At 64.6% G+C, this 219437-nt stretch carries 179 protein-coding genes; 59 read left to right on the forward strand and 120 right to left on the reverse strand.

Translation table 11 applies throughout. From position 1 onward, the window contains the following. Positions 1–250: 250 nt before the first annotated feature. Together BH683_RS16345 and BH683_RS16350 are read left to right on the forward strand one after the other, a co-directional pair. Entirely contained in the window at positions 251–1306 is a 1056-nt protein-coding gene (locus BH683_RS16345) for an IS110 family transposase (protein ID WP_084834247.1), read from the forward strand. An 84-nt stretch (positions 1307–1390) separates the two neighbouring features. After that, positions 1391–2125 (forward strand): aspartate/glutamate racemase family protein, encoded by a 735-nt coding sequence (locus tag BH683_RS16350; RefSeq protein WP_084837341.1) that lies wholly within the window; start codon positions 1391–1393, stop codon positions 2123–2125. Between the two features lie 15 nt (positions 2126–2140). Here BH683_RS16350 and BH683_RS16355 read toward each other — a convergent pair whose 3' ends face one another. Next, on the reverse strand, positions 2141–2488 hold the full coding sequence (locus tag BH683_RS16355; RefSeq protein WP_084837342.1) for a hypothetical protein: 348 nt from the start codon (positions 2486–2488) through the stop codon (positions 2141–2143). Between the two features lie 531 nt (positions 2489–3019). Here BH683_RS16355 and BH683_RS16360 point away from each other — a divergent pair. Beyond that, the gene (locus BH683_RS16360) at positions 3020–3775 is read left to right on the forward strand and encodes an alpha/beta fold hydrolase (protein ID WP_246833420.1); all 756 of its coding nucleotides are present in this window, start codon (positions 3020–3022) and stop codon (positions 3773–3775) included. A gap of 9 nt (positions 3776–3784) precedes the next feature. Here the strand turns inward: BH683_RS16360 and BH683_RS16365 are convergent, their stop codons facing one another. Continuing rightward, positions 3785–4102, reverse strand: coding sequence for a hypothetical protein (locus BH683_RS16365; protein ID WP_084837343.1), 318 nt, complete (start codon positions 4100–4102; stop codon positions 3785–3787). Positions 4103–4354: 252 nt separating this feature from the next. Between BH683_RS16365 and BH683_RS16370 the strand changes: the two genes are divergently transcribed. Continuing rightward, positions 4355–4576: a hypothetical protein gene (locus tag BH683_RS16370; protein ID WP_084837344.1), complete on the forward strand. Its 222-nt coding sequence runs from the start codon at positions 4355–4357 to the stop codon at positions 4574–4576. On the opposite strand, the gene BH683_RS28705 is transcribed toward BH683_RS16370, so the two are convergent. Then, positions 4573–4743 (reverse strand): hypothetical protein, encoded by a 171-nt coding sequence (locus BH683_RS28705; RefSeq protein ID WP_168187058.1) that lies wholly within the window; start codon positions 4741–4743, stop codon positions 4573–4575. The genes BH683_RS16370 and BH683_RS28705 overlap by 4 nt on opposite strands. A gap of 398 nt (positions 4744–5141) precedes the next feature. On the opposite strand from BH683_RS28705, the gene BH683_RS16375 reads away from it, so the two are divergent. Both BH683_RS16375 and BH683_RS16380 read left to right on the forward strand, forming a co-directional pair. Further along, a complete protein-coding gene (locus BH683_RS16375; RefSeq protein ID WP_246833421.1) occupies positions 5142–6341 on the forward strand; it encodes a hypothetical protein in 1200 nt (399 codons plus the stop codon). A 108-nt stretch (positions 6342–6449) separates the two neighbouring features. Continuing rightward, positions 6450–7298 (forward strand): alpha/beta hydrolase, encoded by an 849-nt coding sequence (locus BH683_RS16380; RefSeq protein WP_281492321.1) that lies wholly within the window; start codon positions 6450–6452, stop codon positions 7296–7298. On the opposite strand, the gene BH683_RS16385 is transcribed toward BH683_RS16380, so the two are convergent. The 4 genes from BH683_RS16385 to BH683_RS16400 all read right to left on the reverse strand — a co-directional run bounded on the left by BH683_RS16385 (position 7291) and on the right by BH683_RS16400 (position 43065). Next, positions 7291–41142, reverse strand: coding sequence for a non-ribosomal peptide synthase/polyketide synthase (locus tag BH683_RS16385; RefSeq protein ID WP_246833423.1), 33852 nt, complete (start codon positions 41140–41142; stop codon positions 7291–7293). The two genes, BH683_RS16380 and BH683_RS16385, sit on opposite strands and share 8 nt — an antisense overlap. Positions 41143–41636: 494 nt before the next feature. Further along, the gene (locus BH683_RS16390; protein ID WP_084837345.1) at positions 41637–42065 is read right to left on the reverse strand and encodes a hypothetical protein; all 429 of its coding nucleotides are present in this window, start codon (positions 42063–42065) and stop codon (positions 41637–41639) included. Positions 42066–42307: 242 nt separating this feature from the next. Next, a complete protein-coding gene (locus tag BH683_RS16395; protein WP_084837346.1) occupies positions 42308–42529 on the reverse strand; it encodes an MbtH family protein in 222 nt (73 codons plus the stop codon). 95 nt (positions 42530–42624) lie between these two features. After that, positions 42625–43065, reverse strand: a complete 441-nt coding sequence (locus BH683_RS16400; protein WP_084837347.1) for a hypothetical protein — start codon at positions 43063–43065, stop codon at positions 42625–42627. A 310-nt stretch (positions 43066–43375) separates the two neighbouring features. On the opposite strand from BH683_RS16400, the gene BH683_RS16405 reads away from it, so the two are divergent. From BH683_RS16405 to BH683_RS16415, 3 genes are all read left to right on the forward strand, one after another. Beyond that, positions 43376–44359, forward strand: a complete 984-nt coding sequence (locus BH683_RS16405) for an ATP-binding cassette domain-containing protein (RefSeq protein ID WP_084837348.1) — start codon at positions 43376–43378, stop codon at positions 44357–44359. A gap of 5 nt (positions 44360–44364) precedes the next feature. Beyond that, on the forward strand, positions 44365–45171 hold the full coding sequence (locus BH683_RS16410; protein WP_084837498.1) for an ABC transporter permease: 807 nt from the start codon (positions 44365–44367) through the stop codon (positions 45169–45171). 326 nt (positions 45172–45497) lie between these two features. Further along, complete coding sequence (locus tag BH683_RS16415) at positions 45498–46484, forward strand: ABC transporter permease (RefSeq protein WP_246833424.1); 987 nt, start codon at positions 45498–45500, stop codon at positions 46482–46484. 10 nt (positions 46485–46494) lie between these two features. Here the strand turns inward: BH683_RS16415 and BH683_RS16420 are convergent, their stop codons facing one another. Genes BH683_RS16420 through mftE form a run of 4 tightly spaced genes read right to left on the reverse strand, consistent with a single transcriptional unit; the run spans position 46495 to position 50466 of the window. Continuing rightward, positions 46495–46920, reverse strand: coding sequence for a PPOX class F420-dependent oxidoreductase (locus BH683_RS16420; protein WP_084837350.1), 426 nt, complete (start codon positions 46918–46920; stop codon positions 46495–46497). Further along, entirely contained in the window at positions 46917–48251 is a 1335-nt protein-coding gene (gene mftG, locus BH683_RS16425) for a mycofactocin system GMC family oxidoreductase MftG (protein ID WP_246833425.1), read from the reverse strand. The genes BH683_RS16420 and mftG overlap by 4 nt, the downstream gene beginning before the upstream one ends. Further along, positions 48248–49744 carry a mycofactocin biosynthesis glycosyltransferase MftF gene (gene mftF / locus BH683_RS16430; protein ID WP_084837351.1) on the reverse strand — a complete coding sequence of 499 codons (1497 nt, stop codon included), beginning with the start codon at positions 49742–49744 and terminating at the stop codon, positions 48248–48250. Before mftF ends, mftG begins: the two co-directional genes overlap by 4 nt. Next, complete coding sequence (gene mftE / locus BH683_RS16435) at positions 49741–50466, reverse strand: mycofactocin biosynthesis peptidyl-dipeptidase MftE (RefSeq protein ID WP_084837352.1); 726 nt, start codon at positions 50464–50466, stop codon at positions 49741–49743. Before mftE ends, mftF begins: the two co-directional genes overlap by 4 nt. Positions 50467–50680: 214 nt before the next feature. Between mftE and BH683_RS16440 the strand changes: the two genes are divergently transcribed. Beyond that, complete coding sequence (locus tag BH683_RS16440; protein WP_084837353.1) at positions 50681–51772, forward strand: CaiB/BaiF CoA-transferase family protein; 1092 nt, start codon at positions 50681–50683, stop codon at positions 51770–51772. A gap of 81 nt (positions 51773–51853) precedes the next feature. Here BH683_RS16440 and BH683_RS16445 read toward each other — a convergent pair whose 3' ends face one another. The 5 genes from BH683_RS16445 to mftA all read right to left on the reverse strand — a co-directional run bounded on the left by BH683_RS16445 (position 51854) and on the right by mftA (position 55696). Beyond that, the gene (locus BH683_RS16445) at positions 51854–52657 is read right to left on the reverse strand and encodes a mycofactocin-coupled SDR family oxidoreductase (protein WP_084837354.1); all 804 of its coding nucleotides are present in this window, start codon (positions 52655–52657) and stop codon (positions 51854–51856) included. 130 nt (positions 52658–52787) lie between these two features. After that, complete coding sequence (gene mftD, locus BH683_RS16450; protein WP_084837355.1) at positions 52788–53975, reverse strand: pre-mycofactocin synthase MftD; 1188 nt, start codon at positions 53973–53975, stop codon at positions 52788–52790. Between the two features lie 45 nt (positions 53976–54020). Beyond that, a complete protein-coding gene (gene mftC, locus BH683_RS16455; RefSeq protein WP_084837356.1) occupies positions 54021–55247 on the reverse strand; it encodes a mycofactocin radical SAM maturase in 1227 nt (408 codons plus the stop codon). 43 nt (positions 55248–55290) lie between these two features. Further along, on the reverse strand, positions 55291–55578 hold the full coding sequence (gene mftB, locus BH683_RS16460; RefSeq protein ID WP_084837357.1) for a mycofactocin biosynthesis chaperone MftB: 288 nt from the start codon (positions 55576–55578) through the stop codon (positions 55291–55293). 1 nt (position 55579) lies between these two features. After that, the gene (gene mftA / locus BH683_RS16465) at positions 55580–55696 is read right to left on the reverse strand and encodes a mycofactocin precursor MftA (RefSeq protein ID WP_084837358.1); all 117 of its coding nucleotides are present in this window, start codon (positions 55694–55696) and stop codon (positions 55580–55582) included. 178 nt (positions 55697–55874) lie between these two features. Between mftA and BH683_RS16470 the strand changes: the two genes are divergently transcribed. The 3 genes from BH683_RS16470 (at position 55875) to BH683_RS16480 (ending at position 58603) form a co-directional block, all read left to right on the forward strand. Continuing rightward, positions 55875–56771, forward strand: coding sequence for an alpha/beta hydrolase (locus BH683_RS16470; RefSeq protein ID WP_246833426.1), 897 nt, complete (start codon positions 55875–55877; stop codon positions 56769–56771). A gap of 91 nt (positions 56772–56862) precedes the next feature. After that, a complete protein-coding gene (mftR, locus tag BH683_RS16475) occupies positions 56863–57504 on the forward strand; it encodes a mycofactocin system transcriptional regulator (protein WP_084837360.1) in 642 nt (213 codons plus the stop codon). 49 nt (positions 57505–57553) lie between these two features. Next, entirely contained in the window at positions 57554–58603 is a 1050-nt protein-coding gene (locus BH683_RS16480) for a ferredoxin--NADP reductase (RefSeq protein WP_084837361.1), read from the forward strand. Between the two features lie 6 nt (positions 58604–58609). On the opposite strand, the gene BH683_RS16485 is transcribed toward BH683_RS16480, so the two are convergent. Genes BH683_RS16485 through BH683_RS16510 form a run of 6 tightly spaced genes read right to left on the reverse strand, consistent with a single transcriptional unit; the run spans position 58610 to position 62823 of the window. Then, positions 58610–59344, reverse strand: a complete 735-nt coding sequence (locus BH683_RS16485) for a DNA alkylation repair protein (RefSeq protein ID WP_084837362.1) — start codon at positions 59342–59344, stop codon at positions 58610–58612. Next, positions 59344–60546, reverse strand: a complete 1203-nt coding sequence (locus BH683_RS16490; RefSeq protein WP_084837363.1) for an FAD-dependent oxidoreductase — start codon at positions 60544–60546, stop codon at positions 59344–59346. Before BH683_RS16490 ends, BH683_RS16485 begins: the two co-directional genes overlap by 1 nt. Positions 60547–60576: 30 nt before the next feature. Then, the gene (locus tag BH683_RS16495; RefSeq protein ID WP_084837364.1) at positions 60577–61095 is read right to left on the reverse strand and encodes a hypothetical protein; all 519 of its coding nucleotides are present in this window, start codon (positions 61093–61095) and stop codon (positions 60577–60579) included. Further along, on the reverse strand, positions 61092–61718 hold the full coding sequence (locus BH683_RS16500; RefSeq protein ID WP_084837365.1) for a hypothetical protein: 627 nt from the start codon (positions 61716–61718) through the stop codon (positions 61092–61094). Before BH683_RS16500 ends, BH683_RS16495 begins: the two co-directional genes overlap by 4 nt. Beyond that, positions 61715–62194 (reverse strand): hypothetical protein, encoded by a 480-nt coding sequence (locus BH683_RS16505; RefSeq protein WP_084837366.1) that lies wholly within the window; start codon positions 62192–62194, stop codon positions 61715–61717. Before BH683_RS16505 ends, BH683_RS16500 begins: the two co-directional genes overlap by 4 nt. Then, positions 62191–62823 (reverse strand): hypothetical protein, encoded by a 633-nt coding sequence (locus tag BH683_RS16510; protein ID WP_084837367.1) that lies wholly within the window; start codon positions 62821–62823, stop codon positions 62191–62193. The genes BH683_RS16505 and BH683_RS16510 overlap by 4 nt, the downstream gene beginning before the upstream one ends. A 273-nt stretch (positions 62824–63096) precedes the next feature. Here BH683_RS16510 and BH683_RS16515 point away from each other — a divergent pair, with 273 nt between their 5' ends. Both BH683_RS16515 and BH683_RS16520 read left to right on the forward strand, forming a co-directional pair. After that, positions 63097–63969: a universal stress protein gene (locus BH683_RS16515; RefSeq protein WP_168187059.1), complete on the forward strand. Its 873-nt coding sequence runs from the start codon at positions 63097–63099 to the stop codon at positions 63967–63969. Positions 63970–63978: 9 nt separating this feature from the next. Further along, on the forward strand, positions 63979–65496 hold the full coding sequence (locus BH683_RS16520) for an amino acid permease (protein WP_084837369.1): 1518 nt from the start codon (positions 63979–63981) through the stop codon (positions 65494–65496). A gap of 2 nt (positions 65497–65498) precedes the next feature. Here BH683_RS16520 and BH683_RS16525 read toward each other — a convergent pair whose 3' ends face one another. Beyond that, entirely contained in the window at positions 65499–69362 is a 3864-nt protein-coding gene (locus tag BH683_RS16525; protein WP_084837370.1) for a hypothetical protein, read from the reverse strand. A 181-nt stretch (positions 69363–69543) separates the two neighbouring features. Between BH683_RS16525 and BH683_RS16530 the strand changes: the two genes are divergently transcribed. Next, positions 69544–69858 (forward strand): LuxR C-terminal-related transcriptional regulator, encoded by a 315-nt coding sequence (locus tag BH683_RS16530; protein ID WP_084837371.1) that lies wholly within the window; start codon positions 69544–69546, stop codon positions 69856–69858. Positions 69859–69862: 4 nt separating this feature from the next. On the opposite strand, the gene BH683_RS16535 is transcribed toward BH683_RS16530, so the two are convergent. The 6 genes from BH683_RS16535 to BH683_RS16560 all read right to left on the reverse strand — a co-directional run bounded on the left by BH683_RS16535 (position 69863) and on the right by BH683_RS16560 (position 76955). Continuing rightward, positions 69863–71479 (reverse strand): AMP-binding protein, encoded by a 1617-nt coding sequence (locus tag BH683_RS16535; protein WP_084837372.1) that lies wholly within the window; start codon positions 71477–71479, stop codon positions 69863–69865. 8 nt (positions 71480–71487) lie between these two features. Continuing rightward, a complete protein-coding gene (locus tag BH683_RS16540) occupies positions 71488–72096 on the reverse strand; it encodes a TetR/AcrR family transcriptional regulator (RefSeq protein WP_084837373.1) in 609 nt (202 codons plus the stop codon). Continuing rightward, positions 72096–73433 (reverse strand): cytochrome P450, encoded by a 1338-nt coding sequence (locus BH683_RS16545; protein ID WP_084837374.1) that lies wholly within the window; start codon positions 73431–73433, stop codon positions 72096–72098. The genes BH683_RS16540 and BH683_RS16545 overlap by 1 nt, the downstream gene beginning before the upstream one ends. Positions 73434–73529: 96 nt before the next feature. Beyond that, positions 73530–74483, reverse strand: coding sequence for an o-succinylbenzoate synthase (locus BH683_RS16550; protein ID WP_084837375.1), 954 nt, complete (start codon positions 74481–74483; stop codon positions 73530–73532). A gap of 13 nt (positions 74484–74496) precedes the next feature. Then, positions 74497–75111, reverse strand: a complete 615-nt coding sequence (locus tag BH683_RS16555; protein WP_084837376.1) for a TetR/AcrR family transcriptional regulator — start codon at positions 75109–75111, stop codon at positions 74497–74499. Further along, complete coding sequence (locus tag BH683_RS16560; RefSeq protein ID WP_084837377.1) at positions 75108–76955, reverse strand: amidohydrolase family protein; 1848 nt, start codon at positions 76953–76955, stop codon at positions 75108–75110. Before BH683_RS16560 ends, BH683_RS16555 begins: the two co-directional genes overlap by 4 nt. A 122-nt stretch (positions 76956–77077) precedes the next feature. On the opposite strand from BH683_RS16560, the gene BH683_RS16565 reads away from it, so the two are divergent. Then, a complete protein-coding gene (locus BH683_RS16565; protein ID WP_084837500.1) occupies positions 77078–77470 on the forward strand; it encodes a helix-turn-helix transcriptional regulator in 393 nt (130 codons plus the stop codon). A gap of 3 nt (positions 77471–77473) precedes the next feature. On the opposite strand, the gene BH683_RS16570 is transcribed toward BH683_RS16565, so the two are convergent. The 3 genes from BH683_RS16570 to BH683_RS16580 all read right to left on the reverse strand — a co-directional run bounded on the left by BH683_RS16570 (position 77474) and on the right by BH683_RS16580 (position 79649). Further along, complete coding sequence (locus BH683_RS16570; RefSeq protein WP_084837378.1) at positions 77474–78070, reverse strand: ATP-dependent Clp protease proteolytic subunit; 597 nt, start codon at positions 78068–78070, stop codon at positions 77474–77476. Further along, positions 78067–78681: an ATP-dependent Clp protease proteolytic subunit gene (locus BH683_RS16575; RefSeq protein ID WP_084837379.1), complete on the reverse strand. Its 615-nt coding sequence runs from the start codon at positions 78679–78681 to the stop codon at positions 78067–78069. The genes BH683_RS16570 and BH683_RS16575 overlap by 4 nt, the downstream gene beginning before the upstream one ends. Positions 78682–78833: 152 nt before the next feature. After that, on the reverse strand, positions 78834–79649 hold the full coding sequence (locus BH683_RS16580; protein WP_246833427.1) for an SHOCT domain-containing protein: 816 nt from the start codon (positions 79647–79649) through the stop codon (positions 78834–78836). A gap of 220 nt (positions 79650–79869) precedes the next feature. Between BH683_RS16580 and BH683_RS16585 the strand changes: the two genes are divergently transcribed. Next, positions 79870–80817, forward strand: coding sequence for a CDP-diacylglycerol diphosphatase (locus BH683_RS16585; protein ID WP_168187060.1), 948 nt, complete (start codon positions 79870–79872; stop codon positions 80815–80817). Between the two features lie 160 nt (positions 80818–80977). Here BH683_RS16585 and tuf read toward each other — a convergent pair whose 3' ends face one another. The 4 genes from tuf to rpsL all read right to left on the reverse strand — a co-directional run bounded on the left by tuf (position 80978) and on the right by rpsL (position 85359). After that, entirely contained in the window at positions 80978–82168 is a 1191-nt protein-coding gene (tuf, locus tag BH683_RS16590; protein WP_084837382.1) for an elongation factor Tu, read from the reverse strand. Positions 82169–82322: 154 nt separating this feature from the next. After that, positions 82323–84428, reverse strand: a complete 2106-nt coding sequence (gene fusA, locus BH683_RS16595; RefSeq protein ID WP_084837383.1) for an elongation factor G — start codon at positions 84426–84428, stop codon at positions 82323–82325. A gap of 86 nt (positions 84429–84514) precedes the next feature. After that, positions 84515–84985, reverse strand: a complete 471-nt coding sequence (gene rpsG, locus BH683_RS16600) for a 30S ribosomal protein S7 (protein WP_084837384.1) — start codon at positions 84983–84985, stop codon at positions 84515–84517. Next, positions 84985–85359 (reverse strand): 30S ribosomal protein S12, encoded by a 375-nt coding sequence (gene rpsL / locus BH683_RS16605; RefSeq protein WP_023956148.1) that lies wholly within the window; start codon positions 85357–85359, stop codon positions 84985–84987. Before rpsL ends, rpsG begins: the two co-directional genes overlap by 1 nt. Before the next feature lie 450 nt (positions 85360–85809). Here rpsL and BH683_RS16610 point away from each other — a divergent pair, with 450 nt between their 5' ends. The 4 genes from BH683_RS16610 (at position 85810) to BH683_RS16625 (ending at position 91799) form a co-directional block, all read left to right on the forward strand. Continuing rightward, complete coding sequence (locus BH683_RS16610) at positions 85810–87240, forward strand: GDSL-type esterase/lipase family protein (RefSeq protein WP_084837385.1); 1431 nt, start codon at positions 85810–85812, stop codon at positions 87238–87240. Positions 87241–87336: 96 nt separating this feature from the next. Continuing rightward, positions 87337–88983 carry a helix-turn-helix domain-containing protein gene (locus BH683_RS16615; RefSeq protein ID WP_084837386.1) on the forward strand — a complete coding sequence of 549 codons (1647 nt, stop codon included), beginning with the start codon at positions 87337–87339 and terminating at the stop codon, positions 88981–88983. A 180-nt stretch (positions 88984–89163) separates the two neighbouring features. After that, positions 89164–90660 (forward strand): aldehyde dehydrogenase family protein, encoded by a 1497-nt coding sequence (locus BH683_RS16620; RefSeq protein WP_084837387.1) that lies wholly within the window; start codon positions 89164–89166, stop codon positions 90658–90660. A 26-nt stretch (positions 90661–90686) separates the two neighbouring features. After that, a complete protein-coding gene (locus BH683_RS16625) occupies positions 90687–91799 on the forward strand; it encodes an NDMA-dependent alcohol dehydrogenase (RefSeq protein WP_084837388.1) in 1113 nt (370 codons plus the stop codon). A gap of 361 nt (positions 91800–92160) precedes the next feature. Here the strand turns inward: BH683_RS16625 and BH683_RS16630 are convergent, their stop codons facing one another. From BH683_RS16630 to BH683_RS16735, 22 genes are all read right to left on the reverse strand, one after another. Next, positions 92161–92922 carry a DUF559 domain-containing protein gene (locus tag BH683_RS16630; RefSeq protein ID WP_168187061.1) on the reverse strand — a complete coding sequence of 254 codons (762 nt, stop codon included), beginning with the start codon at positions 92920–92922 and terminating at the stop codon, positions 92161–92163. Between the two features lie 296 nt (positions 92923–93218). Further along, on the reverse strand, positions 93219–94013 hold the full coding sequence (locus tag BH683_RS16635) for a crotonase/enoyl-CoA hydratase family protein (RefSeq protein WP_210405231.1): 795 nt from the start codon (positions 94011–94013) through the stop codon (positions 93219–93221). A gap of 34 nt (positions 94014–94047) precedes the next feature. Next, the gene (locus BH683_RS16640) at positions 94048–94584 is read right to left on the reverse strand and encodes a ferritin (protein ID WP_084837501.1); all 537 of its coding nucleotides are present in this window, start codon (positions 94582–94584) and stop codon (positions 94048–94050) included. Between the two features lie 21 nt (positions 94585–94605). After that, positions 94606–94947: a metalloregulator ArsR/SmtB family transcription factor gene (locus BH683_RS16645; RefSeq protein ID WP_094647536.1), complete on the reverse strand. Its 342-nt coding sequence runs from the start codon at positions 94945–94947 to the stop codon at positions 94606–94608. Continuing rightward, a complete protein-coding gene (locus BH683_RS16650; protein WP_084837392.1) occupies positions 94934–95392 on the reverse strand; it encodes an ATPase in 459 nt (152 codons plus the stop codon). The genes BH683_RS16645 and BH683_RS16650 overlap by 14 nt, the downstream gene beginning before the upstream one ends. An 87-nt stretch (positions 95393–95479) precedes the next feature. Further along, the gene (locus BH683_RS16655; protein WP_084837393.1) at positions 95480–96085 is read right to left on the reverse strand and encodes a TetR/AcrR family transcriptional regulator; all 606 of its coding nucleotides are present in this window, start codon (positions 96083–96085) and stop codon (positions 95480–95482) included. After that, positions 96070–96825, reverse strand: coding sequence for an enoyl-CoA hydratase family protein (locus BH683_RS16660; RefSeq protein WP_084837394.1), 756 nt, complete (start codon positions 96823–96825; stop codon positions 96070–96072). The genes BH683_RS16655 and BH683_RS16660 overlap by 16 nt, the downstream gene beginning before the upstream one ends. 1 nt (position 96826) lies before the next feature. Continuing rightward, positions 96827–97984, reverse strand: a complete 1158-nt coding sequence (locus tag BH683_RS16665) for an acyl-CoA dehydrogenase family protein (RefSeq protein WP_084837395.1) — start codon at positions 97982–97984, stop codon at positions 96827–96829. A gap of 9 nt (positions 97985–97993) precedes the next feature. Then, on the reverse strand, positions 97994–99955 hold the full coding sequence (locus BH683_RS16670) for a biotin carboxylase N-terminal domain-containing protein (protein ID WP_246833428.1): 1962 nt from the start codon (positions 99953–99955) through the stop codon (positions 97994–97996). 8 nt (positions 99956–99963) lie between these two features. Beyond that, the gene (locus tag BH683_RS16675; RefSeq protein WP_246833435.1) at positions 99964–101499 is read right to left on the reverse strand and encodes an acyl-CoA carboxylase subunit beta; all 1536 of its coding nucleotides are present in this window, start codon (positions 101497–101499) and stop codon (positions 99964–99966) included. A gap of 32 nt (positions 101500–101531) precedes the next feature. After that, positions 101532–102695, reverse strand: a complete 1164-nt coding sequence (locus BH683_RS16680; protein ID WP_210405232.1) for an acyl-CoA dehydrogenase family protein — start codon at positions 102693–102695, stop codon at positions 101532–101534. Beyond that, positions 102696–104405, reverse strand: a complete 1710-nt coding sequence (locus BH683_RS16685) for an acyclic terpene utilization AtuA family protein (RefSeq protein ID WP_084837398.1) — start codon at positions 104403–104405, stop codon at positions 102696–102698. Beyond that, on the reverse strand, positions 104402–105175 hold the full coding sequence (locus tag BH683_RS16690) for a TIGR03084 family metal-binding protein (RefSeq protein WP_084837399.1): 774 nt from the start codon (positions 105173–105175) through the stop codon (positions 104402–104404). The genes BH683_RS16685 and BH683_RS16690 overlap by 4 nt, the downstream gene beginning before the upstream one ends. 181 nt (positions 105176–105356) lie before the next feature. Beyond that, on the reverse strand, positions 105357–106271 hold the full coding sequence (locus BH683_RS16695) for a PaaI family thioesterase (RefSeq protein WP_084837400.1): 915 nt from the start codon (positions 106269–106271) through the stop codon (positions 105357–105359). Positions 106272–106302: 31 nt separating this feature from the next. Then, positions 106303–107175: an SDR family NAD(P)-dependent oxidoreductase gene (locus BH683_RS16700; protein ID WP_084837401.1), complete on the reverse strand. Its 873-nt coding sequence runs from the start codon at positions 107173–107175 to the stop codon at positions 106303–106305. A 6-nt stretch (positions 107176–107181) separates the two neighbouring features. Next, on the reverse strand, positions 107182–108447 hold the full coding sequence (locus BH683_RS16705) for a hypothetical protein (RefSeq protein WP_084837402.1): 1266 nt from the start codon (positions 108445–108447) through the stop codon (positions 107182–107184). An 8-nt stretch (positions 108448–108455) separates the two neighbouring features. Continuing rightward, complete coding sequence (locus BH683_RS16710) at positions 108456–109007, reverse strand: hypothetical protein (protein ID WP_084837403.1); 552 nt, start codon at positions 109005–109007, stop codon at positions 108456–108458. 15 nt (positions 109008–109022) lie between these two features. Next, positions 109023–109214 (reverse strand): ferredoxin, encoded by a 192-nt coding sequence (locus BH683_RS16715; RefSeq protein ID WP_084837404.1) that lies wholly within the window; start codon positions 109212–109214, stop codon positions 109023–109025. Positions 109215–109240: 26 nt separating this feature from the next. Beyond that, on the reverse strand, positions 109241–110593 hold the full coding sequence (locus tag BH683_RS16720) for a cytochrome P450 (RefSeq protein ID WP_084837405.1): 1353 nt from the start codon (positions 110591–110593) through the stop codon (positions 109241–109243). Then, positions 110590–111384, reverse strand: coding sequence for an SDR family oxidoreductase (locus BH683_RS16725; protein WP_084837406.1), 795 nt, complete (start codon positions 111382–111384; stop codon positions 110590–110592). Before BH683_RS16725 ends, BH683_RS16720 begins: the two co-directional genes overlap by 4 nt. After that, on the reverse strand, positions 111384–112622 hold the full coding sequence (locus BH683_RS16730; protein ID WP_084837407.1) for a cytochrome P450: 1239 nt from the start codon (positions 112620–112622) through the stop codon (positions 111384–111386). Before BH683_RS16730 ends, BH683_RS16725 begins: the two co-directional genes overlap by 1 nt. Then, positions 112619–113209: a TetR/AcrR family transcriptional regulator gene (locus BH683_RS16735; RefSeq protein WP_084837503.1), complete on the reverse strand. Its 591-nt coding sequence runs from the start codon at positions 113207–113209 to the stop codon at positions 112619–112621. Before BH683_RS16735 ends, BH683_RS16730 begins: the two co-directional genes overlap by 4 nt. A gap of 66 nt (positions 113210–113275) precedes the next feature. Here BH683_RS16735 and BH683_RS16740 point away from each other — a divergent pair, with 66 nt between their 5' ends. The 5 genes from BH683_RS16740 to BH683_RS16760 are packed head-to-tail and all read left to right on the forward strand — an operon-like array spanning position 113276 to position 117731. Continuing rightward, entirely contained in the window at positions 113276–114742 is a 1467-nt protein-coding gene (locus BH683_RS16740; protein WP_084837408.1) for an aldehyde dehydrogenase, read from the forward strand. 13 nt (positions 114743–114755) lie between these two features. Next, complete coding sequence (locus tag BH683_RS16745) at positions 114756–115493, forward strand: SDR family oxidoreductase (RefSeq protein WP_084837409.1); 738 nt, start codon at positions 114756–114758, stop codon at positions 115491–115493. Next, positions 115490–116341 (forward strand): NAD(P)-dependent oxidoreductase, encoded by an 852-nt coding sequence (locus BH683_RS16750; protein ID WP_084837410.1) that lies wholly within the window; start codon positions 115490–115492, stop codon positions 116339–116341. The genes BH683_RS16745 and BH683_RS16750 overlap by 4 nt, the downstream gene beginning before the upstream one ends. Further along, entirely contained in the window at positions 116338–116751 is a 414-nt protein-coding gene (locus BH683_RS16755; RefSeq protein WP_084837411.1) for a carboxymuconolactone decarboxylase family protein, read from the forward strand. The genes BH683_RS16750 and BH683_RS16755 overlap by 4 nt, the downstream gene beginning before the upstream one ends. Then, positions 116748–117731 carry an LLM class flavin-dependent oxidoreductase gene (locus tag BH683_RS16760; protein WP_084837412.1) on the forward strand — a complete coding sequence of 328 codons (984 nt, stop codon included), beginning with the start codon at positions 116748–116750 and terminating at the stop codon, positions 117729–117731. Before BH683_RS16755 ends, BH683_RS16760 begins: the two co-directional genes overlap by 4 nt. On the opposite strand, the gene BH683_RS16765 is transcribed toward BH683_RS16760, so the two are convergent. Then, on the reverse strand, positions 117709–118440 hold the full coding sequence (locus tag BH683_RS16765) for an alpha/beta hydrolase (RefSeq protein ID WP_084837413.1): 732 nt from the start codon (positions 118438–118440) through the stop codon (positions 117709–117711). The genes BH683_RS16760 and BH683_RS16765 overlap by 23 nt on opposite strands. 75 nt (positions 118441–118515) lie before the next feature. On the opposite strand from BH683_RS16765, the gene BH683_RS16770 reads away from it, so the two are divergent. Continuing rightward, positions 118516–119415, forward strand: coding sequence for an amidohydrolase family protein (locus tag BH683_RS16770; protein ID WP_094647538.1), 900 nt, complete (start codon positions 118516–118518; stop codon positions 119413–119415). Between the two features lie 81 nt (positions 119416–119496). On the opposite strand, the gene BH683_RS16775 is transcribed toward BH683_RS16770, so the two are convergent. Together BH683_RS16775 and BH683_RS16780 are read right to left on the reverse strand one after the other, a co-directional pair. Further along, positions 119497–119778, reverse strand: a complete 282-nt coding sequence (locus BH683_RS16775) for a DUF2277 domain-containing protein (RefSeq protein WP_084837414.1) — start codon at positions 119776–119778, stop codon at positions 119497–119499. A gap of 15 nt (positions 119779–119793) precedes the next feature. Next, positions 119794–120762: an NADPH:quinone oxidoreductase family protein gene (locus tag BH683_RS16780; RefSeq protein WP_084837415.1), complete on the reverse strand. Its 969-nt coding sequence runs from the start codon at positions 120760–120762 to the stop codon at positions 119794–119796. 40 nt (positions 120763–120802) lie between these two features. Here BH683_RS16780 and BH683_RS16785 point away from each other — a divergent pair, with 40 nt between their 5' ends. Then, positions 120803–121492 (forward strand): class I SAM-dependent methyltransferase, encoded by a 690-nt coding sequence (locus BH683_RS16785; RefSeq protein ID WP_084837416.1) that lies wholly within the window; start codon positions 120803–120805, stop codon positions 121490–121492. Positions 121493–121518: 26 nt separating this feature from the next. On the opposite strand, the gene BH683_RS16790 is transcribed toward BH683_RS16785, so the two are convergent. The 6 genes from BH683_RS16790 to BH683_RS16820 form a co-directional block, all read right to left on the reverse strand. Then, a complete protein-coding gene (locus tag BH683_RS16790; protein ID WP_084837505.1) occupies positions 121519–122022 on the reverse strand; it encodes a metallophosphoesterase in 504 nt (167 codons plus the stop codon). Between the two features lie 42 nt (positions 122023–122064). Beyond that, a complete protein-coding gene (locus tag BH683_RS16795) occupies positions 122065–122823 on the reverse strand; it encodes an ABC transporter ATP-binding protein (protein WP_084837417.1) in 759 nt (252 codons plus the stop codon). Continuing rightward, positions 122820–125585: a branched-chain amino acid ABC transporter permease/ATP-binding protein gene (locus BH683_RS16800; RefSeq protein ID WP_084837418.1), complete on the reverse strand. Its 2766-nt coding sequence runs from the start codon at positions 125583–125585 to the stop codon at positions 122820–122822. Before BH683_RS16800 ends, BH683_RS16795 begins: the two co-directional genes overlap by 4 nt. Before the next feature lie 53 nt (positions 125586–125638). After that, positions 125639–126889, reverse strand: a complete 1251-nt coding sequence (locus BH683_RS16805; RefSeq protein ID WP_084837419.1) for an ABC transporter substrate-binding protein — start codon at positions 126887–126889, stop codon at positions 125639–125641. A gap of 282 nt (positions 126890–127171) precedes the next feature. Beyond that, on the reverse strand, positions 127172–128872 hold the full coding sequence (locus BH683_RS16815) for a class I adenylate-forming enzyme family protein (protein ID WP_084837421.1): 1701 nt from the start codon (positions 128870–128872) through the stop codon (positions 127172–127174). A 139-nt stretch (positions 128873–129011) separates the two neighbouring features. After that, the gene (locus BH683_RS16820) at positions 129012–129647 is read right to left on the reverse strand and encodes a TetR/AcrR family transcriptional regulator (RefSeq protein WP_084837506.1); all 636 of its coding nucleotides are present in this window, start codon (positions 129645–129647) and stop codon (positions 129012–129014) included. Positions 129648–129804: 157 nt separating this feature from the next. Here BH683_RS16820 and BH683_RS16825 point away from each other — a divergent pair, with 157 nt between their 5' ends. Both BH683_RS16825 and BH683_RS16830 read left to right on the forward strand, forming a co-directional pair. Beyond that, a complete protein-coding gene (locus tag BH683_RS16825; RefSeq protein WP_246833429.1) occupies positions 129805–131523 on the forward strand; it encodes a class I adenylate-forming enzyme family protein in 1719 nt (572 codons plus the stop codon). 5 nt (positions 131524–131528) lie between these two features. Continuing rightward, entirely contained in the window at positions 131529–132434 is a 906-nt protein-coding gene (locus BH683_RS16830) for a spirocyclase AveC family protein (RefSeq protein WP_168187062.1), read from the forward strand. A 48-nt stretch (positions 132435–132482) separates the two neighbouring features. On the opposite strand, the gene BH683_RS16835 is transcribed toward BH683_RS16830, so the two are convergent. Continuing rightward, the gene (locus BH683_RS16835; protein WP_084837423.1) at positions 132483–133355 is read right to left on the reverse strand and encodes an alpha/beta hydrolase; all 873 of its coding nucleotides are present in this window, start codon (positions 133353–133355) and stop codon (positions 132483–132485) included. 138 nt (positions 133356–133493) lie between these two features. On the opposite strand from BH683_RS16835, the gene BH683_RS16840 reads away from it, so the two are divergent. Both BH683_RS16840 and BH683_RS16845 read left to right on the forward strand, forming a co-directional pair. Then, positions 133494–134492, forward strand: a complete 999-nt coding sequence (locus tag BH683_RS16840; protein ID WP_084837424.1) for an alcohol dehydrogenase catalytic domain-containing protein — start codon at positions 133494–133496, stop codon at positions 134490–134492. Next, positions 134489–135259, forward strand: coding sequence for an SDR family oxidoreductase (locus tag BH683_RS16845; protein ID WP_246833430.1), 771 nt, complete (start codon positions 134489–134491; stop codon positions 135257–135259). Before BH683_RS16840 ends, BH683_RS16845 begins: the two co-directional genes overlap by 4 nt. Before the next feature lie 14 nt (positions 135260–135273). Here BH683_RS16845 and BH683_RS16850 read toward each other — a convergent pair whose 3' ends face one another. Together BH683_RS16850 and BH683_RS16855 are read right to left on the reverse strand one after the other, a co-directional pair. Beyond that, on the reverse strand, positions 135274–135846 hold the full coding sequence (locus BH683_RS16850; RefSeq protein WP_084837509.1) for a TetR/AcrR family transcriptional regulator: 573 nt from the start codon (positions 135844–135846) through the stop codon (positions 135274–135276). 11 nt (positions 135847–135857) lie between these two features. Next, a complete protein-coding gene (locus BH683_RS16855; RefSeq protein ID WP_084837425.1) occupies positions 135858–136964 on the reverse strand; it encodes a dihydrodipicolinate reductase in 1107 nt (368 codons plus the stop codon). Positions 136965–137040: 76 nt separating this feature from the next. Here BH683_RS16855 and BH683_RS16860 point away from each other — a divergent pair, with 76 nt between their 5' ends. Continuing rightward, complete coding sequence (locus BH683_RS16860) at positions 137041–137496, forward strand: nuclear transport factor 2 family protein (RefSeq protein ID WP_084837426.1); 456 nt, start codon at positions 137041–137043, stop codon at positions 137494–137496. Here BH683_RS16860 and BH683_RS16865 read toward each other — a convergent pair. The 3 genes from BH683_RS16865 to BH683_RS16875 are packed head-to-tail and all read right to left on the reverse strand — an operon-like array spanning position 137447 to position 140669. Next, positions 137447–138361 carry a helix-turn-helix domain-containing protein gene (locus BH683_RS16865; RefSeq protein ID WP_168187063.1) on the reverse strand — a complete coding sequence of 305 codons (915 nt, stop codon included), beginning with the start codon at positions 138359–138361 and terminating at the stop codon, positions 137447–137449. The genes BH683_RS16860 and BH683_RS16865 overlap by 50 nt on opposite strands. Continuing rightward, positions 138358–139326 (reverse strand): alpha/beta hydrolase, encoded by a 969-nt coding sequence (locus tag BH683_RS16870; protein WP_084837428.1) that lies wholly within the window; start codon positions 139324–139326, stop codon positions 138358–138360. The genes BH683_RS16865 and BH683_RS16870 overlap by 4 nt, the downstream gene beginning before the upstream one ends. Next, positions 139323–140669 carry an NAD(P)-binding domain-containing protein gene (locus BH683_RS16875; protein ID WP_084837429.1) on the reverse strand — a complete coding sequence of 449 codons (1347 nt, stop codon included), beginning with the start codon at positions 140667–140669 and terminating at the stop codon, positions 139323–139325. Before BH683_RS16875 ends, BH683_RS16870 begins: the two co-directional genes overlap by 4 nt. Before the next feature lie 144 nt (positions 140670–140813). On the opposite strand from BH683_RS16875, the gene BH683_RS16880 reads away from it, so the two are divergent. From BH683_RS16880 to BH683_RS16890, 3 genes are all read left to right on the forward strand, one after another. Beyond that, positions 140814–141419: a TetR/AcrR family transcriptional regulator gene (locus tag BH683_RS16880; RefSeq protein WP_084837430.1), complete on the forward strand. Its 606-nt coding sequence runs from the start codon at positions 140814–140816 to the stop codon at positions 141417–141419. Positions 141420–141463: 44 nt separating this feature from the next. Continuing rightward, the gene (locus BH683_RS16885) at positions 141464–142318 is read left to right on the forward strand and encodes an SDR family oxidoreductase (RefSeq protein ID WP_084837431.1); all 855 of its coding nucleotides are present in this window, start codon (positions 141464–141466) and stop codon (positions 142316–142318) included. A gap of 160 nt (positions 142319–142478) precedes the next feature. Further along, positions 142479–143297 (forward strand): mycofactocin-coupled SDR family oxidoreductase, encoded by an 819-nt coding sequence (locus tag BH683_RS16890; protein ID WP_084837432.1) that lies wholly within the window; start codon positions 142479–142481, stop codon positions 143295–143297. Positions 143298–143300: 3 nt separating this feature from the next. Here BH683_RS16890 and BH683_RS16895 read toward each other — a convergent pair whose 3' ends face one another. The 7 genes from BH683_RS16895 to BH683_RS16925 all read right to left on the reverse strand — a co-directional run bounded on the left by BH683_RS16895 (position 143301) and on the right by BH683_RS16925 (position 151398). Continuing rightward, positions 143301–144356, reverse strand: coding sequence for a phosphotransferase (locus BH683_RS16895; RefSeq protein ID WP_084837433.1), 1056 nt, complete (start codon positions 144354–144356; stop codon positions 143301–143303). Next, positions 144353–145450, reverse strand: a complete 1098-nt coding sequence (locus BH683_RS16900) for a TIGR03857 family LLM class F420-dependent oxidoreductase (protein WP_084837434.1) — start codon at positions 145448–145450, stop codon at positions 144353–144355. Before BH683_RS16900 ends, BH683_RS16895 begins: the two co-directional genes overlap by 4 nt. 94 nt (positions 145451–145544) lie before the next feature. Beyond that, positions 145545–146405, reverse strand: a complete 861-nt coding sequence (locus tag BH683_RS16905; protein ID WP_084837435.1) for an LLM class F420-dependent oxidoreductase — start codon at positions 146403–146405, stop codon at positions 145545–145547. Between the two features lie 79 nt (positions 146406–146484). After that, positions 146485–147567 (reverse strand): prenyltransferase, encoded by a 1083-nt coding sequence (locus tag BH683_RS16910; protein ID WP_084837436.1) that lies wholly within the window; start codon positions 147565–147567, stop codon positions 146485–146487. 3 nt (positions 147568–147570) lie between these two features. Then, positions 147571–148284: a class I SAM-dependent methyltransferase gene (locus BH683_RS16915; RefSeq protein WP_084837437.1), complete on the reverse strand. Its 714-nt coding sequence runs from the start codon at positions 148282–148284 to the stop codon at positions 147571–147573. Continuing rightward, positions 148271–149572 carry a glycosyltransferase family 4 protein gene (locus BH683_RS16920; protein WP_084837438.1) on the reverse strand — a complete coding sequence of 434 codons (1302 nt, stop codon included), beginning with the start codon at positions 149570–149572 and terminating at the stop codon, positions 148271–148273. The genes BH683_RS16915 and BH683_RS16920 overlap by 14 nt, the downstream gene beginning before the upstream one ends. Positions 149573–149679: 107 nt before the next feature. Next, positions 149680–151398, reverse strand: a complete 1719-nt coding sequence (locus BH683_RS16925; protein WP_084837439.1) for an FAD-dependent oxidoreductase — start codon at positions 151396–151398, stop codon at positions 149680–149682. Positions 151399–151708: 310 nt separating this feature from the next. Between BH683_RS16925 and BH683_RS16930 the strand changes: the two genes are divergently transcribed. Beyond that, positions 151709–152521, forward strand: coding sequence for an acyl-ACP thioesterase domain-containing protein (locus BH683_RS16930; protein WP_084837440.1), 813 nt, complete (start codon positions 151709–151711; stop codon positions 152519–152521). A 663-nt stretch (positions 152522–153184) separates the two neighbouring features. Here BH683_RS16930 and BH683_RS16935 read toward each other — a convergent pair. The 6 genes from BH683_RS16935 to BH683_RS16960 are packed head-to-tail and all read right to left on the reverse strand — an operon-like array spanning position 153185 to position 156641. Further along, the gene (locus BH683_RS16935; protein WP_084837441.1) at positions 153185–153739 is read right to left on the reverse strand and encodes a DUF3558 domain-containing protein; all 555 of its coding nucleotides are present in this window, start codon (positions 153737–153739) and stop codon (positions 153185–153187) included. Beyond that, positions 153736–154299, reverse strand: a complete 564-nt coding sequence (locus BH683_RS16940) for a DUF3558 domain-containing protein (RefSeq protein ID WP_246833431.1) — start codon at positions 154297–154299, stop codon at positions 153736–153738. The genes BH683_RS16935 and BH683_RS16940 overlap by 4 nt, the downstream gene beginning before the upstream one ends. A gap of 59 nt (positions 154300–154358) precedes the next feature. Beyond that, positions 154359–154727 carry an RNA-binding S4 domain-containing protein gene (locus BH683_RS16945; protein WP_084837442.1) on the reverse strand — a complete coding sequence of 123 codons (369 nt, stop codon included), beginning with the start codon at positions 154725–154727 and terminating at the stop codon, positions 154359–154361. A 13-nt stretch (positions 154728–154740) separates the two neighbouring features. Further along, complete coding sequence (locus BH683_RS16950; RefSeq protein WP_084837443.1) at positions 154741–154938, reverse strand: hypothetical protein; 198 nt, start codon at positions 154936–154938, stop codon at positions 154741–154743. A 54-nt stretch (positions 154939–154992) separates the two neighbouring features. Beyond that, positions 154993–155757 (reverse strand): DUF4873 domain-containing protein, encoded by a 765-nt coding sequence (locus tag BH683_RS16955; protein WP_084837444.1) that lies wholly within the window; start codon positions 155755–155757, stop codon positions 154993–154995. Next, positions 155754–156641 carry a diiron oxygenase gene (locus BH683_RS16960; protein ID WP_084837445.1) on the reverse strand — a complete coding sequence of 296 codons (888 nt, stop codon included), beginning with the start codon at positions 156639–156641 and terminating at the stop codon, positions 155754–155756. Before BH683_RS16960 ends, BH683_RS16955 begins: the two co-directional genes overlap by 4 nt. Before the next feature lie 128 nt (positions 156642–156769). Between BH683_RS16960 and BH683_RS16965 the strand changes: the two genes are divergently transcribed. Further along, a complete protein-coding gene (locus tag BH683_RS16965; RefSeq protein ID WP_084837446.1) occupies positions 156770–157285 on the forward strand; it encodes a MarR family transcriptional regulator in 516 nt (171 codons plus the stop codon). Between the two features lie 99 nt (positions 157286–157384). Here the strand turns inward: BH683_RS16965 and BH683_RS16970 are convergent, their stop codons facing one another. The 8 genes from BH683_RS16970 to BH683_RS17005 all read right to left on the reverse strand — a co-directional run bounded on the left by BH683_RS16970 (position 157385) and on the right by BH683_RS17005 (position 165985). Continuing rightward, complete coding sequence (locus BH683_RS16970) at positions 157385–158563, reverse strand: acyl-CoA dehydrogenase family protein (protein ID WP_084837447.1); 1179 nt, start codon at positions 158561–158563, stop codon at positions 157385–157387. An 84-nt stretch (positions 158564–158647) separates the two neighbouring features. Further along, a complete protein-coding gene (locus BH683_RS16975) occupies positions 158648–159634 on the reverse strand; it encodes a ribose-phosphate diphosphokinase (protein ID WP_281492323.1) in 987 nt (328 codons plus the stop codon). A gap of 148 nt (positions 159635–159782) precedes the next feature. Beyond that, on the reverse strand, positions 159783–161216 hold the full coding sequence (locus BH683_RS16980; protein ID WP_084837448.1) for an aldehyde dehydrogenase family protein: 1434 nt from the start codon (positions 161214–161216) through the stop codon (positions 159783–159785). A gap of 298 nt (positions 161217–161514) precedes the next feature. Further along, on the reverse strand, positions 161515–162384 hold the full coding sequence (gene mmsB / locus BH683_RS16985; RefSeq protein ID WP_084837449.1) for a 3-hydroxyisobutyrate dehydrogenase: 870 nt from the start codon (positions 162382–162384) through the stop codon (positions 161515–161517). Continuing rightward, a complete protein-coding gene (locus BH683_RS16990) occupies positions 162381–163532 on the reverse strand; it encodes an acyl-CoA dehydrogenase family protein (protein ID WP_246833432.1) in 1152 nt (383 codons plus the stop codon). The genes mmsB and BH683_RS16990 overlap by 4 nt, the downstream gene beginning before the upstream one ends. 21 nt (positions 163533–163553) lie before the next feature. Continuing rightward, a complete protein-coding gene (locus BH683_RS16995) occupies positions 163554–165074 on the reverse strand; it encodes a CoA-acylating methylmalonate-semialdehyde dehydrogenase (protein WP_084837451.1) in 1521 nt (506 codons plus the stop codon). Between the two features lie 197 nt (positions 165075–165271). Continuing rightward, positions 165272–165433, reverse strand: a complete 162-nt coding sequence (locus BH683_RS28710) for a DUF5302 domain-containing protein (RefSeq protein ID WP_094647548.1) — start codon at positions 165431–165433, stop codon at positions 165272–165274. A 135-nt stretch (positions 165434–165568) separates the two neighbouring features. Next, positions 165569–165985: a hypothetical protein gene (locus BH683_RS17005; protein WP_084837453.1), complete on the reverse strand. Its 417-nt coding sequence runs from the start codon at positions 165983–165985 to the stop codon at positions 165569–165571. A 151-nt stretch (positions 165986–166136) separates the two neighbouring features. Between BH683_RS17005 and BH683_RS17010 the strand changes: the two genes are divergently transcribed. The 3 genes from BH683_RS17010 to BH683_RS17020 all read left to right on the forward strand — a co-directional run bounded on the left by BH683_RS17010 (position 166137) and on the right by BH683_RS17020 (position 168855). Beyond that, positions 166137–166595 (forward strand): flavodoxin domain-containing protein, encoded by a 459-nt coding sequence (locus BH683_RS17010; RefSeq protein ID WP_084837454.1) that lies wholly within the window; start codon positions 166137–166139, stop codon positions 166593–166595. Positions 166596–166642: 47 nt separating this feature from the next. Next, positions 166643–168013 carry an FAD-linked oxidase C-terminal domain-containing protein gene (locus tag BH683_RS17015; RefSeq protein ID WP_084837455.1) on the forward strand — a complete coding sequence of 457 codons (1371 nt, stop codon included), beginning with the start codon at positions 166643–166645 and terminating at the stop codon, positions 168011–168013. Between the two features lie 167 nt (positions 168014–168180). Next, on the forward strand, positions 168181–168855 hold the full coding sequence (locus BH683_RS17020; RefSeq protein ID WP_084837456.1) for a hypothetical protein: 675 nt from the start codon (positions 168181–168183) through the stop codon (positions 168853–168855). Between the two features lie 44 nt (positions 168856–168899). On the opposite strand, the gene BH683_RS17025 is transcribed toward BH683_RS17020, so the two are convergent. The 3 genes from BH683_RS17025 to BH683_RS17035 are packed head-to-tail and all read right to left on the reverse strand — an operon-like array spanning position 168900 to position 172113. After that, entirely contained in the window at positions 168900–170318 is a 1419-nt protein-coding gene (locus BH683_RS17025) for an NAD(P)/FAD-dependent oxidoreductase (protein WP_084837457.1), read from the reverse strand. A gap of 48 nt (positions 170319–170366) precedes the next feature. Next, entirely contained in the window at positions 170367–171218 is an 852-nt protein-coding gene (locus BH683_RS17030) for a DMT family transporter (protein ID WP_084837458.1), read from the reverse strand. Positions 171219–171225: 7 nt separating this feature from the next. Next, complete coding sequence (locus tag BH683_RS17035) at positions 171226–172113, reverse strand: DMT family transporter (protein ID WP_084837459.1); 888 nt, start codon at positions 172111–172113, stop codon at positions 171226–171228. A gap of 177 nt (positions 172114–172290) precedes the next feature. On the opposite strand from BH683_RS17035, the gene BH683_RS17040 reads away from it, so the two are divergent. The 8 genes from BH683_RS17040 (at position 172291) to BH683_RS17075 (ending at position 180731) form a co-directional block, all read left to right on the forward strand. Next, positions 172291–174675, forward strand: a complete 2385-nt coding sequence (locus BH683_RS17040; RefSeq protein ID WP_084837460.1) for a phosphoketolase family protein — start codon at positions 172291–172293, stop codon at positions 174673–174675. A 127-nt stretch (positions 174676–174802) separates the two neighbouring features. Then, a complete protein-coding gene (locus BH683_RS17045; protein ID WP_240498310.1) occupies positions 174803–175117 on the forward strand; it encodes a hypothetical protein in 315 nt (104 codons plus the stop codon). 13 nt (positions 175118–175130) lie between these two features. Then, positions 175131–176009 (forward strand): LysR family transcriptional regulator, encoded by an 879-nt coding sequence (locus BH683_RS17050; protein ID WP_084837461.1) that lies wholly within the window; start codon positions 175131–175133, stop codon positions 176007–176009. Beyond that, positions 176006–176920, forward strand: coding sequence for a serine hydrolase (locus BH683_RS17055; protein WP_084837462.1), 915 nt, complete (start codon positions 176006–176008; stop codon positions 176918–176920). The genes BH683_RS17050 and BH683_RS17055 overlap by 4 nt, the downstream gene beginning before the upstream one ends. Positions 176921–177035: 115 nt before the next feature. Continuing rightward, a complete protein-coding gene (locus BH683_RS17060; RefSeq protein ID WP_084837513.1) occupies positions 177036–178826 on the forward strand; it encodes a penicillin-binding transpeptidase domain-containing protein in 1791 nt (596 codons plus the stop codon). 81 nt (positions 178827–178907) lie between these two features. Beyond that, positions 178908–179375 carry a histidine phosphatase family protein gene (locus BH683_RS17065; RefSeq protein WP_084837463.1) on the forward strand — a complete coding sequence of 156 codons (468 nt, stop codon included), beginning with the start codon at positions 178908–178910 and terminating at the stop codon, positions 179373–179375. A gap of 205 nt (positions 179376–179580) precedes the next feature. Next, on the forward strand, positions 179581–179982 hold the full coding sequence (locus BH683_RS17070) for a hypothetical protein (protein ID WP_084837464.1): 402 nt from the start codon (positions 179581–179583) through the stop codon (positions 179980–179982). After that, on the forward strand, positions 179982–180731 hold the full coding sequence (locus BH683_RS17075; protein ID WP_084837465.1) for a type 1 glutamine amidotransferase: 750 nt from the start codon (positions 179982–179984) through the stop codon (positions 180729–180731). Before BH683_RS17070 ends, BH683_RS17075 begins: the two co-directional genes overlap by 1 nt. On the opposite strand, the gene BH683_RS17080 is transcribed toward BH683_RS17075, so the two are convergent. From BH683_RS17080 to BH683_RS17100, 5 genes are all read right to left on the reverse strand, one after another. Next, on the reverse strand, positions 180716–181678 hold the full coding sequence (locus BH683_RS17080; protein WP_084837466.1) for an alpha/beta fold hydrolase: 963 nt from the start codon (positions 181676–181678) through the stop codon (positions 180716–180718). The two genes, BH683_RS17075 and BH683_RS17080, sit on opposite strands and share 16 nt — an antisense overlap. Positions 181679–181734: 56 nt before the next feature. Then, entirely contained in the window at positions 181735–182802 is a 1068-nt protein-coding gene (locus BH683_RS17085; protein WP_084837467.1) for a DNA polymerase IV, read from the reverse strand. A 77-nt stretch (positions 182803–182879) separates the two neighbouring features. Next, positions 182880–183935 carry an ABC transporter substrate-binding protein gene (locus BH683_RS17090; RefSeq protein ID WP_084837514.1) on the reverse strand — a complete coding sequence of 352 codons (1056 nt, stop codon included), beginning with the start codon at positions 183933–183935 and terminating at the stop codon, positions 182880–182882. Positions 183936–183970: 35 nt separating this feature from the next. After that, positions 183971–184915: a TauD/TfdA family dioxygenase gene (locus tag BH683_RS17095; protein ID WP_084837468.1), complete on the reverse strand. Its 945-nt coding sequence runs from the start codon at positions 184913–184915 to the stop codon at positions 183971–183973. A 25-nt stretch (positions 184916–184940) separates the two neighbouring features. Next, the gene (locus BH683_RS17100; protein WP_084837469.1) at positions 184941–185900 is read right to left on the reverse strand and encodes a TauD/TfdA family dioxygenase; all 960 of its coding nucleotides are present in this window, start codon (positions 185898–185900) and stop codon (positions 184941–184943) included. A gap of 256 nt (positions 185901–186156) precedes the next feature. Here BH683_RS17100 and BH683_RS17105 point away from each other — a divergent pair, with 256 nt between their 5' ends. The 7 genes from BH683_RS17105 (at position 186157) to BH683_RS17135 (ending at position 193263) form a co-directional block, all read left to right on the forward strand. Further along, positions 186157–186951: an IclR family transcriptional regulator gene (locus BH683_RS17105; protein ID WP_084837470.1), complete on the forward strand. Its 795-nt coding sequence runs from the start codon at positions 186157–186159 to the stop codon at positions 186949–186951. A 231-nt stretch (positions 186952–187182) separates the two neighbouring features. Then, a complete protein-coding gene (locus tag BH683_RS17110) occupies positions 187183–188217 on the forward strand; it encodes an ABC transporter substrate-binding protein (RefSeq protein ID WP_246833436.1) in 1035 nt (344 codons plus the stop codon). Beyond that, entirely contained in the window at positions 188214–189020 is an 807-nt protein-coding gene (locus BH683_RS17115) for an ABC transporter ATP-binding protein (protein ID WP_168187064.1), read from the forward strand. The genes BH683_RS17110 and BH683_RS17115 overlap by 4 nt, the downstream gene beginning before the upstream one ends. Beyond that, a complete protein-coding gene (locus BH683_RS17120) occupies positions 189013–189891 on the forward strand; it encodes an ABC transporter permease (protein ID WP_084837473.1) in 879 nt (292 codons plus the stop codon). The genes BH683_RS17115 and BH683_RS17120 overlap by 8 nt, the downstream gene beginning before the upstream one ends. Positions 189892–189927: 36 nt before the next feature. After that, positions 189928–191265 (forward strand): LLM class flavin-dependent oxidoreductase, encoded by a 1338-nt coding sequence (locus tag BH683_RS17125; protein ID WP_084837474.1) that lies wholly within the window; start codon positions 189928–189930, stop codon positions 191263–191265. Continuing rightward, entirely contained in the window at positions 191262–192488 is a 1227-nt protein-coding gene (locus tag BH683_RS17130) for an MFS transporter (protein WP_084837515.1), read from the forward strand. The genes BH683_RS17125 and BH683_RS17130 overlap by 4 nt, the downstream gene beginning before the upstream one ends. Then, positions 192466–193263 (forward strand): SDR family oxidoreductase, encoded by a 798-nt coding sequence (locus tag BH683_RS17135; protein ID WP_084837475.1) that lies wholly within the window; start codon positions 192466–192468, stop codon positions 193261–193263. Before BH683_RS17130 ends, BH683_RS17135 begins: the two co-directional genes overlap by 23 nt. Before the next feature lie 2 nt (positions 193264–193265). On the opposite strand, the gene BH683_RS17140 is transcribed toward BH683_RS17135, so the two are convergent. From BH683_RS17140 to BH683_RS17150, 3 genes are all read right to left on the reverse strand, one after another. Beyond that, positions 193266–193715 (reverse strand): nuclear transport factor 2 family protein, encoded by a 450-nt coding sequence (locus BH683_RS17140; RefSeq protein ID WP_246833433.1) that lies wholly within the window; start codon positions 193713–193715, stop codon positions 193266–193268. Continuing rightward, positions 193705–195474, reverse strand: coding sequence for an amidohydrolase family protein (locus BH683_RS17145; RefSeq protein WP_084837477.1), 1770 nt, complete (start codon positions 195472–195474; stop codon positions 193705–193707). Before BH683_RS17145 ends, BH683_RS17140 begins: the two co-directional genes overlap by 11 nt. Positions 195475–195581: 107 nt before the next feature. Further along, positions 195582–196751 (reverse strand): FAD-dependent oxidoreductase, encoded by a 1170-nt coding sequence (locus BH683_RS17150; protein ID WP_084837478.1) that lies wholly within the window; start codon positions 196749–196751, stop codon positions 195582–195584. A 118-nt stretch (positions 196752–196869) separates the two neighbouring features. Between BH683_RS17150 and BH683_RS17155 the strand changes: the two genes are divergently transcribed. Together BH683_RS17155 and BH683_RS17160 are read left to right on the forward strand one after the other, a co-directional pair. Continuing rightward, positions 196870–197241: a VOC family protein gene (locus BH683_RS17155; protein ID WP_084837479.1), complete on the forward strand. Its 372-nt coding sequence runs from the start codon at positions 196870–196872 to the stop codon at positions 197239–197241. A gap of 175 nt (positions 197242–197416) precedes the next feature. After that, the gene (locus tag BH683_RS17160; protein WP_084837480.1) at positions 197417–198376 is read left to right on the forward strand and encodes a type IV toxin-antitoxin system AbiEi family antitoxin domain-containing protein; all 960 of its coding nucleotides are present in this window, start codon (positions 197417–197419) and stop codon (positions 198374–198376) included. A 138-nt stretch (positions 198377–198514) separates the two neighbouring features. Here the strand turns inward: BH683_RS17160 and BH683_RS17165 are convergent, their stop codons facing one another. The 15 genes from BH683_RS17165 to rplJ all read right to left on the reverse strand — a co-directional run. Then, positions 198515–202471, reverse strand: a complete 3957-nt coding sequence (locus tag BH683_RS17165) for a DNA-directed RNA polymerase subunit beta' (RefSeq protein WP_084837481.1) — start codon at positions 202469–202471, stop codon at positions 198515–198517. A 42-nt stretch (positions 202472–202513) separates the two neighbouring features. After that, the gene (locus BH683_RS17170) at positions 202514–206020 is read right to left on the reverse strand and encodes a DNA-directed RNA polymerase subunit beta (RefSeq protein ID WP_210405233.1); all 3507 of its coding nucleotides are present in this window, start codon (positions 206018–206020) and stop codon (positions 202514–202516) included. A gap of 260 nt (positions 206021–206280) precedes the next feature. Then, the gene (locus tag BH683_RS17175) at positions 206281–207183 is read right to left on the reverse strand and encodes a hypothetical protein (RefSeq protein WP_084837482.1); all 903 of its coding nucleotides are present in this window, start codon (positions 207181–207183) and stop codon (positions 206281–206283) included. Further along, complete coding sequence (locus BH683_RS17180; protein ID WP_084837483.1) at positions 207183–207830, reverse strand: hypothetical protein; 648 nt, start codon at positions 207828–207830, stop codon at positions 207183–207185. Before BH683_RS17180 ends, BH683_RS17175 begins: the two co-directional genes overlap by 1 nt. A gap of 64 nt (positions 207831–207894) precedes the next feature. Further along, positions 207895–209136 carry an MCE family protein gene (locus BH683_RS17185; RefSeq protein WP_084837484.1) on the reverse strand — a complete coding sequence of 414 codons (1242 nt, stop codon included), beginning with the start codon at positions 209134–209136 and terminating at the stop codon, positions 207895–207897. Continuing rightward, positions 209133–210476, reverse strand: a complete 1344-nt coding sequence (locus BH683_RS17190; protein ID WP_084837485.1) for an MCE family protein — start codon at positions 210474–210476, stop codon at positions 209133–209135. The genes BH683_RS17185 and BH683_RS17190 overlap by 4 nt, the downstream gene beginning before the upstream one ends. Continuing rightward, positions 210476–211738 (reverse strand): MCE family protein, encoded by a 1263-nt coding sequence (locus BH683_RS17195; protein ID WP_084837486.1) that lies wholly within the window; start codon positions 211736–211738, stop codon positions 210476–210478. The genes BH683_RS17190 and BH683_RS17195 overlap by 1 nt, the downstream gene beginning before the upstream one ends. Further along, entirely contained in the window at positions 211738–212772 is a 1035-nt protein-coding gene (locus tag BH683_RS17200) for an MCE family protein (protein ID WP_084837487.1), read from the reverse strand. The genes BH683_RS17195 and BH683_RS17200 overlap by 1 nt, the downstream gene beginning before the upstream one ends. 28 nt (positions 212773–212800) lie before the next feature. Then, complete coding sequence (locus BH683_RS17205; protein ID WP_084837488.1) at positions 212801–213868, reverse strand: MlaD family protein; 1068 nt, start codon at positions 213866–213868, stop codon at positions 212801–212803. Continuing rightward, on the reverse strand, positions 213865–215220 hold the full coding sequence (locus BH683_RS17210) for an MCE family protein (RefSeq protein ID WP_084837489.1): 1356 nt from the start codon (positions 215218–215220) through the stop codon (positions 213865–213867). The genes BH683_RS17205 and BH683_RS17210 overlap by 4 nt, the downstream gene beginning before the upstream one ends. Before the next feature lie 3 nt (positions 215221–215223). Continuing rightward, positions 215224–216081 carry an ABC transporter permease gene (locus BH683_RS17215; RefSeq protein ID WP_084837490.1) on the reverse strand — a complete coding sequence of 286 codons (858 nt, stop codon included), beginning with the start codon at positions 216079–216081 and terminating at the stop codon, positions 215224–215226. A 10-nt stretch (positions 216082–216091) separates the two neighbouring features. Continuing rightward, positions 216092–216898, reverse strand: a complete 807-nt coding sequence (locus tag BH683_RS17220) for an ABC transporter permease (RefSeq protein WP_084837491.1) — start codon at positions 216896–216898, stop codon at positions 216092–216094. Further along, positions 216899–218056, reverse strand: coding sequence for an ATP-binding cassette domain-containing protein (locus tag BH683_RS17225; protein WP_084837492.1), 1158 nt, complete (start codon positions 218054–218056; stop codon positions 216899–216901). A 400-nt stretch (positions 218057–218456) separates the two neighbouring features. Then, positions 218457–218840, reverse strand: coding sequence for a 50S ribosomal protein L7/L12 (rplL, locus tag BH683_RS17230; protein WP_030165235.1), 384 nt, complete (start codon positions 218838–218840; stop codon positions 218457–218459). A gap of 63 nt (positions 218841–218903) precedes the next feature. Beyond that, on the reverse strand, positions 218904–219437 hold a 534-nt coding region (gene rplJ, locus BH683_RS17235; protein WP_084837493.1), incomplete at its 5' end, for a 50S ribosomal protein L10.

Consider the following 219437-nt stretch of genomic DNA (forward strand, 5'->3'; position numbering starts at 1 on the left):
CCTCAGTGTGACTCTTGTGTTGCCGCTCTGGCGGTGGTTGGGTCCTGATCACCTGGTGTTTGGCTCTTGATGGGCCTACCGGCATCACCATCAAAGGGTGAGGTCTGGTCTCCAAAAGTTGTGCCAACACCAGGTGTGATGGACCGACCGATGTGGCTTGATAGGAGCGTGGCACCGCCCCCAACTGAGGATTGCCCACCGGCCGGCCCAACCGTCCCTGTCCCTGTTTCTGAATCAGGAGGCAACCACCATGGTTGTTGTTGGAGTCGATGTACACAAGTCCACTCACACATTCGTCGCCGTCGATTCCGTCGGCAAGAAGCTAGGCCACCTCACCTCTGCGGCCACCACCGAAGGGCACCACACAGCGATCAACTGGGCACTCACCGAGTTCGGTGGCGATCTGGTGTGGGGTATCGAGGACTGCCGGCAGATGTCGACCCGCCTCGAGCGCGACCTGCTCGGCGCCGGCCAGACCGCGGTGCGCGTACCCACCAAGTTGATGGCCCAAGCCCGCTCCAGCGCTCGCACCCGCGGCAAGTCAGATCCCATCGACGCCCTGGCCGTGGCGCGAGCGGTACTACGCGAACCGGACCTGCCCGCCGCTGGCGCCGACCCCCAATCCCGCGAGTTACGGCTCCTCGTCGACTACCGGGAAGTCGCTGTCGCCCAACGCACTGCGTCAATCAACCGACTGCTGTGGCGGGTCCATGAGATCAATCCCGCCTACGCTCCCAAACCCCGGTCGCTGAGCATGAACAAGCACCAAAAAATACTCGCCACCCATCTCGCGAACCACACCAGCCTCCTCGCCGACATCGCCCGCGCGGAACTCGACGACATCATCTCGCTGACAGCCCGGATCAACAAGCTCGCCACCGAGATCGGCAAGCGAGTACGCCAACTGGTGCCGACCTTGCTCGAGTTGCCCGGCTGTGCCGAACTGACCGCCGGCAAAATCGTCGGCGAAACCGCCGGCATCTCCCGCTTCCGCTCCGCCGACGCCTACGCCAGCTACGCCGGCACAGCACCCATCCCCGTCTGGTCCGGCAACAGCGCCGGCCGCGTGCGACTACCCCGACACGGCAACCGACAGCTCAATACCGCACTGCACCGCATCGCCCTGACCCAAATCCGCCTCGAAGACTCCGACGGCTACACCTACTACCGCAACCGCCTCGCCGCCAACGACACCAAAACTTCAGCCCTACGGTGCCTGCGACGACGACTCATCCGCACCGTCTACCAACGACTCACCACCGACGCCCACACGCACCCCGCACCGACCGAACAAGCCGCCGCTTGACATAGGAGCAACTTCTGGCGACCGCGACCTGCGGTTTTCCTCGCCAGAAGGCCCCATTTTCGGTACCGATGGAAGGATGGACGCGTGCTACTAAGCGTGATCAACCCGAACACCACCGTCGCGATGACCGACCAGATCGCCGCTGCCGCGCGGTCGGTTGCGGCGCCGGGAACCGACATCGTCGGCGTCACCCCGACGATGGGTCCGGCATCCATCGAATCCCACTACGACGAGGCACTGGCGGTCCCGGGGCTACTCGAGGCGATCATCAGGAGCCAGCGCAGCGAAAACCCCGCCGACGGCCATCTCGTGGCGTGCTTCGGCGACCCGGGGTTGGATGCCGCTCGCGAAATCGCTACCGTCCCGGTGATCGGGATAGCCGAGGCGGCGATGCACACCGCGTCCCTGCTCGGACGCGGATTCTCTGTGGTGACCACTTTGGGCCGCACGATCGGTCGCGCCGAGGAGTTGGTCGATCGCTACGGGATGGCCAAGCGGTGCCGCGGCGTTCACGCCTGCGAGATCCCGGTCCTCGAGCTGGAAACCAATCCGGACACCGCAGCGATCCTGATCGAGGCCTGCCGGACGGCCGCCGAAGAAGACGGCTCAGACGCCATCGTGCTCGGGTGCGCCGGAATGGCGGAGCTCGCACATCTCATCGGTCAGAAGATCGGCATCCCCGTCATCGACGGGGTGGCCGCCGGCACGCTGTTGTTGCAATCGCTCGTCACGATGCAGGTGACGCCCGCATCATCGGGCGAACTCGCGCCCCCACCGCCCAAGCGATACTCGGGGATCCTCGCGCAGTTCGGCGAGTAATCCTTGGTCCGCCGGTCAGCCGACCTGCCTGCTCGGCTCCGTCTGGTCCCACCCGGTATCCCCGGTGATCTCACGCAGGATGTCCGCGACGCGATCGGCGACGCGGCCCGGGGTCTGGTCGGCCAGGCTCGGCAGAGTGCTCAACACTGCGGCGAAGACGGCCGCGTTCGCGTCCATGCCGTTCGCGTCCATCACCGTTCGATACGCCTGGATCGTCGCGTGCAGACGCCCATACGTGACGAAGTCATCGCCGTACTCCGCCGCGACCCGAGCGGGGCGCGCGGCGGCCACCATCTCGATCACCGCGACCGCGGGAAGAGCGGATGGGGCGGGGCGCCCTGGCGCCGGGATCGTATCGCTCACGGTGATCTACCTTCGGTGTCTGCTCAACGCTCGATTGCGCTGTTCTTTATTGGTGCTATGTGTACAGCACCTTCACAGGCCCTGTCTGCAGGAAAACCATAAGAATTCTTATGACCTGCATCACTGCAGGTCAGGGCGTTAGCCGAGGTAAATAACGGATCACAAATAAGTGATCGTCACAGTCAGTTCTGCTTTGAGATTCAAGCATCTTAACCATCCGCACTCCATGGAACGAGACCCAGAGGTTCAGAGGAGACACCAGCTCTTCATCCGATCGCTACTGCGCCGGAATCTGCTTATCGGCCGAGGTTGGGTACCGTCGACTGGTCGGAGAGACCGATAGACGACAGGGAGGTCCGCTTGCTGACCAGAGCCAGACGAAGAATTGCTTCACTGGGATTGCTCGTTGTCCTGTGTTTGGCAGCATCGTCAGTTCTTGCCGGTGGCACCCTTGCCGCACCGCCGGTCGACGAAACACCTCTGGGCGCGAACGACTGGACGTGCACTCCTGGTACACAGCATCCTCGCCCGGTGGTCCTCGTCCACGGAACATGGGCCGACATGGCCAAGACCTGGAACACGATGGCTCCCGCACTCAAGGAAGAAGGCTACTGCGTCTTCGCACTGAATTACGGATCCAAGAAGCCGGGAAGTGGCCAGAATCTGCTGGACATGGTCGGCGGGGACACGATCGAAGACTCTGCCTCGACGCTGGCACAATTCGTCGACCGAGTCCGGAACTCGACCGGTGCCGGGCAGGTGGACCTCATCGGGCATTCGCAGGGTGCACTCGTTGCGCGCGAATACTTGAAGTCCGGCGGCGGTTCAGACCCCGGCGCCCCCTCGAACAACACAGTGCACACGCTCGTCAGCCTCGCCGGGACAAACCAGGGCACCAGTTTCAATCTGAACCAACAGCTGGGTGCAATTGCCGAGATGCTGGGAATACCGGTGATCGGGCTCGCAGCCGCGACAGTCGGCCCGTCGTACGTGGAACAGATGACAGGGTCGCCTTTCCTGAAACAACTCAACGCCGGACCCGACACCCTCCCTGGAATCAAATACGTTGCGGTCGGCACGAAAGACGACTTGATGGTGACACCGCCTGAACACTCATTCCTCGAGCCCGCGCAGGGTTCGGACATACAGAATATCTGGATCCAGGACGGCTGCGAGTCGGCACACGTCGACCACATGCAAGTAACCAGTCATCCTCGGGCAATCTGGCTCACAAAGAAAGCACTGGACCCGGCGTACCAAGAATCTTCTCCCGGCCGGTGCACCTGAGTGTTCGGCTCAACCGTTCCAACGGCCCTGAAGATGAAACTTGCCCAACCTCAACAGCGATCGCGGTAGCCGCGGCCCGACGTCCAGCACCAGCCAGCGGTACTTGAGTAGCCTATGCTGCAGTGCATTGCGTGAGAGCACGTTCTCGAGCGCATCCTCGAGCTTGCGGTCGCGCATGCCGCCGCGGGTCCGCAACGCGCGTAAATTCTCCTCGACATACGGGTAGGCCGCTTCGCGTACATAGGTCCGGTGGATTCGCTCGGCCGACACCTCGTCGGGCAGAGTCTCGCACCGCTCTAATGCGTCGACGGCGTAAAGGTTGATCATCGTCCGAATACACTTCTCGCAGTTCGCACGAGTTGTATTCGTCATCGGCGGCCAGACCGCATACATATAGATAACGCATTGCCAGATCGCTGTGCTTGACTTCCTGCGCCTTGGCCACCCTGTTGACTTCGGTCCCGTCGTGCACGATGTCGAGAGAGCTCGGTCGCCACCGTTCGCTCGACCGACGAAATTCGCTCGTAAGGTCGCCTACGGGTCGGGCTGATGTCGACGCCGTGCACAAGAATCAGATGGGTGATCTTCGCGCTTCTTGAGCACGGTGTAGAACGCATCCAGCCCACCGCTGAAGAAGCAACCCATGCCGCGGTCACCCTCACCGTGCGCCGGACTAGGGACCGCATGTCGCACAGCGGCGACATTCACAGCAACCATGTCCGGGTACCAGGATCTCAGCAGATCCGCGGCCTCCTCGGCCCCGGCCAGGGCACCAGGGTCTACAACGCCGTCAAACGCTAGGGCATCGCCGATGGTCGCGGAGTACCGTACTCCGCGGCAGGCAGGGGGTTGCCGTCGAGTCCAGGCGAAGGCGCCGTCGTGCGTATCCGGGAACCCCTGCCGTCGAGGACGATCCGGTCTTCCACTGTGTTTTCGTCGACAGGATTGACCTGTACTTCGATAGCCATCTCGCGACCCCTCGACAATTGACCAACCCGGGCATTTCAGCTGGTCGAATCACGCGAAAGGTGAGTCGTCCCTGCTCGGCAACACCGACGCCGCCGACATTCACGGATATAAACGCACCTGTGGTCCATCGACATCGAAACAGAATAACCAGCGGAACAAATTGCACTAAACAATCAAGACCACGGAGCAATGACGACCCCAGGACCAGCACCGATACGCGGACGTATAAAGTGGTGGCTGACGAATTCCAAGCCTACAGGAGTGAACTTCACTCGAAAGCATGGCAACTCGCTTCATAAGTGGCTTGAGATGCGTTACATTCAGAACATCCGCCTCCACCCCAACGCTGCTTCTATAAGAATTAGCAGGTCAGAGCATCGACGCGAAGTGAGCTTTAATGTCCATCGAACAGAGCCTCGAAAGCAATCAACTGATCGAGGCGATCGTCGCGCCAGGTAACTACCGCAGCACCGCGACCGTGAACATCGACGGAGGACAGTTCGTGGCGTGGACCGAGACGAGCATCCCGAACGATCCGAGTGCAACGCCGTGGTTGCCACCCCTGACCGTAACGGCGATGACGCAAGGCCACGCGCTGAGTTTCAACCAGCCCGTTGACTCAGCCGCGTACGCCGGAAGCCTTGCAGCACAAGAGAAACTCTTGGAGTGGTACCCCGATCGGCTGCACAACTCAGAAGTCAAGACCACTGACACCAAGGTTGCCGAGGGGGCCCCGGGGCGTGGAGTCGGCTGCTTCTTCTCCGGCGGGGTGGACTCCTTCTACACGGCGCTCAAGCACCTCGACTCGATAACCCACTTCATCGTGATCCACGGCCTGGATATATCGCTGACCAATGAGCCGCTGTGGCATGAGACTGTCGGACACATCCGCATGATTGCAAGTGCCCTCGGCAAAGAACTTATCGAAGTCAAATCAAATGTCCGTGTACTCCACGCAAAGTTCGGTCCACACTGGCAAGATCAAGCTCATGGGGCGTTCTTGGCGCATGTGGGCCTGTTACTCTCTCCGCACCTCAAAGCCGTTTACATACCGGCATCCGACGACAAGTCGCGGTTGAAGCCATTGGGGACGCATCCTGATCTGGATCCTCTGTGGTCGAGCGACGAAGTCAGCCTGATCCACGACGGTGTCGAAGCAAGCAGAGTGGAGAAACTCGAGTACCTGAAGTCTTCCGACGTTGCGATGAAGCACTTGCGTGTGTGCTGGTCAAACTTGTCGGGCATGTACAACTGCGGCAAGTGTGAAAAATGCGTCAGAACCATGATCGGTTTGCATATTGTGCGCGCCTCCGACCGCTGCGCCACCCTGCCGTCGAAAATCTCGCCCAGGGCGGTGCAGTCGATGTATCTCCGCGCCGGCGGGTCCGGCGGGGAACTGATGGCCGAAGAGAACATGCGTGCACTGGCAGCCAGGAGCCAGACCGACTCCCCCCTCTACAGGGCACTGGACCGTTCACTCCACCGTGGGCGCTTGGCCAACCTCGCCATCAAACTCAAGTTCTACGCGATCGACGTGGGTTTCGGCTTGATCAGGTACCGGATCCGCCAACGCAGCACCACGTCGATGTCCAACTAGGGGCCTTGATCTTTTCGCAAGATCCACGCACTCCCCGTTGTGAGGATGTGGCTACCCTGTACGCATAGGGGACTCTCATCTCGAGCGTGACTGGAACGTGGGGTAAGCGTGGTTTTTACAGGTGAATCGGCCTCAATCTCGATCGATGGGCGCAATCTGCACTACTGCCGGGCCGGACAGGGCCCAACGGTTGTTTTCGAAGCCGGACTTGGCAAGTCCCGCAATACATGGGCCTGGGTGCAACCAGCTGTGTCTTCCTTCGCCTCGACCGTCGTGTACGACCGGGCCGGCTACGGGCGAAGCGATCCCGCGCCGCAGGATGGCGGCCGGCCGTTGGAAGCTCTGCTCGATGACCACCAACGGCTCATCTCCGAGGTGGTAACCGGCCCGTACATCCTGGTCGCGCACAGCTACGGCGGACCCATCGTCCGCCAGGCGGCAATGAGTGACCCCGCAAATTGCCGCGGGGTCGTTCTGGTGGACGAGGTCTCCGAGATGTGCGAGGAGATCGTCAGCGGCCAAGCCATGCGCGGTGCAAATGCTCTGTATACGGCGCAGATACCTCTTGCTCGCCTCGGACTCCTGTCCCGGCTGCTGACGCGGACGTATTACAAAGGCCTCCGGTCGCCGGCTTTGGCGGAGATCACCGACGAGGAAGGGACCCTGAAGCACGCGCAGGGCGCAAAGGCGGAATGGCGGGCCATGCTAGGCAGCCTGGCCCGCGCACGCGACACGGGGCCGTGGGTACCACAGTGCGCCCTGACGACCATCTCATCGAACCGGTCCGCGCGGCACCCGGAGGGCGGCGACTTCATCTTCGACTCCCATGCCTCGACCGCAGCCATGGTGCCCGACGGACGCCATGTCACCGCTGCGACGAGGAGTCACTACATTCAGCTCACCGAGCCCGATTTCGTGGTCGCGGAGATCAGGCGAATGGTCGATCAGCTCACCTGAGTGACCATTGGGCCAACGCCCTGAGTGCCACCAGCCAGTGCTCCATCAATTCGTCCACATCGTCGCCGTCGATCACGTCGGGGACATAAGAGACGAAAGCGCGCACAACCCTGCCATCTGCTGACGTGGTTGCCATCGACTGGATGTCGATCTCGGCCTGGGCAGGCATCCGGTTGCCACGCGACATCACGTCGCTGTCCGTGCTGCCCAGCTTCGGCCCCCGGATGTCCGGGAACCATGGAGCGGTCGCGACCTCTGCGGGCACATCGCCACCCGGAACCTCACCGATGTAGTTGAAGACGATCTGGGGCTCGGCAAACGCGCCAAGGACCTCTCGGGCTTGCGGGTCGAGGTACCGGAGCATCCCGTAGCCGATGCCACGGTCCGGAACTGCGGCCATTGCTTCGCGGGTCCGCGACAGCACATCGCCTGCGACGTCCGGCCGTTCGAACAACTCGTCCGTCGCGATGCCCGACAGATCCACCCGGGCGGGATACATCGAGGTGAACCACCCGACCGTCCGCGAGAGGTCGGACCCCGGCACGACGGACTCCTGCCGGCCGTGCCCCTCGAGCGTCAGCAACGCAGCGGGGACCTCCATGCCCCGGTCGCGGCGCCAACCGACCACAGCCGCAGCCAGGCCGGCGACCAGCTGATCCGCGACCGTCACGTCCTCGCCAGCGGCGACCATGAGGGGTTCGATGATGCTCGCCGGGATCTCGATCTCGGTGCGCGCCAACAGGTCCGTACGATCGCGAATGGTGTCCAGGCGCCGATGTCCCAACATCGGATCGTCTGGTTCGAGAACACTCGTCCAGTGATCCACTTCCGCACGGCGTTCCCCGACCACCTGATACTGCCCGACCGCCCAGTCGTACCACGAGGTTCCAACATCGGGCAGGTCGATCGCAGTATCTCCGCTGAGCTGCGACCCGGCTGTTGCGATGTCGGCCACCAAGATCCGCCAGGACACCGCATCGACCACAAGGTGGTGGGCAATGATCAGCAGTCGGCCGGGCCGGTCAGGACCGGCGTCGAGCCACGCGAACCGCACCATCACGCCTGCGGCCGGGTCGAGGCTGTCGATCCCGTCGAACAGCGCTCCTCGGAGCGCTTCCTGGTACCCGGCCTCACCCGGCACCTGGTGTTCGGCGAGCTCGACGCGCGTGGTCAGTGCTAGGACATCCACCGAACCCGGCACGTCGATCACCAGGGATCGGCCTTCGGCGTCCAACCGTGATCGAAGAACGTCGTGGTGATCGATCACGGCGCCCATCGTCGCAGCGATGTCGTCCCCCGTGACCCCGGACGGCAGGTTCACGACCATCGGCATCACGAACCGTCGGTAATCGCCGCCTCTGTCGACCATCTTGACTGCGACAGGGCTCAGGGGCGCGGTCACCTTGTCGACGCGGCTCACCCGCGCCTGACCCTGCTTGACCGGACGCTCATCGACAGCCTTCGCCAATGCAGAGATGGTGCGGCGTTCGAGCACATCCCTGGCGGTGAAGCTCAGACCCGCCGACCGAGCCTGGCTCACCAATTGCATCGCGAGAATACTGTCGCCGCCGAGCTCGAAGAAGGAGTCGTCGGCGCCCACGGTCTCGGTGCCCACAAGGCCCGCCACCACACGGCACAGAATTTCTTCGGTGCGGGTACTCGGCGCGCGACCGGAGAGCCCTACCAACTCAGGGACCGGAAGTTCGCGCCGAGCGATCTTGCCCGAGCGGCTGCGCGGGAACTCGTCGAGAACGACGATCACATCCGGCACCATGTACGGCGCAAGCGTCCTGGCGGCGTGTTCGCGAATCGACTGCGGCTGCGCACCCGAACCCGTGACGTAACCGACTATTCGTGGTCGACCACTGTCGCCGTGCACCACTACAGCCGCCTGTGACACGGATTCATGCTGAGTCAGAGTCGTTTCGATCTCCTCCAGTTCGATACGCAGACCGCGTACTTTCACCTGGAAGTCGACTCGACCGAGGTATTCCAGACTGCCGTCCGCGTGGCGCCTCACGCGGTCACCCGTGCGGTACATCAACGACCCAGTGGGCCCGAAAACACTGGGCACGAAGCGCTCGGCCGTCAAATCCGGCCGGTTCAGGTATCCCCTTGCGAGCTGTTCCCCAGAGAGGTACAACTCTCCTGCCGCACCGACCACGCACGGCCTGAGCCAACGATCGAGGACCCACGCCTGGGTGTTCCACACCGGCCTTCCGATAGGCGCGGCGTCGGCCGGTCGAATATTCCGAACCTCGTCACCGCCTCCTGCGACGATGGACGCCGTCGCATCGACGGTCACTTCTGTCGGTCCGTAGAGATTGACGACCACCGCACCCGACGTTTCTGCCACCCGCGTTGCGAGCGCAACCGGAAGCGCCTCGCCACCGCTGAACACGATGCGGAGGGAATCAAGGGCTTCGGCCGGGGCGACATCGGCGATCACCGACAGCACGGAGGGCACGAACTGGGCGATGGTGACCTGGTCGCTGGAAATCAACGAGACCAGCTCGTCGACGTCGCGATGCGACATGGGGCCGGCGATCACGGTCCGGGCGCCGGCGATACCGGGCGCGAACATCTCCCAGACCGAGGCGTCGAAGGTGATGGGGGTCTTCAGCAGGACGCGGTCACGCTCATCGAACTGGTATTCGGCGACGATCCATTGCAGCTGGTTCGTCAGTGCTCGCTGCGTGATCTGAACACCCTTGGGCCGCCCGGTCGACCCCGATGTGAACAGGACATAGGCCAACGACGTCGGCTGAATCTCTCCCCGTAATTCATCGGGACGCAGCGCACTGGAGTCTATGGCTTGCAGATCCGGTGCGGTCAGGTCCAGGCAGGTCACGCCGGAGAGGATGGTTCGCAGTTCGCCCAACCGTGTCCGATCGACGACGGCACAGCTCACATCGGCGTCCGCAACGATGAGGCGGAGGCGCTCACCCGGGGCCTCTGTGTCAAGGGGGAGGTACGCCCCTCCCGCCTTCAGGATCCCGTACACGGTGGCGAGCTGCTCGAGGCTTCGTTCCATCGCCACCGCCACCACGACGTCCGGACCCACGCCACGTGCGATCAACGCGCGTGCACGCTTGTTGCTGATCGCGTCGAACTCGGCGTACGTCACCTCCACGTTGTCAGTCACGAACATGACGGCATTCGGAGTCGCGGCGACCTGGTCGGCGAACAGGACCATCGCGGTCCCCGCCGATATCGTCGAACGCTGTCCACTCCAAGCGGTGAGCTGAGCCTGCAGCTCGTCGCCTCCGAGGAGATCCAACTCCCGGACCGGCGTCCAGCTTTCCCGCGCGAAGGTCTTCAGGACAGTCGCCAGACGTTGCGTCAGCGTCTGCGCCCGAGCATCGGGTACGAGGGCTGGTAGGTACTTCAGCTTCAGCGACAGATCCGGATCCGACTGCGCGAGAAGTGTTGCCGGGTAATGGGAGGCATCGTTGATCTGAGCCCCCGCAATGGACATGCCGTCGATCTCCGATTGCGCATCGAGCTTGCCTCTGTCGATCGGGTACGACTCGAACACGGTCAGGGTGTCGAACAACTGCGGCAGACCCACCGTCCGCTGGATGGTCGGCAGACCGACATGGTGGGCGTCGAGGAGTCCCGCCTGCTCGGATTGGATCCGCTCGATCAGACCCAGTACGGTCTCACGCTCGTCGAGCCTGATCCGCACCGGGATCGTGTTGATGAACAGCCCGAGTATCGACTCCACCCCGTCGATCACCGGAGGTCGGCCGGACACCGTCGCCCCGAACACGACGTCGTCGTTGCCCAGCGATCGTGCGAGCACGAGCCCCCATGCGGTTTGCACGAGTGTGTTCATGGTCAGCCCACGGTCGCGGGACAGCTCGGCCAGACCCTCCATGGTTGACCGATCGATCTCGACCGCGAGTTCCACCGGAATCTGATCGCCTGAGACGTCGACATCTGCGGGATCGGTGAGAAGCGTCGGCGAGTCGAGCCCGTCCAGTGCGTGAGCCCACGAGGCATGCGCAGCATCTACGTCCTGCTTGTGCAACCACGTCAAGAAATCCCGATACGTACGGGTCCGGGGCAGCTGAGAATCGTCGCCGCCGGTGGCGTACAGGACGAAGAGCTGTTCCATCAACAGCGGACCCGACCAGCCGTCGAGCAGGATGTGGTGATTGGTGACCGACATTCGGTACAGATCCCGACCACCCGCATCGACGCCGATTCTCAGCAGCAGCACTCTCATCAGCGGCGGAGCAGCCATGTCGAAACGCTCGGTGCGATGAGCGCGCAACAGGCGATCGACCTCGTGCGCGGAGGCGTCGGGGTCTACGCGGAACTCTTCCGTCAGATCGATGGAAACCCAGGGAATCTCGACGTTGTCGGAGATCACCTGGACAGCCGAACCATCGGAGATATGCGCAAATCCGGCACGCAGGTTGGGGTTCCGAGCGATCAGGGTACGCACCGCCGCATGCAGGCGATCCTCGTCGACGGCTCCCCTGAGCTCGAGTATCACCTGGGCCGTGTACACGTCGGTGACGGCCTCTCCCGCCACCTCGGAGTGGAAGAGCATGCCCGTCTGAAGCGGCGACAGCGACCAGATGTCCTCTACCGCACCGTGCTCGGCCTCGAGCGCCTCGATCTCGCTCTGGTCGATCCGGACCAGCGGCACGTCCGACGGAGTCAGTCCTCCTGCGGCGCCACTGCGCTCGTGGGCGGCCAACGCAGTCGCCGCCTGGACCCACAGATCGGCGAGCTCTCGAACGCCCTCCTCGTCCAGGATCTCGCCGGCGAAGGAGAACGACGCCGACAACCGCGCTCCGTCTTCGTAGTCCGTCGTCACCGCGTTGATGCTCAATACGGCGGGCGCCACCATACCGGCATCCTGTGCACCCGCGACGTCGCGGCCGCCGTCGGTGGCACGTTGCCAGCCGTATGCCGCGGCGTCGTCACCGACCTCGTCGCGACCCGCCGCGACTCGTCCCAGGTAGTTGAACCCGATCTGCGCCCCCGGGTAGGAACCGAGGTCTGCCGCTCCGGCGAAACGCAGTAGCCCGAAGCCCATCCCCTCGTTTGGAACCGCACGTAGTTGCTCCTTGACCGCCTTGATCGTAGCGCCGGCACCGGGACCACCGCGGAAAGCGTCGTCGAGGTCGATGCCCGGAAGTTCGAGGCCGACGGGATAGAGCGTCGTGAACCAACCCACCGTTCGCGACAGGTCTGCACCGCCGACCGCATCCTCCTGCCGACCATGTCCTTCCAGATCGACCAGGAGACTGGAGCTGCTGGTGCCACGGCGTTCGCGCCACCGGCAAACGGCCATCGCGAGTGCTGCCAACAACCCGTCATTGACCCCGGTGCGGTAGGCGTTGCCGATACCGGTCAACATCGCCGCCGTCACCTCTGTGGGGAAGTCGACATCGAGACGTTTGACCGTGGCCACCACATCGACGTCAGGATCGATTCGGCGCTCACCGAGCAGCGGATCCTCGACCGCGACAACCCTTGTCCAGTGGTCGATCTCATCGGCGCGTGTGCCCGCGGTGGCCACCAGCGCCGTCGCCCACGCACGTAGCGAGGTACCCACCGGCGGAAGCTGCGGCGACTCCCCTGCGGTGCTCTGCCCCCAGGCCACGGCCATATCAGGCAGCAGGATCCGCCAGGAGACACCATCTACGACAAGGTGGTGGATCAACACGTACAAGCGGCCCGTCACGCCGGGGCGACCGCCCGGAGCCGGGTCGAACCAGACCACCTGCATCATTACGCCGGCCTCGGGATCTAGTCGGTCGACCGCGGCGGATGTGGCCGCGGACACCGCTGCCTCGAACTCCGGGGTGCCGGTCTCGCCGACGAACTCGACCCGACTGAACATTTCCGCAGGATCCGAATGGCTGCTGGGGGCGACGATGAGATGTGATCGTTCGGGATCTTCCTCGTCGAGGACCAGTCGCGCTCGCAGCGCGTCGTGCCGGTCGAGTACGGCCCCCACTGCGGCGAGCAGGTGATCTCCGCCGACGTCGAGCGGCAGGGTCAGGAAGTTCGCCTGGGAGAACGTTCGATAGTTGCGTCGGGTGTCGACCAGCCACCTCATGATCGGGGTCAGAGGCAGCGTTCCGACTGCACCACCCGGGAGTTCGGCGAGGGTCACAGTTTCCGCATCGGCAGCGAACGTCGCGACGGCCGCCAGTTCGGAGACCGTCCGGTGATCGAAGACGTCGCGCGGAGTTATGACTATGCCCGCCGCGCGTGCGCGCGACACCAGTTGGATGGAGACGATGCTATCGCCGCCGAGAGCGAAGAACGAGTCATCGACACCGATCTTCTCGACGCCGAGAACAGTTGTGAACAGCTCCGCGAGGCGTTGCTCCGTTGCCGAGGTCGGTCGCCGGTATTCCTTGGAGTTCCCGTCGAAGACCGGTGCTGGGAGTGCCCGTCGATCGAGCTTGCCCGCGGGCGTCAGCGGAACATAGTCGAGGATGTTGATCGATGACGGAACCATGTGTGCGGGTAGACGTTCGCCCAGTCGGGCACTAATCTCCGCCACCTGCACACTGCGGCCCGGTCGGGGATAGACGTAAGCGACCAACACCGTTTGCCGGGTGTGCGGGTTGACATCGCCTATGGTCACGGAAAAGTCGATATCGGGATGCTCACCCAGCGCCGAATCGATCTCGGCGAGTTCGATCCGGAAACCACGGACCTTCACCTGGTGATCGCTGCGGCCCAGGAACTCCAACTCGAGATCTCCTGCGGGCGTCCGCTTCCAGCGGACCACGTCGCCCGTGCGGTACATGCGCGAGCCGGGTTCACCGTAAGGGTCGGCAACGAACCGCGCGGAGGTTAGGTCGAAACGCCCGAGGTACCCGCGGGCCACACCTGCGCCCGATAGGTAGAGTTCGCCGGTGACGCCAACCGGAACCGCATTCAGGCGGGAGTCCGCGACGAGGGCGCGCACGCCCGTAATCGGACCACCGATGGTGACCGGCAGCTTCGGGTCCATTGGCACCGTGGAGGTCGACCAGATGGTCGTCTCCGACGGGCCGTAGAGGTTGAACATCGACCTATCCGGGGCCCACTTGCGAACCAGTTCGGGCGGACAGACGTCGCCCGCGACAACGATCGTCTCGACGCCGGGCAGCCCTTCAGACGGCACGGTGGCAAGTGCCGCCGGTGTCACGAATGCGTGTGTGACGCTCTGTTCGGAGAGCAGGCGCGCGAGTTCGTCACCACCGAAGATCGACGACGGCGCGATCACCTGGGTGGATGCGGCCGTGACCGCCATCAGGATCTCGAAGATCGACGCGTCGAAGCTCGGCGAAGCGAAGTGCAGAACTCGCGCCGACTCCGTCAACCCGAACCGGGGAACCATGTCGGCTGCGAGGTTGGCAAGGCCTCGATGGGTGACACCGACGCCCTTCGGTCGTCCGGTGGATCCGGATGTGAAGATGACGTACGCCAGATCGTCGAGGTGCGGCGATGTCTGCTGCGCGGCCACCGACTCCGAGAACTGCTGCTTCGCGTCGGAGCGGGCGAGGTCGGCGGAGACCGTCAGCCATTTGGTCAGCTGCGGCAACCGATCGACGATGTCGTCCGTGGTCAAGCCGATTGCGACCTCGGCATCCGCCACCATGTGCTCGATCCGGTCCGCCGGATAGTTGGGATCGATCGGCAGCACGGCGCCGCCTGCCTTGACGATCGCCCAGAAGGCAACCATTGAACTCGCCGAGCGTCCGATGGCGAGCCCCACCGGCGTACCCGGCCGAACCCCGTGGTCGACCAGCACGCCGGCGTAGAAGCCCGCCCTGGAATCGAGCTCCCGATAGGTGAGGGACTCTCCGGCCGCAACGAGCGCGACGCCCTCGGGATTGGTTGACACCGCGCCGTCGAAGATGTCGATCATCGTCAGGGGAGGCGAATCGGGCGGGCCGATCACCGGCGAGAGTGCCGTGCGCTCATCGGGCTCGAGGATCTCGATGTCGCCGACGCGCACATCGGCACGGGCGGTCACCGCTGAGACGATGGCGGTGAATCGGCTTGCCAGCGCCGCGATGGTCGACTGATCAAACAGGGCAGGCGCGTAGGTGAACACGGCGGTCAAGCCTGTCCCACCCGGGGCGACGACGTCGTCGGCGAGCGACAGCTGCAGGTCGAATTTGGTGGTCGCCGTCATCGAGTCGAGACCGGACACCCGCAGTCCGGGGAGCTCGAGTTCTGCGCGTTCGTTGTTCTGGAATGCCAACGCCACCTGGAACAGCGGAGAATGGGACGTCTCCCGGGCCGGCGCGAGGTGCTCGACCAACCTCTCGAAGGGGATCTCTGTGTGCGTGAACGCTGCCACGTCGATCGCGCGTACCCGGGCCAGCAGGTCGCTGAAGCGTTCATCCGTCCGGATCGGGGTCCGCAGCACCAGCGTGTTCACGAACATGCCGACGAGATCGTCCAGTTCGGCCTCACCGCGGCCGGCCACGGCGGTACCGATCGCGATGTCCTCGGTGGTCCCCGATCGGGACAGCAGGACGGCCAAAGCCGCATGGCAGACCATGAACATCGTCACCCCGTGCGCGGCAGCAACGCGTTGCAGGGCAGTTCGTTGGCGAGCGTCGAGAGTGAACTCGAAGCCCGCGCCGGCCATCGATTGCACCGGCGGGCGCGGACGATCCAGAGGCAGATCGATGACGTCCGGTATCCCGTCGAGCTCCTTGGCCCAGAACTCGAGCTGGCGAGCGGCGAGGGACTCGGGGTCCTTCTCGTCGCCGAGAATCTCTCGCTGCCACATCGCGTAGTCCGCGTACTGCACCGGCAGCGGGGCCCAATTGGGTTCGCCACCGGCGATACGCGAGGTGTACGCGACCATGACGTCACGCGCGAGCGGAGAAATTGATGATCCGTCCGCACTGATGTGATGGATCACCACCACGAGGACGTGCTCTGTCTCCGACCGCCTCAGCAGTGCGATCCGCACCGGAACCGAGGACGTGACATCGAAACCGGTCCCGACGAGTTCCTTCAGCGCGGCCTGCAGCTCGCCGTCACCGGCCACCTCCCTGACATCGAAGATCGAATCGGCGGACGTCATGCGATCGACGTCGACGATGTCCTGTCGCGGGCCGTCCCCCTCATCCGGGTACCGGGTGCGCAGTGTTTCGTGGCGTCCGACCACGTCGACGATCGCGGCCCGGAGAGCGTCGACGTCGAGATCACCCGACATCGCGATGACCGCGGGAATGTTGTAGGCGGGTGAGGCCGGATCGAACTGGTTGATGAACCACATCCGACTCTGCGCCAGCGACAGCGGCAACCTGTCGGGACGATCGGCGGCGACGAGCGCGGGACGTGCACGTCCACCGTCGTCGCGGTCGGCGAGCATCGCCAACCCCGCAACGGTCGGCTCAGTGAAGAGGTCGCGGACGGCGAGGTCGGAGCCGATCGCCGCGTTGATCCGGGCCACCACGCGAGTTGCCGTCAGTGAGTTCCCGCCGAGATGGAAGAAGCTGTCGTGCGCGCTGACCCGCTCCGAACCGACGACGTCGGCGAAGATCGTCGCCACGATCTCCTCGACCGGATTACGCGGGGCCTGATATCCCGCAGCACCGGCAAATGTCGGTTCCGGCAACATCTTCCGGTCCAGCTTGCCGTTGAGATTCAATGGCAGTTGTTCGATCTCGACGACGAGGCCGGGCACCATGTAGGCCGGCAGCTCATCGGCGGCCACAGCCAGTACCGCACGTGTGTCCAACTCCGCATCGGCACGCGGCACGAGATACGCAACGAGCTGGTCCCCGGCATGGGGGTCGCTGTGTACCGTCACCACGGCCTGTTCGACGAACGGCGCCGAGACCAAGACCCGCTCGATCTCTCCCAGTTCGATGCGGAACCCGCGCAGTTTCACCTGGAAGTCGCTGCGTCCCACGTACACCAGGGTCGGCTCGCTGTCGTCGACAGAGGCGCTCCACCGAACCAGATCACCGGTCCGGTACATCCTCGAACCTGCCGGACCGACGGGGTTGGCGACGAAACGATCCGATGTCAGATCGGGGCGCCCGAGGTAGCCGCGTGCGAGTTGGGCCCCGGCCAGGTACAGCTCACCGGTGACGCCGTCGGGCACGGGCTGGAGCCGCCCATCGAGCACGAAAACCTGACTGTTCCATTCGGGCCGTCCTATCGGCACCACACTGCCCAGTTCGGACGGTACCCGCTGGTGGGTCACGCTCACGGCGGCTTCTGTCGGTCCGTAGAGGTTGTGGATTGCCGGAGCCGCGCCATCGGCACCTGTCAGCTCGCGGAACCGCCCGACCACGTCGGGGGTCAACGCCTCACCGATGCACAGGATCTGCCGCAACGACCCGAGCTGTTCGGCGCGCGCTTCCAACAGGAACGCGCTGAGCAGCGACGGGACGAACGTCGCGGTCGTGACTTCACCGCTCTCGATCAGGCCGGCGAGATACACCGGATCGCGATGCCCTTCGGGCGCGGCCACGACCAGTCGGGCTCCCGCGGTCGTCGCCCACCAGAACTCCCACACCGACAGGTCGAAGGTCGCCTGGGTGCGCAGCAACAGCGCATCATCGAAGCCGAGTCGATGTTCGACCTGAATCCAGTTGAGCTGGTTGACGATTGCGGCATGTGGCACTGCAACACCCTTGGGTCGCCCCGTCGAGCCCGAGGTGTAGATGACGTACGCGGTGTGCTCGGGCCGCAACCGCGATGCTCGTTCCACCGCGTCGACAGGCGCAACCGAGACCCCGCGGAGGTCTGTCGTTGCCAGATCAAGCGTCGCGACGGAGTCGCCCAGTCCCTCAGGCCGCTCACCACTGACCAGCACGAGTTCCGGGTGGGCACTGTCGAGGATGTAGGCGATACGGTCGGCGGGGTGGAGCGGGTCGATCGGAAGATAGGCCCCGCCTGCGATCGTAATGGCGTACATCCCCACGAGCAGGTCGATCGACCTCGGGATTGCGAGTCCCACAACGACTTCCGGACCCACACCATTGCTGATCAACGTGCGCGCGAGGGCGTTTACCCGCTCACCCAGCTCAAGATAGGTCAGTGTCGAACCGTCGTCGGTCTGCACAGCGACCAGCTCTGCGTTGTCCCGCAGCGAATCGGCCAGCCGGTCCGCGAGTGTTCCGGCCGACAGCACGACGGCTGTGTTGTTCCGGCCACGGACGAGCTCGTGCCACTTCGGTCGGGTCAACATCGGCAGGTCGCCAACCGCGGCCAGCGGCGCAGCGATGATCTCATCGATCAGTGTCAGGTAGCGGTCGGCGAAAGTTCGGACCGTCCGTTCGGTGAACAGGTCGTCCGCGTATGTGAACACGGCATCCAGTCCGGCGGGCTCGCCGTCGGCGTCATACCGGTCGGACAGGATCAGGTGCAGATCGAACTGCGCAACCGTGCCAGGAAGTTCGACAGGCTCGATGACAAGACCGGCGAGTTCCAGACTTGCCCGATCCATGTTCTGGAATGACAGACCCACCTGGAAGATCGGGTGATGCGCGGTCGACCGCACCGGGTTCAAGATCTCCACCAGTCGCTCGAACGGCACATCCGCATGAGACAGAGCTTCGGCGTCGCGGTCACGGGCGCTGTCGAGCAATGACATGAACCCCTGCCCCGGTTCCACCTCGAGACGAAGCGCAACGGTGTTGACGAACATACCGATGACGCCTTCGAGCTCGCTCTCCCCGCGGCCGCTCATCGGCGTGCCGACTGTGATGTCAGGGTTGCCACTCAGTCTGGAGAGCAACAACGCGAAGGCGGCATGGAACGCCATGAAGGTACTCGCGCCGCGGGACCGGGCCATGTCCGCCAGCGCCTTGTGAGACTGTGCGGGCACACTGAACCGGACCTGTTTGCCGCGCAGCGACTGCACCGCCGGGCGTGGACTGTCGTTGGGCAACTCGAGCTGGTCGGGGATACCGGCGAGATTCTTGCGCCAGAACCCGATCTGCGCGTTCAGGAGGCTGGCGGGATCGGACTCGTCTCCCAGCAGTTCGCGCTGCCAGATTGAGTAGTCGGCATATTGCACGGGTAGCGGCTGCCAGCTCGGAACGCCACCTTCAGCGCGTGCCGCGTAGGCCGCAGCCAGATCGCCGACGAACGGAACCATCGACTGGCCATCGGCCGCAACATGGTGCACAACCATCGCGAGCACATGTTGCCGCGCGTCGAGCCGCACCAGGCCGATCCGCACGGGGACCGTCGCCGTGACGTCGAAACCTCGGGCCACGAACCGCGTCAGCACCCCGATGGCGTCCGCGGGGGACGCTTCGAGGACTTCCACCGCCGGGACGGCATCCTCGGCATTGAGGATCACCTGATGGGGCCCTGACTGCGAGTCGGGGTAGATGGTGCGCAACGACTCGTGGCGGACAGCGACATCGAGGATCGCCCGCCGCAGCGCCGCAAGGTCGAGATCGCCGCGAAGGGTCACTGCGGCAGGGATGTTGTACGCCACCGAATCCGGGTCGTACCGGTTCAGGAACCACATCCGGGTCTGTGCAAGTGACAGCGGGATGCGCACCGGTCGGGCCTTGGCCACGAGTGGTGGGCGCACCATGTGTGCGCCGGTAGTCGTCGCCAGTCGATCGGCGAGTTCGCCCACCGTCGGCGCCGCGAACAGTTCACGAACACCGATCTTGCTTCCCAGCGCTGCGCCTGCCCGACCGACGACCTTGGTCGCGTTCAATGAGTTTCCGCCGAGGTCGAAGAAGCTCTCGTCGATACTCACCTCGTCGACACCGAGGACGTCGGCGAAAACCCCGGCGAGGATCGTCTCGACCTCGTTGCGCGGCGCCCGGTAGACGCGATCCCCCACTGCGAACACGGGTTCCGGCAGTGCCCGCCGGTCCAGCTTCCCGATAGGTGTCAGCGGGATGTGGTCGAGCATCATGACAACCGCGGGCACCATGTGCTGTGGAAGTTGCTCGCCGACTGTGCGTTTGAGACCTTCGACGTCGATCTCCTTGCCGGGCTTCGGCAGGATGTACGACACCAGGACCGTTTGGCCACCCGGTCCGGCGGCGCCCGCGGTGACCGCGAACTCGATGTCAGGGTGCGCATCGAGCAGCCGGTCGATCTCGCCGAGCTCGACCCGGAAGCCACGGATCTTCACCTGGAAGTCGGTACGGCCGAGGTACTCCAACGAGTTGGGCGCCACGTTCGGATCGATGCTGTACCGGACGACGTCACCGGTCCGGTAGAGACGTGTACCGGGGGCGCCGTACGGGTCGGGGACGAAGCGCTCGGCGGTGACCATGGGGCGGTCGTGATAGCCACGCGCCACGCCTGGACCCGCCAGGTACAACTCGCCGACCACCCCTCGCGGGACAACCCGCATACGACCGTCCAGCACCCGCGTCGTCACCCCGCGCAGCGGCGAACCGATGGTGATCCGTGAGCCCACGTCCAACGCCGGGGTGATGGTGACGATCACCGTGGATTCGGTGGGACCATACGCATTTCGCAGAGCACCAGACCATCGTTCGGCGAGTTCCGGAGGACAGATGTCGCCGCCGACGACCACCGACTGCACCGAGTCCAGACCGGCCGGGTCCACAGTCATCAAAGCCGTGGGGGTCATGACGATATTGGTGATCTGTTCCTCGGAGATCAGCTCCGCCAACTCGGCGCCACCGAAGACGTCGTGGGGTGAGACGACTAGTTCCGCCCCCGCGGTGAAGGCCGCCAGCAGCTCTCCGACCGAGGTGTCGAAACTCGGGGAAGCGACGTGCAGGAACTTCGACGTCGTGTCGACGTCGTAGTGCTCACGGACGTCCGCAGCGAGATTGGCGAGTCCTCGATGGGTCACCACAACCGCTTTCGGCTTACCGGTCGAGCCCGAGGTGTAGATCAGGTAGGCCGGATGATCGACTCGCAGTGCCGCGGTGCGGTCGACGTCGGTCACCGGTTCCGCGGACCTCGCGGTGGCGGCGGAAGCGAGATCGTCGAGGTCGTACCAGTCGATCGTCGCCGGCAGGTCATCTCCGTCTACGTCGACAGAGATGCCGAAGATGGTCGCAGAGTCTTCGATCATCTCCGCGATGCGGTCCCGCGGGTAGTCCGGATTGATCGGCAGGTAGGCGGCGCCGGTCTTCGCAATCGCCCACAGTCCGAGAACCGAGGCGAGGGATCGACGGATGCCGAGAGCAACGACGACCTCAGGGCCCGCACCGCGCGAGATCAGATGCCTGGCAATCTGATTCGAGACCCGGTCGAGCTCGCTGTAGGTCAACGACCGGCCGCTGAAGGTGACGGCCACTCCGGCCGGATTGAGGCGCACACCCCGCGCCAACAGCTCCGGGAGTGTCTGCGGTTCGAGCGCCTCCCGGCCGCGGATGGCTGTCAGATCCGCGAACTCGTCGCCGTCGAGCACGTTGATGTCACTGACCACCACGTTGGGATTCGAGGCCACAGCGCGCAGGATGCGGCCGAACCGGTCCGCGAAGGTCCTGATCGAGGATTCGTCGAACAGGTCGGTGGCGTAGGTCAGGGCGGCGACCATCGGTGCGCCGGGGTCGGCGTTGTCGCCGATCGACAACTGGAGATCGAACTTCGCGACATCGAAGTCGGCTTGCAGCGGCGACACTCTCAACCCGGGCAGATCAAGATCAGGGGTCTCGTTGTTGTCGAACGACAACGCGATCTGGAAGATCGGATGGTGAGCCGTGGACCGGTGCACGTCCAATTCCTGTACGAGTCGCTCGAAGGGTATGTCTGCATGCGCCATCGCTTCGATGTCGGACGTCCGGACATCGGAGAGTAGATCGGCGAAGGTGACCTTCGGGTCCACGTCTGCCCGCAACACGACGGTGTTGACGAACATCCCGACCAGCGGGTCCAGGGCTTCTTCGCCGCGCCCCGCTACGGGTGTACCGATCGCGATGTCGTTCGTGCCGCTGAGCCGTTCGATCAACACCGCAAGCGCCGCATGGACCAGCATGAACATGCTGACGTCGTGAGACCTCGCCACCTCTTGCAGCAATTCCCGGACGTCCGAAGGCACTTCGAACGGCAAGGTGGCGCCGCGCAACGACTGCACGGCCGGACGTTGCCGATCGGTCGGCAGCTCGACGGACTCGGGCAGCCCCGCGAGTGCCTTTCGCCAGAACTCGATCTGCGCCGCGGCAAGAGATCCCGAGTCCGTCGCCTCGCCGAGCACCTCTCGCTGCCAGATCGCGAAGTCCGCGTACTGCACCTGCAAAGGAAGGTAATCGGGCTCGCGTCCGGCGCGACGCGCCTCGTACGCCACCACCAGGTCGGCGAACAGCGGTGCCATGGAGGCCCCATCTGCGGCTATGTGATGGGCGACCAGCATCAGCACATGCTCGGTCTCGTTGATGCGCATCAACACGATTCGCAGCGGCAAGCCGGCCGTCACGTCGAACCCGGCCAACGCGTACCTACGTAACTCCTCTGGCACCGCTTCTGCGCGCACATCGATCTCGCGATAGATCTGCTCAACCGATTCGGCTGCCGGATGGATCAATTGATAGGGGCCATCGGCGGTGTCCGGGAACGTCGTACGCAAGGACTCGTGCCGCACCGCCACGTCGACGATCGCGGCGCGCAGCGCCAGGACGTCGAGCTCCCCGGACAACCGTACGGGCAGCGGGAGGTTGTACGCCGGTGATGCCGTGTCGAATTGGTTGATGAACCACATCCGCGTCTGGGCCAGGGACAGTGGGATGTGGTCGGGCCGTGTTTGCGGCCCCAGCTTCGGTCGGTTGCTGCTGCCGCCGCGCATCGCCGTCAGTTCCGCGAGTTCGGCCACCGTCGGGTGGTCGAAGATGTCCCGCACACTGACATCGATCTCAAGGGCGGCCCGTACCCGGGCGGCGACCCTCGTCGCACCGAGCGAGGTGCCACCGATGTCGAAGAAGGAATCGTTGACACTGACCTGCGGTCGTTTCGCGACCTCCGCGAACACTGCGGCCACCGCCTCTTCGGCTGCGGTGCGCGGCGCAATGAACTCTGCTGTGGAGTCGAAGAACTCGGGTTCGGGCAGGGCGCGACGATCGAGTTTTCCATTCGCGGTCACGGGCATCTGGTCGAGGACCATGAACACGCTCGGCACCATGTATCCCGGAAGACGGCCTCGCAGTATCTGTGCCAGATCTGCGGTGTTCACAACGCGCCCCTGAGCCGGCACCACGTACGCGACGAGGTGCTGATCGCCGGCCGCCTCGACCACCACCGCAACAGCCTCGGACACCCGATCGGAGTCCGTCAGCGCCGCCTCAATTTCCGGTAGCTCGATCCGCAAGCCGCGGAGCTTCACCTGAAAGTCGGTGCGCCCGATGTATTCCAATTCGCCGTCTACGCGCCTGCGGACGAGATCACCGGTGCGATACATCCGGCCGCCTACCGCGGATGGGTCCGCGACGAAACGGTCTGCGGTGAGATCCGGACGGCCGACGTAACCACGCGCCAGCTGGGGGCCCGTGAGGTAGAGCTCGCCTGCGACATTCGAGGGCACCGGACGCAGTCGCGAGTCGAGCACGTAGGCACCGGTGTCCGTCAGCGGCCGTCCGATGGGGACGACATCGATGTCCGCAGGCCCATACTTGTGGGAGGTCACATCAACCGTGGTCTCGGCAGGACCGTACATGTTGTGGATGTCGGCGGTTGTCAACGCAGACACGCGAGCCGCAGTGGCGGGCGGCAACGCCTCGCCTCCGACGAAGATGTGACGCAGTGTGGACAGCGATGCGGGATCGGTCGTGCCGACGAACGCCGACAACATCGACGGGACGAAATGAAGTGTGGTCACGCCGCGTTCAGAGATGATCCGACTGAGGTAGCTCGGGTCACGGTGACCGTCGGGTATCGCGATCGCAAGTGACGCACCGACCTGCAGGGGCCAGAAGAACTCCCAGACCGACACGTCGAAGGTCGCCGGGGTCTTCTGGAGCGCCACGTCCTCGGCGTCGAGCGGGTGCTCGATCTGCATCCCCTCCAAGCGGCCGACAATCGAGTGATGACTGACGGCAACACCTTTGGGCCTACCGGTCGACCCTGACGTGTAGATGACGTACGCGGTGTTCGACCCGCGCAACGGTGCTCGACGCTCGTCGTCTTCAACCGCGCCGGTACGGTACCGACCACGCTCCATGGTGTCCAGGTGCAACAGATCCGGCTCCGCGAGAAGCCCTATGGGCACCGCGAAGTTTTCTTGGGTCGTCGTCAGCACCAGCGATGCCCTACTGCTGTCGAGGACGTACGCGATTCGCTCTGCGGGACTGTCGAGGTCGAGCGCGACGTAAGCGCCACCGGCCTCGATGACCGCGTACATGCCGATCAGAAGGTCGAAGGAACGACGCATGGCGAGCACCACGTGGTCCTCTGGGCCGACGCCGGCCGCGATCAAACCACGAGCAAGCTCGGTGACCCGATCGGAGAACTCCGAATAGGTCATCATTTTGTCTTCGAAGTACAGGGCCGGTGCGTTCGGCGTTCTCCGGACCTGCTCATCGAAGCGTTGGGCAAGAGACACGTTCGTCCGGTCCGGCATCTCGTCCGACTCGGCGATCACCGAAGCGAGCATTCCCGCGAACTGGTCGGCAAAGCCCTCTGCCGACTCACCCTCGAGTAGTCCGGGCAGAAGGGTCGACAAGGCCACCGTCACAGCCGCTTCGGGCCCGACCCCGACTGCCGCCAGGGTGACAACGAGTTCGGTTGACTTGGCATGCAGCGCACCGTAACTGACCTCGGTGCCGTTGTGCGAGAGAGCGATGCCGTCAGGATTGATGGTGGCGGCTGTTCGGAGCAGCTCCGACAGTGACTTGCCCTGTAGATGGTCGAGTGCCGAACCGAAACCTTCGACCTCCGCGGGGCGGTCCTGACCGAGTTCCCTCGATTCGGCGCTCGTGAGGATGTCGATGTCGCCAACGACGACGTCGGGATCCGCCGCGATGGCCTCGAGCACCGCGACGAAGCGCTCCCCGAGCGACCTCACGGTCAGTTCGTCGAAGATATCGGTGGCGAAGTCCAATATCGCGTCAATGCCACGACCTCTGCCATCGGCACCGAAGTTCTCTGAAATCGTCAGCCCGAGATCGGATTTGACGTACCGTATGGGCGATTCCAGGCCGCTGACCTCGAGTCCGGGGAGCGTGACGGTCGGGATGTCAATGTTCTGCATCGTGAGCATCGCCTGCACCAGCGGGGCGTACTTACGAGATCGGACGGGCGCGAGGGCCTCGACCACTTGCTCGAACGGCAGATCCGCGTTATTGAATGCCGCGAGGTCCGATGTCTTCACCGCCGCCAGAGTCGACAGGAACGACTCACCCATGTCGACGTTGCTGCGCAGCACAAGAGTGTTGACGAACATTCCGACCAGACCGTCTACAGCCGACGCGTTGCGTCCAGCGGTGGGCGTACCCACCGCGACGTCAGACGACCCGCTCAGTCGGGCGAGCAGGACCGAATACGCAGCGTGCAGGACCATGAACATGGTCGCCTCGTTGTCCCGCGCGATCGAATGGAGTTTTGCCTGCAGCTCGTCGGAGATCACGAAGGCGATCTCGCCGCCGGCAATCGACCGCTTGTCTGTCCGCGGCCGGTCGGTGGGGATCTCGAGCAACTCGGGCAGGCCGGCCAGATGCCGGCGCCAGAACTGGATCTGGCGCGATGCCAACGATTCCGGGTCGTCCTCCGATCCCATCACACCGTGTTGCCAGATCGCGTAATCGGCATACTGGACACCGAGGGGACGGAACACCGGTGGCACCCCGGCCGCGCGGGCCGTGTATGCCGTCATCAGATCGGTTGCCAAGGGTACGAGGGAGGAACCATCCGCGGCAATGTGATGGATCACCAGGAGCACAACGTGGTCGTCCGGTGCAACCTGCAGGAGCAGAGCTCGCAGCGGTGGCGCCGCTGTGACATCGAAACCTTCCGTCGCCACCTCGACACAGGTCGCGAGCAGTTCGTCCTGGGACGACACCGACCTTCTCATCAATTGCGGTTCGGCCTCGTCCAACGGGAGAACCTTCTGATACGGCCCGTGCACCGAGTCGGGGTAGACGGTGCGCAGAATCTGCTGGCGTTCGATGACATCCATCAGCGCAGAGGTCAGCGCACTTTCGTCCAAATCGCCACGGAGCCGCAGACCCAGCGGGATGTTGTAGTCCGCCGCGTCAGGGTTCAACCGGTTGACGAACCACATCCGCTGTTGCGCCAGTGACAGCGGGATCCGGTCGGGGCGCACCTGCGGGGTCAAGGGGCGGATAGGCATCCCGTCGAGGTCCGGCGACGCGGCGATCGCTTCCGCGAGATCCGCAACCACCGGCGCCTCGAACAGGATTCGAACCCCCAAACGTACACCGAGGACCTCGTTGATCCGGGCGATGGCACGAGTGGCGGCGAGTGAATTGCCCCCGAGGTCGAAGAAAGAATCGTCGGCACCGATCACGTTCACACCGAGGACGTCGGCGAACGCCGCGGCGATAGCATGCTCCATCGGGGTCGATGGTTCCCGGTGTTCGGTGGAACTTCTCTGGAATTCGGGCGCAGGAAGGGCGCGTTTGTCCAGCTTTCCGACGGGGGTCAGCGGCACCTCGTCGAGAATGACGATCGACGAGGGAACCATGAACTTCGGCAGGAAGCCGGATGCGTAGTCGACCAGATCGCCGGAATCGATCGTGCTTCCAGGCCTTGGCTTCACGTAAGCAGCAAGAACGGTGTCACCGGACGGGCCATCGACTCCGACGGTGATCGCGAAGTCGACCGCCGGGTGCCCGGCGAGCACGGAATCGATCTCTCCGAGTTCGATACGGAAACCGCGAACCTTCACCTGCTGATCAGACCTGCCCATGTACGCGATCTCGAACGCAGAACCGCCACCTGGCTTGTCGACCTTCACCCACCGGACTACGTCGCCGGTTCGGTACATCCGCTCGTCGGCCACGTATGGATTAGCAACAAATCGATGTGAGGTCAGATCTGGGCGGCCTCGGTAGGCCCGCGAAACACCGAGGCCGGTGATGTAGAGCTCGCCTGGAACGCCGACCGGCACTGCACGCAAACGGTTGTCGAGCACGAGTGCGCTGACGCCCGCTACCGGACCACCGATCGTCACCGGTTCGCCAGGTATCAGCGGATCGCTGATGTTCGTCATGATCGTGGTCTCGGTGGGGCCATAACCGTTGTAAAGACGACGACCGGGCGCCCATCGTTCAACGAGGTCCGACGGCACCGCCTCACCCCCGGCGACCACGTCCGCGAAGTGCGGGAGTTGCTGCGGGTCGATCGAAGCCAACGCCGACGGGGTGATGAAAGCGTGGGTGACGGCGTTGTCCGCCAGCAGATCGTGCAACTCCCCGCCACCGTAGATCCCGGCCGGAACGATGATCATCGTTGCTCCGGCGCCGGTGGCCAGGAGCAGTTCCAGGATGGACGCATCGAAGCTGGGTGAGGCGAAATGCAGTGTCCGCGAAGCCTTGTCGGTTCGGTAGCGCCGATGTTGCTCGGCGCTGAAGGCCGCCAGCCCACCGTGCGTGACCTCAACGCCCTTCGGTTTCCCGGTGGTTCCGGAGGTGTAGATGATGTAGGCGCAGTTCGACATGCGCACCGGACCGCGTAGCTCGACTGGATGGATCCGCTCGCCGGACCGGCCGTGAAGAGCAGGATCGTCAATGTCGAGCCATTCGATCGTGTCGGGCAATCGAACCACATCGACACGCCGGGTCATGCCGATCGTGGCGCCCGAGTCGGACAGCATGTGTGCCACGCGATCAGCCGGGTAGTTCGGGTCTACCGGGACGAACGCAGCCCCGGAACGGGCGACCGCCCAGATTGCGAGGACCGACTCGACGCTACGAGTGATCCCGAGCGCCACCACATCCTCGGGCCCCAAGCCGCGAGCGATCAGTTCACGCGCGAGGCGGTTCGACCGGTCGTTCAATTCCCGGTAAGTCATACTCACGGGACCGCAGACGAGCGCGACGCCGTCCGGGTTGAGATCGACTGCAGCGTCCAGCAACTCGATCAACGAGGTCGGTGCCACCGGTTCGACACCGCGCACGGGCACGAGGTCCGCCATGCTCTGCGCGTCGAGTAGCGAGATATCGCCGAGGGCCACGCTGCTGTCGGCGACCATGCCCTCGAGAACTCGCAGCAAACGCTCGGCAAGCGCCTGCGCCGTTGCCTCGTCGAAGATGTCGGTGGCATAACCGAGGAACCCTGCAAGCCCCGCGGGCTTCCCGTCACCATCCCATTGCTCGGTGAACTCAAACGCGAGGTCGAACTTGCTGAACTCTGTGTCGACTGCGCCGGGCGTGACGGAAAGCCCTTCCACATCGAGGATCGGCCGAGAGGAGTTGTTCAAACCGAGGATCACCTGGATCAGCGGCGTGTGCGCGGTGGAACGATGCAGCGTGAGTGCGTCGACGATCTGCTCGAACGGGACGTCGCTGTGAACGAAGGCGTCCAGATCCCGGTTCCGGACGTCGGCCAAGAACTCGGCAACGGTGACATCCGGCGCCACGAGGGTGCGCAGGACAAGGGTGTTCACGAACATACCCACGAGGGCGTCGAGCTCCGGAGCACCTCGACCCCCGATCGGTGTACCGATCGCAACGTCGTTCTCCGCGCCCGACCGAGCGAGCAGTACCGCAAGCGCAGCATGGAAGACCATGAACGTGGACAAGCCGTTGGCACCGGCGAGCGAAATCACTCTCTGGTGTAGATCAGCTGGCACGAAGAACATATGGCTCGCGCCGACACCGCTTCGGACGTTAGCCCGTGGCCGATCAGTCGGCAGCCCGATCACCTCTGGCAGGCCTGCCAGATTGCGCCGCCAAAATTCCAACTGGGTCGCCGCCGGCCCGACCAGTGCATCTCTCCCGCTGAAGTTGTTCTGCTGCCAAATCGCAAAATCGGTGTACTGCACTTCAAGCGGTGTCCAGTCCGGTTCCCGACCCGCGCGCCGAGCCTCGTAGGCAGTCAGAAGGTCAGTGGCCAGTGGAGCCATCGACAGGCCGTCGGAGGCGATGTGGTGTATGACGATCACGAGAAGATGTTCGTCGGGCGCTTCTGACTTCGCCGACGCCGACTCAATACGCCAGAGCGCCGACCGGAACGGAACGGTCGTAGTGACATCGAATCCGATCCGGGCGAAGGACTGCAAGCGCTCGAACACTTGTTGTTGCGGGATGGAGTCGAGCCTTAAGGGAGGGAGCGCCTCCATGATTGGAACGATCACCTGGGTTGGGCCGTCGATCGACTCCGGGTAGATAGTACGGATCACCTGTTGGCGCTCGACCAGATCCACCAACGCTGCGCCGAGTGCCTCGATGTCGAGTTCTCCGGTGAACAACAACGTCATCGGAATGTTGTAAGCACCGGAAGCCGGGTCGTATCGGTTGATGAACCACAGGCGTTGCTGCGCGAGCGAGAGCGGTATGTGTTCCGGCAGCGGTCCTTCAGGTTTGACAAAGCGTGCCGGCGCGACGCCGACCCCAGCGGTGGAACCTTCATTTCGGCTTTCCTCAACGAATCGCGCGAGTTCGGCAGGCGACTGCTGCTCGAAGATGTCGCGCAATCCGACCTCAATCCCGAGGGTGTCAGACAACCTGCTCGCCAACCGGGCCGCACTCAACGAGTTGCCACCATGATCGAAGAATGAAGCAGTCGCACCAACACGTCCTGTACCGACCGCATCGGCAAACAAACCAGCGATTATCTCCTCCAGCGGAGTTCGCGGTGCGACGAAAGCGTCCGACTCCACCTGTCCGAAGTCTGGTTCTGGCAGCGCCTTTCGGTCGACCTTTCCATTCGCATTCAGAGGCAGTGCGGGAAGTACGACAACTGCTTCAGGAACCATATAGTCGGGCAACGCCCGGCCAAGCTCCATCCGAATATCGCCACGGTCGATCTCTTTGGAACCGGCAACGTAGGCGGCGAGCCGCCGATCGGAAGCGTCACCGTGCGCCGTAACAACCGCCTGACGGACGCCGTCGATCGCCGTCAAGGCTGATTCGATCTCGCCCAATTCGATTCGCAGGCCACGGACTTTGACCTGAAAGTCGCTGCGCCCGATGAATATCCCGTCGCCATCGGGCAGCCGACGCACGAGGTCACCGGTTCGGTACATGCGCTGCCCAGGCCGCCCAGCCGGGTCGGCGACAAATCGCCCGGCCGTCATGGCGGGCATCTTTCCGTACCCGCGCGCTGGTGCAATTCCCCCGATATACAGCTCGCCGACCACTCCAACCGGTACAGGATTCAGTCGTTGGTCAAGAATGCGGTGAACGACACCGGCAATCGCCGGTCCCAAAGAGATTGGGCCGATATCCCTGGTTTCTCCGGCCACATTGGGCAGGTGGCTGCCGACATCGACGAACTTGGCCGCGGTGACGTCGGAGGCCTCGGTCGGGCCGTAGCTGTTGAGCAGCGCGGTCGTGCCGCCGAGCAGCGATCGATAGGCACCAGCGCGCAGATGTTCTCCGCCTGCAACGATCGCACCGACTGTGGAAAGTGCGCCGGTCGTGTCGAGCTCGACGAGGACTTCGAGCGCGCTGGGCGCCAGGTTGATGAGCGCGACGCTCTCATCGGAGATGACGCCGAGGACCTCGGCCGGATCGAACCCCTCCCGTACGAGGCGCACGACCGCACCAGAACTGAGGGCCGTCCATACGTTCTTCTGAGTCAGGTCGAAACGAGGGGAGCTCACTATCAACACCGAGTCGCCCTGACCAATCGGTATTGCCTTGCGGTACCAGTTCCATACGTTAAAAACGCCAGCGGCAGTCACCAGTGTCGGCTTAGGTCGACCAGTGGACCCCGATGTTGTTATCACATAGGCCAAACGAAGGTCTGCGCCAGCTTCTATCCACCTATTCGGCAGCGGGGACACATCGTGTGCAGACAGCCGCTCATCGGTTGCGGCTTCCCCGATTCGAACAACGACCGCGCCCGCTGCTTCGATTCGGGAGAGCAGGTCTGCATTCGACGTCTCTTGGTCCGAGATCACGACGGACGGTTGAGAATCTTCGACGACAATCATCGTGCGGTCTGAGGGGGCCGCAGGATCGAGCGGCAAGTACGACGCGCCTGCCTTCCACGCGGCGAGCATTCCTATCACCCAGTTCGCCGACCGTGGCAATAGCAAACCGACCACGTCGTCGGGGCCAACTGCGTACGAGATCAATTCTCGTGCAAGACGATTCGCGGCCTGGTCGAGCTGGCTACGACTCAGCCTCACGCCTGGATCGCGTAGCGCCGGAGCATCTGGATCTTCCTGAACGCGCAGGTCCCATTCGGCTAATGGGGTGGGCTCCTCGGTTTCTGCCGGTTTCGAACCGACACCGGCCACCGCCGCGGTCACGCCTTCACCTGATCTGCGATACCCGTCTAGATCGTGATCGCCGATTAGACGTGCCGCGTCGGCGATGACATTGTCCAGTGCCGTCGCGAACCCCTCGGGGGCCAGCATGATAGTTGGAACCAAACCGGTGAGCACGACCGAGGCGATGGCGTCGGCGTCCATCCCGCGTTCCGTCAACGGCCCGGATAGCTGCGAAAACCGATCGCTGAAATCACGGTATGTGACTCGTGTTCCGTCATGGTCAATGGCCGTGGCATCAGGAGCCAGATCAACGGCGGCCGCGAGTAGGGCGGCCAAATCTTTCGCCGTGTACTTGGTCCCGGTTGCTTGAGGGCGCGACTCCGCGACAGAAGCGCTCTCCTCGACCCGCTCTGCGTCCGTCAGGATGTTGATGTCGCCCACAACTGCAGCCGAGTCGGTGCCAACCGCGGTGGCGAGCGCGGCGAGCCGTAAGACCATCGTCTCAGCGGTAGAACGATCAAAGACGTCCGTGGCATAGGTGAGGCGACCGGCGAGAGTGAGAGCCCCTGCCGCGTCTGTTGTTTCAGCGAGGGCGAATGTGAGGTCGAACTTCGCACCGTCGGCCATCTCATCGGCGACACCCACAATTAGGTCCGGCAAGTCCACCTTCGCCGTCTCGTTGTTCTCGAACGACAGCATCACTTGAAAGAGCGGCGAATAAGCAGTGCGACGCTTCGGCACCAGTGCGTCTACAACGCTTTCGAACGGCAGATCGTCGTTCGCGAAGGCTTCGAGGTCGCCAGCTCGAATGCGATCGAGTAGTGCGTCGAACGGTTCGGCGGGATCGACCTCGACGCGGAGAGCGACAGTGTTGACAAACATTCCGACAAGGGCTTCCAGATCGACGTGATCCCGCCCGTTTACCGGTGTGCCCACCGTAATATCACTCGAGTTCGAGAGCCTTGCCAGGAGAGTCGCCACAAGCGCGTGAACAACCATGAACAAGGAAGCCTGGTGTCGCCGAGCGAGCACTTCGAGATTGGCGACCACCTCCCGAGGGATCTCTAGCGGTACATAGTCCCCCTGCATGTCGCGACGGGTAGGGCGCGACCGGTCCAGCGGCAACTCGAGCACTTCCGGAACGCCAGCGAGGTTGCGCTGCCAGAAAGCGAGCTGACGACCGGCGACCGAATCAGGATCTTCCGGAGAACCCAGCGCCCGACGCTGCCACTGAGCGAAATCGGTGTACTGGACCGGCAACGCGCTGAACTGCGGTGCCCGGCCGCCGCTTCGGGCGAGATATGCGGTCACCAGATCCCGTGCCAGCGGGGCCATGGATGCACCATCGGCGACGATGTGGTGAACGATGACGAGCAAGAGATGGTCGTCTCCCGACCGCAGCAGGATACCCCGTACCGGCGGCGAAGGGGCACCCTGGGGACCACCGGTGACATCGAAGCCTTCACCGGCGAATCGGGCGGCCGCACCCCGCATGTCCTCGGCATCCGCCAGGTCGACCACGTCGAGGTCGATTGCGACATCAGTTGCCGGAAGAACCCGCTGGTAGGGACCGTCGGCGCTGTCGGGGAAGACGGTTCGCAGCGACTGCTGCCGTGCCACCACGTCGGCGACGGCGGCGCGCAATGCTTCGACATCAAGCGACCCCGACATTGTCAGCGGGAGCACGATGTTGTACGCCGGTGAGGCCGGGTCCAGCCTGTTCAATAGCCACATCGCTTGTTGAGCAAGCGACAGCGGTGGACGGTCACCGGCTGCACCGGCCACCAATTCCGGCACGTCTGTCACACCGTGATCGCCATCGAGCCGGGCAGCCAATGTCTCGACCGTCGGGTTCTCGAAGATTTCGCGGACCGCGATCCGGCGCCCGACCAGTGCCGAGATCCGGGCGACCGCTTTGGTCGCGACCAGGGAGTTCCCGCCAAGATCGAAGAACGAGTCGTCGACACCGATTGACGGCAGCCCGAGCACCTCGGCCAAGATCTCGGCCAAGGCACGTTCGGTCTCGGTGGTCGGCTCTGCCCCACCACCGATCAAAGACTCGAGATCTGCCTCCGGCAGCGCCGATCGATCGAGCTTCCCGGAACGGGTCAACGGGATCTCGTCGAGGAAGACCACGGCTCCCGGCACCATGTGGGACGGCAGACGGGTGCCGACGAAGTCACGAACGGCCTTGGCGTCGAGTGGCCGTGAAGCGAGTACATGCGCGACCAGTGCGGTGGCACCCGATGGCAGCGTCGCGCCGGATGTCGACGCGAACTCGATGTCCGGATGAGCTGCGAGCGCTGCGTCGATCTCCCCGAGTTCGATGCGGAACCCACGGACCTTGACCTGAAAGTCGCTGCGGCCGATGTACTTGACCTCGAGGCGGTCGTCCCGCCTTTCCCAGCGGACCACGTCGCCTGTTCGATACATCCGGTCGCCGGGGGTGCCGTGTGGGTTCGCGATGAACCGGTCAGCGGTCAATCCCGGACGGTCATGGTAACCACGGGCCATGGCCGGGCCGCTGAGGTACAGCTCGCCCGTCACACCCACTGGCACCGGCTGCAGTCGATGGTCGAGGACCAGCGACTTGAGTCCTCGAACCGGTGACCCGATCGTGATGTCGTCGCCGGGCTGCATCGGACCGGCGATATCGGCGAAACACGTTGTCTCGGTGGGCCCATACCCGTTGAACATCCGTCGCCCCGGAGCCCACCGATCAACCAGTTCAGGCGGGCACGCCTCACCGCCGACGACCACCGACTCGAACTCGTCGAGACCCGACGGATCCACCGATGCCAATGCGGCGGGCGTGATGAACCCGTGGGTCACGCGGAACTCCGCGAGGAAGTCGTGCAGTTCTTCGCCGCCATAGACCTCGGTCGGTGCGATGACCATCGTCGAACCGTGGGCCAGAGCCAGCAGCACCTCGAGGACGGACGCGTCGAAGCTCGGCGATGCGAAGTGCAGAGTTCGCGAGTCCTGCTTCAGGACAAAACGATCGGACTGCTCGCGCAAGAGATTGGCGAGACCGCCGTGCGTCACGGTCACGCCCTTCGGCAGTCCCGTGGTTCCGGAGGTGTAGATCATGTATGCCGTGTTGGACACCCGGATCGGCGCGCGTCGATCGTCGTCGGTGAGACGAGCCGAGGAATACGATCCCACCGCGTCAGCGGTCTGCGCGGCATCGAGTTCGAGCCATTCGATCAGCGGGGGCCGATCCTGTCGCCACTGCGAAGTCGACAGACCGAACACCGCAGCCGAGTCCCGCAGCATGTGTTCGATGCGTTCGACCGGGTAACGCATGTCGACCGGCAGGTAGCCCGCACCGGTCTTGGCCACTGCCCAGAGGCCGATCATGAACTCGATCGACCGTCCCATGCCGAGGGCGACGATCTGCTCCGGTCCTATGCCGCGCGCGATGAGAAGGCGGGCCAGGGCATTGGACCGTTCGTCGAGCTCGCGATAGGTGATCGAACCGGACGGAGAGACCGCGGCGTCACGATCCGCCGACTGGTCCACGGCCGCCGCCAGCAACTCTGGCAGCGTCGCCGAATCGAGGTCGTCGCTGCCGGCCTGACCGAGGACTTCCGCCCGTTCGACCGAGGTGAGTACGTCCAGGTCCCCCACCCGCAGCGCCGCGTCCGAAGAGATGAGCTCGAGCACTCGAACCATCATGTGCAGAAGAGATTCCGCGCGCTCGTGATCGACGATTCGGGGCAGGTACTTGGCGGACAACCGCAGCACGGGATCGGTCACCGCGATCAGGGTGAGCGGATAGTGGGTGGCGTCGAGGACGTCGGCGTGATCGACCCGAAGGCCGTCGATGTCGGCGGCGGCGCTCAATGCGCTGCGGTCCAACGGGTACGACTCGTAGACCAACATCGTGTCGAAGAGCGAATCGACGTCCGTGGAAGCGGTGATGTCCGCCAACCCCACGGAGTGATGATCGAGAAGTGCGGTCTGCCGACGCGAGATCTCAGAGACCAGACCCGCCAGATCAGTACCGGGGTCGAGCACGACTCGCACCGGCAGCGTGTTGATGAACAGACCGAGCATCGACTCGATGCCGGTCACCTGCGGTGGACGACCGGACACGGTGGTACCGAATACCACATCGTCACTACCGGTGAGCCGAGACAACACGATCGCCCATGCGGTCTGCAGGACGGTGTTCAGGGTGACGCCCGATTCCCGGACGTAGTCGGTGATCCCCGACATCAGATCGTCGGCGACAACGACCTCGATCTGTCGCGGTACCTGCCCCCTGCCGTGAGCCTCTGCACCGGGGAAGAGCAATGTCGGTTCTTCGACCCCGTCGAGGGCACTCCTCCACGCGTCGAGCGACTGCTGCATGGACTGCGAATGCAGCCAGGTCAGATAATTCCGGTACGGGCTCGGCGCAGTCAGGGAGCGCGGGTCTCCTCCGGCACGGTAGAGGGCGAGCAGGTCGCTCATGAAGATCGGCAAAGACCAACCGTCGAGCAAGATGTGATGGTTGGTGATCACAAACCGGTACGACGAGTCGCCGCGTTTGATCATGGTGAATCTGATCAGGGGTGGACGGTCCATCGCGAAGGGCAGCAGCCGTTCGTCCTGGGTGAGTTCGGAGATCGCGACCTCTTGAGCACCCGGCTCGAGATCGGTCAGATCGTGATCGGTCCAGGGCGTCTGCACCGTCGCCGGGATCACCGCCACCGCACTACCGGACGAGTCCGTGAAGAAGGCGCTGCGCAGGTTGGGATGCCTGGCGATCAACGATTCCGCGCTGCGGCGCATCCGCTCCGGGTCGAGCCCACTCAGATCGAGAATCATCTGCGCTGCATAGACATCGACGTCACCGGCAGCGAGTTCGGCGTGGAACAGCAACCCGTTCTGCAGCGGGGTCAGCGGCCAGACGTCGGCGATGTCGTCGAAGCGCGCCTCGAGTTCCTCGATCTGGGGCTGCCCCAGATCGACCAGGTCGAGATCTGATGGGGTCAGTCCACCGGCGCCGGCCGATACGGCATGCAGCGCGATGGACTCGAGTGCCCGTTGCCACAATTCGATGAGTTCGTCGACCTGTTCGTCGTCGACAACCCCCGCGGGATAGTCGATCTCTGCCGACAATTGCGGGCCGCCTGCCGATTCGGTGACGACCGCGTTGATGTCGAGCGCTGTGCGTACGGGAACGTCGGCTCCGCGTGTTCCCCGCAGGGCACTTTCCCCGTCCGGAACCCAGGGGCCCGACAAACCGCCCCCGGCGAGTCGTCCGAGATAGTTGAACGTGATGACCGGCTCGGGATACGACGAAAGCGCTTCCATGCCTTCGGCACTGAGATGACGAAGCAGTCCGTAGCCAACGCCTCGCCGCGGAACCGCGGCCAGTTGCTCCTTGACGGCCTTGACCAGATCACCTGCTGCCGTACCGCCGGCGAGCGCATCATCGATGTCGATCCCCGCTGTGCGCAGAGCAACCGGGTACATCGTGGTGAACCAACCGACGGTGCGCGACAGGTCGGCACCCGGCAGCAGGTCCTCTTCCCGGCCGTGTGCCTCGAGGGTCACGACCACAGAATCGGCCGTAGCGCCCCTGGCCCGCAGCCAGTGGGTGGTCGCGAGCGTGAGCGCAGCGAGCAGACCGTCGTTGACGCCCCCGTGGAACGCCTGCGGCACGCGGGTGAGGAGCGTGTCTGTCAGGCTCGTGGAGAGGGTGAGTTCACGATGCCGCAGCGTCGACACCACATCGCGGCCACGGTCGAGGGTGAGCGTGGAGTCATCGACTTCGTTCAAGGTCGATCGCCAGTGATCGAGCTCATCGAGAACACGTGGATCGGTAGCGAGGTCGTTCAGTCCCCGGGCCCACCGGCGCATCGAAGTCCCCACCGCCGGCAACGCGAGCGCTTCACCTGCTGCGAGCTGCGCCCACGCCGTCGCGAGGTCGGGCAGCAGGATCCGCCAGGACACTCCGTCCACGGCGAGGTGGTGGAGAACGATCAGCAGCCGGCGGGAGGTCTCGGGCTCGGCGGTCGATTCCACCACCGTCACGCTCATGATCCGGCCCTCCGCCGGATTCAGTGCCTCCGTAGCACTTTCGGCGAGAGCGGTCAGTTGCTCGTCGAATCCGGCGGTTCCGGGTGCGGCGCCGACGCTTCGTTCGGCGATCTCGACCGTCGGGGCCTCGGGCTCCGGGACGACAACGTGCTCGGGGCGACCGTCGTCGCCGATGTACAGGCGCGAACGCAGCACGTCGTGGTGCGCGACGACCGCAGCCACCGTCCGACGCAACAGGTCCATGTCGAAGGGGGCGGGCGCAGGAACAACCACCGACTGCGAGTAGGGGCCGACCGACTCCGGTACCTCCGACACCCAGGCCACGATCGGTGTGAGGTCGACCGAACCCGTACCACCACCGGGGAGCTCGTCGACCACCATCGCCGAACTCTCATCGCTGGCCGCGGCCGCAAGCTCGCCGATCGTCTTGCACTCGAACACATCTCGTGATGAGAAGTGGAAACCCACGGCACGCGCACGCGAGACGAGCTGGATCGACATGATGCTGTCGCCACCGAGGCCGAAGAAGGAATCGTCCAGGCCGACCTCGGGGTGTCCCAGCAGATCGCCGACGATGGCCGCGATCGCCCGTTCCGCGTCGGTGATCGGCGCCCGGAAAGCCACTGCGTGAGCAGAGAAGTCAGGTTCGGGCAGAGCCTTGCGATCGACCTTTCCGCTGGGTCCCAGCGGCATCTGTGGCAACTCGACAACGGCATCGGGAACCATGTACTCCGGCACGCGGGCCCGCACGATGTTCATCAACCGGGCGGTGTCCAGCGCAGCGCCGCCTCCCACGACATACGCGACGAGGCGCTGCCCGTGGGTGCTCTGGTGAACGACCACCACGGTCTCTCGCACAGCCTCGTCGGCCAGGACAGCCGACTCGATCTCCCCGAGTTCGATCCGTAGGCCTCGCACCTTCACCTGGAAGTCGCTGCGCCCCACGTACTCGAGGGATCCCGCTGCGTTCCAGCGGACCAGGTCGCCGGTCCGGTACATCCTGGTTCCGGGCGGACCGAACACACAGGGCACGAAACGCTCCGCAGTCAGGTCCGGCCTGCCGAAGTAACCTCGAGCCAACTGCGCACCCGAGAGGTACAACTCGCCCACCGCGCCGACGACGCAGGGGCGCAACTGGCGGTCGAGAACCCAAGCGCGACAGTTCCATACCGGGCGGCCGATCGGAACGCCCTGCACGACCGTCGAATCGACCGGCGCATAGGTGGCGTGCACCGTGAACTCGGTGGGCCCGTACAGGTTCTCGATCCTGACAGCGGGTAGCGCCAGGCGGGCTTGCGCTGCCAGTTTCGCCGGGAACGCCTCACCGGCCACGAGCAGCAAACGCAGCGCGGCGGCGTCGCCCAGGCCTCCCGATCCGAGGAAGAGCTGAAGCATCGCCGGTACGAACGACGTCGCGGTGACACCCTCGTCGACCATGACCTGGGCCAGGTACTCGGGGTCGAGATGGCCATCGGGTTTCGCGACGACCATCCTGGAACCTACGGCCGGGGAGAACAGTTCCCAGACCGACACGTCGAACGTCGTCGGAGTCTTCTGCAGCACGACATCGGTCGGTCCGACGCCGTAATGTCCTGCGATCCATTCGAGTTGGTTGACCACCGCACCATGAGGCACGGCCACGCCCTTCGGCTTTCCGGTCGAACCGGACGTGAAGAGGACATACGCGAGGGTGTTCGGTGTCAACGGGCCGGAACGTTCTGCGTTCGTGATCTCGCCATCGGACAGCCCGGTGAGATCGAGGGACTGCGGATCGATGACGGAGACAGCCGGGTCCACGAACTTCTCGTGATCTCCGGCCGCTGCCAGCACACACGCCGGTTCGGCTGTGGCCAGGACGTCCGCGATCCGGGCGCTGGGATGGTCTGGATCGATCGGCACGTAGGCGCCGCCGGCCTTCAACACGGCATACAACGCGGCCATCATGTCGAGTGAGCGACGCAGCGCCACCCCGACCCGCACGTCGGGCCCGACACCGACGGCGATCAGACGGCGGGCCAGACGGTTTGTCCATGCGTCGAACTCGGCGAACGACATCCGCCGCCCGGCGTCGACGATGGCGATCGCCTCGGGGGTCAGCGCCACCTGGCGAGCCCACATCTGGGTGAGGTCACGGACCTCGACAGGATGCTCGGTGGAGTTCCATTGCTCCATCGTGGCTGCGATCTCCGCGGGAGAGCCGAGATTCAGGGCACCGACAGTGGTGTCGGGTCCGACCCGGAGCACCTGGCCGAGGAAGTCGATGAACCGGTCGTGATGCCTGCGCAGTTCATCATCCGAGTACGACTGCGGATTCGCCTCGAAATCGACCCGCAAGTTGCTCCCGTGCACACCCGGGTAGATGTTCATCGACAGGTCTTCTACGGGTCCGGTGGTCAGGACGTGCGTATGGCCGACGACGTCGCCGAGATCGATCACCGGCTTGAACATCATCAGGTTCACCGACGGGCCGAACAGCCCCCTCTGACCCGTGCCCTGACCGATGTCGCGCCGCATGTCCTCGTGCCGGTACAGCTGACGTCGCAAAGCGCCGGTGAGCTCCGTCTGCACGGTGCGGGTGAGTTCTTCGATGGTCGTCTCGGGGCTGACCGTCAGTCGCAACGGAACGATGTTCGAGACCATTCCGCCTGCACGCCGCAGTTTGGCCGTATTGCGCGCCGACACCGGCAGACTCAGCACGATGTCTTCGCTGTCGGTCATCCGCGCCAGATACGCCGCAAATGCGGCGATGACCGCGGGCGCCGTGCTCCCGGCAGCCTCACGGGCCGCCTCATCGAGCAGTTTCGCGGTGTCGTCGGGCAGGGTCACCGACGCCACCCGGGAGTAATCACCAGGCGCGGCGCGGTGCTGCGCGAGTGAGAGCGGGGCAGGCAGGTCGACGGTCCGCTGCGCCCAGTAGTCACGGTCCTTGGCGAACCGGTCGGAGTCCCGATAGCGACGCTCTTCGGCAACAACCTCAGAGAGCTCCGCACCTCTACCCGGGGGGATCTCGACGCCGGCCACCATGGCCGTGTAGACCTCGGCGACGCGAGTGACGGTGGCCATTGCGCCGAATCCATCCAGGGCGATGTGGTGGGTGCGGATGTACCAGTAGTAGTGCTCGTCGCCGAGCTTGATCAGACTGCTGGTCGTCAGGCGATCCGCCAAGAGGTCGACGGGCGACCGGTACTCGTCGCGCATCCAGGCAACAGCGGCCTGCTCGGGATCGTCATCCGCCGAGACGTCGATGAGCTCCATGCTGTCTTCGATGGTGCGGTCGACGTATTGGAGAGGTAAGCCGTCGGTCTCGACGAGGCTCAGGTAACCCGAGCCCATCTCGCGACCGACCAACCGTGAGGCGCGGATAAGCGTGTCGAGGTCGACGCTGCCGACCAACTCGACGTACTGAGCGATGTTGATCGCAACTTGCCCCAGGCCTTGCTGGGCGAACCAGATCCCACGCTGCGCTGCCGACAACTCGAAAGCGTCGCGGGGCACGTCTGCTGGTTCGTCGAAGCGGCCAGCACTCAAAATCTCGCGCTCCAATCTCGAACGACTGCTCGGCTCGGCCTCAAATCACGACGTTTGCGTGCTCCAGCAAATGTATCGCCCAAAGTCTTCATCGATTACATTCTGCCGAGCAACGGGTCAGTCCAACAGTAACCACGCAAGCGGGTCGCGGTTAACAGACACGCGATATGGCGTGTCTATCTGTGACCTATCGACCAGGCTGTCACACGTGTTACAGGAGTTCAAAGCGGCCCCGGACCGATTCCGACAGCACTGCTGCAAGCTGCACTAAGTTTAAGTTTCCTATGCTAAATACACATCACAAGAGCCAATGCCGAGCGACAAAGTTACCAAAAACACCTGTCGTGCATTTGAATGAATCTCACACTGGGTTCAATACAGACAGATAGAACACACAGGCAGGCCGCGTTCGCACCGAGACTTCTCGACTTACGAGACTGCTCAACCTGCGGACTGCGCGGACTGCGCGGCCTGCAAGACTGCTCGACGAGGACTTAAGCGCTCGACAACCTGCTCGCGATGACGCGGAGGTCCATCTCACTCGTCCGATTCGCACGCACGGGCTGACGCGGGGGCTCAGTGGCCATGTCCAGCGCATTCAGGTCGGCGCCGATCCGGGCAAGGGCGGCATCGACGACCGAGGCGACAATCGCCGAATCGGGTTCCGAGCCGAGGTTGGGTATGCCGGCGAAGATCGCAGCGACCACGGCAGAGCGGTCATCCATGTTCTGACTCCGCGTGACAGGCATCATGAGGTTGATGGCGGCCAGCAGATCGCGATAGTTGAGCCCTCGGGCGCGGTACCGGACCACGACTCGATCCGGGGTCACACGGGTGAGTCGTGACACTGCTTCCGGCAGCTGAGCCAGGGGCACGGCGAACTCCGCGGCGACCTCGTCGTTCCGGACTGTGGAAATAGCCATCTGCTCACCAACCTGTGCGTGTACCCCGACTCCAATTGAGCCAGCGTAGCTATATTCACAGTACCCGAACGAGAAGGGAAGAGAGAACGGCCAAGCCGTTACATGATCGAAGTGTGATCCATACCACACTTTACGATTGCAACGCTCTGACCTGCGAGAACAGGGAAGACTCACAACCGACTGCAACGCGTCAGGTGGCGCGCCGGCGTCAAACAGTAATGATCTTGACGATCAACTGTAACTTACTTCGCCGAATCGGCTTCCATCGCGTCGATGAGGCTCTGCGGCCGCAGGTCGGTCCAGTGCTCATTCACGTAGTCGAGGCACTCCGAGCGAGACGCTTCGCCGAAGACCTTGTTCCAGCCGGCGGGAATGTCGGCGAACGTCGGCCACAGCGAGTGCTGGTTCTCGTCGTTGACCAGCACAAAGAAACGGCCGTCTTCGTCATCGAATGGGTTGCTCATGGCGGACCCTCCTGTCGTGTCTCGCTTCGCGCAGCCACGACGGGCCTGTGGCGATATTGCTGATGCTCAGCGCACTGAGCCCAGACAACCGCAGGTCAGACCTGTTGTGGTTCTGCGAGAACCATCATTGCTTGAATGCGTATCGCCGTAAGCGTATCCGCGAGCCCCTTCGGGCCCGCAACCGCCAGTCCCGGCACCGCTGTCATCAGCGCGACGGTCAGCGCGGAATCATCGATCCCGGACTCACTGGCCATCGCGATCGCGGCGCTCTGCGCGCGCGCTTTCAATTCGCCGAAGCTCACGGCGTAGTCGTTGTCGCGGCTGATCACTGCGGGCTTGTCCCGGGCAGCGTCAGCCGCCGCGATCACGAGCTGCGTGAGGGTGCGATTGCCCCGGTCGCGAAATCCACGTTCGTCGGGTCGGGCCGACGGCCCCTTGCCAATATGGCGGAGCTGCAGTACCACAACGCCCTCCCATCTCGCCTCGTGCGTCGAATGCGACCTACGAAACACGTTCTCGTCGCTGGTGACCTGCATTTGCCCCAACCCAGGTCACCAAACTATAGCTATTGCTCGACCTTTGAATACCAATTGGCCGACATTACATTCACAGAGACGATATCGCCGTGTCGCCGCGTAGTGTTACTCCGGGATTTCTGCGCTAGATTCGCTATCAATCGGCAAGGGCGATCGCATCGCCATGCGACCATGACGATGACGGGACGGACATGCAAGCGAGGCGGGGCCGAGTTACGGGAACCAGCAGGGAACAGACAGTAACCAGCAGGGCGCAGACAGTACTGGGCCGACCATCACCCATCATGCCGACGACAATTCACGCCGCCCGATGACAGCGCCTGCCGCTACCACCGGCTCGCACAGCGTGATAGCCGAGAACTTGGTCAAGAAGTTCGGGGACTTCACTGCGGTCGACAACATCAGCTTCAGCGTGCCTACTGGGACTGTCCTCGGCCTGTTGGGGCCGAACGGCGCCGGCAAGACCACCACGGTCAACATGCTCGCGACGCTCCTCACCCCAGACGGCGGCACAGCGAGCATCGCGGGCTTCGACGTGATCAAGGATCGCGCTGCGGTACGGAAGTCGATCATGCTCACTGGTCAGTTCGCCGCGTTGGACGAATCTCTCACCGGTAGAGAGAACCTGATCCTGTTCGGCCGGCTTATGGGACTGCGGAAGGTTCCTGCCGCACATCGAGCGGACGAATTGCTCGAGGCCTTCGACCTGGTCGAGGCGGCATCGCGCCGCGTCGGAAAGTTCTCCGGCGGAATGCGCCGACGAATCGACATCGCGTGCGGGCTCGTGGTGCGACCCGAGGTGGTCTTCCTTGATGAACCGACCACCGGACTCGACCCACGAAGCAGGCAGGATGTCTGGAACATCATCTCCTCTCTGCGCGATCTCGGCATCACAACCCTGCTGACGACCCAGTACCTGGAGGAAGCCGACCTTCTCAGCGACCGTATCGTGGTGATCGACAAGGGCAAGGTCATTGCCGAGGGAACTGCCGACCAGCTCAAAGAACAGGTCAGCGGAACCTTCTGCGAAGTGGTGCCCAGCTACCCGGACGATCTGCACCGCATCGAGAAGCTGCTCGCGGACATGGTGCCGGCTGATCGAATCCGTATCGATGTGTCGCGAACCTCGCTGACATTGCCTGCAGTGAACTCGACGCAGACTCTGGTCGAGATCGTTCGAAGGATCGACGCCGCAGGCATCAAGCTCACCGATGTCGGCCTGCGACGTCCCTCGCTCGACGACGTCTTCCTCAAGTTGACCGAGAGCACCGAAGTACCTGAGGCACGCACGTGACGACCATGACGCCGGCTTTGGTCGTCTCCTCGGGTGCCACCGAGGCCATAGTCGCACCGACCCGTCAGTGGCTTGCCCTGACCAACCGGTCGCTGCGGGGGATGGCGCGGGAGGGCCAGTTCTTCCTGTGCATCGTGTCGCCTGTTCTGCTGACGGTCTGTTTCTACATCCCGCTGCGAACAATCATGAACAACTACCCGGGTATGAACTACGCGCAGTTCCTCATGCCTGTGATCTGTCTTCAGTCGGTCGGCTTCGTCGCCACGTCTGCGGCTATGCGCGCCGCGACCGACGGAAGCCTTGGGTTGACCAACCGATTGCGCAGCATGCCCGTCAATCCGCTGGTGCCACCCCTCGCCCGGCTGGGGGCCAACATGGTCCTCCTGGTCATATCGCTGACGTGGGCACTTATTTCCGGGTTGGTCATCGGATGGCGGCCTGACTCAGGCCCGCTGAACTTCGCCGGTTTCATCGCAGTCGCGCTGCTGATCGGTGTGATCCTGGCGTTCGGTGCCGATATCATCGGTGCGCTCTCCCACAACCCGCAGGCGACGAGCCAGGCGCTTGCACTTCCGCAGCTGATCCTGGGCATGCTGTCCACCGGTTTCGTACCGGAGGAGCGGTTCCCAGAGTGGATCCGGCCGTTCGCCCGTAACCAGCCAATCTCACAATTCACCGATTTAATGCGAGGATTCGACAACGGCAACGCGACTCTCCAGGTGGCGTTTCCTTCGATTTGTTGGGCGATCGGAATCGTGCTTGCGGCACTCGCCGGCGGTACGTGGGTGATGATGCGGAGCAGCCGGCGGTGAGCACAAAGGAAAGGCCCGAGGAAAACGGCGCCCCGACTATCGCGAACCGCCCAAGACACCGCGGCGACGACACTGCAAGGGACGATCAATGGTGGCGCAACGAGCATTCGCCGCCCAAGCGCCGACGAGCCCGCGCAGACAACGAACCGACAGTTCGTATTCCGTCCTCCGCCCGGGCGTCGAACGCACCGGACACCGGCCCCGCCCGGTCGGTCGTCGGGCCGTGGACGATGCTCTCGCCTGGTGCCGCGTCCGCTGAATGGACGTCTGAACAAATCCGCGATCGTCACACACAGTTTCGTGGCGACGACAGCCACACAGTCGGATTGACCCAGCTCACCGATCCGGCGTCACTCGATTTCAGTCATGTATCCGAAGAGCTGCAAATAGCGCCGACAGAGCGCATCGACATACGAGAGATTGCAGCCCGGTCGAAGTCGGCCGTGCCAAGAGACCCCAAACCACAAGCCCAGGACAAGGTTCGTGACGCACGTTCCTTCGCAACCACCTTCCCCGCTCACGCACCCGCGGAAGAACGTGGTTTGCACGCCTACCTCAGTCACACTCTTGCGCTTACCGGCAGGCAGTTGCGTGTGGTGACACGCGATCGCCTCACCCTGATCCAGAGCTTCATCAACCCCCTGCTCAGCATGATCATGTTCAAGGTTGTGCTCGGCGACGCGGTCGGGCAGGCGACAGGCATGAACAGTGCCTTCGGCACCGTTCCGCTGGTCATCCTGGTCGGCGCGATGTTCGGTTCCCTTGCTGTCGGAACACGATTGATAGGTGAACGAAGAACCGGCTTGCTCACGCGGCTGTACGTCATGCCCGTCCACCGGGGCGCTGATCTCAGTTCTCGGATTGGCGTCGAAATGATGCGAATTATCGCCAGCACTTTGGTCCTGACCACAGCAGGGATGCTTATCGGCTGGCGTTTCAACGAGGGACTTCTGCCGGCGCTCGGTATATTCGCCGTCGCGCTTTTGTACGGCGCGGCTTACTCGACACTGGTCATGACCGTTGCGGTCTCGGCGTCGAACATCCCTCTCGTCCCGATCATGTCGCTCTTCACCAGCTTGATGATGTTCTTCAACTCGGGGTTCTCGCCCGTCGACGCTTATCCAGAACTGATCCAGCCGCTGGTCGAGTATCAACCGATGACATGCGCGATCGATACGATGCGCGCCTTGGCGACGGGTGGTCCAGTCGCCGAAAGCTTCACCCTCACGGTCATCTGGGCGATATCCGTCATCGCAGTCTTCGCTTACCCGGCAGCGCGTGGCTACCGAAAAGCAGCCGCGTCCCGGACTTAGTCGAGACCAGTCACGCCGTCGCATCCAGCGATGCAATGACTTTGGTCGGGTTGATCCAAATGACTAGTTCCCCCGGCACCCCGTTGCGGTCGCCGAATTCTCTGGCGCGATCGGCACCCATGTACCTGCCGCCGCACGCGGTCGCGATTCGGTGGACCTCAGCTGGATCTTCACTGACCTCAGCGATGCCCTGAACCTGAACGAAGGCATAAGGCGGCTCTTGCAGGTCGACGCACAGCACGATGCGGCCGTCCCGCAGGATCGCTTTGCCCTTCGCGGTGTCGGCGCCGGTGTTGAAGGCGATGCGGTCACCGTCGACGACGAACCACACCGGAGCGACCAGCGGTCGTCCGTCGGATGCCGTGTAGCCAAGATGACCGGTTCGGGTCCCCTCTTCGAGAAACTTGCGGACCGAAGGATCAGCGAGAGATGTCATACGGTCAATTTACCGTTCGCAAGCGTGTCCGCGATGTGCCAGGCGACCATCATCACCGTCGCATGTGGACCGCTCGATCCGGCGGTGGGCAGGATGGACGCATCCACGATGCGCAACCCCGGCATCTCGTCGACTCCGCCGAGCCAATTGGTGCGTACCCCCATGGGCATCGTTCCCCAGGCATGTTGAGAGGTCCGGACCACCGGTTCGATCCACGGCGACCCCGGCTGGACCAGTTCCTCGAAGTCGCTTCCGTCGAGCATGGAGACGACCCGTTCGGCGCACTGCCGGATCTTCTCGGAATCACCCGCTGACACCTCGCCGAGATCGACACGCAATCTCGCCACGGGATCCCAGGACACCGACCCCGCATACTCCGGCTTCATGAGCGCGACCCCGAAAGCCGGCGTCGATGGTGGCAGGCCATCGATGAACTGTGCGAAATCATCGTTGTAGCAGCGCACTTCGAGACCGTCACGGGTGTGCAGCACCGTTTGGAGCAGTGCCCCGGCCCGGTCGAGGTGGCCTCTCGGGGTGAACCTCACCAGTTGCTCGCGGTGCTCCCACAACGCGGCATCCTCGATCTCCGCCACGCCGGATCGCGCCAGCAGTTCTGCGGTCCCGAGCGTCCCGGCGCACAGGATCACCTCGTCGGCCGAGAGCACCTGCTCCCCCACCACGACACCGCTGACGCGACCACCTGATCTCCGGAGCTGCACAGCCTGGGAATGGGTCAGCATTCGAACGTTGGGCCGGGCGAGCGCCGCCTCCAACAAACCCGCGGCGGAATGACGCGACCACCCGTCCCGGTTGGAGCGGACCCGCACGATCCCCACACCGGGCCACGCCGACGTCATCGGGTCGAAACCTGCTCTCCTCCAGTGCTTTTCGAAAGCCTGAGCATACGGATGCAGTTCGTCGTCCGCGAACGACGACACATTCATGACCCCACCGCCCGCGCTGCCGCCGTCGAGGTGGTCGAAGGCCGCTTCGATGGAACCCATCGGCCATACCTGCGGCGACCAGCGGTCGAAATCGCCCCGATGCCAGCGAAGGAAGTATCCGCCATTCACGGCTGAGGATCCGCCGAGCCCCCGCCCCCGGGGCAGATCGAACCCCTGCCTGCTCGGGTAATGCACGACCCGGTCCGAACCCACCCCTATGGGCAGTCGATCAAGTCGAAGTGCCGAAGCCGAGGGGGCACCGCCGCCGGCCTCGAGCACGATCACCGTGCGTGTCGGGTCACGCGACAGACGCTCGGCGACAACACATCCACTGCTTCCGGCACCGACCACGATCACGTCTGCACCGGCGTCTGCTGCAGCGGTCACCCGACTCCGCTGCGGGTGGCCGACGGACGCGATTCGGTGGTCACCGAATTGCTGATGCGGGGATAGAGAGCATCGGCACTGCGACCGGCGAGGGCGCCCTGCCACAGCCCCGCGCCGTAGGCGAGATCATCGAGTCGCTTGAGCGCGATGAAGCGCCACCACCCGACCCGTGCACCCGGTTCGGGATTCAGCAGTTCCAGGCGCACCCACTCGTACGCCGCTTCACCGACGGCCACTGCCAGCAGCAGAGTTCGAAAACGCTTGGACACCAGGGCGAGCAAGAACGACAGCGGCCAATAGTGTCGGCACAGCGCGGAGGCCGACTGCAGTAGTCCGAAGCCGACGGATTGGGCCGTCAGCTTCGCGGCCATGCGCGCCGCATCCGGCATGGTCGACACACGTTTGTGGAGTCGCCCACCGATCACCCCGAAGACCACGAGCGCCGCCAGCACTCCCCATGCGGTCCCGGTCACGAGAGCGGCCATCGCCGCTGCCATCGGCACGGTCAGGGCAAGCGGCGCCCCGAGGCCTGGATGGCGGCCGGACAGCAATGCGGCGCCCGTGCCGTAGTACCGCTTGCGGTCGAGACTCTTCGAGAGCCGGCTGCGATGATCGTGGGCGACGGTCGCGATCGGGTCGTACCGCAGCGACCAACCGCTCTCGTGCAGCCGCCAACACAGGTCGACGTCCTCGGCCACTTCCATCGTCTCGTCGAATCCCTCGAAACAGCTGCGGCGCATCACCATTGCGGCGCTGGGAACGTATGGGATGCGTGAGCGCGGGGCGATGGGGCCTTCCCGGCGACCCATGTCGAGCGAGGAACACAACGCCTCGTACCGCGACGTGGCACCGCCACCGGGCTCGAGGGCCACGATGCGCGGCGCGACAAGTGCCACCTTGGGGTCGGAGAAGTGCCCCACCAGCTTGGTCAACCAGTCGTGCTCCGGAACGACGTCGGAGTCGAGGAATGCCAGCAGTTCGGTGTCCGCCAGCGCCGCACCGCGGTTCCGGGCGGCAGCAGGACCCTCGCTGCGCTCCGTTCGCAACACCGTTGCCCCGGGGGCCAGGATCGGCACTGCGGAGCCGTCATCGACGATGACGACGCGGTGTGCGGTCAGCTGCGGGAGTAGCCGGTCGATCCCGGATTGGTTGTCCCGCACGGGCACAACGACGGTGATGTCGGTTTCAGACGGTCCGAACATTGGCCTGGGGTGTCCGACGCCGGCGTCGAGCAACTTGCGGGCGAGCTGGGAGGTGAGACGGTTGTGCACCATCAGCCTGCCGTCGGCGTCCAGCAGTCCACCGGCCACCTCAGAGAGGTTCAGCAGTCTTAGTGGTGAGCCGCCAACGATATGACGTCGGTCGTCGGAGACGGTGCAATGCGGATCGATCTGGACCTGGAAGCCCGTCGGGGGTAGTGCGGTCCCGGGATCGACAGCCACCGCCTGTTCGGCAGCAGCGGAGTCGCTGCGGATGTCCTGATCAGAGATCACCGCAACATTCCCATCGCATCGGGTTGCCAGCGTTCGAGAGCCTCGGACAACCGCGCGACCATCTCGTTCAACATTCGCCTCCCGTCGGCGGCCGACGCCTGCGTCGGATCGCCGAGCACCCCGTTGTCGCTCACTGCTGCCACACCCCCTGCGCGCATCGCTGTCATCAGTTCCGACACCGGCGCCACGTTGCCACGTACCATCGCTTCCTGCCGCACCACCTCAGGCGAAAGGTGAAGTAGCAGGGATGTTTCGGTGAAACCCGCGTGCGCATCTCCGCCTGGCGCACCACACCCGAACCAGGCGACGTCGCGGCCTTCGTAACGCAGCTGCTTCACTGCGGTCGCCAACACCGACCCGTTGCCACCGTGTCCGTTCACGAACACCACGCGCTCGGCCCAGCGGCACGCACTGCGACCGTACTCCACCAACACCGACAGCAACACGTCCCGACCGATCGAGATGGTGCCGGGAAACCCCTCGTGCTCGCCTGCCGCGCCGTAGTTCAGCGCAGGCGCCACGAGCAGTTCCGGGCCCCCGCGCTGCGGGGCAGGTCCGGTTCCGACAACGGCCTCGGACACGGCCGTCGCGATTCGGACGTCGGTGTCGAGGGGCAGATGGGGGCCGTGTTGCTCGATGGAACCCAGTGGAACCATCACGGTTGCGAGGCGTCCGTCCAATTCGGTCCAGCTCTCGAGACCGAGTCCGCCAGACGATGTCATTCGGACAATGCTAGACCGTCTGCGTCGCTGTCTGAAGGGGTTCGCCTTCACGGAGTGGGTACAAGACCCGATCCCCGAGACGAAGCGAAGCGGAGCTCGACCCGAGCAATCGCTCGGTACCTGGTTTACTGGGGCTTTGACTGTACTGGATTGGAATCATCATGCGCGTTGTGCAGCGCAGGTGGTGAACCACTCGACGATGAGGGGCGAGGACATGGCAAAGAGCGGACCGCTGAGCGGGACAAGGGTAATCGAGTTCGCAGGGATCGGGCCGGGACCGCATGCGGCGATGATGCTGGGCGATCTGGGGGCAGAGGTGGTGCGCATCGAGCGCCCCGGCAAGCTTCCGCAGGACGGGCAGGTGGCCGACCAGCTGCTGCGTAACCGCACGATCGTGGAGGCGAACCTCAAGGACCCGGTCGACAAGGAGGCGATCATGAATCTGATCGCCAAGGCCGACGTCGTCATCGAGGGTTTCCGTCCCGGTGTCACCGAACGCCTCGGGTTCGGTCCGGAGGACGTGGCCGCGGTCAACCCGCGCATCGTGTACGGCCGGATGACGGGGTGGGGGCAGGATGGTCCGCTCTCTCAGGTCGCCGGCCACGACATCAACTACATCTCGCTGACGGGTCTGCTGCACGCGGTGGGGCGCGCAGAGGAGCGTCCGACGCCCCCGCTGAACCTGTTCGGCGACTTCGGTGGCGGATCGATGTTCCTGGTCCAGGGAATCCTGGCAGCGCTCCTCGAGCGGGAGAAGTCGGGCAAGGGCCAAACCGTCGACGCTGCAATGGTTGACGGGGTCTCGGTCCTCGGCCAGATGATGTGGGCGTGGCGCGGAACCGGCTTCTGGGGCGACAAACGAGGCGCCAACCTCCTCGACACCGGCGCACCGTTCTACGAGGTCTACGAGACCGCTGACGGCAAATACTTCGCCGTGGGCGCCATCGAGCCCCAGTTCTACGCCCTGCTCCTCGACGGGATGGGCCTGACGGACGACGAGACGCTGCCACACCAGCTCGACATGCCGCAGTGGCCGGCGATGAAGGTGCGGTTCGCCGAGGTCTTCAAGTCCAAGACGCGTGATGAGTGGGCCGCGATCTTCGACGGCACCGACGCCTGCGCGTCGCCGGTGCTGGATTGGGATGAGGCCACCCAGAACAAGCATCTGTCCGCGCGGCAAACCCTGATCGAGGTCGACGGTGTGACGCAACCCGCTGTGGCACCGCGCTTTTCGCGCTCTGTACCTGCTGTCCCGGCAGCACCTGCCCGCAAGGCGACGGATCCCGCCACCCTCTGGCTCGACTGATCTCACAGAAGCACACGTTCGAGTCACAAGCACGCGTTTGAACGCGTGCTTGTGCCTTGAACGTGTGCTTCTGTGTGCGGTCTAGATTTTGGTCGCACCCATGTCGACCTCGATCGAGGACGCCGTGATGAACCGGGCCTTCTTCGAACACAGGTACATCACGGCGTCACTGATGTCTGAGGACTTGGCCATCCCGGGCAGGATCGGCAGGAAGTGCGGCTGATATTCGGGCATCTCGAAGACCGCGAATGCATCGGTGTCCTCGATGCACATCGGGGTGTCGACGCCGTACGGGTGAACGGTGTTGACCCGAATGCGATGCTTACCCAGTTCTTTTGCCGTGGTGTGCGACAAACCGACCAGTGCATGTTTGGACGCGGAGTACGCGGCCTGCATGGGCATCGATTTGATACCCGCCACCGAGGAGATGATCACGATCGACCCTCCGTTGTCCGCGTCGATCATCGCCGGGATCGTGGCCTTGAGGGTCTTCCAGGTGCCGTTGACGTTCACGTCGATGACATCCATGAATTGGCTCTCGGTCAGCTCGTGGACCGCACCCCAGGTGAGCACGCCGGCGTTCGCGATCACGTAGTCGAGGCGACCGAACTGCGCGACCCCGTCGGCGACCAGTTGCTGCTGCGCGGCAAGGTCGCGGGTATCGGCCGCGATGGCAAGGATGTTGCCGCCGGCTTCCTTCACCAGGCGAACCGTCTCTTCGAGGTCCTCGGGTGTCGCAGCCGGATATCCGATCGCCGTGACCTCTCGGCAGACATCGAGACCGATGACCGAGGCACCCTCTTCGGCGAACTTGATCGCGTGACTGCGACCCTGCCCGCGGGCGATACCCGTGATGTAGACGACCTTGCCGTCGAAATCTCCCATAGCAGAACTGTAACGTGTTCTAGTGCCGTCCGGCCACTCTTTCACCCGACACAAAACCACCCGTTCCGGTCACACCCAAGGGCCGGAGACCAGTGGGTGTGACCGAAACGGGTGGTTGTGTGGGTCAGGTCTATGCGGTGGTCTCGCCGAACCGCTTCTCGAAGCCCTCGGGGATGATGATGTCATCACGCGTGAGTTCGTGAACGCTCTTGCGTCCCAAGCCGATCAGTGCCGAGTCGATGCCGCCGCGCAGGATGTCGAGGACGTTCTCGACGCCGGCCTGCCCATTGGCACCGAGGCCCCAGAGGTAGGCGCGGCCGATCATGACGGCGTCGGCACCGAGCGCGAGAGCCTTGACGACATCGCTACCGCGGCGGATGCCGCCGTCCAGCAGCACCTCGATGTCCTTGCCGACCGCGTCGGCGATGGGCCCGAGCATGCGGATGGTGGCGGGGGTTCCGTCGAGGTTGTTGCCACCGTGGTTCGACACCGAGATGGCGCTGGCGCCGATGTCGACGGCGCGTTTGGCGTCGTCGAGGCGGGTGATGCCCTTGACCATGAACGGACCACCCCACTGCTCGCGCAGCCAGGCCAGGTCTTCCCAGGACGGCGGTGCGGTCTGCATCCACTGTCCGTAGGCACCGAAGAACGTCGGGCCGGTCTGGCCCTTGTCGACGACGTTGGGAGCGGTCAGATCGGGGATGGTGAAATTGCCCTTGTTGAACCAGTCCCAGGCGTACCGCGGCCGAGCTGCGAGTTCTGGAGCCAGCTTCAGAAGTGCTTTGAAATCCACTTTTTCGGGGATCTCGGGGCTGCCCCAGTCGCGACCCATCGAGAACGACCAGTCGGTGGTGACGATCAGACCTTTGGCTCCCGCTTCGCGGGCCCGCTCAGCGCGCTTGAGGATGTCCTCGCGGGAATTGAGCCAGTAGGCCTGGAAGAAGATCTTGTCGTTGACGGCGGTGACCTCCTCGATGGGCTTGCTGGCGAAGCTCGACAGACCCATCGCGGTGCCGCGGGCGGCTGCGGCGCGGGCGACCGCGACCTCGCCGTCTTTGTCCACGGCCTGAACGCCCGTCGGCGAGATCATCACGGGCAACGAGATCTCTTGACCCATCACCGTTGTCGACAACTCGCGGTCTGCTTGTGCGCCGACCACATGCGGGGCGAACCCCAGTTCGGAGAATGCCTCGACGTTGTCGCTGAGCGTGACGCCTTTCTCACTGCCTGCGACCAACGAGGAGTACACCGACTTGGGCAGGCGCTTCTTCGCCCGCCGCTGCGCTTCTAGAACAGTCTCGAACCAGGGGTTCGCCATCGCGATAATCCTTTGCTCACCCGGCAACTCTGCCGGGGTTCTTCATTACTTGGAGGGGGTCAGTTCCGGCGTGAAGCCGGCAAGGGGGTTTTCGTCGCAGTCCCGCGAGGGCGGCCGCGTCATCAAGGTCAGCGGTACGCCACGGGAGTGGTCCTTGTTGGCAGAGGGCACGCTGCGGTCCTCGGCGAGCAGCGATTCACCGAATCCCTGGACACATTCGGGATCGGGTCCTGCGAGCGGCAGTCCGGTGAAGAACTTGGCAGCCATGCAGCCGCCGCGGCAGGCATCGAAGTGCGAGCACTTGGTGCAGGCGCCGGCATTCTGCGGTTCACGCAGCTCGAGAAACAGATCCGATTCCTGCCAGATGGTCTTGAAACCGCCGTCGGACAAGATGTTCCCGGCCAGGAAGTTCTCGTGGATCGCGAACGGGCAGGCGTAGACGTCGCCGATCGGGTCGATGAGGCAGACCACGCGGCCCGCGCCGCAGAGATTCAGACCCGGAAGCGCACCGGCGCCCGGTTCGGCGAAGGCGGACAGGTGGAAGAACGAATCCCCGGTCAGCACCCCATCGCCGTGTGCGACCAGCCAGTTGTACAGGTCACGCTGCTGTGAGGGCAACGGGTGCAGGTCATCCCACACATCCGCGCCACGACCGGACGGCCGCAGTCGGGTGATGCGCAGGGTGGCGCCGTAGTGGTCGGCCAGTGCCTTGAACTCGTCGAGCTGGGTGACGTTCTGACGGGTCACGACAACGCTGATCTTGGCGTCGGCGAAACCGGCCTCCTTCAGGTTCTCCAGCGCCTTGATGGCCATGGCGTAAGAACCCGGCCCGCGCACCGCGTCATTGACCTCAGCGGTCGCACCGTCGAGGGAGATCTGCACATCGACGTAGTCCGACGCCGCGAGGCGCTCGGCGACCTTCTTGTCGATTTTCAGGCCATTGGTCGAGAACTTCACGCCCACTTGGTGATCGGTCGCATAGTCGACCAGTTCCCAGAAGTCGGGACGCACGGTCGGTTCACCGCCACCGATGTTGACGTAGAAGACCTGCATCCGCTGGAGCTCATCGATGATGGCCTTGCACTGTTCGGTGTCTAGTTCACGGGGATCACGCTTACCCGACGACGACAGGCAGTGGACGCACGACAGATTGCAGGCGTAGGTCAACTCCCAGGTCAGGCAGATCGGGGCGTCGAGACCCTTTTCGAATTGATCGACCAGACGGCCGACGGGCTGTTGCGGCGCAGCTGGGCGCTCGAGAATTGAAGTCATGGCAAAGTCCTCAAGGGGCTGGAGTTCGCGAGGGTGCGCAAACTCAAGAGGGTTGGACGATCATGCCCGAAGCAGCCAGTGCGGCAAGCGCATTCAGGTAGAGCGGGCGGTCGCGCTCGGTGATACCGGCCGCGGCCAGGGCGTGGTTGGCGCTGGGGTGATCGGGCAGCGACTGCACCACTTCGACCACTGTCAGATTCTTGAGAAACGACAGCTTGCGAGTGCCGAAGTGGTACAGCAGCGCTCCGAACGGTTCCGGTCGCAGAGCGACCGAAGAATTCAGCACCCACGCCTGATCGGCATCGAACGCCACAGTTGTGGGCGCGCTCATGTCAGTAGACGCCGCACATGCCGTCGATCGACACCTCTTCGACCAATGACTCCGAGACCAATTCGCTTTCGGTCGAGGTGATGCTGTCTGCCTGCGAGGACGGATTCTGAGCTGTCATCTTGATTACCTCCGTTGTTGGTATGTGATGGTCATCATAATGGCACTCAGTGCATTAATGCCAGCCCTTCGCATGAATCCGGCGAAATTCGGCGCGAAACCACCCAAAGGGACAGGTGCCGGATGCCGTTCCGACACCGGGTGGCATGGTCGAGCTGAGGGGGCGAGAGGAGCGTGGCGTGGCAACGACGAATGGCCTCGGGCCGACACCGGTGACGTTCACCGGATCCGGTGGGCTCGCGCTGGCCGCAGATCATTGGGAGCCCGCGTCCGCCGGCGGATCGGCGAACGACTCCCCCACCACGATTCTTCTGCTGCACGGCGGCGGCCAGACGCGGCATTCCTGGAAGAAGACCGGCGAAGTACTGGCCCGGCGCGGCGCGGAGGTGTTCTCCCTCGACAGCCGCGGACACGGCGACAGCGACTGGGACCCCGACGCCGATTACAGCCTCCCGGCCATGACCGCAGACGGGTTGGCGGTACTCGAACAGATTCCGGCCATCACCGGTCGCACCGGCCCGGTGTCCGTCGTCGGCGCGAGTCTCGGCGGGATGACAGGAATCGGGATCGCTGCGCTAGCACCGGTGGGCACCGTCGACAAGCTCGTCCTCGTCGACGTCGTTCCGCGCTTCGAGAAGTCCGGCAGCAAACGCATCCGGGACTTCATGAGCGGCAACGTCGACGGATTCGATGATCTCCACCAGGCCGCGGCCGCGATCGCCGACTATCTCCCCCACCGAAAAGCCTCCGGACCCACCGAGGGCCTCAAACGCAATCTCCGGCAACGCGAGGACGGGCGCTGGTACTGGCACTGGGATCCAGCTTTCCTGACACCGCCGCACGACGACCCCGGCATCCGGACCGATGTGCTGGAGAAGCAGGCGATGTCGTTGACCATCCCGATCCAGCTGATACGTGGGCAGCTCTCCGATGTCGTCAGCGAGGAGTCGGTTCGCCACTTTCTCGACCTCGTCCCCGACGCCGAGTTCGTGGAACTCACCGGAGCGGGCCACACTGCCGCCGGAGACGACAACGATGCGTTCACAACGGCCGTGATCGACTTCGTCGGGCGCTGACGAACTACCATGGTCACCGCGCCCGAACACCGGCGCCGGACGCCAGCACGCCCCGGAGGGATCGTCGGATGATCAGCACAGTGCGGGTGCCATGACCGCTCAGATCGGCAGGCGACCGAGCACGACCAAGTCGAAGATCACCGAGGCTGCGATCGACCTGTTCACCGAGTCCGGATTCGACGAGACGAGTGTGGACGATGTCGCGGCCGCCGCCGGAATCGCCCGCCGGACATTGTTCCGCTACTACCCGTCGAAGAACGCGATCGCCTGGGGCGACTTCGACGAGCACCTCCAGGACATGCGTCGCATGCTCACCGAACTCCCGCCGGACATGCCGGTGGCCGAAGCCTTGCAGAGTGCGCTGCTCGCCTTCAACGAAGTGCCCACCGAACATCGCGAACACCATCGGCGACGGATGCGCCTGCTGCTCGGTGTTCCCGCACTGCAAGCACACTCGATGCTCATGTACACCGGGTGGCGCAACGTTGTCGCCGAGTTCGTCGCCTCGCGAACCGGCAGTGACCCGTCCGACCTCATTCCCCAGACCGTCGCATGGACACTGCTTGCCACCGCCCTGGCCGCCTACGAACAGTGGCTCGACGATCCGAACGCGGACCTCGAAGAACTCCTGACCCAGGGCAGCCGGATACTGTCCCTCGGACTGGACGACGTTCTCGCACCCTCCGCCCGCAGCAGGCAGGGACCCGATGCGAGCACTGGTAATCTAAACTAGAACGTGTTCCTGTTTTCAGGCATAGTTCCCACGACTAGGAGGTACGCCGGTGACCGTGTCCCCGCACAGCACCCGGAGCGTTGTGCTGACCGTGGCCGACGTGATCGACGAGACCGGCGACGCGAAATCGCTGGTCTTCGATGTGCCGGAGGACAGCGCCGAGCGTTTTCACTACAAACCCGGGCAGTTTCTGACCCTGCGCATCCCCAGCGACCAGACCGGTTCCGTGGCCCGCTGTTACTCGCTTGCCTCCTCCCCCTTCGGCGACGAGAAGCCCAAGGTGACGGTCAAGCGGACAGTCGACGGGTACGGCTCGAACTGGATCTGCGACAACGTTCATCCCGGTGACCAGATCGAGGTCCTGCCACCGTCGGGCGTGTTCACCCCCGCGGACCTGAATGCGCCGATCCTGCTGCTCGGCGCGGGCAGCGGCATCACCCCCGTGATGTCCATCCTCAAGTCTGCTCTGTCCCAGGGCAGCGGTCGGGTATTGCTGGTCTACGCCAATCGCAGCGAGAACGATGTGATCTTCGCAGCCGAATTACGCGATCTGCAGCAGCGGTTCCACGAACGTCTCACCGTGGTGCACTGGCTCCAGTCCGTGCAGGGCATGCCGTCGGTGGAATCGCTCGCCACGCTGCTGCGCCCGTTCAAGGCCTACAACGCCTACATGTGCGGTCCGGGGCCGTTCATGGACGCAGTGCACAAAGCGCTTGCCACCATAGAGATGTCGCATCATCAGGTGCACGCCGAGGTGTTCAGCTCGCTGTCGGGCGACCCTTTCGAGGACACCGCACCCGCCGAACTCACCGAGGACGAAATCGCAGACGCCGCGTCGGTAGAGGTCGAGCTCGACGGTGAGGTCCACGAGATGTCGTGGCCGCGAAGCCAAACCCTGGTCGACATCATGCTGTCGGCCGGGCTCGATGTCCCGTATTCGTGCCGTGAAGGCGAGTGCGGATCGTGCGCGTGCACGGTCACCGAGGGCACGGTGGAAATGGACAACATCGGCGCGCTCGATGAGGACGACATCGCTGACGGTTACATCCTCGGGTGCCAGGCCCGGCCGACGTCGAACACGCTCAAGATCGAGTTCTGAACCCGGTCAGCGCAATCCACGAAAGTGGCTGGTTTGCTCTGCGGTGAGGTGTTCGGTGGCGTAGCTCAACGCGGTACGTCCCATCTGGGCTGCGTGCTGCTCCAGGAAGTCCAGCAGCACACCACGGTCCACCCGCTTGCCGGTTTCGCGCAGCATCCAGCCCACCGCCTTCTGGATCAGATCACGACGATCATCGAGGACCAGCGGTGCCAACTCGAGCAGCGTTGTGGCGTCACCGCGTTTGATGAAGGCATGCGTCGCGAGAATCGCGACCCTCCGCCGCCACAGATCGACGTCCGCGACCAGCTCGAACAACACCGAATGATCTTCTTCGACAAGCGATTCACCGAGGATGTACGGTGCCGACGAGTCAACCAGATCCCAGTTGTCCACGCGGCCTTCATAGACCGCGTCGAGATAGCATTGCACCCATTCTCGACGGTCCGACTCCGAATCCGCCCGTTCGAAACCCGACCGCAGCAGCAGCAACCCCGTCAGTCGGTGCTCATGGATCTCGCTGGACAGCAGATCCCGCACACCCGCCCGGTCGAGACCGCGAAAGGCCCTCGCCACCTTGCGCTGGGCGGGCACACTCACGCCCACGAATCGGTCGCCTTCTCCATACTGACCGGGTCCGGTCTTGAAGAACCAGGCCGAACTCTCGGCCCGGTCCGGATCGGCCAGGTCGTCGATTGCCGCCTTCACCGCCGCCGAAGTCGGCACCGGCCCGGCGGCGGGCATCAGCCGATCAGTTCCGCGATCGGGGTCTTCTCGAGCAGCTTGGCCCGCATCTTCATCACAGCGCCGGCTTTGCCCGCACCCACCACCGCGGTGAAGACGCCGTCACGGCTGTAATAGACCACGAACTTCGTGCCGTCGTCAGAAACCACATGCACGTCGTCGCCGGCGGAGGGATGGCCCAGTGCCTGAACCTTCACCTCGAACTGGTCGCTCCAGAAATACGGCACGAAGGGGCGGGCATTCGACTCGTCGACCTCGAGGATCGCGTAGGCGACCTTCGCCGCCTGCTCGACGACGTTGTTCCAGTGCTCGACCCGGGACGGCACACCGTGCTCGTCTCGCCAGTTGGCGACATCACCGATGGCGTAGACATCGGGGACACTGGTGCGTCCCACCTCGTCGCAGGCGATCCCGCCACCGAACTCGCGGTCGGCAAGCGCAATGCCCGACCCGTCCAGGTAATCCACCACCGGGGTCGAACCGATCCCGAGGACCACGATGTCGGCAGGCAACTCCGTGCCGTCCGCCAGCCTCACTCCGGTGACCTTGTCGTCACCGATGATGTCGGTGACCCCGACGCCGGTACGGATCTCGACACCGCGATCGGCGTGGATCCTGCCGACCATCGCGCCGACCTGCTCGCCCAGTGCGATCGCCAACGGAGCGAGCGCCGGCTCGACGACGGTGACCTGCAGTCCCTTCGTACTCAGGCTGGCAGCGACCTCGCAGCCGATGAATCCGGCACCGATGACCACCGCGGTGGACGCCCCCTCGATCTCCGAACGCAGCGCCATTGCGTCGTCGTAGGTACGCAAGGTGTGCACGCCGGACTTGCCCGCCGCGAACGGAAGGCTGCGGGGATCGAGACCGGTCGCGAGAATCAGGGTGCTGTACGAGACGGTCTCCGCTACCCCGCCCTCGACCGGCTCGACGGTGACGGTGTGCGCATCCGGATCGATTGCGGTGACCCGCGTTCCGGTCCGTAGATCGACGTTCTTCTCGGCGTAGAACTCCTGCGGCTGCAGGTCGACGTCGTCCTTGTCTCCCGTCAACACCGCCTTCGACAGTGGTGGCCGATCGTAAGGGATCCGGGTCTCCTTACCGATGAGGATCAGCTCGCCCTCGTAGCCTTCGTTCCGGAGATCGGCCACCAACCGCGCGCCACCGAGACCGGCCCCGACAATCACTGTTGCGGCACTCATCGCCACCTCACATCCCCACGGATCCTCGTGCTATCCGGGCCCGACCTGTTGCAACCCGGCAAGCAGCCAATTTCCGTTGACCTTACGCATGTCCGCCCACCGCGTGACAGCCACCACCTCCGGCTCCTCACCTGCAGCAGGTAACACGATGCTCTGGTTCACGAAAACCAGTACCCGCGCGGAATCCTCGTCCATCCGGTTCACCGCGGTGGCCAGCACCCGCCCAGTCATCACGACCTTCGATTCCACCGCTGTGGGCAGCACCACCCCGGGCCCCTGGCTACGGAACTCGAGGAGAAGCCGCCCGGTGAGTTTGGTCCCGACCGTCCGCTGCTGCGCGGTCAGCGAATCCGGGCCGAAGGTCATCAGGGAGCCGACCGCGTCGGTGGTGGCCAATTGCACCTGTCGTCGCGCGTCCTCATCCGCCCGGCCGGGAGTGGCCGGCCCCAGGAAACCCGCGACCGCGACGGCGATCAGCATCACCAGCACGGCCGTCAGGATCGGCCCTGCCACAGCGGGTCTGGTCAGGTTCCCCCACGTGGCGCTCATTGCAGCTGCGTCCGATCCATCTTCCACCGGCCGTCGGTCTCTTTCATCGTGACCAGCAACGCGACCCGGCTCTGCGCCGGGTCGGCCCCCAGCACGGTCGGATTGGTGCCCTCGGCGACCACGAGGACCTCGGCCGAGTCATCGGTGGCATCGCCGACGATGCCCGCGGACAGCACCTGCCCGGTGCTCGGCACCCGCAACCCGCTGATGACGTCCACCAGCTCGGATCGTGCGTTCTCGAGGCGTTCGCGTTGCGGGCCGGTGGTGACCTCCAACGCACCGTCCACGAACTCCTGCGCCCGCGCCGGATCGATGGTGAGCAGGGTTGTCACCGCGGAACGCGTGTCCGCCAGCACATCCGCATCGCGGGCCCGGTCCGACACAGCGCCGCGATGCACCACGATGAGGACGATCGCGGCGACCAGGGCGGCCACACACACCACCGCAGCGCCGACTGTCACCGCCGTCACCGCACGTCGTCGCCCGACCGCGCGGGCCGCCCAGGCCTGCTCCGCCGCCACGTTCGCTCGCTCGGCTTCCACACGTGCGTCCGCGACCCGCTCGCGCGCTGCCTGCAGCCGCCGCGACGAGGTGGCAGTCGAGTGGTCCTCGGGTGTGCTCACAGCACCTCATCCGCCCTGGCGATCTTCCAGTCCCCACCGGACCGTTCGAACCTGACGTCCAGAACCTTGGTGTAGTCCAAGGATTCGGCACCGGGCCGCTGCTCGGTCACCGTCGCCGAGACCACTGTGTCGACGTGGTCTGCCGCGACCGACGCGATCGCGGTGTGTACCGGTCTCCACGTGACGGTCACCGCCTGGGCCGGTGCGGTCGCCCCGTCGAACAACTGCCCGTATTCCCGGGCGAAGTCATCGGTCACCACCGCCCGCGCCCGCCGGCGCTGCGGTTCGGTCTCCCCCGGCTCCACCGAGAACAGCTGGGCCACAGCCGGTCCCGCCAGCTCGGATACTTCGGACCGGTTGGAGGCCAATTCTTCGTCGCCTCGATGGAGCTGCCAGGCCGCGATCAGGGCGACGACGCAGGCGACGACCACCACCAGGTTCGCCAGATACCAGCACCACATGCGACGCGCGGTCATGGGTAGAACTCCAGCGCCGAGATCTTCAGGGCACCATCGTCGGGCACCATGTCGACCTGTATCCGAAAGCGTTGCACCGCGGGATCCTGCGTCTTGTCCTCGTCGAGACCGGTCCTCACCTCGATCGCCGCGGTGACGAGCAACGTCGCGCGCTCACCTGACCTCGACGAGATCCCGACACCGTCGACGGTCCCTGTCGACACCGTGCCGATCTTCTGGACGAATGCCGTGAACGCGTCGGTGGACTGGGCGAACTCGTCACCGAACGTGCCGGTGGCGCCGGCGCGGATCTGCCTGGCGCGCTTGCCACCGTCGCCCGCGTCGGGCGTCAGCAACACCTCCACCCGCTCCGCGGCGGCCCGCATGTACTGGGCGTCGGTGAAGCCCCCGTCGGTATGGGCGTATCGGTAGCCGCCGATGGCTGCGACGACTGCTGCGATCAGGACCGCGACCACCAGACCCGTGAGCCACCGCGGGCGGGCATCCGGCTCGCGCTCGCCCAGTTCGACCTCCAATGCGGCCAGTTCGCGCTCGGCGGCCCGCAGGTGCGCACGGGCGGCCTTGTCCGAGGCGATCAGGGCGCGTTGCTCCCCGGATACGGCAGGGCGCAGTGCGCGGACGTTCAGCACCGGTTCAGCCTAGTAGAACACGTTCAGCGGCCCGGCGGACCCGTCAGTCCGGCACCGGGCGCCGACGGCCGGGTCGTCGACAGCTCATGGTCGCCCGCCTCGCACGACAGCGTGTAAAGAAACGATTTGTCGCTAACCGCGCCGGATCGCGCCTGCGATGGTTACATGGTTTTCCACCACACTGATTCGGAGGTCGCCGATGGCCACTCATTCGACACTGGCTGGTTCGCCGCCTGCGAATCCGGTGTCGCGCCCTGCAGATACCGCGCGACCATGAGTGTCATCGTCGGGTACCAGCCCGGTCGGGGTGGTGATGAGGCGGTCGAACTCGGAGCCAGTCTCGCGAGCGCACTGTCCACCAATCTGGTCATGGTCATCGCGACACCCAAACCGTGGACGACCCCTTCTCTAGCGCGGGTGGACGCCGAGTTCAGTGCCTATGCCCGGCGTTATGGCGACGACGCCGAATCCGCGGCCCGCGCGCATCTGGCCCTGCGTGCTCCCAACACCGAGGTGACCTATCTCCGGGTCAGCGAACGTTCGGTGTCCAAGTCGATCCAGAAGGTACTCACCGAGCACGACGGGGAGATCCTCGTCCTGGGTACCACTCACGGGTCCGATGACGGCCGGATGTCCCTGGGCGTGACGACCAGTCGGCTGATGCACTCGAGTTCCATCCCGCTGGCGCTGGCGCCCAAGGGGTACAGGTGCGCCCGGATCACCGGTGTCACCTGCGCGTATTCCGGCGACGACCACAGCGAAGACGTGGTCACGTCCGCGAAGGCACTCGCCGCGCAGATGAGCGTTCCGTTGCGGGTGGCCACATTCGGCGTCACACCCGCGGACATGTTCCCACCCGAGGTCGGCTTCGACGTCGAACGCAGCGTGCTGGAGGCGTGGAAGGAACAGATGACCGCGTCCATGCAGAAGTTGGTGTCGGACAAGATCATCGATGACAGCGTCCCGACGAAGATCAGCACCGGCAACGACTGGGACGCCGCGTTCGACGCCATCGAGTGGTCCGACGGTGAGGTGCTGGCGATCGGCACCACCCCGCGCGACGCGATCAAGCGGGTCTTCTTGGGCTCCAGGGCAGCGAAAATCGTCGCCTCCGCAACTGTTCCGGCAATAATCTTCCCAGGCTGAGGTGTCCACATGGATTTGAGCAAAGACCCGGCGCAGCAGCCCGGCGCACTGAACACGAAGACCCTCTTCCGGCGAAAGCCGATTCCGAAGGGCGACGAAGCCGAGGCCGACACCGGCCTCGAACGCACGATCACCACCACGCAGCTGGCCTGTTTCGGTATCGGTGCGACCATCGGCACCGGCATCTTCTTCGTGATGAGCGTGGCCGTGCCGGACGCGGGCCCGTCGGTGGTCGTGGCGTTCATCGTCGCCGGCATCGCCGCCGGACTGGCAGCCATCTGCTACGCCGAGATGGCGTCGTCGGTACCTGTCTCGGGCTCGACGTACTCGTACGCCTACGCCACCCTCGGCGAGATCGTCGCGATGGCGGTCGCCGCGTGCCTGCTCCTGGAGTACGGGGTCTCGACGGCGGCTGTCGCGGTGGGCTGGAGTGAGTATCTCAACGCACTACTCGGCTATCTGCACATCCCGCAGATACCGCAGGCCCTGAGTGCTGCACCCTGGGACGACAATTCCGGGTGGGTCAATCTTCCCGCCATCATTCTGGTCGGACTGTGTGCACTGCTGCTGATCCGCGGCGCCAGCGAATCGGCGAAAGCCAACTTCGTGATGGTCGCGATCAAGCTCGCCGTACTCGCGATGTTCATCGGAATCGCCTTCGCGGGTTTCAACGCCGACAACCTCAGTCCGTTCTTCCTCCACGGGGCGGACGGTGTGACCGTGGCCGCCGGGGTCATCTTCTTCTCGTTCATCGGCCTCGACGCGGTGTCGACGGCCGGCGAGGAGGTCAAGGATCCCCAGCGGACGATGCCGCGGGCGCTGATCGCCGCCCTGGTCACCGTTGTCCTCGTCTACGTCCTGGTGGCACTGGCCGCTGTCGGCGCCCAGACCGCCGCAGATTTCGAGGGGCAGGAAGCGGGTCTCGCCGCGATCCTCGAGGAGGTGACCGGCCAGACCTGGCCATCGATGGTCCTCTCCCTGGGCGCCGTCATCTCGATCTTCTCGGTGACCCTGGTGACCCTCTACGGACAGACCCGCATCCTGTTCGCGATGGGGCGCGACGGCATGCTGCCCAGGTTCTTCACCCGGGTCAACGCGCGCACCCTGACGCCGGTGAACAACACGGTCGTCGTCGCGGTCATCGTTGCCCTACTGGCAGGGTTCGTTCCGCTGGACTACCTGATCGACATGGTGTCCATCGGCACCCTGACGGCGTTCAGCGTCGTCAGCCTGGGCGTGATCCTCCTGCGTCGCCGAGAACCCGACCTGTACCGGCCATTCAAGGTGCCGTTCTACCCGGTCACCCCCGTGCTCGCGATCGCGGCATGTATCTACATCCTGTACGGGTTGCACTGGTACACCTACGTGTTCTTCTTGCTGTGGGTGTCGGTGGTGCTCGTGTATTACCTGGTCTACGGACGTAAACACTCACTGTTGAACGTCACGTCCGACCCACTCGGCGGCGCCGCGACCATCCCCGGCCACGGCGCACCACCGGGTCAGGCGCCCCCGGATCAGTCACCGTAGGGTCAGCCACCACAGGGCGGGTCATAGGGGCTCGCCGGAAGATACTGTCGCCATTCGGCTTCGGTGATCTGGTCGCCGGCGGCCTCGCACGCCCTGGCGAGCATCAGATCGGTGTCCACCGTCCAGGACATCACAGCGCCGCCGTCCCCGGCGGCCAGGACCGTGCGGTCGTCATCCGCGAACCGGACGTCGAACACCTTGCCACCGAACGCCCTGAGCACCATCAGTAGATCGGGACGGCGTTCATCGGACACGTCCCACGTCCAGATCTCCCCGGCGCCTCCTCCGACCACGATGGTGTCGCCGTCGGATGAGTAGGCACCGCTGTAGATCTGACCGACCGGACCCGACAGTCGGGCGGTGATCTCGGGGTTGTCGCGGTGGGTGATGTCCACCGTGGCGAGTTCCTTGGTCGACGAAGTCACCAACAGCGCGGCTCCGTCGGGTCTGAAACGGACCGCGAGGGCGGCGGTGTCGAAAACATTGATCGTCATCAGCTGCCGGGGTCGCGTCGGGTCGGTGAGGTCGTAGAGCAGCACCGACCCTCCGGGGGTGGCAAGTGCTACCGACGTTCCGTCCGGACTCAGGGACGCCCAGGTCACGCCCTCGCCCACCTCTATGTTCGAGACGACCTCCGGGGCGGACAGGTCGGACACGTCGATCACCGGCAGCCGGTTCGACTCCAGCCCACCGGTCACCGCGATCTGACTGTCCTCGTTCACATCCACCGTCTCGTTCAGCGTCTGCAAGGCACGCACGCCTGGCCCGACGAGTTTCGGTTCCTCGTCGGAGTAGTCGCCGAAATAGACTGTGCCGTCGGCGGACCCCAGGACAGCCAGACGACCTGTCGCCGAGACACCGATCGCTCCGGAGAACGACGCGTCCGGCGGCGGCGCGAGTTCGGGCCCCACCCGCACCAGGTTCGGTCCATCCGAGACCCGTAGCCGGGTGACCTCACCCGACGGTCCGCTGCTGGCAAGAATGTCGGGGCTGCGAGATCCGGCGGGGATCTGGAAGATGGTCTCCGATCCCAATCGGATCATGGGATGGGTCGTCTGCCACGCGGTGACCACCCCGTCGTCGGCGGTGGCGACGACCTCCCCGCCGACATATACCACGGAGGTGAACGTCGAGGGGCCATGCCAGATCCGGGCGGAGTCGTTGCCTGATGCTCGTAAGTCGAACTCGCGCACGGTGTTGTCGGAGCCGGCTGCCGCGAGCCGGTTGCCGTCGTCGCTGATACTGATGCCGTTGACGTAGTTCCCGAATCCCTCGATGGTCCGGGCCAGTGACGAGCCGCCTCCGGCGGTCAGCGCATAGAACTGGACCTGGTGGCTCTTGAGGCCCATCGCGAGTTCCCCATCGGGAGCGAACACCAGACTCAGCGCCTGCTGGTTGTCCGACCACTGGGTCAGCTCGATCGGCGGCAGCGGCACGAGCCCCGAATCCGAGACCGTCCACAGATCGACTCGTCGGGTCACGCTGCTCGTTGCCAGTATCGAGCCGTCGCGCGAAAAGGCGACGGCCTGACCGGTTCCGGCGACACTCGGGGGCAGTGCAATCGCCACCCACTGCTCACCCTCACGCTGCCAACCCAGCACACCGACCTGCTCCACGGCGGCCACGAGGGTCCTGCCGTCGGGGCTGAGCGCGATCCCGTTCACCGGTTGTCCGGTCGGAAGCACCGCGGTCCGGGTGGGTGCCAGCGGATCGCGGACATCCCACACCTCGGTTGCAGCGCGCCCCCCGAGCACGAGTGTCGTCGAGTCCGCACTGAAGGACAGCGCGCGCAGGGCCTCGTTCGAGTCGTGCCCACCGAAATCGCCGAGCCTGCGCGCGAGTCCGCCCAGGACGACGGGGCCAGTCGCCTCGGGCGCGGTGGTGTACAGAGTCACACGGTTTGCGGCATCGGCCATCGCCAGCAGCCCCCGCCCCGGGCTGTAGGCGACCTTGACCGGCCCGACCGGTCCGAGAAATCGTGCAGGGGTGGCGATCGCGCTGTTGTCGATCAGGTTCGACCGCGCCTCCAACGTCGGTGAGGTGCGATACGCGATCATCGCCAACTGCCGCGCGAGGGCCGGATCGCGTTCGGTGAGCTCGCCCGACTGCACCGCGAGTTGCCGGCTCAGTGCCTGTCTCTGGAGTTGTTCTGCCCGGTTGCGCTCGTCGACCGCGTCGCTCCGGGCGATCACCGCGAGCGTCGCGGCGAGCGCGGCCACGAGCGCCACCACGGCGACACCGAAGGCGATTCGCCGCAGTTGCCGCACCCGGCGCCGTTCGCCCGCCTCGAGCTTGCGCTGCTGCTCATTGCTGGCGTGCAAGAACGCGGTCTCGGCGGTCGTCAGCTGCGGTTCACCGCGTTCGCCTGGAATGAAATCGTTGACCATTCCGAGCCAGGCGCCGCGAATCAACAGTTCGTCGGCGCGGTCACCCGATTCCCAGAGGGTCCAGGCCTGCCGAAAGCGTTTGTGCATCAGCAACCTGGCCCGATCGCCGTCGATCCACTGCTGCAGTCTGGGCCAGGCGGTGAGCAGGGCCTCGTGCGTGACCTCGGCGTAGTCGGCATCGACGCTGACCAGCCGAGCCGCCGCGAAACGTTCGAGCACCTCGACCGCGCGGGCGGCCTCCGGGCTCAGGGTCGCGGCCGCATCTCCGGCCGATGCCGGGTCGGCGCTCGCGATACCCAACGCCTCGAGCGGCGCCTTACGCCTGCTCACCCACTCGTCGTCGACATTGACCATGGCGAGGAGCTGGCGCCTGGCGAGATCGCGCTCCGCATCGTCGAGATCGGCGTAGACCGCTTCAGCTGTGCGCTCGACGGCGCCGCTGATGCGGCCGGTGGCGAGATAGTCGGCGACGGTGAGCCGGCGACGATCCGAATGCGACCAGGTCGCCAGCAGTGCGTGCGAGAGCATGGGCAGAGCGGTCGCCCCGGAGTAGCCCGCGGCCGGCGCGACGTCCGCCAGCAGCAGCTCGACCAGATCGTCGTCGATGTCCAACCCTGCCCTGCGGGCCGGCCCGGTGATCACCTCCCGGAGCTGGTCGACGCCCATCGACGCCACCACCACCTGCGAATGCTGCAGGACATCGACCAGGAACGGCACAGCCGAGACCCGCGCGTAGTAGTCGGCGCGCAGCACACCGACGACCACTGCCCCGGGACCACCACCGTCGGCGACCAACTCCGTGACGGCCTCCAGAAACTCTTCCCTGGCGACCGCGGGAGCCAACGTCCAGAGTTCTTCGAGTTGATCGACGACAACGAGCAGTGGGCCGTCTCCGTCGCCGGTCCCGTCTGCGATGGCCGAGGCGAGAGCCGCTACCGGATCTGTCCCGGGCACCATCAGGGTCGATCGCCACCCCGCGAGCGACGCGCTCCCCACCGAGGGGAGCAGACCCGCACGAACCACCGACGACTTGCCGGCGCCCGAGGGCCCCACCACCATCACCATGCGCCGGCGTGGGTCCTCGCCAGACGATGCCGACACCACCGCGTCGACGAGTCGATCGGTCACATCTTTCCGTCCGAAGAACCACTCTTTGTCGTCGGTCTGAAATGACTCGAATCCGCGATAAGGCGTAGGGGCGATTTCCGAGCGGGTCGATACTTTTCTTCGTGCCCGTCGCACTGCGGCCCACCAGATATCGGTGTCCGAACCGGAGACACCGCAAGAACTGAGCACTGCGAAAAACATTCCTTTACTGGCTGCGGTCGGCGCGTGATTACCGGCCAGCCATCCGCTCACCGTTCCGAGCAGTGCGTCGGATTGTTCAACCAATTCTCTGACGGTGAGACCGGCATTCTCACGGAGTTCGGTGAGTGCCTTGCCCAAATCCTCACGCGTCTGAACAGTTTCCGGATACATGCGATACCAACCCCGTCTGGCGATCTTCCTCGTCGAACAGCCACATCGCTGTACGGATTCCGTATCGACTTGCCCCGAGACGCCACTTCAGGTGGCGATCGTTTCCTGATGTCCGAAATGATAGCCAGGTCCGCTTCGGACAACTACACGCCCGGGTCGATGGGCGAAGGGGAGCATTCAAATGCATACAGAGGCAAGCGATTCAATCGTCTATTCAGATGAAAAGGTATCGCGGCCCGCAACACTCAGACTCGTTCGCGAAACGAACGAAAAGCCGCAGTTGTCATCTCGCGAAATCGAGGTGTTATTGGCGTGGTTCGACGCTGATTCAAAAGAGGCAGCGGCCGCACGACTTTATATCTCGGCTGCAACGGTGAGCACACATGTGACGAGAATCCGCGTCAAATATGCCGCCTGTGGCAGGCCCGCCAAAACCAAATCCAGTTTGTTCGCCAGAGCCGTCCAAGACGGCTACACGCGGCTCGAGGACTGGTGAGGCCTCAGCGCGGCAGGTGTTCGGCAGCCAGAGCATCGAGGGTCGACTTCGTGACCTTTCCCTGGGCTCCGCGCGGAAGCTCGGGCACCACGATCACCTCGCGCGGCACGCGCGAGCGGGACAACTCGGTGCCGACGTAACCTTTGATGTCCGCCTCGGTGACCGCGGCGCCGTCACCGGGAACGACAAAGGCGCGCAGTCGTTGTCCGAAGTCGGCGTCGGCCACCGCGATCACCGCGGCGTCTACGATGTCCGGGTGCCGTCCGAGCGCCAGCTCGACCTCTTCAGGAAAGACGTTTTCGCCGCCGGAGACGATCATGCCGTCGCTACGACCTTCCACGAACAGGCGTCCGGCGGAGTCGAAGCGACCGGTGTCCCCGGTCGAGAGCATGCCGCCGCGCATCTCCTTGCTGGTCCCATTGGTGTACTTGCTGATCTGACTTCCCGACCGGACGAAGATCTGTCCGGTCTCCCCGCTCGGGACCGGAACGCCGTCGCCGATGATCGCCACGGTGACTCCCAGCGGTGGACGACCGGCGGTGGTCGGTGCCGCGGCCAGATCCTCCGGGGTCGCGATCGTGATGTAGGACGCCTCGGTGGCGCCGTACAGATTGTGGAGTACCGCGCCGAATCGGGTTTGTACCGCGCGCACCAAGGATTCGTCGAGCTTCGCACCACCGGAGGCGATCATGCGCAGTCGCTTCCGATCGATCCGGTCGAGATCACCATCGTCCAGATCCATCAGACGCCGCAGCATCGTGGGGACCATCATCGCCGCTGTGCACCGATTTTCGACCAGCAGATCGAGTGAGGCCTGCGCCTTGAATCGCCGGTCCATGACCACGGTGGCGCCCGTGAGCAGACACACCATGGTGGCCAGCAGCCCCCAGCCGTGAAAGGCGGGCGCACACATGAGCACCGTGTCCGACCCACGGATCGGGATCTTGGACACGAACCCCGCGGGCAGTGACATCGCCGGACCGCCGTCACGGGGCGCACCCTTCGGTGCTCCGGTGCTGCCGCTGGTGAGGATCACCAGCGAGGACTTCGACGACGGGAGCGGCGGCAGTGCCGTGGAATTGCCCGCCACCAACCCATCGACCGTGGCGGACTCGGTCGCCTCGTCTGTCCACGCCACATATCGGCGCACACCCGGATCGACCAGTGCCAGGACGCCGGCGAACTCCGCGTCGTGCAGGATCACATCCACCCGTTCGCGGGAGACCACCTCGGCCATCTGCTTGGCCCCGAGGTCAGTGTTCAGCAGCACCACCCGGGCGCCGAGACCGATCGCGGACAACAGGCCGATCACGGCGTAGCGACTGTTGCGGCACATCACCCCGACCGTCGGCTGCCGTGTCGACGCCACCACCGCGCGCAGCCCGTTGATGACTCCGTGGCACTGCTCCGCGAGACCGCTGTAGGTGACCTCGCCGTGGGGGTCGACGATCGCGACCCGCTCGCCGTACATCGCGGCGTAGACGGCGGGCCCGGAGGCCTCGCCGGCCCGGCGGCGCAATCTCGCGACCTGGGGCAGCAGCTTGAGGCCGGGTAACGCGCCCGCACGCTTCAGCTCTCGGACGGCCAGCAATTCCGTCTTCAGATGGTGGAGCTTCGCCACCGGTGGTCTCACCACACCATCGGTGCGAGGTAGCGCTGGGCGAAGTCGCGTACCGACTGCGGCTCGGACCGTGCCTCGTCGATCGACGGGGTGTCCAGGTACGAGATGACCAGCCGAACAAGGATTTCGGTCACCGCATGCAGGTCTTCATCTGGCATCTGAGCCCCTGCGCCGCGCAGGGTCTGCATGATCCGGCCGGTGACGATCTCGATGAACAGCCCGGTGACCGAGTTCGTGATGCCCTTGAGCGCGTCCCGTTCGTCCACCATCATCCTGCGGATGAGTGGATCTTCGTTGACCAGTTCAGCGCCCGCGAGAAAGGCCTCGACCACAGCCTCTTGCGGCCCGTGCCCGACGGTGGCCTCCTCGAGGACGATCATGCCGTCGAGGTAGATCCGCTCGGCCACGCCGAGCAGGAGTGCCTCCTTGTTCGGGAACCGCCGGTACAGGGTGCTCCTGCTCACGCCCGCCCGCTTGGCGACGTCGTCGACCCCGGTTCGCCGGATACCGTTCTCTTCGAACTCTTTTCGCGCTGCCTGAAGGATCGCGCCTTCTTGCTCACGCGGCGAGGCGGTGTTGCGGACCTTGCGTGCGGGGCGGGTCGGTGACTGCGGCATCAGACGCGCCGGACCGTCACGGGGAGGTTGTCCTTGGGCACCGGCAGCGCACTGAAATCCATCGGCATCGTGTAATCCGCCGGAACCGACCACTCGAATCCGCGTAGCAACTGGTGCATGATCGTCCGAATCTCCATCTGGCCAAAATACAGCCCGATGCACTTGTGCACCCCACCGCCGAACGGCGACCACGCCATCCGGTGCGACTTGTCCTCGCGACGCTCGGACGTGAAACGCTCGGGGTCGAACAGGTAGGGATTCGACCAGTACTCGGCGTCGTAGTGATTGGTCAGGCTCGGCACGGTGACGATCGAACCTTTGGGCACATAGTGCCCGAGGACCTCGGTGTCCTTGATCGCCATGCGCGGCTGACCCGGCACCGGCGCGCACATGCGCAGCGACTCCTTCATGATGATGTCCAGATCGGTCAGCGTGGCCAGGTCTTCGTATGCGAGTTCTGGACCGAGTTCCAGGGACTGGGCGCGGGCGCGCTCCTGCCACTCGGGCGACTTGGCCATGCGGTAGGCCATCTGTGTCATCGTCATCGTGGAGGTGTCGTGGGCAGCCATCAACACGAAGATCATGTGGTTGACCACGTCTTCGTCGGTGAACCGGTGACCTTCTTCGCTCTCGGCGTGGCACAGCACCGAGAACAGGTCGGGCGACTCCCCCGCCCGCTTCTCGGCAATATGACTCATGAAGAAATCCTCGAGCACTTTGCGTGAGCGCAGACCCTTCCACCACCGTCCACCAGGCACCGGGCGCCGCACCAACGCGACCCCCGCCCGCACGGTGTCGATGAAGGCCTTGTTGATCCGGTCGGCTTCGGCCTGCGGTAGCTCCAGACCCATGAAGACCTCGAGTGCGACGTCGAGCGTCAGGGCCTTGAACTCACTGAAGAGCTTCACCTCACCTACGGGGAACTGCTTGATGCGCTCGGTGATCATCGGCTGCATCTCCTGCATGTAGCCCTTGAGGACAGGCTGGGTGAACGCCTGCTGCAAGATCAGGCGATGGTGCCGGTGCTCTTCGAAGTCGAGGAGCATCACGCCGCGATTGAAGAACGGGCCGATGAAGAAGCTCCAGGCCGGGCCGTTCGCGAACGCCTTGTCTTTGTTCATCAAGATCTGGTCGGCCGCCTGCGGACCGCGGCAGGTCACCAACTTCTGCCCGAACGCATTGATGAACGAGACCCGACCAAACTCGGACTGTTGAGCATCGGCGAAGGCGAACGGATCGCGGCGCATCTTCAGGATCTGGATCGCGCCGTTGGTCTTCGACCCCTGCACCGATTTCAGGCCGCTGTCAGATGGTGCCTGCGCCAAAATGACCGACATTTACCGAACCTCCGCTGTGGCTGAACGTCCGCTGTTGGAACGTTTTGCGGAAATTGTATCTTCTGTCGGTGACGAAGGCCACCAGTTGTTGCCGGGCTACGCGTTCAGAAGTGCGTGGCAGCGTCGCAAACGGTCCAACCACCAGCGGGTTCGTGCTGCATCGGCCCGCGGGAGGGTCGCCACGCCGACGTCGACCGTTCGTGGCGTCAGCACGCCGCCGTCCGGGACAAAAGGCTCGGCGACGTCAGTGGTGAACAACCCGCCGGTGCCGAGCCCGCACGCCAACTCGAGCTCCTGCAGGGCCGCCGCCGCGGCCACCCCCGCGGAGATCCCGACCGCGGAGTCGAGGGCGCTGGAGATGACAACGGGGATCGGGATGTCCGCAGCGAGCTCGAGAACCCGCCGCATCCCGCCGAGCGGAGCGACCTTGAGGACGGCGATATCAGCGGCACCCGCTGCGATCACCCGCAGCGGGTCCGCGACCCGGCGGATGCTCTCATCGGCGGCGATCGGTGTCGTCGTGGCCCTGCGCACCTGGGCGAGTTCCTCGATCGTCGCGCAGGGCTGCTCGGCGTATTCCAGCTCACCGAGTGCACGCAGAGCTGTGATGGCCTGCTGCACAGTCCATTTCCCGTTGGCATCCACCCGGACGTTCGTGATGTGCTCGCGGACGGCCTCGACCCTGGCCACATCGTCGGCGAGAGTCTGCCCCTCCTGCGCCACCTTCACCTTCGCGGTATGTGCACCCGGGAACCGAGCGATCACGTCCGCGACCTGATCTGCCGGGATCGCGGGAATCGTGGCGTTGACGGGAACGGCAGAACGCACGGCCGGCGGCGGACCCTCGTAGGCCGCTTCGATACCTGCTGCCAGCCATGCCGACGCCTCGACGTCGTCATATTCCGGGAACGCCCCGAACTCACCCCAGCCCGCGGGGCCGCGGAAGATCATCACCTCGCGAACCGTGATCCCCCGAAATCGCATCCGCATCGGCAACGCGACGACAGCAGCCGAGGACGCAAGATCGGAATACGACGGCCCTGCAGGCATCGGGGTCGGGGGCCTATCCCGCGAGCCCGGCGAGCCAGCCGAGAACGAGTTCGAGGCGCGCATCATCGAGCCCGGGCTGCGGATTGACGGCTGCGGCAACGGATTCACCGTCGAACAGGTGAACCACCGTCAACGCAACCACCTCGATCTGGCCCGGGGGCAGTCCCTGTACCGCAGGTATCGTCCTGGCGAAGTCGGCGATCTGGGTGTGATATTCGGCCAGCATGGGAGCAAGGCGTTCGCGGAGGCCGGCATCCGTACGGGCCGCCACCAGCAGCTCATACCAGGCGCCGTTCACCGGGGCCCGACAGGCGGCCCGAACCAGCAGCAGACAGTCGGACAAGGTATCGGTCCCCAGCATGGCGAGACTCTGGGAGAACGCCTCGAACTGCCTGCGCCGCACTTCATCGGCGGCCGCGATCACCAGGTCGAGTCGTGTCGGGAAGTGCCTGAACAAACCGCCCTGCGAGACCCCACTGCGACCACAGATCTCACTGATCGTGCTGCGCTGGTAGCCGATCTCGCACAGCGAGCTCACGCAGGCATCGACCAGCCGGGCCTTGGTCGCGTCCCGGCGCTGCTGCTGGGTCCGTCGGCCATCCCCGGTGGTGTCCGTGGCAGGGGTCATCCAGCCACCGTGTGCCTGACCTGTTCGGGCTGATTCCTCAACGTGCCCCGCGGCTGGTCGGCCCGCAGGAACTGACCGCTGCGCAGCGTGGTTCCGAACCCGGGAGCGAAATCGCCGCGGCCATAGAGGTATTCACCGGCGACAACTGTGGCGGTCACCGCGTCGTCATTGCGATTGACCATCCGCTTGATTCCTCCGAATTCGGGCATCGATTCTTCAGCGTATTCCTTCGTCTGGTCGGTGAGGCCGGCCGGGTCGACGACGACGAAGTCCGCACGATCACCGATCCGCAAGAATCCGGCGTCCAGGCCGTAGAACTCACCTAGTTCACCGGTGAGTTTGTAGATCGCTTCTTCGATCGTGAGGAACGGCGTCCGGGCACCGTGCTCGGCCTCTTTCACCCGCTGCAGCAGCTTGATCCCGTAGTTATAGAAGGCCATGTTGCGCAGGTGCGCACCGGCATCGGAGAAACCGATGGTGACGCCCTTCTGTGTGATCAGCCAATCGGCGATCTCGGGTCGGTCGTTGGTGATGACCGTGTGCCAGCGGAAGGCGGTGCCGTGTTCGACCACCAGATCGAGGAACATGTCGGTGCTGTGGACCCCGCGCTCGCGGGCGACCTGCTCGATGGTCTTGCCGATCATCGAGGCGTCGGGGCACTCGCTGATCTCGGCGTCGTCGAAGTCGCGATGCCAGATGCGCGAACTGAACTTTTTCTCGAAGTCTTCGCGGAACCAGCGGCGATACTCCGGATCGGACAGCAGATCGTTGCGTCCCATCTCCTCCCGCAGATGCAGAGCGGCACGGCCGGAACCGAATTCCTCGAACACGACCAGATCGATACCGTCGCTGTAGACCTCGAACGGGACCGGGAGATGCTGCCATCGCAGCGCACCGCGGCCGATGTCGTTCGCGAGAGTCGCTATGGGGCCGAAGATCCGGCGCACCCAACGATCCGATTTTGCGTCGGCGGCCGCGAGCACCGAAGTGCGTAGCGGCTTGCGACCGAGTCCGGTACTGCCCGCGAGAAAGAAGAGGATGTCGTACTTGGTGTTCAGGTTCGGGATCGTCTGCAGAACCCGATCGCGACGCCGCAGGATTCGGTTGATCTTGCGGCGTTCGCTCCAGTGGGCATACACCGACGGCAGGCACCGGGACCGGTAGCGGTCCCCGTCGAGCTTGTCCCAGGGATTGGTCATCGACGAGACCCCGAGGAACCCGGCGTCGAGCGCGTCCTCGACCGCCTTGCTGATCGCAGCCATCTCCGAACGGCTCGGTTTGTGACCGCGATCCGTGGCTCGTCCCAGCCCCATCACCGATGCGCGGATGTCCGAATGACCGAGGAAGGCGGCAATGTTCGGTCCCAGCGCCAGCGACTCGAGCGACTCGATGTACGACGCGGGGTCCGTCCAGTCCTTGCCCTGCTCGAGGGCCTTGATCACGTGGTCACGCGGCAGCGCCTCGACCCGACTGAACAGATCGGCGGCATCGACCGGAGTGGTGTAGACCGTCGACAACGAGCAGTTCCCGATGATCGCGGTGGTGACGCCGTGCCGGATCGACTCGCCGAGTCCGGGGGCGACGAGCACCTCGGCGTCGTAATGGGTGTGGACGTCGATGAACCCGGGCATGACCCACTGCCCACCTGCCTCGATGACCTTGGTGTCGGGTCCGATCGGCAACGGGGCGTTGGAGACCTCAACGACCCTTCCACCGCGGATCCCGAGGTCGCGGCGCAGGCCGGGTGCCCCCGTCCCGTCGAACCAGGTTCCGCCGCGGACGACCATGTCGAATCGACCGCCCTCGTCGCCCACCGATCGCGTTGTTGCCGGCTGCAGACTCATATGTGACCTCCATCACTCATGGCAAAGGTAACATAGAGAGTGACCGCTCGCAAAGATTCCTCGAATTCTGCCCAGAGCAGATACCCGCACCACCGGGCGGGTTTTCGAACTACGTTCGGATGATGGGCGACACCTTGAGAAGACTGTCCGGCCGCGGCGACCCCGTACCCGCCGCCTCCCGGCCAGATGAGCTGTGGCGCAGCGTCCTCGGGTCATACTTGCGCTCGGAACGGACGGCACAGGGACGTATCCTCACCGACATCGCGGCCCGGGCCGGGGTGTCACCGCAATACCTCTCCGAGATCGAACGCGGGCGTAAAGAGCCCTCGTCCGAGATTCTCTCGGCGGTCACCGGCGCTCTCGGGCTCACGTTGCTCGACGTCGCACGAGGCGTCGCGCTGTCTCTCGAGGAGGCTGCGCGACCTGTGGTCGCGGTCGGAGGCATTCACCGCGGCGCCCGCCCCTCGGCCACGACGCCGGCGAACGGACGACCCCAGCTCCGTATGGTGTCCTGACAGTCACCGCCGAGGTCTGGTCGAGAGCACCTCATCGGCCAGGCCGTAGTCGACCACTGCCGCTGCGGGCAGGATCAGGTCGCGATCGGTGTCATCCCGCAGAGTGTGCAGATCTTTCCCGGTGTGCCTGGCCAACAGCTCTTCCAGTTCCGAACGCAGCCGCACCACCTCGTCCGCGTGGATGATGAGGTCGGGAATCGAGCCCTGCCCCTGGATGGACGGCTGATGCAGCACCACCCGACCGTGGCGCAGGATCCCGCGCTGTCCGGGAGCACCTCCCGCCAGCAGCACCGCCGCGGGTCCTCCGGCCTGCCCGACGCAGGTCGTGGCGACCTCAGACCGGATGTACTGCATGGTGTCGTACACGGCCAGCATCGCCTCGGGTGATCCACCCGCAGAATTGATGTAGAGGTTGATCGGCAGGTCCGCGCTGTCGGACTCCAGGTGCAGCATCTGAGCGATCAGGACGTTCGCCACCCCGTCGTCTATCTCGGTGCCCAGGTACACGATCCGCTCGGACAGCAAGCGGCTGTACACATCCATCGACCGTTCACCGCCTGCGGTCTTCTCGACCACATACGGAATCGTGTAGCCGCTCATCGCCGGCCTCCCAGCGCTGCCGGCCGGGAGTAGGCCGGGTAGATGTCCTCGACGCCGTCGACGACTCTGTCGATGAACCCGTAGTCGGCTGCCTGCTCCGCGGTGTACCAGCGGTCGCGTAGGGAGTCTGTCCAGATCTGCTCGGCCGGACGACCCGTATGGGCCACGATCAACGCGAGCACGGTGTCACGGGTGTGCCGCAGATCGTCGGCCTGCAACTCGATGTCGACAGCGGTGCCACCGATTCCGGATGAGCCCTGGTGCATCAGGATTCGCGAGTGCGTCAATGCGTATCGCTTACCGGGAGTACCCGCCGAGAGGAGGAACTGCCCGGCACTCGCGGCGATCCCGAGGGCGAGCGTGCTCACGTCGTTGGGGATCGCACGCATGACGTCCATGATGGCCAGCATCGCCGGAACCGATCCGCCGGGCGAGTTGATCCAGAAGCTGATGTCCTTGTGGGAATCTTCGGCCGAGAGCAGCAGGAGTTGGCTGCAGAGCCGGTTGCCCAGTTGCTGATCGAGCTGGTCGCCGAGCACGATCACACGCTGATGGAAAAGTCTGCTGACCAGTTCGTCGTCTATGGGGCTGGGTGTCTTGTCATCCGTCATGGACCAAGCCTGCGCGGCGGACGGCGTTCGCGAAAGCCGTTGCTGCCGTGAGCAGTTCTGCCCTCAGCAGCGAACCGAATTCGCGCCACTTGCCTGCGTACGCGCCGGTTGCAACCGGCGCGTACGCACGTATCTGGCGCGAATTTTCGGGTTCAGAGCTCGCCGAGAATCCGGGTCCGCACCGCCTGGTACTCGGCGTCGCTGATGTTTCCGGCGCCGCGCATCGCCTCGAGTTCGGCCAGCCGCTGGCTCGGGCTTCGTGGCGGCGCAGGAGGTGCGGCGTAGTCGACCTTCCGCAGGTCCGGACCACCCGCGGGTTGTCCTCCGACGCGGCGCACGATGTCCATGACCTGCTGGCGCGCCACCGGGTTGGAACGAAGATCGACGGTGCCACCGAAGGGGATGTTGTTGTTCTTGAACACGCTCATGATCTCCATGAGGGCATCCGAGTGCCCGGACAAGTCGAACTCCCTGCCGGTATCGGTGTCGGTGAACCGCGCCGGGGCCGACCCCGCCAGCAAAGACGTTCGTTGCCAATCGATCTCGAACTGGCCCGAGTACGGGTCGACGAGCACCGCCAGCCGTCGCGCGTTGAGTGCTGCCAGATGCATCAACGGGACGACAAGCCGCTTGTCGGCCTCGAACGGTGCGATGCCGTCGCCGTGGATGCGGAGCCTCAGCTTCATCATCGGCTGGTTGTTGACCTGCACGTTGGTCTGCTCCACCGACAGCACGTCGGCGACCCCGAGCCGCCCGGTCTGCTCGAGTTCGAACCGCCGGCGCTTACCCCGGTAGCTGAACTGTGCGATGAAGAACGCGATGACGACATCCAGGATGGTGATCGCGAGCCCGGTGTAGAACATCCAGCCCACCATCGGATCGCCGATCACGAAATACGCGACGAGGAAGATCGGTCCGACGATCCCGCACAGCAGCGAGAACGCGAGAATCGGCACGAACGTCCGCATGAAAGTCGGCTCCGTGTCGCTGCTGCCGTGCCCGAAAAGGCCCATCACCCGCCCCTGTTCTCCACGTGTGCAGACAGTATCGCGCACCGCGGTGTACCCGGTCGAGCATGTTGGGTGCGAAGTCATTCGACCGGCAGGATTTCCCTCCAACGACTCACCCGACAAGTCGACTCGGCGCATACTCGATCACAACGCGAGACCACTTGTGGAGGCAACCGCAATGACCGACATCAACCCACCCAGGATCAATCGTCGTCGGATGCTGTCGATCACGGCGACCACTGTTGCCGGACTCGCGGCCGGGGCGCTCGCGTCATCAGGGCCCGCCCACGCAGCGCCGAGTCTGTGCGATCTACCCGGGACCGGGTCGGTCGGGCCGGAACTGTGCGGGCCACTCGGATCCGGCGCCGACTGCGGAGGCTTCAACGACGTCACCCCACCTGGCGTCACCGACCGGCTCTTTTTGTGGGAGCGGGTGAAGAACGTGACTCCCGCCTTCCCCGGCACCAATACCAAGGTGGTGCGAACCAGCGTCTCGATGATCCCTCAACAACCACAGCCGGTGCCGAAGGTCATTCCACCCCCGACCCCGCTGTCAGGTTCAACCAAGCAGGCTTACGCCATCCGGCAGGGTGGCGCCCCGGGTGGATCGGGACCCAACAATCGGCTTCTAATACCCACCCAGCGACTGTCGGGGATCGAGTGTTCCCACATCTGGCAGGGCACCACGCTCAATTTCTGCAAGATCGCCTTCGATGAGGCCAATGCTGCGCCACGCCCGGTAGGAACCGTGCCGGCCATAGGGATCAATTCGAAGGCCGCCCGGCAGCAAGACCAACTCCACATCCACCTGAGCCGCGCGCAGGCAGGCGTGATGAAGAACCTGGAGAGCGCGTTGAAGAAAAACGAGATCAAACTCAAGCAGGCGGACTGGGGCGCGGCGCCGCACGTGACCATTCTCGGCCGAACCTACCGCGTCTTGCACAGGCAAAACCTCAACGACAATCCTTTCCGGCTGATGCTCGACAATGTGGCGCCAAAGAACATGGGAGAACAGATGTTGGCGATCGTTCCGGCACCCCAAGGGGGCTTCTACCTCATCAACAGCGAGGTCAAGGCCCTGCCGGGCGGCACCGGGCAGGTCGACAGCCTCCTTTATTACACGTAACGAGTCCGAAGGTCCCTGAGATCGTCCGTCTGAGGGGTCACCAAGGGTTATATGCCCTTCGCACCCCGTGAGGTGGACGATCTCAGGGTGAATCCGCTCCCGGACACAGCAAAAACGCCCGACCCCTTGCGGGATCGGGCGTTTTCGGGTGTAGCTGCTACTACTTGTTGATCTTCGTGACGCGACCGGCACCGACGGTGCGGCCACCTTCACGGATCGCGAAGCGCAGGCCCTCGTCCATGGCGACCGGCTGGATCAGCTTGACGGACATCTCGGTGTTGTCACCGGGCATGACCATTTCGGTGCCCTCGGGCAGGGTCACAACGCCCGTCACGTCAGTCGTACGGAAGTAGAACTGGGGACGGTAGTTGTTGAAGAACGGGGTGTGCCGTCCGCCTTCGTCCTTGGACAGGATGTAGGCCTGTCCTTCGAACTCGGTGTGCGGAGTGGTGGTGCCCGGCTTGATGACAACCTGTCCACGCTCGACGTCTTCGCGCTTCAGACCACGCAGCAGCAGACCGGCGTTGTCGCCTGCCTGTGCCGAGTCGAGGAGCTTGTGGAACATCTCGATACCGGTGACGGTGGTCTTGGTGCTCTTCTCGCGGATGCCGACGATGTCGACTTCCTCGTTCACCTTGACCTCGCCACGCTCCACACGACCGGTGACAACGGTGCCACGACCGGTGATCGTGAACACGTCCTCCACGGGCATGAGGAACGGCTTCTCGGTCTCGCGAACCGGCTCCGGGATGCTCTCGTCGACAGCGTCCATGAGCTCTTCGACGGTCTTGACCCACTCCGGATCGCCCTCGAGCGCCTTCAGAGCCGAGACCTTGATGACCGGGGCATCCTCGTCGAATTCCTGAGCTGCGAGAAGTTCACGCACCTCCATCTCGACGAGTTCGATGATCTCGTCGTCGTCGACCATGTCGGCCTTGTTCAGCGCGACCAGGATGTACGGCACGCCGACCTGGCGAGCGAGCAGCACGTGCTCACGCGTCTGGGGCATCGGGCCGTCGGTGGCGGCAACCACGAGGATCGCGCCGTCCATCTGGGCTGCACCGGTGATCATGTTCTTGATGTAGTCCGCGTGACCAGGAGCATCGACGTGGGCGTAGTGACGCTTCTCCGTCTGGTACTCAACATGCGAGATGTTGATCGTGATACCACGAGCCTTCTCTTCCGGAGCCTTGTCGATCTGATCGAACGCAAAGCTCGCGTTGAGATCCGGGAACTTGTCGTGCAACACCTTGGTGATGGCCGCCGTCAGCGTGGTCTTGCCGTGGTCGACGTGACCGATGGTGCCGATGTTCACGTGCGGCTTGGTCCGCTCGAACTTCGCCTTCGCCACTTGATTGTCCTCCTGGACTTGTTGTAGTGACCGGGGTTTTCCTGGTCACTGGGTGTAATCCCACTGCTTGAATATTCAGTTCGTGTCGCAGCAGGTGTTTCTTATCTGCTTTGCGCCGGTGGCGGCGCTATCGCCGAGGCGAGGGGAAGAGTATTCACTCACCCGTTGCTTTGGCAATGATCTCCTTCGACACGTTCGCCGGAACTTCGGCGTACGAGTCGAACACCATGGAGTAGTTCGCTCGGCCCTGGGTCCGTGACCGCAGGTCACCGATGTAGCCGAACATCTCCGACAGAGGAACCAGTGCCTTGACGACACGTGCGCCACTGCGCTCTTCCATGGCCTGGATTTGACCACGGCGTGAGTTCAGGTCGCCGATCACGTCGCCCATGTAATCCTCTGGCGTGGTGACCTCGACGGCCATCAACGGTTCCAGGATCACTGGGCCCGCCATCCGGGCCGCCTCTTTCATGGCGGCCGATCCGGCGATCTTGAACGCCATCTCAGAGGAGTCGACGTCATGGTAGGCGCCGTCCAGCAGAGTGAACTTCAAGTTGACGAGCGGGTACCCGGCGAGCACGCCGTACTGCATTGCGTCCTGCGCGCCGGCATCCACGGATGGGATGTACTCGCGAGGAACGCGGCCACCGGTCACGGCGTTCACGAACTCGTAGGTGGCGCCGTCTTCGGCGTCGACCAGCGGTTCGAGCTTGACGATGACCTTGGCGAACTGCCCGCTTCCGCCCGTTTGCTTCTTGTGGACGTAGTCGTGCTTCTCAACCGTCTTGCGGATGGTCTCTCGGTAGGCAACCTGCGGCTTACCGACATTGGCCTCGACCTTGAACTCCCGCTTCATGCGGTCGACCAGGATGTCGAGGTGGAGCTCGCCCATACCGCCGATGACGGTCTGACCGGTCTCGTCGTCCAGCTTGACAGAGAACGTGGGGTCCTCTTCGGCCAGTTTCTGGATGGCGACACCCAGCTTTTCCTGGTCCGACTTGGTCTTCGGCTCGATCGAGACGTTGATGACCGGGTCCGGGAAGCTCATCGATTCCAGGACGATCGGTGCATTCGAGTCGCACAGGGTGTCACCGGTGGTGGTGTCCTTGAGGCCGATCATCGCGTAGATGTGGCCCGCCGTGGCATCCTCGACCGGCATTTCCTTGTTGGCATGCATCTGGAACAGCTTGCCGATGCGCTCTTTTTTGCCCTTGGTGGCATTGAGCACGCCGGTGCCTGCCGTGATGTGTCCGGAGTAGACACGCACGAACGTCAGCTTGCCGAAGAACGGATGCGAGGCGATCTTGAACGCCAGCGCCGCGAACGGCTCCTCGGACGAGGGCTTGCGCGACAGGATCTCTTCTTCGTTACCGACCGCGTGACCTTCCACGGAGGGAACGTCGAGCGGGGACGGCAGGTAGTCGATGACCGCGTCGAGCATGGGCTGGACGCCCTTGTTCTTGAACGCCGAACCACACAGCACCGGGTACAGCTGACGGGTGACCGTCAGCTTGCGGATGGCCGCCTTGACCTCGGGGATGGTGACTTCTTCGCCACCGAAGTACTTCTCGAGCAGCGCTTCGTCGGTCTCTACGACCGTCTCCATCATCTTCTCGCGGTACTCCTTGGCCTTCTCCAGGAGATCGGCCGGGATCTCCTCGATGGTCGGCTCGGCACCGGTCGGCACGACGCCGCGCCAGGTGATGGCCTTCATCTCGATGAGATCGACGACGCCGTCGAAGTCGTCCTCGGCACCGATCGGCAGCTGGAGAACCAGCGGCTTGGCACCGAGACGCTCTTCGATGGTGCGCACCGTGAAGTAGAAGTCGGCGCCCAGCTTGTCCATCTTGTTGACGAAGCAGATACGGGGAACTTCGTACTTCTCGGCCTGCCGCCAGACCTGCTCGGACTGCGGCTCCACGCCCTCTTTACCGTCGAACACCGCAACAGCGCCGTCGAGCACGCGCAGGCTTCGCTCCACCTCGACGGTGAAGTCGACGTGCCCGGGGGTGTCGATGATGTTGATCTGGTTCTTGTTCCAGAAACAGGTCACCGCAGCGGAGGTGATGGTGATCCCCCGCTCCTTCTCCTGCTCCATCCAGTCGGTGGTCGACGCGCCGTCGTGCGTCTCACCGATCTTGTAGTTGACGCCGGTGTAGAAGAGGATTCGCTCGGTGGTGGTGGTCTTGCCGGCATCGATGTGGGCCATGATGCCGATGTTGCGAACCTTGTTCAGGTCGCTGAGCACTTCCTGTGCCACTTGATTCCCTTCGGGAAGTTTTCTGACTGAAGACTGTCTTGATTGCGAGCGCGACTACTGCGCCCACCGAAGCAAGCTTCGGAAGGTCACCAGCGGTAGTGCGCGAATGCCCGGTTGGCCTCGGCCATCTTGTGGGTGTCCTCGCGACGCTTGACTGCTGCGCCCAGACCATTGCTGGCGTCGAGGAGCTCATTGGCGAGACGCTCGACCATGGTCTTCTCACGACGCTGCCGCGAGAAGGTGACGAGCCAGCGCAGTGCCAACGTGTTGGCGCGGCCCGGCTTGACCTCGATGGGCACCTGGTAGGTGGCACCACCGACGCGGCGGCTCTTGACCTCGAGTGCGGGGCGGACGTTGTCCAGCGCGCGCTTGAGGGTGACGACCGGGTCGGTGCCGGTCTTCTCGCGAGCCTGCTCGAGCGCCTTGTAGACGATGCGCTCGGCGGTCGACTTCTTGCCGTCCAGCAGGATCTTGTTCACCAGCTGGGTGACCAGCGGGCTGCCGTAGACGGGGTCGTTGATCAGTGGGCGCTTCGGCGCGGGTCCTTTACGTGGCATCAGCCCTTCTCCTTCTTCGCGCCGTACTTGCTGCGGCCTTGCTTGCGGGCCTTGACACCCTGGGTGTCGAGCGAGCCGCGGATGACCTTGTAACGCACACCCGGGAGGTCCTTCACACGACCACCGCGAACGAGCACCATCGAGTGCTCCTGCAGGTTGTGGCCTTCACCGGGGATGTAAGCGGTCACCTCGACCGAGCTGGTGAGACGAACACGGGCCACCTTCCGGAGCGCGGAGTTCGGCTTCTTCGGAGTGGTGGTGTAGACGCGAGTGCAGACGCCGCGTCGCTGCGGGCTGCCCTTCAGCGCTGCCGTCTTCTGCTTGGCAGGCTTGTCGTGACGGCCCTTGCGGACCAGCTGGTTGATAGTTGGCACTGAGAGTTCTTCCTTTGTTTGGCGTTCTTCGTACTCTGCTGCGGTTTCTGCTCCGGGCAAGTTCCCGATCAGATCGGAACCTCCGCAGTACGCCCCACCAAGACGAAAGCCCTGGTCAGGTGTGGCCTCCCCTACCCCACAGTCGGGCGTGTCGAAATTGCCCAGCGCGGTAGTTGAAGGCACGCAGATGGGACCCGGCCGAATCTGGAGGAAAACGGAGGCCGAGCACCAGCGGTCAACTGTACCGACCAGCCTTGCCCAGGTCAAAATTGCTCGATACCACAGGGCGCCGCGCGAATCTCGCAGTTCGGCGAGGGTGTCGGCGCGATCTGGGCGATTGCCAGCGATGACCCCGGCAGGTGTCGGGTACCGAATCTGTAACCGTTGCGCGCCCGGTTCCATTCCCACGGAACAGCACCGGATCGCGCGGCGACCTTTGATAATTAGCTCATGTCACTACACAAATCGGACCAGCGACCGGCGAGATCTTTGTTGCATGGCGCGAGACGCTTCTCGGGTTCGGCCATCGTGGCCCTCACCCTGGGCGCCACCTTGACCGTCCTACCGGTCAGCCCAGCCGCTGCGGCACCCGGTCCGACCGGCTGTCCGGCGGCAGGCGCCTGGGTCGGCGCCTGGAGCGCTCCGGCCTCCGACAACACACAGAACCCGCCGGTCGATCCGAGCTACGACCTGATCGGACCGGTCGACAACTCCACCGTGCGGTCGATGATCGTTCCCACCCGGGCTGGACAGGTGCTCCGCGTGCACCTGTCAAACGCATTCGGGCAGACCCCGCTCGTCGTCGGCGCGGCCAGCGTGGCAAAGCGGACGCAAGCCGCCAACGTCGACGTACCCGTACCCCTGACATTCGGCGGCAGCCCGTCGGTGACGGTACCCGTGGGCGGCGAGGTCGTGAGCGATCCCGCCCCCATGCCGTTCCAGGCATTCGAAGCCCTGGCGGTGTCCACCTTCTTGCCCGACACCGTGACGTCTCCTACCCGCCACTGGGTCGCGCGGCAGACCTCGTACCAAACCGCCGCCGGCAGCGGGAATCAGGCCTTCGACACCAGCGGGGAGATGTTCACAGCCGACAAGTCGGGCCAGAGCATGACGTCGAGGTTGTTCGTGACCGGAATGGACGTGCTGGCACCAGACACCGGGGCGATCGTCGCGCTCGGCGACTCACTCACCGACGGCTATCAGCCGGGTCTCGACCCCACGAAGCCCGGCGGCGAATCCGCGCAAGGGCTCGACGAGAACGTGCGGTGGCCCGACTACCTGGCCCGCCGGGTCAACGATCGAGGCCTGCCCATGACTGTCGTCAATGCCGGCATCAGTGGCAACCGCGTCAGCTTCGACCCCTCGGTCGGCGGCCAACGTCCCGCGGACGGACCTTCGGCACTCAATCGCCTCGGCAGGGACGTGCTGTCGGTTCCGAACGTCCGCACGGTGGTGTTCTTCGAAGGCATCAATGACCTCGGACAGGCGCCCGGGGTGAACTTGGAGCAGATCACGCAGAACTACACGAGCATCATCACCACGCTGCATCAGCGCGGCATCCGGGTGCTGCAGGGCACGATCACGCCGGCGGGCGGCAACACCGGACCCGGCAACTACGGCACCGACGCGACGAACGATCTGCGTAACCAGATCAACGCCTGGATCCGGACCGACAGCCCGGCCGACGGGGTCGTCGACTTCGACAAGGCCGTCGCAGACCCGGCGTCACCGAAGCAGATCCTGCCCGCCTACGACAGCGGCGACCACCTGCACTTCAACGCCGCCGGCTACCAGAAACTCGCGGATACCGTTGCGCTGGATCAACTGGCGAACACATGCTCGTCAGGCTCGTCCGGTTCGTCCTGGGGTTCGGCGGCGTAAGGCGGCCGGACCTCGACGGGGAAGGCCCGGATCCCTGAGAGGGCGGGTCACGAAACGACCCCAACCGGCCATCGAGCGGGCGTAGCGTCAGGGCTGATGAACACCAGCCCTGAATCTCCGCTGGACCGTCCCGTCATCGCTCAATCATGGCGACGGTCGCAGATGAGCGGACTGCATCCGGAGGATTCGCCGGATGTACGGCCGGTGTCGATCTCCGCCCGCGACCATCCGCTGCTCCGGGCCGCGAGCCCGGTGCTCGATGAGGTCGCGCACCAGCTCGCCGACTCCGACACCGCGATCCTTCTGGTGGATTCCGATGCGCGTCTGATCTCCCGAACCTTCGGAGGCGTCCGCGTGGAGCGCGTGATGGAATCTGTCGGCGCGGTCAGCGGGGTCGGGTTCGCCGAGGACGCGATGGGCACCACCGCGCTGGGCACGCCGCTCGAGATCCGGGGTGGCATCACGATCAACGCGTCCGAGCACTTTCTCGATCAGTTCAAGGCGATCAGCTGCTACGGCCGGCCGATCCTGCATCCGGTGTCGCGGCGACTCGAGGGCATCATCTGCATGAGCAACCTCGAGCAGACCGTCAATCCGTTGTTCGCACCTTTCGTCGACCGGATCGCCGGCGACATCGAGCAGAGGCTGCTCGACAACTCACGCGCCCGCCAGCTCGCTGTCGTCGAGGCCTTCCAGAGGGTGGCCCCGAGACGCGATGTGGCGGTGGTGGCGATCGGCGACGATCTGCTGCTCACCAACGCGCTGGCCGCCGACATCCTGGCCTCCGCCGACTTCGGGACGCTCCGGGCCGTCGCTGCCGACCTCGACGCACGCCAACGCGCCACGAAGATGACCCTGTCCTCGGGCAATGCGGTGGACCTGATCGCCAACCAGGTTCCCGGCAGCGCCGGCGGAGCCCTGTTCCGCATCCAACCCACCGACCTGAGCCGGGTCGCGGTGCCCCGCAAGGCGCGGGCACCTCGGTTGACCCCGGAGCCCCCGGTCGCGCGCACCGGATGGAGGCAGGCGGCGATCACCGGAGAGCCGGGTACGGGCCGTACCAGTGCGGCGATGGAGCTACTCGGCGACCAGGAGGTTCGGTCGGTCGACGCGGCAACTCTGCTCGGCGGGCATGTCATGAGCCGCCTCGAACCGCTCATCGCGGATCTGGACAGCACGCCGCTGCTCATCGAGAACGTCCACCTGCTCGACGCAGTCAATCTGAACTCGCTCCGCGGGGCGATCCTGGCCGGCAAGGGTCGACTGGTACTCACCGCTCCCCCACTGGCCGAATCACCAGGGCCGGTGGCGGCACTGATCTCACTGTGCCCGAACAGGATCGATCTTGCCCCACTGCGCAGACGAACGACCGAGTTGCCCGCGCTGGCAAGTCAGATTCTCGCGCGGGTCGCGCCGCGCGTCACCCTCGGCGCCGCGGCGGGCGAGGCACTGCTGGCCTCCGATTGGCCCGGCAACCTGAGCGAGCTGACGATGGCATTGCAGACGGCTGCCGATCGGTGCGGCGATCGTGGTGAACGGGTCATCGCTGTCTCCGATCTTCCCGCGCAGTATCAGACGTCGACCAAGGCACATCGGCTCTCCGGTCGCGATCGCGCAGAGCGAGCGGCCATCGTCGAGGCGATGGCCGCGGCATCAGGCAACAAGGTGCATGCCGCCAAGACCCTCGGCATCAGCCGCAGCACGCTGTACACCCGACTTCGCGCCCTAGGCATCGACCACTGACCTCCCGCCCCCGATCTTGGTGGGTTCGGGCGATCATTTCCGCAGGTGGCGGTCGCCAAAGGCCACCACTTCCGGGTGTCCGGGACGGTGTACAAATTCCGGACAGTTACGCATCACACTTCGTTGGCACTATGACGCCAGTCATATAAATGACTGTGCATGCTCAACGAGGAGATGTGAATGACCGCCATTGCCGAACCCCAATTGACCTCCCGGGTCAGGGACTTCGTTTCGACCGACCGCAAGATGCTGATCGGTGGCGAGTGGGTCGACGCCGCGTCCGGCAAGACCTTCACCACCTATGACCCGGCCACCACGGCACCGATCACCGACGTCGCGCACGGCGACGCCTCCGATGTCGACCGCGCTGTCCGCGCCGCTCGCAAGGCCTTCGACGACGGCCACTGGGCCCGGATGAAGCCCAACGAGCGTGAGCGACTGCTGTGGCGCGTCGGCGATCTCCTGTCCGAACGCGCCGAGGAGTTCGGCCAACTCGAAGCCCTCGACAACGGCAAGTCCGCCGGTATCGCGGCCGCGGTCGACACCCAGTGGTCGGCCGACATCTTCCGTTACAACGCCGGACTGGCGACCAAGATCTTCGGTTCCACCGTCAACGTGTCGATGCCGTTCGTCCCCGGCGGTGAGTTCCACGCCTACACCTTGCGCGATCCCGTGGGTGTCTGCGGACTCATCGTGCCGTGGAACTTTCCGCTGCTGATGGCCTCGTTCAAGCTCGCCCCTGCGCTGGCCGCAGGCAACACCGTCATCCTCAAACCGGCCGAGCAGACCCCGCTCACCGCGCTGCTCCTCGGCGAGGTCTTCGAAGAAGCAGGCTTCCCGCCCGGCGTGGTCAACATCGTCACGGGATTCGGTGACGCCGGCGCAGCCCTCTCCGCACATCCCGACGTCGACAAGATCGCGTTCACCGGCTCGACCGAGGTAGGCAAGAAGATCGTCGCGGCGGCGCAGGGCAACCTGAAGAAGGTCTCCCTCGAGCTCGGCGGCAAGAGCCCCAACATCGTGTTCGCCGACGCCGACTTCGAGCAGGCAGTCGCCGGATCCGTGGCGGCGTGGATGTTCAACCACGGCCAATGCTGCGTCGCCGGGACCCGGTTGTTCGTCGAGAGGCCCATTTTCGACGACTTCACCGCAGCGGTGGCCGAAGCCGCCTCCAAGGCGAAGATCGGACCCGGTCTCGACCCCACCACCGAACTCGGACCGCTGATCTCCCAGGAGCAGTTCGACAAGGTGAGCGGCTACCTCGCCCAGGGCCTCGCCGACGGCGCCCGCGCGCTGACCGGTGGAAAGCGCTGGGGCACCGAGGGTTACTTCATCGAGCCGACCGTGTTCGTCGACGTCGAGCCGAGCTTCTCGATCGTCGAGGAAGAGATCTTCGGGCCGGTAGTGGCGGCCATGCCGTTCGACGGTGACGACGTCGTGTCGGCCGCCAACAACTCGATCTACGGTCTGGCAGCAGGCATCTGGACCAAGGACCTCTCCAAGGCCCACAAAATCGCCCGCCGGATCAAGGCCGGTTCGGTCTGGGTCAACCAGTACAACGGCTTCGACACCGCGATGCCGTTCGGCGGTTACAAGCAGTCCGGTTGGGGACGCGAGCTCGGTAGCTCGGCGATTGATCTCTACACCGAAACCAAGTCCGTCAACATCGCGCTCTGACCACAGATCTCACGAGAGGGAACACAATGAAAACCAAAGCAGCAGTACTCCTCGAAGCCGGAAAACCCTTCGAGCTCATGGAACTCGAACTCGACGGCCCCGGCGCCGGCGAGGTCCTCATCAAGTACACCGCAGCTGGTCTGTGTCACTCCGACCTGCATCTCACCGACGGCGACCTCCCGCCCCGCTACCCCATCGTCGGTGGTCACGAGGGCTCGGGCATCATCGAAGAGGTCGGCCCCGGTGTCACCAAGGTCAAGCCCGGCGATCACGTGGTGTGCAGCTTCATCCCCAACTGCGGCACCTGCCGCTACTGCTCGACCGGCCGACAGAACCTGTGCGACATGGGCGCGACAATTCTCGAGGGCTCCATGCCTGACGGCTCCTTCCGATTCCACGGCGGTGGCAAGGATTTCGGTGCCATGTGCATGCTAGGCACCTTCGCCGAGCGAGCGACGATCTCGCAGCACTCGGTCGTGAAGGTCGATGACTGGCTCCCGCTGGAGACCGCCGTGCTCGTGGGCTGCGGCGTACCGTCCGGCTGGGGAACCGCCGTCAACGCAGGCAACCTGCGCAACGGTGACACCGCGGTCATCTACGGCATCGGCGGCCTGGGTATCAATGCCGTCCAGGGTGCTGTCGGCGCGGGCTGCAAGTACGTCGTCGTCGTCGACCCGGTCGCGCTCAAGCGCGAGACCGCCCTCAAGTTCGGTGCGACACACGCCTTCGCAGACGCAGCAAGTGCTGCCGAGAAGGTCAACGAACTGACCTGGGGCCAGGGTGCAGACGCTGCCCTGATCCTGGTCGGAACGGTCGACCAGGAAGTGGTCTCGGCCGCCACCGCCGTCATCGGCAAGGGCGGCACGGTCGTGATCACGGGCCTGGCCGATCCGACCAAGCTGACGGTTCAGGTGTCCGGTACAGATCTGACCCTGAACCAGAAAACCATCAAGGGCAGTCTGTTCGGCTCGATGAACCCGCAGTACGACATCGTCAAACTGCTCCGGATGTACGACGCCGGGCAGTTGAAGCTGGATGAGCTGATCACGAAGACCTACAGTCTCGAGGAAGTCAACGAGGGATACCAGGATCTTCGCGACGGCAAGAACATTCGGGGTGTGATCCACCACGCGGTCTAGTTCCGCGACACCCGGATAAGGCAAGGCCCGTACCGTCTCCCCTCGCGGTACGGGCCTTTGCTGTGCTGAATTTGCTCGCCCGCTCGCTGGGTCTGTGTTGAATTTGCTCGCCCGCTCGCTGGGTCGTCGCGGCCCAAACCGCGTCGTCTTCCTTCCTCCTCGCATCGCTTCGCTCGCTCCTCGTCTGTCCAGACAACGCGGGGCCGCGAGACCGTGGTGGTTCCGTCGACCGTGCCCTACCAGACACCGACCGTGCCCTACCAGACGCCGACCGTGCCCTTTCGGACTCCGACCGTGCCCTACCAGACGCCGACCGTGCCCTTCCGAACTCCGATCGTGCCCTGAGCGGCGACGACCGCGCTCATTCTCGATACCCTCTGTCCCACAGATGCTTTCGAATCTCGCTCACTACTTCCTGCGGATCGTTGCGAAGTTGCTCGGCACGAACACGAACGGTTACCCACCCCAGGCTTGCGGTCTTCGCGTCGCGAGCCTTGTCGCGAAGACGTTGCTGCTCGGTAGAGTGGAACTCTTCACCGTCATACTCGACTCCGATGCGATATTTTCGATACCCGAGGTCGAAGCGAGCGAACTCGTGGCCGCTCTGGTCGTACAGAGAAATCTGCGCTTCCGGCTTGGGCAGCTCGCCTCGAACGATCAGCAGTCGCAACCAACTCTCCGGTGGAGACTCAGAACTCGTATCGATGTGTGGAATCAGTCCACGAATCTGGCAGACGCCGCGCGTCGCCGGATGTGCGCGGATGTACGCCCACAGGTCAGATGTGTTGAGGCCGGTTACCTTCAGCAGGTCATCGAGATGGCCCAGGGCCCTCCATTCAGGAGGCCTTCGACCTAAATCGTAAGCGGTCCGCACCACTGACAAGACAGGGATACCTTCGACAGTCGTCACATCACCCGGATCCAGATCTGCACGCACCACCTTGATTCCGCCACGATTTCGCCCCTGCCCGGTGGCCGGCCGACAAACCTCAACCTCGAACTCGTCGTCAAACCAAGCGATGCCATGCAAGATGGCGGCTGACAGACCGCCGATGACAGCGCCGGGGCCAGCCCGCTTCAGTGCACTACGCATCTGCCAGGCCGGGTCGACCTCCGCGTCCAACGGGACGTGGACACCGCGGTACAGCCGACGCGACGCAGCCCGTGATCGGGCCGCTCCCCAGAGTGTTGGGCCATCCGATTCCATGCAATAAACGACGTTGAATGAGCCTGACCGGTTCCATTCGCTGCAAAAGCAGCAGCCCACTCAACTACCCAACGGCACGGTCGACGTCCGGAAGAGCACGGTCGACGTCGGAAAGAGCACGATCGGAGCCTGGAAGAGCACGGTCGACGTCCGAAAGAGCACGATCGGAGCCTGGAAGAGCACGATCGGCGTCCGAAAGAGCACGATCGGCGTCAGGACTTACGCCGCGCCAACTCTTCCGTGCGTTTGCGGACGACCTCGGTTTGCTCCGGGGATCCGATCAGCTCTCGGATGGCCACCTGTTCGGCGTCGAACCCTTCGGCCAGTGTCACGTGACCGGCGAGATCGAGCAGATGCTTGGCGTGCACCAACGCATTGCGCGAGTTCCCCGCGATCTCGGTGGCCAGCGCCGTCGCGGCAGCCAGTGGATCGTCATCCGTGCGAGTCACCAAACCCAGTGCGGCAGCCTCGGTTCCGCTGATCCGACGGCCCGTGAAGACCAGCTCCTTGGCGACATCTCGGCCTACGAGTTCGGGAAGCAACTGGGTGCCCGTCATGTCAGGGATCAGACCCCACACGATCTCCATCACCGACAGCTTCATATCGGGTGCCGCGATTCTGATGTCCGCACCGAGGGCCACCTGCAGGCCCCCACCGAACGCGACGCCGTGCAGCGCGGCGATCACAGGGACCGGCACCAACGACCAGATATGCGCCGCCTGCTGGCCGAGCGCCTTTGCCGCACCGAGGCGCTCGGTCTCCACGACGAGGTCGTCGACACCACCTGCCATCTTTGCGAACTGACCCATGTCGAGGCCGGCACAGAATGCACGACCCTCGCCCGCGATGACGACGGCGGACACGTCGGTCCGGTCGATCAGGCCAGAGCCCACCGACACGAGCGCCTCGAACAGCGCCGGGTCGAGGGCATTCATCTTGTCGGGACGGTTCAGGCGTACCTGCGCCACGCCATCTTCGACATCGCACGTCACTCGATCGGTGTTCACACGGGCCTTCCTATCAGACTCGGACGTCGCGTGGTCAGAGATTGCCGCCCGCAGCGGTAGGCGCCGTCGTATCGACTGTGGTCACGGGTGCCATTTCCCTCGACACGAAGTCCTCGAGATCGAACAGGGTCCCGCCGTTGCGGGTCGCGACCGTTCGCAGCGTGTTCATCGCCGCGACCTCCTCGACCTGCTCTTTGAGGAACCATTGCATGAACTGCTCACCGAGGTAATCGCCTTCGTCACGAGCACTTTTCGCAAGCGCCACGATCTGATCGGTGACCTTTTTCTCGTGCCCCAGTGCGAGCGTGAGCGGTGCGATGTAGTCGTCGAAACCACTGACCGGTTCGTCGATCGCCGGAATCGGCGCCACCACATCGCGATCCAGGAAGTGCTGGACGATCATCATCGCGTGGTTCCGCTCTTCGACGGCCTGGGCGTAGAAGTGCCTGGCCAGCTGGGGCAGCTTCTGGCTGTCGTAGTAGATCGCGATCGCGATGTACTGCTGCGACGCGTACAGCTCGTTGCCGATCTGTTCGCGTAACAGCTGACCGAACTCGCTCTGTGAAGACATCATGCGAGTGTAAGCGTGCCCTTACCGGCCTGTCGAAGGAGCTGCGCTCTCTGCCTGTGCCTTGATGGAGTTCAGACGCCGGTCCCACCCGCCGGCAATGGTCTCGAGCTCGCGCCCGATCATGCTCAGGGTCGCTCCCACCGCGGTGAACCGAACTTCTCGCCCCGCTTTCTCCGCGGTGACCAAACCCGTCTCCTGCAGCACGGCAAGGTGTTTCGCGATGGCCTGCCGTGACACCGGGAACTCCGCCGCCAACGCTGACGCCGACGCGGGTGCGTTACCCAGCCGAACAAGCAAACTCCAGCGCGTGTCGTCGGCAAGGGCCGCGAAGACCACGGAGAGTGCTACGTCAGCTCCGGACATCGACCCGGGCATCTTCGAGGTGGGATTTCGCAACCCCGAGTTCGATCGTCCAGCCCTCGGTGTTGTCGTCGAACTTCTTGCGGCGTTCCGCTGCGTCGCCGGGAAGTGATGCGAATCCGCTCTCCACCACCTTGAGAACGACGGAGTTCGAGCCCGTTTCGTCGATCCAGAACTCGACCAGCGTGGACGGCCCGTCCGCCTGCTCCGGATCGGCGATCCAGCGGAACGCGGCGTACCTCGGCGGATCGAGCGTCACCGTCCGGAAAGCGAACGCCCCATGCACCGGGTCGTGGACGATGTCGACATCGCCGGACCGCTCGATTCGATGTTCGGTGATGGTCTTGTCGTTGATGTACCAGCCCGGCTCACTGATCAGCGACCAGACCCGATCCGCCGCGGCGGCGATGTCGATCTGCTTTTCGATGCGGTCAAAAGTGTCGGTCATGGGGCCCTCCAGCCAGATGATGAATGCTCTGCAACCAAATGGTTGCACATCGATTGGCAGATGTGCAACCCAAAGGTTGCACGATCGTCAACCGAGTGCTGATTGCAGCTGCGCGGCCCAGGCCGCGACCACCTGTTTGCGACGCGCCGAGTCATCGGAAAGGGTGTCGGCAAGTCCGAGACCACGAGCGAAGTCCAGGGTGGCCTGCACCAGGCGATGGACTTTCGGGTCGGAGTCGTCGACACCGAGCATCCGCACCGTCATCTGATGTGCTGCCGCACCGAACCGGCCTTCCAAGGGCAGAATCAGCCGTCGGAGCGCTTCGTCGGATGCGGCCGCCGACCACACCTGGAGCGCCGCTTTGAATTCCGGACCGGTGTAGAAGGCCACAGCGCGTGCCACCGCGACCTCGATGCGGTCTGCCCCTGGCGGCAGCCGATCCGTCTCATCCGTCGCCATGCTCGTGAGCCGTTCGAAGATGTTCTCCAGCGACGCGGTGATCAGATCCTCCCGCGTCGGGAAGTGATGTTGCGCCGCACCCCGTGAGACCCCGGCCCGCCCGGCTACCACTCCCACGCTGCACGCCGCCCACCCATCGACCGCGAGCACGTCGATCGTCGCGTCGAGCAGTCGCTGACGGGTGGCCCGGCTGCGATCTTGCTGGGGCACACGGGTGGTCACGACACCGCCCATGGCGGTGGCTGCCGGGTGAGGAATGCCGTCATGCCCTGCCTTGCCTCGTCAGAGGCGAACAGGACCGCCGACTCCGACGCGAGCCGCTCGGCGTCCCGATCGAAGTCGCGGAGCATCTGCGCGGTGGTCAGCGCCTTACTGGCGGCCAACCCCTGCGGCGAACCCTTACGCAGATTCGAACACCAGTCGGCGACGGCCTCATCGAGTTCCGTCGTGTCCGACGCCGCGGTGGTGATGAGCCCGATGTCCTGGGCAACGGCGGCGTCGAACTTCTCCCCCGTCAGGAAGTATCGCGACGCCGCACGCGAGCGCAGGCGCGGGAGGACGGTCAGCGAGATCATCGAGGGCGCCACCCCGATTCGCGCCTCGGTCAGCGCGAACGTACTCGAGGCGCCGGCGGCAACCAGGTCGCAGGCCCCTAGGAAACCGAAGCCACCCGCCCGCACATGGCCGTCCACGCGACCGATCACCGGCTTCGGCAACTCCAGGATCGTCCGCATCAGGTCGATCATCACCTCCGGTCGAGACTTTCCGGCCTCGCTCAGATCGGCTCCAGCGCAGAAGGTTCCACCGGTGTGCGTCAGCACCACCGCGCGCACCGACGCATCCTGGCGAACGGTGCCGAGTTGACCTGTCAGCTGCTCGACGAGTGCCGCCGAGATCGCGTTGCGATTGGCGGGCGAATCGAGCGTGATGGTCGCGATGCCTGCGTCGACATCGAGCCGGACGAGTTCGGGCATGTCAGTACGACTTCGGCAGACCGAGGCTGTTCTGCGCCACGAAGTTCAAGACCATCTCCCGGCTGACCGGTGCGACCCGCGCGATGCGGCACAGGTTGAGCAGCGGCGCCAACCCGTACTCGGTGGACAGCCCGTTGCCGCCGAGCGAGTGCACTGCCTGGTCGACGATCTTCACACAGGCCTCTGCCGCGGCATATTTCGCCATGTTCGCGGGCTCGGCGGCGCCCCAGTCGTCGCCGGCGTCGTACAGGGTCGCAGCTTTCTGCATCATCAGTTTGGCCAGTTCCATCTCGATCTTGCCGACGGCCAACGGATGTGCAATTGCCTGGTGCGCTCCGATGGGGGTCTTCCACACGGTCCGGTTGTTGACGTACTCGACCGCTCGACCGAGCGCATATCGGCCCATGCCGACGGCGGACGCCGCCGCCATGATCCGCTCGGGGTTGAGACCGGCGAAGAGCTGGCTCAGCGCCGCATCCTCGGATCCGACCAGCGCGTCACCGGGTAGCCGGACATCGTCGAGAAACAGCAGGAATTGCTTCTCCGGATTGAGCAGTTCCATCTCGATCTTCTGGAACTCGAAATTCGGGGCGTCGGTGGGGACGATGAACAGTGCGGGCTTGAGCCGCCCGGTCTTGGCATCCTCTGTGCGTGCCACGATCAGGACAGCCTGGGCCTGATCGACGCCTGACACGTAGATCTTGCGGCCGGTCAACAGCCAGTCATCACCGTCGCGCCGGGCGGTGGTGGTGATGTTGTGGGAGTTCGACCCCGCGTCGGGCTCGGTGATGCCGAAGGCCATGGTGATCGTGCCGTCGGCCAGACCGGGCAACCAATTCTGCTTCTGCTCGTCTGTACCGAAACGCGCGATGACGTTGCCGCAGATGGCAGGTGAGACGACCATCATCAGCAGTCCGCTGCCGATGGCCGCCAACTCCTCCATGACGATGGCCAGCTCGTACATCCCGGCCCCACCACCGCCGTACTCCTCCGGCAGGTTGACGCCGATGAAGCCCAGTTTGCCTGCCTCCGACCACAGTTCGTCGGTCTTGCGACCGGCACGCGCACACTCCTGGAAGTACTCCTGACCGAATCGGCCACCGAGTGCGGCAACCGACTTCCGCAGGGCCTGCTGTTCTTCTGTTTCCACAAAGCTCATGGTCTGTCCTCAATCCTGTTCGGTGATCACGGCGAGGATCTCTCCGACCGCAACCTGTTGTCCTGCCGCCACCGGCAACGCCCCGACGATGCCGTCGGACGAGGCAGCGATCGTGTGTTCCATCTTCATCGCCTCGAGCCACATCAGCGGTTCGCCGCGTTTGATCGTCTGCCCTTCGACAACGGCGATCCTGATCACCGACCCCGGCATGGGCGCCAAGAGCGAGCCAGGGGCGCTGACGTCCGATGGATCGACGAATCTCGGCAGCCGTTGCAGCGCAACCGATCCACCGGAGAAGTCGATCCACAGGCTGGAGCCATTACGGTCGACCCGATAGGTGCGGTCGACACCGCCCACGGTGAGGACCACCTCCTGCGCGGTGATCTCGCCGACGGTGATATCCGGATCATCGGGGAGTTCGACGCCGTTCCGGGTGAGCCGATACCGCACCGTGGTGTCGACGGCGCCGCGGCTGTACCCCTTGGTCTGTGGCCCCGACGAGATGTTGCGCCACCCCGACGGCAGGGTTGCGCCGATCGTCGCGCGAGCACGATTCGCCACTGCGTCGGCCAACGCGGCGGCGATCGTCGCCCGTCGGACCTGCTTCTCATCGGCCAGCGGGGCGGCGAGCACATCGAGCCCGATCTCCTCGATGAACTTCGTGGTGGTGTCGCCACTGCGGAACTGGCCGTGCCGCAGCATGTTGACCAGCATGTCGCGATTGGTAACGGGACCGTGCAGGCGTGCCGACGCGAGCGCGCCGGCGAGCAGGTTGATCGCGGTGTCACGGTCGGGCGCCCAGCTGATCACCTTGGCCAGCATCGGATCGTAGAACGTGGAGATCTCGCTACCGTCGACGATCCCGGAGTCCAAGCGCACGCCCGCCTCGGTCAGCCTGCCGAAAGCGGTATCCGCATCGATGCCGACGTGGTGGATCCGGCCGGACTGCGGCTGCCAGTCCGCAGCCGGGTCTTCAGCGTAGAGCCGCACCTCGATCGAATGTCCCTGTGACACCGCGGGTGTTGCCGGCAGCCTGTCGCCGCGAGCGATCTGCAGTTGCCAGGCAACGAGGTCGAGCCTGCTCGTCTCCTCGGTCACCGGGTGCTCGACCTGCAACCGGGTGTTCATCTCCAGGAAGTAGAAGCGGCCGTCGTCGTCGGCCAGGAACTCGACGGTCCCCGCACCCGTGTAATCGATCGCCGAGGCGGCCGCCCGAGCGGCGTCGAACAGCTTGTCGCGCAGACCCTGACCGAGCCGTTCGACCAGCGGCGACGGAGCCTCCTCGATGACCTTCTGATGCCTGCGCTGAATGGAACATTCGCGTTCACCGACCGCCCACACCGCACCCGCGTGGTCTCCGAGGACCTGCACCTCGATGTGGTGTCCACGCTCGATGTACGGCTCACAGAACACCGTGTCGTCGCCGAAGGCCGAGGCGGCCTCCCGTCGTGCCCCTGCCAGCTGTTCATCCAACTCCGACAGGTTCCGCACGATGCGCATGCCACGGCCACCGCCGCCCGACGACGCCTTGATCAGTACCGGCAGCTGCTCTTCGGTGATGCCTGCCGGATCGAGGTTGCCCAGGACGGGCACCCCCGCCCGCTCCATGATCGCCTTCGCGTTGACCTTCGACCCCATCGACTCGATCGCCTCCGGTGACGGGCCGATCCACGTCAGGCCCGCATTGAGCACCGACCTGGCAAAGTTGGCGTTCTCCGAGAGGAATCCATACCCCGGGTGGATGGCATCCGCCCCGGCGGCCACTGCCGCGCCGATGAGCAGATCGATGTCGAGATAGGTCTGCGCCGAGGTATCCCCCGGCAGACGCACCGCGACATCGGCGGCCCGCACGTGTGGTGCACGGGCGTCTGGATCGGAGTAGACGGCGACCGTGCCGATTCCCAGGCGACGGCAGGTCGCGAAGACGCGCAACGCGATCTCGCCGCGGTTGGCTACCAATACTGTGTGCATGTTCCCCATCACATCCGGAAGACGCCGAAGTTGGACGTGCCCTGAACCGGACCGTTGTCTATCGCCGAAAGGCACAGACCCAGAACAGTTCTGCTGTCCCGGGGGTCGATGATCCCGTCGTCGTACATCATGCCCGACAGGAATGCGGGCATGGACTCCTTCTCGATCTGCGCTTCGATCATCGCGCGCATCCCGGCGTCCGCTTCCTCGTCGACGGTGCCGCCGCGCGCCTCGGTTGCCGCCCGGGACACCAGCGAGATCACCCCGGCCAGCTGAGCGGCCCCCATCACCGCCGACTTTGCACTCGGCCAACTGAACAGGAATCGCGGATTGTAGGCACGCCCGCACATTCCGTAGTGGCCGGCACCGTAACTGGCACCGATGAGCATCGAGATGTGCGGGACGGTCGAGTTCGAGACCGCGTTGATCATCATGGAGCCGTGCTTGATGATGCCGCCGCGTTCGTATTCCTGGCCGACCATGTAACCGGTTGTGTTGTGCAAGAACAACAGTGGCGTGTCCGACCTGTTTGCCAGCTGGATGAATTGGGTTGCCTTCTGCGCCTCCGCACTGAACAGCACCCCTTGCGCATTCGCGAGGATACCGATCGGATATCCGTGGATACGGGCCCATCCCGTGCACAGCGACGATCCGTACTCGGGTTTGAACTCGTCGAACAGGCTGTCGTCGACAAGCCGGGCGATCACTTCCCGAGGATCGAACGGGATCCGCAGATCCCCCGGCACGATCCCCAACAGGTCACTGGCCGGGTAGCGCGGCTCGATGGCGTCGGCAACCGGCCCCGGTCCTTGCTTACGCCAGTTGAGCCGGGCCACGATCCGGCGGCCGATTCGGATGGAGTCCTGTTCGTCGGTCGCATAGTAGTCGGCCAGTCCCGATGTCCTCGCGTGCATCTGGGCGCCTCCGAGCGACTCGTCGTCGCTGATCTCACCGGTCGCCATCTTCACCAAGGGCGGGCCGCCGAGAAAGACCTTCGACTGCCCCTCGATCATGACGGTGTGATCTGACATGCCGGGCAGATACGCACCGCCCGCGGTCGAGTTGCCGAAGACCAGAGACAGCGTGGGTATCCCGGCGGCACTGAGCCGGGTGAGGTCGCGGAACATCGCCCCGCCGGGTATGAAGACCTCTTTCTGCGTCGGCAGATCAGCGCCGCCGGATTCGACCAGGTTGATCAGCGGCAACCTGTTCTCGAGCGCGATCTGATTGGCACGCAGGCCTTTGCGCAGGGTCCAGGGATTCGAGGTGCCGCCACGCACAGTGGGGTCGTTGGCGACGAGCACACACTCGACCCCTTCGATCACCCCGATACCTGTGACGATCGAGGCGCCGACCGGGAAGTCGGATCCGTAGGCGGCGATGGGTGAGAGTTCGAGGAACGCACTGTCCTCGTCGACGAGGAGTTCGATGCGCTCGCGAGGAAGCAGCTTTCCGCGTTCTCGATGTTTGGCGATCTTCTTCTCACCACCACCCGCAAGGGCTTGGGCGAACAGTTCTTCCAGTTCGGCGATCTTTCCGAGCATCGACGCTTCTGCGTCGGTCCTCTCCGGTGCGCTCAAGGGTGATACCCCAATCGTTTGCCGGCGAGGCCGGTGAGTATCTCGGTCGTACCGCCGCCGATCCCGATGATCCGCATGTCACGGTACTGCCGTTCGACCTCGGTGCCCGTCATGTACCCGGCACCACCGAAGAGCTGAACAGCCTTGTTCGCCACCCATTCTCCCGCCTCGACGGAGGTGTTCTTGGCAAAGCACACTTCCGCGATGAGGTCGGTCTCGCCGGCCATCGCGGCGTTGACCACTGCGTGGGTGTACGTACGGGCGACGTCGATTTTTCGAGCCATCTCGGTCACCGCCTCCTGCACAGACTGACGCGCGATGAGGGGCTTGCCAAACGTCTGTCGATCACGGACCCAGGCGAGCGTGAGGTCGAGACAACGCTGTGCGCTGGCGTATGCCTGAACGGACAGCCCGACGCGCTCGGTGACGAAGGCCTGCGCAATCTGGAAGAAGCCGGAGTTCTCGGCGCCGACGAGGTTGGACACGGGAACCCGCACATCGACGTAGGACAGTTCTGCGGTATCGGATGCGCGCCAACCCATCTTGTCGAGTTTGCGGGTGACGGTGAATCCCGGGGTGCCCTTCTCGACCACGAGCAGGGACACTCCCCCTGCGCCCGGTCCACCCGTGCGCACTGCGGTCACGACGAAATCCGCACGCACACCGGAGGTGATGTACGTCTTTGCGCCGTTGACGATGTAATCGTCGCCGTCGCGGACCGCCGCCGTGGTCAGGTGTCCGACGTCGCTCCCGCCGCCGGGTTCGGTGATCGCCAGGCTGCCGATCTTCTCACCCGCCAGGGTGGGGAGCACCCAACGGTCGATCTGTGCGCTGTCCTTCGCGGCGATCAGATGCGGCAGCGCGATTCCGCAGGTCAGCAGGGAGGAGAACACCCCGCCCGCGACTCCGACGTAGTGGAGTTCTTCTCCGAGGATCGTCGCGTCGATGAGGTCCCCACCGGAGCCACCGACGTCTTCGCCGAAACCCAGACCGAGCAGACCGGCGTCTGCGGCCTGCTTGTGCAGATCGAGCGGCAGTTCTCCCTCGCGCTCCCAGTCGTCTTGGTAGGGCAGGATGTGCCGCTGGGCGAATGCCCGCACCGTACTGCGTAACTGAGCTCGTTCCGGGGTGTTCCACTCCGGCGCTTCAAGGATTTTCACTCATTCTCCAAACTCGACGGGTATGGCGACGTGTCGCGATCGCAGCCACTCACCCAGCCCTTTTGCCTGTGGATCGAATCGGACATTGTCGGCGACGCCGCGACCGAGGATGCCCTCGACGACGAAGTTGATGGCGGACAGATTCGGTAGCAGATGCCGCCGGACCTCGAGCGCGGCTGCTTCCGGGATCAAGGTCTTGAAGTGTTCGACCGTCAGAATCGTTGTCAGCCAGTCGAAATGATCAGGATTGCGCACCCACACCCCGACGTTGGCGTTTCCACCTTTGTCCCCGCTGCGGGCGCCTGCGATCTCACCCAGCGGCGCTCGGCGCGTGGGTCCCCAGGCCGATCCTGACGTCTGTGACCCGCCGACTGCACCGTCGGATCCGGGCGCATCGCCGCGCGCGCAGGGGCTCGGCTCCACGAGTTTCTGTGACCCGTCCGCGAGGTGAACCCGGTGCGACACCGACCTGGCCGGAACGTATCCGGCTTCGAACACCGCGAAGGGGACGCCGGAACCGGGCGGCGCGGTCATGGTGAATCCGGGATAACTTGCAAGCGCCAATTCGACGGCCGCAGAGGAGAACTGCCTGCCGACGACCTTCTGGTCGGGGTCCTTCGCGACACAATGGAGCAGCGCGCTCGCCTGCTGTTGGGTGGCTGCGTCGGGCTGGTCGAGCCGCGTGAGGGTCCATGCGATGTCGGCAGGGCGGGGGTCGAGCGCGGATTCGAACTGATCACGGACCAGCGCGGCCTTCGCATCGATGTCCAAACCGGTGAGGACCATGGTGATCTCGTTGCGGAATCCCGCGAGGTGGTTGAGCGATACCTTCAGGGTGTCCGGCGGTGCCTCGCCACGGACTCCGGAGACCTGCACGCGGTCGGGGCCTGCATCGGTCAGGAGCACCGAATCCATGCGGGTCGTGACGTCGGGGCCCAGGTATCGGGGACCGGCGATCTCGTACAGCAATTGGGCCGTCACGGTCTCCACCGTCACCGCGCCCCCGGTGTCCTCGTGTTTGGTGATGATCGAACTGCCGTCGACGGCGATCTCCGCGATCGGGAACCCCGGGTGCCGCAGATCTGCGATTTCGGTGAAGAACGAGTAATTGCCGCCTGTCGCCTGGGTGCCACATTCGATGATGTGCCCTGCGGCAACAGCTCCGGCGAGTTGGTCGAGATCCTGAGGGCTCCAACCGAAATGCGCAACCGCGGGACCGACAGTCAGAGAGGCGTCGGTGACGCGCCCGGTCACGACGATGTCGGCGCCCGATTGCAGCGCGGCGGCGATCCCGAACCCGCCGAGGTAGGCGTTGGCGGTCAACGGCGACCCCAGTCCGAGTTCGGCGGCGTCGGCGATGAGGTCGTCGCCATCGATGTAGGCGATGTTCGCCGACAGGCCCAGCTTGTCCGCGAGTTCGGTGAGCGCCTGCGCCAGGCCGGCAGGATTGACCCCGCCGGCGTTGCTGACGATTTTGACGCCCTGATCGAGTGCGGTGCCGAGGCTGTTTTCCATCTGTCTCAGAAACGTCTTCGCATAACCCAGCTTCGGGTCTTTGAGACGATCTCGGCCGAGAATCAGCATGGTCAGTTCCGCGAGATAGTCCCCGGTCAGATAGTCGAGGTCACCACCGGTGAGCATTTCCTCGACGGCCAGGAACCGATCGCCATAGAAGCCGGAGGCGTTCCCGACCCGGATCGTCGCGGTCATCGGCCCTCTCCGGGAGGTCCCGCGAAGCACTGCGCGATCGTCGCCCAGTGTGCGGCGTCGGAGCCGGTTGTCTCGATGTCGAGCTCATCTCTGTTACGCCGCTGGGTGACCAGTAGGCAGAAGTGCAGGGCCGACCCGGTGACGCGCTGTTGCGCATCGCCGGGACCCCAACTCCAGGTGGATCCATCCGGGGCCTTCAGCTCGACCCGGAAATCGTCGGCGGGCGGAACCTGTCCGTTCACCTGGTACGCGAAGTCGCGGGTCCGAACACCAAGATGGGCAATCGATTTGAGGCGGTCGGTCGGTTCGGGTTCGACCCCGAGCGCATCTGCGATGTCGAGCCCGTGTGCCCACACCTCCATCAGACGAGCTGTCGCCATCGACGCCGCCGACATGGGCGGGCCGAACCACGGGAGCTTCACGCCGTCCGGGGTTGCGATCAACGCGTCGGCCAGCGCACGTCGACGGTCCCTCCACTGCTGGAGCAGCAGACCTGTCGGTTTCGCAGCCTCTTCGCGGGCGCCGTCGTCCACGAAGCCGGTCGGATTCTGCCAGGCGACCTTCAAGATGTCGTCGAACGCGGCCGTATCCGTCGCCGCGATCCGCGCCTGTTCATCGGTCCAGGACAGGTGCGCGATCTGATCTCTGACCGTCCAACCCACAGCCGGAGTCGGTGTATCCCAGCCCTCTTCGGGGAGATCAGCGACGAGACGGTCGACGACGTCGATCTCGGCAGACAGGTCTGCCACCAATGTGCGAACAATGCTCACGCCGCCAGCATCACACGGCCGACTCCCAAAAGCAAGCACTGGTGCTTGTTTATGGAAGTGAGCCACATCCCGGCTCGAGTTTCGGCACGATCGACGGAACCCCAACGGTCTCGCGGCCCCGCACGTTCTGGACTGAGGAGGAGCGAGCGCAGCGATGCGAGGAGGAAGGAAGACGACGCGATCAGGGCCGCGACGACCCAGCGAGCGAGCGAGCAAATTCAACACCGTCGGCTGCAGCTTGGGTGAGAAGTTTCCCGTCTGAGTCGGTCATCGTGGCGATGACCGAACTGATCCGTCGGCCGGTTTTCACCTGTTCGACGGTGATCGTCAGGTCTCCGGCGTCGAGGGCCGGGGACCGGAGGAAGCCGACGGTGATGTCGCTGATCCGGTAGCGGGCGCCGGCCGTCGCCGATAGTTCGACACCGAGGGAACACACCTCGGCCATGAGCGCGATGACGACCCCGCCGTGCATCGTTCCCATCTGATTGGCCATCGCCATGCTCGGTGTCGCGGTCACGACGACATCCGACTCCCCCACCGCGGTGACTGCCATCCCGAAGACGTTCTGGATCGGCCCCGGGGCAATGGTTCCGTCGGCCAGGCCGCAAAGGATCTCGCGTCCGGTCAGGGCTGGATCCAACGTGACGGGCGAGCTCGCGCCGTGCATCTCGGATTCTGTAGCCACCGCGTCGCGTCGGGGTATCTCCCCGATCGCCCTGCTGACGACAACGGCGCGTCCGGTGGCCGAACACACCACGGCTCCGGTGGTCTCGTCGACGAGCTCGGCATAGGTCGTCCCGTGCCCTTCGACGGACCCGACCACCCGACCTCGCCCGGTCACCAAGGCGCCGAGGGTCACCGGGACCGGGACGGCAAGCGACAGCCGCGATTGCACGGTTGCAGTGCCGGGTGGTTGCGAGTGATAGAAGCTCGATCCGCCCACCATCTCTGCGAGAGTCGCAATCGCAGAAAGCCCTACCTCGCCGCGGTGGTCTACAAGCCCCGCGCCGACATGCTGTCGCAGCACGGTGCCATACGGCTCACCGGGAGATGCGGAGATCGCGAGGGCGGCCAGAGGATCAGGTGCTGCAGTCATGTCTGAACACCTACCACGTGGCCGACCCGGGTTAGTCGGTGACCAGCTTCTGCAGCTCCGCGAGAGTGTAGGGCGGTTCGTCGTCGTGGCCCCGGTACGCCACGAACGAGGGTTCGAAGGCGGGGTATCGACCGATGAATCCACCGGCAGCACTGTAGATCTGGCCGGTGATTCCCGACGCGAGGTCACTCGCGAGGTAGACATAGAGCGGCGCGACGTACTCGGGAGGCGCCGGATCGAGCGCAGCGTCTCGCGTACCGGCATCGAGGAGCCCACGCTCGAACAGTTCGTTGATGTGCGCCTCGTACTCGGGTCCCGTGGACAAGCGTGTCTTGCCGCCCGGGCACACGACGTTCACCCGTACGCCGTGTGGTGCAAGGTCCGCGGCGAGCGCAACCGACAGGCTGTTCACCCCGCCTTTTCCTGCCGGGTAACCGGTGCCGCCGAAATTGCCTGCCGATGCGGCTGAACCGGTGGTGACGATCGCACCCGATCCCTGCCGGACCAGAATCGGGGCCGCGGCCTTCGTCAGTTCGAAGGTGCTCACGAGATGGGCATCGAGCTGGGCGAAGAACTCGTAGGTGCTCATCGTCAGGATCGACGAACCGGCGGGCTCAGCGACCCCTGCGCAATTGATGACGATGTCGATGCCACCGAACTCGCTCACCGACGCCTCGACCAACTGATGTGCCACCTCCTCGTCGGCGACGTTCCCCACCACCGGTATGGACCGGCCGCCACCGCTCACCAACTCGTGCGCGGCGGCCTTGGTCGTCGAATCGTCACGTCCGTTGACGATCACCGACGCACCCTCGGCGGCAAGCGCTTTCGCCACGGCGAGTCCGATGCCTCTACTCGACCCCGCAACGACCGCACGTTTGCCGAGCAGATGTTGTGTGCTCACGGCCGCTCAGGTACCTGCCGTCACCGGAGTGATCGACAGCGGGATACCGCGGCCACGGTCCTCGAACTCGAACGTTGCGCCGCCGCTGAAGCGCGCGATCGCAACCTCCCCGAGTTCCTTCTCGAGCGGGGTGCCATGAGATATCTCGATCACCAGGTCGTCGCCGTCCGCGTATCCGGACACTGCGGACCAACTCAGTTCGACTGCGGTGGCCATCGCCAACACCGGCTCGAGGTGGTCGGGATCGAGGTGCGCCAACCATCCGTCATCCGCAACGGCGTCGGATGATCGGGGCAATCGCACCCTGACGATGGCCTCGTCTCCCGATCCTGCCGTCTCGACCTGGACACCGGTGTACTGGACAGGCCCCAGAATGGGGTGAAGTCGCAGCACGGTTGCCAGGTCCTCGGCTCCGCGGTCGAGACCGAGACTCTGCCGCAGGCGATCTGCAGTCAGTCCGCTGATCCCTGTGAGTTGCTTCCGGAAGATCTCGATGGCCCCGTCCTCATCGGTCTTCCCGCGTACTGACATCAGAAAACCGAGAGCCAGCAACTGGTGCTGCAGCGCCACCTCTTCCGCGATCCGCACGAGTGCGGAATGTGACCAATCCTCGAACTTCAGGTCCTCCCAGACCGGACCGAGGTAGTCATCGTGGCCGTCGCCCCCGGGCTCGATCGTCGACAATTCGGCTTGGGCGGCCCGGGTGCCCGACATGATGATCGACTCCGGAGGCAGCGGAAGCTCATCCCGGTCGGGTTCGATCGTCACCGTCCATGCGCAGTGCGGGTGCTGCCCCTCGGGCCTGCGCGGCGGCCGATGGATAGGCCGGATCCGGGCACGCCGATTCGTGGCGATGGCGGTGGCGTCGAACGTCGGATCTTCGATGTCGTGGCACATCGAGGTGACGTAATCGTCACCCATCGGCTCGACATCCATCAGTGCGCCACAGTGATTGAGAACGAACTCACCGTGGTACTCGTCGTAGATGGTGTAGCGGAAGTCCATGAATTGCGGCGGAGCGCCGATGTCGAGCTGGAGACACTTGAACATGTCTGCCACTCCGTCACCGTCGATCTGCAACGCGGCGCGCATCCGCTTGGTGTAGACGGGGCTGGCCGCCATCCATTCTTCGATGGCGATCTGGGCCATGGTCTCGCGTCCGAATGCTGCGATGCAGTGGGCCATTCCGGACCGGTCGATCAACTGGCCCGACAACAGGAGTTCGGGGACCAGCTTCGCCAGGGTCGTGCGGTCGAGGGCTGCGTACGACATGGGTCAGATCACCACATCGGAACCGGCGTTTTGCCGAGGGGGTACCAACCCGGCAGCAACTCTTCGGCATTGAGCACGCGATCGATGCGCCCCTGCATTCCCTTGCTCATCACGCCGTCGGTCATCATCTCCATGAACAGGGCGGTGACGTTGCCGTAGTCGAAGAAGTCTCGCTGCCAGCCCCATTTGAAATCGCCTGCGTACTTGAACCAGCTGCCCTGGATGCCCTCGAGTCCGTAGTGGCTCCCGTCCGGCCGCGTGGCCTCGAAGATCTGCTTCCACAACCCCAGCATGTCGCCGGTCTTCTCGTCGATCACCCAGGACTGGTACGGGTAGGTCCAGCCGTCGAGGCCGTCCATCTCGTATCCGATCGCGTAGTCCCGGATCTGTTCGCGTCCGATCGCCATGAAGTCGTGCTTGGCGCCGTAATTCCAGCCGTAGGTGGCGTCTTCGGTGTAGAAGTCGGCCAGCGGCCGCCAATCGCCGGTCTTCTCGCAGTCGATGTTTCCCTGCAACCAGCGCTCGACCATCTCGTCGAGTTCGGAACGATCAAAAGACATGACAGTAACCAACTTTCATTCTTCAACGATTCTGAGGGCTTGCGTCGGACAGTAGCGCACTGCGCGTTCCACGTCCGCCAAATGACTGCTATCTGGTTGTGAATCAAGGAGATTCACAGAGTCACGTTCTGCTTCGAACAGGTCGGGGGCTTCCATCTCGCACATTCCGTGCCCCTGACACAGATCCAGATCCACTTCGATTCTCATCGGAACCACCTCCAGAGCTCGTGGCACTACCTGGAGCGCTTGCGGTACTTGACCTTGCACGGCTGCGCCAGTTGCACGACCATCTTCGAGTGGTCGTTCTTGTACGACTCCGACGGCTGGGCCATCTCGAACTCATAGTTCTGCAAGAGTACCGAGAAGATGGCTTTGAGCTGCATGATCGCGAACTGCGCGCCCACGCAGCGGTGCCGGCCGGCACCGAACGGGATCCACGTCCAGCGGTTCACCAGGTCTTCCTGGCGTGGCTCCAGATACCGGTCCGGATCGAACGCATCCGGGTTCGGGAAGTCCTCGGGCAACCGGTTCGAGATCGCCGGTGAGACCGCGATCGACTGACCGGGTTCGAGGTGGAAGTCCTCGACCTCGAAATCGTTCTGCACCACGCGCATCAACACGATCAGGGGCGGGTGGAGCCGCAGTGCCTCTTTGAGGGCCGACTCGAGTTTCGGGATCTGCCGCATTGCACCAAAGCTGTATTCGGCACCATCGGCGTAGATCTCGTCGAGTTCGGAGGTCACCTGAGCCATGTACTCCGGGTGGCGCAGCAGTTCGATCAGCGTCCACGCGGCGGTACCGGACGTCGTGTGGTGACCGGCGAACATCATCGAGATGAACATGCCGGTGATGGTGTCAGCGGTGAACCGCAGGTTGCCCTCGTCGTCGCGGATCGAGATCAGCACATCGAGAAGATCTTTGTCCTCATCGGTGGCCGGCTCTCCCGCGATACGGGTGTCCATGATCTCCTGGACCAACTCCACCAGCCCTTTTCGGGCCGCGTCACGCTTGCGGAAGCTCTCGATGTCGGCGTAGGCGTCGACATACGCGATCGGATCAGTGCCCTTTTCCAGATCGTGGTACAGGTGCGCGAAACGGCCATCCAGTTGTTCACGAAACTTTTTGCCCACCAGGCATGCCGACGAGGTGTAGATCGTCAGCTCCGCGAAGAACTCGAGGAGATCGATCTCGCCCTCGTCGCCCCACTCGGCGATGATCCGCTCGGTCTCTTGCGGGATCGTGATCGCGTGCTGCTTCATGTGCGCGCCCTTGAGCGCCTGGTTGTGCAGCATCTCCGACCTGCGCTCGGGGCTGGCATCGAACACCACCCCCTCACCGAAGATCGGGGTCATGAACGGGTACGCGGCCGCCTGATCGAGATCTTCTTCCGAGGCGCGGAAGAACGCCTCGTTCGCCGCGGCTCCCGACACGAGCGCGACTTCGCGATCCGCGAGCTGGAAGACACCGACGTCGCCGCACTCCTCGCGAACACGCCAGAACAGTCCGATCGGGTCGGTCGAGAGTTCTTCGAGGTGGCCGTGTTCGCCTTCGCCACCGGATACGCGCTTGGGTTTCGTGAGGGTCACTTCTTGTCTCCTTCGATGCGTGGGACCGGGGCTTCGGCCTCGACCTCGACCAAGCGCATGTGCGCTCCTCGAGGCATGGAAACGATCGTCAAGATTGCTGTGGCGAGATGTTCTGGCTTGAGAAAGTTGCTGTGGCGCGCGAGTCCGAACGGGATCCAGTCATTGAGGACCGACTCGGCGACCTCCGGGGTGAAGTTCATGCCCATTCCGGTCATGACCTGCCCCGGGCGGACCAGACTCGCCCGGACGCCGGTGCCTTCGAGTTCCATCTGGGCGGCTTCGGCGAGCCCTTCGACTCCACGCTTGGCGGCCACGTAGGCGCCCATCTGCGGGCGGGGACGCATCACGACGTCAGAGCTGATGAAGACGAAATCACCACGCCGCCTGGTGATCATCTCAGGAACCACCCGGCGATAGAGCCGCTGCGCGCCGAGCAGATGGATGTTTACCTGCGCAGCGAAATCCTCGTTGCTGATCTCGTGAGCGCGCCCCGGGTCGAGGTCGCCCGCACCGGACACCACGATCTCGGCCGGTCCCAGTTGCGCTTGCGCCTTGGTGACGAACTCATCGATCGAATCGGCGTCGGTGATGTCCAGGGGTAGTGCGACCGCCTCACCGCCCGCCTCGTTGATCTGGTCGACGAACTCCTGCGATTTGTGAACTCGTCTGGCGCCCAGCGCAACCGGGTGTCCGGCAGCACCGAGCATGACGGCGGTGGCCGCACCGATACCGGACGAGGCACCGGCGACGAGCACGGGACGACGGGCGGGTTGCGGTTCGAAACGCGGCATCAGCGTGCCTTCACTTTCATCGGCAGAGATGCAAATCCCCGGACGTTGACCGAGTGCACGCGCTCGGCGTTGTCGATGTCGATGTCCACCTGGTTTATCGACTTGACGATCTGGCCGAGCGCCACGTTCGACTCGAGCCGGGCCAGGTGCGCACCGAGGCAGAAGTGCGTCCCCAGACCGAAGCTGGTGAGAGTCTGGGCGCTGTCCCGGCCGATCTCGTAGCGGTCGGCGTTCTCGAAAACGTCGTCGTCACGATTGGCCGAACCCAGCAGCAGCAGGACGCGTTGGCCCGCCGGGATGGTGTAGCCGCCGTACTCGACGTCCTCCATCACCCTGCGGACCACGATCTGCGTCGAGTTGTCGTACCGCAATGTCTCTTCGGTCCACGCCGGCACGGCTTCGGGATCGGCCATCGGGATCGCGAGCTGATCTGGGTAACGCCAACCCCAATACACCGCGTTCGCAAGCAGTTTGGTGGTGGTCTCGTTGCCCGCCACGATCATCAGGATCATGAAGCCGATGATCTCGTCTTCGGTGAGCCTGGTCTTCTCACCGGTCTCGTCGTCGAGGATCTCGGCGGCGAGGAGCGCCGACACCAGATCGGTGCCGGGGTTCTTGCGCCGGTCGACGAGTAGTTCGCTGTAGTAGCGGGTCAACTCGAAGTAGGCGTAGACGGCCGCTTCCGGGACGTCGAAGACTCCCTCCTCGCGGTGGATCAGCAGATCGGACTTGGTGCGCAGGTGGGCTCGGTCGGACACCGGCACGTCGAGCAGCTCGGACACGACATCCATCGGCAGCAGGCCGGCGAACTCGGTCACGTAGTCGAACTCGCCCATCTCCAGGCAGCGATCCCAGTGCTGGTGGGTGAGCTCGGCGATCCGTTCGGCGAGTTCACCGATCCGCTTGGGCGTGAACCCCTTCGACACCAGTTTGCGAATCCGCATGTGCTTCGGATCGTCGAGGGCCAGAAAGGACATCGATTTGTGGGCGTCGGGTCCGTATGCCGCGGGATCCATCGACACACCCCAGCTGTTCGACAGCCGGGTCGCGTCGCGGAACCCGTTGCGCACGTCTTCGTGCTTGGCAAAGGCCCAGAAGTCCATGTCTGCGTTGTGATAGACCGGCGCCTCGGCCCGGAGCCGGGCATAGGTCGGGTACGGATCTTCGTGGAAGTTGTAGTCGTACGGGTCGAACGGCAACGGGTCGCGAAGGTTCGGGGTCTGCATACCTGCGGTCATCGGTTCTCCAGCAGTAGGTTGGCCGCGGCGACGAGCCGATCGGCGATGGCGGAATACGTTTCGTAGCCCATACCGGCGCGGACAAGCGCTCCGGAGTACAGCATTTCGAGTGCTTCGAGCAGGCTTTCGTCGGCAGGCGCGCCGGTGTCCGCAACCAGCGCCGACGACAGCCGCTGCCGGATCAGCACGCCGATCCGTACCCGCAGGTGCTCGACGTCGGGGTCAGATCCGAGAAGCGATGCCGTGACCGCCCGCGCCAACTGGTTGTCATCCTCCACCGCTAGTGACACCGAACGGAGAACAACAGCCACCCGCTCTGCCCTGGGCAACGACGGATCGGGCTCGACGATCTCCTCTGCCAGTCGGCGCCAGAACAGTTCGGCGACCACGTGCCCCTTGGAACTGAAGTAGGTGTAGGCGGTCGCGGGAGCGACGCCTGCACGCTTGGCAACCGACCGCACCGTCAGCGCGTCGTACCCGACTTCGCGCAGCACCTCGACCGCAGCCTCGGTGAGCTTGTTCACCGTGTCTGCCTGCGCGGTGGTGAGCCGACGGCGAGTGGATTCGAAAGAAACCGGACTGGACATGGACAGTGACATTACACTAGGTTCAAACGCGAGTCCAGACACGTGTCCAGAAGGAGGCGATCGGCGATGACGCTGAGGCCAGAAAGCAGCTCCGAGCTGTTGATAGACGGAAAATTGGTACCGGGATCCGGCGGCACCTTCGACATCATCAACCCGGCCACCGAGGAGGTGATCGGGCAAGCCGCCGACGGCACCGCCGCCGACATGGACGCGGCCATAGCGGCAGCACGTACCGCCTTCGACACCACCACCTGGTCACGTGATCCGGCGTTCCGCGCGAAGTGCCTCCGCCAACTACGCGATGCACTACAGGGCCACGTCGACGAACTACGTGAGATCACCATCGCCGAGGTCGGGGCACCACACTTCCTCACCTCGGGCCCGCAGCTCGAGGGACCCATCGCGGACCTGGGCTACTTCGCCGACCTGGCCGAGAACTACCAGTGGAGTTCCGATCTCGGTCGCGCCAAGCCGATGGGCATCAAGAACGACCGCGTAGTGCAGCGCGAGGCCGCCGGCGTCGTCGGCGCCATCACACCCTGGAACTTTCCCCACCAGATCAACTTCGCCAAGATCGGGCCCGCGTTGGCCGCCGGCTGCACCGTCGTGCTCAAGCCCGCCCCCGACACCCCCTGGTGTGCGGCGCTGGTCGGCAAGGTCATCGCCGAGGAGACCGACATCCCCGCCGGCGTCATCAACATCGTCACCTCGAGTGACCACAGCGTCGGAGCACTGCTCTCGACCGACCCCCGGGTCGACATCGTCTCGTTCACCGGTTCCACCGCCACCGGCAAGAAGGTGATGATCGCCGCGGCCGAGTCACTCAAGCGGGTGTTCCTCGAACTCGGCGGGAAGTCGGCGTTCATCGTCCTCGACGACGCCGACCTCGCCTCGGCCTGCTCGATGGCCGGATTCTCCGTGGTCACCCACGCGGGCCAGGGATGTGCCATCACCACCCGCCTCCTGGTGCCGCGCGAAAAGTACTCCGAGGCAATCGCACACGTGCGCGACAGCATGGCCGGGCTGCCTGCCGGCGATCCCACCGATTCCGGGACGATCTGCGGACCGGTCATCTCCGCGGTACAGCGTGACCGTGTCGAGAGCTACATCCAGCTCGCCCGCGACGAAGGCGGCACCATCGAGGTCGGTGGCGGGCGCCCGGCGAACAAGGACAAGGGCTACTTCATCGAGCCGACGCTGATCTCGGGCGTCGAGAACTCGGCCCGGGTCGCCCAGGAGGAGATCTTCGGCCCCGTCCTGGTGATCATCCCGCACGACGGCGACGACGACGCGATCCGGATCGCCAACGACTCTCCGTACGGATTGTCCGGCGCGGTCTGGGGTACCGATCCCGACCGCATCAAGAAAGTGGTCGACGGGGTACGCACCGGGACCATGAGCATCAACGGCGGGATCTGGTACTCAGCCGACATCCCGTTCGGCGGCTACAAGCAATCCGGAATCGGCCGCGAGATGGGTGTGGCCGGCTTCGAGGAGTACCTGGAAACCAAAGCCATCGCGACACCAGCATAGGGAGCAAGAAACAGTGAGCAACAACAGATTCGAAGGCAAGACCGCCATCGTCACCGGAGCCGCCGGTGGCATCGGCGAGGTCTACGCACGCCAGTTGGCTGCGGAGGGCGCCAATGTCGTGGTGGCCGACCTCAACGACGAGGCCGGCAAGCAGGTCGCCGCCGATATCGGTGGTCTCTACGTCAACACCGATGTCGCCGACCCGGAGTCCGCGCAGGCCCTGGCCACCGCCACCCTCGATGCGTACGGCCAGATCGATTACCTGGTGAACAACGCCGCGATCTACGGCGGAATGCAGCTCGACTTCCTGATCACCGTGCCGTGGGACTACTACAAGAAGTTCATGAGCGTGAACCTCGACGGGGCACTGAACGTGACCCGCGCGGTCTACGGACACATGAAACCCGGCAGTGCCATCGTCAACCAATCGTCCACCGCTGCATGGCTCTACAGCGGCTTCTACGGTCTCGCGAAAGTCGGCGTCAACGGTTTGACCCAGCAGTTGGCCACCGAACTCGGCGGTTCCGGCATTCGCGTCAACGCCATCGCGCCGGGACCGATCGACACCGAGGCCACCAAGTCGACCACGCCGGGCAACATGGTCAAGGACATGGTTGCCAAGTTGCCGTTGTCGCGCATGGGAACCCCCGACGACCTGGTCGGCATGCTGCTGTTCCTGCTCTCCGATGAGGCGGGCTGGATCACCGGTCAGATCTTCAATGTCGACGGCGGACAGATCATCCGATCATGAGCGATCAGACTGCGGTCGGGTTCATCGGGCTCGGCAACATGGGACTTCCGATGGCGCAGAAGCTGGCCGGATGGGACGGCGGATTGACCTTCTGCGACCTGAACCCGGACGTCGACGTGCAGGGCGCGACGCGCGCTGATTCCGCTGCAGAGCTTGCCAAGTCCGCGAGCGTCATCGGAGTGACCGTCCTCAACGACGAACAGGTCAACGCTGTGGTTGCCGGTCCGAACGGCATCCTCGAGACCGCGGAGCCGGGCACCGTGATCGCGATCCATTCGACGATCAGCCCCCAGACCGCGGTCGATCTGGAAAAGCAGTGTGCGGCGCAGGGCGTGGCCCTGGTCGACGCGCCGGTGTCCGGGGGTGCAGACGGAGCGAAACAGGGCCGTCTGGCGATCATGGTCGGCGGCGAGCGGGACGCCTATCTGAAACTGAAAGAACCCTACTCACTGGTGTCGGACATGATGATCCACGCTGGGCCGATCGGGGCCGGTACCAAGATGAAGCTGGCCCGGAACCTCCTTCACTTCATCTCGTTCACCGCCACCACCGAGGCCTCTCGGCTCGCCGAGGCAGCCGGGATCGACATCGTCAAACTCGGCAAGGTGGTTCGCCACACCGACGCGATCACCGGTGGCGCCGGGGCGATCATGCTGCGGGAGACCACCGCCCCGATTGCGGCCGACGACTTCTGGTACGACATCTTCACCCACGTCCGGGGACTCGGCGAAAAGGATCTCGGACTGGCCTTGCAATTGGGAACCGAACTGGGCGTGGAGCTTCCGCTGGGCGAGATCGCCTTGGAACGGTTTGCCGACGGTTTGGGCGTAGGAAGGGACAACGCATGACATCGGAAGACACCACTGAGCAGCGTCAAAAAGGCTTGGACATGATGTCCAAAGTCTACGGCTGGGAGATGAAAGACGGGCCGGGAGACTTCTTCGCGCACACCGCCGATCATCTCTTCGGCGAGGTGTGGACGCGTGAGGGGCTCTCGATCAGGGATCGTCGGTTGCTACTCCTGGGCGCGTTGGCGGCCACCGGACAGACAGATGTCGCAGAGATCCAAGCGGGTGCCGCACTGGGCAACGGGGAACTCGACGGTGACCAATTACGCGAGATCGCGCTTTTCCTCTGCTATTACATCGGGTGGCCGCAGGGCACCCGGCTCAACTTCATGTTCGGCGACGTCATCGGCAAGTACGAGAAGGCGCAGCGGAAACAGGCGCAGGGCAACGGGACCCAAGCGAGCTCATGACCTTCTTCGCGACCCGGTACGACTTCCGGGCGCCTGGAGCCTCATCCACCGCGCGCGCAGAACTGTTCGCTCGCGCGGTCGAGCAGGTCTCCTACCTCGACACGCACGGTCAGGACGTCGTGATGCTCTCCGAGCATCACGGCTCCCCCGACGGATATCTTCCGAATCCACTGATGGTTGCCTCGGCGTTTGCGGCGGTCACATCGCGGATCATGCTCACGATCTCCGCCGTCGTCGTCAATCTGCACCACCCGCTCCGGCTGGCCGAAGACATCGCGGTGCTCGACCACCTCAGTGGCGGCCGGGTGTCGTACACTCTCGGACTCGGCTATCTCCCTGACGAATACGCGCAATTGGGCGTGTCCTGGAAGACGCGGGGCGCAGACATCGAGCAGGCCATCCACGTTCTGCGTCAGGCATGGACCGGTGACGAGTTCGAGTTCGATGGACGCCCGGTGCAGGTCACCCCCACACCCCTGTCGCAGCCGCATCCCATGTTGTCCTACGGCGGAGGATCACGGGCGGCAGCGCTACGGGCGGCACGTCTGAACCTCGGCTTTCAGCCGCAGGTCGCCGATCCCGAACTGCGCGAACTCTACGACGACGAATGTCGGGCACACGGTCGCGACCCCGGCTTCGTGATGACTCCGCCACCGGGACCGTCGACGGTGTTCTGTGCGGAGGATCCCGATCATTTCTGGCGCGAGTACGGCGAGTTTCTCCTCGCCGACGCCAAAGCCTACGACGCTTGGCACGGCGATCACGCGTCCCATGTCAGGGACAGCTCGACAACCGTCGCCGAGTTACGCAGCGGCACCGGCTACGTCGTGTGCACTCCGGATGAGCTGATCAACCGTTGCCGAAGCCGTGAGTTCAAGCTCGTCACCAGCCACCCTCTGTGCGCAGGCATGCCAGAGAAGCCGTCTTGGGAGAGCGTCCACCTGATCGGTGAGAAGGTCATCCCCGCGCTGAGGTCCTGACGTCGAGCGACTCTGCGAACGAAGCAATCGACGCGCCGGTGAGTTCCGGCTGAATGAGTGGGAACAGGTGACTGGCGCGAGGTATCACGGTGAGGTTTGCACGCGGTGACACCGCCGCGAAGCGACGTTCATTCACCCGGAACTGGTCCCATCCACCGTTGATGAACTCGATCGGTCCCGGATAGCGCGCGAGCTCGCCGACTGCATCGAACCGAGATACCTCGGCGACGACATCCTTGATCGACGCCAAGGCAAGGCCGCCGACCTCCATGTCGTCGGACACCTGCCGTCCGACCGCGGCACGGGTCAGCCACCGGCTCATGGTCGCAGCTTGTTCCGGAAGGTATGCGGTTGCGGCCCCGAAGGCGCGGAACGGGGTGGCGAGGAACCGGCTGGGTTGCGCGGTCGCGCACATGGCGACCAGGCCTGCGACAAGTTCGGGACGCCTGCCCGCGACTGCCATCGAGACGTAGCCACCCATGGACATGCCTGCCACCACCGCAGGTCGGCCGAGCACGTCGATCGAGTCTTCGATGGTGTCGACGGCGCCGGCAAGGGTGAAGGTCTCATCCCTGCGCTCACCGTGACCAGGCAGATCCGGATGCACCACGCGTCTACCGGGAATGGCAGCGGCAATGCGGTGCAGCGAGGCACCGCTGACGCGAATCCCATGGACGAGGACGACCGGCGTAGGTGCAGACGCAGACACGACGCCAGTATGCCTGCGCTGCCGACCGACAGGCGTCTTCGGCGTGAACACCGTCGGTGGGTAACGTGAAGAACTGTGTCTGAACCCGAAGCGCTGTCCGCCGCCGAGGTCGATGCCGTTCGTGCCGTCTGGCAGCAACTCGGGCTGCCAGGACTGATCGACGTGCACACCCACTTCATGCCGAAGCCGGTCATGGACAAGGTCTGGGCGTACTTCGATTCGGTGGGACCGCTGGTCGGCCGGGAGTGGCCGATCACCTACCGCGCCGACGAGGACCGGCGGGTAGAGGTCCTGCGCGAGTTCGGTGTACGCGCGTTCACGTCGATGATCTACCCTCACAAACCGGAGATGGCTGCGTGGCTCAACAGCTGGGCCGCCGACTTCGCAGCGCGCACGCCGGACTGTCTCCACACGGCGACGTTCTATCCGGAGGTCTCGGCACCCCACTACGTCGAGGCCGCCATCGAATCCGGGGTGAGAATCTTCAAGTCGCACATCCAGGTCGGCAACTACGATCCGACTGATCCGCTGCTCGACGGCGTCTGGGGTGCAATCTCGGACGCGGCCATACCCGTGGTCATCCATTGCGGATCGGGTCCGGCTCCCGGACAGTTCACCGGACCGCAACCGATCACCGCACTCTTACGCAAGTTCCCGAGGCTTCCGCTCGTCATCGCGCACATGGGCATGCCCGAATACGATGAGTTCCTGGATCTGGCAACAACATACGACCGGGTTCACCTCGACACCACCATGGCGTTCACCGACTTCGCCGAGGAGATGGCGCCGTTCCCGGTCAGCTCGACCCAGAAGCTACGCGACCTCGGCGATCGCATCTTGTGGGGCAGCGACTTTCCCAACATCCCGTACACCTACACCAGCGCCCTTGACGCCGTGACGCGGCTCGGCCTGGGCGATGACTGGGCCCGCGGGGTGTTCTACGACAACGCGGCCCGGCTGTTCCAGATCACCTGACCCGCAGATGCACACGTTCGAGTCAAATGCACACGTTGCAACGTGTGGTTTTGACTCAAACGTGTGCATTTGCAACAGTTTTCAGGCCTGAGCCGCCGCCCGCGCCGCAATTCGAGCCTGCACCTCCGGCCGCCGCAGCGGCGGAACCGTCTTCGGCGGTTGACGCCGAGCGGGCAACGACTGCAACAAGTCCGTGGTCGCCGCCGTCACCCGCTGTACCGCGAGTTCGAACGCGTCGACGCTGGCCGCCGACGGCTTCTGCACGCCGCTGACCTTGCGTACGTACTGTCGCGCCGCCGCCTCGATCTCGACGTCGGTCGCAGGCGGTTCTAAACCGCGCAGTTCAGTTATGTTGCGGCACATGGGCCCTCCCTCATCTCATTCAGAAATCTTGACTACCGCCTTGCCGAGGATCTTGCCGTTCGCGAGGTCATCGAGCGCCTGGGGAAGCTGATCGAGCGAGTAGGTGACGTTCACAGGCGGACGCATCCCGTCGGCCACCATCGCAGTGAGGTCTTCGTGGAGCTGCGCGGGCAACGCGGGATGGGTTCGGACGTACTCACCCCAGGCCGCGCCCACGACCGAGATGTTGCGGAAGAGGACGCGGTTGAGCTTGACCGTCGGGATGCCGCCGGCTGCGAAGCCGATGACCACGAAGCGGCCATCCGGTGCGACCTGGCGCAGCGCCTCGTCGAACACCTCACCGCCGACCGGATCGATGAGCACATCGACACCGCTTCCCGTGAGCTCCTTGATCTTTGCGCCCCAGCCGTCTTCGAGCTGGACGACCTCGTCGGCACCGACCGAACGGAGCAGGTCTTCGGCGCCCTTCCGGTGCACGATCGCGATGACCCTCGCGCCCATGGCTTTTGCGACCTGGATGGTTGCGACTCCGACGCCGCCAGCACTACCCAGCACGCCCACGGTCTCCCCCGGCTGCAGATTCGCCCGCGTCTTCAGTGCGAAGATCGCGGTCTGCAGGTTGATACCCATCGCAGCACCCTCGTCGAAGCTCAGTTCCGGCGGAATCCGCAAGAGCTGGTCCGGGGCCGCGACCACTTTCTCCGCGAAACCACCGACGATCGACATCACCTGGACGCGATCGCCGACGGAGAACCCCGATCCGGCCGGCGCCTGTGCGACCACGCCCGCGACCTCGGTCCCGGGAGTGAAAGGAACAGGCACTTTGAGCTGGTATTTGCCCTGACTCATCAGCAGATCGGGAAAGCACACCCCGCAGGATTTGACGTCGACGAGCACCTGATCGTCATTGGGTACGGGGTCGGGGACATCATTGAGGGTGAGTCCGCTCGGGCCGGTTTCTTCGTTGAGTATCTGCGCCTTCATAACGCACAACCCTACGCGGCACGCCACTAGGATCACAGGCATGACATCAGTACCCGAAACCCGCACCGACCAACCGTCCGAGCGGCACCTCCAAGCTGCCGCCGACGCCCCCGGTTTCATGCCCATCGACGAGGCCATCGCGCTGTATCAGGTTGCCGGGCAATATCTGTCGAAGGACGACGCCGTCGGAATCGGCGTCGAGATCGGCACCTACTGCGGCAAGTCCACCGTATTCCTCGGCGCAGCGGCCGAACCTGTTGGCGCAACCATCGTGACGATCGACCATCACCGCGGCTCCGAGGAGCACCAGCCTGGCTGGGAGTACCACGACACCTCGCTCGTCGACCCACATACCGGCACCCTCGACACGTCCGCCCGATTCCGGCAGACCATGTGGGACGCAGGCCTCGAGGACACCGTCATCGGGCTGCTGGCCACGTCGACAGCAGCGGCGAAGGTGTGGGGAAGGCCCGCCGACTTCATCTTCATCGACGGTGGTCACAGCAGTGAAGCAGCTCAGAACGACCTCGCCGGCTGGGCCCCGTGGGTGCGCGTCGGCGGCGCGCTGCTGATCCACGACGTCTTCCCCGACCCCGCGGACGGCGGACGTCCGCCGTTCGAGATCTATGAGAAGGCGCTCTCGACCGGGCAGTTCACCGAGGTCGGCGTGCAGGGATCGTTGCGGGTGCTTCGACGCGACTCCGGCGAGCCCGGCCGGCCCCTGTTCTGAAAGGCCCCACCGTTCTGAACCGGGCTCTACGTACGTGCCGGGAGCCGATGTACCCGGACCTCGAGCCCTGAATCGTCGCCGATGGTCGCCGTCATGTAGGTGCACTGCGGCTGTCGGCGACGATCGGTCGGCGATCCCGGATTGAGCAGACGCAACCCTGTGTCACTGATGGTGTCCCAGGGAATGTGGCTGTGCCCGAAGACGAGGACGTCGGTGTCGGGATACGCGAGGGACATGCGCTTCTCGCGTCCCGCCGACGCTCCGGTCTCGTGGGTGACGGTGAAACGCAGCCCACCCAGTTCGACGTCGGCACGTTCGGGCATGCGCGCCCGAAGGTCGTCGCCGTCGTTGTTGCCCCAGCACGCGATCAGCCGTTTCGACCGCGACTCGAGGGCCTGGAACGACGCCAGATCGACCCAGTCGCCCGCGTGGATGACCACATCGGCGCGGTCGACCTCATCCCAGACCTGCTCCGGCAGGTCTCGGGCACGCTTCGGTATGTGTGTATCGGAGATCAGCAGCAGATCCACCACACGACCGTAGCGCGTGCGTGCATGGACGCGGCCCGGCGATCAGGTCGCCGGGTCGGTCGCGACGACCACGCTCTCGGAGTCGTCCTTACGGGCGCCCAGGTAGGCGCGTTCGACCAGGGAGGGATCGTGGCGGAGGGCGTCCGCGGCCTCGGTGAGGACGATCTCGCCGTGCACCAGGATTGCTGCTCGGTCGGCGACTTCGAGTGCCAGGTGCACGTGCTGTTCGACCAGGATCACCGCCGTTCCACGCTGCTCTGCGACAGTCCTCAGGATCGGCAGGATCGATTCGACGACGACCGGGGCCAGTCCCATGCTCAGCTCGTCGATCAGCAGCACCTTGGGTTGCTGGATCAGCGCGCGTCCGATGGCGAGCATCTGTTGCTCGCCGCCGGAGAGTTGTCCGGCGTCTACTTTCAGACGCGCACCGAGAGCCGGGAAATGGTCGAGAACCTCACCGAGCGCCTGTTTGCCGCGATCGCGGCCCCGAGTGGCCAACTGCAGGTTCTTGCGCACGCTCAGGCCGCGGAACAGGGCGCGGTCGTCGGGGACGAGGACCAGACCTGAACTCACTGCCGCACGAGGACTTCCGCTCTTGACCGCGGCGTCGCCGACGCTGACGTAACCGGAGAAACGCGGCAGCAACCCGGCCAGCGTCATCAGCAAGGTCGTCTTCCCGGCACCGTTGGGCCCGAGCAGGCACAGCACCTGTCCGGCCTCGAGGGTGAGATCGACGTTGCGCACGCACGGACTTCGCTTGAAGTATCCGGCTTCGAGTCCGGCGCAGACCAGCGCACTCATGACGTCACTCCTGGCTTGGTGAGTTCGGTGGGTGGAGACGACTTCCCCGCGGCCTTCGGCACACCGAGGTAGGCGCGGATGACCTCCTCGTCAGCCCGGATGACCTCGGGTGTTCCTGTTGCGATGACCTTGCCCAGATCCAGCACGATGATCCGGTCGCACACCGACAGGACCAGTTCCATGTCGTGGTCGACCAGCAGCATGGTCACGCCGGTGTCGCGGACGGCACGCAGACGTGCACCCAGCCAACGGCTTTCGGTGCTGTCGAGGCCGGCGGCGGGTTCGTCGAGCAACGCCACTGAGGGATTGCCTGCGAGCACCCGCGCCACCGACACCAGTTGGCGTTGCCCCTGCGACAGGGATGCGACCGTGACGTCTGCGACACCACCGAGTCCCAGTCGTTCCAGAACCGCGTCGACACCGGCGGATCCGCTTGCGCCCCCACGTGCACCGACGGTGACGTTCTCGTGCACCGACAGGTCGTCGTACAGTTCCACGTCCTGGAAGGTGCGGCCCAGACCGCGGCGACTGCGCTGGTGCGGCGAGACGCCATCGAGGCTCTGCGCGCCCAGGGTCACGGTGCCGTCGGCGTCGGCGAATCCGCTGACGGCGTCGATGAGGGTGGTCTTGCCGGCGCCGTTGGGACCGATCAGGCCGACGATCTCGCCCTCGAACACCTCGAAGGACACATCGCTGACCGCTGCCACAGCTCCGTAGCTGACCCCCACCCCGGAGATCGTGAGCAGCGGCACGTCAGATGTCGACACGCGTGCGACGGAGTCGGCCTCGTCGGCAGATCCGGCCACCTCAGAGCCCGTCGGTGTGGTGCCGGCAGGCCGTCGGCGCGAGGCGATCGCCTGCTGCACCCGCCCGGCGATACCGTCCGGGTTCACCATCACGGTGACGATCAACAGCACCCCGCTGACCAACGCGTAGTAGTCGCCGAAATCGAAAGCGCGGTCGAGGAAGACGAACAACAGTGCGCCCGGTGCCAGCACCCCGGCCAGCAAACCTCCGGACACCGAGGTGATCCCGGCGGTGTAGATGACGGCGAAGATCGCGATACCCGCGAAGACGCTGTACGACCCCGCGGTCGCGAGCGTCTGCTGGTAGGCCAGCAACGTGCCGCTGATCCCCGCCAGGAACGACCCGATCGCAAACGCGGCCAACTTGGTTCGCGACACGTTGATCCCTGCCGCGGCCGCGGCCCGCTCGTTCGCCCGCACCGCGAGCATCGCCGAACCCAGCCGGCTACGCCGCAACAAGGCAACGCCGACCGCCGCGGCGACGACGATGATCAGGCACATGAGCCCGAACGAGATCCTCGGATAGTTCTCCCCCGCACCGATGCCCAGATCGACACCGAAGACCTCGGGCGCGTCGAAGTTCGCGCCCTCGATCCCGCCGTTGAACGAGGGATTGCGGAACCAGAAGGCCTCCAAGAACACCGCGAGCGCCAAGGTCACGACCATGAACGGCAAACCGCGGATCCGCAACGCCGGCAGACCGACCACCACGCCGATCACCGTCGCCATGAGCGCGGCCAGGATCGGCGCGAACGGAAACGGGATACCGAGCTCGGTGTTCATCACGCTGAGTCCGAACGCACCCGCGCCCGCCAGGGTCAGCTGGGCCAATGAGACCTGCCCGGCGAAGCCGGTGACCACCACCTGAGAGAGTCCGAGGATCGCGAAGATGAACGTCGCGATGATCGCCCCCCGGTAGCTGCCGGAGGTCAGACACACCGCCACGACCGCGACGCCCGTACCGGCGATCGCCGGTAGCAGGACCCGTCTGGGACGAGGCGCACGACCAAGATTCTGATGCACGATCGCACCGCGACTGGGTAGGGGCCGCCCCTTCACCACGAGGAAGACCAGGATCAGGATCAGCGGAATAGCCTCGGACACACCTGAATCAGGTACCCAGTCGTAGAGACTCTGAAAGTGGGTCCCCTCCGACTGCAGGACGCCGATACCGAGCCCCGCCGCCACTGCGAGCGCCATCGACGAGAAGTTGCCGACCAGGGCCGCGGCCAGCGCCGGCACGATGAACATCGTGTAGGCGATCGGACTGAGCGGGACGATCGGTGCGATCAGGATGCCGCCCAGCCCTGCGATCACCGAGGACAGAGCCCAGTTGCTGATCGCGATGCGGTCGGGCGAGAGTCCGGTGACGAAGGCGCCCTTCTCCGATTCCGCAGCGGCCTCGGTCGCGACACCGAACCGGGAGAAGTGATATGCCAGCGCGACCACGGTCGCCAGCGCGACGATCACGACGGCGAGCCAGATCCGGTCCGTGGGCACCTGGCTCTCTCCGATCGAGATCGTCCCCGGCTCGAAGATCGGTGCCACCGGAACCGACGATGTCCCCAACCGCAACGCGAGCAGCGCCTGAATCGTGAGCATCAGACCGATCGAGGCCACGGCCTTGGCGACCACGGGCGCCGACCGCATCGGGCGAAAGATCGCCAGATACAGCACGGCCCCGAGGATCGCCGCGACCACCAGCGAAATCGCCACAGCCGGAACAAGTCCGAGATCGCCGCCGAGATCGATCGACGAGGGAAAGCCGGGAATCGGGTTCAGCAACTCACCCTGGCGAAGCATGCCGTAGGTGTACGTGGTGTACAGCGCCACAGCGCCCGTGGCGAAGTTCACCACCCCCGAACTCTTGAAGGTCATCACCAACGCGAGTCCGAGGGCGGCGTACACCGCACCATTGCCCAGACCTAGGAACAGATAGGCAAAGTGTTCGGTCATCTACTTCATTCCCAACTTCTCGTCGACACAGACGAACCGGCAGTCGAACGGATCTAACCGACGGGGGTGAGATTCTGCGGACGGCCCTGGCTGTCCACCTCACCGATCAACAGCGACTTGCTGCAGATCGACTTCAGTTGCGGGATCGCGGTTCCGTCGCAGGTGAAGGTCAATCCGGTACCGAGTGGCAACGGGGTGTTCTTCGCGGTCCGCAAGGCTTCTGTGACCGCTGCCGGAGTCACGTCGCCGGTCAGGTTTTGGATGACGCGGTACAGGCCCATGACGCCCTGGTAGCCGGTGTATCCGTACCCGCGGATATCTGTCTCCGGCGCATACTGTTCCATCACCGAGCGGTACTCCACCGAGTCAGGCTCATCCGAATACAGGTCGACGGTGGTGAAGTCCATGATGCCTTCGATGACCGAACCGCCAACTGCTTCGACGACTTCCGGGGCGACACAGGTCGGGACGACAAATCGTTCTTTTCCGGGAGCCACGGTCTGGATGGTCTTGAGCACCGTGATGCACATGTTCGCGTCGCCGACGATGGCCACCGCGTCCGGGTTGTCAGACAGACCCGCGGTCACCTGTGGCGTCGGATCCGGCACCCCCGAAGGGATCGGGACTACCTTCAACTCCAGGCCCGCCGCGGAGAAGATCGGGGTGCCGATGGCCGAGATCGCGGCAGGGGTCCCGCCACCGTCGCCGGACAGGAGTGCGATCTTCTTGATGCCGTTCTTCGCCGAATATTCTGCCATTCCGGACAACACACCCGGCAGGCCCGCCGTGTACATGTACGAATCCGGCGAGGTCAGCTCGATCGGGGTGACGCCGACAGGACCGGTGTACGGGATCCCCGCGCCCGAGAGGATCGGCAACATCGCCGCGCCCTGCGCTCCGCCGGGAACGACGACGGCCGACACCTTCTCCTCGACCATCTGGTTGGCACAGCTCGTCGCGGACGCCGGCTCTTCCTGTTGCTTGCACACGACGAGATCGATGGGCCGACCGCCGATTCCGCCCAGGTTCGCGTTGATGTACTTGGTGGCGGCCTCGGCGTTCTCCCGATTGGCCGGGAAGGATGCGAAGGAGCCACCCTCGCTGTTGATGAACCCGATCTTGATCGGGGCACCGGTCGCCTCGTTCACCGGCAGCGCGGTCGTCGCCAACGAGGACTCCGAACTGTCGCTGCTGCTGTCCGAGCCGTCACTGCACGCAGTGACTCCCAGCGACGCGACCAGCAGCGAGATGCCGACCCCGACAAGTGCCTTATGCCTTCGACAACTCACGTTGCGTGCCTTCATATGTGGTGTCCTTTTCAGTCCGTGGTGAGGCGAACGAGATGTGCAACGCCGATACACCTCCGCGGTGGGACTGTTCGGCCGGCGAATCCGGCACGCGAGGGTGAAGGACGAAGCGACGGTGATACAGATCACTTCTGTTGTGGAACGTAAGGGACATTACGCATGGACCGCAGTATCGTCAACCGAATCGACGAGTGTCTATTTTCGAAAGCGTTTCTCGCACAGCACAAAAGATCACGTCGGCCGATTGCTCGACCACACGTGACCGTCCGGGTCAGAACCTCAGCCCGAATAGGCTTCGCGTACCTTCCGCTTGAGGATCTTTCCGGTGGCGTTGCGAGGAAGCGGCCCGAGGTCGAAGACCACGTCGGTGGGTATCTTGTACTCTGCCAGCGTCTCCCGGACGATGTCCTGGACCTGCGCAACGGCCATCTCCCGGCCGTCGTGAGTGTTCACGACGGCGACCACCGTCTCACCGAGGCGCTCGTGAGGGACACCGAATACCGCAACCTCGGCGAAGAGACCCGAAGCCATGAGCGCGTATTCGACCTCGGCGCAATAGATGTTCTCGCCGGCCGAGATGACGATGTCCTTCTTGCGGTCGACCACGAACACGAGTCCGTTGTCGTCGAGATAACCGAGATCGCCGGTGCGATACCAGCTCCCGTCTAAAACCGCCGCCGTCTCTTCCGGACGATCGAGATATCCGGCCATGATCAGAGGTCCGCGGGCCTGGAGTTCACCGATCGCGCCGGGTGGCGCGACGGAGCCCGCCGGGTCGACGACCCGGACATCCATCACCGGACTCACCGGTCCGGACGAATCCGGGTGCGCGGCCAGCAGATCCCCGCCCGCCGTACAGATGCTGCCGGTGGCCTCGGTCATCCCCCACCCGACACTACGGCCGGCGGACGGTAGCACCGCACCGATTCTCGCCACCAGATCGGGTGGGGTCGCCTGGCCCGCCGGGGAGATGTTCACCAGACTGGCCACCGCCTCGGGCGGAGGGTTCACCGACAGCAGGTCCGTGATGACCATCGGCGGGCCGGCGAGCATCGCCAGTTTGTGCCGGGAGATCATCTCGATCGCCGCCGTAGGATCCCATCTCCGCAGGATCACCACGAAACCACCGGATGTCATCGTCGTGAGCAACGAGACGAGTCCCGACGTGTGGAACAGCGGAAAGATCAGCAGCGCCGACAGTTTCGGCATCAGATCGCGCAAGGCGTCGGCTTCCATACCGTACTTGCGAGCATTCACCGCGATGTTCATCTCTTTGATCAGACGCAGGTTCATGATCATCGTGCAGACGTTGCGCTGGGTGAGGACCACACCCTTGCTTCGGCCCGACGTACCGGAGGTGAACAGGATCAGGCACGGGGAGTCCGCGGTCACGGCCGCCGGTTCGGGGCTTGCCGATCCGGTCGCGATGAGGTCTGCATAGTCCCGCGCCGGACCGGCGGGCAACTCACCGCCGACCACGATCAGTTCGGCGAGCACATCGCTCTCCCGGACGAGCGCGGCCCGCGCACCGTCTGCGATCACCACGACACAGGAGGCGTCGGCCACTGCGGCACCGATCTGCCCGGGGCTCTCGCGACTGTTGAACAACACCGCCACTGCGCCACGTCGCGCGATGGCCATCAGCGAAACAACAAAGGCGAGCTGGTTTCTCATGATCACCCCGACCCGCTGCCCGGCCTCGATCCGGTATTCCGTGTCCAGCGCTCCGGCCAACCGGTCCGCCAGCTCGGCGACGTCACCATAGGTGTACTCGACATCCTCTTCGACGACGAGGACGCTGTCGGCGTAGGCATCGGTCAGACCACGCAGGACGTCGTCGAGACTGCCCGGGGTCTCGCGGTAGACCCTCATGGACTCACCCGCAACGTCGAGCGTCGTCAGAGCGAACGGACCCTGTGGACCGGTCAGCTCCGACTCGAGCTCGCGATACACGGACACCGATTCGAGAGCTGCGGTCATGTGAAAACTCCTCTATGACTTCTCCGCTGTGACAATTCCGCAGGTGGCAAGCCCCTGGGACGACCACGCGAACTCCAACGAGAACACGTTCTAGTCGAAGATAGACCACCGGCGGTGTCCGATTCAGCAGAATCCGTCATCAATCCTCCGTGGCCAGATAGACGACGATCGCTTCGACCAAACCGCGCCGCCCCTCGGACTCATCGGCATAGGTGCTCATCTCGAATTCCGCGCGCAATCCGCGCAGCGCTCCTGGCAGAAAGATCCGAACGCGGCGCAGCCGTTCGGAGTTCACGGGCAGTCCGGTGAACGCACCTTCGTAGGAAGCGGTCCACACCCGGTCCCAGTCAGCGATCGCTCGTGCGGTCTGCGGGTATGCCGACTCGAGTTCGGATCGATCTCCCGGCAGCAGGGTCCGGAGGTTGTTGACCGCCCGGGCCCGGGGTGTCCCCAGCAGATTCCAGAACCGGTCGACGATCGCGGCAACGCGATCCGCCGTCGTCTCCGAATAGATACCGGGCGAGGAGTCGGACGGGGGAAGTAGTTCCCACTCATCCAAGATGAGCTCCAGCACCGCCGCCCACAGTCCGTCCACGTCACCGAACTGATGCTGGACCGTCCCCCACGTGACGCCGGCCTCTCTGGCGATCTGATTCGCACTGGCCGGGTCGGCAGCGTCGTGGGCAGCCAGGCACGCGATCGCCACCTCGAGCACGTGTCGACGAGTTTCCAGCCCGCGCCGGTTGAGCCGGGTTCCCTTGGCGCTGATGACCATCGGTGCACAGTAGCGAGTCCCGAGCCGTTCCGTGGCGATTGACACATAAAGGCCTCTATGACTAAATGAGGACAACAAACTGTGACCTAGGTCTCATTGTTTGCACAGTGCAAATCTCGCTCGGTTCCCCGCGGACCGCGCATCAAGGAGCAGGCGTGTGAGTCAGGGAACCGTGGACACCCAGTCCGTCGTCGAGACGTACCGAGAGATCGAACGCTCGCTGACCTCGCCGGGCGCACCGTTCGAGATGACCTCGACGATCGTGCGCGGCGAGCCGATCCGCACCTATCGCAATGCTGAATCGAACCTGTACGACGTCTTCGCGGCGCTCGGCCGCGCCGACGGCGACAACCTGCTGGTCACCGACGGCGACACCGCCCACACTTATGGCGAGGTGTTCGCCGCCGCCGACCGGTTTGCCACTGCACTCGTCCGCGACTACCGGATAGCCACCGGTGATCACGTCGGCATCGTGATGAGCAATCAGTATGCCTATCTCGTAACACTTTTCGCGATCCTGCGCGCCGGTGGCGTCGCAGTGCTCTACAACGCACGCAGCTCGGTCGCCGAACTGACCGCCGCGATGAGCGACGTCCCCTCTGCGGTGACGGTTGTCGATGCGCGACGTATCGAGCTCGTTCGGACAGCTGACCCGAAGACCGGGCTGATCACGGCACAGACGGGCGTCGCAGGGGTCGCTGCCCTCTCCGAGATCATCGACCATGCCCATCCCGACCTGCCCGACCCGCCCGCCGCACCGGACTCGACAGCACTCATCTTGTTCACCTCAGGCACCTCAGGTGCCGCCAAAGGCGTTGAGCTCACGCATCGCAACATGTGCAACGTGGTCCTGAACATGCGGTTCGTCGCCGACACCAACATCGCCTTCGCGGCACACACCTACGGTCTCTCGGTCGACGAAGTGCGCGGCTTCATGCCACAGATCAGCGCACTGCTCATCTTCCCGCTGTTCCACGTGTCGGGGCTGGCCGCACTGTCGTCCGCAATGGGTTCGGGTGGTCTCATCGTCACCATGGACCGCTGGGATCCGGACCGGGCCGCGGACCTGATCAAGCGGCACGGGATCACCCTGATGTCTGGTCCGCCCATGGTCGTGAGCGATCTGATGGCAATCGAGGGTGCAGAGGACAAACTCGGAACCCTGGTCAACGTAGTACCTGGCGGGCAGGCGACGCCCCCCAACATCACCGCCCAGATATCCTCCCGCCTACCGCATTCACGCCGCAGCTCCGGATGGGGCATGACCGAGGTGGGCGGGAGTGTGTGCACCGCAGGCGGCGACATCCTCGGCGCGTTTCCGGAGACCGCCGGACCGATGAGTCCGACCATGGATGTGCGCGTGATCGATGCCGACGGACATGACGTGCCCGCAGGCAGCGCCGGCGAACTGTATCTGCGCGGCGGTCTGATCATGAAGGGTTATTTCGGGCGTCCCGACGACACCGAGGCCGCATTCGACGGGTCGTGGCTGCGCACCGGAGACATCGGATACGTGGACGAGCACGGGTTGGTCTATCTGGTGGACCGCAAGAAGGACCTGGTCATCACCAGGGGTGAGAACATCTCGTGTGTGGAGGTCGAATCCGTTCTCGCAGCGTCCGATCGATTCACCGAGGTGGCCGTGTTCGGAGTTCCGGATCCACGGCTGGGCGAACGTCTGATCGCGGCAGTGTGTCCGCGGGCGGACGACGCCGACATCACCGGCGACGAGGTGAAGGCGATCGTCGGGGCAACGTTGAACTCATTGAAGGTTCCCGACGAAGTGCTCATCACACCGGGGCCACTTCCGCGCAACGCCACCGGCAAGTTGCTCAAACGGGTGCTGCGGCAGTCATATCTGGATCAGCAGTCCTGATCGCGGTGGATCGTGAGCGCCGCCAGAGGAATACGGCACTGGCGCTGGCAGTCGTCGGTGCCGGCTTCCTGATCGTCCAGGCGTACGCCTACATCGCATGGCTGCTCTCGGACCGGATCGCACAACCGCGCGGATCAGACCCGATCTCGGACGAGGTCCTCGCCAATGTCCGGCGAGCCGAGGTCATCCTTGTGACCCTCGCGCTCGGATGGCTGATCTTCCTCGTCGTCGACTGCCGGCGTCGACGCACCCTGACCTGGCCGGTCCTGCTGACGTTCGCATGGTCGGCGGTCTATTGGCAGGACCCGCTCGTCAACGCGGTCGATCACAACTTCACGTACAACGCATACTTCCGGGACAACGGGGACTGGGTCACGCATCTGCCGTTCATTCCCGTCTCCGGACCCACGTTGCCACAGCCATTGTTCGAGGCTCTCGTCTTCTTCGCCCTACTCCCGATCTTCGGGCTCCTGAGCTATTCGATCCTGTGTGGACTGCGCCGTCTCGGCATCTCCTCACCCACCCTGTTGATCATCACGGTGTGGCTCGTATTCATCGTCATCGATGGAGCATTCGAGATGGCCGGCATCTCGCAAGGCCTGCTGGTGTGGAATCGGGTCAGCGACACCCTCGCATTCCACAGCGGGACCATCGACCAGTGGCCGGTGTACGAGGGTGTGATGCTCGGTTTGGTCTGGGCACTGCCCGGAATGCTGATGTTCTTCCGGGGTGACAACAGATTCTCGCGCCTCGATCCCGGTATCGACACGTTACGCGGAAGCGTGCCCACCGTGGTCCGGCTCCTGGCACTGGCCGGATTGTTGAACCTGGTGTTCCTGGCCTACAACATCGGCCTCATGCTGCTGTCCGGTTCGACGATCGCTCCGACACCGAGCTGGCTGTCTCCCTGAACCCGACGGTCGTCGTGATCGGCACCCATCTCCGGCGAACCCTTCCGATCAACGTGGCGGCAATGGTGCGCCGCTCGGATACGCCTCGATCTGCACGGTGATCGCGTCAGCGACCACGCTCGGGAACTCTTCTGGCACCCAATGACTTCCGTCGGGGATCTCGATGTAGCGATAGGGCCCGCTGACGTGTTGCCCACACCGCTCGACGCCGGCTCGCCTGATCGCGATGTCACCAGAACTCCAGATGAAGGTGGTCGGGACCGTGACGTCGGCGATCTCCTGATCGGCCGGATCCATCGCGCGGTACCAGTTGAGTGCGGCGGTCATCGCCCCGGGCGCGGTGAGGACCCGCAGGTGTTCAGCCACGGCGTCTGCGGGTACGACGTCGCCGAATCCCAGTCTCAGAGCGACACAGTCGTCGGCGAGCAGCGCCTGCTCCGGTTCATCCGGCTTCGCGAAGAACTCCATGTACCCCGACCGTTCACGTTGATCGGGGTCGTTCTCCCTGGCCCAGGCGAATGCCGCCGGATGCGGCACCGACACCGCGGTCAGCGTCGTGACCCGCTCTGGATGCGCCGCCGCGACCGCCCAGGCGACGATGGCGCCCCAGTCATGTCCGGCAAGGTGCACTCGCTCCAGGCCGAACTCGTCGCAGAGACCGACGATGTCGCCGACCAGTTCCTGTAGACGGTAATCGGCGATATCCGTTGGTCGTGCACCCGGCGAATATCCCCGCTGGTCCGGTGCGTATGAGGCGATTCCTGCGGTGGCCAGCAAGTCCGCAACCGTGGACCACGACGCGGATGTCTCCGGGAAGCCGTGGAGCAGGATCACCGGATCGCCTTCTCCACCCGGCCGGGATCGGACATCGAACCCCAACCCTCCAACCGTGACCGTCGAATTGCTCTCGTCGCGTGGCATAGACCAAGTGTATCGAGGCGCATCACCTGCGCAAGATGTTCGCACAGTGCAAATGCGGGTCGAAAAGCATTGCTACACAACCAATCATCGGATACCGCCATTGACATCGAGAATGCGCATGTGAACTAATCGATCATCATGAGGGCAGCAGTGATCGAAGGCGGGAAATTCACCGTTCGAGAGGTTCCCGATCCGCAGCCGGGACCTGACGAATTGATCTTGCGCGTCCACGGCTGCGGGGTGTGCGGTTCCGATCTCAAGACCTATCCACTGTTGCCCGACGGGACGATCATGGGTCACGAGTTCGCCGGAGAAGTTGTCGCGGCCGGACCCGACGTTGCCGGGCGGTGGCCGATCGGCACCCCCGCAGCGGCTCTGCCGGTGATCGGCTGCCGGCGATGCCGCCGTTGCGCGGAAGGCGATCCGGCGCGCTGCGTCACCCCGCAACCTCTCGGCTTGGGTGTCCGTTCCGGCGGATTCGCCGAGTACGTCGCCGTCGCCGCATCTGAGACCGTGGCGCTCGAACCGTCGATCGACCTGCGAACCGGTGCCCTCGTCGAGCCACTCGCGGTCGGTCTGCACGCTTTGAATCGCGGGCACGCCCGCAGCGGCGACAGAGTGCTGGTCATAGGAGCCGGCCCCGTGGGCCTGTCCATCGTGGTCTGGGCTCGACATCGAGGTATCGCCGACATCACTGTGGCCGACCCGGTACCAGGACGTCGAGACAGTGCCACCGCCATGGGTGCCAGCCGTGTCATCGATCCGACGACCACTCCCCTGGGAACCGATTTCGACGTCGTGATCGAGTGCGTCGGCAAGAGCGGCATGGTTGCCGCGTGCGTTGACGCGGTCGCCGCCGGCGGTCACGTCGTCGTCGCGGGAGTGTGCATGACCGAGGACACCTTCATGCCTGTCGGCGCGGTGGTCAAAGACATCACCATGAGTTTCGTCAGCTACTACTCCCGTGACGAATTCGCCACCGCCGCTGTCGCTTTGGGGAGCGGTGAGTTGCGACTCGACGGCTATGTCAGCGCCTTTGCCGCGCTCGACGACCTCCAGGAGGTCGCAGAGGATCTCAGCCATCCCACTGATCAGCAGAAAATCATCATCACGCCCCTACCGAGGAGTACCCCGTGAGCTCATCTCCAGTATCGATCATCATCGGCGGCGCGTCCGGAATTGGGCTGGCCACTGCGCAAGAACTGAGCGGCACCGGCGATCTGGTGGTCATCGCCGACGTGAACGCCGCAGCCGCTGCCGAACGTGCCGGCGAGATCGGCGGTCAGAGCGTGTCAGCAGCCGTCGACGTCACGAGCGAAGAATCCGTGAGCGCACTGTTCGACCACGTCTCCGAGAAGTACGGGAAGCCGCGGTCCGTGGTCAACTGTGCCGGTCTGACCATTCCTGGCGCCATCGCCGATCTGAGTCTCGCGGACTGGAACACGACGATCGCGGTCTGCCAGACCGGCACGTTCCTCGCCCTCAAGTACGCCTCCCGGCACATCCTCGACGGTGGTTCGATCGTCACGATCGCTTCACTCAACGGCCGCCAGCCGGCGAAGGGTATGGCGGCGTACTGCGCTGCCAAGGCTGCGGTGCTCATGCTGACCGAGGTCGCGGCCCTCGAACTCGGTGATCGGGGTGTCCGGGTCAATGCCATTTCGCCAGGACTGGTCGATACCCCATTGGTGGCCGGGCTGTCATTGGTCCCCGGCATGCTCGAGGACTACCACGAGAACACCCCGCTCGGACGCAGCGGAAAACCCGAGGAGATCGCGGCGATGGTCGCATTCCTGCTGTCGGACAAGGCCGCGTGGATCACGGGCGCCGCATTCGACGTCAACGGGGGCGCCCACACCCGCCGATACCCCGATCTACTCAAACACCTCGCCGCGATGAGCTGAACAAACACACCCGTTCAGGCCAGAATGCGGCGTACGGCCGACTCCATCTGATCCGCCACCTCGTCGTAGGAGAAGTGCCCTGTACCCGCTCGCACCATGGCTCCCGTATAGATCAGCTCGATCAGTTCGATGGTCTGGGAGTCACCGGCCGTGCCGACCGCTGCAGCGATCGATTTGTGGATCACCCGGCTCACCTGCGTTCGCAGCTCCACCACATCTGCGTCGTCGCTGAGTAGCGATTTCGTCACCGCCCCGGCGAACTCGGGCTCGTCCGCGACGAGTACGGCGAGCTGACGCAGTACCGCGACCACGCGGTCGGCAACCTCTGGCGCATCGTTGTCGGGCGGCGAGATACTCGCCAATCGTCGCCAGTAGACCTCCGCGACGAGGTGTTCTTTCGAGGAGAAGTAGATGTACGCCGTGGCCCGGGCCATGCCTGCATGTGCGGCGACCATGGGGACTGTCATCTCCGAATAACCCACCTGGCGCAGGACTTCGACCGTGGCGTCGCCGAGCCGGAGGACCGTGTCCGCGCGCTTACCGGTCAGACGCCGGCGGGTCGCTTCAACTGCAGTCGGTTCAGACACGTGTCCAGACACTACGGGAGTGGATTGGGCCTTGCAATCGGGTCAGACGTGGTGTTGCCAAAGCCATAGTGGCTGCGGACAAGCGGTAGGTCGGCCATCGTCGCAGGACCAGGCGGGGCCTCGCACACCGCATCGATGGCGTTGACGGTCTGCATGGCCGTGGCGACGCTGGCAGCGTGGACATGGTCGGCGATCGGCGCGTCACGCGTGAAGCTGGCGAGGGAGAAGAAGTGGGTCTGCATCGACGGCTCGCCTTCGATCGTCAGGGTCCATCCATGCTTGGGCCTCGGCCAGTGCGGAGGGTCTTCACCTCCAACAGTCCACAGCGCCTCGATCTCGATGAGTTCGTCGTCGCCTCGACGCCCCACCCATCGCCAGCGTTGGCCGGCGGTGGTCCCGGCTCGCAACAGATGATCGAAGATCTGGTGATCTGCAACCGCAGCAACGGCTTCGACATCCGCGGTGACCGTATCGATGCCGGCGTTCAGAGCGTCGGCAAGAAACCACACCTGTTCTACGAACAGAGAACTGTTGAAGGCGAGGAAATCGCTACCCGTCGGGCTGATCGTCTCAGGAGGCTCGCCAAACGCCATGTTGTCGAACGTGATTCCCGTGCTCTCGTACACCGACCAGTCAGCGCGCTCCTGCAGGGTGATCTTGTCGATGCGTTTGCTCATCCCGGACAGCGCCAGCGGCAGGACGCCGGACAGATTGCCCGGGTTCAGCCCACTCCCGTGCACGCTCGTTCCACCGGTCTCGCACGCTGCGATGACGCGTTCGCGATCGGCGGTATCGAGACGGTTCGGATGGAACATGAACGCCGTCGTGCACACGTTCTTGCCCGACGCGAGGATCTGGCAGACCTCCGTGACCGACGCGGTACGCGGGGTGTAGATGACGAGGTCTGCCTCCGTGGCAAGGATCTCCGCCGAGTCACCGGTCGCCGCCACGCCCTGGTGGGGTCGGCCGACGAGAGCACCGACATCGACGCCGACCTTCTCGTCGGAATACACTCTGGCACGCACGATCTGAAGATCCTCGCGGGTGTCGATGATGGCCTGCAGCGCCTCCGCCCCAACCGCTCCGGTGCCCCATACGATGACGCGCCGTCTGTTCACGGCTCAACGGTACACACGAAACAGACACCTATCCAGACTATGATCCAGGTGCACCCGCGAAAGGCCGATCACACTCATGGACATTCAAGAGATCAGCGACAAACTCGAGATCGCCGACCTACTGAGCACCTACGCCCGCGCCGTCGACACCAGAGACTGGACGTTGTGGCGGTCGGTGTTCACCGATGACGCACATGTCGACTACTCATCGGCGCCGTACGGCCGGGCGGGCAGTCGCGACGAGATCGCCGACTGGCTCAGCGCCAACTTCGAGTTCATCACCATGAGTCAGCACTTCGTCACCAACATCGAGAGCCGGATTGATGGTGACACCGCGAAGGTGCGGGCCATGTTCTACAACCCGATACAGCTGCCCGGCACCGATGGCCTCAGCTTCTGCGGTGGCTGTTACCACCACGACCTTGTTCGGACGGACACCGGTTGGCGCAGTCGCAAACTCGTCGAAGAGAATGTCTGGTTCTTCAACAACCCGCTGGGCGGTACGGCGTCTGCCCACCCAACCGGGACGTGACCTCGTCGGCGACAGAGCTGACCAGCTGCCCCAGTTCGACGAGATGTGATCCACAGATCGGTTCAGACGCATCGAGGACACACAGTGCGCCAACAGGATTGCCTCCCGCGCCGAAGATCGGGGCGTTGACCGACAGCGGCCGGTAGCGAGCGTGATCGTCGATCGCCCCGACAAGGATGTCGGCACCGAGTCTGCTCTGCTGCCCGTCGGCGAACCGGGAGGTACGCCGAGAACCGTAGGAGTTCGCACCCGTCACGGCAACCGCCCTGTCGTCGAAACCCGACTCGGCCGCCGGGTACTGCTCAACCGCATAATGCCTGTGACGTATCGCGACCAAGATGTCGCGGTACCGCGAATAGTGATCGGCCAACGCCGGATTGCGCTCCAGCCACGCATCGACCACGGTCGCGGACGACCACGCGACCAGCACGGCGCCCAGTGGTGGACTGAATCCGACACGGTCACCGGAACGCAACTGGAGACCGCCTGCGTCGTCAGCGGTCGCCGACTGCACCCTTGCGACAACGAGATCGTCGCCTGAGGGCACCACCACACAGCATCGCTTACCGGTGGCCTCTGCCAGTGAGGACAGGGCTTCTGCGGTGGGCGCCAACTCGGCGATACCCGCCTCCGCCGCGCTCCCGATCCGGGCCAGGGCCGGGCCGAGTTGATAGGTCTTCGCGCTCGGGTGTTTGACCACCCATCCCACCCTGGTCAACTCGGTGAGCATCGGATAGAGGGTCGTCTTGTCGATGTCGAGTGCGGCGGCGAGGTCGGTCAGACTCTCACTGCGTCCTGGCGGCGACGAAAGCCTCTCGATCACATCGACGAGTCGCTCCGTCTGTGGCGACCGCCTGGCGCTCACGAGTCCGACGAGTCGACGACACCGGGCTGCGACGGCGTGAGGTGTCGGATCAAGAAGTGGATCTGGTGCGCCACAGCACGTTCGAACCAGATTTGTCCGTGGTAGACACCGAAGTGATCGCACGGATAGTGGCGCACCTCGGCACGCGCCTTGACCGCTGCATTCGCTGCCGATTGTGGTGGGGCACTCCGGTCGAAGTCCGCGATCTGCATGAGCACCGGAGCGGTGATGTCGGCGGCGCGGCGATCTGCCCGGTACGAGCCGATCTCAGAACCGATGGCTGCGTCGATGGTGTTCTCCCACGTCGGCCCGGCGATCCCCAGATAGTCCTCCCGGTAGCCGGGAAGGGTCAGTGCGCCCATCTCACCCGGCCCCGCGACGATCGGCATCATCAACGGTGTGCGTCCGACCCGGGTCCGGAGTCGGCTGCGGACTCCAAGGCCCGTGGAGCGGGCGATGGAAGCCACCGGAACATTCGCGAACGCCAAGCGGCCTGCGGCCATGCCGTTGACCAACGGGGTCATCGAGACGATCGCAGCCACGTCATCACGACCGGCACCGACCGCCAAGACGTGTCCACCCGACAGGGACACGCCCCACAGGACGATCCGGTCGGCGTCAACCCCGTCGAGCGCCGCCGCGGCCATCACCGCCGCCCGGTAGTCCTCGAGTTGACCGTCGATGGAGACCGACTGTCGGACCTCACCACCAGAGGCGCCGAAGCCCCGGTAGTCGAAGGCGAAGACATCCAGACCGACTGCGGCAAGGCGCTCCGCGTACGGTGCCAGGCCAGAATCCTTCGTGCCGCCGAGTCCGTGGGCCATCACGACGATCGGTCGTCCGGCTGCCCCCGCCAGAGCGTCGTTCTGCGCGCGAAAATACCAAGCGTCACAGACAGTTCCACCGCTCGTGAACTGCACCGCCTCGAAGGCTTCTGCGCGGGGAACATTCACCTGCGCCGTCATGCCGACACCGCCCAGGCCGGTGCACCGAGTTCGGCGGCGCGGTCCATGCCCGCCTGCAACTCCTTGGTCCGCAGGTCGTGCTCGTAGATGAAGTAGTCGACCTGCTGGGTGTGCCTGGGCCGATCCAGCATGTGGCCGGTGTACTTCTGCTGGTCAGAGATGATCACCTGCTCCATCACCTCCTCCGACGGCAGCCGATACCGACCCGCGGCATAGGCGCCGAGGAGTCGGGATTGGCATTCGACGAACGGGAACAGCGTGGGCGTCGACTGCGCGAACCCGATGAACACCAGATCGTCGATACCCGGCTTGAACATCCGCTTGTAGAGCGGAATGTGGTTGTCGGGTGCACTGATGAAGTCTTCGTCGAAGAACGGGAACGTGATGTTGTAGCCCGTCGCGTAGATGATCACGTCGAAGTCGCCGCTCGTGCCGTCGTCGAAATGAACTCGACGGCCGTCGAGTCGCGCGACGTTGGGTTTGGGGGTCACATCGCCGGACCCCAGTCGCAACGGGAGTTCCACGGACTGGGTCGGGTGTGCCTCGAAGAACTTGTGATTCGGAGTGGGCAGACCGAAGTTCTCCGGCCGTCCGGCCGAGAGCGGCTGCCCCCACTGTGCGATCTTGCGCTGCCACGACAGGGGTACGTACGGACTTGTCTTGTAGTACTTGTCCGCCGGTCGTCCCGCGATGTACTTCGGGACGATCCACGCCCCTGACCTGGTCGAGAGGGTCACCTCGTTGCCGGTCGACTTCGAGGAGAGTTCGACCGCGATGTCTGCGGCACTGTTGCCGATCCCGACGATCAGGATTCGTCTGTCGGACAACGACAACGGATCTTTCGGATCGATGTACTCGTGGGCATGGATGGACTCCCCGGTGAACGTCCCCGGAAAGGCCGGCGTACGCGGATCCCAATGATGTCCGTTGCCGACGACGAGGAGGTCGACATGACGCTGTTCGCCTCTTTGCGTCTGCAACTCCCAGCCGCCTGATGCCAGCCGACGAGCATGCGTCACGCCGTTCTCGAACTCGATGTTCTTCTTGAGATCGAAGGCATCCGCGTAGTCCTCGAGATACGACTTGATCTGGGTGTGATGGGGGAAGTCCGGGTAGCTCTCGGGCATCGGGTAGTCCTTGAAGGACAACCGGTGCTTCGACGTGTCGATGTGCAGCGACCGGTACGCGCTGCTGTAACCGTTGGGGTTGCCGAACGCCCAATTGCCCCCGATCCGGTCTGACAACTCGAAGCACGTGTACGGAATGTCGTAGTCGCCGAGCATCTTTCCTGCGGTCAACCCGCTGATGCCGGCGCCGATGACGGCTGTGGTCGGTCCGGGCATTGCAGCTCCTCGTGCCAGAGTAGACAGAAAATAGAACTTGTTCACTCGCAGAGTACACAGATCGGCAGATCTGTCTACAAGTTTTGCTATGTTTGATCCACTCCACCGCGGTCTGCGGCGGCCGACAACAGGTGAGGACGACCAGTGACCGACACCGCCGACACGACGTCCGTGCAGGATCGACTGCTCGATGCCGCAGAGCAATGCCTCGGCGCCAAGGGAATCCGGGCCACCACCGTACTCGAGGTGGCCGAAGCCGCGGGAGTGTCGCGCGCATGGCTGTACCGGCACTTCCCGGACAAGGCGACCTTGCTCGGCGCGGCGATCGTCCGGCTGAACGAGGCTTTCTGGGCCGGATCGCATGCCGCTCTCGCCGAGATCGGCACGCTCGACGCCCAGCTCGCCGCCGGCGTGGCCATCGGTCGCACCGCCTACGACGAGCCCGGCGCGCTCCTGATGAAACTCCGGACCACCGAACCGGACGAGTTCGCTGCCTGCGCCGGGGCAGGCGTCCAAGGCCTGGTACCAGACCTCGCGGCATTCTGGCATCCGTACGTGGTCGAGGCACGGGCGCGTGACGAGGTCCATCCGGACGTCGACACCGTCGAGGCGTCGGAATGGGTGGCTCGCGTGCTCATCAGCCTGGCCACGGTTCCCGGGAACACCCTGGACCCAGATGACCAAACCGCAGTACTCCGCCACGTCAGACGCTACGTTCTACCCGGGCTGCAATCCGCACCCGGACAATAGTTTTCGAACTTCCCCCACTTTCGGCGGTCGGCGAGAGGTGAGTAATGACCGGATCAGTCCTGGTGGTCATCGGTGTCGGCGGGATGGGAGAGGCGATCGCGCGCCGACTCGGCTCCGGAAGGCCGACGCTCATCGCCGATCACAATGCCGAGCGCGTCGAGAGCCTGCGAGAGCAGCTGCGACACAGCGGCTACGACATCCACGCCCAACGAGTTGATGTCGTCTGCCGGGACTCACTGAGCGCCCTGGCGGCAACGGCGGCCGAGCTCGGTGACATCACATCCGTCGTGCACACCGCAGGCGTCTCCCCCGCTCAGGCCCCGGCACATCAGATCGTCGAGGTGGACCTGGTGGGCACCGCCCTCTCGCTCGAGGTGTTCGGTTCCGTGATCGCCCCTGGCGGCGCCGGGGTGTACATCGCGAGCGTTGCAGGACACATCCTCGGCGCGGCGGTCGACGACGCCTCCGCCGCGTTACTCGGCGGAGGCACCCTCGACGAGATGGCCGGTGCGGCAATCTTCGACATGCCGGATGTTCCGGACGACCTCGCCAGGGCGCTGACCTACGGGTATTGCAAACGCGGAAATCAGCTCCGGGTACAGGCCGCGGCACCGTTGTGGGGCGACCGAGGCGCACGGGTCAACAGCGTGAGCCCGGGCGTCGTGGCCACCGCGATGGGCTGGGAGGAGTTCAACGCCGACTTCGCCCACCAGGCCTACGAGTCGATGATCACCGACTCTGCCGCCGGGCGGTTCGGCACCGCAGAGGACGTCGCCGCTGCCACCGAGTTCCTGCTGGACAACAGCAAGTCGAGTTTCATCACCGGCACAGATCTGCTGGTGGATGGCGGAGTGGTCGCCGGTCTTCGTTCCGGCCGAGTCGGTATGACGGGTTCTTGACCACCTTCTCATCCGACAATGGACACACGCCGCGCTGTACCCTAGTCTTCATACAAGAGTCCAGACAGCTGTCCATCTCGAGAATCGCTGTCTGACAAGTTCATCGACAGAGAACGCAGGCCGCTCGGTTCTGCGCTCGAACGAACTGGGGAGAATCGCCATGGGCAAGCTCGACGGAAAAGTCGCATTCATCACCGGCGCCGCGCGAGGTCAAGGCCGTAGCCATGCGATCCGGCTCGCTCAAGAGGGCGCAGACATCATCGCGATCGATCTGTGTGCCGACATCGCCACCGTGCCGTATCCACTGGGAACACCCGAGGAACTCGCCGAGACCGTGAAGCAGGTCGAGGCCTTGGACCGTCGAATCATCGCCACCCAGGCCGATGTACGCGATCTGGCCGCCCTGCGAGCGGCTGTCAGTGAAGGCGAAGCGCAGCTCGGCAAAGTGAACATCATTCTCGCGAATGCCGGCATATCGGTGTTCGGCGAGGATGGCTCCGACATCGAGACGCCGTGGCACGACGTCATCGGCGTCAACCTCACCGGCGTGTACAACACCGTCATGGCCGCGGTCCCGAGCCTCATCTCCGCGAAGGCCGGATCCATCGTGCTCACCAGTTCTTCGCAGGGCCTCAAAGGTACCGGCGGCGTCGGGGCACCGGGTAACACCGGCTACGTGGCCGCCAAACACGCCCTGGTCGGCCTTATGCGGAGCTGGGCGAATTGGCTGGGACCCCACAACATTCGGGTCAACACCATTCATCCGACCGGAGTCAACACCCCGATGATCCGCAACAAGCTGATGGAAGAGATCTTCGAGGCATTCCCGGAAGCCCAGGAAGCCACCCGCAATCTGATCCCCGTGCCGTGGGTCGAGCCAGAAGACATCTCGAACGCGGTCGCCTTCCTCGTCAGCGACGAGGGGCGTTACATCACCGGGGTGGCACTACCCGTGGACGCCGGATTCGCAGCGCGCTGACCGTCACGCGGCCGATGAGTCGCCCGCCAGCGCAATCGTGTCCAGATCTCTGATCGCGGCGCAGGAGCGGGCAACCATGGCCGCGAACATCTTGTCACCACGTTCGGTGCGCGTGCCGTACGCGCAACCGAACACCGACACGAGTGGACCCTGGATCATCGCGAAACAGTAGTCTTCCCAGCAGTTCTCGAAGGTGTAATCCTCGGCACCATGGGACTGCAGGGCGCGGTGATAGTCCGCGACGAGGTCCCGTTCGTTCTCGCGACGCTCGGCGGGCGAGAGACTCGTGCCAATGAAGTACGCCAGGTCGCGAGCCGGCAGCGCCAGGCTCAACGTCTGCCAGTCGATCGCGGTCACGCCTGCGCCGCCGTTCGGCGGGAAGAGCAGGTTGTCGAGGCGATAGTCGCCGTGGACGAGACCGAACCGCTCTGAGCGTGCGAGCGCCCAGTTCTCCGCCACGTCAACACATCTCCACAGAGTCGCCCGGTCCTCGCCGGCGATCAGATCCCCGAGACCGTCGATGAAGATCTCCGTGGCGGGACCGTACATCTCGGCGAGGAGTTTGGCGTCCTCGGGCCCGTTCACCGCCAAGCCGTCGATCTCGAGCAGCGAGGGGTCGCACCACCGCGGGCCGTGGAGACCGGCCAGGTTCTCCACCGCGTCCCGGGCCTGCGCTACCGTACAACCGGCGAGCTGATCGCCCTGTTCCGCCGGGCTCATGTCCTGCAGGAGGAGGGTGAAATCCGCTCCGGTATCAGAGATGTCGGCGTAGTAGCACTCCGGGACCCTGATCGCAACGGTGGCCGCGATCTCGCTGTAGAACCTGACCTCCGACCGATACACACCGGAGAGCATCTCGCGCGTAGCCGGATCCACGGCGGGCAGCTTCGCCAGCATACGCACCGGATCTTTGACACCCGTGAGGTCCAGCCGGAAGCAGGTCCCGATCTGACCGGTGCCGATCTGCGCGGTCGTCACGGTCTCCACGTCTTTGCCCAACGTATCGGAGAGCCATTCGGCGGTGACCTGGTCGATGGACGTGACGATGGGTGCGGTCATGATGCGACCCTTCCTGGATTGGCAGGTAGGTGATCGAAGCGACCCGTCGGCCGCACACGGCGCCAGGCCTCGAGGACCGGCGCGAGTTCTGTCGGGGTGGCGCCATGCAGGATCACTCCGTCGGCACCGCAGTCGAATTGGTCGGCAACACGTTTGGCGCACTGCGCCGCCGACCCGGTCGCCGACGCGGCGAGCCAGTGGTCCGGCAACAGCTCGGCCACCCGGGTGAGATCGTCGACCGTACCGATCGCGTCGAAGGCGCCGGGAAAGTTCTTGACGAACTCGTCGTTTCGGAACCGCTCGAGATCCGCGGGGTCCCAGCCGTTCACCTGCACCAGCACGTGTCCGTACCCCTGCAGGTACGTGGCCATCCGGCCCACGAGCTTTCGCAGTCTCAGCTCTTCGGATATCGAGTCCTCGACGGTGGCGAGTACGGACCAGATGCGTACGCCCGCCGGGTCGCGTCCTGACTCTTCCGCGGCCCGGCGAATCGTCTGCACCGACCTCGACAGTGTCTCATCGCTGAAGAACGTGTGTAGCACAACACCATCGGCGATGCGGCCGGCGAGTTTCAGGGTCTTCTCACCGATCGCGACCATCATGATCGGGATGTCTTCGTCGAACGACGGGTCTTGCATCAGGAACGGATACTCACCTGCCGGGCCATCGTGCCCGACGACGCTGCCGCCGGACCAGAGAGTGCGGTAGATACCGACGGCATCCTCGATCTGCGCCGAGGTGATCCGGGGCAGACCCATCACGTCGAAGAGCATGTCGAATCCGCGGCCGAGGCCGAGCGCGTATCGCCCGCCGGTCAGGCGATGCAGCGTGGTGCCCATCGTCGCGGTGACCAAAGGGTGTCGGGTGTTGTGATTGGTTGCTGCCGAGGCGATCCCGAGTCGCTCGGTCACCGCTCCGACGGCCCCCGCCAGAACACCCGCATCCTTGGTGTTGAACCGCTCGGACAAGAACAGAGACCCGATGCCCAACCGCTCCGCCAGCTCGGCCTCGCCCACCAGGTCGCGAGGGCTGTTCGAATGGCCCGCCAGTCCGTAACAACCGAGTTCAGGCAATGCCGAGTGGTCCTCTGTCATGTCGCATCCTTCATCACACGTTGACCCCCAACAGTTTCGGCCCGCTCGACGGCGTTGTCGGCAAGGTCGGCGGACGTATTGGCACGGTCGGCGGTCAGACCGTCGCCGGACTCAGCCCCAGCTTGCCCGCGAGTTTCGTCAGGTACGCGCTCGCCCGCTCCTCGCTGTCGTCGGGGACGCCGTACAGCACGGTGGTGACTCCCAGTTCGCGCCACTGGTCCAGCTTTTCCTGCACGGGCTTGAAGTCGAGGACCACGATCTGGGGCTCACCCTCGCGCCCCGCATCGGCCCAGATCTGCTTGAGCAGCACCACCGATTGCTCGATGTCCTGCTCACCCGGCGTGGTGATCCAGCCCGACGCACTGCGGGCGATCCACTTGAAGTTCTTCTCGTTGCCTGCGGCGCCGACCAGGACCGGCGGACCCGGTTGCTGCACGGTTTTGGGCCATACCCAACTCGGACCGAAGTTCACGAACTCGCCTGCGTACTCGGCTTCTTCCTGTGACCACAGCGCGGTCATCGCCTCGATGTACTCGCGAAGCATCGTGCGACGGCGCTTCGGGGGCACGTGATGATCCGACAGTTCATCGAGGTTCCAGCCGAAGCCGACACCGAGTGTGACGCGTCCTCCCGAGAGGTGATCGAGTGTGGCGATGACCTTCGCGAGGGTGATCGGATCCGACTGCACCGGCAACGCGACCGCGGTCCCCAGCCTGATCCTGGACGTCACCGCAGCTGCGCCGCTGAGCGACACCCAGGGGTCGAGCGTGCGCATGTAGCGATCGTCGGGCAATGACGAGTCGCCGGTCTGCGGGTGCGCCGCGTCCCGCTTCGTCGGGATGTGGCTGTGCTCGGGCACGAAGTAGGCGTCGAATCCGGCCTGCTCGACCAACGGGGCCAGGATCGCCGGCGCCAGTCCGCGATCACTCGTGAATTGGACGATTCCGTAGTCCATCGTGTCTCCTGCTCTTCGAACCGGCCCGATACGGACCGGTGACTGGACACCAGTCTAGGTCGAAGAACAGTAACACGTTCTAGATTGCGCGGATTTCCCTGCCGGTGAACAGTTCCGCCTGCGGATCGGCGTCCCGGAAGATGCCGTTGCCCGGGGTCGTCCGGCTCAGCGCGTCGACCGCGAGGACGACGGCCGCCGATGTCCAGCAACTCTTCTCGACGGGCCAGCGCTTCCCGTCGGCGAAGACGAGCCCGGTCCAGTACGAGCCGTCCGGATCCCGCAGATGCTGCATGTCACCGAGCAACTCGAGAGCATCCGCGGTGTCGCCGAGTGCATCGAGAGCCAGTACCAACTCGCACGTCTCGGCTCCGGTGACCCACGGCCGGTGATCGACGCAGCGGATGCCGAGGTCGGTGACCACGAAATCGTCCCACCGCTGGGCGATGAGCTCTTGCCCCGCCCGGCCCCGGATCGCGCCGCCCAGCACGGGGTAATACCAGTCCATCGAGTACTCGGACTTCGGCTCGAACAGGTGCGGGCGGCTACGGAGAGCGTCGCCGAGCAGACCCAATGACAGCCGCCACTGCTCGCAGGGCTGATCGAGCTCCGCCGCGATCGCAACCGCGCATCCGAGCGCCTGATGGATACTCGAATTGCCCGTCACCAGCGCGGAGTGATAGATCCCCGGGAACGACCCCGACGCCTGGTCCGGCATCGGATAGGTGGCGCCCCAGTAGATCTGCCCTCCCGGCGCCTGCATGGCGACCACCAGGTCGATGGCCGAACAGACCGTCGGCCACATCTTCTCCAGAAACCGCACATCTGACGTGATCAGGTAGTGGTGCCACACCCCGACCGCGATGTAGGCGCAGAAGTTGCTGTCGGTGTTCGGATCGACGATGTCGCCGACCACCATGCGGATCGGCCATGACCCGTCCTCCCGCTGCTCGCGCCGCGACCACTCGTAGGCGGCCTCGGCCTCGGCGATCAGCCCGGTGGCGCTCAGCGCCATCGCGGACTCGATGTGATCCCACGGGTCGGTCTGTCCGCCGGGGAACCAGGGCATGGCACCGGAGGGTTCCTGCATCGCCGCGATCGCGCGGCCGGTGGCCAGCGTCTCGTCTGCTGTGATCAGATCATCGAGCTCGGGGATCGCCGCCATTGCCTATGCCGGCTTGCGCAGGTAGAGGATGACGCTCTTGCCGATGACCGGGTTGAGCACCTGCTCACCGACCCTGGTCAGCTTGGGCGCGCTCATCATGTCCCACACCAGCAGCTTGTGGTACGCCTTGACCAGCGGATTGTCGTTCTTCTCCACGCCCACAGCGCATTTGAGCCACCAGTACGGCGCGTGCAGGGCATGGGCATGGTCGGTACCGGTCACCTCGAGTCCCGCGCCGCGGAGCTTGTCGGCCAACTCAGACGCCTTGTAGATGCGGACATGGCCGCCTTCGTTGGCGTGATATTCGTCCGAGAACGTCCAACACACCTTTTCCGGCCAGTACCGCGGGACGGTGACCGCGGCGACGCCGCCCGGGGCCAGAATGCGCGCCATCTCGGCGATGGCATCGGTGTCATCGGGGATGTGCTCGAGGATCTCCGACATCAGCACCACGTCGAACTCACCGTCGCCGTAGGGCAAACGCAGCGCGTCGCCCACCTCGGCACGCGCTTTCGCCGATGCCGGCACCTGCCCCTCGGCGATCATGGCGTCGAACATCTCGGCGACGTCGGCCATGTCGCTCTCGGACATGTCGAAGGCGATCACGTCGGCACCACGACGGAACATCTCGAACGAGTGCCTGCCCTGGCCTGCGCCGATGTCGATGACCTTGCTTCCTGCACTTACACCGAGCCGGTCAAAATCAACGGTTAGCAACGCTGCCTCCTGGGGCGATATCTTCTGACTGTCCGAACGTGGTCGTACCGGCGAACTCATCGATCGCCTCTTGGTAGTTCTGTGCGGTCTTGGCCGCGACGGCTGCCCAGCTGTATCGAGCCTCGACCCGCTCGCGGCCGCCGGCCCCGAGTCGGCCCCGCAACTCCGCGTCGTCCAGCAGACGTCCGAGTGCCGTGGCGAGCGCACCCGAGTCCATCGGGGGTACCAGGAGCGCCGCCTCTTCCGCTTCGCCCACCACCTCTGGGATCGCCCCGGCCCTGGTCGCGACCAGAGGCGTACCGCAACTCATCGCCTCGACCGCGGGCAACGAGAACCCTTCGTAGAGCGACGGCACACACGCGACCTCGGCCGAGGCCAGCAGATCCGCGAGTTCGTCGTCGTCGAGACCCGAGACGACCCGAACCGAATCCCGGATCGAGAGCTCGTCGATCCGGGTGTCCGACGGGCCGCCGGCCACCAACTTCGACACCAGCACGAGCTCGACCTGGCGCTCGGCGCGCAGCTTGGCCACCGCCTCGAGAAGGTACGAGACGCCCTTGAGCGGCGCATCAGCGCTGGCGACACAGACGATCCGGCCCGGGACCCGCTCGGCCGATGGCCGGAACTGATCGGTGTTGACGCCCAGCGGGATGGTGGTCAGGCGGCCCTCGGGAATCCCGAAGGCTTTTCTGATGTCCACTTCGCTGCTCTTGGAGACGGTGAGCAGACGCGGGATCTTCCGGGCGACCTTTCCCTGCATGCGCAGGAAGCTGTGCCAGCGCCGGGCGGTGATCTTGTGCAGGCCTTTCGCGGCCTTCACCGCGAGTTCGCGGTCCCGGGTGATCGGATGGTGGATCGTTGCGACCACCGGCAGGCCGCCGCGTTCGATCTGCAGCAACCCGTAACCGAGGCACTGGTTGTCGTGCACCACGTCGAAGTCCGCGGTGCGCTTCTTGAGAAGCTTCGCCGCGCGGAGGCTGAAGGTCAGTGGCTCCGGAAAGCCGGCCGTCCACATCGTCAGCACCTCGAGCGCGTCGATCCAGCTCTTGATCTCCCACGGCCATGGCGTCCGGAAGGGGTTCTCGTCGTTGTAGAGATCCAGGCTCGGAACCTTGGTGAGGGTGACACCGGCTGCGACGGCCGACTCGTCGAGATCGGGATACGGCTGCCCGGAGAACACCTCGACCTGATGACCGAGGAGGGCCAATTCGCGCGACAGGTGACGAACATAAACGCCCTGTCCACCGCAATGAGGCTTACTTCGGTACGACAGCAGAGCTATGCGCATTGTGACCTTTCGTACGGGCCTTGGGTGGCCGTAACCTTATCCGCCCAGCGATGTCCTCGCTGTCCGGCCGAACTCCGTCGCGCCTGCCCGCCGTCGCGGGTCGGCGGTCAGGCCCGCGCAGCGGCTTCCATCGCCTCGATACTGACCAATTTGACCCGCCGGCGGCCCGCCTCTTTGCCCGCAGTGCGTTCGGCGAGATCGATCTTCTTCCAACCATCACTCGCGATCCGCCCGGCGCCACGTTCGGCGATCAGGTCGGGTACCTGCTCGCGTGATTTCGCTGGTTCGGGGAGTTTGCCTTCGGTGAAGTCGGCGATCACGGCCATCGCGGTTTCCTGACCACACAACCGGTTCATACCGATACCGCCGGTCGCACCGCGCTTGATCCAGCCCGTCACGTAGACACCTTCGACCCGGTCGCCGTCTCTCGCATCGAGCACCCGGCCACCGTCATTGGGCACCACACCCTGCCCACCGTCGAACGGCAGGCCGTCCAGCGGCAGACCGGTGTAACCGATCGCCCGCATAACCAGACCGGCCGGCAGGTCGAACTCCTCACCCGTCGGCCTGATGGCCACCCGGCCCGACGTCGGGCGTGGGGTGTCGCCGGGATTGTCCGCAGCCTCGTCAGGGGCATCGACGAACTCGTTCCGCACGCACCTGATGGTCTCGATTCCGTCGTCGGACCCCTTGATCGACAACGGCGACACCAGGTACCGGAACACCACCCGCTTGTTGCCCTCGGTGGGTGTGCGCTCGGAGAACTCCGTCGCAATACGCACCTTGGTCGCGATGGTGGAGTCGAGCGTTCCGGAGTCCTGTGCCTTCTGGTTGGCGGCGTCGAGGACCAACTCGTCGGGATCGACGATCACATCGACCCCGTCCATGTCGCCCATCGCCAGGAACTCGGAGTTCGTGTACGCGGCCTGCGCGATACCCCGGCGCCCGAGCAGCACAACCTCTTTGATGTTGCTCGAGCGCAACTTCTCCAGGGCGTGGTCGGCGATATCGGTCTTGCCCAGGTGATCGGGGTCGTCGAGCAGGATCCGCGCCACATCCAGGGCGACGTTGCCGTTGCCGACGACCACCGCCCGCTCAGCGCTCAGGTCGAAGTCGCGGTCCGCGAAATCCGGGTGGCCGTTGTACCAGGCCACGAAGTCGGTGGCCGCGATGCTGCCGGGCAGATCTTCACCCTCGATCCCCAGGTGCTTGTCGGTCGAGGCGCCGTGGGCGTAGATGACCGCACCGTAGTGACCGAGCAACTCGTCGTGACTGATGTGCTTGCCGATCTCGACGTTCAGGAAATATTCGAACGTTCGCTTGGCGGCGGTCGCTGCGAACGTCTTCTCCACCCCCTTGGTCGACGGGTGGTCTGGCGCGACGCCGGCCCGCACGAGCCCGTACGGCGTCGGCAGCCGGTCGAACATGTCCACCCGGATCGCAGAGTGCTTCACCAGTTCCTCGGCGGCGTAGAACGCAGCGGGACCGGCGCCCACGATCGCCACGTGCAGTTCCTTGCCCGCGGGCAGCGGCGGCTTCTTGCGCGGCGGCACCAACCCACCGGAGACATCGTGGTCGGTGTAGTAGTCGGCGTTGATCTGCAGGTAGCGCTCCTGCCCCTCGTCGAGTGAATCGTCGGGGAAGATGGCCTCCACCGGGCACTCGTCGATGCAGGCACCACAATCGATGCAGGTGTCTGGATCGATGTACAACATTTCAGCACTGATGAACTCGGGCTCATCCGGCGTCGGATGAATACAGTTCACCGGGCAGACACTGATGCAACTGGCATCGTTGCAGCAAGGCTGCGTGATCACGTGCGCCATACGGCCTCTACCTCGAATATCCTCGTCGTTCCGGAATTGGAACGTGTTCCAATTTTTACTCGATTTTTCCCCGGCGGCCAAGGGCTGAGCCGTTCGGGGTTGTCACTTGTCCAGATTGGTGTCCAGATTAGGCCACCATGTGGAAGACGCCGCCAGACCCTCGATCAACCCCAACCGCAGAGACACTCTTCGACGTCAGTCCCACAACGGTAGTGGCAGACCTCACTCTGCGCGAAGCCACCTATGCTGCCACCGGGTGTTGCAGGAGCGTCCGACCCCGATCCGGGACTTCGAATGAGAGGATCTGCTGATGTCTGACAAGCCGACCACCGACGCTCTGACCCCGATCGATCTGCCCGAACGCCTCGAGCAGGCCCGTTTCTACGAGGCCAACTATCGGGTGCGCACCGGCGACATCGATCAGGAGATGCGGCTGCGTCTGGACGGACTGAGCCGATACCTGCAGGACATCGCGAACGACAACATTGAGGCGACCGAGTTTCACACCAGCGATCCGTACTGGATCGTGCGTCGCACCGTGATCGATGTGATCAGGCCGATTTCGTGGCCCGGCGACGTGACGTTGCAACGCTGGTGCGGTGCACTCTCGACGCGGTGGACGAACATGCGCGTCCGCGTCACCTCGACCCACCAGACGAACCGTTTCAATCCGGAGCCCCGCGAGGACGGCCTGATCGAGACCGAGGCGTTCTGGATCAACGTCAACGACAAGGGCCTGCCGACCCGGCTGAGCGACAACGCGTTCGACCTTCTCAGCGAGAGCGCGACAGAGCACCGGCTCAAATGGAAGTCGATGAACACCGCCCCCGCTCCGGAGACAACGGAGTCCGATCGAAACCACGTCCTGCGTGCGACCGACTTCGATCCGTTCAAACACCTCAACAACGCCGCCTACTGGGCAGCGGTCGAGGATGAGCTGCTCGACCATCCCGATCTCGTGGAGGGGCCGCACCGCGCCGTCATCGAATATCTGCGTGCCATCGCGCCCGAGTCGACGGTGACCATCAAACGGGAACGGGTCAGCGATCAGCTGCGGATGTGGCTGATCGTCGAAGACAAGGTCGCTGCGACGGTCACGATCACGAAGCGTCCCCCCGCCTGAGCTACCCGCCGACCGAGCCCTTCCGTACGCCCACCGTGCCCTTCCGTACGCCGAGCGTGCCCTTCCGTACGCCGAGCGTGCCCTTTCGTGGGCCGAGCGTGCCTTCCAAGGCTGACCCCAGCGAACTCGCCCCGCCCGGCAGGCGGCCCGCGTCGTCTGGACAGACGAGGAGCGAGCGAAGCGATGCGAGGAGGAAGGAAGACGACGCGATGGCGGCCGCCTGCCCCGCGTAGCGAAGCGGAGCGAAAAAACACAGCCGGCGACCCGAACTCGATACTCCTCACAGCAACGGCCCGGTGGACTCCTGATAGAGCCCGGTCGACGCACGAAAGGGCACGCTCAGCGACTGAAAGAGCCCGCTCGATGCACGAAAGGGCCCGGTCGGCGCACGGAAAGGCCCGGTCGTCGACCGGAAAGGCCCGGTCGGCGCACGGAGAGGCACGCTCGGCGCACGGAAGGGCACGCTCGACGGTGAGCACGGCGAACTCGCCCCGCCCGGCAGGCGGCCCGCGTCGTCTGGACAGACGAGGAGCGAGCGAAGCGATGCGAGGAGGAAGGAAGACGACGCGATGGCGGCCGCCTGCCCCCGCGTAGCGAAGCGGAGCGAAAAAACACAGCCGGCGACCCGAACTCGACACTCCTCACAGCAACCGCGAGCAGAAACTACTGCCCGCCGCCGAGCAACAGTTCCATCAGCCTTGTCGGGGCCGCACAGGGATCGCCGATCGGCGTCGCCGTCCGCGGCTCTACCCACCAGGTGTAGACGCCACGATCGGGTGATCGCGCGGTCACGCCACACGCGGCCGGGCGGGCAGGATTGCGCTGGGTGAACGCCGTGACGCTCGCGACCTTGATGTTCTCCGTGGTGTAGCCGAGTTCTTTGGCGGTGCTCTTCTCGACCTCGATGTCGCCCCACTCGAACCAGTTGAACGTCACGTCGGTGATGACCGGGCCGTTGACCACCCATCGGCAGATCGCCCCGTAGAAGCCCGGCTCGGCGAGTGTCCCGCCGACGGTCTTCGCGATCACGGATGGCTGCAGCATCTCGCACTCGTACATCAGGCCGTCGTAGCGGTCGGTGTCGACATTGCCGTCCGATGATCCGTCGCCGCCACCGATCGAGGTGGCGTCGCCATCAACCGCCCGGGTGCACCCAGCCAACAGGGTGAGGACGGCCAGCATCGCCAGCACCGCGCCCACAGCTCTACGGCGCATCATTTCGCGTTCGCAATCGACTGCGTGGCAAGGGTCTTGGCGGTGGCACAGATCTCGGCGACGGACGGTGTCGGCACGCCTTCGACGGCGAGGCCGTACGACACCGACCATTCGAAGAAGTCGGCACCGAAGGCGATGCCGATCTCGCAGATGCCCTCGCTCGACCCGATGAAGCCCGAATGTCCGTCGATGGTGACGTCTTCGACACTGTCGCGGGAGAGCTGGATGGTGGCCCGCTCACGCCCGATGGGGCTGCCGCGGTACCAGTTGAACGACAACTGCGGTCCCAGCTGTTCCTGCGCGGTGACCCACTCACACACCGATGGATTGTTGACCGTGTTGGTCAGCCCCGGGATCTTGCTCACCCGGGCGACGTCCTCGACGGAGACTCCCCCGCATTCCCCGAAAAACGGGCCGCCGCCTGCCTTGCCAGGAGCTGACTCGGTGGTCGCGGCCGGCGCCGCATCATCGGCGTCGTCGCCGGAGCATCCCGCAAGAGCCAGGACGGCGGCCACCAGCACGGCCAGCGCTCCGAGCCATTTCTTACCCGCCGAGGTGTTCACACGTTGCAGTGTAGAGAAGGCCGACTGGCCCTTTCGGGTGCTTCCGGAAGTGCCAGCTCTCACCGCCCGCGCAGCCGATCGGTGTCCCGCCGCTCGCGTTTGGTGGGTCTGCCGGCTCCGCGGTCACGCAGCGGTAGGGCGGCCAGCACTTCCTTCGGTGGTGGCGGCGGGCTGCGGTCGATCAGACATTCGGCGGCCACTGCCGGCCCCACTCGCTTGGCCACGACGCGGGCGACTTCGACGATGCGGTCACGGCCGCCCACCCGGAGGCGGATCTCGTCGCCGATGGCCACGTGCTGAGCGGGTTTGGCGGGTGTCCCGTTCACCTTCACGTGACCGCCGCGGCATGCGGACGCGGCGGCGGAACGGGTCTTCAGGAGCCGGACAGACCAGATCCAGCTGTCGACTCGTGCGGAGGGTTCAGCCATGTACGCGCGAGGTCTAGCGGCGCAACAGGGTCCAGGCGGCACCGCCACCGACGACCAGGCCGACGAGCAGCGCGAGCCAGAAGTTGGTGACGAGCCACAGGACGCCGAATACGACGACGGCAGGCGCCAGCGCGAACGCAACCATTCCGGGGTGCGCTGCGACCGTCTGCTTCATTGCATCGGTGCGGGCTCTGTTCAGTTCTTTGGCCATGATTCCTCCTGGACCGGTGTGACCACATCGGCCACGCATTGTCAGTCTACGGAGCTAGCGGTGCGCCAGGATGTCTATGTCGTCCAACGGGTAAGGCGGCCGACCTACGCCGGTGATGCGGACCGTTCCCCAGGGTGTGATGTCCGTCAGCCGAGCGGGCACCGGGTCTTCGTCACCGACGACCACTTCGACCGCGGCCACGCGCCTGTCCTTGAGGTCGCGTACCTGGTCGCCGAATGCGATTCCTGCCCAGTGGAAGTGTCCGTCGAGCGGGTCGAAGTAGCCCTGGACCCGCATGCGCGCGGTGATCGCCTCGTCGTCGTGCTCGATCACGACCAGGCCGTCGTAGACATCGTCGTCTCGTATCGCCGCGCTGGTGTAGTCGAAGTCGTCCGCATCGAATCGTTTGAGTTTGCGCGCCAGTTTGCGAGTGCCGCCGGTGGCGCGGACGTACCCGAGCCAGGACAGTTCGATCGGGCGACGCACCTGCACGCGACTCGCCCCGGCCAGCGCGAGTTCCTCGATGGCTGCGCCCAGGTACCCCGCGACCGCACGGGGCCACGACGTGGGCGCGCCGGCGTAGAACAGGTTGGGGTGCTGGTGGGTCGCCACCCCCAGATAGTTCTCGGCGGGCGGGGGATCCGACGTCACCAGTACCTGGACGCCCGCCTCGTCGCCCCAGCGGTCCAGCGTGGTGTCGAAGTGTCCAACGGAGGCGACATCGGTGACCTCGACATCCAGCGCCGACTCGCGTAACCGGACCCGTAGGGCGTCGATCACCGGGCCACCTCCCACCACACCCACGCGTAGAGAACTCATTCCAGGAATCCCGCCCGCCGCCACTGGCCGCGCGCGAACCTGCTCATGAGGCCGTTGTCCTCGAGAAACTTGCCCAGACTCGCGAACCCCAGCACCTGCATGCGATGGAAGTTCGGATTGCTGCGGGCAGCCTTGGTGGCCTCGTGCTTGTCCAGTCCCGCCCGGGCGTACATGGCCGGGTTGGTGAACAGATACTTGAAGCGAAGTGCGCTCAGACCGTGGACATTTGCTGCGATCATCGATTCCCACCGCCCCCGGGTCGGACGCCTGCGAACAACGCCGTCCCTGGCGAATCCGATGTGTCTGGCCTCCTCCGTGACATGGATCCGCATCAGTCGCGATACCAGTGGCTGGAGTTCGGGATCGTCGAGCATCTCGCGCTGCAGTGCGTCGAAGATCTCCTCCCCGACCAGCGCCGCCACCCACAGCAACGTACCGCGGAGGCCGAAGGGTAAGAGCAGCATGATGATTCGCTCGGGCAGCGACATGCCATATGGCCGCGCGCCACTGCGTTCGATGGCCCGGCCGAACATCACCATGTGTCGGCATTCGTCACCCATCTCGGTGAGCGCGTAGTGACTGCTCGCCGACGCCGGGTCCTCGTTCATGAGTCGTTGCAGCAGGGCCCGGTTGAGGAGATTCTCGAACCAGATACCGATGGAGAGGATGTTCGCCATCTCCTGCCGGGAGACCTCGATGCGCTGCTCCTCGGTCAGCCCGTTCCACAGATCGGTGCCGTACAGGCTGCACACGCGCGGTGGCAGAAAGTACTTTCCCTCTTCGAGAGGCGCGTCCCAATCGAGGTCTACGACGGGCGAATACGATCGCTTGACCGATCCGCCCAGCAACCGGGTTGCGATGGCCTCACGTGCTGGTGCCGACATATGTGCCCTCCTGAAAGCTTGGTACTCCTGACGCTAGGCTCCGGTATCTAATGTGTCAACGATCACTGTTCCATCGGATGGTGACGCACCGCTCGTGCCATGGACCGCACTGTCGCGCCCGACTACTGATGTTGAATAGGGGAATGCCCAGCGAGTTCAGACCCGACCCGATCGCCGAAGCCCGGAAGAACTGGGAAGACGCCGGCTGGGGTGACGTGGCCGGAGGCATGCAGGCCGTGACGTCGGTGATGCGAGTGCACCAGATATTGCTCGCGCGGGTCGAGGCAGTCCTCAAGCCGTGGGAGCTGAGCTTTTCCCGCTTCGAGCTGTTGCGACTGCTCGCCTTCAGCCGACGCGGCGCGCTCCCCATCACCAAGGCCAGCGATCGTCTACAGGTCCACGTCACGTCGGTGACGCATGCGATCCGCAGACTGGAGGAAGCCGGCCTGGTCCGCAGGGTCCCGCACCCCACCGACGGGCGGACGACGCTGGTGGAGATCACCGACACCGGCCGCACCACGGTGGACGAGGCGACCATCGCGCTCAACAACGAGGTCTTCGGGGACGTCGGCATGACCGAGTCCCAGTCGAATGCGTTGGTGAAGTCGATCAATGCCGTCCGCAAGCACTCCGGCGACATCTGATCGAGTAGACAACCACCACTTTCAGCCCCCTGGTGAGCCGCCGAGGACGATTTACCCCCGGCAGTCCCCACCGGGGCCGAATGTGGTGCGCGCAGAGCGCTAGATCATCGAACGCATCATGCCTTCGGGTTCGCCGCCGAGTTGGGTGAGCGCAGAGGCATGGAAGATCGAACCCGGGACGTGGATGGCGTGCGCCAGGCCGGCGTGTGCATCGCGAAAGAACCTCTGCATCGGGAACTTTCGATGCAGCGCTCCCCCGCCCGACCTCGCGAAGATCTCGTCCACAGCCCGCACCGCACGCCAGGCGGCGGCGGTCTGGGTACGTCGGCCGATCGCGCGTTCGTCGAACGAGATCTCTTTGCCTGCTTCGGTTTTGTCGTAGAACCGGTCGACTGTCTCGAGCAACGCCGCCCGCGACGCCGCGATCTCGGCGGCAGATTCACCGATGGCGTAGAGAACGTACGGGTCTTCCTTTATCTTCTGCCCGGTGATCGCGACCCGATCCTTTTGCGCGGCAATGTGACAGGCGAGCGCGCCCTCGGCGATACCGATCACCGCAGAGGTGATGCCGAGGGGGAACATGCAACTGAACGGCATGAGATAGGTCGACTCGGTGCGCCCTGCATTGCGCGGCGCACTGCCGTCCATGACGTCCGCCGAGTTCAGCGTGCGGTAGCCGGGAATGAACGCGCCGTCGACGATCACGTCCTTGGATCCGGTGCCGCGAAGTCCGACGACGTCCCAGGAGTCGTCGACGATGGTGTAATCGGCACGGGGCAAGAACACGTGCAAGATGGTCGGCGGCATGATCGGCTTACCGCGCTCGTCCCCCAGGATCGCGCCGAGCACGATCCACTGGCAGTGGTCGGTGCCGGAGGAGAACTGCCAGCGTCCCTTGAGGGTGTAGCCGCCGTCCACCGGGGTGGCCACGCCCATCGGCGCGTACGGGGAGGCGAGCCAGGTGTCCGGGTCGTCGCCCCAGATCTCGTCCTGCAGCTTCGGATCGGCGAAGGCCAGTTCCCACGGGTGCACCCCGACGATGCCCGAGACCCAGCCGGCGGCTCCGTCCATGGCCGCAACACCCATCACGGTCTCGGCGAACTCGCGGGGATGGGCGGACAAGCCGCCGTGCTCTACCGGCTGCAGCAGCCTGATCACGCCCGCTTCTCTCAACCGCTGCGCTGAGGTGTCCGGTAGCCGCATCAGTTCGTCGCCTTCGACGCCGGCTGCCCGGATCTCGTCGGCGTGCTCTTCGATGCGGTCGAGTACCTCGCCCATGGCGGCTCCTTAGAACGGGAAAACTAGAACACGTTCTACCTTACTGGATGACCGTCCATGTCGAGAATGGTTTGCTCGGTCCTTTTAGGCGTGCCCGTCGAACAGCGAGGTCACCGACCCGTTCTCGAAGACTTCCCGGATGGTGCGGGCCAACAGAGGAGCGATGGACAGCTCGGTGAGGGTGTCGAAACGCTTGCTGTCGTCGATCGGCAGCGTGTTGGTGACGACCACCTCTTTCGCGCCGCAATTCGCCAGCCGCTCGGTCGCGGGCTCGGACAGGATGCCGTGGGTCGCGGCGATCACCACGTCTCCGGCACCCGCTTCTTTCAACACTCGCACCGCGCCCGCGATGGTGCCGCCGGTGTCGATCATGTCGTCGATCAGGATGCAGGTCTGCCCGTCGACGTCGCCGACGACGCGGTTGGCCTTCACCTGGTTGGGCACCAGCGGATCTCGGGTCTTGTGGATGAACGCCAGCGGCCTGCCGCCGAACGAGTCGGCCCACTTCTCCGCCGAACGGACCCGACCGGAGTCCGGGGACACCACCGTGATGGTCTTCAGATCGTATTTTCCGGCGATGTATTCGGTCAGGGTGCGATCGGCGTGCATGTGATCGACGGGGCCGTCGAAGAAGCCCTGGATCTGATCGGTGTGCAGGTCGACCGTGATGAGCCGATCCGCGCCCGCGGTCTTGAGCAGATCGGCGATCAGCCGGGCCGAGATCGGCTCGCGACCCCGGTGCTTCTTGTCCTGGCGGGCGTAGGGATAGAACGGCAGCACCGCCGTGATGCGTTTCGCCGAGCCGCGTTTGAGGGCGTCGATCATGATGAGCTGTTCCATCAGCCAGGTGTTGAGCGGCTGGGGGTGACTCTGCAGCACGAAGGCGTCCGAACCGCGCACCGACTCTTCGAAGCGGACGAAGATCTCACCGTTCGCGAAATCCCGGGCCGTCTGAGGAGTCACCTCGATGTCCAGCTCCGCCGCCACCTGCCGAGCGAGCTCAGGATGTCCCCGTCCCGAGAACAGCATCAGTTTCTTGTCGTTGCCGGCCCGCGTACTCGTGGTTGCCACCGTGTTAGCCGTCCCTGCTGCCTTGGATGTTCGAGCTCGGAAGTGAACCTTGCGCCGCAAATCATCCTCTTGATGTGCAGACGACGCGAGGCCGGGTGGTCCGCAACGGACCACCCGACCTCGCTTCCGGAAGAATCAGGCCTTCAGCTCAGGCGTTGTCGCCGAAGATCGCCTTGGCCTCCAAGAATTCGTCCAGCCCGAACTTTCCGAACTCGCGTCCGTTGCCGGACTGCTTGTATCCGCCGAACGGGGAGTCGAACGCGATCGGGGCACCGTTGATGTGCACGTTGCCGGTCCGCAACCGGCGGGCCACCTTGCGGGCCTTTTCGGGGTCGGCCGACGACACGTATCCGGACAGTCCGTAGTTCGTGTCGTTCGCGATCCGGACGGCGTCGTCTTCGTCCTCATAGGCGATGAGGACCATGACCGGCCCGAAGATCTCCTCGCGGGCGATGGTCATGTCGTTGGTGACGTCGGCGAACACGGTCGGCTTGACGAAGTACCCCACGTCCACACCGTCCGGACGCCCGACACCGCCGGCGGCGACGGCCGCGCCCTCGTCGATCCCGGTCTGGATCAGGCGCTGGATCTTGTTGAACTGGGCCTCGGAGACGACCGGCCCCACGTGGGTTCCCGAATCCTCCGGCGAGCCGACGACGATCTGCTCCGCGGTTTTCTCGGCGATCTCGGCAGCTTCGTTCATCCGCGCTGCCGGCACCAGGATGCGCGAACCGGCGTTGCAGGACTGACCCGAGTTGACCACCATCGCAGCGACGTCGCGAGCCACTGCATCCGAGAACCCGTCGTCGTCGAGAATGATGTTGGCCGATTTGCCGCCGAGCTCCTGGGCAACCCGCTTGACGGTCGGGGCCGCGTTCTTGGCGACCTCGATACCTGCGCGCGTCGAACCGGTGAAGGAGACCATGTCGACCTCGGGATGCGTCGACAGCGCTGCGCCGACGGTCGGGCCGTCGCCGTTGACGAGGTTGAACACGCCCTTGGGTACACCGGCCTCGTCCATGATCTCGGCGAAAACGAGCGCGTTCAGCGGCGCGATCTCCGACGGCTTGAGGACCATCGTGCAGCCCGATGCGAGCGCCGGAGCCACCTTGGCGGCGATCTGATTGAGCGGCCAGTTCCACGGGGTGATGAACGCGCAGACCCCGACGGGCTCGTAAACAACGGTGGTCGACCCGATGGTCTCTTCGAACTCGAAGTTCTTGAGGGCCTCGAGGGTGTTGAGGAAATGTCCGAGTCCGGCGGGGGCCTGCGCTGCAGATGCCAGGCCGACGGGTGCGCCCATTTCGGCGCTGACCGCTTCGGCCAGGTCGCCGAGGCGGGTCTGATACACCTCGATCACCCGTTCCAGCAGAGCAATCCGCTCGTCCCGGGTGGTCGCGGCGAAGCTGTCGAAGGCTTTGCGTGCCGCGGTGACCGCGCGGTCGACATCCTTCTCGTCGCCGAGTGCGATAGTCGCGATGCTCGCCTCGGTGGCCGGGTTGATGACGTCGAGGGTGGCGGAAGAAACAGGATCCACCCACTCGCCGTCGATGTAGAACTTCTGGGTGTTCGGTGATGCCATTTTTCTCTCCTCGGAAAGCGTTGCGCTTACTCTTGATGTCTACCAGCGACAGCTCGTCCCGTCGGCCGGTCGGCACAATTGGTTCCGAGAATTCGTGCGAAGTACGGTTAACAAATCTGCGCCACCACCCCTGGCTACGTCGGCGGAGATCATGGTGGGGTGACATCAACGCCGACTTCATGGTCGCCGCTGTCACTGCGGGCGATACGACGAACGCAGCCGCCACGGCTTGCAAATGTGGCGGCTGCGTTCTCGGGTTCGTACGGCGTCTGGACGGGGATGCCGACGCCGGATCAGCTCAGCGCAGCGTCTCGATGATCGCGCTGAAGTCCTTGGCACCGTGTTCCTGCGCGAAGTCCGCATAGAGCGTTGCGGCGTGCTCGCCGAGCGGCGCGGTGGAACCGGTGGACTCCACCGCCGCCATCGCCAGGCCCAGATCCTTGTTCATCAGGGCCGTCGCGAAGCCCGGCTTGAACTCGTTGTTCGCCGGTGACGTCGGAACCGGTCCCGGAACGGGGCAGTTCGTGTGCACGGACCAGCAGTTGCCGGTGGCTCCGGTGATCACGTCGAACAGCGCCTGCGCCTCCAGACCCAGCTTCTCGGCGAGGACGAAGGCTTCGCCGATCGCGATCTGCTGCACCGCGAGCACCATGTTGTTGCAGACCTTTGCGGCCTGTCCGCTGCCGGTGGCGCCGCAGTGGATCACCTTGCCCGCCATCGGTTCGAGAATCGCCTGCGCGGCCAGGAACGCCTCATCGGTACCGCCGACCATGAACGCCAACGTGCCCGCGTCCGCACCCTTGATACCGCCGGAGACCGGCGCGTCGATCTGCGCGAAGCCGTGATCGGCTGCCTGCTGATTGATCTTGCGGGCGTCGTCGACCGAGATGGTGGAGCTGTCGATCAGCAGCGCACCGGTCTTGGTGCCCGGCAGGATCTCCGCGTAGCAGTCCAGGACGGCCTTACCGCTGGGCAACATCGTGATCACGACGTCGGCGTCGGCGACTGCTTCGATACCGCCGGCGACCACGTTGACGCCGTTCGCCTCGGCGGCCGCGATCGCCGCCGCCGACAGGTCGTACCCGTGCACCGTATGGCCTGCGTTGACGAGATTCTTGGCCATGGGTCCACCCATGTTTCCCAGACCCAGAAACGCGATCGTGCTCATATGTACTGCCCCTTACTCGACTTGTCCGCTTCAGCGCGGCCGATCACGACCCGCATGATCTCGTTGGTGCCCTCCAGTATTCGGTTCACGCGGAGGTCTCGGACGATTTTCTCCAGACCGTATTCCCGCAGATACCCGTACCCCCCGTGCAACTGCAGCGCCTGATCGGCCACGTCGTAGCAGGTGTCGGTGACGTAGCGCTTGGCCATCGCACACAATTCGACCTTGTCGGGGTGGCCGGCATCGAGCGCACTCGCGGCCTTCCACAGGATCAGCCGCGACGTCTCCAACGAGGTGGCCATGTCGGCCAGCGTGAACCTGATGGTCGGTTCGTCGATCAGCTTGCCGCCGAACGCTTCCCGATCGGACACGTAGCTGATGGCCTTGTTGTAGGCCGCCTGCGCACCTCCCAGCGAGCACGCCGCGATGTTGATGCGGCCGCCGTTGAGTCCGTTCATGGCGATACCGAACCCCTTGCCTTCTTCTCCACCGAGGAGGTTGGCAGCGGGGACTCGGGCACCTTCCATGATGACCTGCGCGGTGGGCTGGGCATTCCAGCCCATCTTTGCCTCGTTCGCACCGAACGACAGCCCAGGGGTGTCGGACGGAACGATGAACGTGGAGATGCCGCGCGGACCCTCGGCCCCGGTGCGCGCCATCATCACGTAGACGTCGGAGACGCCGCCACCGGAGATGAACTGCTTCACCCCGTCGAGCACGTAGTCGTCCCCATCGCGAACCGCCTTGGTACGCAACGCCGCGGCATCACTACCCACGGCCGGCTCGGTCAGGCAGTAGCTGGCAACGGCTTCCATCGACGCCATCTTCGACGCCCACGTGTTCCGCTGCTCTTCGGTCCCGTAGGAGTCGACCATCCACGTGCACATGTTGTGGATCGACAGGAACGCGGCGGTCGTGGGATCGGCCTTCGCCAGTTCCTCGAAGATGCGCACTCCGTCGATCCGGCGCAGACCGCTGCCCCCGACGTCTTCGCTGGTGTAGATCCCGGCCATGCCGAGCTCTGCAGCTTCCCGTAACTCCTCGACCGGGAAGTGCTTGCGCTCATCCCAGTCGAGTGAGTACGGCTCGATCCGCTTGCGCGCGAACGCTGCCGCGGTGTCGACGATGACCTTGTCATCGTCTGTCATCTCGAAAGACATTGACGAGTCTCAGTCCATGGTCGGGATGACGAACTCGGCGCCATCCTTGATACCCGAGGGCCACCGCGTCGTGATGGTCTTGACCTTGGTGTAGAACTGGATCGCTGCCGGTCCGTGCTGATTCAGATCGCCGAATCCGGAACGCTTCCAGCCACCGAAGGTGTGGTAGGCCACCGGCACGGGGATGGGCACGTTCACGCCCACCATGCCGCACTGCACGCGGGCGGTGAAGTCGCGGGCGGCGTCGCCGTCCTGGGTGAAGATCGCGACGCCGTTGCCGTATTCGTGCTCGGACGGAAGCGCCAGCGCCTCTTCGTAATCCGCGGCGCGAACGATGCAGACCACCGGCCCGAAGATCTCGTCGGTGTAGATCGTCTGATCCTTCTTGACGTGATCGAAGAGGGTGGGCCCGATGAAGTAGCCCTCTTCCAGGCTCTGACCGTCGTAGGTCAGGTCGTCGGTGGCGCGCTCGCGGCCATCGATGACGAGCTCGGCGCCGGCGTCGACACCCTGCTGGATGTAGTCCTTGACGCGCTCGAGAGCAGCCTTGCTGACGAGGGGGCCGTAGTCGGCCTTGATGTCGAGGCTGTGGCCGACGCGCAGTGCGTTGACCTTGTCGACCAGCTTCTCGCGCAGACGATTTGCTGTCGCCTCACCCACGGGGACGGCCACCGAGATCGCCATGCAGCGCTCGCCGGCGCTGCCGTATCCGGCACCGATCAATGCGTCGGCGACCTGATCGAGATCGGCGTCCGGGAGGATGATCATATGGTTCTTGGCGCCACCGAAGCACTGTGCGCGCTTGCCGTTCGCGGCCGCGTTCGAGTAGATGTACTGCGCGATGTCGGAGCTGCCGACAAAGCCGTACGCCTGCACGTCGTCGTTGTTGAGCAGGGCGTCGACGGCTTCCTTGTCGCCGTGGATGACCTGGAACACGCCTGCGGGAAGTCCGGCCTCGAGGAACAGCTCGGCCAGGCGCACGGGCACCGACGGGTCCCGCTCGGACGGCTTGAGGATGAACGCGTTTCCGGTTGCCAGCGCGGGGCCGGCCTTCCACAGCGGGATCATGGCGGGGAAGTTGAACGGGGTGATGCCTGCGACAACACCGAGCGGCTGGCGAACCGAGTGCACGTCGATGCCGGTGCCGGCGCCTTCGGTGAACTCACCCTTGAGCAGGTGCGGGATGCCAATCGAGAACTCGATGACCTCGACGCCGCGCTGGATGTCACCCTTGGCGTCGGGGACGGTCTTGCCGTGCTCCTTGGACAGCAGCTCGGCGAGTTCGTCCATGTTCTCGCCGACGAGTGCGACGAACTTCATCATCACGCGAGCACGACGCTGCGGGTTCCATGCAGCCCAGATCTTCTGCGCCTCGACTGCGCTGGCAACGGCGGCGTCGACCTCGGCCGTACTGGCCAGGGGAACTGTCGCCTGCACCTTGCCGGTGCTGGGGTCCATCACATCTGCGGTGCGTCCGCTGGTCCCGGCGACATGTGCGCCGTCCACGAAATGGTCGATTTGCCTGGTCATGGGGTCCTCACAAGTCATCTACGAGCGTGTTGTCCCCATCACCATATACTAGGACTTCCTAGTAATAAAGACCCGCAGGTCGGGCCTGGACGACCAATGGCCCTGAAAACCGGCAAATACCAGGCCTTCGAGGGCAGATAGCCCTCGGAGCTCACATATCTGTCGGTTTTCAGGGCCATCTCGGCCACACGGGCCGGCTAGCCCGTCTTGCGGCGGAAGTTCTGCTGCCCACTCTCCGGCCCGTGCTGCCCAGCGGCCTTCGACGTCGCATCCTTGTGATCGGACGTCGGCTGGCCCTTCTGCTTCTTCCGCTCGAGTGCCTCGCGGAACTTACGTTTGGTCTCGTCGTCTGCAGCCATGTCGTACCCCTTCACATGCGGTTGGTGGTGGTGAGCGTATCCAGCGGCGACAACCGGTGTCAGCTGGTTTTTGCCGTCTCCGCAATCCCCGTACTCCGCAATCATTGCCGGGTCGCACCGAGAAGCCACCATCGGTCAGCTCTCCATGGGCCGGTGATTGGTGGTTCGCTCGACCGTCCCGTCGGCATTGAAGTACTGCCACTGCCCCGTCTTCTTGCCGCCGACCCGGTCACCCCGGTCGATCAGGTTGCCCTCCGGACTCCACCGCTCCCAGAGACCGCTCTTCTGGCCCCTGTCGAATGAACCCTTCTGCAACAGGCCGCCGCCCGCTCGGTACCAAACACACGCCCCGTCGAGTTCGCCGTCGTGATAGTTCGACTCGGAGCGGAGCGTCCCGTCGCGAAAATAGTGTCGCCACAAACCCTCCCGACGATCCCGGCGGTAGGTCCCGGTCGCCTCACCACCGTGGGGATCGGACTCACGCCACAAACCGGTCTTACGACCCTGCGCATCCGTGGCATTGGCGGGCTGTTCGGCCTGGTCGTCTGTCATCGGCCAAGGTTACCGAGCGCCCGATCGCGACTGGGATATGTGGGCACTGTTCGCTAAAATCGCGGGTCGGTGCGACTTGCCCGCTGGTCGAATCAGGCAAGCGATTTAGGGTACCCTCAATCGCCCCTGATCTACGTGGAGAGAGAATTAGATGTCTGTGGTGATCCTGTACGGCAGCGAGACCGGAACCGCCGAATTGGTTTCTGATGCGATCTCTGACGTGCTGTCGCAACAACACGACGTGTCGATGTACGACATGACCGACTTTGCCGTCGAGGACCTCTCGTCCGACGATTTCTACGTCGTCGTGTGTTCCACCTACGGCGAGGGCGAGTTGCCCACCGGCGCAGAACCATTCGCCGAAGGGCTGGACGACGAGAAGCCGGAGCTCGACGGCGTGCGGTTCGCCACCTTCGGACTGGGCGACAGCGTGTACGACGACACCTTCAACCGTGGCGGCGAGATCATCGCCGAAAAGCTCGTGGACCTGGGCGCTTCGCAGGTCGGAGAACACGGCAGGCACGATGCGTCGTCGAAGGTCGCCGCGAAGGTCCAGGCAGCGGAGTGGGCAGCCGAGATCTCGAAGGTCATCAGTCCTGCCAGCCTCTGACCTATAGGCCGCGGCGACCCCGGCGTCGGACCACTACCCTCGGAACTATGACGACGATCACTGCGCTCGACGACTTGGTGACAGCACTGCCCGCCGGAGTGGTGATCACCGACCCCGACATCGTCGCGTCGTATCGCCAGGATCGCGCGTTCGACCCGGATGCGGGTACCGCGATGGCGGTGGTCCGCGCCACCAGCACCGCAGACGTCCAGACGACCGTTCGCTGGTGCGCCGCCAACAACATCCCGATCATCCCCCGCGGCGCCGGGACCGGGCTGTCGGGCGGAGCCACCGCGGTCGACGGCGGCATCGTGCTGACCACCGAGAAGATGCGCGACATCACCGTCGATCCGATCACGCGGTCCGCGATCTGCCAGCCGGGTCTGCTCAACGCCGAGGTGAAGGCGGCCGTGAAGGAGTACGGCCTCTGGTATCCGCCCGACCCGTCATCGTTCGAGATCTGCTCGATCGGCGGCAATGCCGCCACCAACGCAGGTGGCCTGTGCTGCGTCAAGTACGGGGTCACCAGCGATTACGTCCTCGGCATGGAGGTGGTGCTGGCCGACGGCCGCGCCGTTCGCCTCGGTGGTGCGCGCCTGAAAGACACCGCTGGGCTCTCCCTGACCAAACTCTTCGTCGGCAGCGAGGGCACGCTCGGCATCATCACCGAGGTCACCTTGCGCCTGCTGCCCCCGCAGGCCGCAGCGTCGACCGTGGTCGGGTCGTTCGCATCCGTCCACGCCGCCTCGAAGGCAGTCCTAGAGATCACCTCCACGATCCGCCCGGCGATGCTCGAGTTCATGGACAAGGTCGCGATCAACGCTGTCGAAGACCAGCTCAAGATGGGCCTCGACCGCAGCGCCGGGGCACTGCTCGTCGCGCAGTCCGACGCACCCGGTGCGGCGGCCGCGGCCGAGGTCGAGATCATCGAGGCGGCCTTCACGCGCTGCGGTGCGACGGAGGTGTTCGCCACCGACGACCCCGACGAGGGTGAGGCGTTCACCGCGGCCCGTCGCTACGCGATCCCGGCGATCGAGAAGATCGGTCCGCTGCTCCTCGAGGACGTCGGCGTGCCGCTGCACAAACTCCCCGACCTCATCGACGGGATCGAGGCGATCGCCGCCAACCGCGACGTGCTGATCTCTGTCATCGCACACGCTGGCGACGGCAACACGCATCCGCTGATCGTCCACGATCCGAACGACGCCGACGAGACCGCGCGTGCCAACCTCGCGTTCGGTGAGGTGATGGATCTCGCCATCGCACTGGGTGGCACCATCACCGGCGAACACGGGGTCGGCAGGCTCAAGAAGGGCTGGTTGCCCGATCAGCTCGGGGCCGACGTCATCGAACTCACCCAGCGCATCAAGAACACCCTCGACCCGCAGGGCATCCTCAACCCGGGCACGATGCTGTAGGGCTCCAGAATGTTCCGGGCCGCGGACAAGGTTCCGCCAGTCGATCGATACCGGCGGAAAACGCTGACATTCAATCGAATTCAACTGCTGGCCCACCCCACGCACGCTGGGTAATTTCCTTGACGACCGACAAGAGTCGGAGCACAACTCGTCCGAGGAGAATCCCCGTGTCCGCCATTCGTTCCGCCCGCACCGTCGCCACCGTCCTGGGAGTGGGTGCCCTCGGGCTGGGTCTGCTCACCGCATGTTCCGACAGCTCCGACGACGCTTCACCGGCGACGTCGGAGAGTCAGGTGTCCACGACCTCCGAGGAGGCGCAGGACCCACCCGCGATGCAGGAGTGCAGCCGAGAGGCCCCGACCGGGCCGCTGGCCGTCCCCACGACATCGACCGAGTACACCTCCGGCGAGGCCGCCTACTCGGTGACCCTTTCCGACGGCACCGAAAGATGCGTTGTGGTCGAGTCTGATTCGAGCGGCGGAGACTTCGACTCGACCGACAAGGAGATCGACATCCGCTTCGGCGACACCTCCGCCGGGTTGCTCATCACGATCGATGGCGAGAAGGAAGGCAACCTCCCGACCGAGGTCCCGCAGAGAGTCGGCGACGCTTTCATGGGTATGCAGGTCGACGGCAACTATTTCGCCGACAGCATGCACAGTGGCTGCGAGGTCACGTTGACCGGGCTCGACGACGAGATGATCGCCGGGGAGTTCACCTGCACCGACGTCACGCTGTTCGAAGACGGACCCTTCAGCCTCGGCAGCGAATCGACCACCACGCCACTGCCCGAGGACACCACCATCACCGACGCCAAGGGCTGGTTCGTGTTGCGTGCCTGAACCTGCGACCCTGAACTCGCGTGCTTGAACTGCCCGCACATGGCTCAGTCCAGCGACTCCAGTAGCTGCAGCCAGACCTCGCTGACCGTCGGATACGAGGGCACCGCGTGCCGCAGGACACTGGTGGGCACCTTGCCGACGATCGCGATGGTGGCAGCGTGCACCAACTCGTCGACCTCGGGGCCGACGAATGTCGCTCCGACGATGGTGTCGGTGGCCTTGTCGATGACGAGTCGCGCCCGGCCCTGGGCGTCATCACGGAGCAACCCGAATCCGGCGACGCCGGACAACTCCACGTCGGCGATCGTGATGTCGAGGCCCTTGTCCCCGGCCTCCTTTTTCGTCAGCCCGACACTGGCGACCTGCGGATCGGTGAAGACCACCTGCGGGACCGGGACGTCATCAGGGACAACGGGTTCGGGTCTGCCCTCGGCGCGAGCTGCGATCAGGTGCCCGACGTTGCGGGCCTGGTACTTGCCCCAGTGGGTCAGTGCGGGACCGCCGGAGGCGTCGCCGACCGCGTACAGCCACGAGGCGCCCTCGTCGACGGTGTCGAGTCCGACACCGTCACGCGCCGGACGACGCCCGGTGGCGACGAGAACTTCGTCAGCAGTGAACTCTTCGCCGCCGGCGACCACCGTCACCTGATCGCCGTGGATCCGGCCGATCCCCGTATCGTCGGCGACCGGACGTCGCACCTCGGTCACATCGACCTTCTGCCGGACATCGATTCCGCTGTCGGTCAGTGCCTTTGCCACCAGTTTCCCGGCGAAGGGTTCGGATTTACCGAGAAGTGCCCCTCTCGAGAGCAGCGTCACGGAGCTACCGAGCGCAGACATCCAGGTCGCGGCCTCGCAGGCGACCACGCCGCCGCCGACGACGATGAGGGATGCCGGGATCTCGCGCACCCCGGTGGCGTCGCGGGACGACCACGGCTGGGTACCGGCGAACACGTCCGGGATCACCGGGGTACTGCCGGTGGCGACGATGACCGCCTGCCTGGCGCGGATCGTTCGGCCGGTGCCACCGTTGTCGACGACGACCGTCTTCTCTCCGGTGATCACACCGTGGCCCCGGATGACGTCGATGCCGAGGCCGCCCGCCCACTTCACCTGGCCGCCGTCCTCGTACTGCTTCACCCAGGCGTCGCGTCGCCGCAGGAGTTCTTCGGGGAGTAGTTTCTTGGCGACCTTGATGCCGTCGAGATTGCGGGCGGCGGCATGGACTTCGATGGGCCGGAGCAGCGCCTTGCTGGGCATGCACGCCCAGTAGGAGCACTCCCCGCCGAGCAGCTCGTGTTCGATGATCGCGGCGGTCCGGTCCGATCCGGCGATCGCGTATTGCGCGGCGACCTCACCTGCCGGTCCCCCACCGATCACGAGTACGTCGTACTCGTCCCCCGATTTCTCCTCATCGAGTCCTGCGATTTCTTCTCTCGACGTCGACGCGCTTGCAGCAGCCATCACTCCACCCTGCCATTGCCGGTGAAGAGGTTCCAGTCTTGCGGGCTATCACTTTTCAGGCGCGGGGGTTTCCGGTTCGAACCTGTGGGGTGTGCGGATCGCGGAATGCCGGGCCAGTTCGATCACCGCAACGACCATGACCGCCAGCACCACACAGACGATTCCGGCCTCCCACACCGTGACGTAGATCCGTTCGGAGAGCAGTGCGATGCCCAGGACCATCGCGACGGCCGGTTCCATCACCGTCATCGCGGGAAACGAGGTCTGCAGATCACCGGACCCGAACCCGCGCTGCTGCGCATAGATCCCCGCGCCGATGACCACCAGCAACAGATAAATTTCCGGTTGCACCACCACGGTCGCCGAGTTCGCGACCCCCTGGTTGATGACGGTCTTGATGAGCAGTGCCGAGATCCCGAACAGCGCGCCCGCGGTGAGCCCGTAGAAAAGGGCCCGGAAGTGGCTGGTGCAACTCTCCGCCGCGACGACCAGCCCGACGAGGCAGATGAGGACCGCGGCAATCGTCACCACGGAGACGAATTGCCCGGGTCGATGGTCGGAAGACCGCGGGGACGCCAAGCAGAGGAACAGTGCGACACAGGCTGTGAGGGCGCCGCCCCAGGCCCATTCGACCCGAGTGGGGCGGCGGTGGTCGAACCAGGCTTCCAGGGGCAGGGCGAACAGCACCGCTAGGACGAGGAGCGGCTGTACGAGCAGGATCGATCCGAGCCCGAGTGCAATCGCCTGAACACCGAACCCGGACACCGCCAGGCCGGCGCCCAGCCACCAGCCGGGCGTGATGGCCCCGCTCGCCGCGGACGCGCGTTGCCGCAGGACGGTTCCGATTGCGATGAGGCAGGCGGCGGCAACCGCGAGCATCGCCGGGACGATGGTGTGCATGGGGTCGCTAGTGTTCCGTCGGCCCCATGGCACTGCCTCCTGGGGCAGGCGCGGGTCTCTTGATGAGCTCGACCTCGAACTCGGTCTCACGCTCGGCGGCATGCCTGGCCAAGACGAACACCGCCCGCAGCATGACCACCAGCGAGACGCCGGCGACGACCCCTTCGATCCAGTTGACGTCCACCCGCTCGCCGAGCAGCACCACGCCGAGCGACATCGCCACAGCGGGCTCCCAGACGGTCATCGCGGGGAACGATGTCTGCAGGTCGTGCGCCGCGAAGGCCAATTGCTGCGTCACCACCGAGGCACTCGCGACGAGGATGATCAGGTAGATCTCGGGGTGGATCAGGATCTCGACGAAACCGTCGCCGAGCTGGGTGACCACGCCTTTGAGGAGGAACGCCTGGACGCCGGTCAGCAACCCGGATGCGGAGCCGAACAGCAACGCGCGATGGTGCAGGGACACCAGCCGGGCCGCGATCACCAGACCCGCGAGCACCGCGATGACAACGACGATGGTGCCGGCGAGCACGCCGGCCGACACGTTGTGCTTGCCGGGGCTGGGCGCGGCGATCACCACGAACGCGGCGATGCAGATCGTCAGGATGATGCCCCACTTCCATTCGTGGAAGTTCAGGCGACGATGGTCGAGATAGGCCTCCATCGGCAAGGCGAACAGCACCGACAGGACGATCAGCGGCTGTACGAGGAGCAACGAGCCGAACCCGAGCGCGACGGCCTGCAGAGCAAATCCGGCGGCCGCGATGACAACACCCAGCCACCACCTTTTGGTGATGCCGCCAGACGCCGTCGACGAGCGTTGACGCACCAGTGTTCCGCAGGCGACGAGCAGCGCAGACAGCGTCGCCAACAGCGCCGGAAGGAACAAGTGCACTTCGACGACATTACTTGGATGTCCTGGGAGAAACCTGGGTGTCGCGGGGCCGTGTGAGCGAATAGGCAGTGGCGGAAGGGAGAAAATCGGGCATCGGGGTACTCGTGCCCTGGCGAGCACCGGCTCCATGCCGGGATAATCGTCAATGCCCTGCTCGCACGACGAAAGTTGTTGCACATGACGTTGGCCGAATACTCCGATTCCGAACTCGAACTCGATCTGCGGTGGTGGTCCGCGGCAAACTATCTGACGGTCGCCCAGATCTATCTGCAGGACAATGTGTTGCTCCGCGAACCACTCACCGTCGACCACATCAAGCCACGATTGCTGGGCCACTGGGGCACGAGCCCTGGTCTGTCGATGATCTACACGTTGCTCAACCGGCACATCCGCGACACCGGGACGAAGTGGCTCTATGTGACCGGTCCGGGTCACGGCGGACCCGCCCTGGTCGCCGCGACGTATCTCGAAGGCACCTACAGCGAGGTCTATCCGCACATCTCCGGTGACTCGGCGGGCCTCAAGGCCCTGTGCCGACAGTTCTCTACGCCCGGCGGAATCCCGAGCCACGTCAGCGTGCAGACCCCCGGTTCGATCCACGAGGGCGGTGAACTCGGTTACGCCCTCATCCACGCGGCGGGTGCCGCGTTCGACAACCCCGAGCTGGTCGTCGCCTGCGTCGTCGGTGACGGTGAGGCGGAGACCGGACCGCTGTCGGGTTCGTGGAAGATCCCGGCGTTCCTCAATCCCGCCCGCGACGGTGCCGTGCTGCCGATCCTGCACCTCAACGGCGCGAAGATCGCGAGCCCGACCGTGCTCGGCCGCACCAGCGACCGCGACATCGACTCCTACCTCTCGGGTCAGGGGTGGGCACCGATCTTCGTCGAGGGCGACGACCCCACCGAGGTCTTCCCCGCTCTGGCTGCGGCGCTCACGGCGGCCCACCAGAAGATCGCCGACATCCAGGGCGCTGCCCGTGCCGGTGAATCGATCGGCGAGAAGTGGCCGGCGATCGTGCTCAGGACGCCCAAGGGCTGGACCGGGCCGCACGAAGTCGACGGCAAGCTGATCGAAGGCACCCACTGGAGCCATCAGGTTCCGCTGTCCGGGGTGCGCGAGAACCCAGAGCACCTGGCGCTACTCGAGGAATGGCTGCAGAAGTATCGGCCCGACAACCTGTTCGACGACAACGGGGCCTTCTCCAAGGAACTCGCCGAGCTCGCCCCGGACGGTGATCTGCGGATGGGTTCGACGCCGTACGCCAACGGTGGACGAAACCTGGTGCCGCTACAGATTCCTCCGTTGGAGTCGTACGCGCTCGACATCGAGACACCCGGCGCACTGTCGTACGAGACGACCAAGGTGCTCGGCGAACTGATGCGAGACATCTACGAGCAGAACTCCGACGACCGGCATGGCGGCAACTTTCGCCTGTTCTCTCCCGACGAGACCGCGTCGAATCGCTTGCAGGCCGTCTTCGAGGTGACAGACCGGTGCTGGCAACTGCCGCGCACCGAGAACGACGACGGCCTCTCCCCCGAGGGCCGGGTCATGGAAGTGCTCAGCGAGCACCTCTGCCAAGGCTGGCTGGAGGGCTATCTCCTCACCGGCCGCCACGGCTTGTTCGCGACGTACGAGGCCTTCGCGATGGTCAGTGTCTCGATGCTGGTGCAGCACGCCAAATGGCTGCAGCACGCGGTCGCCTTGCCGTGGCGCGAACCCGTCGCCTCCCTGAACGTGCTCCTGACCAGCACCTGCTGGCGCAACGACCACAACGGGTTCAGCCATCAGGGTCCGGGCATGATCGACGCGGTCATCCCGCTCTCGCCCGAGGTGGTCAGGGTCTGGCTGCCGCCGGACTCCAACACGCTGCTATCGGTCGCCGACCACTGCTTCCGAAGCCGCGACCACGTGAATGTGCTTGTGGTGGACAAGCAATCGCATCCCCAGTACTTGACCCTCGAACAGGCCAACGAACACTGCGCCGCCGGGGTGTCCATCTGGGAGTGGGCAGGAACGGAGACCCCGGCACCGGTGGGCGCCGAGGAAAAGCCCGACATCGTGCTCGCCGCGGCGGGCGATGTCCCGACGGAGGAGACTCTGGCGGCAGCACATCTGTTGCGGGAGTGGGTGCCGTGGTTGCGCGTCCGCGTCGTCAACGTCGTGGATCTGATGGTGCTGCTGCCGCAGAACGACCACCCACACGGGCTCCCCGAACTGGAGTTCGTCGATCTGTTCACCGCTGACACCGATGTCGTCTTCGCTTTCCACGGTTATCCCCGCGCCGTACACCAGCAGTTACACGGACGCACCAATCCGGAGCGTTTCCATGTTCGCGGGTTCAGTGAACAGGGCACCACCACAACTGCTTTCGACATGGTGGTCCTGAACAAGATGAGCCGCTACCACCTGGTGCTCGAAGCACTGCGACGCAGCAGACGCGTGCCGGAGAAGAGCGGCGACCTGGCCGAGTTCTGTCAGTCGCAGCTGCGCAGGCATCACGACTACGTCCGCGAACACTTCGAGGACATGCCGGAGATCCGAGAGTGGAAGTGGTCCTAGCGGCACCGGGTCTGATCCCGACGACGACCGCCCGACCACCAATGGTCGGGTCCACCGCGAAAGCAGATCCGCCGGCACTCGGCGCGTCAGCTGGTCCTCGTCCACGAGGTCAGGCACTCTGGGTCAGGTGAGTGGTCTTACCGCATCGGCACAGTCGGCGCTGGCTGACGACCTGGAGCGTCTGATGACGCTGCGCCGCGACCAGATCGAATGGGCGTGCGCGGACTCCACCGCACTGATCGAGCTCGTCGGCTTCGGCATGGACGAGGTGGTGGAGCTCCGCGAGCTCGCCGAACACGAATGGGATCGCGGCAACGCCGAGATCGCGCAGCATCTGGAGCAGGAAGCCTCGGCCTGGGGCCATACCGTCCGACTACTGCGCGCTGCCCTGGCCGCGGCGGGTATCGAAGAGCACACGGGACGGCACCGGCGCGCATCGTGACCTGCGGTCACTGATGGATCTGCTCCGACATCTGAGGTTCTTCGTGGCCGTCGCCGATGAGGGACATTTCGGCAACGCCGCGGTCAGGTTGGAGATGACTCAGCCCCCGGTTTCGCAAGGTCTGCGCCGGCTGGAGCGCAATCTGGGTGTGGAGCTGATCCGCCGTGCGCCGCACGGTGCCGAACTGACAGCTGCCGGGCGCGAATTGCTGCCCCGTGCGCGGGTCCTGATCGACGACGCCGACCGATTCACCGGTGAGGCACGTCGCCTGCGCGAGCACGCAGACGTACTGCGGTGCGGGCTACCGCCCGACCTCGATCCGTCGATCGCAGCTCAGTGCGCCGCGGCACTGGCCGGTCTCGGCTCTGATCAACGTCATCGAATCAGCGTGGCGCCCGTGGTCGATCTCGTCGACGATGTGCGCAAGGGTCTACTCGACCTCGCGATAGTCGAACATCCCTGCGTGCGTGATGGTCTCGAGAGCGGTCCGGTGGCTCGGATCGAGCGCACCTTCCTGGTGCCCGCCGGACATCCGGTCGCGGCGGCGAAGCGGCCGACTGTCCGCATGTTGCAGGGGTTGGCGCTGGCGCACTCGCCGCGGGCCGCGAATCCACCGGCCTTCGATCTGCTCGTCGACACCCTCCACGTCCGGGGTCTGGACCCGGCGATGCTGCCGGTGCGGGCGCCGGGCGAGTTGGTGGCCGCGGTGGCCGGCGGCGAAGCGTTCGCCGTTGCTCCGACACCGGGGCACCTGAGCCTGGTCACGGGCATCGAGACGGTCTCGATGATCTCCGACGACGTGCCATTGCGGTTGTTGGTGATCCGCCGACCCGAGGCACAGCGTCCACCGATCGATTCCCTCGAATCAGCACTGTGGAAGCTCTCCCGATGACGGTCGGACATCCTGACAGCGCTGTTGGGCAACGGCTTCGGGAGATCTTCGCCGACGCCGGGTGCGCCGCCTGGTTGCATGCCCGCACCATCGGTCGCACGCCGCAGCGCGAGTTCGGTTGGTACGCCGATGACCCTGTGGTGATGGCATCGGTGTACAAACTCCCGTTGCTGGCGGCCCTTTGCGTACACGCCGACCGCGGCGACATCAACCTGCGCGACACGATCACGGTCGATCCCAGAGAGTGCGCGGAAGGACCGACAGGCATTGCCACCCTGCATGATCCGATCACCTTGAGCTGGCGCGACCTGGCGGTGCAGATGATGGTCGTCTCCGACAACGCAGCAGCCGATGTAATCCTCGCAGAGGTCGGGCTCGACGGTGTTCGCGAGGTTCTGAACGGCGCGGGATTGCACTCCACGCATGTGGTCGGCGGTATGGCGCAGGTACAGCAACAACTTCTTTCCGACACCGGGTCGAGTACGGTCGCCGAGGCCTTCGCTGCTCTCGCCGACGTCGACCGGACCGGATCGCTCAGCGCCTACGATCCCGCCTTCGCCAGCGCCACCACTGCCCGGGAGGCAACCTGCCTGCTCGATCTGATCTGGACCGATCGCGTCGCCTCGGTCGACAGTTGCGAATTCATCCGAACCACGATGCGCAAGCAGGCGTGGAAGCAGCGGATCTCCTCCGGGTTCCCGCTCGGAATCGCCACGGTGGCCGGCAAGACCGGGACTCTCGGGGCGATCCGCAACGAGGTCGCCGTCGTCGAGTACCCGGGAGAACACCCCGTCGCCGTAGCCGTCTTCACCCATGCCGCGCGATCGGAGCTGTCGCTGCCGACGGTGGAGGCGGCGATCGGACAGGCAGCACGTGTCGCTGTGAACGAAGTACGCAGCGTGCTGGGCTGAAACGGACTTTGCGCTCTACACACGTCGCTTCAGCTGCACCGATAGCGGACCGCTATCGGTAGTCAGGGTGTCGTCGGTTGTTCGGCACGAAGCGCGCTGGTTGAGTTCGCGATCGATGAGAAACGTTGATCGCACTCGGTTCCCCATAGGTATTTTGCTGCTGGTCATGGCGCTGCTGGGCGCAGGATGCGCCGCGCCGGGCGACGACCCCGAAGACCCCTTTGGCGCTTTCGCATCGGCGCTGACCTCCGGCGACGCGAGCAGGGCAGCCGAACACACCACCGATCCGGCCGCGGCGGACGCGGCGATCAACGACATGTTCACCCACCTCGGCGAATCCGCCGAGGTGCGGGTGAGTGCCCGCGAGGTAGACGACGCCGGCGCCGGACATTTGACGATGTCCTGGACGTTCGGCGAGGGCACAGAACTCGACTACCAGACCAGCGGGCGCGCCGTCGACACCGACGACGGATGGCGTCTGGAATGGTCTCCGACCCTGCTGCACGACAACCTCGCGCCGGGAGCGCACTTCCAGTACTCGGACGACAGGAATCTGTTGACGCCTGTGGTCGACCGCGGCGGTGCGGACCTGATGACCTGGCAGACCGTCGGTGTGATCACCCTTCGCCGTGAATCCCTTTCGGAGGGATCAGCTGCGCTGGCCCCTGTGCTCGCCCCCATCGATCCCTCGATCACCGACGCATCGATCCGGACCGCGGCCGGGCAGCAGCAGGGCGACACCATCACCGTTGCGACACTGCGCGAACGCGACCTCGACCGCGTGCGGACCCGCCTCGAGTCGATCAACGGCGTCACCGTCGAGGAGCAGGGAAAGCTCCTCACCGCCGACAGGGCGTTGAAGTCGCCGGTGTTCGCCGGTGTCGACGAGGCGTGGAACAACCGCGTCTCACAGGGTGCCGGCTGGTCTGTCAGCATCGTCGACTCCGACGGGAATCCCGTCGACAAGCTCACCTCGGTTGCGGCGCAGCCGACCGACCCGCTTCAGCTGACCCTGGACCGGCGGCTACAACTGCTGGCCCAGCAGGCCGTTGCAGCGCAGAGCAAACCGGCCGTGTTCGTGGCCATGTCCACCTCGACCGGAGGACTCCTCGCGGTGGCACAGAACGGCGCCGCAGACCGCGATGGCGCGATCGCGCTCAGTGGTCTCTACCCGCCCGGCTCCACCTTCAAGACGATCACCACCGCGGCAGCGCTGTCGGCGGGCACCGCCACGCCCGACACCGTCCTACCCTGCCCCGGCCGCGCCACCATCGAGGGCCGGACGATACCCAACGAGGACGACTTCGACCTCGGCAAGGTGCCCCTGTCGACGGCGTTCGCCCGGTCGTGCAACACCACGATGGCCGCCCTGTCGAACCGGCTCGGTCCGGATGCACTCCCGGCTGTGGCGCAGCAGTTGGGCATCGGCGTGGATTTCGTGGTCCCGGGGATCGTCACCGTCACCGGGACCGTGCCCCGTGCGGACAGTCCGGCTCTGCGGGTGGAGAACGGTATCGGACAGGGCAGCGTCACGGCGTCACCGTTCGGGATGGCCGTGGCCGAGGCCAGTCTGGGGCACGGATCCATGGTGTTGCCGAGCCTGATCGTCGGCGAGCAGACCACTGCGGACACGACGCCGGAACCGCTCGATCCCAAGGTGACCAGCCAATTACGGGCAATGATGCGGCAAACGGTCACCTCGGGCACCGCGAGCGCACTCGGTGACATCGACGGTCTCGGCGGCAAGACCGGGACCGCCGAGTACGGCGACGACGGCGAAGCGCACGGATGGTTCACCGGCATATCCGGTGACATCGCCTTCGCATCACTCGTCGTCGGGGGCGGCAGCTCACAGCCGGCTGTCGAAGTCGCCGGGGACTTCCTCCGACCGGCGGGCGGGGCGTAGGCCAGGACTCCCCTCGGCGAAGCTTTGTGGCGTCATCGGCGTGCGACTACCGTCGCAACTGTGACGAGGACACTGATCTTGATGCGGCACGGCAAGTCCGGTTACCCGGACGGGGTCCGCGACCACGAGCGCCCGCTGGCCGAACGCGGACGGCGCGAAGCCGCCCTGGCCGGCCGCTGGATCGCTGACGCCGGCCTCACCGTCGACCACGTCCTCTGCTCGACCTCGACCCGCACGCGGCAGACGCTGGAGCGCACGGGCATCGCTGCGCCGGTGACCTACGTCGACGACATCTACGGTGGGCATCCAGACCACATCCTCGAAGCGATCCGGGTGCACGCACCGTCGCAGGCGCAGACGCTGCTCGTCGTCGGACACGAGCCCGGAATGCCTGCAACGGCACTGGCGCTCGACCCGGAAGGGCAGATCGACCGGTTTCCGACCTCGGCATACGCCGTGGTCGAGACCGAAACACCCTGGGACCAGTTGGGTCTTGCCCCCGACCCGACAGCTCGGCTGACTCAGATGGTGATTCCGCGGGAGCCCTGACACCTCTCCCCCACCCGAATTTGCGTCTTCCCCACGTTATTTCCGGTGGGCCGCGCAAAAACAGGTGGGCGGTGTGATCGAGTCGACCCGAGAGTAAGCGCGCGAAAAAGGCCACACGATCGCCGCTGCAGGCCCCAGAATGTCCAGAGTCAGACGGTTTTGGCCATACTGGACAAAACTCTTAATGCCGGCCCAGGAGACAGCAATGAAGCTTCCCGCATCAAAGATCGACGTGAAGACCATGGCCATACTGCTCGGGGCAGGGCGCGCGGGGCTCGGTCTCGGCTACATGTTCGCCCCCAAGACGACCGCGCAGGGTGTGATCGGCACCGAGGCCGCACTGCCCGGCGCGAAGCTGACCAACAGGATGTTCGGCGCCCGCGAGGTCTACCTCGGTGGCGTCGTCGTCGCGGCCGCACAGGCCCAGGAGAATCCGCTGCTCAAAAAGCTGCTGCTGTCGGGCGCGGGCGTCGATGCCTGGGACGCCACCGCCGCGCTGACCACCGGCGGCATCCCTAAGCTTCCCAAGTACGCCCTGACCGCCGTGGCAGTGAGCTACGCCGCGCTCGGGGTCTACATCGCCGCGCAGATCCCCGACAAGACCTGATGGCCGAGCTAAGCGAGACGGCCCAGCTCAGCGAGAACTCGACGGCGCGGCGCGGCAAAGCCCTCTTCGTGGTCCACGACACCGACACCGACCGCGGCATCGCCGACACCGGGACCCTCCGCGGCCACGTGGCAGACCGCGGCTACGAGGTCCAGATCGTGCACCCCTCCGGCGAACTCCCCGACGTCGGCGGTTTCGAATTCGTCGTCGTCATGGGCTCATCGGAGTCGGCGTACGACGACTCGGTGCCCTGGCTCGCCGCGGAGTTGACCTTCCTGCGGGCCGCCTTGGCGGCGAACGTGCCGATCTTCGGCGTGTGTTTCGGCGGGCAACTCCTCAGTCGCGTGCTCGGCGGCACCGTCAAGCGATCCGAACACCCCGAACACGGGTACGTGACGGTGAACAGTGTGGCGCCGGACCTGGTGTCGAACGGGCCCTGGATGCAGATGCACTTCGACCGCTTCTCGCTCCCTCCGGGCGCCCGCGAGATCGCCCGGAACGGTGCTGCGCTGCAAGCCTTCACGTTCGGACGCAACCTCGGCGTGCAGTTCCATCCCGAGATCTCCCCTGCCGTGTGGGCGACCTGGCAGGCCAGCTGGGCGGTGAGCCGCGAAGGTCAACTCGTCGTCGAACGCGGTATAGATCTACAGAAGATCACCGCCGAGATCACCGCGCGCGCAGAGGAATCACACCGCAACTGCGGGATCCTGCTGGATGCCTTCCTGAAGCTCGTTCACGCACCCGTGTAGGGCGGCACCGCCAGACACGGAACCGGGCGCGGATGCTTCGGATCAAGCGCATTGAGGACCATCGCCTCCGTCCGCTGGTTCGCGACGATCGACAGGTGATCGGAGCGATCGAGCGAACACGTGTCCTGCACAACGATGTTCGTGACCTCGATGCCCGCGGGCCCCGCCAGGATGCCGCTGGTGTACGGCGTCACGAGCTGGTCGTAGCGGGTGGCGATGTTGGTGTACGTGATGCCCTCCACGTAGGGCCCGTTCGGGGCGTCGATGGCGGCGGCGAAGTCGTCATCGTTCGGGGCCGCAACACAATCTGGACAGTCGGTCTGCGGGACCGCAGCCGGTGGCAGCCCGAGCGCGTCGGCGAACATCGCGATCAGGTCAGAGCGTCCCTGTCCGTCACCGTCAGAGCCCTGCCAGAACGGCGCCAGCGACACGTACTTGTCGATGTGGCGGGCGCCTCCGTAGTACTTCGCCCAGTATGTCGGGATCTGCGTACCCTGCGAATGACCCACGATGTCAACCTTTTCCGCACCGGTCTTGGCGAGAACGTTGTCGACGAAGAGCTTGAGCTGCCAGGCACTGATGGTCTTGTCACCGAGTCCGCCGATCCGCGAGAGAGGCCACTGCGGCGACAGCTCCCCGTAGGTCAGCGCAAAGACGCAATAGCCCTCGTTCTTGAGCGCAGGCACCAGTGAGATCCAGTTCGTCTGCTGCGAACCCGCCGTTCCATGCACCAGGACGACCGGATTGGGATGCTCCGGCGAGGGTTTACATCCGTAGTCGTTGGAGCCGGGAAGGGACCCACCCGGGTTTGCGAGTTCGGCGGGGATCCCGGCGAGGAAGTTGTGGTCGACCGGTAGCGGCGCAGCAGACGCTGCGGGCGCGAAACCCAGTCCGACAGCCAGTGCCAGAGCTGCGACCACCACACCTGATCGCTTCGTCCACCTCATGCTGATTCCTCTCGCTGCCCCGGTGGAAAACTAGCATCGCGGCCGGTGCCGAGGGCCTATTCCGGCATCACCAGGTCCAGGCGCACCCCGAGCAGACGGATCGGGCGGTCGAACTCGAACTTGTGCAGGACCTCGAGCATCGCCGGCTCGATGACATCGATATCGATGGTCGGCGCGGGCAGCTTGCGCGACTTCGTGCGCGTGTAGAACGTCATCGTTCGAACCGTGACAGCGACCCGGAAGGCGACCCGATCCTCGGACACCACCTGCGCCAACAACTCTCGGGTCAACTTTCGGATCGCGTCATCGATCTCAGCGGGCTCGGACAGATCCTTGGGAAACGTCTCGACCTTGCTGTGCGAGCGCGGGATGAACGGTTCGGTCTCGACATTGATGTCGCCGCCGCCCCGCGAGAGCAAGTGGAGCCAATTGCCGAGATGGGGTCCGAACTCGGCGACAAGCCGGCCGCGGTCCTCGGCGGCCAACTGCTCGACGGTCGAGATCCCCAGCGCCTCGAGTTTGGCGGTGGTTTTCGGTCCCACGCTCCAGAGGTCGCCGACCCCACGCTCGCCCATGATCGGCATCCAGTTGCTGCTGTTCAGTACAAAAATGTGCTCGGGATCGCGCTTGGCGAATCCCGTCGCCATCTTCGCCCGCTGCTTGTTGTCGCTGATCCCCACCGCCGACGACAGACCACGCTCATCGAGGATCCGTTGCCGGATGGACTGCGCCAGCCCGATCGGGTCGACCCCCGACTCCGTCGCGGGCACACCCAGGAACGCCTCGTCCCAGCCGATGACCTCGACCGGATATCCGAAACTCCGCAGAGTGCTCATCACCTCGGCGGACGCGGCGTCATACGACGCATGGTCCAGCGGCAGGTACACCGCATCGGGCATCTTCCGGAACGCCGACCGCAACGGCATCCCGGCCCGCACGCCGACATCGCGGGCCTCATACGACGCGCACGTGACGACTTTGCGGGGTTCGGTCGGGTCGCCGGTGCCGCCCACGATCACCGGGACACCGACGAGTTCGGGGTTTCCGCGGCGCTCGACAGACACCTGGAACTGGTCCAGGTCGACGTGCATGATCGCGCGGTAGCGCCGGAGCGGCTCAGTCATCCCTGCCGACGTTATGGCAAAACGAGGTCAGGCGCCTGCGCAATCGCAGGCGCCTGACCGCACGAGGCTAAAGTGACTCAGACACCCTCCTCGTTCGAGGCCGGCGGATACGTCCCGTTCGCGTATGGATTGAACTCATTGGTGTACAGCTCGTCGACCTTGATCCCGGCGGGTAGCTCACCGAGCCGAACCGCCTCGTCGATCCAGAGGCTGAACTCGTCGGGCTCGATCACCCCACCGGGCACCGGGACGCCGGGGCTCTTCCACTGCTTCACGAACTCGGTGTTCTCGTTGCGGCCACGGTCGTCGATCACCTTGACGAACCGGTTGACCACTTCCTCACGCGGACGCAGCTGCGCCCATCGGATGGCGCGGGCCACGCCCTGGACGTAGTCCTTCACCACCTCCGGGTTCTCCTTGATGTAGTCATCCCGGAAGACCGCGGTGGCGATGGACAGATTTCCGATGAGACTGGTGTCCCGGAAGATCTCGTGCAGACCGCCCTTCTGTAGGGCCACGTCCTTGAAAATGGTCCCGAGGTTACCCACCTCGATCTGCTGCTCCCGTAACGCCAGTTCGGTGTTGATCGGCGGGACGACGGTCAGCCCCACATTCTTGATGTCGGCATCTGAGACCCCCTCGCGGTGCAGCCACTCCTTGATGGCGTACTCGTGATAGGCGCCGAGCGTGTTGATGCCGACCTTCTTACCGACCAGGTCCTGCGCGGTCTCGATCCCACTGCCCTCCAGGGAGTAGTACCCGTGGAACGTTTCGGTGTCCGAACCGTTGGTGGAGACGACCCCGGTCACCTTCGACCCGGCCTGCTGCAACTTGGCCACCGACCCGTTGAATGCCGAGCCGGTGTCGATCTCACCGGTTGCCACCGCCTGGATGTCCTGCGGCCCGCTCGTGGTGTCCCCGACCCACTCGAGTTCGACCTTCTGGAAGTAGCCCAGCGATTCGGCGAGCTCGGACCACCCGACCTGTGATGCCCATCCTTGGTATCGCACCGTCACCTTGCCGTCCGCCCCGACCTCCGCGGTCTCACTCGTCGAACACGATGCCAAGACCACCGTGAGGACGGTGAACACCGCGATCGCGGTACCGGAGAAAAACTTTGGTCGACTTCGCATCTTCATATTCCTTGTGGGTGATTCCGGGTACCGGGTCAGGACCCGATGAACTGTTCGCCGGAGATGGCGACCGATGACGCACCGTCGACGCCGACCGGGATGTCGCCTTCGATGGTGGTGCGGTAGAGAACGCGCGCGACGTCCAGGTGATTGACGTCCCCCGGGGCCAGATGCGCGGTCGCGCGGTTGTCCCACACCGCGATGGTGCCTTCGCGCCAACGCAATCGGACCGTGTACGACGAGTTCGTCACCTCGTCGAAAAGCAGGTCGAGCAGGGCGTCGCTCTGTCGCCTGCTGTAGCCGACGATCCGGCTCGTGAAGCCTGGTTGCACGAAAAGGACCTTCTCGCCGGTCGCGGGATGGACCCGGACCACCGGATGTTCGGCGATCAGCGGTGTACGTGCCACCTTGTCGCCATAGTTGCTGCCCTCCTTGAACACCGGGTGGCGGCCACCGAACCGGTGCTCGGCCCGGAGTCCGTCGACGAGCTCCTTGATGGACTCCGGCAACCCCGCATAGGCGGCAGCCAGGTTGGTCCAGCTGGTGTCTCCGCCGCGAACGGGGGTGTTGCCCGCCCTCAGGATCGACACGGCGGGCGGATTGACCAGCGCGGTGACGTCGGTGTGCCATTCGTTGGTGTAACTGGCGGCCTTGACGCCGAACTTGCGCTCGTAGTCGCGGTTGTCGATCTTCAGGATCTCGGGGAAGTCGGTCGGCGCATCGTCGTCGTACGGATGCGAGGCGGTCACCGGCCCGAAGTTCCGGGCGAACGCGATCTGCTGCGCGTGGTCGATGTGCTGATCACGGAAGAAGATCACCTTGTGCCGATGGAGTCCGGCGACGATGGCGTCGGCCACCTCGGGATCGAGAGGTCGGGACAGGTCGACGCCGCTGACGTCGGCGCCGATGTGGCCGGCGACCCGGGCGAAGTGGACTGCGGATGTATCTGCTTCAACGGTGCGGAGATCGGTGATGGTCATGGCTTTTCCTTGTGTGAGTGTGTTTTCAGGCGGTACGGGCGTAGAAGGGTGCACCGGAGATCGAGCGCGACTGCTGACCCGCGACACCGACCGGTATGTCGCCCTCCACGGTGGTCCGGTGCAGCACGCGGACGACATCGAGGTGGCCGAGATCGGTGGGAGCCTGGTGGATCGTCGCGCGGTTGTCCCAGATCCCGATGCTGTCCGGGGTCCAGCGGACGCGGACGGTGTACGCAGGATTGGTGATCTCCGCGAACAGCAGATCGAGCAGCCGATCACTCTGCGAAGCACTGAGTCCGACGATGCGGCTGGTGAATCCCGGGTTGACGTAGATCAGCTTCTGACCGGTGACGGGATGTACCCGCACAACGGGATGCTCACTGATGATCGGATTCTGCTCGGTCAGAGCCGCCGCTTCCGATTGCTTCTCCCAACGCTTTTCGCGACCGCCGAAACGGTTCTCCGCGTACAGACCCTCCAGGAACCGCTGCAGCGACGCCGGAAGGTTGTCGTAGGCGGCGCCGAGATCGGCCCACGTGGTGTCGCCGCCGACGTCGGGTACGAGCTCCGCCCGCAATACCGTGACGGCAGGCGGATTGACCAGGGCAGTGACGTCCTGATGCCAGAAGCTGGCGTAGCTGTACTGCTTCGATCCGCCCCGGCTGGCGTACGTGCGTGAATCGACCTCCAGCACTTGGGGATATCCCGCCGGCGACTTGTCGGTGTACCCCAGCGGATGCGCATCGGTCACCCGGCCGAAATACTCGGTGAACTGCACCTGCTGCGCATGATCGATGGCCTGATCGCGGAAGAACAAGACCTTGTACTCGTACAGGGCCTCGCCCAGGGCACGCTGGGTCGTCGGGCTCTGCGCCTGCTTAAGGTCGAGGCCGGAGACCTCAGCGCCGAGATAGCCGGCGATGGGAGCAACCTCGATCGATTGTGCTGTCGACGCGACCGGCGTCTGGGTGTCTGTGATGGTCACCGTGATGATCCTTTCTTCGGGCCTTGAGATAACTCAATTGGCAATGGGTGAATACTCGAGTCGCCGTGAACACGGCCTGGGTGAAATATCAAAGGCGCCGGAAATTAACACCAGCGCGGCTTCCACAACGTGGAACCAGCACGCGAATCCGCCGAAAAATGCCGGTGAAAAGATCACAGCGCGCACAATCCTTCCGCTCGGACGGCCCACCGGGGATCGTGACCCACAGAGTTGACGAGTCGGCGGGGAGACAGCGATGGAGACAGGCGAGGGCGCGGATTCCGCAGTGCCCCTGCGGCCCCGCACGGGGTCTCAGGCGATCGAACGGGCGATATCAGTCCTGTACGCGTTGGAGAACACCGACGCGTTCATACCGATCAGCGAATTGGCCCGGCGGGTAGGACTTCCGATCAGTACCACCCACCGGATCGCGCAGGCACTGGTGCGGGGCAGGCTGCTCACCCAAGACCCGCAGACCGATTGCTACGGCATCGGTGACGGCTTGCTGACCCTGGCCTCCTCCACCACCAGACGCATCGACGTCGATGCCGCCGCACCACACCTGCACACCCTGTCGTCGCAGATCAAGATCACCGCGAGCCTGGGAATCGCCGAGGACGACCACGCGGTCACGGTGTACTCGGCGCGCCCTCCGGTTGCCTTCTGCGGACACCAGATCCCGGAGCAACGCGCCGCACTGGACGCGACCGCGATGGGGCGGGCGATCGCCGCCTTCGCAGGGCGAAAAGGGCGACAGCGAGTCACTGCGGGCGATGCCGCCCGCCGGCGTGGTTACGCGATCTCCGACCCGGCCGAGGTCACCGCGATCGCGGTCCCGGTCTTCGACGCGGGAGGACGCGTCCGCGCCTCTATCGGTGTGCAGGCGCTGAGCATACGACTGAATCAGAAGTTGATAACTCAGATCTATCCGGCGATGCGGCACACCGCGGCTCTGCTCAGCGATGTGGTGTCGGAGTCGTCGCTGCAGAAGCCGGGCTCATCGGTGGGAGCACTGGCGGTTTCTCCTGACCTTTTACGCGGCTCGATTTAATATGCGCCGCATATTCCACGTCGTGAAATAGCTTGTTGTGACGGGCGCTCGGCGCCCAACATCATTGGTCCAACACACGAAATCGATCAGTGGCATTCGGCGCTCAGGGGCTCGGCAGGACGTCGATTTCGAACAAATACTTTTCCGCGAGATCCACCGCGCGGAAAACCGAAGGGGAATCTCGTGAAACACACAACACCGCGACGTCTACGTGCGATTGCGGTTCTGGCACTGACGCTCTCGTTCGGGTTGGCCACGACTGCGTGCGGGTCATCGTCCGACGAGGCCACCCTGACTGCTGATGGCAAGACCGAACTGAGGTATCTCGCCTCACCATCGACTGTCGTATTTCCAGAACTGGCAGCTGATCTCGGCTACTTCAGCGAGGTCACGCTGAAGTCTGTGGGTGAAACCACCAGCGGACCGCAGTCCATCCAGGCGACCGCGACAGGAGATTCCGATTTCGGTGGCGCTTTCAACGGAGCAATCGTCAAGTTGAAGTCGGCCGGATCGCCCATCACCGCTGTTGTCGACTATTACGGCGCTGATTCCAAGACCTACAACGGGTTCTACGTGGTCGACGACTCCCCGATCCGCAGCGCCCGCGACCTGATCGGCAAGAAGGTCGGCATCAACACCCTCGGCGCGCACTCCGAGTTCGTCATTCGGGAATGGCTTGCCCGTGAGGGTCTTTCGAAGGACGAGATCGCCTCGGTGCAGCTGCTGGTGGTGCCACCCATCAACACCGAGACCGCTCTTCGTCAAGGACAGATCGACGTCGGCGCCTTCAACAACATCTTCCGCGACAAGGCCCTCGAGACCGGTGGACTGCGTGAGCTCTTCACCGACGCGGTGTTCGGCGACTTCAGCTACGGCAGCCTTGTGCTGCGCGACGACTTCATCGCGAAAAACCCCGAGGCCGTCAAGGACTTCGTGCAAGGTACCGCTCGCGCCGTTCGATGGACCCAGGTGACCCCGCGCGACGAGGTCGTCGCACGCTTCAAGGACATCATCGGCAAGCGCGGTCGGGGTGAAGACCCGGCGCTCGCCGACTACTGGCAGAGCTCGTCCATCCCGACCGCCGGCGGCGTCATCAAGCCCGAAGAGTTCCAGCTCTGGATCGACTGGCTGGTACGCAACGGTGAACTCGAGAAGGGAAAGCTCACCCCGGAAGACGTCTTCACCAACGACGACAACCCTTACGCCAACGGCACCTACCCGCCCGAGTCGGGTCCTGACGGCGCACCTGTGGAGGCAGCATCATGACCACACCGAAGCTCGAATTACGTTCGGTACGCAAATCATTCCCATCCCCCGGCAAACCCGACTTCGTCGCGGTCGACGACATCACGATCGCCGCGGCCGAAGGCGAGTTCCTGGTGCTGGTCGGTCCCAGCGGTAGCGGCAAGTCGACGCTGCTCGATCTGATCGGCGGTCTGACCAAGCCGACTTCCGGGGAGATCCTGCTCGACGGCCGGCCGATCACCGGCCCCGGTCTCGACCGTGGCGTCGTCTTCCAGCAATACGCATTGCTCCCCTGGCGTTCAGCGCGCGCCAACGTCGAGTTCGGTCTCGAGGCCAAGGGCATTCCGCGGCACCGCCGCAAGACGATCGCCGACGAGTACCTGCACCTGGTGGGGCTCGACGGGTTCGCGGACCACTTGCCTCACGAACTCTCCGGGGGCATGAAGCAGCGTGTCGCGATTGCGCGCAGCCTCGCCTACGACCCCGAGGTGCTGCTGATGGACGAACCCTTTGCCGCGCTCGACGCCCAGACGCGGGAGTCGCTGCAGGACGAATTGCTCCGCATCTGGAAAGCCACCGGCAAGACGATCCTCTTCATCACCCACGGCATCGACGAGGCGATCTACCTCGGGCAACGGGTTGCCGTGCTGACCGAACGTCCCGGGCGCATCAAGGAAATCCTGGATATCGACATCGACCACGATGCCGTGGACGATCTGCGCTCCTCCGAACAGTTCCGCGATTACCGGCACCGGATCTGGCTCTCGTTGCGGCCGGAAGTACAGGCCACACAGACCCAGATTGGAGTGCGCGCACATGTCTAACGTCACTTTGGAGAAGGCAGCGCCGGTTGCCGAGATCGGAGCGCCGCCCCCCGCGACCGCTGCACCCGACAAGCCCAAGGCCCGCAAGCCTGTGGGCCGGACCATCCTGCGCACCGGCAACTGGGTGTTCCGCACGACCATCGTGCTGGCCCTGCTGCTCGTGTTCTGGGAGGTGGCCCCGCGGATCGGTCTGGTGGACAAAACGTTCTTGCCGCCGTTCTCCGATGTCGTCGACGCACTGATCAAGCTCGCGCAGAGCGGTCAACTGTCAGAACACATCTCGGCAAGTGTCGGGCGGGCGCTCAAGGGCTTCACGGTCGCCGTGGTCGTCGCCGTACCACTCGGCATCGTGATCGGCTGGTACCGCCCCGTCGCGCAGCTGCTCAACCCGGTCCTCGAGTTGTTCCGCAACACCGCCGCCCTGGCCCTGCTGCCGGTCTTCGTCCTGATCCTGGGTATCGGCGAGACGTCCAAGGTGGCGCTCGTCATCTACGCCTGCATGTTCCCCATCTTGCTCAACACCATCTCGGGCGTGCGCACCGTCGATCCCCTTTTGATCAAGTCCGCCCGTTCACTGGGCCTCTCGTCCTTCCGGCTCTTTCAGAAGGTGATCCTGCCTGCCGCACTACCGACCATCTTCACCGGCATCCGTCTGTCTGCTGCCGCCTCGATCCTCGTTCTCATCGCCGCCGAAATGGTGGGTGCGCGTTCAGGACTGGGCTACCTGATCATGGCCAGCCAGCTCAATTTCCAGATCCCGCAGATGTACGCCGGGATCTTGACCATCGCGCTGGTCGGACTCGTATTCAACTTCGTACTGGTGATCATCGAACGCCGGTTCTCACGGTGGCGCACCCCCTCGAACGAATGACGTCCCACCCCACCACCTCTCGACCCTAGGAATCACATGTCACGCACGTTGCACCTCAATGCTTTTGTCATGGGCGTCGGCCACCACGAGGCCGCCTGGCGCCATCCACGCACCGCCGAACACCACGTCCTCGACGTCGATCACTTCGTCCGGCTCGGTCAGATCGCCGAGCGCGGCAAGCTCGACTCGATCTTCTTCGCCGACGGTCTGGCGATCGGCCCGAACATCCGGCGCAACACCCAGGCCATCTTCGAACCGATCACCCTGCTGTCGGCCATTGCCGGCGGGACCAGCAAGGTCGGTCTGATCGCCACCGCCTCAACGGGTTACAACCACCCGTACACCTTGGCTCGCGCCTTCGCCTCGCTCGAACACATCAGTGGCGGCCGGGCCGGCTGGAACATCGTCACATCGGGCAACAGCCAGGAGGCCCTCAACTTCGGCCTTGACTCCATCCCCGAGCACGCGGGCAGGTACCGCCGGGCCCAGGAGTTCGTCGACGTCGTGACGAAACTGTGGGACAGCTGGGATCAGGACGCCGTGGTGCTCGATGTGGAGGGCGCAGTCTTCGCCGATCCGGATCGGGTCCGGACCATCGACCACGTGGGAGAGCACTTCTCGGTTCGCGGTCCGTTGAACTCACCGCGATCCCCGCAGGGCAGGCCGGTACTGGTGCAGGCCGGGTCTTCGGAAGACGGCAAGGAACTCGCGGCGCACTACGCCGAGGTGGTCTTCACCGCGCAGCGCACCATCGCCGAGGGCCGAAGCTTCTACCAGGACCTCAAGAGCCGGTTGCCGAAGTACGGCCGCACGTACTCCGATCTGCAGATCCTTCCGGGCATAGTCCCCTTCATCGGCGCTACCGAGGCGGAGGCCAAAGCCCTCGAACGCGAGTTCACCGACCTCATCTCTCCCGACTACGCGCTCGGGCAGCTGTCGGCATTCTTCAACGTCGACCTCACGGGACTGTCCCTGGACGCCCGGCTCCCCGAGCTCCCACCGGAATCGGAGATCGAAGGACACAAGAGCCGGTCGACGCTTGTCCGGCAGCTCGCCGCGAAGGGTGACTTGACGATTCGGGAGCTGATCGGCGAACTCGGTGGCGGTCGGGGCCACCGCAGCATCGCAGGCACCCCCGAGCAGATCGCCGACGACCTGATCGCCTGGGTCGACGCCGATGCGGCTGACGGCTTCAACATCATGCCGCCCTACCTGCCGGGTGGTCTCGACGACTTCGTCGACCAGGTCGTTCCGATCCTGCAGGCGCGCGGCCGATTTCGCACGGACTACACGGAGTCGACCCTGCGGGGCCACTATGGCCTGGACGTACCCACCGCCGCCGAGTCACGGGAGCAAGCAGCCACCGCGGTATGACGGCGACCCTGGACGCTCAGCGTCCACTACGGTCGCTGGCAGGAACCGTCTACCTCCCGGCTGCGGCATACGGCATCGGGCAGGGGGCGGCCGCACCGGTGATGGTGCTGGCCGCCCTCGACCTCGGTGCCGGCGTGGCGATTGCCGGCCTCGCGGTGGCGCTGGTCGGACTCGGACAGGTGATCGGCGACACCTGCTCCGGCCAGATAGTCGCGCGCATCGGTGAACGCCGTTCGATCATCCTCGCGAGTTCGGTGGCGGCAGTGGGTGCACTGACCTGCTTACTGGCGCAGGCGGTGTGGTTGCTGGCCCTGGGAATTCTGCTGGTGGGCCTGGCCAACGCCGTGTGGGGCCTGGCGCGGCAGAACTACCTGTCGCTGGCGGTGCCGTTCGAATGGCGGGCGCGGGCGATGTCGCTGTTCGGCGGAGCCATGCGATTCGGCTTCTTCGCCGGCCCGTTCATCGGTGCGGGCGCGATCGTGCTGATGGGGGCACGGGGTGGGTTCGTCGTGCAGCTGGTGGCGATCATCGTCGCCGGTCTCATGATGGCACGGCTGGCGGATCCACCAGGTGCAGGCGCGGTGCACTCACCGGTCAGCCTCCGCGGGGTGTTTGCCGAGCACGGCCGGTTGCTGTCGACCCTCGGTGCCGGATCACTGCTGCTCGGTGTCGCCCGCAGCTCGCGTGATGCGATATTGCCGTTGTGGGCCCACCACATCGGCCTCTCCCCCGCTGTGGCCAGCCTGCTGTTCGGCGTCGGTGCCGCGGCCGACGTGATCTGCGCCTACCCTGCCGGACACCTGATGGATCGCTTCGGACGCACCTTCGTGGCAGTTCCCTCGATCCTGGTCCTGGCAGTGTCGTACGTGGCGCTGCCCTTCACCACTGCGGTGGCCGGCTTTGCGGCAGTAGCCGTCGTGATGGGCATCGGGAACGGTTTCGGCAACGGGGTGATCATGACCATCGGCGCCGACGTGGCCCCGCAGACCGGTCGCGCCGAGTTCTTGGCCGCCTGGCGACTGACCCACGATGCAGGATTCTTCGCAGGGCCACTGGCGGTTGCAGCTGCGGCTGCGCTCTTCCCACTGTCGATCGCAGCGTTCACGGCGTCGGGTCTCTCCGCCGGGGGCGCACTGATGCTGGGCAAGTATGTTCCGGAGTACACACGCGACACGTTCGCCTCGAGCAGGGAGAAGGCACATGGATCTGGGTCTGACCGGTAAGCGGGCGATCGTCACCGGTGGCAGCAAGGGCATCGGACTGGCGATCGCCACCGCACTGGCCGCCGAAGGGTCTGACGTCGTCATCGCGGCGCGCGGGGTCGAGGCGCTGAACACGGCGGCCGCCGACATCGCCGAGAAGTCGGGCCGCAAGGTCGTGGGCATCCCGGTCGATACCGGCGACGACGCGTCCGTGCAGGCCCTGGTGGACCGCGCGGTCGCAGAGTTGGGTGGGGTCGACATCCTGGTGAACTCGGCCGCGACACCATGGAGTGCCGGCAAGCCGACCGATTTCGCGGCCACCACCGACGACGTCGTCCGGCGTGAGGTCGAGATCAAGGTGCTCGGTTACCTGCGAACGGCTCGGGCAGTGGCGCCCCACCTCATCGACCAGGGCTGGGGACGCATCATAAACATCAGCGGACTCGGTGCCCGACAGGCCAATTCGATCGCCCAGACCATCCGCAACGTCAGCGTGTCGGCGCTCACCAAAAACTTGGCCGATGAACTCGGCCCACACGGCATCAACGTCACCGTCGTACACCCGGGCCGTACCCGCACGGCACGACTCGATCAGCAACTGGCAGAGAAGTCCGCCGAGACCGGTGTTCCCGTCGCCGACCTCGAAGAAGAGCTGGCCACCAACTCGATCCGCCGGATCGTCGATGCCTCCGAGGTCGCTGACGTCGTCGCGTTCCTCGCCTCACCGCGCAGTATCGGGATCACCGGCGACGCGATAGCCGTCGGTGGCGGAGTCGTCGGACCCGTCTACTACTGAGATCAGATCTGGCCGGTGGCGTCGTAGATCCACGACGTGTCGGCGGCGGCCAGCGTATCCATCCAGTCCGATGGGGCCGTGTTCGCCAGGCCACCGAAGTCCCAGTAGTCCTTCCAGAGGGTGATCTTGCCGTCGACCACTTTGTGCACGGTTACGAAGGCCAGGGTCGCGGTCTCGCCGGTCGCCCAGGTCCACGTCTCGCTGTGCTCGTACATCACGTCCGCGCCGTCGGAGATCAGCAGGCCATCGTGGTTGATGTAGTCGGCGAGGCTCTCCAGCCCGACCTTCAATCGCTTGACGATGTCATCGGGACCTCGGGCGGCGAGTCCGGGACCGACCGGCATGTCGATATAGATGCAATCGTCGGACACAAATCCTTTGACCCCCTCCCAGTCTCGCTTGCTCAGCGCGGCCCAGAGACCCAGCACTACGGACTTGTTGTCAGCTGACACGCTCGTACCTCTTTTCGTTCGCGTGTGCGGGAAGGAAGCGTCCGATGCGTTTGTGGCCCAGCACATCCGCCGGGCGGCCGTCGGTGAACACCGTCTCACCGCCCACCATGACGGTGCGTACCGTGCGTTCGTTGCGGTTCACCATGCGCGAGAGTCCGCCGAACTGCTCGACCTCCGCCTCGTGATAGTCCTCGAGGGAGCCGTCGAGATGCTCGGGGTCGAGCACGAACAGGTCAGCACGGTCGCCGACGCGCAGGTGCCCGGCGTCGATGCCGTACCAGTCACCGAGTTCTCCGGTCAGCCGGTGGACGGCGTGTTCGACGGACATGAACGGCTCACCGGCGCGGGCCGCGGTGTGCACGTGCCGGAGCAGCCGCAGCCCGAAGTTGTAGAACGCCATACTCCGTAGGTGCGCGCCGGCGTCAGAGAAGCCGATCTGGATCCCGGGATCCCTGGCGAGCTTCTTGAGCAGCTCGGGCCGGTGGTTGGAGATGGTGGTGCGCCAGCGGATCTTGGGTCCGTGCTCGAGCAGGAGGTCGAGATACGCGTCCACCGGATGCAGGCCACCGCGGTCGAGTCCGACGTCGCCGAAGGTCTTGCCGACCACGGCGGCGTCCGGGCATTCGACGATCTCTGCGTCGAAGAAGTCCCGGTGCCAGACCCGCGGTCCGTACTTCTTGTCGTAGTCCTTGCGAAAGCGGCGGCGGTAGCCCTCGTCGCGCATCAGCTCGTTGCGATCGATCTCGTCTTGCAGATGCAACGCCGCCGCGCCGGAGCCGAACTCCTCGAACACGGCCAGTTCCATGCCGTCGGCGTAGACCTCGAACGGCACCGGCAGGTGCTGCCACCGGAAATCGCCACCGAGCCTGTTGATCAGCCTGGCCATCGGGCCCATCGCATGGACGACCTCGGGTCGGGCTTTGATGTCGGCCGCGGACAGCAGGCTCGTCTTCAGTTGCGGCCGTCCGATGCCCAGCGATGTGAACAGCTGCGACAGCACGTTGAGCGGGCGTGAGATGTCAGGCCCTGACTGCAGCACCCGCTTGCGCCCCCGCAAGATCGCATTGAGCCGGCGTAACTCTCGCCGTTTCGCATACGTGGACGGCAGAGTCCGGGACCGGCAGACGACGCCGTCGAGTTTGTCGAAGAGCAGTTGCTGCGACGACAACCCGACGAAACCCGCATCCAGGGCCTTGATGAGCATGCGCTCCATCCGGACCTGTTCGGTTGCCGTGGGAACCACGTCGCCTCGGGTCGCCCGGTCGAGGCCCATTGCTGCCGCCCGGATGTCGGAGTGCCCGATGAAGGCTGCGACGTTCGGGCCGAGAGCCAGCGAGGAGAGCGCGTCGACGTATTCGCGGGCGTTGCGCCACGTCCGGTGCCGCTCGATGTTGGAGATGACATGGCTGCGCGGGATCGCTTCCACGCGCCCGAAGAGATCCCCTGCCACCTCGGCGTCGACGTGGATGGTCGACAACGAGCACGAACCGAGCAGCACTGTGGTCACGCCGTGCCGCAGCGACTCGCTCAGACCAGGACCGCCGAGCACCTCGACGTCGTAGTGGGTGTGGATGTCGACCATGCCCGGCAGCACCCACAGCCCCGCTGCATCGATGATGTCGGCACAACCGTCGGCGTCGATCGGCTCGGCGGAGATCAGCGCGATGCGACCATCGCGGATACCGATGTCGCGGACAGCCGATGCCGCGCCGGTGCCGTCGAACCACCGGCCTCGGCGGATCACTGTGTCGAAGGCCATGGGTCGGATTACAACCCCGCCGGCGTCGCTACGTCAGGTGAATCGGCGAATTGAGTCGAACTTGCGAATCATGTTGGCATAGCGCAAATAATCTGCACCCAATGCCGTCATACCGGCGGTGGTTTGTGATCGGCAACCAGCTTTTCCGCCAGCTCGTAGTCGTCGTCACTGTTGTAGGTGAGCCCGCCTACGGTCACGCCGCCGCGCTCGTACCAGACGGTGAAGCCACCTTCCGGAAAACCACCGTTGCGTTCGACGAGATGTGCGGAGTCATAACCGTCGCCCCATGCCGCGTACTTGAGGGTGTGATTGCCGATGGTGGTCCAGAATCCCGGTACCGCATCCCACGATTTCTCGACCCCGGCTGCCGTCGCGCCGGCCACCTCTCCCTGGTCCACGGCATCCTGCCAATGTTCGGTCGCGACCTGGCGTCCGGCGGCAGTGTTGTGCGCAGTCGAGACGTCTCCGACGGCAAGTACACCGGCCGCGCTGGTGCGCATACGTTCGTCGACGACGATCCGGCCCTCGTCGACCGTCAGGCCCGCCGATTCCGCAAGCTCCGCGCACGGCGAGATGCCGGTCGCCGCGAGGATGAGGTCGGCATTGATACGGACGCCGTCGTCCAGGGTCACCGCCCCCGGTTCGATCTTGACGACGTTGGGACCGCCGACGTAGCGCACGTGGGAGTCGTCGAGCATCGCCCGGATTCTGGCGCCGGCATCCGGACCGAGACGGCGTTCCTGCGGGACATCGTCCGGCGCGACGAGGGTCGTGGTCACCCCGCGCGCAGCGAGCGACGCGGCGGCCTCACAACCGATGAACCCTGCGCCGATGACCACCGCCGAAGCAGTCTGCTCGGCGGCATCACGCAGGTCGGCGGCCTCACGGAAGGATCGCAGTAACAGTGCGTGTTCGCCGCCGGGCACCGGAATCGGCACCGGTTGGGCCCCCGTTGCGATGATCGCGGTGCCGAATTCGATGGTCTCGCTGGTCGAGAGCTTCGCGTTCTTGGTGGTGGTGTCGAGTTCGACAACCGTGGTGTCGGTGCGGACTTCGACGTTGTGCTCGCTGTACCACTCCCGTGGATGCAACGCGATGTCGTCGGGGCCGCTGTCCCCCTGCAGGTAGTCCTTGCTCAGGGGCGGCCGAAAGTACGGCAGATCGGGATCAGTCGTCACGATCAGCACTCGACCGCTGCCGCCGTTGTCGCGATAGCTTTCCGCCGCCGACACTGCGCCGGGCCCGCTGCCGATGATCAGTAGCTCTGTGCTGTTCATGCGCCTCGCGTACCCCAATTGAACCCCAGCGAACATTGAGGACCGAAACTGTCCTCAATCGTTGCGATGATGTTCTCAGCAGCAAAACAAGAAATCACCGCACGCACTGGAGGAAATCATGAACTGGACACTCGAACTCGTCATCCTTCCCGTCACCGACGTCGACCGCGCACGGGACTTCTACAAGAAGGTCGGCTTCAACGTCGACCACGACCACGTGGTCTCCGACGAGGTCCGCTTCGTCCAGATGACGCCACCCGGATCGGCCTGCTCCATCGCCTTCGGCAAAGGCCTCACCGACGCCGAGCCCGGCTCGGTCAAAGGCCTGCAAGTAGTTGTCTCCGACATCCAGGAGGCCCACGACCACCTGCAGTCCGTCGGCATCGACCCAGGCGAGATCGACATCCAGCCCTGGGGCCACTTCGTCGGCTTCTCCGATCCCGACGGCAATCAGTGGGCCGTGCAATACATGCCCTACCGCAACGCCTGACCTCCCCCACCCCTCAAATTCGCGCCATCTGCGTGCGTACGCGCCAGTTGCAACCGGCGCGAACGCGTGGAGGTGGCGCGAATTTCTGTCCACAGACCGGTCGGGTGTCCACAGGCCCGCCGTCGAAGGACCAAATCGCGCGAGCTCTGTCGGTGCCGATTCCGACAGTCGGTTCATGAATGAACCCAATACAGACAATTCCCGAGTCATCCGTCGCCGCGACGCAGTGCAAGTCGGCGAACTCGACCGCCGGCTGGCCACTCGCGTCAAGACGGGTCAGTTGACCCGGATCCATCGCGGCTTCTACACATTCACCTCAGACCTGATCGAACTCGATCGATTCGACCGAGAACGGGAACTCTATCGGCGGAAGGTCCTCGCGGCCGCCGACAGCGGCGAGCCGGGCAAGGCGATCAGTCACTGGTCCGCTGCCGTCGTGCACGGACTGCCGATGCTCAACGGCGACCTCGCCCGAGTTCATTTCACGGCGAACCGCATCGGAGGAGGACACCGCAAAGGCCGAGGGTGCGTGATTCACGGATCCACCTGGAATTCAGACGAGGTGGTGATGGTCGGCGAGTATCTCGTGACATCACGGGCTCGGACGGCGATCGACATCGCTCGTTCAGGAACGTTCTACCAAGCGGTGTGTGTGCTCGACGGAGCACTCTTCGAGGGGGTCCCGCGATTCGAACTGGAGAACGCCTTGCGCGGCAGCGTCGGCAGGACCGGTGTCTCCATCGCCCGGGCAGCACTTGCAGTGGCCGACGGGAAGTCTGAGAGCATCGGCGAATCCCTCTCCCGCGCGATGATGCTGAGCTTCGGCGACATCCCACTCCCACGTCTGCAAAATCGGTTTCTCGACGCCGACGGAGCCTTCGTGGCCCGCACCGACTTCGACTGGGAAGGTCTCGTGGCCGGGGAGTTCGACGGCTATGCGAAATACATTCGCTACCTTCGTCCCGGTGAGACCACCGAGCAGGCGTATGAGCGCGAGAAATGGCGCGAGCAGAACCTGCGTCGCATCGGGGTCTTCGTCGTCCGCTGGAACTGGAAAGACCTCGAACACCCCGCCCGATTCCGCCGAATACTGGTCCAGGCCCTGACGACTCACGGCTTGATGGCCACCGCCTGATCCAAATTCGCGCCACCTACGTGCGTACGCGCCAGGTACAACTGGCGCGTACGTCGGCAGGTGGCGCGAATTTGGCCTGTGCGTGACGCAAAAGCGGGCGCCCCCTCGAAAGGGGACGCCCGCTTTTGATGCGTTTACCTAGCGGTAGTCGCTGCTGAATCCGTAATCGTCCAGCGGGACAGCCGCACCCGACGGGGCACCGAAGGTGCCGTCCGGGCTGTAGTAGGTGTCGTCGTAGGACGGCACCGCGTACGCGGCTGCGCGGGCTTCTTCGGTCGGCTGCACCTGGATGTTCCGGTACCGGTTGATACCGGTTCCGGCCGGGATGAGCTTACCGATGATCACGTTCTCCTTGAGGCCGACGAGCTTGTCGCTACGGCTGTTGATGGCCGCATCGGTGAGCACGCGAGTGGTCTCCTGGAACGACGCCGCAGACAACCAGGACTCGGTCGCCAGCGATGCCTTGGTGATACCCATGAGCACCGGACGTCCGGCGGCGGGCTCGCCACCTTCGGCCACGACGCGACGGTTGGCCGCTTCGAACTCGGCACGCTCGGTGAGCGAACCGGGCAGGAACTCGGTGGCACCGGAGTCGATGATCGTCACGCGACGCAGCATCTGACGAACGATCGTCTCGATGTGCTTGTCGTGGATCGACACACCCTGGCTCCGGTAGACCTCCTGGACCTCGCCGACCAGGTGCACCTGCACCTGACGCGGCCCCATGATGCGCAGCACCTCGTGCGGATCGGCAGCACCTTCCATGAGCTGCTGACCGACCTCGATGTGGTCGCCGTCGGCGAGCAGACGCTCGCTGCCGTCGTCGTGCTTGAAGACACGCAGACGCTGACGCTTCGAGATCTTGTCGTAGACAACCTCTTCCGAGCCATCATCGGGTGTGATGGTCATCTTGTAGAAGCGATCGTCGTCTTCGAGACGGATGCGTCCGGAGACCTCGGCGATCGGGGCCTTGCCCTTGGGGACACGAGCCTCGAACAGTTCCTGCACACGCGGCAGACCACCGGTGATGTCGTCGCCGACGCCACCCTGGTGGAAGGTACGCATGGTCAGCTGGGTACCGGGCTCACCGATCGACTGAGCCGCGACGATACCGACGGCCTCACCGATGTCGACGAGCTTGCCGGTCGCCATCGAGCGGCCGTAGCAGGTGGCGCAGACGCCGGTGCCGGTGCTGCAGGTCAGGACCGAACGGACCTTGACCTGCGAGATGCCGGCCTCGAGCAGAGCCTCGATCGCGGGATCACCGAGATCGAATCCGCGCTCGATGATGACCTTGCCGTTCGCGTCGACCGCGTCGGTCGCCAACGTACGTGCGTACGTGGACGTTTCGACGTGGGCGTCACGGATGAGCGATCCATCGGACTGCTTCTCGGCGATGATCGTGTTGATACCACGCTCGGTGCCACAGTCGGTCTCACGCACGATGACGTCCTGCGATACGTCCACCAGACGACGGGTCAGGTAACCCGAGTCGGCGGTACGAAGCGCGGTGTCGGCCAGACCCTTACGGGCGCCGTGCGTGTTGATGAAGTACTCGGCAACGGTCAGACCCTCACGGAACGAGGACTTGATCGGGCGCGGGATGAACTCACCCTTCGGGTTGGTCACCAGGCCCTTCATGCCCGCGAGCGAGCGGATCTGGGTCATGTTGCCCGCGGCACCGGACTGCACGATCATCGGGATCGGGTTGTCGTCGGGGTAGTGACGCTCCATGTCGGCGCCAACCTCTTCGGTTGCCTGCTTCCAGATCTCCACCAAGGCATCCCGACGCTCTGCGCCGGTGAGGGCACCACGCTGGAACTTGCGCTCCAGGCCGTCGGCCCGCTCCTCGTACTTGTCGAGGATCGCTGCCTTGTCCGGCGAGACGAGCACGTCGGACATGGCGATGGTGACACCCGAACGGGTGGCCCAGTAGAAGCCGGCGTCCTTGAGCTTGTCGACTGTCTGCGCGACGACGATCATCGGGTAGCGCTCGGCCATGTCGTTGATGATCGTGGCCTGACGCTTCTTCGGCATCTGCTCGTTGACGAACGGGTAGTCGTTCGGCAGGAGCTCGTTGAACAGCACGCGACCGAGAGTGGTCTCGATGGTCCACGGGGTGCCGAACTTCCAGCCCTCCGGGTACTGAGCCCGCTCGATCTCGCGCGTCGGACGCTGGTGCGTCAGCCGAACCTTGATCGGAGCCTGCACACTGAGCAACCCACGGTCCACGGCCATCTGGGCCTCGGACGGAGTGGAGTACACACCGCGCTCGATGTCGTCGTTCGACGAAGCGGTGTACGCACCGATCGCGTCGTTCTTCAACGTGGTCAGGTGGAACAGACCGGTCACCATGTCCAGACGCGGCATGGCCAGCGGACGACCCGACGCAGGCGACAGGATGTTGTTCGAGGACAGCATCAGGATGCGGGCCTCGGCCTGTGCCTCGGCGCTCAGCGGCAGGTGCACTGCCATCTGGTCACCGTCGAAGTCGGCGTTGAACGCCTCACACACAAGCGGGTGGAGCTGGATGGCCTTGCCCTCGACGAGCTGCGGTTCGAACGCCTGGATACCCAGACGGTGCAGGGTCGGAGCACGGTTGAGCAGCACCGGATGTTCGGCGATGACCTCTTCGAGCACATCCCACACGGCGGGGCGCTGACGCTCCACCATCCGCTTGGCGGACTTGATGTTCTGTGCCTGGTTCAGGTCGACCAGACGCTTCATCACGAACGGCTTGAACAGCTCGAGAGCCATCAGCTTGGGAAGACCACACTGATGCAGCTTGAGCTGCGGGCCGACGACGATGACCGAACGGCCCGAGTAGTCGACGCGCTTGCCGAGCAGGTTCTGACGGAAACGACCCTGCTTGCCCTTGAGCAGATCGCTCAACGACTTCAGCGGGCGGTTACCCGGTCCGGTGACCGGACGACCACGACGGCCGTTGTCGAACAGTGCGTCGACGGACTCCTGCAGCATCCGCTTCTCGTTGTTGACGATGATCTCGGGAGCACCGAGGTCGATCAGTCGCTTGAGGCGGTTGTTGCGGTTGATCACGCGGCGGTACAGGTCGTTCAGGTCGGACGTCGCGAAACGGCCACCGTCGAGCTGGACCATCGGGCGCAGCTCCGGCGGGATCACCGGCACGGCGTCGAGGACCATGCCCAGCGGGGAGTTACCCGACTGGTGGAACGCTGCGACGACCTTCAGACGCTTGAGCGCACGGAGCTTCTTCTGCCCCTTGCCGTTGCGAATGGTGTCGCGCAGGATCTCGGCCTCGGCCGCGATGTCGAAGTCCTCGAGCAGACGCTTGATGGCCTCGGCACCCATCGCTCCGGTGAAGTACTCGCCGTAACGATCCTGGATCTCGCGGTACAGCTTCTCGTCGATGATCATCTGCTTGGGAGCAAGTTTCACGAACTTGTCCCAGATCTCTTCGAGATCGTCGAGGGCGCGCTGCGCGGTGTCGCGGATACGGCGCATCTCGCGCTCGCCGGCATCCTTGACCTTGCGGCGGGCATCGGCCTTGGCGCCTTCGCGCTCCAGCTCTGCCAAGTCCTCTTCGAGCTTCTTCGCGCGCTCTTCGAGGTCGGCGTCGCGGGTGTCAGCGACACCCTTCTTCTCGACCTCCATCTCGGCTTCGAGAGTGGACTTCTCGTTGTGACGCAGTTCGTCGTCGACAGCGGTGATCACATAGGCGGCGAAGTAGATGATCTTCTCGAGATCCTTCGGCGCCAGGTCGAGCAGGTAACCCAACCGGCTCGGCACACCCTTGAAGTACCAGATGTGGGTGACGGGAGCGGCCAGCTCGATGTGGCCCATCCGCTCACGACGCACCTTGGCGCGAGTGACCTCGACGCCGCAGCGCTCGCAGATGATGCCCTTGAAGCGGACACGCTTGTACTTGCCGCAGTAGCACTCCCAGTCCCGGGTGGGACCGAAGATCTTCTCGCAGAACAAGCCGTCCTTCTCTGGCTTGAGCGTGCGGTAGTTGATCGTCTCCGGCTTCTTCACCTCGCCGAAGCTCCAGTTATGGATGTCGTCGGCGGTGGCCAGGCCAATCTTCAGTTCATCGAAAAAGTTGACGTCGAGCACTATTTACCTTTCAGTAGCTCAGTCAGGAAAAGCGGAGAGTGATCAGTTGGCCAGGTCATCGACGGTGGCCGACTCGTTGCGCGACAGGTTGATACCCAGGTTGGCCGCAGCCCGCTCCAGGTCCTCGTCGTCGCCATCACGCATCTCGATGGCGGCACCATCGGAGCTGAGTACCTCGACGTTCAGGCACAGCGACTGAAGTTCCTTCAGCAGCACCTTGAACGACTCGGGGATACCCGGTTCCGGGATGTTCTCGCCCTTGACGATGGCCTCGTACACCTTCACGCGACCGACGACGTCGTCCGACTTGATGGTGAGCAGCTCCTGCAGCGTGTACGCCGCACCGTAGGCCTGCATGGCCCAGCACTCCATCTCGCCGAAACGCTGTCCACCGAACTGCGCCTTACCACCGAGCGGCTGCTGCGTGATCATCGAGTACGGCCCGGTCGAACGAGCGTGGATCTTGTCGTCGACCAAGTGGTGCAGCTTGATGATGTACATGTAGCCGACCGAGACCGGGTACGGGAACGGCTCGCCACTGCGACCGTCGAACAAGGTCGCCTTGCCGTCGGCGTTGACCATCACTTCACCGTCACGGTTGGGAAGCGTCGAGCCCAGCAGGCCGTTCAGCTCCGCATCCGTGGCGCCGTCGAACACCGGGGTGGCGGTGTTGGTGTCGGGTTCTGCCGAGAGCATGTCCTCGGGCAGTTTCGACGCCCACTCCGGAGTGCCTTCCGCGACGTTGATGTTCCAGCCGGTCTTGGCGATCCACCCGAGGTGGGTCTCCAGGATCTGACCGATGTTCATACGACGCGGCACACCGTGGGTGTTCAGGATGATGTCGACCGGGGTGCCGTCGGGCAGGAAGGGCATGTCCTCGGCAGGCAGGATCTTGCCGATGACGCCCTTGTTGCCGTGGCGGCCGGCGAGCTTGTCGCCGTCCTGGATCTTGCGCTTCTGGGCCACGTACACCCGGACCAGCTCGTTGACACCGGGAGGCAGATCGTCGTCGTCATCACGTGAGAACACGCGGATGCCGATGACCTTGCCGGTCTCACCGTGCGGAACCTTCAGCGAGGTGTCGCGAACCTCTCGCGCCTTCTCACCGAAGATGGCGCGCAGCAGACGCTCTTCCGGGGTCAGCTCGGTCTCGCCCTTCGGCGTGACCTTTCCGACCAGGATGTCGCCGTCACGAACCTCGGCACCGATGCGGATGATGCCGCGCTCGTCGAGATCGGCGAGCACCTCATCGGAGACGTTCGGGATGTCCCGGGTGATCTCCTCGGCACCGAGCTTGGTGTCGCGGGCGTCGATTTCGTGCTCTTCGATGTGAATCGAGGTGAGCACGTCCTCTTCGACCAGACGCTGGCTCAGGATGATCGCGTCCTCGTAGTTGTGGCCTTCCCACGGCATGATCGCCACGAGCAGGTTCTTTCCGAGGGCCATCTCACCCTGATCGGTGCAGGGTCCGTCGGCCAGGACCTGGCCGGTTTCCACGCGCTGACCCTCGTCCACGATCGGACGCTGGTTGGCACACGTGCCCTGGTTCGAGCGGGCGAACTTGCGCATCCGGAACGTGTCCCGGGTGCCGTCGTCCGCCATCACGGTGATGTAGTCGGCCGAGACCTCTTCGACCACGCCGGACTTCGCCGAGATGATCACGTCACCGGCGTCGACAGCAGCACGCAGCTCCATGCCGGTACCGACCAGCGGGGACTCGCTGCGCACCAGCGGCACCGCCTGACGCTGCATGTTCGCGCCCATCAGGGCACGGTTGGCATCGTCGTGCTCGAGGAACGGGATCATGGCCGTCGCGACGGACACCATCTGGCGCGGGCTGACGTCCATGTACTGGACATCGGTGATCGGGACGTACTCGATCTCCGAGCCCTTCTTACGGACCATGACGCGATCGTCGGTGAACCGGTTGTCGGCACCGATCGGCGAGTTCGCCTGGGCCACGAGGTAGCGGTCTTCCTCGTCGGCGGTCAGGTAGTTGACCTCGTCGGTGACGGTTCCGTCGACGACCTTGCGGTACGGGGTCTCGATGAAGCCGAACGGGTTGACCCGCGCGTACACCGACAGCGAACCGATCAGGCCGATGTTCGGGCCTTCCGGGGTCTCGATCGGGCACATGCGGCCGTAGTGCGACGGGTGGACGTCGCGGACTTCGAGGCCGGCACGCTCACGGGACAGACCACCGGGGCCCAGCGCCGACAGGCGGCGCTTGTGGGTCAGACCCGACAGCGGGTTGTTCTGGTCCATGAACTGCGACAGCTGCGAGGTTCCGAAGAACTCCTTGATCGCGGCGACCACGGGACGGATGTTGATCAGGGTCTGCGGCGTGATGGCCTCGACGTCCTGGGTCGTCATACGTTCGCGAACGACGCGCTCCATGCGGGACAGGCCCACGCGGATCTGGTTCTGGATGAGCTCACCGACGGTACGGAGACGACGGTTGCCGAAGTGGTCGATGTCGTCGACCTCAACAGGGACCTCGACGCCACCGGGCACGGTCATCGTGGTGGTGATGTTGGGATCGGCCTCGTGCAGACGCACCAGGTACTCGACCGTCGCGACGATGTCCTCTTCGGTCAGCACCGGGGCGCCGGCCATCGGGTTCTCGACGAGGCCGAGCTTCTTGTTGACCTTGTAGCGGCCCACCTTGGCCAGGTCGTAGCGCTTCTCCTTGAAGAACAGGTTCTCCAGCAGGGTCTGCGCGGACTCCTTCGTGGGGGGCTCGCCCGGACGCAGCTTGCGGTAGACCTCGAGCAGCGCCTCGTCGGTGCCGGCGGTGTTGTCCTTCTCCAGCGTCGACATCATGATCTCGGAGAAGCCGAAGCGCTCTTCGATCTGCTCCTTGGTCCAGCCGAGGGCCTTGAGGAGCACCGTCACCGACTGGCGACGCTTGCGGTCGATGCGGACACCGACGGTGTCGCGCTTGTCGACGTCGAACTCGAGCCAGGCGCCACGGCCCGGGATGACCTTGACGCTGTGCAGCGTCTTCTCGGTCGTCTTGTCGATGTTGGCGTCGAAGTACACACCGGGGCTACGCACCAACTGGCTCACGACGACACGCTCGGTGCCGTTGATGACGAAGCTGCCCTTGTCGGTCATGATCGGGAAGTCGCCCATGAAGACGGTCTGCGACTTGATCTCGCCGGTGTTGTTGTTGATGAACTCCGCGGTGACGAACAGCGGAGCCGCGTACGTCATGTCCTTGTCTTTGCACTCTTCGACCGAGGCCTTGACCTCGTCGAACCGAGGGTCGGAGAAGGACAGCGACATGGACCCGGAGAAGTCTTCGATCGGAGACAGTTCGGTGAGGATGTCCTCCAGACCGCCGGTAGGGTTTGCATCGCCGCGAGATGCAGCGCGCTCACGCCATTCCGCGGACCCGACCAGCCATTCGAAGGACTCGAGCTGCACATCAAGCAGTCCGGGTACTTCAAGGGGCTCGCTGAGCTTTGCGAACGAGGCGCGCCGAGGCGCACCTGGAATGGTTGAGGTGGACTGGCGGGAGACTGCCAAGATATGTCCTTCCAACACGAATTACTCGTAGTGCCTAGGTGGTGTTTCGCTGCTGTACGACCTGGTCAACGGCGATCACCCGAGGCACCACGTTTGTGTGGTCGGAAGGTGAAATCGTGAGGTGGACAGGAGGCAGCCAGCGCAACGTCCAACTGTACCAGAAAAAGGGCGCACGTAAACAACCCCTTTTGGTTACTGCGAACAGACTGCAACCAAGATGGCCCGGCGTCAAGAGGAACGCGCGGATCGGGCGATAAAAAAAGTCTGCGGGCTCGGGCTCAGAAATCAGAGATGCGGCTGATGAGCCATTGCCCGTCGACCTTCTGCAGTCCGACGTCCACACGCGCGAGATTGGGAGTGCCCAGCACCGCAACGCCCTGCTGGGTGTTGCTCAGCACGAAGGTGCCGATCACGTTGGCGCGGGTGTCGTCCATGTTGCTGATCCCGATGAGGTCGACCTTGCACTCCGCGCCCTGTCCGGTCTGGGTGGCCAGATCGCGGTTGGCCTGCAGGTACTCGTTGAACTCGTTGATGTACTCACCCGTCAGCGCCGCCTTGGCCCGCGCAGCCCAGTCGTCGAACTTCACCGGGTCGACACCCAGGACCGTGCACATCCGCTCGCCGGCCTGCGCCTTGAGCTCGCTGGTGGCCGCGGCATCGAGAAAGGCGTCGTTCGACTCGGTCTTCGCACCCGGCTTGAACGCGAGTACGACGGCCAGAACCGCGAACACCACGGCCACTGTTGCCACCGCGGCGACCTTGCGCCAGGTCAGGAATCCACTGCGAGCGCCGGGCGCCGCCGCAGCCTTCGCTGCCGGACGCCCTTTTGTGCCGGCCACACTCTCATCGGCGCGGCCGGGCTTCTTCAACGATGCGCCCTTGGCCACCGGCCGGCTCTTGCGGTCGCCCTTGTCGAGTGACACGGTGTCGTCGGCACTGGCGGTCGACGGCTCCGCGACGTCTGCCGCTTTCGCCTCGTCGGTTGCCAGGTCGTCAGTTGCCACGTCGTCGGGTGCCCCGGCGGCCGCCTGGTCGGTCTCGACGACGGGCTCGACTGCTGCGCTCTCGGCGGCCTCGTCCTCGGCGCGCACCTTGCCCTTTGCCGGGCCACTACCTGCGATACGGATCTTGCCGCGCGGGCCGGCTGGTCTGCCGGGCCTGCGGGGTGGCTGGTTGGTCATCAGTTTCCTCCCGGCGCGGTGGTGGCGGGTGCGGGAACCGCAGAGGGGTCGGCGGGCGCGGGTGCACCGGCCGGGTCCTGCAGCGCAAACGCATCGAGAGGCTGGATGTCAGAGGCCTTCCATGCGCCGTCGACCTTGCGGACTCCCACCGAGAAACCCGACTGCAGGGTCACCGGATCTTGATTCGCCACCGAACGCACCGACTCGACGTAGACGATCACCTTCGCCGTCTCGTCTTCTTTGTTGAACTCCACGACCCCGCTACGGACGATCGACGACGTCAGCTTCGCCGACGCCCCACCGTTCGCCTCACCTTCGGCGACCAGTTGCTGGAACGTCTCCGGCGTCACCTGATTCGCCGCCTCGTCGACGAGCGACGAGTTGAGCTGTTCCCGGTACGCGGTCATGTTCGCGGGATCGATGTTGGTGACGTTCAGCATCACCTGCTCGGCACCGTCCTGGGCGTCGTCGCGGGCCTGCTGCGTGGCCTGGACGTTGAACTTGGCGTCGTACCACTGGTATCCGAAGACGCCGGTGCACACCACTGCGGCTACGAGTCCGACCACCGCCAGGGCAGCCGAGATCCGCAACCACAGCCGTTGCGAACCGAGACGTCGCTGTCGGCCGGGCTTGGGTTTGTCAGTCATCGCCCGCCCAAGGTACACACGCCGCCTGAGAGGTCGATCCCCGCCGCCTGCGCCGCCACCCAGATCACTTGTCGCGCACACCCAGAAGGAACGCGATCTGTTCCGCAATGGGGTTGAGGTTGAGGGTGTCGGGCATCTTCTTCGGGTTGTCGTCCCACGGTTGCGGGATGTTCGGATTCGAGTAGACAGAGCGGGCGGCACCGCGAACATCGGTCGGATTTCCCTGCGCGACAGTACATTTCGCGTCGGTGTTGAACGGGAAGTCGTCGTAGTTGATGTCGAAGTCGGGGTTCTTCCGCTTCTCCTCGGCGATGATCTCCTCGGTGCTCTCGTAGCCGAGCGTGCACGCGGGAGGGTTGTTCACCTCGAGCACGATGCCGAAGTGAATGGTGCCGTCGCCCGGTGCCGGGCTGTAGCTACCGCTGGAGAGCGCCGACAGCAGCGCCAGGGACGGGCTCACCGCGAAGAACGTGGGCGAGATCGTCCGGACGTCTTCGGCGAGGTTACGGACGACAGTGGTGATGTCGCCGCCGCTGTCCTGCAGCAGCCGGGAGATCTGCGTGGCACTGGTCGTGCCGGTCGTGAGCAGCCTCCGGATGGCTGGATCGGAAGCCTGCAGGGTCTGGGTGATCAACTGCAGGTTGCTCGACCACGCGAGGATCTCGTCCGACTGTTCGGCCTGCGTCCCGAGCACCACATCACTGTTCTGGATCAGCGAGATGGTCTGGGGCAGGTTGTCCACCCCGGCCTGGGACAGGTTGGCCAGCGAGTCGATCAGCGACCGCAGGTTGTCCGCGTTGCCGTTGAACGCATTGCCCAGCTCGGTCACCACCGTGGTCAGGTCCTCCACCGGGATCGAGTCGGTGAAGTCGACCGCCGACTTGAGAACCCCGTCGAGCGCGGGCGGGGTGTCGGTGTTGGTGATGACGGAATTGTTCTTCAGGTACGGGCCCTCGTTGCTCGTCGGGCGCAGATCGACGTATTGCTCGCCGATCGCCGACCGGTTCGCGACGACAGCCATCGCCGAGTCGGGGATCTTCGGGCCGTCGGAGTCGAGGACCAGGGCCACTTCGACACCGTCCGGCAAGAGCGTGAGCGCACCGACGCGGCCGACCGGCACACCCTGATAGGTGACCTCACCGTTGGTGAAGATGCCGCCGGAATCGGAGAACTCGGCCTTCACCGTGTACGAGCCGATACCGACGAGACGATCGAGCTTGGCGTACGTGGCACCGACATAGACGATGGCGACCACACCGACGATCACGAAGATGACGAGCTGCCACTTGACCAGTTTCGAGATCACGGGGCACCCCCAGGCTGCGTCGTCGTGGATTGGGTCCCCGCGGTCTGCCCGACTGCTCCGGAGAGCAGCGCGAGGGGGGCCTGCAGGAAGCTGTGCTCAGCGCGGTCTTCGGGCATCAGCGCGTACTGCCCACCCGACGGCGGGGTGTTGGGCCCCGGCCTCGCGTTGGGCAACGGCAGCAGGGTGATCGTCGGCCACCCGAGCCGCGGTCCGTTGCCGTTGTAGTACGGGTTCTTCGGGTCGATGACCGGCAGCGGACCCGTCTTGGGCGGGCTGTACACCGGTTCACCTTGACCGACACCGAGCGCCTCGAGCTGGTTGAGCAACCGCAGGTCGAGATTGGCGAACAGGTTGGTCGAGTCACCCTTCACACCGGGCAGCAGAGCATCCGGGAACGGGTAGGTGAACAGCAGCGGCGAAGCGGTGATCAGATCCGGTGCCGCACCGGCGAGTGCCTGCAGAGTCGGCCGCAGCGCCTTGAGATCGGTGATGATCTCTTCGCGGGCGGTTCCGAGCACCTGCACGCCCACCTGACCGAGTCGGTCGACCTGCTGCAGCATGGTCACGAGCTGTGGCCGCTGCTCTTCGAGAACGGCGATACCTCGCGGCAGCTCGTCGAGAACCCGGTTGATCTGGTCGGTCTGACTACGCGCACGGTTCGACAGCTTGTCGAGACCGTCGAGTGCGGAGACGATGTTCTCTTTTTGCTCGTCGAGACCGCTGATCAGCCGGGCAGTCTCGTTGAGCAGTCCCTTGACCTCGCTCTCGCGGCCTTCGAGGGCATCGTTCAGCTCGTCCACGATCGGCTTGAGCTGGTTGAGGCCGCCGCCGTTGAGCAGCAGCGACAGTGCTCCGAGGACCTGCTCGACGTCGGTCGCGGTGCGGGTCCGGCAGTCGGGCGCCCCCACCTCGGGACAGCCGATGACCTGGGCGGGGTTCTGGCGCGGCAGGTCGGCGTTCTTTTCAGGGTCTTCGAGTGCGACGTACTTCTCACCCAGCAGGTTGGTCTGCTGGACCTCGGCCATGGCCTTGTCGGACAGGTCGACGCTGTTCTGTACCTCGATGGCGACCTCGGCCGTCCACTGGTCCGGCGCGACCTTGATCTCGGTGACGCGTCCGACCTGGATGCCGTTGAACTTCACCGTCGCCTGCGGAACCAGATCCAGGACGTCGGTGAACTGCAGCTTGTAGGTTCGCGGGTTGTCGCCGAGCGACACCCCACCGGGCAGCGGAACCGACTGCAGACCTTGTGTCCCGCAACCGGCGATCGCGATGACCGCAGCCCCGATCATGGCGGCGGCACCGGCCTTGCGCACCGTCGCGCGTCTGGGTGATCTCATCAGTTCTCACCCTCCAGTCCTGGATCGGGAGTGCCCGGCACCGTCCCCGGGACGGGGCCACTGCGCTGTTGGTTCTCGGTACTGAAGATGCCGAAGGGCAGGTTCAGGGTCGGTGTCTTGATGCCGTCCTGGATCTGGTCGGCAACGTTGGTGCACTGGTCGATGAGCGGTCGCAGCGTCTTGCTGAACTCCACGAACGCAGGATCGCCCGGCTTGAGCTGTCCCAGATCGAGCAGCCCACACTGTGCTCCCAGCAGGTCCTGCAGTTCCGGCAGCGTCAGGTGCAGGTCGAGGGTTCCCGACTCCGCGTTGTACGCGTTCACCAGGTTCGACAGGGCCAACGGCAGCGACGTCAGGATCTCTTTCTGGTATTCCTTCGTGTCCACCAGGGTCTGGGTGGTCGGGATGAGCTCGTTGACCCGCGCGCCCAGGGACTCTCGGTTGTCCTCGACGAATCCGGCGACGTCACCGAGGGCGATCGACAACTTGTCCAGGGCGGTCCCGAGTTGGTCGCGCTCACCGGCGAGGAACGTCGTGAAATCAGCCATCTGTGTGTTGAACCGGCGCACCTGCGCGTCGTTGCGGGCAAGCATTCCGACGAAGCTGTCGAGGTTCTTGATCGTGTCGACCAGATTTCCCCGGGACTCGTTCAGGGTGTTCGCAGCCTTGGACAGGCCGCTGATCGTCTCGTTGAGCGCCTCGCCGTTGCCGGCCAGGTTCTCTGCACCCGTGGTCACCAGTTCCGAGACGGCCCCGTTCTTGTTGGCGCCCTCCGGTCCCAGCGAGTCCGACAACTTCTGCACCGAGGCGTAGAGCTCGTCGACCTCGACCGGAACCATCGTCTTGTCGAGTTGGAGTGTGAAGTCCTGCGGCGCCTTCGGCCCACGAACGTAGACCGGGGTCAGCTGTACGTAGCGGTCTGCGACCACGGACGGGGTCACCTGGACGGCACCCACATCCTTCGGCAGCGAGACGTCACCTTGCACGGTCATCTCGACCTTCACACGCTCACCCTCGGGGGTGACCTTGTTGACCGTGCCCACCGGCACGCCGAGAACCCGTACGTCGCTGCCGTCGTAGATGCCGACGCTGCTCTGGAAGTACGCCGTGATCTTGGTGGCGGTGACCCGCTGGAACACCCACCACAGAGACCCGGCGACGAGCAGGGCGAGGATCAGCCCGATCACCAGGAACACGATGTGCCGCGGCGTGAACCACCGGCCCGGTCCGCGGGTGTCCTGCATGTTGCTTGCCGACGTCATCATTGTCCGGCCACCGTTCCGCCACCGTTCGCCAGTTGCTCCTGCTGAACAGGGAGTCGAGTCGTGTTCTGCTGCGGCAGTGCCGGTGGAAGCAGGTTCGTCACCACGGAATCGAACCAGCGACCGCTACCCAGCACGTTGGCGTACAGGCGATAGAACGGTGCCATGTACGTCAGCGATTGGCGGAGATTCTCGTTCTGGTCGTTGAGGATCTCGATCACCTGGCGCAGGGTCTCCAGTGTGGGACCGATCTGCTCCTGGTTGTCCTTGACGATTCCCGTCAACGTGTCCGACAGCGTGATGGTGCTCGAGAGCAGTACCGAGATCGCCTGCTGCCGATTGTTCAATTCCCCGAGCAGCTCGCCCGCACCGGAGATCAGTCGTTCGAACTCCTGGTTGCGGTCCGCCAGCAGCTTCGAGGTGTCGGCGGTGGCCGCGAGCAGTTCCTGCACCTTCTGGTCACGACTCGCGATGGTCTCCGAGAGGCGGGTGAGGCCGTCGAGTGACGACCGGAGATCCGCCGGGGTCCCGGAGAACGCGTCCGACAACGTCCGCATGCTGGTTGCCAGCTGATTGGTGTCGAGTTCCTCGACCTGATCGGCGGCATCGGAGAACGCCTCGATGACGTCGTAGGGCGACGTGGTGCGTTCGAGCGGGATGACCTTCTTCGGATCCGCCAGTTCATTGCCCGCGGGGTCGAGGGCAATGTACTTCTGGCCCAGCACCGTCTTGATCTGGATCGACGCCGACGTCTGGTTGCCGATCCAGGCCTTGTCGACCTGCATGTCGACCCGTACGCGGTCGCCCTTCAGCTCGACTTTGCGAACGTTGCCGACCTTGACGCCGGCGACCCGGACCTCGGCGCCGGATTGCAGGCCGGCCGCCTCGGAGAAGTCGGCCTTGTAGATGATGCCCGCGCCGATCAACGGCAGGGACTGCAGAAAGAACGCCGACGTCGACAACATCAGCAGGATCAAGATGCCGATGAATCCGATGGTGACAGGACTGCGTTTGATGGTTCGTCGATCGGTCATGCGGTCACCCCCCTGGTCGTCGTGTTGGTCACGGTGGATCCTCGTTCGCCCAGCAGCGTGTCGCTGCGCTCGTGTACAGGACGTGGTTGATGTCCGGCAGTGGGATCAGCGGCTGAGTGAGCAGGTTGCTCTGACCGTTCCCCGCCGTGACGTCCAGACCACAGAGATAGAACTGGAACCATGAACCGAAGGTCGCTGCACGACCGATCTTCTGGAGCTTGATCGGCAGGGTGGTCAGCGTCTGCTTGATCTCGTCCTGCCGTTCGACGACGGTCTGTCCCAGATCGTTCAGTGCTGCGATCGATCCCTGGATGGCGGGCCGGGTCGGCTGCAGGATCGAGGCGGTCACGGCCGTCAGGTTGGACAGTGACGTGATGGCCGATCCGACCGACTCCTTCTGGTTCGCCAGACCGGTCACGAACTTCTCGGTGTTCGTCAACAGCTGGGTGAACTGGTCGTCGTGCTCGTTCAGGTTCTTCAGGACGACGTTCAGGTTGTCGATCAGCTGCCCGATGACCTGATCGCGGTCCGCGATCGTGTTCGTCAGGCTCGCGGTGTCGCGGACCAGTTCGGAGATGGTTCCGCTCTCACCCTGGAAGACCTTGATGATCTCGGCCGACAACTTGTTCACGTCGTCCGCGGTCAACTGCTGGAACAGCGGCCGGAAGCCGTTGAACAGTTCGGTGAGATTGATCGCCTCGGTGGTCTGGGACAGGCCGATCGTCGTCCCGCCCCCGATGGTGTCGGCGGTGTCGCCCGGCCCCTTCTCGAGTGAGAGGTAGCGCTGACCGGTCAGGTTACGGAGTTTGATAGCGATCCGGACACCGGCTGGGAGTTCACCGCGGTCCACCGAGAAGGCCACTTCTGCCTTGTCGCGATCGACGATCTTGACGCCACTGACCTGACCGACACGGACACCGGCGATCCGGACGTCGTCGCCCGGTGCCACCTGCGTGGCGTCGGTGAACACGGCCTTGAAGTCCGTGCCGCCACCGGCGCCGCCGTTGGCGACGGCGAACCCGAGGACTGCGGTGGCGAACACCGTGACGACCGCGAAGATGATCAGCTTGATGAGCGGTCCGACCAAACTCTTCATCGGATGCTCACCTGCTGTCCCTGCACGGTGGGAGCCGCGATCAAACCGATCCAGCTGGGCACTTCTGCCGGCTCCTTACCCGCCGCGGCGGCGACGATGGCCTGTATCTGCAGCTTGTTCCTCGGATCGCTGTAGTTGGTGGCGGGCTCCTGAGCCTGTGCGGAGGTGCCGTCGGGCATCGCCGAGTACTGCGGCTCCGGGAGCGTGGGGACGTTACGGGGTCCGGCGTTGCGGGACGGCGGCTGGTACGAGCCGTCGTTGACCGAGCCCGCGGGGTACTGCGGGAAAGGCCTGCCGTTGCTGGGCTGCGCGTAACAGATCGGTCCACGTTCGTCGAACAGCCGTGGCTCGTCCTGGTTGGGCAGGTACCGGCCGCGTGGGTTGACGAACTGCAGGTTGACCCGCACGCCAGGGTTCTCGGTCCCGGCGCCGGTGATCACGTTGGCCTCGGGTACCAATCCGGCGAAGTTCTTGAACGTGCAGCCGAACGCCGGTGACTGCTTCGCCAGTGCCGTCAGCAACGGCTCGGACTGGATGGCCAGGTCGACCAGGTCTCGACGGTTGGTCTCGAGGAACCCGGTGCCATCGATCGCCACCTGGGTGACCGCCGCGATCACTGTGCGTAGATCGCCCTGGCGCTCGACCAGGGTGTTGGTCGTGGTGCGCAGGGTGTCGAGCGAGTCGATGAGGTCGGGCAGCGCTTCGGAATACGTCTGCGAGAAGCTGGCGAGACCGCGCAGGGTGCCCTGGAGTTCGGGCATGTTCTCGTTGATCCCCTTGAAGACGGTGTTGAGCTGCTCGAACGACGCGCCGAGGCGCTCACCGTTGCCCGCCAGCGCCTTCGACAGCGCGGACAGGGTCACGTTCAGGTCGGCAGGCGGGATCGCATCGAGCACGGGCAGCAGCTGATCGAACAGCTCCTGCAGTTCGACGGCGTTGCCGGACTTGTCCTCGTCGATCGTCGAACCATTGCTCAAGTGATCGCCCTTGTTGCCCTCTTGGCCGTCCGGGATCTGCAATGCCACGTACCGCTCACCGAACAACGTCTTCGGCAGGATGCGGGCCGTCGTGTCGGTCGGCAGCAAGTCCACCTTGTCCGGCTGCAGACCCAGGGTGACGACCACCGAGCCGTCTTCCAGGTTCGGCTCCACGCTGCGCACCTCACCGACGATGAGTCCGCGAGCCTTGACGTCGGCATTGTTGGGCAGCGCGTTGCCCGCGGAGGTCGTTTGCAGCTTCACGTCGACGAACTTCGTGAACGACTTGTTGTACTGCATGATCGTCAGCGTCAGGAACAGCGCGACCACCAGGAAGAACACCAGACCGAGCGCCCGGCGTTTGAGTGCCTGCATCGATCAGCCCCCCACTCTGACGGACGTCGTGGTGCCCCAGATGGCCAGACCGAGGAAGAAGTCGAGGACCGCGATGATCACCAGAGCTGCGCGAACGGCGTGCCCGACCGCCACGCCGACGCCGGCGGGACCGCCCGTGGCGTAGTAGCCGTAGTAGCAGTGCACGAGGATGATCACGAACGCAAAGATCATGACCTTGCCAAACGACCACAGCACATCTGCAGGTGGCAAGAAGAGATTGAAGTAGTGGTCGTAGGAACCGGAGGATTGGCCGGTGAACTGCGTGGCTATCAGTCGGGACGCGAAGTAGGCCGACAGCAAACCGAGCACGTACAGCGGGATGACCGCGATGAAGCCGGCGAGTACGCGGGTGGTCACGAGGAACGGGATCGACGGCACGGCCATCGTCTCGAGCGCATCGATCTCCTCCGAGATGCGCATGGCGCCGAGCTGGGCGGTGAAGCCACAGCCGACCGTTGCCGAGAGCGCGAGGCCGGCGACGAGTGGCGCGACCTCACGGGTGTTGGCGTATGCGGCGAGGAAGCCTGTCAGCGCCTGCGAACCCAACTGGTCCAGCGCGTTGGCACCCTGCAGTCCGACCACGACACCCGTGAATCCGGACATCAGGACCATGACGCCGATGGTGCCGCCGATGACCGCGAGGCCACCGGACCCGAAAGCGACCTCGGCGAGCAGCCGGAGCAGCTCCTTGGGATAACGGCGGATGGTGCGCGGAGACCATCCGATGGCGCGTCCGTAGAACGACATCTGGTCGCCCGCGCCGTCCAGAACGCGTAGCGGGACACGCGCGATTTTGCCTGCGCGATAACCGATGTCCCCTCGGCCTTTGGCGATCGTCACCCTTGTTCTCCTATGAACCCTTGGCCGGAACGATCTGCAAGTAGACCGCAGTGATGATCAAGTTCGCAAAGAACAACAACAAGAAGGTGATGACGACGCCCTGGTTGACCGCATCACCCACACCCTTGGGTCCACCACCGGGGTGAAGTCCCTTGTACGCCGCCACGACCCCGGCGATCACACCGAAGACCGCAGCTTTGAGCAACGCCACGTAGAGATCTGGCAACTGCGCCAGCGCGCTGAACGAAGCCAGATAGGCACCCGGGGTGCCGCCTTGGACGATCACGTTGAAGAAGTAACCACCACCGATGCCGACCACCGAGACCAGACCACAGAGAAGAACGGCCACCAGGATCATGGCCAGCACGCGCGGGACCACCAGACGCTGAACGGGATTGATGCCGAGGACTTCCATGGCATCGATCTCTTCACGAATGGTTCGGGACCCGAGGTCGGCCGTCACCGCAGAGCCTGCAGCACCGGCCACGAGTAGTGAGGTCACCAGGGGCGCGCCCTGCTGGATCACCACCAGGACGCTCGCCGCACCGGTGAACGATTCGGCGCCGAGCTGCCGAATCAGCGAACCGGTCTGCAGGGACACGATCGCACCGAAGGGGATCGCGACCAGTGCGGTCGGCAGAATCGTCACACTGGCGATGAACCATGCCTGCTGGATGAACTCGCGCCATTGAAATGGACGCACAAAGGTCTGGCGCGCGACGTCGACGAACAGCTGGACTATGTTGCCCGTCTGGGACAACGCCCCAGAGCCAGCCTTCGAAACCTTGTCGACGCCACGTGTGGTGGCACTTGTCATTTAGAGAGCCTTGTCACCGGCGCGATATGCGGGGAACTGTTCGGTCTGGGCATCGGAGCCCTGGTAGGAAGACTGCTGCTGAGTCTCTTCGTATCCGGAATTGGAACCCGAGCCGACCCCCACCGGCTGCTGCTGGGTCTTGCGGTAGGCCTCGCGCTGATTCTCCTGCGCGGCGTCCTCGACCTCGAAGCTCTCCTCGATCGCACGCTGCGCGGGCTCGGGCAGGGTGTGCAGGATCTCCCGCACACGGGCCTGACGACGACCGACAGCCTTACGCTCGGGCAGACCCGGCGTCGCCTGCAGTTGCGGGACGATGCCGCGGACATCTTCGGCGGTACCACCATCGGAGTGCCCGGCGTCGACCATCTCCTGCTCACGCTTCTGCTGCGCGTCGTCCTTCTCCTCCGACATACCGATGGGTCCGATACGACGACCGTTCAAGAACTGCTCGACCACCGGCTCATCGGAGGTCAACAGCACCTCACGCGGTCCGAACATCACCAGTTCCTTACGGAACAGCATCCCGATGTTGTCCGGGACCGTACGAGCGACCTGGATATTGTGGGTCACGATCAAGATCGTGGCATCGATCTGGGCGTTGATGTCGATCAACAACTGCGACAGGTATGCCGTACGCACCGGATCCAGACCCGAGTCCGGCTCATCGCACAAGATGATCTGCGGATCGAGCACCAAAGCGCGGGCCAGGCCGGCGCGCTTGCGCATACCACCGGAGATCTCACCGGGGAGCTTGTTCTCCGCACCGGTCAAACCCACCAGCTCGATCTTGTCCATCACGATCTGACGGATCTCGTCTTCCTTCTTCTTCGTGTGCTCACGAAGCGGGAAAGCGATGTTGTCGAACAAACTCATCGACCCGAACAGCGCACCATCCTGGAACAGCACACCGAACAGCTTGCGGATCTCATACAGCTCACGCGAAGAACACTTCGTGATATCGGTGCCATCGACGATCACCGAACCCTGCTCCGGATGCAGCAAACCGATCAACGACTTGAGGAACACCGACTTACCCGTACCCGACGGGCCCAGCAGCACACTCACCTCACCCATCGGGAGAGTCAGCGAGACATCCCGCCAGATGTTCTGCGACCCGAACGACTTCGTAAGCCCCTCAACACTGACCTCAACACCCACTGAAATGTCCCTCCAAAACGAAGTCCGCCCCCGTGCGGAGCCTGTGGTTCGGCTCACTCTAACCCACTTGGCGTGACGAATATACGCGCCGTCGCCGTTTCTCAGGTTCACGGTTCTCCCGAGGTCGTGCTGGGTCGGGCGAGCCGTACGGGTTGTTGCTGGTAGACCCAGATCCGCGGTTACTCGGGAGTAACTTACGTTATGCCCAAAAGTTTTTTTCGCGCCCTGATCTTGATCGGTACGAAAACCTACTAGCCGGTAACCTCCGGGGGCAACTGGGCCCCTGAGCGGGCCTGTGCGGGCGGCGTCCGGGGCCGCCTATATAGAGGCCCCGAGACAGCACGATGGCCCGCAGCAAACGCTGCGGGCCATCGTGGAGAGTAGAGCGAAGAAAACGGTCTTACTTGACCGAAACCTTGGCGCCGGCCTCTTCGAGCTTGGTCTTGGCTGCCTCGGCGGCATCCTTGTCGATCTTCTCGAGGATCGCCTTGGGAGCGGACTCGACGAGATCCTTGGCTTCCTTCAGACCCAGTCCGGAGACGACCTCGCGGACGACCTTGATGACCTGGATCTTCTTGTCGCCGGCCGACTCGAGCACGACGTCGAACTCGTCCTGCTCGACAGCAGCTTCAGCAGCGGCCGGTGCACCGGCAGCGGCGACGGCGACGGGAGCAGCAGCGGTGACCTCGAAGACCTCTTCGAACTTCTTCACGAAGTCGCTGAGTTCCAGCAGGGTCAATTCCTTGAACTGATCGATGAGCTCGTCAGCGGAGAGCTTTGCCATGTGGGCAATCCTTTCGTTCTTTCCTCGGTCGCAAGGTGACGCGACCAGGGAGGTGTGGGGGTTTTATTCGGCCGCTTCTGCGGGTGCGACCGCGGCTTCTTCGCCGCCGGAGGCAGCTTTCTTTTCCTGCAGTGCGGCCGCAAGACGTGCGACCTGGGAAGCGGGCTGGTTGAACAGACCCGCAGCCTTTGCCAAGTTGCCCTTCATGGCACCGGCGAGCTTTGCAAGGAGCACCTCACGGGTTTCGAGGTCAGCGATCTGATTGACCTCGTCCACGGACAGCGCGCGGCCGTCCATGAATCCGCCCTTGATGATGAGGGCCTTGTTGTCCTTGGCGAAGTTCTTGATCGCCTTGGCCGCCACGACGGGTTCACCTTCGATGAAGGCAATCGCGGTGGGACCAGTGAACAGCTCGTCCAGACCGGCCACGCCCGCATCAGCAGCAGCGCGCTTGACCAGGGTGTTCTTGGCGACGGAGTAAACAGCACCTTCGCCCAGTGAGCGACGCAGCTCCGAGATCTGCTTGACGGTCAGACCACGGTATTCCGTGACGACTGCCGCAGTGGCTCCCTTGAACTGCTCGGTGATCTCCGCAAC

Source organism: Williamsia sp. 1138 (assembly GCF_002095435.2).
In the GTDB taxonomy this organism is placed as follows: Bacteria; Actinomycetota; Actinomycetes; order Mycobacteriales; family Mycobacteriaceae; genus Williamsia.

What these genes read in the sequence shown, in the direction of transcription:
- BH683_RS17025 (WP_084837457.1), bottom strand. Translation starts at nt 170,318, where the DNA reads ATGGCTGCTGCAAGCGCGTCGACGTCGAGAGAAGAAATCGCAGGACTC.
- BH683_RS16420 (WP_084837350.1), bottom strand. Translation starts at nt 46,920, where the DNA reads ATGACATCTCTCGCTGATCCTTCGGTCCGCAAGTTTCTCGAAGAGGGG.
- BH683_RS16960 (WP_084837445.1), bottom strand. Translation starts at nt 156,641, where the DNA reads ATGTCGGCACCAGCACGTGAGGCCATCGCAACCCGGTTGCTGGGCGGA.
- BH683_RS16900 (WP_084837434.1), bottom strand. Translation starts at nt 145,450, where the DNA reads ATGACAGAGGACCACTCGGCATTGCCTGAACTCGGTTGTTACGGACTG.
- BH683_RS17080 (WP_084837466.1), bottom strand. Translation starts at nt 181,678, where the DNA reads ATGAGGTGGACGAAGCGATCAGGTGTGGTGGTCGCAGCTCTGGCACTG.
- BH683_RS16485 (WP_084837362.1), bottom strand. Translation starts at nt 59,344, where the DNA reads ATGCCCGCCGCCGGGCCGGTGCCGACTTCGGCGGCGGTGAAGGCGGCA.
- BH683_RS16750 (WP_084837410.1), top strand. Translation starts at nt 115,490, where the DNA reads ATGAGCGATCAGACTGCGGTCGGGTTCATCGGGCTCGGCAACATGGGA.
- BH683_RS17175 (WP_084837482.1), bottom strand. Translation starts at nt 207,183, where the DNA reads ATGACCAACCAGCCACCCCGCAGGCCCGGCAGACCAGCCGGCCCGCGC.
- BH683_RS17005 (WP_084837453.1), bottom strand. Translation starts at nt 165,985, where the DNA reads ATGACAGACGACCAGGCCGAACAGCCCGCCAATGCCACGGATGCGCAG.
- BH683_RS16800 (WP_084837418.1), bottom strand. Translation starts at nt 125,585, where the DNA reads ATGACCGAACACTTTGCCTATCTGTTCCTAGGTCTGGGCAATGGTGCG.
- BH683_RS16930 (WP_084837440.1), top strand. Translation starts at nt 151,709, where the DNA reads ATGTCTGACAAGCCGACCACCGACGCTCTGACCCCGATCGATCTGCCC.
- BH683_RS16760 (WP_084837412.1), top strand. Translation starts at nt 116,748, where the DNA reads ATGACCTTCTTCGCGACCCGGTACGACTTCCGGGCGCCTGGAGCCTCA.
- BH683_RS16610 (WP_084837385.1), top strand. Translation starts at nt 85,810, where the DNA reads ATGTCACTACACAAATCGGACCAGCGACCGGCGAGATCTTTGTTGCAT.
- mmsB (WP_084837449.1), bottom strand. Translation starts at nt 162,384, where the DNA reads ATGAGCACGATCGCGTTTCTGGGTCTGGGAAACATGGGTGGACCCATG.
- BH683_RS16715 (WP_084837404.1), bottom strand. Translation starts at nt 109,214, where the DNA reads ATGAGAATCGAAGTGGATCTGGATCTGTGTCAGGGGCACGGAATGTGC.
- BH683_RS16520 (WP_084837369.1), top strand. Translation starts at nt 63,979, where the DNA reads ATGGATTTGAGCAAAGACCCGGCGCAGCAGCCCGGCGCACTGAACACG.
- BH683_RS17065 (WP_084837463.1), top strand. Translation starts at nt 178,908, where the DNA reads ATGCGGCACGGCAAGTCCGGTTACCCGGACGGGGTCCGCGACCACGAG.
- BH683_RS16585 (WP_168187060.1), top strand. Translation starts at nt 79,870, where the DNA reads ATGACCGACATCAACCCACCCAGGATCAATCGTCGTCGGATGCTGTCG.
- BH683_RS17040 (WP_084837460.1), top strand. Translation starts at nt 172,291, where the DNA reads ATGACGTTGGCCGAATACTCCGATTCCGAACTCGAACTCGATCTGCGG.
- BH683_RS16965 (WP_084837446.1), top strand. Translation starts at nt 156,770, where the DNA reads ATGTTGAATAGGGGAATGCCCAGCGAGTTCAGACCCGACCCGATCGCC.
- BH683_RS16625 (WP_084837388.1), top strand. Translation starts at nt 90,687, where the DNA reads ATGAAAACCAAAGCAGCAGTACTCCTCGAAGCCGGAAAACCCTTCGAG.
- BH683_RS17210 (WP_084837489.1), bottom strand. Translation starts at nt 215,220, where the DNA reads ATGCAGGCACTCAAACGCCGGGCGCTCGGTCTGGTGTTCTTCCTGGTG.
- BH683_RS17150 (WP_084837478.1), bottom strand. Translation starts at nt 196,751, where the DNA reads ATGAACAGCACAGAGCTACTGATCATCGGCAGCGGGCCCGGCGCAGTG.
- BH683_RS16655 (WP_084837393.1), bottom strand. Translation starts at nt 96,085, where the DNA reads ATGGGCGGTGTCGTGACCACCCGTGTGCCCCAGCAAGATCGCAGCCGG.
- BH683_RS16840 (WP_084837424.1), top strand. Translation starts at nt 133,494, where the DNA reads ATGAGGGCAGCAGTGATCGAAGGCGGGAAATTCACCGTTCGAGAGGTT.
- BH683_RS16820 (WP_084837506.1), bottom strand. Translation starts at nt 129,647, where the DNA reads ATGGTCATCAGCGCCAAGGGAACCCGGCTCAACCGGCGCGGGCTGGAA.
- mftE (WP_084837352.1), bottom strand. Translation starts at nt 50,466, where the DNA reads ATGACATCGTCTGGCGGACTCGGTCTCGAGAGCTGGACCGAATTGGAC.
- BH683_RS17155 (WP_084837479.1), top strand. Translation starts at nt 196,870, where the DNA reads ATGAACTGGACACTCGAACTCGTCATCCTTCCCGTCACCGACGTCGAC.
- BH683_RS16945 (WP_084837442.1), bottom strand. Translation starts at nt 154,727, where the DNA reads ATGGCTGAACCCTCCGCACGAGTCGACAGCTGGATCTGGTCTGTCCGG.
- BH683_RS16905 (WP_084837435.1), bottom strand. Translation starts at nt 146,405, where the DNA reads ATGGACTACGGAATCGTCCAATTCACGAGTGATCGCGGACTGGCGCCG.
- BH683_RS16345 (WP_084834247.1), top strand. Translation starts at nt 251, where the DNA reads ATGGTTGTTGTTGGAGTCGATGTACACAAGTCCACTCACACATTCGTC.
- BH683_RS16980 (WP_084837448.1), bottom strand. Translation starts at nt 161,216, where the DNA reads ATGGCATCACCGAACACCCAGAAGTTCTACATCGACGGCGAGTGGGTG.
- BH683_RS16495 (WP_084837364.1), bottom strand. Translation starts at nt 61,095, where the DNA reads ATGAGCGCCACGTGGGGGAACCTGACCAGACCCGCTGTGGCAGGGCCG.
- BH683_RS16390 (WP_084837345.1), bottom strand. Translation starts at nt 42,065, where the DNA reads ATGGCTATTTCCACAGTCCGGAACGACGAGGTCGCCGCGGAGTTCGCC.
- BH683_RS17220 (WP_084837491.1), bottom strand. Translation starts at nt 216,898, where the DNA reads ATGACAAGTGCCACCACACGTGGCGTCGACAAGGTTTCGAAGGCTGGC.
- BH683_RS16895 (WP_084837433.1), bottom strand. Translation starts at nt 144,356, where the DNA reads ATGACCGCACCCATCGTCACGTCCATCGACCAGGTCACCGCCGAATGG.
- BH683_RS16795 (WP_084837417.1), bottom strand. Translation starts at nt 122,823, where the DNA reads ATGAGTGCGCTGGTCTGCGCCGGACTCGAAGCCGGATACTTCAAGCGA.
- BH683_RS16710 (WP_084837403.1), bottom strand. Translation starts at nt 109,007, where the DNA reads ATGTCTTTTGATCGTTCCGAACTCGACGAGATGGTCGAGCGCTGGTTG.
- BH683_RS17010 (WP_084837454.1), top strand. Translation starts at nt 166,137, where the DNA reads ATGTCTGTGGTGATCCTGTACGGCAGCGAGACCGGAACCGCCGAATTG.
- BH683_RS16875 (WP_084837429.1), bottom strand. Translation starts at nt 140,669, where the DNA reads ATGCCCGGACCGACCACAGCCGTCATCGGCGCCGGCATCAGCGGGTTG.
- BH683_RS17095 (WP_084837468.1), bottom strand. Translation starts at nt 184,915, where the DNA reads ATGACCATCACCGATCTCCGCACCGTTGAAGCAGATACATCCGCAGTC.
- BH683_RS16615 (WP_084837386.1), top strand. Translation starts at nt 87,337, where the DNA reads ATGAACACCAGCCCTGAATCTCCGCTGGACCGTCCCGTCATCGCTCAA.
- BH683_RS17130 (WP_084837515.1), top strand. Translation starts at nt 191,262, where the DNA reads ATGACGGCGACCCTGGACGCTCAGCGTCCACTACGGTCGCTGGCAGGA.
- BH683_RS16405 (WP_084837348.1), top strand. Translation starts at nt 43,376, where the DNA reads ATGACAGCGCCTGCCGCTACCACCGGCTCGCACAGCGTGATAGCCGAG.
- BH683_RS17205 (WP_084837488.1), bottom strand. Translation starts at nt 213,868, where the DNA reads ATGAAGAGTTTGGTCGGACCGCTCATCAAGCTGATCATCTTCGCGGTC.
- BH683_RS16490 (WP_084837363.1), bottom strand. Translation starts at nt 60,546, where the DNA reads ATGAGTGCCGCAACAGTGATTGTCGGGGCCGGTCTCGGTGGCGCGCGG.
- BH683_RS17195 (WP_084837486.1), bottom strand. Translation starts at nt 211,738, where the DNA reads ATGACGTCGGCAAGCAACATGCAGGACACCCGCGGACCGGGCCGGTGG.
- BH683_RS16835 (WP_084837423.1), bottom strand. Translation starts at nt 133,355, where the DNA reads ATGCCACGCGACGAGAGCAATTCGACGGTCACGGTTGGAGGGTTGGGG.
- BH683_RS16780 (WP_084837415.1), bottom strand. Translation starts at nt 120,762, where the DNA reads ATGAAGGCGCAGATACTCAACGAAGAAACCGGCCCGAGCGGACTCACC.
- BH683_RS16775 (WP_084837414.1), bottom strand. Translation starts at nt 119,778, where the DNA reads ATGTGCCGCAACATAACTGAACTGCGCGGTTTAGAACCGCCTGCGACC.
- BH683_RS16440 (WP_084837353.1), top strand. Translation starts at nt 50,681, where the DNA reads ATGGCAAAGAGCGGACCGCTGAGCGGGACAAGGGTAATCGAGTTCGCA.
- BH683_RS16445 (WP_084837354.1), bottom strand. Translation starts at nt 52,657, where the DNA reads ATGGGAGATTTCGACGGCAAGGTCGTCTACATCACGGGTATCGCCCGC.
- BH683_RS16375 (WP_246833421.1), top strand. Translation starts at nt 5,142, where the DNA reads ATGTCCATCGAACAGAGCCTCGAAAGCAATCAACTGATCGAGGCGATC.
- mftC (WP_084837356.1), bottom strand. Translation starts at nt 55,247, where the DNA reads ATGACTTCAATTCTCGAGCGCCCAGCTGCGCCGCAACAGCCCGTCGGC.
- BH683_RS17160 (WP_084837480.1), top strand. Translation starts at nt 197,417, where the DNA reads ATGAATGAACCCAATACAGACAATTCCCGAGTCATCCGTCGCCGCGAC.
- BH683_RS16995 (WP_084837451.1), bottom strand. Translation starts at nt 165,074, where the DNA reads ATGACCAGGCAAATCGACCATTTCGTGGACGGCGCACATGTCGCCGGG.
- BH683_RS16685 (WP_084837398.1), bottom strand. Translation starts at nt 104,405, where the DNA reads ATGACCGCGACGATCCGGGTCGGGAACGCCTCCGGCTTCTATGGCGAT.
- BH683_RS17055 (WP_084837462.1), top strand. Translation starts at nt 176,006, where the DNA reads ATGACGGTCGGACATCCTGACAGCGCTGTTGGGCAACGGCTTCGGGAG.
- BH683_RS16735 (WP_084837503.1), bottom strand. Translation starts at nt 113,209, where the DNA reads ATGTCCAGTCCGGTTTCTTTCGAATCCACTCGCCGTCGGCTCACCACC.
- BH683_RS16515 (WP_168187059.1), top strand. Translation starts at nt 63,097, where the DNA reads ATGAGTGTCATCGTCGGGTACCAGCCCGGTCGGGGTGGTGATGAGGCG.
- BH683_RS17180 (WP_084837483.1), bottom strand. Translation starts at nt 207,830, where the DNA reads ATGACTGACAAACCCAAGCCCGGCCGACAGCGACGTCTCGGTTCGCAA.
- BH683_RS16525 (WP_084837370.1), bottom strand. Translation starts at nt 69,362, where the DNA reads ATGTATCCGGAAACTGTTCAGACGCGTGAGGATTTGGGCAAGGCACTC.
- BH683_RS16755 (WP_084837411.1), top strand. Translation starts at nt 116,338, where the DNA reads ATGACATCGGAAGACACCACTGAGCAGCGTCAAAAAGGCTTGGACATG.
- BH683_RS16705 (WP_084837402.1), bottom strand. Translation starts at nt 108,447, where the DNA reads ATGTCGTACGCAGCCCTCGACCGCACGACCCTGGCGAAGCTGGTCCCC.
- BH683_RS17070 (WP_084837464.1), top strand. Translation starts at nt 179,581, where the DNA reads ATGAAGCTTCCCGCATCAAAGATCGACGTGAAGACCATGGCCATACTG.
- BH683_RS17125 (WP_084837474.1), top strand. Translation starts at nt 189,928, where the DNA reads ATGTCACGCACGTTGCACCTCAATGCTTTTGTCATGGGCGTCGGCCAC.
- BH683_RS16410 (WP_084837498.1), top strand. Translation starts at nt 44,365, where the DNA reads ATGACGCCGGCTTTGGTCGTCTCCTCGGGTGCCACCGAGGCCATAGTC.
- BH683_RS16565 (WP_084837500.1), top strand. Translation starts at nt 77,078, where the DNA reads ATGGGCGACACCTTGAGAAGACTGTCCGGCCGCGGCGACCCCGTACCC.
- BH683_RS17115 (WP_168187064.1), top strand. Translation starts at nt 188,214, where the DNA reads ATGACCACACCGAAGCTCGAATTACGTTCGGTACGCAAATCATTCCCA.
- BH683_RS16575 (WP_084837379.1), bottom strand. Translation starts at nt 78,681, where the DNA reads ATGACGGATGACAAGACACCCAGCCCCATAGACGACGAACTGGTCAGC.
- BH683_RS16955 (WP_084837444.1), bottom strand. Translation starts at nt 155,757, where the DNA reads ATGAGTTCTCTACGCGTGGGTGTGGTGGGAGGTGGCCCGGTGATCGAC.
- mftR (WP_084837360.1), top strand. Translation starts at nt 56,863, where the DNA reads ATGACCGCTCAGATCGGCAGGCGACCGAGCACGACCAAGTCGAAGATC.
- BH683_RS16555 (WP_084837376.1), bottom strand. Translation starts at nt 75,111, where the DNA reads ATGACCCCTGCCACGGACACCACCGGGGATGGCCGACGGACCCAGCAG.
- mftB (WP_084837357.1), bottom strand. Translation starts at nt 55,578, where the DNA reads ATGAGCGCGCCCACAACTGTGGCGTTCGATGCCGATCAGGCGTGGGTG.
- BH683_RS16890 (WP_084837432.1), top strand. Translation starts at nt 142,479, where the DNA reads ATGGGCAAGCTCGACGGAAAAGTCGCATTCATCACCGGCGCCGCGCGA.
- BH683_RS17120 (WP_084837473.1), top strand. Translation starts at nt 189,013, where the DNA reads ATGTCTAACGTCACTTTGGAGAAGGCAGCGCCGGTTGCCGAGATCGGA.
- BH683_RS17015 (WP_084837455.1), top strand. Translation starts at nt 166,643, where the DNA reads ATGACGACGATCACTGCGCTCGACGACTTGGTGACAGCACTGCCCGCC.
- BH683_RS16670 (WP_246833428.1), bottom strand. Translation starts at nt 99,955, where the DNA reads ATGCACACAGTATTGGTAGCCAACCGCGGCGAGATCGCGTTGCGCGTC.
- BH683_RS16570 (WP_084837378.1), bottom strand. Translation starts at nt 78,070, where the DNA reads ATGAGCGGCTACACGATTCCGTATGTGGTCGAGAAGACCGCAGGCGGT.
- BH683_RS16675 (WP_246833435.1), bottom strand. Translation starts at nt 101,499, where the DNA reads ATGCTCGGAAAGATCGCCGAACTGGAAGAACTGTTCGCCCAAGCCCTT.
- BH683_RS17060 (WP_084837513.1), top strand. Translation starts at nt 177,036, where the DNA reads ATGAGAAACGTTGATCGCACTCGGTTCCCCATAGGTATTTTGCTGCTG.
- BH683_RS16860 (WP_084837426.1), top strand. Translation starts at nt 137,041, where the DNA reads ATGGACATTCAAGAGATCAGCGACAAACTCGAGATCGCCGACCTACTG.
- BH683_RS16725 (WP_084837406.1), bottom strand. Translation starts at nt 111,384, where the DNA reads ATGCCGCGTTTCGAACCGCAACCCGCCCGTCGTCCCGTGCTCGTCGCC.
- BH683_RS16395 (WP_084837346.1), bottom strand. Translation starts at nt 42,529, where the DNA reads ATGAGCAACCCATTCGATGACGAAGACGGCCGTTTCTTTGTGCTGGTC.
- BH683_RS16935 (WP_084837441.1), bottom strand. Translation starts at nt 153,739, where the DNA reads ATGATGCGCCGTAGAGCTGTGGGCGCGGTGCTGGCGATGCTGGCCGTC.
- BH683_RS16365 (WP_084837343.1), bottom strand. Translation starts at nt 4,102, where the DNA reads ATGATCAACCTTTACGCCGTCGACGCATTAGAGCGGTGCGAGACTCTG.
- BH683_RS17200 (WP_084837487.1), bottom strand. Translation starts at nt 212,772, where the DNA reads ATGACCGATCGACGAACCATCAAACGCAGTCCTGTCACCATCGGATTC.
- mftD (WP_084837355.1), bottom strand. Translation starts at nt 53,975, where the DNA reads ATGGCGAACCCCTGGTTCGAGACTGTTCTAGAAGCGCAGCGGCGGGCG.
- BH683_RS16910 (WP_084837436.1), bottom strand. Translation starts at nt 147,567, where the DNA reads ATGGCGGCGATCCCCGAGCTCGATGATCTGATCACAGCAGACGAGACG.
- BH683_RS16970 (WP_084837447.1), bottom strand. Translation starts at nt 158,563, where the DNA reads ATGGGCGAGGTACTCGACCGCATCGAAGAGCACGCCGACGAGATCCGG.
- BH683_RS16870 (WP_084837428.1), bottom strand. Translation starts at nt 139,326, where the DNA reads ATGACGGCGCAGGTGAATGTTCCCCGCGCAGAAGCCTTCGAGGCGGTG.
- BH683_RS16950 (WP_084837443.1), bottom strand. Translation starts at nt 154,938, where the DNA reads ATGGCCAAAGAACTGAACAGAGCCCGCACCGATGCAATGAAGCAGACG.
- BH683_RS28710 (WP_094647548.1), bottom strand. Translation starts at nt 165,433, where the DNA reads ATGGCTGCAGACGACGAGACCAAACGTAAGTTCCGCGAGGCACTCGAG.
- BH683_RS16920 (WP_084837438.1), bottom strand. Translation starts at nt 149,572, where the DNA reads ATGCGCATAGCTCTGCTGTCGTACCGAAGTAAGCCTCATTGCGGTGGA.
- BH683_RS16665 (WP_084837395.1), bottom strand. Translation starts at nt 97,984, where the DNA reads ATGAGCTTTGTGGAAACAGAAGAACAGCAGGCCCTGCGGAAGTCGGTT.
- BH683_RS17135 (WP_084837475.1), top strand. Translation starts at nt 192,466, where the DNA reads ATGGATCTGGGTCTGACCGGTAAGCGGGCGATCGTCACCGGTGGCAGC.
- BH683_RS16645 (WP_094647536.1), bottom strand. Translation starts at nt 94,947, where the DNA reads ATGTCCGGAGCTGACGTAGCACTCTCCGTGGTCTTCGCGGCCCTTGCC.
- BH683_RS16740 (WP_084837408.1), top strand. Translation starts at nt 113,276, where the DNA reads ATGACGCTGAGGCCAGAAAGCAGCTCCGAGCTGTTGATAGACGGAAAA.
- mftA (WP_084837358.1), bottom strand. Translation starts at nt 55,696, where the DNA reads ATGACAGCTCAGAATCCGTCCTCGCAGGCAGACAGCATCACCTCGACC.
- BH683_RS16805 (WP_084837419.1), bottom strand. Translation starts at nt 126,889, where the DNA reads ATGAAGGCACGCAACGTGAGTTGTCGAAGGCATAAGGCACTTGTCGGG.
- BH683_RS16640 (WP_084837501.1), bottom strand. Translation starts at nt 94,584, where the DNA reads ATGTCTTCACAGAGCGAGTTCGGTCAGCTGTTACGCGAACAGATCGGC.
- BH683_RS16580 (WP_246833427.1), bottom strand. Translation starts at nt 79,649, where the DNA reads ATGCGGACGTTCGTGCCGATTCTCGCGTTCTCGCTGCTGTGCGGGATC.
- BH683_RS17090 (WP_084837514.1), bottom strand. Translation starts at nt 183,935, where the DNA reads ATGCGAAGTCGACCAAAGTTTTTCTCCGGTACCGCGATCGCGGTGTTC.
- BH683_RS17075 (WP_084837465.1), top strand. Translation starts at nt 179,982, where the DNA reads ATGGCCGAGCTAAGCGAGACGGCCCAGCTCAGCGAGAACTCGACGGCG.
- rplL (WP_030165235.1), bottom strand. Translation starts at nt 218,840, where the DNA reads ATGGCAAAGCTCTCCGCTGACGAGCTCATCGATCAGTTCAAGGAATTG.
- BH683_RS16530 (WP_084837371.1), top strand. Translation starts at nt 69,544, where the DNA reads ATGCATACAGAGGCAAGCGATTCAATCGTCTATTCAGATGAAAAGGTA.
- BH683_RS16560 (WP_084837377.1), bottom strand. Translation starts at nt 76,955, where the DNA reads ATGAGTCTGCAGCCGGCAACAACGCGATCGGTGGGCGACGAGGGCGGT.
- BH683_RS16550 (WP_084837375.1), bottom strand. Translation starts at nt 74,483, where the DNA reads ATGCCTGCAGGGCCGTCGTATTCCGATCTTGCGTCCTCGGCTGCTGTC.
- BH683_RS16885 (WP_084837431.1), top strand. Translation starts at nt 141,464, where the DNA reads ATGACCGGATCAGTCCTGGTGGTCATCGGTGTCGGCGGGATGGGAGAG.
- BH683_RS16990 (WP_246833432.1), bottom strand. Translation starts at nt 163,532, where the DNA reads ATGACAGACGATGACAAGGTCATCGTCGACACCGCGGCAGCGTTCGCG.
- BH683_RS16815 (WP_084837421.1), bottom strand. Translation starts at nt 128,872, where the DNA reads ATGACCGCAGCTCTCGAATCGGTGTCCGTGTATCGCGAGCTCGAGTCG.
- BH683_RS17105 (WP_084837470.1), top strand. Translation starts at nt 186,157, where the DNA reads ATGGAGACAGGCGAGGGCGCGGATTCCGCAGTGCCCCTGCGGCCCCGC.
- BH683_RS16540 (WP_084837373.1), bottom strand. Translation starts at nt 72,096, where the DNA reads ATGCCGCAGTCACCGACCCGCCCCGCACGCAAGGTCCGCAACACCGCC.
- BH683_RS16925 (WP_084837439.1), bottom strand. Translation starts at nt 151,398, where the DNA reads ATGGCGCACGTGATCACGCAGCCTTGCTGCAACGATGCCAGTTGCATC.
- BH683_RS16650 (WP_084837392.1), bottom strand. Translation starts at nt 95,392, where the DNA reads ATGACCGACACTTTTGACCGCATCGAAAAGCAGATCGACATCGCCGCC.
- BH683_RS17030 (WP_084837458.1), bottom strand. Translation starts at nt 171,218, where the DNA reads ATGCACACCATCGTCCCGGCGATGCTCGCGGTTGCCGCCGCCTGCCTC.
- BH683_RS16730 (WP_084837407.1), bottom strand. Translation starts at nt 112,622, where the DNA reads ATGACCGCAGGTATGCAGACCCCGAACCTTCGCGACCCGTTGCCGTTC.
- BH683_RS17145 (WP_084837477.1), bottom strand. Translation starts at nt 195,474, where the DNA reads ATGGCCTTCGACACAGTGATCCGCCGAGGCCGGTGGTTCGACGGCACC.
- BH683_RS16620 (WP_084837387.1), top strand. Translation starts at nt 89,164, where the DNA reads ATGACCGCCATTGCCGAACCCCAATTGACCTCCCGGGTCAGGGACTTC.
- rpsG (WP_084837384.1), bottom strand. Translation starts at nt 84,985, where the DNA reads ATGCCACGTAAAGGACCCGCGCCGAAGCGCCCACTGATCAACGACCCC.
- BH683_RS16695 (WP_084837400.1), bottom strand. Translation starts at nt 106,271, where the DNA reads ATGACTGCAGCACCTGATCCTCTGGCCGCCCTCGCGATCTCCGCATCT.
- BH683_RS17085 (WP_084837467.1), bottom strand. Translation starts at nt 182,802, where the DNA reads ATGACTGAGCCGCTCCGGCGCTACCGCGCGATCATGCACGTCGACCTG.
- BH683_RS16660 (WP_084837394.1), bottom strand. Translation starts at nt 96,825, where the DNA reads ATGCCCGAACTCGTCCGGCTCGATGTCGACGCAGGCATCGCGACCATC.
- BH683_RS28705 (WP_168187058.1), bottom strand. Translation starts at nt 4,743, where the DNA reads ATGGCTATCGAAGTACAGGTCAATCCTGTCGACGAAAACACAGTGGAA.
- BH683_RS16505 (WP_084837366.1), bottom strand. Translation starts at nt 62,194, where the DNA reads ATGACCGCGCGTCGCATGTGGTGCTGGTATCTGGCGAACCTGGTGGTG.
- BH683_RS16400 (WP_084837347.1), bottom strand. Translation starts at nt 43,065, where the DNA reads ATGCAGGTCACCAGCGACGAGAACGTGTTTCGTAGGTCGCATTCGACG.
- BH683_RS17050 (WP_084837461.1), top strand. Translation starts at nt 175,131, where the DNA reads ATGGATCTGCTCCGACATCTGAGGTTCTTCGTGGCCGTCGCCGATGAG.
- BH683_RS17190 (WP_084837485.1), bottom strand. Translation starts at nt 210,476, where the DNA reads ATGAGATCACCCAGACGCGCGACGGTGCGCAAGGCCGGTGCCGCCGCC.
- BH683_RS16785 (WP_084837416.1), top strand. Translation starts at nt 120,803, where the DNA reads ATGACATCAGTACCCGAAACCCGCACCGACCAACCGTCCGAGCGGCAC.
- BH683_RS16545 (WP_084837374.1), bottom strand. Translation starts at nt 73,433, where the DNA reads ATGTCGGTCATTTTGGCGCAGGCACCATCTGACAGCGGCCTGAAATCG.